Origin of the sequence: Enterococcus sp. DIV1375a (assembly GCF_051712205.1) — a bacterium.
Classification (GTDB): Bacteria; Bacillota; Bacilli; order Lactobacillales; family Enterococcaceae; genus Enterococcus; species Enterococcus faecalis.
Genome location: NZ_JBIOOM010000001.1, coordinates 2,362,672 through 2,593,357, shown reverse-complemented (window position 1 = coordinate 2,593,357; position 230,686 = coordinate 2,362,672). Strand labels below are relative to the sequence as shown.

The window sequence follows — 230,686 nt, the reverse complement described above, 5'->3', positions numbered from 1 at the left end:
TAACGCTCTTGAAACTGTTTAAACAGTTTCAAGTCAAAATAAACACGTTAATCGTTGGCTAGTTTGTTGTTGAAAAATAGCTAAGCAAAACTGTGAAAATTAATCAAAATAACCCCCGTTTTTATCGAGAAGTGTTACAATAATATTCATGAATATTTATACATTAAGGAGAGTTACGAATGACTGATGCTCTTGTGATACAAGATTTACGCAAAGTGTACGCTTCAGGTGTTGAAGCGTTGCGGGGGATTGATTTAACAGTCGAAGAAGGCGATTTTTATGCTCTTTTGGGACCAAATGGTGCAGGGAAATCAACGACGATTGGGATTGTGACCTCGTTAGTTAATAAGACTTCGGGGAAAGTCAAAATTTTTGGGTATGATTTAGATACGGAGATGGTGCGGGCGAAGCAACAGATTGGGTTAGTGCCGCAGGAGTTTAACTTCAATCCGTTTGAAACGGTCCAGCAGATTGTGGTCAATCAAGCGGGCTATTATGGGGTGTCTCGTAAAGAAGCCATGAAACGGAGTGAAAAGTATTTAAAACAATCCAATTTATGGGAAAAACGGAACGAACGGGCTCGAATGCTTTCTGGCGGAATGAAACGTCGCTTGATGATTGCTCGCGCGCTGATGCATGAGCCGAAGTTATTGATTTTAGATGAACCAACTGCAGGTGTCGATATTGAATTGCGCCGTGAAATGTGGGCCTTTTTACAAGAGTTAAATGCGCAGGGAACCACGGTTATTTTGACGACCCATTACTTAGAAGAAGCTGAGATGTTGTGTCGTAACATTGGGATTATTCAGTCTGGTGAATTGATTGAAAACACCAGCATGAAGCACTTGTTAGCAAAATTACAATTTGAAACGTTTATTTTTGATTTAGCACCTTATACGCAGGCGCCAGTTATTGAAGGCTATCAAAGTGTGTTTGAGGACGAGTTAACGTTAGCGGTGGAAGTGGAACGAAACCAAGGAGTCAATCACTTGTTTGAACAGCTAAGTCAACAAGGAATCAAAGTATTGTCAATGCGGAATAAGTCCAACCGTTTGGAAGAGCTCTTCTTGAAGATTACCGAGGATACGTACCAAAGGGAGGATCAACATGTTTAGTCTGTATTTTACTGCTTTAAAAAGTTTAGCTGTGAAGGAAACCAACCGTTATTTACGGATTTGGGTCCAAACACTGGTACCGCCAGTGATTACGACGTCCTTATATTTTGTGATTTTTGGGAAAATGATTGGCGGGCGAATTGGCGACATGGGCGGTTTTTCTTATATGGAATTTATCGTGCCAGGTTTAATTATGATGTCAGCCATTACAAGCTCGTACGCCAATGTTTCATCTTCCTTTTTCTCACAAAAATTCCAGAAAAATATCGAAGAAATTCTCGTGGCGCCAGTTCCAACTCATGTGATTATTTGGGGATTTGTGATTGGTGGCGTTGGTCGTAGTATTTTGGTCGGTGCGTTAGTCACCATCATTTCTCTATTTTTTGTGCCATTGCACGTTGTTTCTTGGCTGATGGTCATCATGACTTTGTTGATGACAGCGATTCTCTTTTCTTTAGCTGGTTTGTTAAATGGTATTTTTGCGCAATCCTATGATGATGTATCGATTGTGCCGACCTTTGTGTTACAGCCTTTAACCTATTTGGGTGGGGTTTTCTATGCCATTTCCATGTTGCCGCCATTTTGGCAAGCTGTCTCAAAAGTTAATCCGATTGTTTACATGATTTCTGGGTTCCGCTACGGTTTCCTAGGGGTTCAAGATGTGCCAATTGGTATTTCTATGACCATTTTAATCTTATTTATTGTCGTTTTATATGGCATTTGTTGGTACCTTGTAGAAACAGGGCGTGGCTTACGTAGTTAAGCCGTAAAAAGATTAAACTGTCTGAATCACTCATTCTAGCGAGCAGATTCAGACAGTTTTCTTGTTTCTAAGTATGCCTTTTTTGATTCTTCGTGCATTTCCCTGTATAATAGCAATGTTTCGCACCAGAACATGTCGACAAGTTGTCGTTGAAAATAAAGAAAAAATCAGAAACGGAGTATATGAAGATGAGCAAGAATTTTTGGGCAACATTGCCAAAGCCCTTTTTTGTTTTAGCACCGATGGAAGACGTCACTGATGTGGTCTTTCGTCATGTCGTGAAAGAAGCTGGGGCGCCAGATGTGTTTTTTACAGAGTTTACTAATTCAGATAGTTATTGTCATCCTGAAGGAAAAGACAGTGTGCGCGGGCGCCTCGTTTTTACAGAAGATGAACAGCCGATGGTGGCACATATTTGGGGGGATAAACCGGAATTTTTCCGTGAAATGAGTATCGGCGTAGCGGAGATGGGCTTTCAAGGATTAGATATAAATATGGGCTGTCCTGTGCCCAACGTGGCTGAGCGCGGAAAAGGCAGCGGGTTAATTTTGCGCCCAGAAGTCGCGGCTGAATTGATTGACGCCGCCAAAGCAGGTGGCTTACCTGTTAGTGTCAAAACACGCATTGGATTTACTGAAATGGCGGAAATGGAGGCGTGGATCACGCATTTATTAGAGCAAGACATTGCGAATCTATCCATTCATTTGCGAACAAGAAAAGAGATGAGTAAAGTGGATGCCCATTGGGAGGTCATTCCGCAAATTATGGCTATTCGGGACCGTGTCGCACCGCAAACGACAATTACGATTAATGGGGATATTCCCGATCGTCAAAAGGGCCTAGAATTAGCAGAACAATATGGTGTAGATGGCATCATGATTGGTCGGGGGATTTTTAAAAATCCTTATGCCTTTGAAAAAGAACCCAAAACACATACGCCACAAGAATTGCTGGGCTTGCTACATTTACAATTGGATTTGCAAGACAAATATGCAGAATTGGTGCCTCGCTCCATCGTTGGGCTGCATCGCTTCTTTAAAATTTATGTCAAAGGCTTTCCAGGTGCCAGTGATTTAAGAGCACAATTAATGAATACAAAATCAACGGATGAAGTGCGCCAGTTGTTAGCGACGTTTGAAGCAGAACATGGCGTGCTTGACTAAATAAAAAAAGAGAGGAGATAGCATTTTAGCTAATGCTATCTCCTCTCTTTTGAATGCTTAATGCGCAATCATTTCTTGGGCAATTTCTTGTTTGCTTAAGTCGTTTGGATAATACGTTGGCCAGTTGTCCATTTCATTGAACAGACTTTCTTGGCTATCGCCGCCGAAGAAGATGTGGAAATGAGCGGCTTTCGTTGGTGCGATGTTGTGGTCACTAAATTGGACGTATTTAAACCGCCCAGCATTAGCATCGTCTGTTTCAAAAAGGAAACGGACGCCACGGTTGCCTTTTGCATAGTTTAAAATTTTATAACCGGCTGCTTTATAGGTGAATTTTTGTGGTTTGCCATCGACCAGAAACTCGATGGTGGAATCAGTGATGTTGATGTGGTCGACATCGGTTTGATAGCCGGCATCATAGTAGGTTTTGTATTCGGCTGGTGTTTTATCTTTTTTCAGCTTCGCTTTGTAATCGAAGACTTGGTCTAATGTGCCATCTTTTAATAAAGGATAGACGGATTGCCAATTTCCAGCGTAATCTGTCAGTGTTCTCTCAGCCACCTCACTGTCTTTGAAATAGCCGTTAGCCACGGTTTTTTCTGTTTTTTCAGAGGTTTCTGGCTGAACCTCTTTCCCAGCTGTATCTGTTGTTTTTTTCAAAGCAGTTAAGTTTTCTTTCATTACAGAAAGATAATCTTCGCCATTGTCCATTTGTTTTTGTGTCAAACTTTCTAGCGGGTTTAGGACTTCCAATTGAACATTTGCTTCGTCAGCTAACGTTTTAGCAATTTTATCGTTGGCATTTTTTTCAAAATAAATATAGCGAATTTGATTGTCTGTGACATATTTTTTCAACTCTGCCAAACGCCCTGCAGTTGGCTCTTGTTCAGGTGTTAAACCAGCTATTGGCACTTGTTTTAAGCCGTAATCTAAGGCAAGATAACCAAATGCAGCATGTTGGGTAACAAAACTTTTTTGCTTAGCGTCTTTCAAAGCTGTTTGGAACTCTTTGTCTAATGCTGTTAATTTTGTTAAGTATTTTTCTGCGTTTGTTTCAAATGTTTTGGCTTTTTTAGGGTAAAGTTTGACTAATTGTTCTTTGATGTTTGTAACTTCTTGGATGGCACGATGGGGTGAAACCCAAGTATGCGGGTCTAATTCATGGTGGTGGCCTTCTTCGCCATGTTCGTGGTCATGGTCGTGTCCGTCTTCGTCACTACCAGGAAGTAAGACCATGTTTTCGGTACCTTTAATGACGTTCGGGGCTCCTTTTTTCCAGCCTTTAGCAGCTTTTGGTACCCAAGATTCCATATTTTCATTGTGATAAACGAAAACATCCGCATCATGGATGGTAGCCATATCTTTGGCGGATGGTTCATAATCGTGGGGTTCAGAACCAGCAGGGATTAACAATTTGACGTCTCCTTCATCGCCTACAATATTTTTAGTGAAATCGTACATAGGATAAAAAGTCGTGACAATGGATAGTTTTTCTTTGCCGTCAGCGGTTTTATCAGAGGTGTTTGTTTTGCCGCAAGCGCCGAAAAGGATTAGCGATAAGGCGGCTAACAGGGGAAGAGTAAATTTTTTCATAGGTGTGCTCCTTTAGTGAATTACGCAATTTTCTTTTGTTTATTGCGCTTATGTTCTTTAATGATTTTAAGTGCGCGTTTTCGTGTTTTGATGTTGGGACTTTTCAGTCGACGATAAGCGCTAGATAAGTCAGTTTTTTCCATTATATAGGACCTCTATTTCGTAAAAAATAATTTACGGAGTAGCTATTTTGTTGAGGGTTTGAAAGGTTTCTTGAATTTTTTTTGTCTCTAATTCTTTGCCAATCAGAACAATTGTCGTTTCTTGAGGGGGTTGATTCGTCATTTGAAAGGCCACTTGCTGGTTGACGCCTTGCATGGCAATGGCCAAGTCATGCTCCTGTAAGGCGAGAATCCCTTTGAAACGGTATAACTTTTCCTGATGTGTATACATTAACCAATCAAGCCAACGAGTGAAAAGAGGTTCGTTGAGGGCTGAGGACGCCGTTAACGTTAGGGAGTGAAAGGTATGGTGATGATGCTCGTGGGCGTGCTCATGCGGGGAATGAGTCATTTCGTGTTCTGTAAGTGTTGCCGTAAACTTATTTAATTGAAAAAAGTCACTAGCCAAAAGAGGCTCGTTGGCTTGAAAGGATAAAATATCAGCAAAAGGATTAATGGTACGAAGGGTTTCTTGGAACGTTGGTAGCTGAGTGCTGTCTGCTGGTTCCTTGACAGAAAAAAAGAGGCGATCTGCTAAGGCCAGTTGTTTGATGGCTTCGGCTTCTTGAAGCTGCTGTTGCCAATGATGCCCATCAACGACCGTTAAGAGACTGTCTATATAGAAATGATTTTTGATGTGCGGGGTCGTTAAAATTGTTTGAATGATTGGTTGCGGATCAGCAATGCCCGTTGTTTCTAAAATGACTTGGGCAATGGGTTGTTGTTCTTCTTGATACACTTCTAAGATTGCTGATAAAGAGGCAAGAAGATCTCCTCGTAAGCTGCAACACATGCAACCGTTATTTAATTGAATAATTCGTTCCGTGGTTTGTAAAAGTAATGCGTGGTCAACGCCTGTTTGACCAAATTCATTTTCAATAATAATAATTTCTTCTTTAGGAAACGGTGACTGCGCAAGCGCATGGTTAATTAAGGTTGTTTTTCCTGCGCCTAAAAAGCCAGAAACAATGGTGATTGGAATGCCCATCAAGTTTTCCTCCTGTTATTTGACTTCAGTGAAAAGTGCGCGGCGCCGTAGTTTGGGTGAATATTTTTTCAGCTGTAATTTTTCTGGTGTATTTCGTTTGTTTTTACTTGTTAAGTAAAGGCGCTCGCCAGTTTCAGCGCAAGCTAACGTAATGGATTGGCGCATAGTACCGTCCTCCAATTTGATTTTTTTAATTGCGTATAAAAGATAAAGGGGGCTGCGAGGTCAGCCCAAAGGCGACTGTCCTCGCTAGTTGTCTTTATCGAAATAATGAGTTACCAGCTTGCTTTTTTGACGCCAGGAATCAAGCCTTGGTTAGCCAATTCACGGAAACGAATCCGAGACATGCCAAATTTACGCATGTAGCCACGTGGGCGCCCATCTGTTTGATCGCGGAGTTTTAAGCGACTTGGATGAGCATCTTTTGGCAATTTGCTAAGACCTTCATAATCGCCAGCTTCTTTTAAGGCTTGGCGAATAGGCGCATATTTTGCAATCATTGCTTGTTGTTTTTTTGCTTTAGCAATTTTTGATTTTTTAGCCATAAGGCACTTCCTTTCTTTTTGGATTTATAAAATCTAAATCGTAATGGTTACGATTTGAACGGAAGTATATTATCAGGTGTTGCGTTGTTTGTCAAGTGAGAATTTTGTTTTTTTTAGGACTTGCTAAGTTGAGAAGTTAGAAATGTTTGTTTTAGCGCTGTTTTGTAGTATCTTTTAAGAAAGAGTAAAAAGGAGTGAAGATGGCAATGGTAGAACGTTTGACGATTATTCGTGGTGTGGAAAAATTTGAATTACAAACGAAAACAGCGCACTGGGTGTTAGCAAAAGAAGAGGGATATTCGCCAGTTCAAATGCTCGTTTCGGCAATTGGCGCTTGTGGGGGATACGTGTATCAATCCGTTTTGGAAAATTCGCACATTCCCTTTGAGTTTGAAAAAATAGAAGTCACGTATTCAAGAGAAGTAGAGAGACGCGCACAACCATTAAAACAGGTGACGATTCTCTTTTATGTGTCTGTTCCAGAAGACTTTCAAGCACGGGCGACACGGTGTTTGAAGCTTGTCTCCCCAAACTGTCCAGTGATTCAATCATTGGCTGAAAGAATTACTGTCGAAGAAACAGTTGTATTTAAAAAGTAAACTATTAGAGACATTATCGTTACGAGCGCTTTTCCTTTTTTGGATGCCTCGTTTCTGAGAATGTCTTTTTTTAGAGGAGCGTGGGGAAATAGCTGTAGAAACAGGAAATTTTTAATTCATTTGTACAAAATAATACAGACAAAAAACAGATAGTGTTTTTTTCACAAATAAAAAGGTTGCTTTTTTTTCTGTTTTAGTAGATGATGTAAGTAGTTACATCTCTGATATAACGCTGTTTTTCGAAACGTGTGTTATTTTTTAATTCGTAATAGTTTTTTTAAATCGTTTCACAGAATTACTTTAATTGTTATACAGTTTTTTTAGTTGTTATAGTTTGTTTGTCGGCCTTTAGGAGGTAATCATGATTGAGTTAGTGAATGTGTCGAAAGTCTATCAAGAGACACACGCGTTAAAAAATATTCACTTTTCTGTCCAACCAGGAGAAATCGTTGGGATTGTTGGGAAAAGTGGCTCTGGCAAGTCCACGTTGTTACGTTTGTTGAATTTAATGGAACAACCGAGTGAAGGGGAGATTCGCATTGATGGCAGAAATGTTCAAACCTTCTCTAAAAAAGAAGTTCGCCAGCAGCAACAACAAATGGGGATGGTGTTTCAGCATTACAATTTGTTAGAAAATTTGAAAATTTATGATAATGTTGCGTTGCCTTTGAAACTTTTAAAAGAGAAACAGCCTGAAAAAATTGAGCGTTTATTAACGTTTGTTGATATGGCCCATAAGGCAGAAGCGTATCCTGCTCAGCTTTCTGGTGGGGAAAAACAGCGTGTCTCTATTGCTCGAGCGTTGAGCCGTAATCCAAAATGGTTATTATGTGACGAGGCAACGAGTTCATTAGATGAAGAAAATACAGAAAGTGTCGTTCGACTATTACATAAGACGCATCAGGAATTCCGACCGACTATTTTCTTTGTCAGTCACGAATTAGAAACCGTGAAGCGCTTATGTAATCGTATCTTAGTGATGGAAAAAGGTCAGTTAATTGGCGAATTTCTGAATAATCCTCAGCAATATGAGGAAGAACCGCTTTCCTATTTAGAAAAAGTGGAAAGGAGTTTGCGCCTATGACTTTTTCAGAAACCTTTGCCGAATATTGGCCATCTATGCTGATTGGTTTAAAAGAAACAGGGATTATGATGTCGATTTCGATGGCTATCTGTTTGCTTGTTGGCTTGCCTTTAGGCTTAGGACTATTTTTGGCTAATCCGAAAGTCAAAGGGCATCAACCTTGGCTGTACTGGGTTTTAAATTTCATTGTAACTGTTATTCGCTCGTTTCCTTATTTATTATTTGTGATTGCGTTGATTCCAGTTACTCGTTCTGTTTTAGGAAAGGCGTTTGGCCCAATTCCTTCATCTGTGCCATTGAGTATTGTTGCGATCGCGATTTTTGCTCGCTTGGTTGAACAAGTGCTGTTGGATGTTCCAGAAGAAATTTATTTTTTAGCTAATTCGTTAGGTACCTCGAAAGTCCAATACATTTGGCACTTTTTATTGGTGGAAGCACGTAGCGGATTAGTCCTTGCTTACACAACCACGACAGTGAGTATGGTTTCATATTCCACGGTGATGGGTGTTGTTGGTGGCGGCGGGATTGGCGATTTTGCAGTTCGTGTCGGGTATCAACGGTATGAATACGGTATTATGTATGTTGCCATTGTGATTATGATTGCACTGGTCTTCATTTTACAAATGCTTGGGAACTTCATTGCCCAAAAACTAGACAAAAGAAAGTAGGAGGACAAAAGAATGAAGAAGTTTTATTTAGCAACATTCGCTGTTATTGCAACAGTTATTTTAGCTGCCTGTGGGGGAAATAAACAAGCAGACCAGAAAGAAGACAAGGAGATTACCGTTGCCGTGCAATTGGAATCTTCAAAAGATATCTTGGAGATTGCCAAGAAAGAAGCTGAGAAAAAAGGGTACAAAATTAACATTATGGAAGTGAGCGACAATGTTGCCTACAACGATGCCGTGCAACATGACGAAGCGGATGCTAATTTTGCGCAACATCAACCTTTCATGGAAATGTTTAACAAAGAGAAAAAAGCTGATTTAGTGGCTGTTCAACCGATTTATTATTTTGCTGGTGGTTTCTATTCAAAAGAATACCAAGATGCGAAAGATTTACCTGAAAATGCCAAAGTGGGGATTCCTAGCGATCCAACCAATGAAGGTCGTGCTTTAGCAATTTTAAATGCAAACGGCGTGATTAAATTAAAAGAAGGTGTCGGCTTTAACGGTACGGTGGCAGATGTCGTGGAAAATCCTAAAAACATCACTTTTGAAAGCATTGATTTACTGAATTTAGCTAAAGCCTACGATGAAAAAGACATCGCTATGGTGTTCTGCTACCCAGCCTACTTAGAACCTGCTGGTTTAACAACGAAAGATGCGATCTTGTTAGAAGATGAAGAAGCAAGTAAACATTACGCATTACAAGTTGTGACACGTAAAGGCGAAAAAGATATCGAAAAGATCAAGGTTTTAAAAGAAGCGATGACAACAAAAGAAGTTGCTGAATACATCAAGAAAAATTCTAAAGGCGCCAATATTCCTGCGTTTTAATGAAAAGAAAAAATGAAGCCTCTTTTTGAGAAGCTTCATTTTTTTCTTTTCTTTGATTTATAGTATAGTTAATAGGAAGGAGGTGCCGGTGTGGTCGAATTATTTATTTTAATGATGGAACGGGTGGGCTTAATTATTTTACTGGCCTTTCTTTTAGTGAATGTGCCTTATTTTAAGCGTGTTTTATTAAGTCGTGAAAAAATGTCTTCAAAAGTTCAGTTGATTTTGATTTTTGGTTTATTTGCTATTATTTCTAATTTTACAGGTATCGAAATCGCTAAGAATCAGATTGTTCCCAATAATTTACTAACCTATTTAAGCAGCAATGCTTCCATTGCGAATACGCGTACGTTAGTAATTGGCGTTTCTGGATTAGTGGGTGGTCCGATTGTCGGCAGTACGGTTGGTTTAATTGCTGGCTTTCATCGGGTTATTCAAGGCGGGGGGCATAGCTTCTTTTATGTGCCTGCTTCTTTAATTGTTGGCTTAATTGCCGGTTTTTTAGGGAGCCGCATGGCAAAGCAAACCGTTTTTCCGTCTGCCGGCTTTTCTGCCATTGTCGGAGCGTGCATGGAAATGATTCAGATGATTTTTATTTTCTTTTTCAGCGGTGATCTAGCGGATGGGGCCACGTTGGTTCGTTTTATTGCGCTGCCGATGATTTTGTTAAATAGCGTAGGAACGTTCATTTTTATGTCGATTCTAACGACGACATTGAAACAAGAAGAGCAGGCCAAAGCGGTTCAGACGCACGATGTTTTGGAATTAGCAGCGGAAACACTGCCATATTTTCGAGAAGGACTCAATAAAAATTCCAGCAAAAAAGTTGCGGAGATTATTAAGCATTATACAAAAGTCAGTGCGATTAGCATGACAAACAGTCATCAAATTTTAGCTCATGTTGGCGCAGGAAGCGACCATCATATTCCAGAGCTAGAAGTCATCACGGAGCTTTCTCGGGAAGTGTTACGGACGGGCCAAATGACCATCGCGCATGCCAAAGAAGAAGTTGGTTGTTCGGACCCTAATTGTCCGTTGCAAGCGGCGATTGTGATTCCATTATTTTCCCATCAGCAAATTGTTGGCACCTTAAAAATGTACTTTACGGATCCAGCGCAGTTAACGCATGTCGAGGAACAGTTAGCAGAAGGTCTTGGGACAATTTTTTCTTCACAAATTGAATTAGGGGAAGCGGAAGTACAATCAAAATTACTTAAAGAAGCTGAAATTAAATCCTTGCAAGCGCAAGTGAACCCGCATTTCTTCTTTAATGCCATCAATACTATTTCCGCATTAATGCGGAAAGACAGTGAAAAAGCGCGGAAACTATTGCTCCAATTAAGCAAATACTTTCGAGGCAACTTGCAGGGAGCCGTGCAAACTACGATCCCAGTTTCACAAGAACTAGAACAAGTAAAAGCCTATTTGTCATTAGAACAAGCACGGTTTCCGAATCGTTATCAAGTAACATTTGACGTGGAAGAAGCGGTTGCTTCAGAAAAAGTACCGCCGTATGCGATTCAGGTGTTAGTGGAAAATACCATCAAGCATGCATTTGGCAGCCGGAAGGAGAACAATCAAGTTCGGGTAGTGGTCAAAGCAAAACAACACAAATTACATGTGGATGTGTATGACAATGGGCAAGGGATTCCTGAAGAACGCCGCTTGCTATTAGGAAAGACGACAGTGACTTCGGAAAAAGGCACTGGCACGGCACTGGAAAACTTGTCCCGCAGAATGGCGAACCTTTATGGATCAGAAGGTTGTTTTTTAATTGAAAATTTAGAAACAGGCGGGAGCCATGTTCATTTAGAAATCCCGATGGAACAGGAGGAATTAGATGCACGTATTAATCGTTGATGATGAGCCCTTAGCACGAGAAGAATTGAGCTATCTTGTTTCCCAACATCCGCAAGTGACGAGCGTTGCAGAAGCGGATTCTGTGGCGGAGGCAATGGAAGAGATGATGGATCAAAAGCCAGATTTGTTATTTTTAGATATTCATTTGACCGATGAAAGCGGGTTTGATTTAGCGGAAAAATTAACCCATCTTAAAAAAGCGCCCTACTTGGTCTTTGCAACCGCCTATGATCAATATGCGTTAAAGGCCTTTCAAGTGAATGCAAAAGATTATATTTTGAAACCTTTTGAAGAAGAAAAAATAACACAAGTCATTGAAAAAGCATCGAAAGAAATGGCTCAAGCTGTCCCAGAAAACACTGCCGAAAAAGGACCAAAATCTGAAGCAATACCTATTCAAGGGGAAGACCGCATTTATCTTGTGGCGCCAGAAGATATTTACCTCGTTTCTGTCGAAGAACGGCAACTGAGCATTTTTGTGGATCAACAGGTCTACAAGATGACAGGGACCCTCAACAGTATCGAACAAAAATTACCTGCCACGCTCTTTATTAAAACGCATCGAAGTTTCATCTTGAATCGAACAAAAATTCAAGAAATCCAGCCGTGGTTTAATAACACGTTGCAAGTAATTTTAACCAATGGCTCAAAAGTACCTGTTAGCCGTTCATACGTCAAAGAATTTAAAGAAAAACTTGGCTTAAGTTAAAAAATCACCACTTGAAATGTCGAATGCATTTCAAGTGGTGATTTTTGCATTTGGTGAAGAAATTCTGGCATTTCATGAAAAAAAGCCCTTAAAAAAACGTTTTCTTTATATACTTAACCCATAGAAAACAGACAAAAGGGAGCGAAGAAGAATGGAAAAGAAAGTATATTCATTTTTACAACAAGCAGCAGTTTTTGCCATTATTATGTTAATCGCCAACGGCTTGGCGTTCATTTCCCCAATACCAATGCCTGCTTCAGTAATTGGCATGGTGTTATTGTTCATTGGTTTATGTACAAAAGTTGTTAAATTGGAGCAAGTGGAAGGGCTAGGTAACAGCTTATCAACGGTTATTACATTTTTATTTGTTCCTTCAGGGATTTCCTTAGTTAATTCTTTAGGGATTATGCAACAATTTGGCGTTCAAATTGTTTTTGTTATTTTAGTAGCAACATTAGCGTTACTAGCAACAACTGGTTGGACGGGCGCCTTTTTATTGCATATGAAAGATGCTCGAAAAGAAAAAGAACCCGCAGCAACGAAGAAAGCGAAAGGAGAGGTTCGCGCATGAATCCGTATGTTGGCATTATTATTTCATTAGCTGTATTTGGCATAGGTACTTGGTTGTTTAAAAAAAGTAAAGGTTTCTTCTTATTTACGCCATTATTCGTTGCGATGATTTTAGGCGTTGTCGTTTTAAAAGTAACAGGAATTAGTTACGAGCAATACAATGAAGGTGGCAAATATATCAGCTTCTTTCTAGAGCCTGCGACAGTAGCGTTTGCGATTCCTTTATATAAAAAGAGAGACGTGTTGAAAAAATATTGGTTAGAAATTTTAACGGCGTTAACAATTGGTTCTTTTGGTTCGCTAGTGGCTGTTTATTTTGCAGGAAAAGTGATTGGCATGGATAATCATTTACGGCGTTTACCGTAATCTTCAATGGTGTACTAACCTATGCCTTGGGTCGAATTGCATTGAAATGGTTTAAGATTAACAATCCAATCGCCAAAGGTTTAGCTTTAGGTGCGGCCGGACATGCCCTAGGTGTGGCAGTTGGCATGGAAATGGGCGAAACAGAGGCTGCTATGGCTAGTATTTCTGTCGTAGTGGTTGGCGTAGTTACTGTTTTAGTAGTTCCTTTCTTTGCAACGGTCATTGGTCTATAAAAAAGTGGGCTTCCCCACTCTTTTATGAGTAGCTAATTTCTATCAGCTAGCAGTCTCTGCTTATTCTGTGAATGCTAGTTATCACTAATCCGCAGGCTCGGAGTTAAAATGAGCATAAAAAAGAGCGTGGGACAGAAGTGTTAACTTTCATAAGGACAAATAATAATACTAAATGAGATGGACTCGCCCATATAAATAGACCTTCGTAAAAGAAGGTCTATTTATTTCTATTAGCTCATTCAGTGAAATAGTATTCGAAGATACAACATTTTACCAAGATGAAATCAAAAAATACTAATTGCTATAGAGAATCTACTTCCTTGTATAATTCATTAACTTCCTTCTTTAGCACATCTCTTTTAGAAATAAAATCCTCTAAATTATTTAATATATTTTCATATACAATTTTATCAGCTGGATTTTGGATCGTTTCTATATCAGTATTACAAAAATCAGAAATATCTGTTAGTTCGCTTTCATATATTACTTTCATTAGATTGAGTATTGCATTTTTATTAACTTTATTGATATTTTCATATTTTATCCCATCGATAGAAAATGTGGGATTTCCTTCTTCAATTTTCAAGATTATCATATATTCTTCTCCTATTCTTAAATGCTTTTTCTCCTGCTTCCATAGTTGAAATCAATGCAACAAAGTTCTTCATAGTTTTTCCGCACTGAGATTTAAGTTCCTTTGATGAAAATGCTCCTGTGTAAACCTTATAGCATTCTTCCTTTTCTACTCCATTTCCAAACCCATCTTCGTCAAAATCAGTATAAATTATATAATTTGGGTTCATCAGTGTACCCATAGTGCTATTGTGAGTTACAACAAATACTATTGAATTCTCTGCTATTTCATTTATTTTAGGGATTATACTTTCGTTTATAAAAACATTGTCAAATGATGCTTCGGGTTCATCTAAGAGTAGAACATCATAATTCCTAGCATCATCAATACTATCCAACAAATTGAATTCTGCTCTTTCTCCTCCAGAAATAGGAGAACCGTTTTTATTTACAACGCTATATTGGATTTTGAAAAGGGCTTTATATAAATCACTTTCAGGAATACCTTTATCTTTTAAGGACAAAATAAAATGAAAAGGCTGTTCATATAAACTCTTAAATTCAGTTGCAATTCCAGTACCTGTTTTTAAAGCCGCTTTTACCTCTGATGTATTTTCGAATGGTTGTTTTTTTACTATAGACTTAAATCTATTTAACTTTGTTTCCTTAATAACACTTTCTTTTTTTAAAGCATTAATAGTTCGGTTAAATCTGCGAACGATTTCATCTTGCTTGTACGCTTTATAGAAATCTACTTCATCAATAAGATTTCTTGATGATTTATTCCTTAATGCCTTTTTAACCTCTGAACTAATTAAATCTACCTCCATTTTTAACTTGTATTCCAAATACAAATACTTATATTTAATAATTGCTTTATCTAAAAGCTGCTTCAAACTACTTTCATCAATATATTCTGAAATCATTTCTTTATAGGTTTTTGTAGTATATAAGTTAATTAATGAATCAATCACTTTCTTGAGTTCAGAAGGCTTTAGGGGGTTAAATTTAACTTCGGTATACAATCTTTGTTTAGAATACTCATCATTTAAATACTCTTGTTCTGCAAAATCTATTAATGATGATAGGTATTTTTCTAGTTCATCGGAGTAATTGTGACTAATCTCCATCATCTCTGTGATGAGATTTTTGACTGGAGACAAGTAGTTTTCCACAATATTCTCTTGCTTGGACTTAATAACCTTTTCAAATTTTTTATCAGTACTTTCATTCGTAATCTGGAACTGTTTTATATACTTCACGTTTTCAGATGAGAAAGACTCAATAATTTGATCTAACGTATATGTTTTACCAGAAGAACGTTTTCCTACAATTAAATTCAATTTTGTAGATGCTACAGTTCCGTCAGATAAAATTTGAAATAAATCATCATTTTTACTGCTAGACAAAAATACATTTCTTCTATCTCCAAGAATTAGTTTTAAGCTTCCAACATTAATGTCTTCAATTTCTAAATAAGTTAGTCTGATTGGAAATTTTTTATTTCTCTCATTATTTTGATACTCATTTAAATTATCTTTTGATATTCTTAAATCACTGAATAAAACTGGCACTAGGTCATTAGGGTTATTCTTTACAACTTGAAATTTTTTTGGACTATTTACTTCTCCAGCAAAAATGTTGTTACCAAATTTTTTAAGCGTGGTCTGATTTATTTTTGGTTTCTTCTTGTAGTGAGGAATCAAAAGATATTCTTCATAATTAGAAAAAATTTCCTCGAACTCTTCAAAATCAATCCACTTTTTATTATCATTAATGGACTCATTCAGTTTTAAACATTGTTCATTAAACACATCTACCTTATTTTCTGGACATAAAACTAATAAATGGGCGTTATCAATATCTACTTCGACGCCTGGAAGAACAATACAAGGAAGTTTACTTTTTATGTCTTCGTATTGTTTGATGTCAAATAGATTATGATTAGTGATAGCGATTGCATCTAGCCTCATATCGTTGACGTAAGACTCTAAAAACTCAAATGAAAATTCAAAATTTACATCGCTAAACTTGTTAGGTAATGTGTGAATATGAAAATCCACCTTTTTCATTTCCTGTTTCACTCCTTATCTTCTAAATTAATGAATATTTTCAATTTGTATTTATTATATCATGTTAGCAAATATTAACTATAGCAATTATCTATTAAATAATATTTTGAAAATAAACATTAAAGAGCAAATCATACATTATTGTCGCAAAGCCTCACAACTCCAACCATTATAAGCTTTTTTCTTGTCCAATTTATTAGTCATCCCAATTAGTAAGCCTTACTATATAGATGTAACAATAAATATATACTTAGGAGGTTTTCAATATGCGGAGACTAAAGACACAACAATCCAATAATTTGGATAAACTTGACAAGATAAAATCGGATATGCACGAGTTAGTAGCATAGACGACAGACAAAAGTTAGGCTTTGAAGTTTAGAAAGAAGCGTTAAAGAGTTGTAACATTATTTTCAGTGAGAAACAATCGAGAGACAACGGCAACCGCCCAGAACTAGCTAATCCAATAGAACTAGCAAAACAGTTATCTCTGTCTGGCAAATCGGTTACTTTACAAATTTACAAGCTAGACCGCTTAACTCGTAAAACGCCGAATATTCTCTAGTTCACCAATAATTAGTCCTGCAGAAAGTTCCCCAATTCCAGGGATACTTTGATAGAAATCAAATTCTATTGTTCGTTTTGCAGTTTCAACTAGCTGTTTGGTGAGTTGATCTTTCGTCATCAGTAATTGTTTCAATTGTCGGGCATAATACACGACTTTTTGAACAGAAATGCTTTGAATAGGTTCTGCTGGATAAGAATTTTGTGCTTTAGCCAAGGCTTTTTGATTGGAAATTTTTTTATCCGTATTTTCTTTAACACATTTTTCAGCTTGTTTTGACTTAAGTGTGCCAAGTAATCGGGATGAGGGAAAAGTTCGACAAGATTTAAGGCGAGTTTTGATAACCTGTTCGAATTCTGGAAATGGTAGTTGTAAAGCGGTATGAAGGTTCATTCTCATGTGTTTAATGTCACTTTCAATTTGTTGATAAAAGCGTGCTAAATCACGTGTTTGTTCATAGATTTCTGATTGTGATTGTTTTTGTTTCCGCAGAAATTGACCGTGCGTTTGTGCGAGACGATGGGCATCTCGTTTATCCGTTTTTACTGAACGTAAGTCACTATTCAGTTGCCTTTTTGCTTCTAAAGGGTTGAATAAACAATAAGTGAAATGATTCTTTTGACAAAACGTTTCAATGGCTATTGAATAAACCCCGGTTGCTTCAAAAACAATCTGTGGTCGTTCTGGAAGAGCATAGATTTCTTGAAGAAGTGCATTGAAATGTGTTTTATCGTGAAGAATTTCTTGTTCAAAAAGACAAGTAGTTTCATGATAAATAACGGCGTAACTTTTTCCCATTGAGACATCTAAAGCAAGTACATACATGATTTTCATCTCCTGAAAAGTGTTGAAAGGTTCTTCACTGATTCATCTCGTTCCTAATTTCCTTCACACGGGCTCGAAGCCCAAGAGGCCATGTTCGGTCATCCTTTCACTTACAACTATACGCTTAAAAGAGCAGTAGAGGGGAAATTCATCCGTCGATGAATTTCCCCTCTACTCTTAGTATGTTTGTGTTGTTCACAGGATTTTTTGAATATAGATAGGTCGGATTGACCAGTCTTTTTATAGAATGGTTGCTCCTAAAGTTTGTTTAAAGTGGCGTAATGCCCATTCGTGTCCTTGTTCATCAAAACTAGCAACGGCGCGTTCAGGAATCATTAATTGATAGCCTAAATTATAGGCATCAACAGCCGTATGCAACACGCAAATATCTGTACAAACACCAGTTAAACAAAGCTCTGTAATTCCTCGTTCTCGTAACCGAATGTCCAAATCCGTGCCACTAAAAGCAGAATAGTGCCGTTTGTCCATCCAATAAACGGTTGCCTCATTTTTGTGAGCTTGATAAAAATCAGCTAGCGAGCCAAACAGATTACGCCCGTCAGTTCCTAAGACATTGTGGGGCGGGAAAAGTTTATTTTCAGGATGATAGTGATCTAGGGGGTCATGCCCATCAATGGCAAAAACCACAAAATCGCCATTGTCAAAATAGTGCTTTGTTTGTTGAACAAGGGCCGTTTCAATGGCTTGTCCAGCGGCACCAGTGGTTAGTTTTCCGTCTGTGGCGACAAAATCATTCGTATAATCAATGGAAATCAGAGCTTTCATTTGGCAACCTCCTAAAGGTTAAAGTCATTTTGTTCATTTTACAGCTTTTAAGAGGGCATTTCAAATAATAAAAGTACATCAAATTCTAAAAAAGCTGTTTCAAAATAAACGCTTTGGCTAAAAAACATGCTATAATTTTGCTACAAATTAAAGCAGGTGAATAGAGTGAAAAGAAAAATCGTACGTTTTATCCTTTGGTTGTTAGGAATCATTGTGGTTATTTGCTTAGGTGTGTTTCTCGCCTTTCAATTATCTCCTAAGCCAGGCGCTTGGGTCATCAACCAGTTATTCGCAGGCGAAGTTGAAATAAAAGATTCAGCTTCCTATGATAAAGCATTGCCCAATGTTCAATTGCAAGAAAATCAAACATACCCTTCTTCAAGAAAAAAGAATACCTTTGATTTGTATTATCCCCAAACGTCAAAACAAGCGGTACCAGTCGTTTTATGGGTCCATGGTGGTGGCTATGTGGGAGGAGATAAGTCTGGGATGAAAGAGTTTGCGACACGTTTAGTGGCTGATTCCTCAGTTGCCTTTATTTCAATGAATTATGAATTAGCACCAGATGCACCTTATCCAAGCCAGCTCCAGCAGGTCAATGAACTTGTTCAATTTTTGTTAGAAAAGAAACAAGCGTATCCCATGTTAGATTTATCTAAGCTTTTTATTGGCGGGGACAGTGCGGGTGCACAGATTGCTCTACAATATGCAACAGTTCAAACCAATGCCAACTATGCCAAAGAACTAGGGATGACTGCAGCGTTGCCGGCTAGCCATTTAAAAGGCACACTCTCGTATTGTGGTCCAGTGGATTTGAAACAAATGGCCAACCAACAAAGTGATAATCGTTTTATGAAATTTTTCGTTAAAACAGTGGCTTGGTCCTTGCTCGGCACTAAAGACTGGCAGACGAGTGCAGAACTGCAAGAAGTGAGTTTAGTGGATAAAGTCACCAAAGAATTTCCCCCGACGTATCTAACAGATGGCAATAGTTTTTCATTCCAAGATCAAGGACTAGCCTTGGTTCAGCGGTTAAAAACTTTAAATGTTCCAGTTTCAACTCTCTTTTTCAAAGATAAGAAAGCAACGATCACCCATGAATATCAATTCGACTATCAAACAAAAGAAGCTAAACAATGTTACCAAGAAACAGTCCAGTTTGTGAATACGTATAAATAAACAGAGGCCTTAGAAATATTTCTAAGGCCTCTGTTTATTTATTTTTGTCATTTTTTTAGCTGGGAAATATGTATAAATTAAACAAAAATGTTTATTTAATGATGTTTACATGAGAAAAAATCCGTGCTATACTACGAACTCGTTTGTTAATTTTAATGTTAAAAACAACGTTTTTGTTATTTTTGTGAACAAATTAACATTTTTATCTTACAAAAACAGCAAAAAATTCGTTTAGTTAACAAAAAGAAAATTAAAAAATAAATTTTTTTTTTGAAATTAAGAAAATATCTTTAAAAAAATCAGAAGAAAACTTCGTATACTTGAGCCATAGGTTGGTTGTGGAAAGTTTACTTCGAGGGAGGAGTGATGAAGTTAATGAAAAAGAAAATCGCTGTTTTATTGGCAACTTGTTTACTTGTACAACCATTTTTATCTGTTTCAGCGTGGGCGATTGAAGGGGAGCAACAAACAGAACGTACGCAGACACAGCCAAAAACAGCAGAAACCAGTACAAGTGAAGCAACAAAAGAAAGCAGCGCACATTCTATAGAACAGTCATCAATGACGGAATCTAGTGCTATCACAGAAAAAGTAACCACCTCTTCCACAGAAACAAAACCAAGCGAAGAGCAGAAGCAAATCACGTTGACCTTTGAAACAACGGATCAAGCTTTGTTTCTAAATGATGCCAAAAGTTATCAAGTGGTAAAAGAAAAAAATCAGCTACTTCGGACAGAAGAATTACCAAAATGGGCGAATAGTGAGGAAAATGCGACTTTCGTTGGCTGGTCTTACCAAGGAAAAACATATACAAATGAAGAACTTCTTCAATTAGAGTTTTCAGAAGATACACAACTTACGGCTGTCTTTAAACAGAAACGGACACGCATGGCCAGAGCTGTTTCAGTTGATCAGTCCATTGCGGACACAATTGCCCCTGCGGATAAAACAAAAGTGATTGTTGTGCCAAGTCCTGCAGGAGATGGAGCAGCGTACAAAGAATATGCATCGACAGAGGCTGGCTTGAAAGAAGCCTTGTTTGATTTGTATCAACAGGGGAACAATGGCGATTTCACTCTTTATATAGGAAACAATATTACGACGAGTGCGGCGACCACCGCTAAAGTGATTCCTGACACCGTTACGGCAAGTAATATGACTTTTTACGCCTTGCAAGGCAAGGTCAATCATTTAGTGATTACTGGAAACAGTGCGGATCCGATTAGTATGGATCAAACGGCGCCAACGGGTTCTAAGACGTTAGGATTTAATCAAAATATCTATTTTGGCTCAAACATCACTTTGAGAAATCTAAACTATATAGGTACGAATATGTATTTAAATGGTTACAGTTTGAACTTGAATGGCGGTTCTAGTGGAAACGGTCTGACCGTATACGGTGGAACGGATACAGGAGATGTTTCAGGAAACCCAACTTTAACAGTAAATAGTACAGGTACAGGGACATGGAATTTCTATGGCGGAAACCAAAATGGTGGTAATTTAGCTGGAAATCCTACAATTGTTATTAACAATACACGGAGCGGACTAAATACATTAAGTGGGGGCGCCAATATTGGGACAGTGACTGGGAATACTTCATTGATTGTCAATGATTCTGGTGGCAGAATTGCTTCAATTTATGGGGGCGGTTATGGGACCAACGCAACCAACACAGCGAATGTTACTGGTAACGTCTCAACAAAGGTTGCGATTACGAATGCTGCTACAGGTTTCCAATTAAGTACGTATTATGGCGGTGTTCAATACGGAAATATTGGTGGAAAAGTAACAAACGATATTTCTGGATATGGCCGTTGGTATACAGCGGGTCAACGTTTTATTGGGGGCTCTTCCCGTGGCGATATAGGAACGAATCGTACGACTGATGGAATTACTACAAATTTAAATACACAGTTGTATAGTGCGGGTCGTGCAGATTTTGAAGGAGGCAACCAATATTCTGGAACGATCATCGGAGATATTACGAATGTGGTTACAGCAGGAACGAATTCCGCTGGTGGTATTAATGATTTTAACGGCGGTGCTGGTAACAATGTTTCGAAATTTAACAAGAGTCAAATTGGGGCCTCAAATGAAGCAACGTATGATGCTTATACACCACAACAAAGAGCAGAATTAGCCAAATCAGCAGCAGCTTTTAAAGTTTTTGGAAATATTTCTTCTAAATTAGTCAGCGGTTCGTTTAATAATGGTGCAATTTACTCAACTGCAGCTGGCCGCGGCGGTTATATCGAAGGAAATACAACAATTGAAGTGGGAACAGCGAATGGTGATGGGTCTTTAGGTGGCGATGGTATGGCTTATTCAGGCGCAAAACCGACGAGTTTAGATTATTCAACGACCAATAAAAGTCGTGGTAATAATTCAGGTTGGGATATTGTTGGTGGCGGCGGCTATCCTGCTAGTAATGATACTTGGGATATCTATATAAAAGGAGATACTAAGACTGTTTTAAATAATACCATTGCTCGCTGGACATATGGTGGCTCTTTTTCAGGTGTCGTTGAAGGCAATACTTCTAACACATTGAATGGCGGGATTGCTGACACATTAGAAGGAACAGGCTATCAAGCAGCTCGAGTTTATGGAAACGGTCAAACAATCGTTAATAATGGTCAAGTCGATTGGTTTCTTTCAGGCGGTGGCTGGAATGATGCCAAAAATGTTGGGAATGTCGGCGTAACGGTTTATGAAGGAGTAATTAATGCTTCGATGGGCGCTTCTTATGGAGCAAGCGGTGGCCATACAATTACTGGTAATTCAGACAATCGCATCTACGGAGGAAATTTCTCAGGAACTCCTCGGACAGGCGCGAACGGTTTTTCAGGTGGGATTACCAATGCGGGCTCACTTCTTGGAAATGCCAAACTCTTAATTGATTTAAGAAACTACAACGGAGAGTTTAAGTTGCCTGGTAATACCTACATTACTGGTGGTCGGCCCTATGGTCAAAATACGACACTAGGAACGGATGAATCAAACACAATTACTTTAAATATTTTCACTAAAACAGGTGTGGAATCTTTAAATGGGGAGCATTTACGGTGATGGTGGAACCAATGCTGCGTATACTAAGAACGGCAAGATTACAATGAATATTCAAGCAGCGGGTTCTAGTATTGGAAATTTATATGCGACACAGTATTCCAATATCAGTGGCGGAAAAATCTTACGTGATGTTACCGCAAATGTTCAAGGTGCAGTTAGTATTAACGGTTTATCCGGTGGTTCATCAACAGATAATTTCACTAATGCAATTGTGAATGCTAGTTCAAATAAAGTGGCCTTTAACTTTGGGACTAACGTTGACGGCACCAATAACTATCAAACAGAACCACTAAATGCGACAGGCTTAGGCGTTGTCAACTTTACGGAATTAAATGTCACCAATGGCATTAAATTAATGGCTAATGGTGGGAACATCAAAAATGGCGTTTCTGCTACTGCCGCGAATCATAGTACGACTTACAATGAATTCGGATCAATTCATCTATCTAAAAATGCAGGAATTGGGATTACCAACACGGCCAATTTAATTTCAGCTAGCAAACTAACGGTTCAGGATCATGCAACATTAGAAACAATTCCTGGTACAGGTAAGGTAAACATTGCGGATTTTGAAGCTGTCGATCCAACAAAAGATGAACTTTTATGGATTAAACCAACGACAGATACAACTGCTTTGGTGGATAGCACAGGGACTTGGTTTGGAAATGTCAAAGCCTATCAGGTCTTGACGATTAATCCAACGGTCAATAATGCTACAAAACTTATGCCAACAACGTTTCATGGGATTGAAAAAGCGACTGGAAAAACATTTATTGGCGATAACGATGTGACCAAGGGCGCCAATGGCTATGGAATAGCAATTCCTGGCTCTATCATCGATTACGAAGTGGAAACGCCTGGAATTGTGGCAGGTGCAGGTACTATTTCTCATGATGTAAAAGAGGTCAAAGCCGGCAATGCGCCATTAACCTTACAAGCGTGGGGCACCGAAGTAGCTGGACAAAAAGTTCAAAAAGGACGTTTGATGATTCCGACCTCAAGTGCTTTAACACCAACCCTAAGCTTCCTTCCTGACGAAGTAACAGGTTCTTGGTTGCACCAAGGAACGGTTAAATCTAGTGAAGTTGGGAGCGCGATAGAGCAAATTCCAGAGCAGAAAGATACCACCCCGCTTTCATGGAAAGCGACGAATATGAACTACAGTTATCAGGTGAAAGTTCAATTTTCAAATAAAGTGGAACTTTCGGGGCAATCGGTGATTGTCACAGAAGATGAGGCAGCGCAACTAACGACTGTCGATAAAGTAATAGAAATGCTTGGCGCAAAAGGTCGGCCGTTTTTCAAGACCTCATTAAAAGAGACGGATTTACCACAAATTCAAGCGCCGTTAGCAGAAAAAACTGTATCGCGGACACATGATATTCAATTAGAAGCAGGGACGTCAGGAGATAATTTGCAAAACAAAACGGTTCATTTAGTTGTTGTGAAAAATGAAAGTGTCCTTGCCAAAGATCGTTCGTTTGCCTTGTATGCGACAAGTGCGCATTTGAAATTAAAAGAAGCAAATGGCTTAACGAATTCAGACGAGTTGGCAAAATGGACACAAGCAACGGTGATTTTCGCAGATGGTCGGGCCAATCAAACACCAAGTCTTGATGCCGCAACCTTCCAAGCCATTCAGCAAGCGAAACCAGAAGAATTAGCCAAAACGGTGCCAGCCAATTATCAATTTACAGAAGCTGGTGAAACGTTAAATAAAAAAGTCAATGTGTCTATTTCAGGTGAATTAACGTTAGAAAAAGTACCTAAAACAATTGATTTTGGCAAACAAAAAATTTCTGCCAAGCCAGAAGTTTACTGGCCAACTCTTTCAGATGATTTAGTCGTTCAAGACACACGCGGGACAGAAAGTACGCCTTGGAAACTGAATGTTCAGGTAACGAATCCCTTAACGAACGGCACAGATCAATTGGAAGATTTGTCATTGGTTACAGACAAAGGAGAATTTTTACTCAATAAGGGAGATACGGTTGTTACAGAAAATGAAGGCTCCGGTTCAGGTAGTTATACAATTAACCAAGGTTGGGGTGCGGCAAACCAACGGGGACTTAAACTATCTGTGCCAGTCGAGAAACAAAAAGTTGGCGAATTCAAAGGGACATTGTCATGGTCATTAGTCATGGCACCATAACAAGGAGGAGAGAAGTGAGATGAAAAAATACCTTTTGCTTAGTTGTTTTTTAGGTCTTTTCAGCTTCTGTCATTCAGACACTGCGTTTGGGGAAGCAGCTTATGAAAATAGTGGTGTTGTCTCCTTTTATGGAACGTATGAATATCCCACAGAAGAGTCGACAACAGCGACTAGTAATTCTTCCACAACGACCGAACCCACCAAGCCAGCTGACGGAGGCGCTTCATCCGTCCTTTCTTCTGGCGTATATGGGTCGCGACAAGGAAGATTACCAGCGACAGGTACCACCAATCAAGCACCATTTATTTATTTGGGAATCAGCCTTATCACTATAGGCATATTATTTATTAAAAGGAGAAGAGAAGATGAAAAAAACAGTATTAGCAGTAGTAGGGATTGTAGGATTTAGCGGTGTCCTAGCGACACAACAAGCATTTGCGGAAGACATTAACGTGAACTATACAAGTAATGGCGCCATTACATTTGAACCAGATACAGATCCAACGAAGCCAGTTAACCCAACCAATCCAGATGAAAAAGTTGAACCAGAAGATCCAACTGACCCAACTGGACCAAAACCAGGGACTGCAGGCCCCTTATCAATTGACTATGCTTCAAGCTTTCAATTTGGCGCCCAAAAAATCACTTCCGATACGAAAGATTATTACGCACAAATTCAAACATTTAAAGATGGGACAACAGGTCCCAACTATGTTCAGGTAACGGATAAACGTGGGACACAAGAAGGCTGGACGTTAAGCGCTGTACAAAATGGGCAATTCAAAACAGCCCAAAATGAAGAATTAGTTGGGGCCGCTTTATCGATTGCCAATGCAGGTGTGACATCGATTGTTGATGCTGCATACGCGCCAACACCAACAGCAGCACATACCTTTGTTCCTGGAACAGAAGTAGAATTAGTCAAAGCAGAAGATGGCAAAGGAATGGGGACTTGGGTCTATCGTTTTGGGAAAGATGCGACAGAAGGTGCTACTGCCGTGAAATTAAATGTCCCAGGTAAAGCGATTAAATTAGCAAAAGAATATCGTACGACCTTAACATGGACATTGAAATCTGTACCAACGAATGTTGGAGGCTAAGTAAATGAAAAAAACAGTCGTCTACTCCTTGTTATTCGGAACAATGTTGCTTGGCGCCACTGTTCCTGCTGAAGCGGCGACGGTCGTTTTTGATAGCGAACAGTCGATTGTTTTTACCCCAAGCACAGATGGGACGGATCCAGTGAATCCAGAAAATCCCGATCCAGAAAAACCAGTTCGACCAGTCGATCCAACGAATCCTGATGGACCTAATCCAGGCACACCTGGGCCACTTTCCATCGATTATGCCTCAAGTTTGGATTTTGGGAGTAATGAGATATCGAATAAGGATCAAACGTATTTTGCCAGAGCGCAAACCTATAAAAACCCAGATGGTTCAGCAAGTGAATTGGCAACTGCTAATTATGTACAAGTAAGTGATTTACGGGGAACCAATGCTGGCTGGGTTTTAAAAGTGAAACAAAATGGTCAATTTCGTAATGCAGAAACATTACACAAAGAATTAACAGGCGCCACCGTCGCCTTTACTGAGCCCAGTGTGCGCTCAAATGCGACGGACGTATTGCCGCCAACTGCTACCGCAAACATTCAATTAGATGCTGCGGGCGCAGAAACTGTTGTCATGCAAGCCCCAGAAAAGACCGGCGCCGGAACGTGGATCACGCTGTGGGGGCAAGCAGAAAAAGTGACCGAAAAAAATCAACAAGGACAGCAAGTAAATGCCACAATCACACGGGCAATCTCACTAACTGTTCCCGGGAAAACCCCTAAGGATGCAGTACAATATAAAACAACATTGACTTGGCTACTTTCAGATGTACCAGTAAATAATGGAGGGAAATAAATGAAAAAGACAAAAGTAATGACATTGATGGCAACCACAACTTTAGGCGCATTGGCACTTGTACCAATGAGTGCATTAGCAGTCGACGGTGGTGAATACCAAACAAACGGAGCGATTCAATTTGCACCAAATACGAACCCAACGAATCCAGTTGATCCGACGAATCCAGACCCGGATAAACCAATTACGCCAGTTGATCCAACTGATCCGACAGGGCCTAAGCCAGGGACAGCAGGTCCGTTATCCATTGACTATGCATCTAGCTTATCTTTTGGGGAACAAACGATTACCTCAAAAAATATGACCTACTATGCAGAAACACAAAAATACAAAGATAACGCTGGTGCCGATCAAGAAGGCCCGAACTTTGTTCAAGTCTCAGATAATCGTGGGACTGAAACAGGTTGGACGTTAAAAGTAAAACAAAATGGTCAATTCAAAACTGAAGCCAACCAAGAACTAACAGCGGCCAAAGTAACTTTAAGCAACGGACGCGTGGTTTCAGCTTCACAATCTGCAAAACCAACGACAGCGCCAGCTACGATTGAATTAAACCCAACTGGGGCTGAATCAGTGGTCATGGCTGCTGGCGATAAAGAAGGTGCGGGTACGTACTTAATGAGCTGGGGCGATAGTGTAGATGCCGCTAAAACAAGTATTTCATTAGAAGTACCTGGTTCAACCACAAAATATGCGAAAAAATACACGACAACTTTTACTTGGACTTTGACAGATACACCTGCTAACACAGGAAACTAAGAACGACAGCATACACGCAAGATCGGGATATAAGTCAAAAATTTTTGGCTTATCTTTCGGTCTTTTGGTGCTTATAATACAACAAAGAATGAAAGACATAGGAGAATGAATATGAACAGATGGAAAGTATATGCAACGGTAATCGCTTGTATGTTATTTGGCTGGATTGGCGTGGAGGCGCACGCTTTTGAATTTAATTTTGCGGTCACACCAACAATTCCCGAAAATCAAGTGGATAAATCAAAAACCTACTTTGACTTAAAAATGGCGCCTGGTGCCAAACAAACCGTAGAAATTCAGTTACGCAATGATACAGATGAAGACATTACCATTGAAAATACGGTGAACTCAGCGACAACAAATTTAAATGGCGTAGTAGAATATGGCCAAAACGGAATCAAACCTGACAAAACTTTACGCTTTAACTTAAAAGATTATGTGGAAGCACCGAAAGAAATCATCTTGCCGAAGCATTCCCAAAAGACATTACCTTTAACCATCACGATGCCTAAAGATTCTTTTGATGGCGTGATGGCTGGCGGTATAACACTCAAAGAGAAAAAGAAAGAAACAACGACTTCTGCGGATCAATCAAAAGGGTTAGCTATTAATAATGAATACTCCTATGTTGTGGCTATTATTCTTCAGCAAAATGAGACAAAGGTTCAACCAGATTTAAAATTACTAGGGGTTAAACCAGGCCAAGTCAACGCGCGAAACGTCATCAATGTTTCTTTACAAAACCCACAAGCGGCCTACTTAAACCAATTACATTTAATCAACACTGTTTCAAAAGGAGGCGAAACGCTTTACCAATCCGATACTGAGGATATGCAAGTGGCGCCAAACTCTAACTTTAGTTACCCAATTTCTTTAAAAGGGGAACGATTAACGCCAGGAAAATATGTCTTGAAATCAACGGCCTATGGTGTAAAAGATGAAAAGGGTACCTATCAAGTCAAAGGTGCCAATGGTGAAGAACGGTACCTGTACAAATGGGAATTTACAAAAGAATTTACTATTTCTGGGGACGTCGCTAAAGAATTAAATGAAAAAGACGTAACCATTAAAGGAACCAATTGGTGGTTGTATCTACTGATTGCATTAATCATTCTAGCGCTGCTCTTATTGATTTTCTTCTTGTATCGTAAAAAGAAAAAAGAGGAAGAACAACAATCTGAGCAATAAAAAGGGCTATCTATTGACAAAAAGGGTTTTCCTTGTAAAAGTAAAGGTACTTTTACAAGGAATTGCTTCCCATAAAGTAGAGGTAGAGAGAGTGAGAAGCCATGAGAAAAAAGTATCTTTTTTTATTTAGTTCTTTGCTAATTTTTACGGCTGTCGAAATAGAACCAATTCAAACATTGGCGACACCTATTTATAATCCCTTAGAACCAACGGAAGAAATTCAACCAAAACCAGAATCAATCACCCCTCAGGAAAAGTCAGAACCGGAACAACCTGCGCCAACCCCTCCGGAAGATCAAAAAACTACGGTTCCTTCTGAAGAAAAAAAGCCTTCACCCAAGAAAAAAGACAAACCTGTGGAGAAACCGGCAATGTCAAAAGAAAAAAAGAAACAAACAAAAGAAACAACGGCTCATTCCTTACAAGTGAATAAAGATTTTGTCTTTCCTAACGGACTTGGTGCAGGCGGCGATGAAGAATCTGAAAGCTATTTAGCAGCGGTTGGGTACTTTCTTTCAGGAAATGGATTGTATGGGAAAAAAATGGATGTGAGAGAAGTCTATGATATTGATGATGTTTTTAAATAAAGTGGATAAAAGAAAAATCGCCTTATTTCAGTTACTGGAAAATGCACCGATGTTAACAGAGTCAAAAGAAACCGTAATGCAGGAGTTAGAATTATCTGAATTTATCGTGAACAAAACGGTCGCTGAATTAAATGCTGATTTTATTGAATTTGGTTTATCAGAGGATTTTCAAATTGTGAGCGATGGTATTTTCTTAACGCTTAATGAATCAGGAACGGAAACTTCCGCTACTTTGATTGATTGCTATATTAAAGAGTCGTTACGTTTTGCTATGTTTCAAGATTTCTTTTTTCAGCGTTTTGATTCTGTGAATGAGTTTGCTTTAGAACACTTTGTTAGTCACACATTGGCTTATAAGGAGTTCAAGGAATTAAAGAAAATGCTGGAAAATTACCAAATTACAATTAATAAAGAATTTCACTTGGTGGGAAATGAAACCAATTTACGCGAAGTAACAACACTGGTTTTTTTACAATTATACCAACGTGATTTTTCATTGTACGGTAAAAAAGTTTTAGAGCAGATTCGGAACTTTGAGCTATTTTTTTCTGAGAAGGTTCATCTTAATCAGCGTGCGGGCTATGCACAAGCTAAATGTTTTCATTTTTTGGCGGTTTCTTTAGTACGAACGCAGCAACAGTTTTATGTAGAGAAAAAAGTAGATTCGCAAGTGTTAAAACAATTAGCCGGTGACAATCAGCAGAATGTTTTCAATTGGTTAGAGAGTCTTCAAATCCCAGAACCACAACGAACAAACGAAGGCAATTATTTACTCTTATTTTTAATTGCTGAAGAGTGGCTTCAAGTAGCTTCAGCAGCACTTTGCCAAAGATTTGCAGAAATTCAACAATTGAATCGTGACTTGTTAAGCTATTTAAAAATACAATTTCAGCTTTCCGAGGAAGTCCTGCAAGGTTTTGAACAAAAAGTAACAATCGTTCATTTTAAATTGTTCCATTTTCCAATAGAAGCAAACTATAGTTATCGCAAAATGGATATAACCTACTTTGCAGAAACGTATACAGAGTATTTTTCTGCTAGTCGACAATTTATTCAAGAACAAAAAACGAATCCCGCTGTTTGGGATGCCAGACAGTTTTTATTTTATCGGTATCTGTTGTTAATGGTGGATGCGTTACCATTGAAAAAAGTTTTGGCTCCGATTACATTGTGTGTCGACTTTTCCTTTGGTGAAGCCTATAATCGTATGATACAAAAAAATATTGAAAAAATTACGGAATGGAATATCATTTTCAAAGCACATGTAGATGAAAGTGTACAATTAATTTTATCGGATATTCATTTTGTCGATTGGCCTGAGATTACTCAAATTATTTGGCTAGCGCCACCACGTCCTGTTGATTGGTCGCATTTTATTAAAACGCTGAGTGCACTAAGACCGCACTCGGGAGAAGAAAACAAGGTCGGGACAGCACCGCTTAGCTCCGAGAAATAAGAAGAAATTTCCGGAAATTGTTCTTTAATTTTTGGATAATTTCGGCTTATTTCCGAAGGAGCTGGTTCTGTTCCCGCCATTTATCAGATTTTGAGCGTGAAGCAAAAATCCAAAGTGATTTTTGTACCACGCTTTTTCTTTTAGAATATAAAAATTAAAAATAATAAAAAAGTTGAAACTTTTTATGCTTGTGATTCGTCTATATAAGTGTACAGGAAAGGAGGTTCCAGAAATCGATGGTTTTCGATGGTTGGAAAAGAAAAAAACAAATTCGCGCGTTAGAAACGCTTGTGGATACCAAATATGAAAAAATGTATCGCATTGCCTTTAACTATACACATTCGAAAGAAGATGCCTTGGATGTGATTCAAGAAAGCTTTGAAAAGGCACTGAAGGCCATCCAAAAAGGACCAGATATTAAGGATTTTGAAGCGTGGTTCTTTCGAATTCTGCTTTCTGTAGCGACAGATTATTGGCGTAAAAAGAAACGAGAAGCTGTTCATATTGAAAAAGATGAACATGTGTTAGACCTTTTAAATAATCCCCAACGCAGTTTTTTAGAAATTGAAGAAATTATTAATCAATTAGATAGTCCCAATCGTGAAATTATTCTATTAAAATTTTTTGAAGGATTTACGCTAAAAGAAATCGCCTTGATCCTGGATATTAACGAAAACACGATTAAAACGAAGATGTACCGCAGTTTGAATGAACTCCGAAGTCTATTGAATTAGTAAAAGAAAGGAAGCGAAAAAATAATGGAAGATTTTGTAAAAAGTGTTGTTAAAAACTTTTCAAAAGAATACCGCCAACAACCGTTGCCAACGGATCTACAAGCGGAAGTCAAAGCGCGTTTTCATAAAGAGAAAAAGCGGTACACCTGGCTTCGTTTTAGAAACCGCTCACTGCAAAGTAGTCTAGTAGTGGCTTGTGGCTTTGTCTTATCAGTCAATTTGTTTCCAGGTTTTAGTGAAGCAGCCCGCAACATTCCTGTGTTAGATAAAATTGTTCAATTAGTCACCATCAAAACGTTGACAGCGAAAAAACAGGAAAGTGAAGTAAACATCGATGTCCCTAAAATCCAAACATCCCAAGAATCTTCAGTAGCCGACACGCTCAACAAAAAATACTTGAAAGAAGCCCAAACAGAATTTCAACAAGTCAAAGGGCAATTGTTTGATGGTTCTCGTGTTTCAGTCACTGGAGATTATGAAAAAGTCGTGGACGACCGTCGCTTCCTAGTGGTCAAACGAACCTTCACAGAAATTAAAGGCAGTTCTGCGACGACAACGAAATATGACACCATCGACAAACGAGCCAATGTTGTCGTTTCACTCCCCTTAATTTTTAAAAATGATTTTTACATTGATGTCATTAGTAGTGAAATTAAACAACAAATAGCAGACCAAATGAAGAACGATAGCAATAAAATATACTGGTCCGAAAAAGAGGATGCCCCCAGTGATGTTCAACCCTTCAAAAAAATTAAAAAGGACCAACCTTTCTATATCAATGAAAAACACCAATTAGTGATTGTGTTTCCCCAAGGAGAGATTGCGCCTTACTATATGGGCACTCCTGAATTTGTGATTCCTGATCAAGTCATTGAAAATGAATTGGCAGCGCCTAATTATTTAAAATAAACTCAGTAAAAAACACGCGACATTTCTTAAAACTGTCGCGTGTTTTTTGCTGACCTAACCAAGTCAGTTGCGGTTTTACTGAGAGAAGCGTACACTAGAATTAAGCATAACAAGAAAGGGCGAATGGCAATGGAAAAATCAGAAAAAATTAGTATTTTACAAGATGTGGTTAAAATTAAATCTGTAAATGGAAACGAAGAAGAAGTGGCAATCTATTTACAAAATCTTTTGAAAAAATATGAGATCCCTTCTGAACTTGTTTCTTATGCACCAAATCGTAGTAGTTTGGTTGCTTATTTAGGTGAAAACCGAGAAAAAGTCTTAGGGTTTAGTGGCCACATGGACGTGGTTTCTGAAGGGGACGAAAGTCAATGGACTTTCCCGCCATTTGCGGCCCATATTGAAGGAAATAAATTGTATGGCCGTGGCGCAACGGACATGAAAAGCGGCTTAGTCGCAATGGTTTTAGCAATGATTGAATTAAAAGAAAAGGAAGTTCCATTAAATGGAGCGGTTAAATTTTTAGGTACAGTTGGTGAAGAAGTCGGTGAGCTAGGTGCTGGCCAATTAACTGAAAAAGGCTATGCGGATGATTTAAGTGCCTTAGTCATTGGAGAACCAACCAATTATAACTTGATGTATGCGCACATGGGTTCAATTAACTATTCTGTTGTGTCACACGGAAAAGAAGCCCACAGTTCGATGCCAGAAGAAGGCATTAACGCGATTAATAATTTGAACGAATTTATTACAGAAGCAAACCAACAAATGGCGGAAGTCACAGCAAACTATGAAAATCCTGAATTAGGCCGAACGATTCACAATGTAACCGTCATTAAAGGTGGCACACAAGTGAACAGTATTCCAGGTCAAGCAGCCTTGCAAGGGAATATCCGTTCAATTCCAGAATTCAGCAACGACCAAGTCATTGCATTATTACAAAAAATTGTCGATGAATTGAACAAAAAAGAAAAACATCAGTTAGAATTAACGATTGATTACAATAAAATTCCTGTAAAAGCTGAGAAAGATTCTGCGTTAATTCAAGCCATTCAAGCCCAATTTGATCAACCATTACCATTAGTGACAAGCGCTGGGACCACAGACTTAGCTGAATTTACTAAATCAGACAATACATTTGATTGCGTTGTCTTTGGACCAGGTGTGACCACTACTGCACACCAAGTCGACGAATATGTCGAAATTGATAATTATTTAGATATGATTGATAAGTATCAAGCGATAGCAAAAAGTTATTTAAATTAAAAAAATGTCGCGCCTGAATCATAAAAATCAGGTGCGACATTTTTTATAAGGTTTATTCCACCACAGTCCATTCATTTAAGGTTTTGCCGTTCTCATCAACTAGCTCTAACCAGCTGTTTGTTCCAGCAAAATAGAGAAACAAGCCGACTTCATTAACGCTTTTTAAGACGATATCTTCCGTTGTGACAAAGTCTTTAAATTGGCTCTTGCGTTCATCACGAAGTTTTTCACCAAATCTAGCGGAGAAACCGACAGACCCGTCTTTATTTAAAGGGGCTTCGGGCATCATTGTCGCGCCAGCTTTAATAAGCATTTCATTGCGCTTTTGCCAAAAAACAGTTGCTTTGCTTTGTCGAGTATCAATATAAAAAGGAATTTGGCTGACTTCTTTTGTCCATTTGTGGCGTGCTTTGGCTGGTCTGGCTTTCTTCGGCGCCGGTTTTTTAAACAGAGAGTAGCCAAAACGTTCCAAGATAAAGGTGACTGTTTCTTTATAGTTAGTCACTGTCGCTACCGCACTTTTCGGAATTTTGACTGTCGTTGGGGTTGCTTCCAATGTTAAACCACTTTCTTTCGCATCATCTAGGAAAGCTTGCGCTAAATAGGCAAGTTCTGTGTCCCAAGTCGGTTTCAACAAAATCGAGTGATCAAAAGAAACTTCTTTATATGTAGCTTTTTCTTCAGCAAGTCCTAAAGCAACTAGTTGGTTATCTCTTAGCAAGAAAAGAATCGCTGCCTCTTTTTTCGGTAATTTAGTTGTTTGTTCAATGATTAAGTGGGCCTGATCGGCTAAATCAATGAGTGTCTTTGTTTTTTTAGATCAACGGTTAAATGTAAGTCCATGAAGTCTGCTCCTTTATCGTTAGTTTCTTCATTGTATCATGAAACAGCGTCTTCGTCTTTTAACGAGTCAGCAACCTTACAATATTGTTTGAAACAAAAAGAAGCTTTCGTGGTATACTTACTCACATACATAATTTTTAATGAGGAAAGTAGAGGAACAAGAATGAAAACACTTGGCAATATTTTATGGTTCATCTTTGGCGGCTTTTTTGGTGGCTTATCTTGGCTATTCGCAGGCGTGATTTGGTGTATTACAATTATCGGTATTCCGATTGGTTTACAATGTTTTAAATTAGCGGGGTTGAGCTTTTGGCCGTTTAAAAAGCGAGTCGTGTATAGTGATAGCGGCGTATCTTTGGTGGTAAACATTATTTGGCTGATTATCAGTGGACTACCATTAGCAATTGGGCATTGTATTAGTGGCTTGTTGCTTTGTCTGACAATCATCGGTATTCCGTTTGGGCAACAATCCTTTAAATTGGCGAAATTAGCGTTAATGCCGTTTGGGGCCCGTGTTGTTTCAACAACTGATTTTTATTTTGAATAGTCAGAGGTTTCTCATTGACAAATAAAACGAAACAGCGTATTCTGTAAATGTAACAAATAACGTTACATTTAGTTTGGAGTGATTAGACATGGCCATGTCAACGAAATTAAGTGTTGCGATTCATATTTTAAGTTTGATTGAAACAGGTCCTCAAGAACAAGTGACTTCTGAATACATTGCTTCGAGCGTGAATACGAATCCAGTCGTTGTTCGACGACTAATGAGCCAGTTAAAAAAAGCCGGCTTGATTCATTCCATGCGTGGAGCCAATAAAAATACCTTATTAAAGAAACCAGAAGAGATCTCACTGTATGAAATTTACACAGCGGTTGAATTGGAACGAGAGATTTTCAATATTCATCAAAATCCTAATCCAAACTGTTCCGTTGGGGCAAATATCCAATCGGTACTAGAAACTGAATTTACTAAAGTGCAACAAAAAATGGAAGAAGAATTGAAAAGCATCACCTTAGCAGATGTGATTCATGAAATAGAAGTTAAGAGGGATAAGTAATCTCTCTACTTTTAAAGTATTAAATGTAACTATTTTAGTTCTATTTAAAAATGAAAGGATGATTTACATGAAAGTAGCAGTATTAGGAGCAACAGGAAAAGAAGGACAATTACTTTTAGCAGAAGCTAAACGTCGCGGGATGGACGTGACAGCCATCGTTCGTAATGCTTCAAAAATAACAGATGGCACACCGACCATTGAAAAAGATGTTTATCAATTAACAACAGAAGATATTCAAGCGTTTGATGTATTAATTAGTGCCTTAGGATTCCCTGATGTGCAAGATTTCCCCAAATCTACCAAACATTTGATTGAGATTTTAACCAATCAAAAAACGCGCTTGTTTGTCGTTGGGGGCGCTGGAACCTTGTATGTGGACCCAGAACACACAACTCAATTAAAAGATACACCATCATTCCCAGCAGAAATTCAGCCATTAGCTTCGGCGATGGGCGAAGCTTTAAACTTATTGAAAGAAGCTCAAAACATCCACTGGACCTATATTAGTCCTGCAGCCATGTTTGATGCTGAAGGTCCTGCGACAGGCCATTATGAAGTCGCTGGCGAAGAATTAACAACCAATAGTCAAGGTGACAGCTACATTAGTTACGCAGACTACGCCGTTGCCATGTTAGATGAAGTGGAAAGTAATGTACACCCAAATCAACGAATCAGTGTGTATCAATAAAAGAAAAAATTATTAATAAAGAAAGAAGTGAGGAATAAAATATTTTATCTCTCACTTCTTTCTTTATTTTACCCAAAAATTAATAACATTTAGAACAAGGAGTTAAGTTATTTGCTAGAGCTGCTTCTAAAGTAGTTTCTGTATAGGTTCCATTTCCACATTTGCGTGCATGGTATTTACTGCCAGTTGGTGTCACAAGAACAGTTGTGCTTGTTTCTGGACCAGCATTTGCAGCAGCCGTCTCGACTTCCGCCGGTGCCTGTGCGGCTTGTTGCGCCTCTGCTTCAGCTTGCGCTTTTGCTGCCGCTTCGGCTTGTTCTTTTTGCGCTTTTTCAGCGGCTAGTTTTTGAGCTTCTGCTTCTTTTCGTTGTTTTTCTTTGTGGGCATCTAATTGAGTTTTAACAACGGCTACCCGTTTTGTTAAAGCTTGATTTGGGGAGTTTAAAGCGTCAATTTGTTTGACCGCTTCATTATAGTAAGCTTCATTGGTTGGTTCTTGTTCAGCTTTTTCAACAGCGGCAGTTGCACTGGCGACTAATTGTTCATTTTTTTCTTTTTCAGCGATAGCGGTTTGAACAGTCGTTAATCGTTGTTGAAATCCTTCTTTGCCAACTGGGGCAGCAGCTACTAATTTTTCAGCTGCTTGATAATCGCTTTTACTTTTAGATTTTTCAGCAGTTGTAACTGCTTCATCAACAGGTACTGCTTCTTTGATTTTTTCAAGGCGATCATTGTATTCCTCGTATTCTTGACTTAATGAAGATACTAAGGTTGCGGCTTCATCATAGTTTTTCTGAGAAGGTTGTTTTTCAGCGTAAGCTAAGGCTTTTTCTGTTTTGGCCAATTCTTGTTCAGAATCTGTGATGCTTGCAATAAATTCTTTTGATGGTGTGACTTCGACTGATTTTTCAACTTTGGTATCTTTCTTCTCAGCAACAAAGGTGATTTTTTGCGTTTTTTCATCGGACAGTTTTACTTTGTAAGCAAACGTTTTGTCTTTTGTTTTTACTTCCTTGCCATTGGCCGTTAGTTTGCTGTTGCCGTCATATTCGCCTTTGATGGTGGCTGAGCCATTGGCATCGGTTTCAACACTCTCTGCATCAAGTGAAAGTGTCGGGGAAGAATCTGTCGTGGCAACCCCACCAATAAATAGAGCGGCACTTGCTAACGCGGCATAGCCATATTGTTTTTTCGGTTGTTTCTTAATTAATGCTTTGATAGTCAGTCCCCCGCTGACAAGTAACCCTAATAGACCCAAAAGTACTAATACTACACTCATTCATTTCTCTCCTTTCGATATAACGTTATTATACAATGTATTGTGAGAAAATGAACATTTTTTTCGTAATAATTAATAAATTTCCTGATAAAAAAATTATTTCCTGAAGCTCAAATTCTTTTGTAAAAATTTTGTTGTGCTAAAATGGAAAGTGAGTTTAACTACGTATGTTATTAGAGAAGGGGAAATCAATGAAAGCAGAAATCATTGCAGTCGGAACAGAGTTATTACTGGGACAAGTAGTGAATACCAACGCCACCTTTTTATCAGAAGAGTTAGCTGCGCTAGGCATCGATGTTTACTATCAGACCGTTGTTGGTGATAACGGCGGCCGCTTAGAAACGCTACTAACAGAAGCAGAACAAAGAAGTGATTTAATTGTCCTTTGTGGAGGGCTAGGACCTACAGAAGACGATTTAACCAAGCAAGTTGTCGCACAACATCTCCATAAATCATTAGTAGAAGATCAAGAAGGATTGAACCGCTTGCACCAGTTTTTCCAACAGTCTAAGCGGCCAATGACGGAAAATAATCTACGACAAGTGTTAGCCATTGAAGGTGGACAAGTTCTTCAAAACCCGACAGGATTAGCGGTTGGTTCTTTTGTAACAGAAGGCACAACAAGCTATTTGCTCTTACCAGGGCCACCCAATGAATTAATTCCGATGTTCCAACAAGCGGCACGACCTTTATTGATTGATGCGTTTCCACAAGAAGAACAATTGATTTCAAGAGTCTTGCGTTTTTATGGCATTGGTGAATCACAGCTGGTGACCGAGATTCAATCGTTGATTGCGCACCAAACGAATCCAACCATTGCGCCTTATGCTAAGCCTAATGAAGTGACACTTCGTTTAACAGTTAAAACAAAAGACTTAGTAGCTGGCGAAGAATTATTAACAGCGACGGAAGAAAAGGTTTTAGCTAAAGTGGGAGACTATTTTTATGGGTATGGGGATGACAATAGTTTAGCCAAGGTAACAGTGGACTTGTTATTACAAAACGGACAAACCGTCACGGCTGCTGAGAGCCTCACCGCTGGCCTCTTCCAAAGTACACTGGGGGAAATTGCGGGCGCTTCGAAGATTTTTAAGGGAGGCTTCGTGACGTATTCGCAAGAAACAAAAGAGAACTTTTTAGGAATTTCTCATGAACTTTTAGAAGAACATGGCACGGTAAGTGAAGCGTGTGCCAAAGAAATGGCAGAGAAAGCGCGTCAGTTAGCTAAATCTAACTATGGTTTATCATTTACTGGGGTCGCTGGTGACCCAATCGAAGGTCAACCGACAGGCACTGTTTGGATTGGGCTGGCGGAAGAAGGCCAACCAACCGTTGCAGAATGTTTCCATTTTAACCGTGACCGAAATTATATTAGACAGAGTGCGGTTATGCGAGGGTTAGATCTTTTACGGCGCCGAATCATTAATAAAAAATAAATATGCGAATGTTTGTTCGGTTTTTTCTTGCTTTTTTGGTACAAAAGAGATATGATAGACCTACTAACAGGAAATGAAAAATAAGTTTATATAAATTAAAGGAGGATTATCCATTGGCAGATGATCGTAAAGTGGCTTTAGATGCCGCACTGAAAAAAATTGAAAAGAACTTTGGGAAAGGCTCTATTATGAAATTAGGCGAAAAAGCTGATCAAAAAATTTCAACTATCCCTAGTGGTTCTTTAGCGTTAGATGTTGCATTGGGCGTAGGTGGGTATCCACGTGGCCGAATTATTGAAGTATATGGTCCTGAGAGTTCAGGTAAAACAACTGTTTCTTTACACGCAATTGCAGAAGTGCAACGAAATGGTGGAACAGCCGCTTTTATCGATGCTGAGCATGCATTGGATCCTCAATATGCGGAGAAACTAGGCGTTAACATTGATGAATTACTTTTATCTCAACCAGATACGGGTGAGCAAGGCTTAGAGATTGCCGATGCCTTAGTTTCAAGTGGTGCGATTGACATCGTTGTCATCGACTCGGTTGCTGCGTTAGTTCCTCGTGCAGAGATTGATGGTGAGATGGGAGCGAGCCATGTCGGCTTACAAGCTCGACTAATGTCTCAAGCACTACGTAAATTATCAGGCTCAATTAATAAGACAAAAACAATTGCTATTTTCATTAACCAAATTCGTGAAAAAGTTGGCGTGATGTTCGGAAATCCTGAAACAACTCCTGGTGGACGTGCATTGAAATTCTACGCAACGGTTCGTCTAGAAGTCCGTCGTGCAGAACAGTTAAAACAAGGAACAGACATCGTCGGTAACCGCACAAAAATTAAAGTCGTTAAAAACAAAGTGGCGCCACCATTTAAAGTGGCAGAAGTTGATATCATGTATGGCCAAGGTATTTCCCAAGAAGGCGAATTACTAGATATGGCTGTGGAAAAAGACCTTATCAGTAAAAGTGGTGCTTGGTATGGCTATAAAGAAGAACGAATTGGCCAAGGCCGTGAAAATGCCAAACAATACATGGCGGATCATCCTGAAATGATGGCAGAAGTGTCTAAATTGGTCCGTGATGCATACGGCATCGGTGACGGTTCAACCATTACAGAAGAAGCAGAAGGTCAAGAAGAATTACCCTTAGATGAATAGATAACGAGTGAATACGACTCGTTAAGAAGAAGGACAACACTTACTGAACAGGACAGGTGTTGTCTTTCTTTGTTTAGAACTAAATTGTTAAATAGACTGTTGTCCATGTCCGAACCCATCCACATCAAGCAGCTTAGTCAAACAGCAGACTATGCGGCGTTTGTTCTAAAATTTAAACAATTCGTGACGGCGGAAACCTAAAAATGTGACGTTGTCTAATATTTGCTGCCCTTTCCAAAAGAAAGGGCTTTTTTAAGTTGACACCTTTCGCGACAAACATTAGAATAAAATTGTGTGTATGCACAAATATGCAAGTAGGCATATTGATAATTGATTTTAGTTTATCAAAAAACTACAAGATATGAATTAACAAAAAGATAGTATGGAGGTGGAAATATGGTTTTAAATATTCTCCTCGCTATCGTCGGTTTGATTGTCGGTCTTGGTTTAGGATTTGTTATTGCAAAGTCACGTCATGATAAAGCAATAAATGGTGCAAAAATTTCAGCGTCGAGTATTCTCGAGAACGCTCGGAAAGAATCAGAAACACTGAAAAAAGAAGCATTGCTAGAAGCTAAGGAAGAGAACCAGAAGTATCGTTCAGAAATTGAAAGTGAGTTGAAAGAAAGCAGATTAGAACTTAAATCTCAAGAAAATCGTTTAATTCAACGGGAACAAACGTTGGATCGTAAAGATGACTCTCTTGAAAAACGTGAAGGCTCACTGGAAGAAAAAGAAGAGAAACTTGGTGCTAGACAGCAATTAATTGATGAGCGAGAAAAAGAAGTAGAAAACTTAATTAATCAGCAACATCAAGAATTAGAACGAATTGCTTCCCTTTCAAAAGAAGAAGCAAAATCGATTATTATGAAGTCAACAGAAGAAGAGTTGAATCATGAACTAACCTTGATGGTCAAGGAGTCAGAACAACGTGCCAAAGAAGAATCTGATCGCAAAGCGAAGAACTTGCTTTCCCTAGCAATTCAACGTTGCGCCGCCGATTCTGTTTCTGAAACAACTGTTTCCGTGGTCACTTTACCAAATGATGAGATGAAAGGTCGCATTATTGGTCGTGAAGGACGTAATATTCGTACATTGGAAACATTAACAGGGATTGACTTAATCATTGATGATACGCCAGAAGCGGTTGTGTTATCCGGATTTGATCCAATCAGACGAGAAATCGCTCGAATGACCTTGGAAAAATTAATCCAAGATGGTCGGATTCATCCCGCTCGCATCGAAGAAATGGTAGAAAAATCACGTAAAGAAATGGATGAACGGATTCGTGAATACGGAGAACAAGCAGCCTTTGAAGTAGGTGCTCATACGTTACATCCTGATTTAATTAAAATTTTAGGCCGTTTACGTTTCAGAACAAGTTATGGTCAAAATGTCTTGAACCATTCAATCGAAGTAGCAAAACTGGCTGGCGTTTTAGCCGCCGAATTAGGCGAAGATGTTCAATTAGCCAAACGTGCAGGTTTACTACATGATATTGGGAAAGCATTGGATCATGAAATTGAAGGTTCTCACGTTGAGATTGGCGCAGAATTAGCTGCGAAATATAAAGAAAATTCAGTAGTTATTAATGCCATTGCCTCGCATCATGGTGATGTGGAAGCAACCTCAGTTATTTCTGTTTTAGTGGCAGCCGCAGATGCGTTATCTGCAGCGCGTCCAGGTGCACGTAGTGAATCGTTAGAAAACTACATTCGCCGCTTAGAAAACTTAGAAAATATTTCTAATAGTTTTGAAGGCGTTGATTCAAGTTTTGCTGTTCAAGCAGGACGTGAAGTTCGTGTCATGGTGAAACCAGAAGAAATTTCTGATTTAGAATCTGTTCGTTTAGTTCGAGACATTCGGAAGAAAATTGAAGATGACTTGGATTATCCAGGACATATCAAAGTAACGGTTATCCGTGAAACACGTGCCGTTGACTATGCGAAATAAAATGAAAAGCGAATAAGTATCGCGTGTAGTGTCTCAACGAACAATTGCAAGGATTGTTCGTTGAGACACTTTTTTTAATCTTTTAAAACCAAAACTTTCTTTTCAAAGCGAAAACAACTATAATAAACAAGAGATGTTAAAAAGAGAAGAGGAACCTTTTTGCGTATATTATTTATAGGAGATGTTGTCGGTTCTTTAGGAAGAGAAGCCCTAGCAACGTATGTCCCTAAATTAAAGAAGAAATATCGTCCACAAGTGACCATTGCCAATGGTGAAAATGCGGCATCTGGTCGGGGAATTACTGGCAAGATTTATAAGAAATTTTTGCAAGATGGTGTCGATGTTGTTACGATGGGTAACCATACGTGGGACAACAAGGATATCTTTGAATTCATTGATGATGCGAAGAAAATGGTTCGTCCAGCGAACTTTCCAGAAGATGTGCCTGGTCAAGGAATGGTTTTTGTGAAAGTCAATCAATTGGAACTAGCGGTGATTAATTTACAGGCCCGCACATTTATGGTGCCATTGGAAGATCCTTTCAAGAAAGCCGCCGAGCTAGTGGCTATCGCTCGCAAACGGACACCGCTCATTTTTGTGGATTTTCATGGCGAAACGACAAGCGAAAAACAAGCCATGAGCTGGTTTTTAGATGGCCAAGTTTCAGCCGTTGTTGGAACACATACGCATGTTCAAACAAATGACGCTCGGATTTTACCGAAAGGGACAGCCTTCTTAAGTGATGTCGGTATGACCGGACCTTATGATGGGATTCTAGGAATGAAGCGTGAACCGATTATTGAGAAGTTTATGACAGCATTGCCGAAGCGCTTTGAGGTAGTCGAAACAGGGCGGACAATTTTATCTGCCTGTATTTTAGAGATTGATGACCAAACGGGCCAAGCGAAGATGATTGAGCCGATTCAGATTAGCGAAGATCGCCCGTTTCAAGAATAATAGAAGAAAAGTTAATCTCGGATCATTAAGAGGTTAACTTTTTCTGCTCTTATAGAAAAAGTGCCGGTGAAAGATGAAGGTGAAAAAAATGGAGCCGTTGAATTTAGATGCACAAAGTAATAAAGAATTAGAAAAATTGTTACATTTAATTGGACAAGATGAAGTCATTCAGCGCTACCAAGCGATTGAAGAAAAGGTAAAGAAAAACAAAAAGCTGACAGAATTAGTGGAAGAAATTAAAGCTGCGCAAAAAGATGCGGTTCAATTTGCTCACTATGGCAAACCAACTGCTGAAAAAGAAGCCATTCAACGAGCTGATGCGAAAACAAAAGAATTTGATGAGCACCCACTCGTTGTAGCCTACCGCGAACAACTGATCGAAGCCAATGACTTAGTCCAACATGTCACGGCGCTCATTCAATACCGCGTGAACGAAGAGCTAGAGAAGGAAGGGAATTAAATGCCACAAAAGACAAAAAATACACCCATGATGGAACAATATTTATCCATTAAGGCCCAATACAAGGATGCGTTTTTATTTTATCGCTTAGGTGATTTTTATGAATTATTTTATGAAGATGCTATCAATGCAGCGCAAATCTTAGAATTGACGTTAACCAGTCGTAACCGCAATGCGGATGATCCGATTCCTATGTGTGGCGTTCCTTATCATGCCGCGCAAGGCTATATTGATACGTTGATTGAGCAAGGCTATAAAGTAGCGATTTGTGAGCAAGTGGAAGATCCAAAGACTACCAAGGGCATGGTCAAACGAGAAGTGGTCCAGTTGGTAACGCCAGGAACGGTGATGAATAGTAAAGGCTTGGAAGCCAAAGACAATAATTACTTAACCGCTGTGCTAACAGATGGTAATCAGTTCGGTTTTGCCTATGTAGATTTGAGTACAGGCGAATTAAAAACAGCAGTCTTGGCTGATGAAGAGGGCGTTTTAAACGAAGCTTCTGCGTTGCAAACAAAAGAAATGGTCCTAGGTTCAGGGATTCCTGAATCGTTAAAAGAGAACTTAAGTTTACGTTTAAATATCATCTTTTCGACACAAGAAACGGTGGAAGAAAATGCCGAGTTTAGTTTTTTAACCAATGAACTGATTAATCCATTAGAAATTGAAATTACAGGCAAATTATTATCTTATTTATCCGTTACCCAAAAGCGGAGCTTGTCCCATATTCAGAAAGCTGTGGAATATCAGCCAGATCATTTCTTGAAAATGGATCATTATTCTAAATTCAATTTAGAATTGAGTCAGTCGATTCGAACAGGACAGAAAAAAGGGACTCTATTGTGGCTATTAGATGAAACGAAAACAGCTATGGGCGGCCGTTTGTTGAAACAATGGTTGGATCGTCCGCTGATTCAGGAACGTCAAATTAAGGCGCGTCAAGAAATGGTGCAATCCTTATTAAATGCCTATTTTGAACGCTTAGATTTGCAAGCAGCATTGACGAACGTTTATGATTTAGAGCGGTTAGCAGGACGCGTGGCATTCGGCAGTGTGAATGGGCGTGATTTAATTCAATTACGGACCTCTTTAGAACAAGTACCAACGATTCGACAGTTAATTGTCGGGATCAATCAAGGGGAATGGGATGATTTGTTAGTCGACTTAAACCCCGTTGAAGATTTAGTGGCATTGATTGCGACGGCGATTAATGAAGAAGCCCCTTTACAAATTACTGAAGGAAACGTTATTAAGGACGGCTATAACGACCAATTAGATGAATACCGTGATGCCATGCGCAATGGTAAGCAATGGTTAGCGGAGTTAGAAGCGAAAGAACGCCAAGAAACAGGGATTAAAAACTTGAAGATTGGCTACAATCGGGTCTTTGGTTATTTCATTGAAATCACTAAGTCAAATTTAGCGAATTTAGAAGAAGGAAAATACGAGCGTAAGCAAACATTAGCTAATGCGGAGCGCTTTATTACGCCCGAACTAAAAGAACTAGAACGTTTAATCTTAGAAGCTGAAGAAAAATCAGTTGAACTAGAATATCAATTGTTCTTGGCCGTGAGAGAACAAGTGAAAACGAACATTGATCGGTTGCAAACACTGGCTAAAACCATTAGTGCGGTTGATGTTTTACAATCTTTTGCAACAATTAGTGAACGGTATCAATACGTTCGACCAACGTTAAGAAGTAACACGAAAAATTTGGCGATTGTCGAAGGACGACACCCAGTCGTGGAAAAAGTTTTAGGGCATCAAGAATACATTCCAAACAGTATCCGCATGAACCCAGAAACAGATATTCTCTTGATTACTGGACCAAACATGTCAGGGAAAAGTACCTACATGCGTCAATTGGCTTTGACGGTGGTCATGGCGCAAATTGGCTGTTTTGTACCAGCGGAAAGTGCTGAAATGCCAATTTTCGATCAAATTTTTACACGGATTGGGGCCTCTGATGATCTAATTGCAGGGCAAAGTACCTTTATGGTAGAAATGATGGAAGCCAACCAAGCACTGCGGCACGCCACGCCTAACAGCCTAATTTTATTTGATGAATTAGGACGCGGCACGGCAACCTATGATGGAATGGCGCTAGCGCAAGCCATCATTGAATATATCCATCGTGAAGTACAAGCCAAAACGCTATTCTCTACACATTATCATGAACTAACTGTTCTAGATGAGACCTTAACAGGCTTGAAGAATATTCACGTGGGCGCTGTCGAAAAAGATGGCGAAGTGGTCTTTCTTCATAAAATGATGGAAGGACCTGCTGATAAGAGCTATGGGATACATGTTGCTAAAATCGCTGGTTTACCAAGCCCGCTTTTAGAACGAGCAGCCACCATTTTATCCGCTTTAGAAGCGGAAGAAACAACGATTCCAAGTTCAGTTCATCATGAAGAAGTTTCAGAAGTCCATGAAGAAACCGAGCAACTTTCATTATTTAAAGAAGTTTCAACAGAAGAATTAAGTGTCATTGACACATTGAAGAAAATGAATCTATTAGAAATGACACCACTAGATGCGTTAAACATGCTTCATCAATTGCAAAAACGTATCTAATTAGGAACCGAACCGGTTAGGAGGTCGTGAAATGGGGAAAATTCAAGAACTATCCGAACAACTAGCCAACCAGATTGCTGCTGGTGAAGTTGTTGAACGTCCCGCTTCTGTCGTCAAAGAATTGGTGGAAAATGCACTGGATGCAGGAAGCACCCAAATTGATATTTTTATTGAAGAAGCTGGCTTGAAAACCATTCAAATTATTGATAATGGTGAAGGAATTGCCAAAGAAGATGTACTGAATGCCTTCAAACGCCATGCCACAAGCAAAATTCATACAAGAGATGATTTGTTCCGAATTCGCAGCTTGGGGTTCCGAGGCGAAGCCTTACCAAGTATTGCCTCAGTTTCTGAAATGATTGTCGAAACTGCCACAGCTGAGGAAGAAGAAGGCAGCTATGTGATTCTAAAAGGGGGCAAGGTCGAAGAAAACCGACCAGCAGCCCTCCGTAAAGGCACAAAAATGACCGTTTCTAATTTATTTTATAATACGCCCGCTCGTTTGAAATACGTCAAAACGATCCAAACGGAATTGGCCAATATCGGTGACATTGTCAATCGTCTGGCGTTAAGCCACCCTAAAGTCGCTTTTCGCTTGGTTCATGACGGCCACAAAATGATGAGTACAACAGGCAATGGTGATTTAAAACAAACGATTGCCGGGATTTATGGCATTAGTACCGCAAAGAAAATGTTGAAAATTGAAGGAAAAGACCTTGATTTTACTTTGACAGGGTATGTTTCATTACCAGAAGTCACACGGGCCAGCCGTAACTATTTATCAACGATTATCAATGGTCGTTATATTAAAAATTTTGCGTTAAATAAAGCAATTGTAGCCGGCTATGGTTCGAAACTAATGGTGGGGCGTTTTCCAATTGCTGTGTTAGAAATTGAAATGGATCCGCTGTTAGTCGATGTCAATGTCCATCCTACTAAGCAAGAAGTTCGTTTAAGTAAAGAAAAAGATTTAATGGCATTAATTGAACAGGCGATTCAAGAAGTGTTGAGCCAAGAACAGTTGATTCCCAATGCGGCAGACAATTTGCGTTTTAAAAAGAAACTACCGCCAGAACCTAAAGCCGAACAAATGGAAATTCCTTTATCGACTGAACAACCTGCGGTAAAACAACGACCGGGCAGCTTAAGCTATAATCCCGCAACGGGTCGCTTCTATGCGGAACATGCGACAGACGAAACACCAGTCTCAAGCGCCCCTGAAGCTGTCAACCAGACAGAAAGAGCAGTGGACCCAATGGACGACCCATTTGCGCCGCCAGTGCCAGAATCAACGAGTGTAGCGGAAGAAACGTCAGCTTACGAAACCTCTTCGGCATCTGCTGATTCCGCAAATCATTGGGAAACAGCTAGTAATGAGCAACAGGTAATAGCCGAAGAAACGAAAATAACTGAAGTGCCTGATTCAGAACCTTCTCTGCCTTCATCAGAGGCTGCTGACGAGGTTTTCCAAGAAGAAATGAAACTTCACCCAGAATTCGATGCCAATAGCGCTGCGAGTCAAAGAGAACTGAAACAAGCCCTGAACAAGTTGGAAGAAGAACGACCAACAGAACGTTTTCCTGAGCTAGAGTACTTCGGTCAAATGCACGGAACTTATTTATTCGCACAAAGCAAAGATGGCCTGTTTATTATCGACCAACACGCTGCCCAAGAACGAATTAAATACGAGTACTTCCGTGAAAAAATTGGCGAAGTCAGTGATGATTTACAAGAACTATTGGTACCAATCGTTATTGATTATCCAAATAGCGATGCCTTGAAAATTAAAGAGCAGAAAGAAACCCTTGCGGAAGTTGGCATCCATTTGGAAGACTTTGGACAAAATAGTTTCATTGTGCGGGCGCACCCAACTTGGTATCCTGCAGGCGAAGAGGAAAGCATTGTTCGCGAGATGATTGACATGTTGCTAACAACTGGCTCGGTCAGCGTGAAAAAATTCCGTGAAGCAACTGCCATTATGATGAGCTGTAAGCGATCCATCAAAGCCAATCATTACCTCAATGAGCAACAAGCACGCGTGCTATTAAAAGATTTAGCCTTGTGCGAAAATCCGTTTAATTGTCCGCATGGACGTCCGGTGCTGATTCATTTTACGAATTCAGATATGGAACGAATGTTTAAACGCATTCAAGACCCCCATTAAAAAGAAACGAGGCGTCATCATTTTATGCAAATTATTTTAGCATCCCAATCTCCTCGCCGTCAGGAGTTATTAAAGCGTGTGGTCCCAACTTTTACGATTGCACCAGCCGATATCGATGAAACTGTTGGTAAAGACGGCTTACCAGCAGAATATGTGGCGCAAATGGCTGCCCAAAAAGCAGCGGCTATAGCAGAGCAATCCCCCGAAGCACTAGTCATTGGCTGCGATACAATTGTGGCATTGGCGGGAGAAATCCTCGGCAAACCCACTTCTCGGGAAGACGGTTATCGCATGTTGCGCCTCTTAAGTGGCAAAACACATGACGTGTATACAAGTGTGACGTTGAAACAAGGGGAAAAAGAGCGCTCCGCGACAGTTCATTCAACCGTGACGTTTTATCCACTGACAGACACGGAAATCCATGCTTACTTAGATACCGCAGAATATGCCGACAAAGCAGGCGCTTATGGTATCCAAGGACAAGGAGCATTATTAATTGAAGCAATCGCTGGCGATTATTACGCCATTATGGGCTTACCAATTGCCAAAGTAGCCCGACTACTAAAAGAATTCAACTAATAAAAGACAGTCCTTTTCATTCGTCAAAAAGAGAAAGGACTGTCTTTTACTATGCAAACTATTAGGTGCCTGTTTGACAAACGTGGTATCATTGAACCCAATAAATTGAACAGAAGAAAAGGAGTGGACAGAATGACAAAACCAACAGAAGAAGAATTAAAACAAACCTTGACGGATCTTCAATATGCCGTCACACAAGAAAACGCAACAGAACGCCCTTTTTCAGGAGAATATGATGACTTTTACCAAGACGGAATCTATGTAGACATTGTTAGTGGCGAACCGTTGTTTAGCTCCCTGGACAAATACGATGCTGGTTGCGGCTGGCCATCCTTTACCAAACCAATTGAAAAACGTGGCGTCAAAGAAAAAGCTGATTTTAGTCACGGCATGCACCGAGTAGAAGTTCGCAGTCAAGAAGCGGATTCACATTTAGGGCATGTTTTCACTGATGGCCCACTCCAAGAAGGCGGCTTACGTTATTGCATTAATGCGGCAGCTTTGAGATTTGTGCCAGTGGCAGATTTAGAAAAAGAAGGCTATGGCGAGTACCTTTCTTTATTCAAATAATCCTCATTTTTTAGACAAATACGATAAAATAGTTAGAAGAAAGCGACTTTTGATGAATATCTTGTATGAAATACAGAAAATCTCTTGATTTATTTGGCTAGGACTACTATTATTTTAGAAGGAAAGTATTGTTCAGTTTTAACGAATTGGCTGAAATAGAAAGTGGAGGTTCTAATGTCGAAACATTATTTTGATCCAAGATTGAAAATCTTTTCTTTGAACTCTAATCGTCCCTTAGCAGAAAAAATTGCGGATGCTGTGGGTGTGGAGCTAGGAAAGTGCTCTGTAACACAATTTAGTGATGGCGAAATTCAAGTGAATATTGAAGAAAGTATTCGTGGTGCACATGTTTACGTCATTCAATCAACAAGTAGCCCTGTTAACGATAACTTAATGGAACTATTAATCATGATTGATGCGTTAAAACGTGCGAGTGCTAAAACAATTAACGTGGTTATGCCTTATTATGGGTATGCACGTCAAGACCGTAAAGCACGTGCCCGGGAACCAATCACTGCTAAACTTGTTGCAAACATGATTGAAAAAGCTGGTGCAACAAGAATGTTGACATTGGACTTACATGCGGTCCAAATTCAAGGATTCTTTGATATTCCAGTGGATCATTTGATGGGTGCACCATTAATTGCCGATTACTTCATCGAACACGGCATTCAAGGCGATGACGTCGTTGTCGTTTCCCCTGACCATGGTGGTGTAACGCGTGCGCGTAAATTGGCAGAATTCTTAAAAGCACCAATTGCGATCATTGACAAACGTCGTCCAAAAGCGAACGTAGCAGAAGTAATGAATATCATTGGTCATGTGGAAGGCAAAACATGTGTCTTAATTGATGACATGATTGACACAGCGGGGACAATTTCTCTTGCTGCAAACGCATTGAAAGAAGCCGGAGCAAAAGACGTTTACGCTTCTTGTACACATCCCGTTTTATCAGGACCAGCCTTACAACGTATTGAAGATTCAGCAATTGAACGCTTAGTTGTAACAGACTCTATTTACCTATCTGATGATCGTAAAATTGCAAAAATTGACGAAGTCAGCGTTGGTGAATTAATCGGAGATGCGATTAAACGTATCCACGAAAACAAACCAGTTAGTCCGTTATTTGAAACAAAAAATAAATAATTATAAAAACCGCCCACATCATTTTTCTGATGTGGGCGGTTTTTTCTCTAAATCATTTTATCTAAAAAAATATTGCAACCTGAATATTTATTAGGTATTCATGATATACGATAAATGTAGAGAAGTTAAGGCGGAGGCAAGCGCAAAGGAACATGCGCTTTGCGACGAGCATCGCAACAAAGTGAGAAGCGTAGGAGCAGAGACTTTCCCCTTTCGGTGAGGTGGTGCGTATGAGCGTACTTCCAAAATTTACAGAAAGGAGAGGCCTTTTGTCAGCATATGAAACAATTCAGACGATCCTAGGGTTTGGTATGTTTACCATTGCTTTGATTGCACTGATTGTGAAATTGCTTAAAAATGACAATAAAAAATAACCGTCAACTTTGATCGAGTACGGTTATTTTTTGTAACTAAATCGGTCACCGTCTTAAACGGCTCTACATCAGAGAGGTATGTTGACGCATATCTCTCTTTTCGTTTTCATTATAGCACATTTACCTAAAAAAATATATTTAAAACTAATTATTTTTTAGTTTTGCATGGTATAATCTAAGAGTAGAGAAGTTAACACGGTGGCTATCTAATCTGAAAGTGAGGTGGTGCGTATGAGCGTACTTCCAAAATTTACAGAAAGGAGAGGCCTGTTGTCAGCATATGAGACAATTCAGACGATCCTAGGGTTTGGTATGTTTACCATCGCTTTGATTGCGCTGATTGTGAAATTGCTTAAAAATGACAATAAAAAATAACCGTCTACTTTGACCAGTACGGTTATTTTTAAATAATAAAATTGGTCACCGTCTTAAACGGCTCTACATCAGAGAGGTATGTTGACGCATATCTCTCTTTTCGTTTTCATTATAGCACATTTTCCCGAATAGTACGAATAAATTTAGCGTTAATCCGTGAAATCCTAAAAGCTGTTAAAAATGACAATAAAAAATCGGTCACCGTCTTAAACGGCGCTACACTAGAGAGGTATGTTAGCGTATCCCTCTTTTCATCTACATTCTAGCATAGATACAATGTAGATGAAAAGAGGTGCCTGCTGCTAAAGGTTCTTGTCATTCTTTAGCGATTGAGCAGTGCATCAACGCTTAGTTCAGTCATTTCAGAAACTTGCATGTCGGCTCCGATTAAGGGTTGGCTGGCCGACAAGCCGACGGCATAGATGCCCGCGGCTTTCAAGCCGTCAATGCCTGATTGTGCATCTTCAAAGCCAATGGCGTTTTGCGGTAGCACGCCAATACTGTCAGCGGCGGCTAAAAAGATTTCAGGATCAGGTTTGCCTTTACTTAACGAGTCGGGATCGACAATTGTGGCGAAGTACGCGCGCACGCCTAATTTTTCCAAAATCAGGGGCGCGTTTTTTGAAGCCGAAGCCACGGCACAGGGAATGTGACGTGCTTGGGCTTGCTGTAGCAATGGCACGACACCAGGTAAAACATCTTCTGTTGTTAAATGTTCTAATAATTGAACGTAGTGATCATTTTTTTGCTGAGCTAAGGCTTCTTTTTCTGCTGGAGTAAACGCATTTTCACGGTGGCCATGGGCTAAAATGCGGTCCAAGGAATCCATCCGACTAATGCCTTTTAATGTTTCGTTGAAGGTTTCGTCAATGGAAATGCCTAGCGAATCGGCCAACGCTTTCCAAGCTTGATAATGAAATTTGGCGGTGTCAGTAATGACACCATCCAAATCAAAAATAAATCCAATCGTCATTGTGGTTCGCTCCTTTATTGATAATGTACTTCTTTTGGTCGTTCGGCGGTTAACGGAATCAACGCGCCCTGAACCAATAATTGTGTGTCTTTATCTGCTGTAATCGTGACACTGGTTTGTGTTAATGAAAATTGATACGTCATGCCTTGATGAATAAACTGGAAGGCCAGCGCTTGCCAATGTTCAGGTAAGTTTGGACAAATTGATAACTCGTTCTGGCGCGTGTCAACGCCTGCATACGTCGCTAAAGTAACGTGGATCGTCGCAGCCATGACCCCTGTATGAATCCCTTCAGCGGTCGTGCCACCTTGAATGTCACGATAATCGGAATACAACGCTTCTTGATAAAGTTGCCAAGATAGCTCATGGAATTGCGCCATTTCTGCCAATTGGGCATGAACAATTCGTGACAAAGTCGAACCATGAGACGTCCGTTTTAGATAATACAAAAGATTTTTTTCCAAATAATCCGCAGGCAATTGATACCCTAAATCTTCTAAAATTTGATCCACCCGAGTTTTGTCTAAGTTGTAGAACAACATTAACGTGTCGGCTTGTTTCGCCACTTTGTAATCATCGGGAGATTCCCCTTCGGCTTTTAAAATTCGATCCATGCGGTAAATATTGCCGTATTTCTCTTTCATCGCTGTCCAGTCAATCTCTTTTAAGCCGAAATACCCTTCATATTGCGCAATAATACCGTCAGAATTAACTTCAATTTCCAGTGAATTTTGAATTTGCTGCATGCGGGCTAAATCAGCCGAAGTAGTCTGAGTTTTGGCAAAAAGTTGTGCCTGTTCTTCCTCAGAGAAAAGTGCCAAAATGTTGGTTAATTCTTCGAATAGCCAAACCACCATCAAATTCGTATAGGCGTTGTTTTTCAAGCCGCTTTCCGCTTGGTCTGGATAGCCCTCGTGAAACTCATCAGGTCCCATCACTTTATCAATAAAGAACCGTCCTGTTGCGTCATCTAACGTCGCAGCGCTGTTCCAAAATTGAGCGATTTCTAACAACATTTCGCCGCCATATTGTTTCATAAATTCATGATCCTGTGTACTATGCCAATACAACCAAGCATTGTAAGCAATCGCTAAGGACACATGCCGTTGCAAAATACTATGATCCTCGCCCCAATGTCCATTCAACGGATTTAAGTGAAGTTTTTGCGTGGTTTCACGCCCATCACGCCCTGATTGCCACGGATACATTGCGCCACGATACTGGCTGGCCGCCGCATTCTCCTTCGCTTTCTCTAATCGGTGGTAACGATACAGCAACAATTGTTTCGCTGTGTCAGGATAATGTTGAATATAAAAAGGTAAAATAAAAATTTCATCCCAGAAAATATGTCCACGATACGCTTCACCATGCAAGCCTCGGGCGGTAATCGAGACGTCCAATGCTTGCGCTTGGTTACTAAAAGGCGAAGCCGAAGCCAGCAAGTGATAACTGTGAATCCGTAAAAGTTTTTGAGACATCAAATCGCCTGTCACAGTAATGTTGGCTTGTTGCCAAAGAGTTTGCCAAGCGCGGGCGCTTTCCTGAGCGGCGGCCGCAAAAGAGTCCTTCGGCGTAAACGGTACCTGCCAACTTTGTTCAGCGTGGCTGGCTTGCACAAAGACTTGTTTTTCTAGCGTATAGCGCGTTCCTTGGTGCGCCATCACGGTCACCACTTGGGCGATTTTTTCCGCTTCTTCTTGAATCATAATGGCTTCTTTTTCAAAAAAATCACCAGTTATCAAGGCCGTTTCTCGGACGCTCAAGTTGGATTGATTGGTACAAACCTCAATCACGGTTTTGTTTTCCTGCGCGCTTAATGCTGTCACCTGAAAATGTTTCGCTGTTAAGTTGCGATACCGCGCCACGTTATAGTTGTAGACACTGCCATCCGTGACGGTTTTCAAAGTAATCGGGGCTGAAAAGTTTAACGGCTCAAACGTATATTGCAGATGATAGTCATTCGGCTGCGCCATATTGGCGATTTTTTTCGTCGTTAATTTAATTTGCTGATTGTGGGCATCTTTCAAAATCATTTCTGCGACAAACAACCCCGTTTTCAAGTTCAATTGACGGTGTAATTGTTGTAGCGTGTCTGGAGAAATCGTTAACCAGTCGGTGGCATCGCCAATTTTTAAAGCGATGTGTTGGTTGTCAGGAGCATTGACGAAATCTTCATTTTCCACTACTTGACCCGCAACTTCCGAAGCCGCTGTATTATAAAGCCCCGCAATGTAGGTCGCTGGATAATGATCATCAGAAATCGTCATCTCAGGTGTCGTGCCGCGCAAGCCTAAAAAGCCATTGCCGACAGTTAACAGGGACTCCACCGCATATTCATTTTTCCCAGGCACGTAGCCATAATAGTCCAAATGCCAAGCCAGATACTGCCGTTTTTCTTCAAATGCTGCCAGCAGATTCGGTGCCGCCGCTTGTTCGGCTGCCGTTAAAAGTGGCGTGTTCAACTGTTCCGCGAACGCTTGAATCACCGCTTGCGGAACCAGCGCCAACGTTTCCTCTGGCGAAAAGAAGTCCGCTGGGAAATCAGCCACAATCCCTCCCAGAATCGGCGCAGCCTCTGCCACAATCAATTGGCACAGTTCAGGAACCGTTTCTTCGATAGTCAAGGCTTCAAAAGGGAACGTTTTTTGGTGAAGCGGTTCCAATTTATGGTTAAAAAAAGTCGTCGTTAGTTGGTTCGTTGCGAATGTTAATTCTAAAATGGTCATGTTTGGCGCCTCCTTGTAAACTTGTATAGACATGTTGTGTTTGACTACAGTATAGTATGAACGAATCAGAATTACAAGGATTTTCCCCAGATTCTTGGGAAAACTTTTCCAGAAGGGGGCAGCAACAGACTGCGCTGGGTCCGAAAAAAAGGCGGTCAAGCAGTGGTTTGGCTGGGGGAGTTTGTGGCGTAAGCAAGGCAGAAAGTGCGGGGGATTTTTCTGACCAGCTCTAGGTTTTTCGGAGGGAATATGCTATGCTTTTAGAAAAGAAATTGTTGGTAGAGGAGGATCGGCATGAACAAGTTTCATGACATATTTTTAGAATTAGAACAACAAATTGTCCAAGGCGACTATCAGCCAGGCGATTTATTACCTAGTGAAAATCAATTAGTGGAAACTTACAATGTTTCCCGTGAAACAATTCGGAAAGCCTTGAATTTACTGATTAACGCTGGCTACATTCAGAAAAAACAAGGCAAAGGCTCGATTGTCTTAAACTTTAAAAAATTTAATTTTCCTATTTCAGGGGTGACCAGTTACAAGGAGTTACAACAAACGCAACATATTGAAAGTCATACCCATGTGGTTTCCTTAGAAGAAATTCCTGTGGAGCGCAACTTGGCTCAGTTGACTGGTTGGACGGAAGGGGCCCCTGTGTGGCGCTTAGTTCGGCAACGGGAGATTGAAGGGGAAGTCGATATTTTAGATATTGATTACTTGATTAAAGAGATTGTCCCAGAACTGCCGAAGCACCGTGCCGAAGATTCGATTTTCGATTATCTGGAAAACGACCTTGGCTTGGCGATTAGTTACGCCCAGAAAGAGATTACCGTGGAACCGCTCACAGAGATGGACAAGCAGCTGATTGGTGAAGTGGAAGGCAATCATGTCGTCGTGGTCCGTAGTATCATGAACTTGGAAGATACCCGCTGTTTTGGCTATACGGAATCTCGTCACCGCTTAAACAAATTTAAGTTTGTGGAATTCGCCCGTCGCCGTAAATTGTAAGTCTTCGTGACGAACAAATACAAAAACGGCTGTCATTAAATGAAAATTGACGGTTTTTTCGCAAGAACCGCCGGTAAATGTATAAGATTTTAGGAGAAAACGTCAAAAAGTAGAGGTCCAACTCTTACTTTTTGACGTTTTCTCCTTGTTTTTTAAACGAATTTGACGAAAAAATCATTAAATAACATTTATAAATATCAAAAAGTGCTGAAATTAAAGCTTGAAATCAAGAGAAACGCTTGGTTTTAAAGGAATCATCAGTTTTTACGAATGGCTGTTAAATATTTAAAATTACGAAGAGGGCAGATTCTTGTATAATAAGGCTATAGCTTCGGAAGCGCAGAAAAAAAGAACCGCGCGCTCTGGAAATTCAGAACAGTTAAAGGAGACGTACATATTATGATGAAAAAGAAAATGATGGCAAGTTTATTAGTTGGTAGCGCAGTAGTTGGCGCAAGTTTAGCACCCCTTTCGGCACAGGCTGTAACGACAGGGAATACGCCAGTGCAGGTGGAGTTTGGTGGAGGGGTGTTGCCAGATGGTAATGGCGGAGCGAATACAGTAAGACCTAACCCAGATGCTACAAATAGTGATTTTGATTTACTATTTATTCCGAAAGGTTATATTTTCGGGAAATTATCTATTTCTGATGACCTAACGAAACCGATTCCTTTACGGAGCCCTGGATATTTTGACAGTGTTGGTGTGGGTGATGTACGAGGGACAAAAGAAGGCTGGCATTTAACAGCCCAATCAAGCGATATGACATCAGGAACTGAAAGTCTACAGGGAAATATATATTTTAAAGCTATTAGTGCCTATGGATTGACTTATATTGAAACAACTAATATTTATAACATGGTCACACCAACAGATACTGATCCAGAAACATTGCCTGATCTCCCAGTTCCAAAGGATTGGTCAGCTTCTTTTGGAGGAGATGCACAAATTATCGCAAATGCTCCTGTAGGTAAAGGACAGGGAATGTGGGGATTTATGTTGAAGGACGTAGCTCTAAACATCACAACCCCAGCCAATGAAATCAAAGCAGGTGCCTACACAGGCAACATCACATGGAACCTCGTCGCAGGACCATCTATCTAAGCACAAGCAACAAAAAAACAGAGGACGGACCATCAGTTGGTAACTGCTGCTGGTCTGCCCTCTAATAATCATTCAATCGTAAAGGAGAAGAACACAAATGAAAAAGAAAATGATGGCAAGTTTATTAGTTGGTAGCGCAGTGGTGGGCGCAAGTTTAGCACCACTTTCAGCACAGGCGGTGACCACTGGGAATACGCCAGTCACAGCAACATTTGAAGGCGGCACGTTGCCAGATGGCAACGGCGATGCCAATACCGTTGATCCAGACCCGAATGGCTCAAACAGTAACTTTGATTTACTGTTTATTCCTCGCGAATTTAATTTTGGGAAATTATCAATTTCTGATGATTTAACGAAACCAATTCTTAACCAAAGAGACCCAGAGGCCATCAACGGCCATACAGAAATGATTGGTGTTGGTGACGTACGTGGGAGCAAAGAAGGCTGGCATTTAACGGCCCAATCTAATGGTCTAAAATTAGGCACTGAAAGCTTACAAGGCAACATTAAAGTGGCGCTGATTACTCAACTTGATTTGGAATACGAGGCAACAAACAATAGCTATGTAGCTCTGACGACAGCCGTCTCTGCGCCAGAAGTCAGACCACAACTGGCTGCTCCGCAAAATTGGACCCTTGATTTAGGCGGGGAAGCCCAATTAATGGCTAACGCAGCAGCTGGTCAAGGCCAAGGATTATGGCAATTTTCACTGTTTAATACGTCTTTAAACATCACAACACCAGCCAACAATATCAAAGCAGGGGCCTACACAGGCAGTATCACGTGGAACCTCGTCGCAGGACCATCTGTGTAAGTCCAAACAAAAAAGTCATCCTAAAGGGATGACTTTTTGCTTATTTCTCTGTGAAAGTGCTATCTGTTTTGACAGTTTCAGCAGGCGGTGTTTGCGCCGCTAATAAGTCGCGAATTTCTTTTAAGTAATCTTCGCTCGTTGGTACCACTTCTTCTTCTGCCGCTTCTTCTTTTTTGCCGCGGTTTTTCATTTTGTTGGCCGCTTTGACAATCAAGAAGAGGACGAAGGCCGTAATTAAAAATGTAATAAGTGCACTAATCACGCTACCAATATTGAATTCAACGCCTTCGACTTTATAAACAAGGGCACCCAATGCATCGTCGGCGCTCTTTTTCCCAGTCGTCAAGACAAAAATCAGACTAATTAACGGGGTAATCAAGCCTTCCACCACTTGTGTCACAATCGCTGTAAACGCACTACCAATGACAACACCAACGGCTAGGTCTAAGACACTCCCGCGCATGATAAACTCTTTAAATTCTTTAATCATTCTTTTTTCCCTCCTCACTTTAAAAACAGTATACCGAATCTTCTTGAAAATTTGAACTGAAAAACTCTTATCATTCAGAAAGCACCTGAAGCTGTGTTATAATGGAGCTATTGGAAAAAACATTAAAAAATGCTTTAGAATTTACGCGATACATATATTTCACAGCATTCTTTAGGTAAGATGAAGCAAATGAAGGAGCGATGCGGCAATGTCTGTTCAATTAGTTAAAGGCGTGAATTTACACGTCATTCCTACAGAAAAATATAAAACGGTGCGTCTTTTAGTCCGCTTTAATACACGATTAAATCATGAAACCATTACAAAAAGAACGCTGTTGTCCAGTTTGATGGAAACCAACAGCTTGAATTACCCGAATCAAGTCAAGTTAAGTGAGCGTTTGGCGGAGCTTTACGGCGCCAGCTTTGGGATTGGCGTTTCCAAAAAAGGCAATCAACATTGGTTTAATGTTTCTATGAACATTGTCAATGATCATTATTTACAGGATAGTCAGGTTCTCGCCGAAGCGGTGGACTTTTTGAAGGAAATTATTTTTGCCCCCAATATTCAAGCGGGCCAATTTGAGGCGGAAACCTTCCAACGGGAGAAAGAGAACTTGAAAGCGTACTTGGAAAGTATTGTGGAGGACAAGCAAACCTATGCTTCTTTGGCGCTTCAAAGTGTCTATTTTAATCAATCGGAGGATCAAAAAATCCCTAGTTTCGGGACCGTTGCGGCGTTAGCTGAGGAAACAGCGGCGTCATTAGCAGCATATTATCAAAAAATGCTGGCGGAAGATCAAGTGGATATTTTTGTTTTAGGCGATGTCAATGAGGCGGAGTTAGTACCATTATTCAAGCAATTACCGTTTACACCTCGTGAAGAAGGCAAAGCCGCGATTTTCTACAATCAACCAATTCGCAACGTGATTGAAGAGCGGACTGAGCGTGAGGTGTTAGCCCAATCGAAATTAAACTTGGCTTACAATACGGATATTTATTATGGCGATAGCTATTATTTTGCGTTGCAAGTGTTTAATGGGATTTTTGGCGGTTTCCCGCATTCTAAATTATTTATGAATGTCCGTGAAAAAGAGCATTTAGCGTATTATGCTTCTAGTAGTATCGACACTTTCCGTGGCTTCATGACGGTTCAAACAGGGATCGATGGCAAAAATCGGAATCAGGTCTTACGTTTGATTTCGACAGAATTGGAAAATATTCGCTTAGGTAAGATTAGCGAATTAGAAATTGAACAAACGAAAGCAATGTTAAAAAATCAGTATATCTTAGCGTTAGATAATGCAGGCGCGTGGCTGGAAAAAGAATACTTGAACGAATTAATGCCGCAGACGATGCTGACGGCGGAGGAATGGATTGCGCGGATCAATGCCGTGACTATTCCAGAAATCCAAGAAGTGGCCAAACGCTTGGAACTTCAAGCGATCTTCTTTTTGGAAGGAGAAACGGAAAATGATTAAAAAAGACTATGCACAAATTAAAGAAACATTGTATACAGAAACACTGGCGAATGGGTTAAAGGTTTACCTATTACCGAAAAATGATTTCCAAAAAACGTATGGCTTGTTTACGACCGATTATGGTTCCATTGACAACACGTTCGTGCCAATTGGTCAAGAGGAAATGATTGAAGTACCTGACGGAATTGCCCACTTTTTAGAACATAAAATGTTTGAAAAAGAAGATGGCGATGTTTTCCAAAAATTTGGGCAACAAGGGGCTTCAGCGAATGCCTTTACCAGTTTTACGAAAACGAGTTATTTGTTTTCAACGACGGATCAAGTGACACAAAATCTAGAAACGTTGCTTGATTTTGTGCAATCGCCGTATTTCACGAAGGAAACGGTCGAAAAAGAAAAAGGCATCATCGGACAAGAAATTCAAATGTATTTAGATGATCCTAACTGGCGCTTGTTCTTTGGGATTTTAGGCAACCTTTATCCGAAACATCCATTGCACATTGATATTGCCGGTACAGTGGCAAGTATTGCGGAGATTACCGCAGAAGATTTGTATACATGCTACAATACGTTTTATCATCCAAGTAATATGACCTTATTCGTGGTAGGGAAAATGGACCCTGAAGCGTTAATGGCGTTCATTCGTGAAAACCAAGCGGCGAAAGAGTTTCCTGCCGCCCAACCTATTCGTCGGCATTTTCCTGAAGAAACAGCTGCTGACATTGTCAAAGAGAGCGCCATTGAAATGGCAGTCACACGGGCAAAAGTGCTTGTTGGCTTGAAAGGCTTAGATGAAGTGCCAACAACGGGTCGTGACTTAATGAAATATCAAGTCACCGTGAACTTGTTGTTACAATTATTGTTTGGTAATACCTCTCAAAACTATTTGGCTCTTTATGATGAAGGCTTGTTAGATGATAGTTTTAGTTATGACTTTAATTTAGATCGCAGTTTCCATTTTGCGGATATTGGCGGCGATAGTGAGCAACCAGAAGTCTTAGCAGAACGAATTGAAGCTATTTTATTATCTGCCACAACAAGTCCAGAATTAACGGAAGAAAATTTGTCCTTATTGAAGAAAAAAATGATTGGTAAATATTTCCAATCCTTAAACTCTTTAGAGTATATCGCCAACCAATTTTCACAATCATTGTTTGGGGAAACCACGCTGTTTGATAAGATTGAAGTCATTGAAAGTATTCAATTAGCCGACGTCCGCCAAGTAGCAGAGACCTTTATTCGTGAAGAAGGATTGAGCCGTTTCTACATGTATCCTAAAGGAGAAACCGAGCAATAAACCAACTGTTTAAGAAAAAGAAAAATCTTTGAAATCTTTCAATTTTGTTATCCTCAGTTGGCTTCTTTTGTGGTATTCTTAAAGGACGGGAATGTTTTCCTTGGCAATTGAAAAAGACTGATGAGACAATCGATAAATTAACAAAATAGACTGGAGAAGATGGACGAGTGGCCAGCGTAAATATTGGAGAAACACTAAAAGAAGCAAGATTGCAGAAGAACATCTCAATTGATGAACTGCAACAAATGACAAAAATTCAAAAAAGATATTTAGAAATTATTGAACAAAACGATTTTGAGTCCTTACCAGGCACCTTTTATGTGCGGGCGTTTATCCGCCAATATGCAAGTGCGGTCGGCTTAGATGGCAATCAATTGGTAGATATCTATGATGGCAAAGAACCAGCAATTGTCGAAGAACCCAAGCCAGTGTATGAAGAGCTTGAAGGATCACGTAAGCAATTGCATGACGAAGAAAAGCAATCCAGTTGGTTACTGCGGAACTTACCAGCCATTGCCTTTTCGTTAATTGGTTTAGCCATTGCGGTCGTGGTGCTGTACATTATGTGGCAAGATCAAAAAGCCGAACCGATTATTCAAACACCGGCAACTAGTGCCAGTGTGGAAAAACCCAAAGAATCAAGTCAAGCCCCAGAAAGTAGCACACAAAGTAGTACACCGCCGTCTTCTTCAAGCGAACCAGAGAAGAAAACAGCTGTGGCTGTGGTGAGTGATGCCAACAATCAAGTGACTGCAACGGTTAAAGATGCGAATAGTCCAATCAACATTACCTTTAAAGGGACTGAAGGCTCTTGCTGGATTGGCGTGATGGTCGATGGCAACTATACGTACCAACACACCCTGCAAGCAGGAGAGACCCAAACAACAGCTTTACCTGCGAATGCCGCCAATGCAACACTGATTCTAGGCGCCTCAAATAACGTCGCCATTCAAGTCGATGGCGCCGATTTAACACTGGAAAAAACGCCAGTTTTAATTCGTAAGGATGTTACATTAGGGATTACGTATCGTTAGAAATGGTGTAAGAAGAATCTGGATAAACTGTCAAACGGCAATTATTCCAGATTCTTTTCTTTTTTTCGTGACACTGCCAGCAAGATAACGTAAAATAGAACAGGAGAAGGAAGGGGCAATTGAAGTGAATTTACCAAATAAATTAACAGTTTTAAGAATATTTATGATTCCGATTTTTATTATTATTGTGTCGGTGCCGATGGACTGGGGAACGATTAGTTTTGGCGACACAACGTTAGCCGTTACCCAATTAGTGGGCGCGATTATTTTTGCAGTTGCTAGTTTTACAGACTGGTTGGATGGCAAAATTGCCCGTGCACAAGGCTTGGTGACGAACTTCGGAAAATTTGCGGACCCATTAGCGGACAAAATGCTAGTGATGACCGCTTTTATCGTCTTAGTTGGTCAAGGCAAAGTACCTGCTTGGATTGTAGCAATTATTGTTTGTCGTGAATTGGCAGTAACTGGTTTACGGTTGTTATTAGTCGAACATGGCGAAGTAATGGCAGCAGCTTGGCCAGGAAAAGTAAAAACAGCTACCCAAATGGTTGCAATTATTTTACTGTTCATTAACAACATTCCATTTTCAGCACTTCATCTACCACTAGATCAAATCATGCTATATGCCTGCTTGATTTTCACCATTTACTCTGGTGTTGATTATTTTGCTAAGAATAAAGATGTTTTTAAAGGTTCGATGTAACCATATAAAAAAATTGCTTGATAAAAGCATAAATGAAAAAAGGTTCAAAGGTAAAATTGGTGAATCTTTTTTCTGTTCAGTGGGAATAGATATCTTGTTTGAATTTAGAGAACAATTGTTTGCTTTTATTTGACAAGAGGCTATGATTTAGCTATAATGTGGATGAAAGAAGTCAGAAATTCTTATGGCTCATATAGAATTTCTGGAGGTAAAACTCACCTGAAAGGGTACCAGATTATCTGGAGTGATGATAGAGCCAATCATCGAAAACTTACTTTCAGTGTCACGGTGCATGACACTCCAATGATACTTCTCAATTCATAGCTGACTGTTTCAAGTCGTTATGAACAAAGGATCTAGAGGCTGATACATTTAGTAGCCAGAGGGTTGATAAACTATCAGCATATTTATTTAAAGTACGAAGGCTTAGAAGGAGCCTAGGCGAAAGCTGAAAATAATGCACCCTCTTATGAGATATTTCAACAAACGTGCTTTTTGCACGTTTGTTTTTTTTTATCAAAATGAAAACGTAGAGGAGGGATGGAATGGGTGAAGCTAAAGTAACTAAAACTTTCCGATTAACAGAATTAGTGGCAAGTGATTTAAGTTGTAAAGATTTATTTGATGAACTTATTGCCGTTTTAGAAATTTTAGATGTAGAAGTTGTTAATAAAAAAATAGTTTATTTCTATAAAAGAAACGTGAAAAGTAAACAAGAAAAATTAGAAGTTTGTTTTACTAGAGAGAGTATTCTGCACTTAATTGGGATAAGTTATTATGATATTAATGAAAGAGAAACCTCTAAGTCAAGAATGAAAAGTAAGTATGCTATTGAATTTTATAGAGACTTTAAAAGAAATAAATTGAACTTTTCAAAATGTTGGGTAGAAAGTACAAGAAAAGTAAAAGATAAGCTTCAGGTATTGAAATACATTAAAAGCATAAAGACAGATGTGGTCAGAATAGGCGCTGACGGACAATTAAGAACAATTCCTATGACGAACACAATCAGTACGCCTAAGATTGGTTTAGGGATTGGCTTATATCATGATCATCCAGAATTCTCAATTCCTCGTTCTTGTTTAAATCTTGCTCAGGATAAAGAAGCGAAACAACATACCTCGTTTCGTAACGCCTGTCGGTGTACAAAAATTTGGATATATGAAAGAACAGAACAGGGTACTTGGAAATTAGAAGATAGGCAAGAATTTTTTAAAAAAATACAGGCAGAAAAAAGTAAGAAAAAAAGAAGAAAAAAGTAAGATTACGTCATTAACTTAGTTTGTAATTTGCTATATATCGTCAGCTAATGATGTCGTAGAATGAAAAAAGGGGTTCTCTTATACTAATTTTTGTAAAGAATTAAATTTATTTTCTATTACAAGTCCAGTATAGAACTTATTACTTACATAACAGTACTTTTAGAAAAAATCAGAAACAAAATTAAAGAGAGTAGCCCCTTTGAATTTAAAATTTAATAACGATACGTTAAGAAGTACTATCACTTTTTAATTGGACGAACATCACAATCTGAAATGATAAGAGTTGCGAAATTTGGGGGATTTCGTTTTAATGATTTGCATAAGAAGCATTAAAACATAAGCTTGGTTTCATTTCTAAAAAGCATACAAAAATTTGGAAAGTAACAATTTTTCTATAAATAAACTGCCAAGTAAATGTTTAGACAGGATATGTTGCTCAACTTTTACGTTTTAAAACACCAAACAACGTTCTGTTTCTTTGAACGATCATGTGAGAAAATGGGAAACGTGATTTACCTAAACCTTGAATAGTTAAGCAAGTTGAGTGGAGATGAAACGAAAGAAATTATGAATTATGAACATTTTTTTACTTATAAAGATATCATTATTAGTTTACTAATTTTCTTTGGCTTGTTGTATGTAATAAGGCTGGAAAGCGTGACTAAATATTTTTCGTTAGTAATAGTCGCCATTGTTTGGTTTAATCCAATACTAGTTCAGCTATTTGACAAGCACACGATTACTGTATCGATAGTTGTTACTCAAATGGTTATGCACTTCCTCTTTATTCCTTTATTTTTATTAACGCTATTAATTATTTCAATAACGGAAAAAGAAGATAGGTTATTTTGCCTACCCATTATATTTTCAGTCTTTCTTGTCTGTTCGCAAGCAACTTGGCTGTACGAGTATAATCTACTTTTTAGAGTAGTCGATATCTGGATGATTCTAATGATACTGTTCGTAAGGATAAAAAATATAAATCCTGAGTAGTTGCACTGAGAAAGCCAAGGATTAAAACTTCAAAGGAAAAGCCTGGGACATCAATCATTTTGGATTTTTGTTCCAGGCTTAAAAATGATAAAGGGTGGGAGCAGAAGCAACTACTAACAAATAAGACTTTTCTTTACGACAAATAATGCGGATCGGTCTTAGTCGTGCTAATGTTGTCGCGGATTTTTTTCAAGGAATCGGCATTTTGATCAAAATTGTGATACATCGTATTTGTATATAAAATATCCATTACCGTTAAGTAACTGATCCGTGAAGCCAAGGATTCCGCACGAAACAAGCCTTCTTCGGTGACGACAATAATTGCTTCGTCGGACAAGCCTGCCAACTCTGAACCGCTGTTACCAGTTAACGTAATCATTTTTGCGTTGGTTTTTTTAACTTGTCGTGCTAGGTTGATTGATTCTTTGGTTTTGCCTGAATGGGAAAAAATAAACACGCAATCTTCACTGGTTAATTTTGTGACAAAACTTAACTGCATGTGGTAATCAAAAATGTAGTTGCACCGATAGTTAGTCCGAATGAATTTATGGAAACTATCAAAAGCCACAATCGAGGACCCGCCTTGCCCAAAAAAATGAAGCGTTTTGGCAGAGTACATCAAAGCCAACACGTTATCTAACAGCTCCTTTGTTAAGAACTGTGTGGCGTTACTGAGGGAATAAATATTGGCTTGTAAGACTTTTTTAGCAATGGTAATACTATCATCATCTGGTGAAATATCATCGGCGCCATTCACGCTATTGACGTTTTGAAAAGTCGGCTGATAATTAGAATTTCTGGCAATATCAATTTTAAATTCTTGGAACCCAGAATAGCCAATCTTTTTTACAAATTGATACACGGAAGATTGGGAGACGCCAATTTCGTTGGCAAGACTTTCTAACGTCATTTGTGTCAATAATGATTCAGAATGAACAAAGTAATCGGAAATTTTCTTTTCTGTGAGGCTCAAATTCGGTTTTTTGATCCGAATCCGTTGATCCAAATAGTGGTTTTTCATTAACACGTTCCTCCAATCTTATTTTTTAAAAATAAAATGAATGCCTTTTCATTGTTGGTATAGACTGATTATAGTGGAAAAAGAGGACAAATACAATTTCTCTTTTTCTCCACAAAAAAGAAATTCTTTAAAAAAGCCAAAAAAAAAATAAATAATCTTTTTTCTGAAAAATGAAGGGGTCTTGAAAAGACTTCTCTCAACTAAAGAAAGTAGCCAGTAAAAAGAACGTGATACCAAGAGATTTACTTGTGTTTTTTGTATGAAAGCTCCTTAAAAATAAAAACGTTTTACCTTTTGAGTAGGCAAGATTTTTGCTAAAAAATAAAAAATATTTTTTAATTAGTGTAATCGTTTACATTATTTTTTTTATCCTTTATGATTGAAGTATCAAAAGAGGCAGGTGAAAGAAAAATGGATATTGGCTTTATTGGACTTGGGAAAATGGGTTTAAACATGGCGTTAAATGTTCACGAACAAGACTGGCCCATTATTGGCTTTGATGTAACAAAGGAAGCAAGAGCGACTGCTAGAGAGCAGGGGCTTTCCGTTGTAGATTCGTTGCCGGAATTATTGAAAGCGCTTAATAAAAGGAAGGTGATTTTTTTAAGTACCCCCGCTGGTCAGATTACCAATCAATTAGTGGCAGAATTGGTAGAGCAATTAGCACCAGAGGATATCATTGTGGATAGTGGCAATTCAAATTTTCATGATAGTGTTGCGAATGCTCAATTTGCTAAGGAAAAAGGAATTTATTTTATTGATTGTGGTACTTCTGGTGGCATCAAAGGAGCGCGGGAAGGAGCGTGTTTAATGGTTGGCGGTGCGCCTGAAGCTGTCAAGGTGTTAACCCCATTTTTTGAAGATTTAGCTTGTGAACAAGGGTATCTTTATGCTGGGAAATCAGGAGCTGGTCACTATTTGAAAATGGTGCATAACGGGATTGAGTACGTCATGATGCAAGCCATGGGCGAAGGATTCAATTTATTAGAAGCTGCCGAATATGATTTTGCGTTGGAGAAAGTAGCCGATGTGTGGAATCACGGCTCGATTATTGAAGCTCGCTTGATGGGCTTAGCGAAAGAGGTTTTTGCGGAAAATCCTACGTTAGCCAATCTAGAAGGGAAAGTTGCAGCAAATGGCGAAGCCAAATGGATGATTGAAGAAGCATTGCGTTTGGAGATGCCCGTCCCAACGACAGCGTTGTCCTTATTTACTCGAAATGAAAGTATGCTAGCAAATCATTTTTCAAACAAAGTGGTCGCTTCTTTGCGACAAGGATTTGGCGGGCATGAAGTCGTAAAAAGTCAGTAAAGGAGTTTAGTCATGTTAAAAAAACAAAAAATTGCCATAGTGAATTCCAGTAGTTTTGGTCAAATTTTTCCTGAACACTTGACGCGCTTAGAAAAAATAGGCACCGTGAAGCATTTTACAGTCGACAGTGAAATTGGTGGCAAAGAGTTAGCGGAACGTTTACAAGGATATACGATTATTATTGCTAGCGTGACGCCATTTTTCACGAAAGAATTTTTTGAACATAAAGATGAATTGTTGCTAATTTCTCGCCATGGTATTGGGTATAACAACATCGATTTAGACGCTGCAAAACAGCACGACACAATTGTTTCCATCATCCCAGCTTTAGTAGAACGAGATGCCGTGGCGGAAAACAATGTCACAAATTTGCTAGCTGTTTTACGACAAACCGTGGCTGCAGATGCCAGCGTTAAAGCGGATCAATGGGAAAAACGAGCGAATTTTGTCGGTCGGACGTTATTTAACAAAACTGTGGGTGTCATTGGTGTTGGGAACACAGGAAGTTGTGTCGTGGAGACGTTACGAAACGGATTTCGCTGTGACGTGTTAGCGTATGATCCCTATAAATCCGCCACTTATCTGCAAAGTTATGGAGCCAAAAAAGTAGACTTAGATACGTTGCTAGCTTCAGCAGACATCATTTGTTTATGTGCCAATTTAACTGAAGAAAGTTATCACATGATTGGCTCGGCGGAAATTGCCAAGATGAAAGACGGCGTCTATCTTTCCAATAGCGCACGAGGCGCCTTGATTGATGAAGAAGCCATGATCGCCGGTTTACAATCGGGCAAAATTGCTGGGCTTGGGACAGATGTTTTAGAAGAGGAACCAGGTCGGAAAAATCATCCTTATCTTGCGTTTGAAAATGTAGTAATGACGCCGCACACCTCCGCTTATACCATGGAATGCCTGCAAGCGATGGGAGAAAAATGCGTGCAAGATGTGGAAGACGTGGTGCAAGGTATTTTACCTCAACGGGCAGTGCAAGAAGTCAGTCGTTACGTTAGTTAAGAAGGAGGAGGAGCATGTTAACTGATTTAAAAGTGAAAGTTGGACCGCAATTTTATCGTTACCACGAAGGCGCCTTAGCTTCGGTGCCGTCACTTTTCAAGGAATATCACGCCCAACGAATTTTGGTGGTGCATGGCACCGTATCCTTTGAAAAAGCTCAGCCATTTTTACCATTCTTGGCAGATTCAGAGTATCAATTCTTCTATCACACTTACACAGGAGAATGTAGTTATTTTGGCGCCGAACAAATTTCACAGCAAATAAAGGAACACCAGATTGACTTTCTTCTGGGAGTCGGCGGCGGTAAGTTAGCCGATTTAGTGGGCTACAGCGCCCATTTAAACAATCTGAATTTTGGCTTGGTCCCCACTTTGGCTAGTAACTGTGCGCCGTGGACACCGTTAGCTGTGATGTATCAAGAAAATGGCGCGGCCGAAGGCAAAACGGAACATTTCTTTCGCCAAGCTGCGTTTTTAATCACCGATCCTAAGTTGCTTCTGGATGCGCCCCGTGATTATTTTGTCGCTGGTTTAGCTGATACGTTAGCGAAATGGTATGAATCAGAGACCATTTTACGCCAAGCCCATTTGCAAGGGGAACCCTTTTTACAATTAGCGGGAGCGACCGCCAAGCTTTCGCAAGAAGCGATTATGCGGGACTCAAAAGCAGCCTTAGCAGCGATGGATGAGGGCAAACTCACGCCTGAATTTGTCCATCTTTCAGAAATTGTTTTCGCTGTTTCTGGATTAGTCGGCGGCTTCGGCGACAAATACGCCCGCAATGCAGCAGCACACGCCATGCATGATGCTATGAGTAAATTTTTACCCAAAAGTCATGACTATTTACACGGCGAAAAAGTAGCTTACGGCATCTTCTATCAATTAGCATTGGAAAAAAGGTGGGCCATCATAGACGCATTAATCCCTTTTTATCAAGAGCTAAACTTGCCCATGTCGTTACGACAAATGGGCCTTTACCCAAAAGAAGAAGCAGTACTCGATGCAATGGTTCAATTTATTGATTCAAAAGAAAAGGTTCATTTAATTCCTATTGAGATTTCGGAAGAACGTTTACGTCAAGGGATTAAAGAGCTAGAAAAGTATATCCAAAACCAAGGATAAGAAGGAGGAACTATGGAAACGTTAAGTGTTTTACAAAGTTTGATAATGGCGCTTTGGGTGGCAGCAATTATGTCCAGATGGCTTGGAGGAGGAGCAACGTTAACGTTGCGTTTCTCGCCCTTAATGACAGGGTTAGTAGCAGGTTTAGTGATGGGCGATGTCCCGAAAGCGATGATTGTCACCGCAGCATTACAAATGATTTACATGGGTGTTTTTTCACCAGGTGGCTCTATGCCAGCAGAACCATCAATTGCGGCAGCGATTGCTGTGCCAGTTGCGTTGCTAGGGAATTTGAAGCCGGAAGCGGCTATTGCCGTAGCGGTTCCTGTCGGTCTTTTAGGAAGTTATTTATATCAATTCCGTTTCTTTATTAACACGTTTTTAGGGAAGTATACCGATCGTGCGGTGGCTGAACTAAATTCTAAAAAAATTGCCCGCTCAATTATCTGGTATCCAACGATTGCCTCATTTATTTTATTCGTTCCATTAGTCTTTTTTGCTCTTTATTTAGGGGCACCAGTCATTGCCGATATTATTAAAGCATTAGAAGGAACCGTTGTGATTCACGTGTTAGAAGTAGTCGGTGGTGGTTTAGCCGCAATTGGGATTGCGACAACGGTCTATGTCATTGGTCGAAAAGATTTCTTGGTTTTCTTTTTCCTTGCATACTTCATGAGTATCGTCTTTAAGTCATTGGAAATTACCATGGTAACGTATGCCATCTTTGGCGTAATTATTGCGTTAATTTTTGTGCAAGTCCAAAAAGGCAAACCTGTAGCAGAAAGTGCTGGTTCCGCCAGTGCCACCACTGATTTTGATGATGATGACGATTACGATGACGGGTTTTAAAAGAAAAAGGAGGAACTGAAATGACGGAAACAACAGAAAAAGTCGTGCCGAAAACAACGAATTTAGCACCAGAAGAAATTACCAATAAAGATGTTACAAAAGCCTATCTCCGTTGGCATTTTGCCAATGAAATTCCCCATTCCTTTGAACGTTACTTGGCGCCTTCGTTATTGTACGCAATGATGCCACTTTTAAAGAAATTATATAAAGACGATGAACAATTAAAAGCCGCTTATATGCGTCAACTGCTGTTTTTCAATACGCAATTAAGTTGGGGCGGCGGGGTCATTACTGGGCTGATGGCTTCCATGGAACAAGAGCGGGCCAAAGAAGAACATGAAGGCCGCGAAATCATGATGCAAGATGATTTAATGTATAACACCAAAGCTGGCTTGATGGGCGCGTTAGCGGGGATTGGTGATGCGATTGACTCAGGTACGGTTCAATATATTTTTATTGCGATTGCGGTGCCGTGGGCGCAACAAGGTAGCGCATTAGGTGCGATTTTCCCATTTGTGGCGTTTGCCCTTTATCAAGTACTGTTAGGTGTGTTCTTTGCGAGACAATCCTTTAAAATGGGGCGGAATGCCACAGGCTTAATGCAAAGTGCTGGGATTCAAAAAGCTATTGAAATGTTATCTGTTTTAGGGTTGTTCATGATGGGAATTTTAGCTGGTAATTATGTCAAAGTTTCTTCAACTCTTCAATTTAAACTTTCTGGCCGTGAGTTTGTGGTTCAAGATATCCTTGATCAGATTGTCCCAGGACTCTTACCGCTAGCTGTTGTAATGGGCGTGTATTGGTTCTATACGAAAAAAGGTTTGAAAGTTACGCAAGCATTATTGTGGTTAACAGGTATTTTAATTGTCTTAGCAACAGTCGGTATTTTATAAAAAGAAAAGGACGTGAATCAGATGGGCGTAGTAAATTTAGCAAGAGTAGATGAACGATTAATTCATGGACAAGTGATGGTGACCTTGTCCCAAAAAAGTGGCGTTAATTCCATTTTCGTTGTCGATGAAGTGGTGGCAAAGGATAAATTTATGCGTGATTTATACAAAAGTGCAGGCAGTCGGACAGGACAAAAAACCATTGTCATTACGCCGGAAAAAGCCAAATTTTATTGGGATGAATACCAATTCAAAGAGTACAACTGTATTTTAATCGCTAAAACCGTCTCTGTAATTTATGACTTAGTAAAACACGGAGTCCCTATGAAGGAGTTAAACATCGGCGGTATTGCACAGAAAAATCCAGAAAAAGATTTATTAGTAACCAAATCTGTTTATTTAAACAAAGAAGATGCCGAAAAATTAAAAGAGCTACATGAGGTGTATGGCGTAGAAGATATTTATTTCCAAGCAACGCCTTCTGCACCAAAAACTAGTTTAAAAGAGGTTTTAGGCAAATTTAATTTATAAAAAAGGCCAGTCGCTTGAGTCATTGCATGACTGTTTGAAGTAATGACTCAAGCCACTGAATTGAAGGAGGAACTTTTATGTTAGGGATTGTGATTGCTACACACGGTGCACTAAGTGACGGTGCGAAAGACGCAGCTACCGTGATTATGGGCGCAACCGAAAATATCGAAACCGTTAATCTAAATAGTGGCGACGATGTCCAAGCACTAGGCGGACAAATTAAAACAGCGATTGAGAACGTTCAACAAGGGGATGGCGTGTTGGTCATGGTTGACTTATTAAGTGCAAGTCCTTACAATCAGGCAGTTTTGGTGATTAACGAACTCGAACCAGCACTACAAAAGAAAATCTTTGTGGTGAGTGGTACCAACCTACCAATGGTCTTAGAAGCGATAAACCATCAATTATTGGGCACACCGATTGCTGAAGCGGCGCAAGCGATTGTTGCGCAAGGTAAAGAAAGTGTGCAAGCATGGGATATTTCTATGACTTCCTTTGAGGATGAAGAGGATGAGGACGATGATTTTTAAGAATGTAGTAAAGGGTGAAAGCAATGAAATGGGGATTTAGATGGTACGGAGCGGCAGGCGATGCCATTCCATTAAAACACATTCGACAGATTCCAGGAATTACTGGCGTTGTCGGTACCTTGTTAAATAAACTACCAGGCGATGTTTGGACTGTAGCCGAAATTCAGGCACTTAAACAATCGGTAGAACAAGAAGGATTGGCACTTTTAGGAATTGAAAGTGTCGCTATTCATGATGCCATTAAAGCGGGAGCGGATCAACGAGACCACTATATTGATAATTATCGCCAAACGTTACGTAACTTGGGGAAATGCGGAATTTCCTTAGTGTGCTACAGTTTCAAACCTATTTTTGGTTGGGCTAAAACGGACTTGGCGTATGAGAATGAAGATGGCAGCTTATCGTTGTTATTTGATCAAGCTGTGGTAGAGAACATGCAGCCAGAAGACATGTATCAATTAATTCACAGTCAGTCAAAAGGATTCCGGTTACCAGGTTGGGAAGAGGAGCGTTTGCAACAATTTCAAGAATTGAAAGCCATGTATGCCGGCGTAACAGAAGAAGATTTGGTCGAAAATTTGCGCTACTTTTTAGAACGTGTGATTCCTGTCTGTGAAGAAGAAAATATCAAAATGGGGATTCACCCCGATGATCCACCTTGGGAAATTTTTGGTTTGCCAAGAATCACTAAAAATTTAGCGGATTTAAAACGGATCCTTTCCTTGGTGGACTCACCAGCAAATGGGATTACATTTTGTACAGGTTCCCTCGGTGCGGACCCGACGAATGATTTGCCTACTATGATTCGTGAAATAGGTCACAGAATTAATTTTGTTCATTTCCGCAATGTGAAGTATTTAGGTGAGCATCGTTTTGAAGAAACGGCGCATCCGAGTGTCGCTGGTTCGTTAGATATGGCGGAATTAATGCAAGCACTGGTAGACGTAGGGTATGAAGGCGTTATTCGCCCTGACCATGGGCGGGCAATTTGGGATGAAAAAGCGATGCCTGGTTATGGTTTATATGATCGAGCAATGGGGTTGACCTATATTCAAGGACTGTACGAAGCAACCAAAGCCAAACAAAATAGGAAGTGACAGAATGGAAACAAAAGTTGAAAAAAATCAACTGTATCAACAATTAGCGACATGTAAACTTTTACCACTATACACTGCAACAGATTTACGCTATTTGCCACAAGTAGAATCAGTCTTAGTAGAAAACGAATTACCGTTTATTGAAGTCACTTTTCGGAGTCAGCTGGCCTTGCCTGCCATCAAACAACTTGCTGCTTCAGGGAATTTAATAGTAGGCGCAGGAACTGTTAGAACCTTGAAAGAAGCCCAAGAGGCAGTAGCGAACGGTGCACAGTTCATTGTTTCCCCAGCGATTGTTCCAGAAGTCATTGATTTTTGTCTGGCAAATGAGGTGCCTATTTTTCCAGGAACAGCTACGCCTGGGGAGATTCAGCGAGCGCTGGCGTATGGCTTACGAGTGGTTAAATTTTTCCCAGCCGATATTTACGGCGGGTTAAAAGCCATCAAAAGTTTAAGTGGCCCGTTTTATGATGTTCAATTTTTACCAACTGGTGGGATTGATGAAACAAACTTTATAGAGTATGTGGAAGCAGAAGAAGTATTAGCAGTGGGCGGCTCCTTTATTTTATCGGAAAAGATGCTTCAAGAAGATGAAGCTTCGGCACGCCAGCATGTTCAATCTTTACTTACGAAAATCAAAGAACGACAAGCAAAATAAAAAGATGGGCTAAGTTTTGTTACTTAGTCCTCTTTTTTCTGTCCAAATGTTACTGACATTATTTTAGTTTTCATTTTGTAAAAATAGTATAGGAGAAAAGCAATCAGTTATGTATAATTAGTGAAAGAAGGTTGCGTGAAGTAAAAATAAAAAGGAGAGCAAAGGATGTTAAAAAATGTAGAAGTGTTCTGGCAAAACTTTTTAGATAAACATGAATTAGATATGTTGATGCCCGATGTGTGGATGTTTGGTGATGGCTCTTCTGAGATGGGTAATCGTTTGGGTCAATTGGTTGTTTCTGGACGTAAGACAGCGACATGTTCTTCTTTAGATATTTATAAGATGGAAGAAGAACAACTCCCTAAAGCTGGTCAATACGACATAATTTTAGATGGTCAGTCTCAACCGCTGGCTATTATTCGAACAACCAAAGTTGAAATTATGCCCATGAACAAGGTCTCAGAATCTTTTGCACAAGCGGAAGGTGAAGGAGATTTGACGCTGGATTATTGGTATGAAGAGCATGCGCGGTTCTTTAAAGAAGAACTGGTCCCCTATCAGCTACAATTTTATCCCGACATGCTGTTAGTTTGCCAAAGTTTTGAAGTGGTGGATCTTTATACAGAAAAAGAATAGACAGAGAAGCGGTGACTGACACGATTGAAACGAGCAGTCGCCGCTTTTTTTACTGATTTTTTGAAAAAGTTGCGTATGTTTATATAGACAGGGTGATAGAAAAGAGATGTGTATTTTAAGTGTCGAGGAAAAGATGGTACAATAACCTAAGGAATACTAACAAGGAGTGAATGTTATGAAAGAAGAATTTTCATATGAAATTTTAGAAGAAGTCGCTGTGTTATCTGAGAATGCTCGTGGCTGGCGTAAAGAATTGAATTTAATTAGTTGGAATGGTCGTCCACCAAAATTTGATTTGCGTGAGTGGGCCCCTGATCACGAAAAAATGGGTAAAGGCATCACCTTAACTAACGAAGAATTTGCTGAATTAAGCAAAACAATTAAATCCATGTAAAAGGAGCACCCTGTCAATGAAAAGTATGACTGGATTTGGAAAAAAGACCATTCAAAATGAAAATTATCAATTGGATGTTGAAGTCAAAAGTGTCAACCAGCGGTTTTTAGATATTCTATTGCGTATGCCAAAGGAACTGAATGCCTATGAACTGGTGATTCGGCAAGTAATCAAACGCACGTTAAAACGTGGACGTGTGGAAGTCTATGTAAATCTCCAAAAAATCGGCAACAATCAAAAAGAAGTACGCGTGCAGTGGGACTTAATTGATCAATTATTAACTTCGGTAGATCAACATTTAAAGGAAAACTATCCGGAAGCAACGTTTGATGCAGGGGACACGGTCAACCATTTATTAAAGCAAAATGATTTTGTCGAAATAGTGGAAGCAGAAATCGTTGATCAGACATTTGAACCATTTCTTGTTCAAGCATTTGAAGCAGCCATCGCTAGTCTTGACCAAAGCCGTGTGCAAGAAGGAACGCAAATTAAACAAGTCCTGCTTGACTATGTAGCAGTGTTGACCCAATCAATTCAAGAACTGCAAGCGTTTGTGGGCGTTTTTGAACAAGAATACCGTCAACGTTTTGAAGCGAAATTAAACGAATGGTTAGGTAGCCAAGTGGATGAAACACGCTTATTAACAGAAATGGCCATTTTATTGGAAAAAGGCGATATTCATGAAGAATTAGATCGTTTGGATATCCATATTGATAAGTTGCATCAGTTGCTTGACGAAACAGAACCAGTGGGCCGAGAACTAGATTTCTTAATTCAAGAAATGAACCGTGAAGTCAATACGATTGGTTCGAAATCAAGTCCAATTGAAATAAAAAATAGTGTCGTTCAAATGAAAACAACCTTAGAAAAGATTCGTGAACAAATTCAAAATGTCGAATAGAGAAAATGGTTTCGTGTTTTTCCAGAAAACGCTATAATATAGAAGTAACGAATAAATGACAGAGGTGAAAGCAATGACTAAATTTTATGATGTAACCTTTCAAGAATTAAGTGGTCGTTCTGTGGTAAAAACAGAAGTCGCTTCAGACAGAGAACCATTTGACGTCTGGCAAGATGCTTGTGCAAGCTATTCTGAAACAGAATTAAATATCCAAATTAACGAAGACACGTTTGTTACTTTGAATCGTCATTTTGTTGTTCGCATTGACGTGAAAGAAGTTGACGGCCCTGTCGACAAACAAGTTCGTCGTCGCGATGAATTGATGAACGTGGTCAATACGCTTTCTAATATGGGCTTATAAAAAATGCCACCAAGCATTTCACGCTTGGTGGTATTTTTTTTAATTAGAATAAAAGAAACAAGCCAACGGCGCATAGGAAAGAAAGAACTGCGGCACTTAAAAAGATTGTCCGCATGGATGCAGTTTTACTGCTTTCTTTGCCGTGTTTTTTCTGACGTTCTAAACGTTTTTGAAGCTGACGGGTAATTACTGAGAAAATCAGCCCGAAAAGGACTAAAACACTTGTGGCAATCGATTTGGGAATAAAATGATTCGGTTCTGCAACGGTGGTGTCCCCAGAATGTTCGTTTGATTCTTCCGCAGCTTCCGCTGTTGTTTGTTTTGGCTTAACTTCTTGGTAAGCCACTTTTGGCGCTTGAACCGTACTATTTAATAATGTCAAGGGCGTGTCGACTTGCACCTGCCCTGCTACTAATTTAAAAGTAGGCTGACTGCCTTTGGGAACGACACCGTATAAATCGTTAGCCAAAGTGACTTTTTTGTGATCAATGGTTTGTGGTCCTTTGTCTAAAAGTTTTTTGCGTTCGTATGTCGTATAGGCATAGTCCAGCAAAGCATTCCCAGCCACATGCCGTTCGTATTCACCATCTTGGTTTTGCCAATTACCAACGCCTAAAATGACTTCAATTAAACGGAAATCTCCTTGTTTGACAGTCGCAATATAGTTAAAGCCGCCTGTTGGACTAGAGCCTGTTTTTAAACCATCCACGCCTTGATAACCATACTTAGCGCCTGGTAAAGAATAATTGTATGCTTCAAACGTTTCCTCGTAAGGCGTGCCGACCATTGTTTTCACCACTGGTTTATTGGTGATTTCTAAAATTTCTGGATAATTTTTCAGAAAATGATAGGTTAGTGAAGCTAAATCTCTAGCTGTAGAGACGTTATCGCCATTTGGGTCAATTCCTTGCATTTGATACAGGCCGTTAAAGGCACTTGCTTGCGCCCCACTGCAGTTGTAATAGGTAGTATTTGTCATCCCTAATTCAGCCGCTTTTTGATTCATTAAATGAACAAAGTCAGTAGGCTGGTCCCCTGAAATTAAATTTGCCAACATGAGAGTCGCCACATTAGAAGAGGGGACAGCAATCATTTTTAATAGTTCACGGACTGGATAAGCAACACCTAACGTAATTTTGTTATTACTAATGGCATATATTTTAGAAATATCGACATCTTTTTGCGTAGCAGTCACAGTGGTATCCATTGTAAATTTTCCTTGCTCCATTGCTTCAAAGGCCAAGTACATGGTCATCACTTTGGCAATACTGGCAGGATTCCACGCTAAATCTGGTTGCTGCGACCAGAGAATTTCTCCAGAATCAGCATCAACAACGATGGCTGCTTTGGGAATGCCATCCTCTTTCAGGGTCGTCCCCATTTTTTTAGCAATCGCGGTAATATCTTCTTCTGCGTGAGTCACAGTAGGTTGGGCAAAAAAGGCCCCACAACTGACGACTAAGCCTAGCAGAAACAATGTAAATGGTTTAATTCGTGCGATGTTTCTCAGTCCTTTCTTATTCACGTTTTTTCATCCTAAAGGAGTCATCACTTCATTTTACTTAAAAAATGGCTGCCTGTATAGGAATTCTAGGTAATTTGTTTAAAAAAAGAACAAGTTATGAAAGCTAAATTAAAGAAGAAATGTTATTTTTTCAGTGAATCTCCAAGAAAGTCTTGAAAATTGCAGAAAAAAAGTGCAAAATAGAACTAATACTGTGAAATTATGTTTTGAAAGGAAGTCGTTATGTCAGAGCGCGGGTTATTAATCGTATTGTCAGGTCCTTCAGGAGTGGGGAAAGGGACTGTAAGAAAGGCTATTTTCGACAGTGAAGAAAATGATTTTCAATATTCAATCTCAATGACCACTCGGAAACAGCGAGAAGGCGAAGTGGATGGAGTAGATTACTATTTCCGTTCAAGAGAAGAATTTGAAGCGATGATTGAAGCTGGAGAAATGTTGGAATATGCGGAATATGTTGGTAACTATTATGGGACACCATTAACGTATGTTAACCAGACGCTAGATGAAGGCAAAGACGTCTTTTTAGAAATCGAAGTCCAAGGGGCTAAACAAGTCAAAGACAAAGTGCCTGATGGCGTATTTATCTTTTTGACACCCCCCGATTTAGCGGAATTAAAATCAAGAATTATTGGCCGCGGAACAGACGAAATGTCTGTGATTGAAGAACGAATGGCTGTGGCCAGAGAAGAAATCGAAATGATGGCGCTGTATGATTATGCGGTAGTGAATGATGAAGTTCCTTTAGCCGTGCAACGAATTAAAGACATTATCGCGAGTGAGCACTTCCGTGTTGACCGTGTAATTGGAAAATATATTAAAATGTTAGAGGAGATGTAGCCTTATGATGTTAAAACCGTCAATTGACTCATTGTTAAAAGAAGTCCCTTCAAAATATTCTTTGGTTATTTTAGCAAGCAAACGTGCGCATGAATTAGATGAAGGCGTTCAACCAACCGTTGAATCCTTTGATTCTGTAAAAAGTGTAGGTCGTGCGTTAGAAGAAATTGAAGCAGGAACAGTGATCAGTGATCCAAACCCTGAAGAAAAACGTGAACGTCTACGCATTGAACGTGAAGAACGCAAACGCCAACGTGAACAAGAGCAAAAAGAATTAGAAAACCGTTTACGTGACGAAAAAAATTAATTGAATGATTGTCAACGAATGGAGAAAGCCGTCTGTCTATTTCAGAGGCTTTCTCTTCGTTTATTCTGAAAGGTGCCAACGAGACACACAAGACAAATCAGTCAATCTTTAGTACAATAGGCAAAGAGAATTTACATAAAAAGGAGGATGCACCATGCAAAAAGTAGCCAAAGTTATTGTGGATGTACCAACGATGCAAACCGATCAACCATTCACTTATTTAGTTCCTGAAAATTTAAATGAGCAATTGGCTGTCGGCATGCGTGTAGAAGTGCCTTTTGGTAACGGTAATCGGCATGTTCAAGGGTTTGTTCTAGCCATTGAACCAATGGCTGCAATGGTTCTTGACGAAACCAATGTTCAGTTGAAAGAACTAGTGGCGGTGTTGGATTTAAAACCTGTCTTAAATACAGAAATGTTGGCTTTAGCTGATTATATGAAGGAAAAAACGTTTGCTTTTAAAATCACTTGTTTGCAAACCATGTTGCCTAGCGTAATGCGTGCCGATTACCAAAAATATATTTATTTAACGGATGAGCTTTCTGAAGAATTACAAGATCAGTTATTTTATGGTTTAGAGGAAATTTCGTGGGACCAAGCGCAAGAACGTGGGCTTTTGCCTCAACTAATGGCGTTGCGTAAACAGCAAAAAGTCGATATTCGCTACGAAGTTACGACGAGAAATAAAGTCAAAATGGTCCGCTTCATTCAAGCCGCTAAGGAATTTGAACAACTAGAGGAAATTCGTTTGGGGTTACGCAAGGGAGCTAAGAAGAAAGAGCAACTTCTTTACTATTTACAACGCTTGGGCACTGAAAAAGTCACCGCTGTGAAGGAAATGAAAGAATTAGGTTTCAGTACCGCGCTTTTAAATGAAGCCGCCAAAAATGGCTGGTTAACGTTCATTGAAAAAGAAGCGTATCGTGATCCGTTTGCTAATCAGACGTTTGAAAAAACGACTGCGTTATCTTTGAATGCAGAACAACAGGTGGCTGTGGAAACAATCTTACAATCGGTCCAAGAACAGCAAAGCCAAACCTACTTATTGGAAGGTATTACAGGAAGTGGGAAAACAGAAGTTTATCTACAGGTCATTGCAGAAGTTCTTAACCAAGGCAAAACAGCCATTATGCTTGTCCCTGAAATTTCTTTAACTCCGCAAATGGTGCAACGCTTTAAAAGTCGCTTTGGCGAACATGTTGCTGTAATGCACAGTGGCTTATCGCAAGGTGAAAAATACGATGAGTGGCGGAAGATTGAACGAGGAGAAGCGGAAGTGGTGGTTGGCGCGCGTTCAGCCATTTTTGCGCCAATCGAAAACATCGGCGTGATCATTGTTGATGAAGAACACGAGGCAAGTTATAAACAAGAAGAAACCCCGCGCTACCACGCGAGAGATTTAGCGATTTGGCGTTCGGAGTACCATCATTGCCCTGTTGTTTTAGGCAGTGCCACGCCGTCCTTGGAATCACGCGCTCGCGCACAAAAAAATGTTTATCAGCGGTTACGATTAACACAGCGTGCCAATCAAGCGGCAACCTTGCCTACGATTGATGTAGTGGATATGCGGCAAGAAGTAGAAAATGGCAATGTCTCTTCTTTTTCCATGTCGTTGCAAGAAAAACTCCAAGAACGCTTAGAGAAAAACGAACAAAGTGTTCTCCTACTTAATCGCCGTGGCTATTCGTCATTTGTGATGTGTCGCGATTGTGGCTATGTGTTGCCGTGTCCGAATTGTGATATTTCCTTAACTTTGCATATGGATAGCAAAACAATGAAATGTCATTATTGTGGGCATGAAGAGCGAATTCCTTATCGCTGTCCTAACTGTGGCCAAGATAAAATTCGCTACTACGGAACAGGCACACAAAAAGTAGAAGAAGAATTACAAACGTTGTTACCAGACAGTCGTATTCTCCGAATGGATGTTGATACGACCCGACGCAAAGGTGCGCATGAAAAGATTTTGCGAACATTTGGTGAAGGACAAGCGGATATCTTATTAGGCACACAAATGATTGCCAAAGGACTGGACTTTCCAAATGTGACGTTAGTCGGTGTCTTAAATGCTGATACCGCCTTGAATTTACCCGATTTTCGTTCCAGTGAACGGACCTTCCAGTTATTGACACAGGTCAGTGGCCGAGCTGGTCGTGCTGAAAAACCGGGAGAAGTCATCATTCAATCTTTTAACCCCGAGCATTATGCGATACAATTGGCAAAAGCCCAAGATTATGAAGATTTTTATACAAAAGAAATGTATATTCGTCATCGTGGGGATTATCCGCCGTACTATTTTACGGTCCAAATTACGGCTAGCCATCCTGAAGAAAATGAAGCAGCGAAACAAATGTTTCAAATTGCGACGAAATTAAAACAAGGCTTATCGCCGCAAGCTATTTTGTTGGGACCAACGCCTAACGCAATTATGCGTGTCAATAATCGATACTTTTATCAAGTGATTATCAAGTATAAACAAGAACCAATGCTTCAACCATTATTGAAAGAAATTTTAACCGATACACAACGAGCAACGGCTCGTGGTTTAAAGCTTTCCATTGATGCAGAACCCATGAATTTTATTTAAAAAATACAGCTTTGAAAGGAGCACTTATGCGCTATCCAGTTGTGATTCACCCGAACGAACACTTAAAAATGAAGGCTCAACCTGTGACGATTATTACCGATGAAATTGTGCAGTTACTAGAGGATATGTATGAAACAATGCTGGCCCATGATGGGATTGGCTTAGCAGCCCCGCAAATTGGTAAAAATTTGCAAATGGCAGTGATTGAAATCGATGAAGAATCTGGTCGTTTTGAACTAATTAATCCAGTGATTATTGAAAAAAAGGGAACCAGTATTGATGTGGAAGGCTGTTTAAGTATTCCAGAAACATATGGAACCGTTGAACGAGCAGATGAAGTGACTGTCCGTTATTTTGACCGTGAAGGTGAAGAAATGGAAGTTACGGCTTACGGCTATTTAGCTCGAGCTTTTCAACACGAAATTGATCATTTGAACGGCGAGTTATTTATCGATAAAATGATTGAGAAAATTGCACCAGAAGATTTAGAAGCGTATATGGAGGAACATTTTGATGACTAAAATTGTATTTATGGGCACACCAGCCTTTTCTGTTCCGATTTTAGAAAGTTTAATCGAGGCAGGCTATGACGTTCAAGCGGTTGTCACGCAACCAGATCGACCAGTTGGCCGAAAAAAAGTGATTACCCCAACGCCTGTCAAAGAAGCAGCTTTAAAACATAACTTATTAGTCTTACAACCAGAGAAAATTTCAGGTTCTCCTGAAATGGAAAAAGTGATTGACTTAGCACCAGATTTAATTGTGACAGCAGCCTTTGGACAATTTTTACCAGAGAAAATTTTAAAAGCGCCCAAACTAGGTGCGATTAATGTCCATGCCTCACTTTTACCAAAATATCGTGGCGGCGCACCTGTACATTACTCGATTATTGAAGGAGAAAAAGAAACAGGCGTCACGATTATGGAAATGGTGAAAAAAATGGATGCTGGCGCGATTTTAGCGCAACGTGCAATTCCGATTACGAAACAAGACGATGTAGGCACCATGTTTGAAAAATTAAGCATTCTAGGAAAAGAACTTTTATTAGAAACGTTACCCAAGCTAATTGCTGGCGAAATCACGCCTGTTCCACAAGTGGAAGAAGAGGCTACTTTTTCACCAAATATTACCCGGGAACAAGAACGAATTGACTGGCAAAAAACTGCTGAGGCAATTGATAACCAAGTGCGTGGTATGCGTCCTTGGCCAACAGCGTTCACAACCTATCAAGGGACCAACTGGAAAATTTGGGCAGTGACACCACTGACTGAAACAACAACTAGCGCCCCAGGAACGATTATCCAGCGTAGTAAAAAAGCGCTATGGATTGCTTGTGGTGAAGGGACAGTCCTTCAAATTGATCGCCTGCAACCAGCAGGTAAAGGTCAATTAACGATTCAAGAATTTTTAAATGGCGTTGGTCAAAATGTCGCAGAAAAAGATAAGGTGGACTAACAAAAATGGCTGAAAAAATCCCCAAGAAATTAAAACGTTCTGTTCGATACGTTGCTTTAGAAACCATCGAACGTGTGGATAAAGGTGGGGCGTACTCCAATCTTTTACTTAATGAAATGATGACAAAATCAGAACTAAGCGAGAAAGATGGCCGCTTGTTTACAGAACTTGTCTACGGCACAATTAGTCGCAAATTATTGTTGGAATACTACTTAACACCATTTGTTAAGAAACCGCAAAAAGTCGATAATTGGGTGAAAAATTTATTGATTTTATCGTTATATCAATTACTTTATTTAGATAAAGTGCCCGATCATGCAGTCATTAATGAAGCGGTTGAAATTGGCAAACGTCGTGGCAATCCTGGGATTGGTAAATTCGTGAATGGCGTGCTGCGAGCGTTCCAACGAAATGGAGCACCTAGTTTGGCCGCAATTAGCGATCCAGTTGATCGTTTAGCAACGGAAATTAGCATGCCACGTTGGTTAACAGAAAAATTACTTGCCCAATTAGGCGAAGAAGAAACACGGCAGTTGGGTTTGTCATTATTTGAAAAAAGCCATGCGAGTGGCCGAGTAAACACACGGTTTATTTCACGAGAAGAAGCGCTGGAAGAATTACAAGAAACAGGGATTGCCGCGAAGGAAAGTCAACTTTCCCCTTATGGTGTTGTCGCTGAAAAAGGCTACTTAGCTGGTAGTGAACTGTTTATTAACGGTTGTTTAACCATTCAAGATGAAAGCTCTATGCTCGTGGCTCCAGCGATGCAAATTGAACCGCATCATCGTGTCTTGGATGCTTGTGCGGCTCCTGGTGGCAAAACGACTCATATCGCAACTTTTTTAGAGGCTGAAGCAGGTGGTCGTGTGACTTCTTTAGATATTCATGCGCACAAAATTAAGCTAATTAATGAAAATGCGCAACGCCTCCATGTGGCGGATGTCGTCCAAGCAGAAAAGCTTGATGCGCGACAAGTGGCAGAAGAATTTCCCGCAGAAACCTTTGATCGGATTTTAGTTGATGCACCATGTTCAGGCTTAGGGCTAATGCGCCGTAAACCAGACATTAAATACCATAAAACGGCCAATGATTTTCAAAATTTACCTAAAATTCAGTTAGAAATCTTAGAAAGTGTTGCCCCAACACTAAAACAATGGGGTATAATGGTCTATAGCACTTGTACTATTACGCCAGAAGAAAATCAGGAAGTGGTGGCAGCCTTTTTAGCCAAACACCCTGAATTTGAAAAAATTGAAATTGTTGCAAATGAAAATGTCCAAGCAGTAGTAAAAGAGCAAGAACTGGTTCTGTATCCCCATCAATACATGACAGATGGCTTCTTTATTTGCTGTATGCGGAAAGTTAGTTCAAATGAGGTGAAATAATTTGGAAATCAACGTTCAATCAGATGTCGGTCGCAAAAGAAATACGAACCAAGATTATGCCAACGTTTTTGAGAACCAACAACACATAACCTTTGCTGTTTTAGCAGATGGCATGGGTGGTCACCAAGCAGGTGATGTCGCTAGCCAAATGGCAGTCAATAATTTAGGTGAGAGTTGGTCCAATGCGTCTGTCGACTCAGCTGAAAAATCTGCACAGTGGTTAATTCAAGCAATTCAAAAGGAAAATGAAAAAATTTATGAACGCGGACAATCGAAACCAGAGTATTTAGGAATGGGGACAACCGTGGTTGGTGCCATTCTTTTACCGGATTCATTTGTCTTAGCAAATGTGGGGGACAGTCGTGCTTATTTAGTTCGTGACCAACACATGTTACAATTAACAGAAGATCATTCTTTAGTGAATGAACTAGTAAAATCAGGGGAGATTACTCGTGAGATGGCTGCAAATCATCCACGAAAAAATGTCCTAACACGTTCTTTGGGAATGCCTGGTACTGTCGAAGTCGATGTAACCAATCATGAATGGCTGCCTAATGACTATTTACTGTTATGTTCGGACGGCTTAACCAATATGGTTCCTGAGACAAAAATTTTAGAAATTTTAGAGACGTCAGATCCTTTAGAATCCAAATTAAGCCAACTCGTTGCCCAAGCAAATGAAGCAGGTGGTTTAGATAACATTACCGTGTTAGTGATACACTTTGACGAACAGAAGGAGGAAAACCAATGATAGAAATCGGCAAGAAGCTGAATGGTCGATATCACATTATTGGCAGCATCGGAAGCGGCGGCATGGCCAACGTCTATTTAGCACACGATTTAATTTTAGACCGAGACGTTGCAGTAAAAGTCTTGCGCTTTGACTTCCAAAACGATCAAGCCGCCATCCGACGTTTTCAGCGTGAAGCACTAGCCGCAACTGAGCTGGTTCACCCGAATATCGTCAGTGTGTACGATGTAGGCGAAGAAGATGGACTACAATATTTAGTCATGGAATATGTGAAAGGAATGGACTTAAAACGTTACATCCAAACGCATTTCCCAATTCCTTATTCCACAGTTGTGGATATTACGCAACAAATTTTATCTGCTGTCGCAATGGCACATGAACATAGAATTATTCACCGGGATTTAAAACCGCAAAACATTCTGATTGACGAACACGGTACAGTCAAAATTACTGACTTTGGGATTGCGATTGCCTTGTCAGAAACGTCAATTACGCAAACGAACACAATGTTAGGTTCGGTGCATTACTTATCGCCAGAACAAGCGCGCGGAAGCATGGCGACCAACCAATCAGATATTTACGCTGTGGGAATTATTCTCTATGAAATGTTAACGGGGAATGTACCGTTTGATGGTGAATCAGCCGTAACGATTGCCTTAAAACATTTCCAAGAAGAAATTCCTTCTGTCAAAATGTTTGATCCAGGAATTCCTCAATCATTGGAAAATGTGGTTCGTCACGCAACCGCAAAAGACCCAAGCGATCGCTACAAAACAGCGAATGAGATGGCAGAAGACTTATACACGTCCTTGTCAGCCAGTCGTTTAAACGAACCTGCGTGGGAACCAACGGCTTTATTAGGAGAAACGAAAGTATTAACTCCGATTCCCGAAGACATCGCTGAACCGGAAGAGACAACGCCTGTCGAAGTCCCAGAAGATATCGCAGATGACATTTTAGCTGAACAACCACCGAAGAAAAACCGCAAAAAATTGTGGATTGGCTTAGCAATTGCGGCATTAATTGCTTTAGCAATAGGTGGCTTAGCCTTTGCAATGTCGGGTGGTAAAGACGTTGAAGTTCCTGATGTTACAAATGAAACGAAAGCGGACGCTTCACAAGCGCTACAAAGTGCCGGGCTGAAAGTCGATAGTGAAACCAAAAAAATTCCCGACGATAAGATTGAAGAAGGCAAGGTGGTCAAAACAGACCCCGAAGCAAAATCATCTGTGAAAAAAGGCCGATCTGTTACTTTGTACATCAGCTCTGGAACAGAAAAAATTGAGATGGCCGATTATACAAACGAATCGTATGAATCTGCTGTCGAAGCCTTGAAAAAACTAGGGTTTTCAGAAGACCAAATTACAACGAAAAAAGAATACAGTGATTCTGTGTCTACAGATAACATTATTAAACAAAAACCAGCTGCAGGTAAAAAAGTTGATCCGAAAAAAGACAAAGTCACTTTAACGGTCAGTGAAGGACCAGAAGCGGTTACTTTGCCTAGTTACGCCGGTTATTCTTACACAAATGCAGTAAATGCACTGGCACAGTTAGGCATTTCTGAATCTCAAATTACGCGTGTCGACCAAGCAAGCGATACGGTAGAACCAGGTTTAGTCATTACGCAAGACCCCGCACCAGGTGGCACCGTGACACCTAAAAATGGCCAAGTGACGTTATATGTAAGTAAAGGTAGCGACAAAGTGACACTTTCTGATTATAGCGGAATTTCTTACGATAATGCGGTAAGTCGCTTAATTGCTTTAGGTATCCCAGAATCTCAAATTAAACGAGTGGACGAAGAAAGCGACAAAGTTGAAAAAGATACCGTGATTAGTCAAGAACCAGCTTCTGGTACCGCTGTTGATCCGAAAAATGACACGATTACTTTACATGTCAGCAAAGGCAGTGACTCAGTAACTGTTCCTGATATTTCAGGTTATTCGCCAAAAGCTGCAGAAGACAGCATCAATAACGCTGGCCTTAAAATCAATGAACAAGGATTATCTGGCTCTGGCGATGGCCAAGTCGTTGAACGAACTAGCCCATCCGCTGGCAGCAAAGTCAAAAAAGGCGACTCTGTTACAGTTTATTATTCAAAAGCAAATGATTCAAAAAGCACCACTAGTGAAAGTAGTACGAGTAATTAAGACAAGAGGTTGGGACAGGAGGGTTTAGCTTCAAGAACCAAGTAGGTACTGTTTAACATCTATTTGCTTTTCAAATAGTGTTTCTCAGCAATAAGAAGAAGCTGCTCCTGTCTCGCCATTTATCTTAAGATTTAAGTCTAGGAAGGTAAGTCATTTCGACTTATGTCCTAGGCTCTTTTTAATTAATAGAATCGAGAGGCTCCCTTGATTTCTCTGCCACTATCCTGTATATTCGAAAGTAGTTAGGAGTGGTTTATCTGAAAGGTCAAATCAGAAAAGCGTTAAGCGGTTTTTATTATGTATACGCAGATGGAGAAACATATCAAACAAGAGCGCGAGGGAATTTTCGTAATCGAAAAATTACGCCACTCGTGGGAGATGAAGTACTTTTTGAAAGCGATAATTTAACAGATGGTTATGTGTTGGAAATTTTACCAAGACGAAATGAATTAGTGCGCCCGCCTGTTGCAAATGTGGATCTAGGTGTGGTTGTCATGAGTATGGTTTCGCCAAATTTTTCGTTTAATTTGTTGGATCGTTTCTTAGTCAGCTTAGAGTATAAGGATATAGAACCAGTTATTTATTTAACGAAAGTTGATCTATTAGATGAGCCGCAACGTCAAGAAGTCACTGAAATTAAACAGATTTATGAAGCGTTAGGTTATGCGGTAATCGCTTCGGAAGACGTAGAAGCCACCAAAGAATTAGAACGCTTTTTCCCAGAACGGTTGACTGTTTTTATGGGACAATCAGGCGCTGGAAAATCAACATTGTTGAATCAAATTTCACCAGAATTACAACTAGCAACTGCGGAAATTTCCCAATCTTTAGGACGGGGCAAACATACGACCCGTCACGTGGAATTGATTCCGTTATACGACGGTTTGGTTGCTGATACACCAGGATTTAGTGCCATCGATTTCTTGGAGATGGAAGCAGTGGAATTACCAAAGCAATTTCCTGAATTTGTTGCCGCGGCCTCTCACTGTAAGTTTCGTGAATGTATGCACCACAAAGAACCTGGTTGTGAAGTGAAACGTCAAGTGGAAGCGGGATCCATTGCGACGAGTCGTTACGAAAATTATTTACAGTTTTTAATGGAAATCGAGAATCGACGACCTGTTTATAAGAAAAAATCATAGCAAATATAAAGGGAGCGAGCCAAATGAAACTAGCACCATCCATTTTAAGTGCCGATTTTGCCAATTTAGAAAGAGATATCCGTTTAGTAGAAGAATTAGGAGCAGATTATATTCATGTTGATGTTATGGACGGTCAATTTGTGCCCAACATTACCTTAGGACCGAATATCGTTTCAGCGATTCGTCCAGTGACAAAACTACCATTGGATGTTCATTTGATGATTGTACAACCTGAAAACTATATCAATGCCTTTGCGGAAGCCGGTGCGGATATTATTACCGTCCATCAAGAAGCAACACCCCATATTCATCGTGCCTTACAAATGATTAAAAATGCGGGTGTGAAAGCTGGCGTAACCATCAATCCTGGGACACCACTTTCGATGATTGAAAATGTATTAGACTTAGCAGACCAAGTCTTGGTAATGACTGTCAATCCAGGTTTTGGCGGACAATCATTTATTGAAAACTCACTAGAAAAAATTGCTCAATTAAAAGAATGGAAAGAAACAAAAGGATACACCTATGAAATTGAAGTCGATGGCGGGATTGTTCCTGAAACTGCCGCACGTTGTAAAGAAGCCGGTGCGGAAGTGTTTGTTGCAGGCTCCTACATTTATAATGCTGAAAATCCTCAAGAACGAATCGATGCACTGAGAGCAGTGCTAGACAAATGAGTCGTGTCTTACTGGTAGCTGGCGGTAATCCAAGTGATTGGCCAACCTTTGAACCAGCTACGTATGATTATTTCGTAGGTATTGATCGCGGCTGTCTCCATTTATTAGAGGCCGATTTACCGTTACAATTAGCGGTAGGCGATTTTGATTCATTATCACGAGAAGAATACCATTTTGTCCAAGAAACTGCCGAAACACTCATTCAAGCACCTGCTGAAAAAGATGATACAGATACACAATTAGCGCTTCAAGAAGCTTTACAACGATTTCCACAAGCAGAGATGACGATTATCGGTGCGACAGGGGGCAGAATTGACCACCTGTTAGCCAATCTTTGGTTACCCTTTGAACCACGATTTCAAGGCGTACTTCGTCAAATCCGTCTATGCGATCGTCAAAATAGCATCCAGTATTACGCCCCTGGTTCGTATATCGTACCAAAAGAGCCAGATAAAGAATATCTGGCCTACTGCTGTTTGACGCCTGTAGAAAACTTGACGCTACGACGCAGTAAATATTTATTAACCAATCAAGATGTTCCTTACCCAACATCGTATGCAAGTAATGAATTTATCGAAGAAGCCGCTGCTTTTTCCTTCGATGCAGGGATGATTGCGGTTATTCAAAGTAAAGACAAGTAAAAAGAGGTTGGACCTTCATCAATGCGATGAAGGTCCAACCTCTTTTTTTATGCAATAAAAAAAGCCGAACAACGAACGTCCAGCTTTGCTTATTTAAGTTTATTAAACACGTTCGATTTTACCAGATTTCAAAGCACGAGTTGACACCCAAACTTTTTTAGGTTTACCATCGATTAATACGCGAACTTTTTGTAAGTTAGGTTTCACAGTGCGTTTTGTTGAGTTCATCGCATGTGAACGGTTATTACCACTTGAAGTCTTACGACCAGTGAAGTAACATACTTTTGCCATTTTAAGTTTCCTCCTTTGCCTTGATCTTGGAGCGATAATATTCAGCTCATACTAACTTAATTTATCATATTAGGCACTGATTTGCAAGAAGATTTTTTTCTATGATTTGACTTTAGCAATCAAAAAGAGTAAATTAAAATCTTGCTAGAATGTTCACTTAGAAGTGGAAGAATGAAAATATCTGACGAACTTCCTTTTAATTAAAGGCTGGATATGATAAAATGTTATGGAAGAAAATAGGGCGAATGTGCTCTTATAAGGAGGCTTTCATCAATGGCTGTAAAAATTCAAACACCCGCAGGTACCATTGAGATTACCAATGATGTGATCGCTACAGTAGTTGGCGGAGCTGCGACAGATATTTACGGAATTGTCGGAATGGCAAGCAAAAATCAAATTAAAGATAACTTAAACGATATTTTACGTCGTGAGAATTACTCACGTGGTGTCGTTGTTCGTCAAGAAGACAACGGAATCGCAGTGGATGTCTACACGATTGTTAGTTATGGTACAAAAATTTCTGAAGTTTCTCGTAACGTCCAAGAAAAAGTAAAATATAATCTTGAAACATTATTAGGTGTCACTGCGAATTCAGTTAACGTTTTTGTTCAAGGAGTTCGTGTATTACCGGATTAGAGGTAGTGTACTGTCAACGATGCAATTGCACAAGGAAGTCGTGTGTTGCCGTTAGCGGTAAATCTGAAGGAGGATTTTTTAGGTGAATGTAACAGAAATCAGCGCAGGTCAGTTCCAGGAAATGGTCCAGGCAGGTGCGACTCGTCTGCACACAAATGCAGAATATGTCAACTCATTAAACGTTTTCCCTGTACCCGATGGTGATACAGGAACAAATATGAACTTATCAATGACCAGTGGTGCAAAGGCTGTGGCCGATTCTCGCTCTGAAAAAGTAGGAGAATTAGCAGGTGCGTTATCCAAAGGGTTATTAATGGGTGCTCGTGGAAACTCTGGGGTTATTTTATCTCAATTATTCCGTGGCTTCTCAAAACAAATTCCTGAGGTTACAACATTAAATGCCAAAGACTTGGCCGCTGCCTTTACACATGGTGTAGAAACAGCGTATAAAGCAGTGATGAAACCCGTTGAAGGAACAATCTTAACTGTTTCTCGTGAAGCGGCGCGTTCTGGTGAACGTAAAGCGAAAGAAACAGATGACTGTATCGAAGTTATGACAGCTGTTGTAGCAGGTGCTAAACGTGCTTTAGCGAAAACACCTGATTTATTACCTGTCCTAAAAGAAGTCGGCGTTGTAGATAGTGGGGGTCAAGGACTACTATTTATCTATGAAGGATTTTTAGAAGCGCTTAGTGGTGAATTTTTACCAACTGAAACGTATGAACCAAGTCCTGCCGAAATGGACGAAATGGTTAATGCTGAACATCACCGTGGTGTTAGTGGTCACGTTGCGACAGAAGACATTAAATTTGGCTATTGTACAGAAATTATGGTTCGTATCGGCGAAGGCCCAACCGTGGACAGCGCTTTTGATTATGAAACATTCAGAAACTACTTAAATGAACTAGGCGATTCTCTATTAGTCGTTAACGATGACGAAATTATCAAAGTTCACGTACACACTGAGCATCCAGGTGAAGTGATGAACTACGGCCAAAAATTTGGTTCGTTAGTAAAAATAAAAGTAGACAATATGCGTTTACAACATGAAACGTTAGTTGAACGCGATGCTCAGCAAGAAGCGTTGACTGAAAAAGTTCGCGTACCGTTTGCTGTGATTGCTATTGCAGCCGGTGAAGGCGTTCAAGAATTATTCCGAAGTTTAGGTGCAAGCTACATTATTAGTGGTGGCCAAACAATGAACCCAAGTACGGAAGATATTTTAAAAGCAGTCAAAGAAGTGAATGCAGAGCAAGTCGTTATCTTACCAAATAACAAAAACATCTTTATGGCGGCTGATCAAGCAGCAGAAGTTGCCGATGTACCAGTAGCGGTTGTTCCATCTAAAACCATTTCTCAAGGAATGACAGCAATGTTAGCTTTCAATGATCAACAATCATTAGAAGAAAACAAAGCAAGTATGACGGAAATGTTAGACAGCGTTGTGAGTGGTCAAGTAACCACAGCTGTTCGTGACACAACCATTGATGACGTTGAAATTAAAAAAGATGACTTCTTAGGAATGATTGATGGTAAAATCGTCGTTTCTGAAGCAGATCGTTTTAATGCATCATTAGACACGTTGAACCGCATGATCGATGAAGACACTGAAATCGTGACAATTATTGTCGGCGAAGATGGTTCGGTTGAAGAAGCTGAAAAGCTAATCGCTATTTTAGTTTCTGAAAACGATGAACTAGAAACAGAACTTCATGAAGGTGGACAACCTGTGTATCCATACTTATTCTCAGCAGAATAGGTTTTCGTGATGAAAAAATAAAAACGAATAGGCTGGTTCATTAGTTAGGGCTAATGAACCAGCCTATTTAATGAATGATCCATTTTTTTGCGTATATTAATGAGGAGGGGATTTTATGGACATCACAGATTTAGTCAGCGTATTGCCCGGTGTTGGCCCAAAACGTGCTGAAAATTTACAAGAACTGGGGATTGCTACAATTGAAGACTTATTGACGTATTATCCCTTCCGCTACGATGATATCCAAGAAAAGGATTTAAGTGAGATTCAGGATCAGGAAAAAGTTACGCTAAAAGGGCTAGTGGTTTCGGAAGCAGTCGTTAGTCGGTACGGTTATAAGAAGAGCCGGTTAACGTTTCGAATGATGCAGGAACATGCGGTCATTAATGTTTCCTTCTTCAATCAACCTTTTTTAAAAGACAAAGTAGTTCTTTCCGAAGAAATTGCTGTTTATGGCAAATGGGATGCCAAGAGAAAATCATTAAATGGCATGAAAATCTTAGCTTCTAAAGGAGACAATGAAGATTTCGCCCCCATTTATCATGTGAATAAAAAAGTCCGCCAAAGCACGTTGGTTCAGTTAATCCGCACTGCTTTTGAAGAGTATGGTTCACTGGTTGAAGAGATTTTACCGAATGATTTATTAGAAAAGTACCGCTTGATGCCTAGAAAAGAAGCAATGTGGGCGATGCATTTTCCCAGTAATCCAGAAGAAAGCCATCAAGCTAAACGGCGAGTAGTCTTTGAAGAGTTTTTCCTTTTCCAACTTAAAATGCAAGGACTGAAGAAACAAGAAAAAGCGGAAAAAAATGGTTTAGCTATTCAATATGACGTGGATCGCTTAAAAACGTTCACCCAAGGACTGCCTTTTGAATTGACAGGCGCCCAAAAAAAAGTGACCAATGAAATTTGTCGAGACTTGCGAAGTCCGAAGCATATGCAACGATTGCTTCAAGGTGACGTGGGGAGTGGGAAAACGGTAGTGGCTGCGATTGCGCTATACGCCACCATGACCGCTGGCTTTCAAGGAGCGTTGATGGTTCCGACTGAAATTTTAGCGCAACAGCACATGGAAAGCTTACAGCAGTTGTTTGATCCATTAGAAGTTCGGACGGCCTTATTAACAGGTTCCACCAAAACGAAAGAACGTCGTCTAATTCTCGAAGAACTGGCCAATGGCGAGATTGACATTGTGGTAGGGACCCATGCTTTGATACAACAAGATGTCAGTTTCCATCAATTAGGTTTGGTAATCACCGATGAGCAACATCGTTTTGGTGTGAATCAGAGAAAAATATTAAGAGAAAAAGGCTTAAAACCAGATGTTTTATTCATGACGGCCACTCCGATTCCTCGAACGCTGGCCATTACAGCCTATGGCGAAATGGATGTATCAATCATCGATGAAATGCCAGCTGGACGGATTCCAATCGAAACACGTTGGATTCGGCCGCCGCAGTTAGATACTGTTTTAGAATGGATGGAAAAAGAGCTAGCTCGAGGACATCAGGCCTATATTATTTGTCCCTTGATTGAAGAATCAGAAGCCTTAGATGTGAAAAACGCAACAGAAATTTTTGAACATATGCAAAGCTTTTATTCCCCAAGATATCAAGTGGGATTGCTACACGGTAAAATGAAAAACCAAGAAAAAGATGACATTATGCAGGAGTTCAAAGACAATCAGCTACAATTATTGGTTTCTACCACAGTTATTGAAGTTGGCGTGAATGTACCAAATGCCACGGTGATGTTAATTATGGATGCGGACCGGTTTGGGTTAGCACAGTTACATCAGTTACGGGGCCGTGTGGGGCGTGGCTCCAGTGCTTCTTATTGTATTTTAGTAGCCAATCCGAAAAATGAAATGGGCGTTGAGCGTATGAAAATCATGACAGAAACCACCAATGGTTTTGTCTTGAGTGAGCGTGATTTGGAACTTCGCGGACCTGGGGAAGTGTTCGGTGCACGGCAATCAGGGGTGCCTCAATTTGCGGTAGGAGATATCGTGACGGACTTTAACATTTTAGAAGTTGCGCGCCAAGAAGCAAGTGCCCTATGGAAAGTGAAAGAGTGGTGGCAATATCCTGCTTATCAAGGCTTAGCCAATCGAGTGAAACCCCAAGATGAGGCGGTCCAATTTTTCGATTAGAAGAGGTAATTTTTGAAGCCAGAAAGTAAAAGCCAATGCGTATTTCTTTGAAAAAAATATGTTATACTTGTTAGGAAACAAAAAAGTAGGAGGGAATCACTCATGAAAATTGCTGTAGATGCAATGGGTGGAGATAACGCCCCACAAGCAATTGTTGAAGGGGTTATGCTAGCCAAACAAGACTTCCCAGACATTGAATTTCAATTATATGGAAAAGAAGCCGAAATAAAAAAATACATCACCGATGAAAAAAACATTACGATTATTCATACCGATGAAAAAATTGCTAGTGACGATGAGCCAGTTAAAGCAATCCGTCGTAAGAAAACTGCTTCCATGGTTTTAGCAGCGCAAGCAGTTAAAAATGGGGAAGCCGATGCGATTTTTTCTGCAGGCAACACCGGAGCGCTATTAGCAGCGGGTCTGTTCATTGTCGGCCGCATCAAAAATGTGGAACGTCCCGGTTTGATGTCAACTTTACCTGTCATGGGAGAACCAGACAAAGGGTTTGACATGTTAGATTTAGGAGCCAATGCAGACAATAAACCAGAACATTTGGTTCAGTATGCCGTTTTAGGTTCATTCTATGCTGAAAAAGTTCGGAACGTTCAGAATCCTCGTGTCGGTCTATTAAATAACGGAACTGAGGAAACAAAGGGCAGTGAATTAACGAAAAAAGCCTTCGAATTGTTAGCAGCAGATGAAACGATTAATTTTGTCGGAAACGTTGAAGCACGAGAATTATTAAATGGCGTAGCTGACGTGGTGGTGACAGATGGCTTCACAGGAAACGCCGTTTTAAAATCCATCGAAGGCACAGCTATGAACATGATGAGCTTGCTGAAAACAGCGATTCTTTCTGAAGGTGTCAAAGGAAAAATGGGCGCCTTATTATTAAAGAATGCGTTGCGTGGCATGAAAGACGAAATGGACTACTCAAAACATGGGGGAGCGGTTTTATTTGGCTTAAAAGCGCCAGTCATTAAAACGCATGGGGCCACGGGTCCTGATGCCGTCCGCTACACCATTCGTCAAATTCATACAATGTTAGAAACCCAAGTTGTCCCACAATTAGTGGAATATTATGAAGGCAAAGCAGAGTAATTTGCAATTGTCTTGACATCAGTTTGTTACTCAAATGAAAAAAAGATGGACAAATACCCAAATTGTGAGTACAATGTATCTTAGCGTTTTAGTAAAAGAAAGAACCTTTTTTCAAAAGCAGTGGAGGTGAATACAGTTGACTCGTGAAGAAGTACTTCAAAAAGTAGCGAAGATTATCTCAAACCACTTTGATATTGAAGCGGATCAAGTAACAGATCAATTAAACATTAAAGATGATTTGAACGCTGACTCAATTAGCGTAATGGAGTTTGTTTTAGAACTTGAAGATGAATTTGGAACAGAGATTTCAGATGAAGATGCAGAAAAAATTGAAACAGTTGGTGCTGCTGTAGATTATATTGTGAGTAATTCATAAAAAATAATAAGACAAAGTCGATTAACATTCCTGTTAATCGACTTTTTTTGCGTACATAATGGTTATTTTATTAAGCAATAAGGCTATTTTTACACATATTTTTGTAAAAAAAATCATACATGTAAAAAAATAACTGCGAAAAAAGTTATTTTATCTTGCTTTTTATGGAATAATTCTATAAAATTATGAAAAAACAATGAGCTGTAAATTAACATTGATAAAAATTAGAAAGTGCTATCATTAAATATTAGTTAATTTATATAATGTTTTTGAAAGGACGTAAGGGGTGCGTATGGATGCAAGGAAATGAACAATTACTAGAGGTTTCAGGATTAGAAACAGCATTTAGAATCAAAGATGATTATTATAATGCCGTCGATGATGTTTCATTTGAATTGAAGAAAAATGAGATTCTGGCAATCGTCGGAGAATCTGGTTGTGGAAAAAGTACCTTAGCAACAACGATTATGGGCTTACATGATCCCAATCATACCAAAATTACTGGGGAAATTTTATACAACAATTTAAACTTAACTACGTTTAATGAAACATTGTACAACAAAGTCAGAGGAAACGATATTGGGATGATTTTCCAAGATCCGTTGTCTGCACTGAATCCGCTCATGCGAATTGAAGACCAAATTAAAGAAAGTCTCACGTATCATACCAAAATGACCGCACAACAAAAACAAGCACGGGCCATTGAACTGTTAGATCAAGTGGGGATTCCCAACCCAGAGCGTGTCGGGAAACAGTATCCTCATGAATTGTCTGGCGGCATGCGCCAACGGGTGATTATTGCCATTGCAATCGCGTGTAAACCACCGATTTTAATTGCAGATGAACCCACAACGGCCTTAGACGTTACCATTCAGGCACAAATTCTCGATTTGTTAAAAGATTTGCAAGAAGAAACAGGGAGCGGCATTATTTTAATTACCCATGACTTAGGTGTAGTTGCGGAAATGGCTGATCGTGTAGCGGTTATGTATGCGGGTCAGTTTGTAGAAGTAGCCACTGCTGAAGAATTGTTTAGTCATCCGAAACATCCATATACACGTTCCTTACTTCAGTCCATTCCCCAAGAGAATTCAGATGAAGAAGAACTTCATGTGATTGAAGGGATTGTTCCTTCGTTAACCAAATTACCTAGAAAAGGTTGTCGGTTTGCCCCACGAATTCCTTGGATTGATGCATCGGAACATGAAGAAAATCCAACATTACATGAAGTTGCACCGAATCATTTTGTTCGTTGTACATGTTATAAACATTTTCATTTTAGAGACGGGGAAGGGGAAGCGTAATGACAGAAATTATTCAAATTAAAGATTTAAAAGTTCATTATCCAATTCGCAGCGGCTTCTTCAATCGAATCACTGATCATGTTTTGGCGGTTGATGGTGTGGATTTCATGATTGAACAAGGTAAAACATATGGGTTAGTTGGTGAATCGGGTTCTGGAAAATCAACGACAGGAAAAGCAATTATTGGTTTAGAAAAAATTACAAATGGTGAAATTATTTATCAAGGACAAGATGTAACCAAGCCGCGAAGTCGAAAAGCGATCGGATACAACAAAGATGTCCAAATGATTTTCCAAGATTCGATGTCAAGTTTAAACCCTAAAAAACGAGTACTAGATATTATCGCCGAACCAATTCGAAATTTTGAACGGTTAAGTGACCAAGAAGAAAAGAAAAAAGTCAAAAGTTTGTTGGATATTGTGGGGATGCCAGAAGATGCGTTGTACAAATATCCTCATGAATTTTCTGGTGGGCAACGCCAACGTTTAGGCGTCGCCCGAGCGGTGGCTACCAGCCCCAAATTAATTATTGCAGATGAACCTGTTTCAGCACTGGATTTATCTGTGCAAGCACAGGTATTGAATTTTATGAAAAACATTCAACAGGAATATGGGTTAAGTTACTTATTTATTTCCCATGATTTGGGCGTAGTTAAACATATGTGTGACAACATTGCCATTATGTACAAAGGCCGTTTTGTAGAAATCGGTACACGCCAAGATATTTACACTAATCCACAACACATTTATACCAAACGCTTACTTTCAGCAATTCCTAAAATTGACGTAGCGAACCGAGAAGCTCACAAAGAAGAACGAAGAAGAGTTGAGCAAGAGTATCGGGAAAATCATAAAGACTATTATGATGAAAATGGGCGGGTTTATAACTTACATGCGATTAGTCCAACCCACCAAGTAGCGTTAAAAAATGGAGGTGCTGAATAATGTGGAAAACAATTTTACGCCGTTTGTTATTGATGATTCCGCAAGTGATTATTTTAAGTGTCTTGATTTTCCTGTTGGCTAAAATGATGCCAGGTGATCCGTTTACAGGATTGATTAATCCGAACCAAGACCCGAAAGTGATTGAAGCCATGCGCGAAGCTGCCGGGTTAAATGATCCTTGGTACGAACAATATTTCCGTTGGATTGGCAATGCCTTACATGGAGATTTTGGTCATAGTTTTATCTTTAAGTTACCTGTGTCCACGCTCATTGCTGGTCGGGTGGGGAATACGATTGCATTGGCCGCTGTGTCAGTTATAATCACGTATTTAATCGCCATTCCTTTCGGTTTAATTGCTGGCCGTTACCAAAATTCATGGTTTGACAAAATGGTGGTTATCTACAACTTCTTCAGTTTTGCCGTGCCATTATTCATCTTTGCCTTGATTATGCTCTTTATTTTTGGGTATCGCTTAGACTGGTTCCCAACGAGTGGAACCGTGACTGTTGGTTTGGCTGAGGGAACGTGGCCGTATTATTTAGATAAACTGAAGCATTTAATTTTACCAGGGGTCACTCAAGCGTTGCTAGGGACAGCGGTCACTATTCAATATTTGCGCAGTGAAGTGATTGATGTTAAAAACATGGACTTTGTTCGTACTGCTCGTTCAAAAGGAGTGCCAACGAATAAAATTTTTAATCGACACATTTTTAGAAATGCAGCATTACCAATTGCCTCTCAATTAGGTTATGAAATTACTGCTTTGATTGCCGGATCAGTCGTTATTGAAAAGATTTTTGCTTTCCCAGGAATTGGAAAATTATTTATTGATAGTATCATTCAACGTGACTATTCCGTTATTACCGCTCTCGTGTTGATTTTGGGATTGGCAACCCTTATCGGAACCTTAATTTCTGATATTGTAATGAGTATTGTTGATCCAAGAATTCGAATTCAGTAGAAAAAACACGAAGAAAGGGTGATAAAAATGGAATTGACAGAAGAAAAAAGAGAAGAAGTCTTACAAGAAAGTATTCCACCAATGGGCTTTCGGATGATTGCGCGAGAATTCGTCAAAGAAAAAATGGCGATGTTTTCTTTAATCCTTTTGGTCATTATCTTATTAGCCGTTTTTATCGGTTCGTTAGTGTTAGACCAAAGTGCCGTTATGCATGTAAGTATTTTAGATAAATATGCGGAACCAGGTACCGTTACAATGAATGGCACCAAGTTCATTTTAGGTGCCGATGAAGGGGGTCGTGATGTTTTAGGACAATTGATTATCGGGGCTAGGAACTCGATTTTAATCGGTTTTGCCATTACGATTATTACGTCTATTATCGGGGTCGGTTTAGGGATTATTTCCGGTTATTATGGAGGTATGATTGATAATATTTTGATGCGTATCGTGGATTTTATTATGATTTTGCCAATTATGTTAATTATTATTGTGTTCGTTTCCGTGATTCCTAAATATAGTATCTGGTCCTTTATTTGGATTATGTGTGCGTTTTATTGGGTTGGAAAAGCGCGGTTGTTCCGCAGTAAAACGTTATCTGAAGGGCGCCGAGATTACGTTAGTGCCTCTAAGACAATGGGAACAAGCGATTTTAAAATTATGTTTCGAGAAATTATGCCGAATTTAAGTTCATTAATTATTACGAACTTAACGATTAATTTCGCGGCCAATATCGGGATCGAAACAACGTTAACTTTCTTAGGCTTCGGGTTACCACAAAGTGTCCCAAGTTTAGGAACCTTAATTGGCTACGCCAGCAGTGGGGATGTATTAGTCAATAAACAATGGGTTTGGTTACCTGCATCAATTCTAATTTTAGTCTTGATGTTAAGTATAAACTATGTTGGACAAGCATTTAAGCGCTCAGCAGATGCACGACAACGATTAGGCTAATTAGCCAAAAAATGAGGGAGGAAAAGAGATGAACAAGAAACGGATTTTAGGTGCAATCACGTTAGCTTCTGTGTTAGTATTCGGGTTAGCTGCATGTGGTGGCGGCAATAAAGGCGGGGGCAATAAAGCAACGGAAACAGAAGACATTTCAAAAATGCCAATCGCTGTTAAAAATGATAAAAAAGCAATTGATGGCGGGACATTAGATGTCGCTGTAGTTATGGATACACAATTCCAAGGACTTTTCCAGCAAGAATTTTATCAAGACAACTATGATGCACAATACATGCTTCCAACGGTACAGCCATTATTTAACAATGATGCAGACTTTAAGATTGTCGATGGGGGTCCTGCGGATCTGAAATTAGATGAAGATGCCAATACAGCAACCATTAAATTACGTGACAATTTGAAATGGTCTGACGGTAAAGATGTGACGGCAGATGACGTGATTTTCTCTTATGAAGTCATTGGTCATAAAGACTATACAGGGATTCGTTATGATGATAACTTTACGAATATTGTTGGTATGGAAGACTACCATGCTGGTAAATCGCCAACCATTTCTGGCATAGAAAAAGTCAATGATAAAGAAGTTAAAATCACTTATAAAGAAGTTCACCCAGGAATGCAACAATTAGGTGGCGGTGTTTGGGGTTCAGTTTTACCAAAACATGCCTTTGAAGGAATTGCTGTCAAAGACATGGAGTCAAGCGATGCAGTTCGTAAAAACCCTGTGACTATTGGACCATACTACATGAGTAATATTGTGACAGGTGAATCTGTTGAATACCTACCAAATGAGTATTACTACGGTGGCAAACCTAAATTAGATAAATTAGTGTTCAAATCTGTTCCTTCTGCGAGCATTGTAGAAGCGATGAAAGCGAAACAATACGATATTGCATTATCAATGCCAACAGATACGTATCCAACATACAAAGATACTGAAGGGTATCAAATCTTAGGACGTCCCGAACAAGCCTACACGTATATTGGCTTTAAAATGGGTACGTTTGACAAAGAAACCAATACAGTGAAATACAATCCAAAAGCTAAAATGGCAGATAAAAGCTTACGTCAAGCCATGGGCTATGCAATTGACAATGATGCAGTCGGCCAAAAATTCTACAACGGCTTACGAACAGGGGCAACAACGTTAATTCCACCAGTCTTCAAGAGCTTGCATGATAGCGAAGCGAAAGGCTATACGCTTGATTTAGACAAAGCGAAAAAATTATTAGACGATGCTGGTTATAAAGACGTAGACGGCGATGGCATTCGCGAAGACAAAGAAGGCAAAACACTAGAAATCAAGTTTGCTTCAATGTCAGGCGGCGAAACTGCACAACCACTTGCTGATTACTATGTCCAACAATGGAAAGAAATTGGCTTAAACGTAACGTATACAACAGGACGCTTAATTGATTTCCAAGCATTCTATGATAAATTGAAAAATGATGACCCAGAAGTAGATATCTATCAAGGCGCGTGGGGCACAGGTTCAGATCCTTCACCAACCGGCTTATATGGTCCAAACTCAGCCTTTAACTATACACGTTTTGAGTCAGAAGAAAATACTAAATTACTTGATGCGATTGATTCAAAAGCATCATTTGATGAAGAAAAACGTAAAAAAGCCTTCTACGATTGGCAAGAGTATGCCATTGATGAAGCGTTTGTAATCCCAACGCTTTACAGAAATGAAGTCTTGCCTGTCAACGACCGTGTAGTTGACTTTACTTGGGCAGTTGATACGAAAGATAATCCATGGGCAACGGTGGGTGTCACTGCGGAAAAACGTTAAACAACGTTCCGCTGATTTAATAGAGATAGAACGAGGTCGGGACAGAAGTGTTTAACTCCGAGAAATAAGGAGGAGTTGCTTCTGTTCCCGACGTTTATCAGTTTTTGAGCGTGGCGCAAAAATCCAAAGTGATTTTTGTCCCACGCTCTTTCTATCTCTTACGTAAACAAACGCTTTTGTCTCAGTCGTAGCTCTATTTATTTATTTTTTTCTAAAAAATAATGAGAACACAGTGAATAACAGGCTTTTTCTGAATAGAACCATTTAAAAAAAGTGAAAAAAAAAGTATAATGAAACAAGGTGTAAATAAATGTAAAGGAATGTGGAGAATGGACAATCAGTTAACAACAGAGTTAAAAGAACGTTACGGCATTGTTTTCCATGATGTCAATCTATTAGAGCAAGCTTTTACTCATTCATCCTATGTGAATGAGCATCGCTATTTAAAATTATCCGATAATGAACGTCTTGAATTTTTAGGAGATGCAGTTTTAGAATTAATTGTTTCACAATATTTGTATTTAAAATTCCCAGAACTTCCAGAAGGAAAATTAACGAAGATGCGCGCAGCCATCGTTCGGGAAGATAGTTTAGCCAAATTTGCGAAAGAATGTCACTTCGACAACTACATTTTATTAGGTAAAGGAGAAGAAGCATCGGGCGGACGAACACGTGCATCATTATTATGTGACTTATTTGAAGCCTTTTTAGGTGCCCTCTACTTAGACCAAAAAGTTGGCGCAGCCAAGAAATTTATTGAAGACGTTATTTTTCCGAAAATTGATGCCGGTGCTTTTTCACATGAGATGGATCACAAAACACAATTACAAGAAGTTTTACAACGCAAAGGCGATGTTTCAATTGAATATCGCTTAATTAAAGAAGAAGGCCCTGCTCATGACCGCACCTTTTTCACTGAAGTTTACATGAATGGTGAACTCATTGGGTTAGGCCAAGGAAAATCGAAGAAGTTAGCTGAACAGGATGCCGCTGAGCGGGCACTGAAAAGTATTCCTCAGTAAGGCTGGAAGGAGCAATATTCGTGTATTTAAAACGAATTGAAATTACAGGATTTAAATCATTTGCAGATAAAACCATTATTGAATTTGAAGATGATGTGACAGCAGTGGTTGGTCCGAATGGAAGTGGGAAAAGTAATATCACGGAAGCCGTTCGCTGGGTATTAGGTGAACAATCTGCGAAAAACCTTCGCGGTGGCAAAATGAACGACATTATCTTTGCCGGTTCGGAAGGTCGTAAGCCGCTAAATATTGCGGAAGTTACCGTGACGTTAGACAACAGCGACCATTATTTAGCATTGGATTATAGTGAGATTAGTGTCACCCGTCGTTTAAAACGAACGGGCGAAAGTGACTTTTTTATTAATAAACAAGCGTGCCGTTTAAAAGATATTCAAGATTTATTTATGGATTCAGGGTTAGGCAAAGAATCTTTTTCAATTATTTCGCAAGGGAAAGTTGAAGCGATTTTTAATAGTAAACCTGAAGACCGTCGTGGGATCTTTGAAGAAGCAGCGGGCGTTTTAAAATACAAACAACGGAAGAAAAAGGCTGAACAAAAGCTTTTCGAAACTGAGGACAACTTAAGCCGTGTCCAAGATATCATTTACGAGTTGGAAGACCAATTAGTTCCTCTAGCCGCCCAAGCAGATGCGGCTAAAAAGTATTTAGCTTTGAAAGAAGAACTTACCGAAATTGATGTCAATTTAACTGTGACCGAAATTCAAGAAGCAAAAGCTATTTGGGAAACGAAAACGCAAGAATTAACAGCCATTGAAGAAAAGTTAGCCGGCGCAAGTAAGCAAGTCCATGACTTAGAAGGCAAATTGGTACGTTTACGCAGCAAGCGCAATCGTTTAGATGAACAAATTGAAACGGAACAACAACAATTATTACAAGTGACAGAAGCGTTGAAACAAGCAGAAGGACAAAAAAATGTTTTAATTGAACGTTCCAAACACACCTCCCAAACGGCAAGCGAATACGAAGAGACATTGGCAGAAACGGCCGAAAAAATTGTTCGTTATCGAGAAGAATTGCAGACGCTGGAAACAGCAATCGCAGAAAAAACGGCACAACGTCAGACGTTAAAAGAAGCATTGGCTTTGGCAACGAAAGATGTGGAAAAATATAGTAAGTCTTCTAAAGAATTAATGGAAGAATTGCGCAGTCAGTATGTGGAAGTCATGCAAGAACAAGCCAATACAGCCAATGACTTAAAATATTTAGAACGACAATATCAACAAGAAACAGCTAAAAATCAACAATCGTTAGCAAAACACGAAGCGCTAGAAGAACAGATGGTTGAAGCTCTCGCAATGAAAGAGACGCTAGAAAAAGAGCAAAAAGTTGCAAAACAAGGCTTACAAGAACAGTTGGAAGAATACACTGCGTTGAAAGCAACGCTTGAAGCTAAGCGTGAACGATTAGCACAGCGTCAAAACGATATGTACCAAGCGATGAATCAAGTGCAACAAGCGAAGGCACGCCAAAAAAGTTTGCAAGAAATTCAAGAAAATTACGCTGGCTTCTATCAAGGCGTGAAAGCTGTATTGCGTCACAAAAACCAATTAACTGGGATTGTTGGCGCAGTGGCTGAGTTAATTGAAGTGCCTAAAGAATATACGTTGGCGATTGAAACGGCCCTAGGTGGTGCGGCGCAACATATTGTTGTGGAAAATGAGAAAGATGGTCGAGCAGGCATCACCTTCTTAAAACAACAACACAGTGGCCGAGCAACCTTTTTACCATTGACTACCATTAAGCCACGCTCTGTATCGGCGATGGTTCAGAATCGTTTGGCTGGTGCACCGGGCTTCGTGGGGATTGCCAGTGAATTAGTTCGTTATCCAGAACAAGTACAAACCGTTATTCAAAATCTCTTAGGCGTCACGATTTTAGCGGCAGATTTAACGAGTGCCAACCAGTTAGCAAAATTAGTCAATTACCAATATCGCGTTGTCTCATTGGAAGGCGATGTGATGAATCCTGGCGGTTCGATGACTGGGGGAGCCAATAAACGTGGCAACCAAGGAAGCCTATTTTCACAAGCGCAAGAACTTCAAACAATTACTGAACAAATGACTCAATTAGAAACACAACTGAGAAGTGTAGAACAAGAAGTCCAAGCGCTCTCGCAAGAAGTGAAAACAGCCACGGAACGTGCAGAAATGTTGCGCTCTGCTGGTGAACAAAATCGCTTAAAACAACAAGAAATTGACAATAAATTAGCCAATCAAACAGAAACGATTACTCGTTTAACAAAAGAAAAACGCTTGTTTGAATATGAATCACGGGAATTGCATCAATTCTTAACCGAATATCAAACGAAAAAAGCCACATTGACAGAGCAACAAGCAAACTTAACGGCAACGAAAGAACGTTTAGATGTTGAAATGAAACAAGTGGAACAAGAAGCTAGCCAAATGGAAACCTTTAAAGCCCAAGCGCAAGAACGCTTGACGACAGTTCAAGCAGAACAAGCAGTAGCGGCGGAACAATGTGCCCATTTTGCTCGTCAAAAGCAAGACAAACAAGAACAATTGGACGAATTGTTGATTCGAGAAACGGCCATCCGTCAACAGCTACAACAATTAAGTAGCCATTCTAGCGATCACCAGTTAACCGAAGAAGGCTTAGCGGCACAAGTCGCGCAATTAGCGGAGAAACAAACAGCGTTGCAAACGTCTTTACAAACGGCACGTAGTCAACGACAAGCGTTGCAAGAAGAAGTAGACGAGTTAGATACAAAATTAGCGGAAGAAAACAAACGCCAACAACAGTATTTAGCAGATAAAACACAAATCGAAGTCCTAAAAAATCGTGCAGAAATGCAATTAGATAGCTCATTAAGTTACTTACAGGAAGAATACAGCTTAACCTTTGAAGCTGCCTATGAAGCGTATTTCCCAATCGATGATTTGGCGCAAGCGCAGCAAACAGTGAAACGCCTAAAACAAGAAATTGAGCGGTTAGGACCTGTTAACTTAAGTGCCATCGAGCAATTTGAACAAGTCGATGAGCGCCATCAATTTTTAGTCAGTCAACGAGATGATTTATTAAATGCGAAAGAACAATTATTTGAAACCATGGATGAAATGGACCAAGAAGTGAAAGAACGGTTTAAAGAAGTCTTTGAAGCAATTCGTGGCCAGTTCAAAGTGGTATTTCCTAATATGTTTGGTGGCGGACGGGCAGAACTGGTGCTAACCAATCCAGAGGATCTCTTGAATACAGGGATTGAGATTGAGGCGCAACCACCAGGGAAAAAATTACAACATTTAAGCTTGTTGTCTGGAGGCGAACGGGCATTAACGGCGATTGCGTTACTCTTTTCAATTATTCGTGTTCGACCAGTTCCGTTCTGTATTTTAGATGAAGTAGAAGCAGCTTTAGATGAAGCCAACGTTGCTCGTTTTGGCCATTATTTAAGCGAATTTGAAGATGGCACACAGTTTATTGTGGTGACGCATCGTAAAGGGACAATGGAAGCCGCAGATGTTTTATATGGCGTGACTATGCAAGAATCTGGGGTTTCAAAAATCGTTTCAGTTCGCTTGGAAGAGGTCAAAGAAGGTGGCGCAATTGAAAAAAGCAATTAGCCAGAAGCAAGGAGGAGCGAACGTTTGATAAAATTAGTTGCTATTGATTTAGATGGAACATTATTAAATAGCCAAAAAGAGATTTCTTTACGGAACAAACAAGCACTGATGGCTGCGAAACAAGCAGGCGTGAAAGTTGTTATCTGCACAGGTCGACCTTTGGCAGCTATTGGTCCTTACTTAGAAGAATTAGGTTTACAAGATGAAGGCGATTATAGCATTACTTTTAACGGCGGGTTGGTTCAAAAAAATGATACAGGAGCCATTATTGAGAAAACATTGATGCCCTTGGAAGCGATTCATGAGCTGTACCAATTAGCAACCACACTCAACATGCCGTTTGATGTCTTATCCGATGAGGTCGTGATGCAACTGCCTTCTGCCCCAAATTATCCTTCAATTTATAGTTCTCTAAACAAATTATTAACCTTTGAGTCCTACAAATTAGAAGAGTTAACCCCGAATCGAATTTATAATAAAGTTGTTGTTGCGATTGATGAAGCGTATTTAAATGAACGCATCAAGGAAATTCCGGCCTCTTTTTATGAGCGCTTTGAAATTATTAAAACGCGAAATAACTTATTAGAATTTATGCCAAAAGGGATTACGAAAGCATATGGTATTTCCTTGTTAGCCAAAGATTTAGGAATCCGTGCAGAAGAAATCATGACCCTAGGGGACGAAGAAAATGATTTACCGATGATCGAATACGCTGGCTTAGGTGTCGCCATGGCAAATGCGATTCCATTAGTTAAAGAAGCCGCAGATGTCGTCACAGACACGAATGACCAAGATGGCGTTGCCAAAGCGGTCGAAAAATATATTTTAACGCCGTTGGAAGGAGGCCAATAAGAATGGGATTTTTTGATAAAATTAAAAAAGCTTTTTCCGCTGAAAAAAAGGAAGAAGAAAAACAAGAGATAATTGAAGAAACAGTAGACGAAACACCTAGTGATGAATCAGCGCCTGCTGAATCAAAAGAAACCGCAGTAGAAAAGGCGCAAACAACGCCAGAAACGACAGCGAAAGAAGTCACAGAAACAGCCGATTTAACAGATAACGCTGAAATGGAAAAATTAGCTGGCGTAGAAGAAGCGTTAGAAGAAGAGCCAGAAGAAATCTTGGCAGAGGAAACACAAGAAGTTGTTGTGGAAGCGCCTGAGGAAGAAAGTAGCGTCGTGACTCCGTTGGTAGAACCAACAGACACGCAGGTTTCAGAAGAAATTGAAGAGTCGAAAGAAGAGCAGGTCCAAGAAAAATATGAAAAAGGCTTGGAAAAAACGCGTAAAACATTTGGTCAACGGTTGAACGAATTGTTTGCTAATTTCCGAAGCGTCGATGAAGATTTCTTTGAAGAATTAGAAGAAACGTTAATTGGTGCAGACGTAGGCTTTGATACATCCTTAAAAATTACAGAAGCCTTGCGACAAGAAGTGAAACTGCGAAACGTGAAAAAACCAGCTCAAGTTCAAAATACCATCATTGAAAAAATGGTTGATTTGTATGAAGAAGCAGGAATTAATGAAAATAATGCGATTAACTTACAGCCAAATGGCTTAACCGTGATTTTATTTGTTGGTGTTAATGGAGTTGGTAAAACAACCAGCATTGGTAAATTAGCCCATCAATACAAGTTGGAAGGAAAGAAAGTTTTAATGGCCGCTGCCGATACGTTCCGAGCGGGCGCCATCGATCAATTAGTTGTTTGGGGTGAACGGGCTGGCGTTGAAGTTGTGCGTGGGAATGCTGGCGGCGACCCAGCAGCGGTCGTTTTCGATGCAGTGGAACGTGCCAAGGCAGAACAGGCCGATGTTTTGCTAGTGGATACAGCAGGTCGTTTACAAAACAAAGTCAACTTAATGAAGGAATTAGAAAAAATCAAACGAGTCATCCAACGAGAAATTCCAGATGCGCCTCACGAAGTTCTCTTAGTCGTGGACGCAACTACTGGGCAAAATGCGATGACACAAGCCAAACAGTTCAAAGAAACAACCGATGTCACTGGTTTAGTTTTAACCAAACTAGACGGAACAGCCAAAGGTGGTATTGTCATTGCTATTCGGAATGAATTACACTTGCCAGTGAAATTAGTTGGTCTAGGTGAAGGTATTAACGATTTAGAACCATTTAATGCCAACGATTTCGCAATGGGCTTATTTAAAGGCTTATTAAAAGATGTTTAGTTGTAGAAAATAACAGGTTTGGGAAGAACGTGGGACAGGAGTATTTAGCTTCAAGAATGAAGAAGCTACTCCTGTCCCGCCGTTTATTTTAGGATTAGGACGGATGTTCTAAGTTCTTCCTAAATCGTTTCTGAAAAAAATGAAGGAGTGAGGGAGAAGATGACAGAACAAATGTGGATTGAGAAGTTAGGATTAGAAGCGCATCCTGAGGGCGGTTATTTTAAACAAACCAATAAAAGTGAACAATTGATTCCGACCAAACGAGGCGAACGGGCGTTGCATACAGCGATTTTGTTTCTATTAAATACAGAAAGTCCGTCACATTTTCATCGTTTAAAAGCGGATGAATTATGGTTTTTTCACGATGGTCAGCCGTTAACCGTTCACTGTATTTTTCCTGATGGAACGTATCAAGCTGTTCAGTTAGGGAAAGACTTAGTTCAAGGACAACAGCTTTCGTTCTCAGTTCCTGCCGGCACAATCTTTGGCTCTACAGTAGCGACAGGATTTGCGTTAGTCAGTTGTGTGGTTACACCAGGCTTTGAGTTTGAAGATTTCGAGTTATTTACTCAAGCGGAATTGTTAAACGATTATCCACAACATAGTGAAATCATTCAGCACTTGGCTTATCGAGAATTACCTTAAGAAAACGTTTTAGTAACATTTCTTTTATGAATATGCTAGTATAAATCAAACAAGCTTGTTGATTTTGTCGCAACGCACAGTTAGCTGTCGTAGATGATTAAAAGAAAGGGATGAATCACATGGGCACAATGGTTTTTGTTAACTTCCCAGTAGCGGATGTCCAACGTTCTACAGCATTTTATGAAAAACTTGGATTCAAAAAGAACGAGGAATTTTCAACAGAGGAAGCTAGTTCGATGATGTGGGATGATCAATTTTGGATTATGTTGTTGAACCATGACTTTTATGGAAAATTTATCCAAGAAAAGCAAATTATTGATGCGCAAACAACCAGTGGGGCATTAATTTCCTTTAGTTTAGAGAGTGCCGAAGCCGTAAAACAGTTTGGCGAAACCGCCAAAGCTAACGGAGGCAACTGTTACCGAGTTGATATGGGAATACCAGAAGAGCAAATGTATGGCTTAGAAGTGCAAGATTTGGATGGCAATAGCTTAGAACCTGTCTGGATGAAGATGTAAAAAGAGCCGCAAAATCTCTACAGATTTTGCGGCTCTTTTCCTACAAAAAACTATTGTAAATTATTGGCATTAGTAGCTTCAACGCCATAAGAATCAGCTACTTTTTTCAAGCTAAATCCTTTTCCGTAGACTTCACTCGCACTCATTGAAATCAAAAAAGCTTCTTCATCAATATCAAGAATGGCTTCTTTTAAGCGGGGAAAATCTTTTTCACGAATGACAGTCATTAAGAGCATGCCTTTCGCGCTTCGATAACCGCCTTCGATTGGCACCAAGGTCACACCTTTATCTAGTTCACGTAATAAGCGTTCTTGAATAGCGACATATTTTGGTGAAATAATCATCACATTCTTCGAGCGAACCAGACCAACTTGAATCATGTCAACGACACGACCAATTGTAAATAAACAAATTAAAGAGAATAACACAATATCTGCATTAAAAGCATACATTGCTGATAAAATGACTAAACCATCGACGAATAAAATAGCAATACCTAAGGAAACTTTGAAGTATTTATTGACAATTTGTGAAATGATTGCTGTACCACCAGTTGAGGCATTGCCACGGAAAACCAAGCCTAGGCCAGCACCTGTAATAATACCGCCAAATAATGCTGCTAGAAAAATATTATGTGTTAAAACAGGCATCCCCGAAGTAATTCCTACAAAAAATGGATAAATAAGACTGCCATAAATGGTTTTGACACCGACCTCTTTCCCAAGAAGTAAGAAACAAAGCACTAAAAGAGGAATATTGATGGCGTAAAGAACAATGGCGGGACTAATCCCGAAAACATAATTAATAACAATACTAATGCCATTGGCTCCGCCTGCGACAAGTTTATTTGGCAATAAGACCGCATTGATTGAAATGGCCAAAATGAATGCACCGACTGTTACATAGGCGGTGTCTTTTAAACGTTGGGCTGTAAAAAATTTGTTCATAAAATACCTCCAATTATTTATTAGTTTAGTGAATGATGACATAAAAAAAGACAGAACATGAGAGACAAGCCTAATCGACTTATGTCCCACACTCTAAATCTTCAACTAATCAACTGAACACTTTTTCCTTATACTAACATGAAATACGACAAGAAAACATAGTGAACAAACAATTTTTTGGAAAAGCCCTCAATTTATTGAAGGCAAAAAAGTCAAAAAGCGGCCAGCCCAAATAGCTTCATGATGTTGGATAATTTGTGCCGCGGTTAAATGCCCATTATCCAAGGTGGAAGTGGTTTTCGGTGTCATCAAACACGTATAGCCTAAACCATGAGCCATCCGAATTGTAGTGTCCACACAAAACTCGGTTTGGACACCAGCAATTTCTAACGTTTGAATGGCTTGTTCCGTCAATAAATCATTTAAATTTGTTTGGTAAAAGGCATTCGCATGTGTTTTGCGGATGAAAAAATCTGTAGGTTGTGCATCCAGTTTTTCAAAAAGTTGCCAAGAGTCTGAGCCAAAAGGTAATTCGGTTTCTTCATGTTGAACAAAAATAATGGGCGCATGGTGTTGGCGGTAGACAGCAATACGCTGATTGACTTTATCCAACACTGCTGGTAGACGGTACAATTGCTGCGTCGGACTTTCGATGCCTTTTTGAAAGTCAATTAAAAGTAATGCACGATTTTTCATGAGCAATCCCCACTTTCTATAAACTAGTTGTTTTCAGTATAACGGAAAAAGGCGCTCTCTAAAAGTGTCTCGAAAATTCCCAAGCGAACGTTCAAAAAAACAGCATATTTACTCGTTTTCCTATATAATAGTAAGAGAAACAGATAGTTTGTAGAAAGAAAGGCGACAAGATGAATTATAGAGAATTAATGCAAAAGAAAAATGTTCGTCCTTACGTATTGATGGCTCGTTTTGGTTTAGAAAAAGAAAACCAACGTAGTACACGAGAAGGGCTTTTAGCGACAACTGATCATCCCACGGTTTTTGGTAACCGTTCTTATCATCCATATATTCAAACAGATTTTAGTGAAACACAATTAGAACTAATCACGCCTGTAGCAAATAGCGGCACAGAAATGCTTCGTTTTTTAGATGCCATTCACGATGTGGCTCGTCGTTCGATTCCAGAAGATGAAATGCTGTGGCCATTAAGTATGCCGCCACAATTACCAACAAAAGATGAAGAGATTAAAATTGCTAAATTAGATCAATATGATGCGGTGTTATATCGTCGTTATTTGGCAAAAGAGTATGGCAAACGAAAACAAATGGTCAGCGGAATTCATTTTAATTTTGAATATGACCAAGCCCTGATTCAGCAATTATATGATGAACAATCCGAAGTGACAGATTGCAAACAATTTAAAACGAAAGTGTACATGAAAGTTGCCCGTAACTTTTTACGTTATCGTTGGTTAATTACGTATCTTTTTGGGGCTTCGCCAGTTAGTGAAGACGGCTACTTTAGGGTCTACGACGACCAACCGCAAGAACCTATTCGCAGTATTCGGAATAGTACGTATGGCTACAGAAATCATGACAATGTGAAAGTATCGTATGCCTCATTGGAACGCTATTTAGAAGATATTCATCGCATGGTGGAAAATGGTTTACTTTCTGAAGAAAAAGAATTTTATGCGCCTGTGCGCTTACGTGGCGGGAAACAAATGTCTGATCTGCCTAAAACAGGTATTCGCTATATCGAGTTGCGTAATTTAGACTTAAATCCTTTTTCACGTTTAGGCATTGTGGAAGATACCGTGGATTTCTTACATTATTTCATGTTGTATTTATTGTGGACAGATGAAAAAGAAGAAGCGGATGAATGGGTGAAAACTGGGGATATTTTTAATGAACAAGTGGCTCTTGGTCATCCTCATGAAACGATTAAGTTAATTGCAGAAGGCGATCGGATTTTTTCAGAAATGATTGATATGTTAGATGCTCTAGGCATTCGCAAAGGCAAAGAAGTTGTCGGTAAGTATTATCAACAACTGCGGAATCCACAAGACACCGTTTCTGGCAAAATGTGGACGATTATTCAAGAAAACTCCAACAGTGAATTGGGTAATATTTTTGGAAACCAATATCAAAGTATGGCCTTTGAACGCCCTTATCAATTAGCTGGTTTCCGTGAGATGGAATTATCCACACAAATTTTCTTATTTGATGCGATTCAAAAAGGTCTGGAAATCGAAATTTTAGATGAACAAGAGCAATTTTTGAAACTGCAACATGGCGAGCACATTGAATACGTCAAAAATGCCAACATGACTAGCAAAGATAACTACGTGGTACCATTGATTATGGAAAACAAAACCGTGACAAAGAAAATTTTGTCTGCAGCAGGTTTCCATGTGCCTGGCGGTGAAGAATTTTCATCTTTTATTGAGGCACAAGAAGCACATTTGCGCTATGCCAATAAAGCGTTTGTCGTGAAACCAAAATCAACGAATTACGGTTTAGGAATTACCATTTTTAAAGAAGGCGCTTCGTTGGAAGACTTTACGGAAGCGTTACGGATTGCTTTTAAAGAGGACACAGCGGTTTTAATTGAAGAATTTTTACCTGGAACAGAATATCGGTTCTTTGTGTTAGATAATGATGTAAAAGCCATCATGTTGCGCGTGCCAGCCAATGTTACCGGAGATGGCAAACATACTGTAGAAGAATTGGTGGCCGCTAAAAATAGTGATCCATTGCGGGGAACCAATCACCGTGCACCACTAGAATTAATCCAGTTAAATGATTTAGAAAAACTAATGTTGAAAGAACAAGGTTTAACTATCTATTCTGTGCCAGAAAAAGAGCAAATCGTGTACTTGCGAGAAAATTCTAATGTTAGCACGGGCGGGGATTCGATTGATATGACCGATGTCATTGATGATAGTTATAAACAAATCGCCATTGAGGCCGTAGCTGCTTTAGGAGCCAAAATTTGTGGCATTGATTTAATCATTCCTGACAAAGACGTAAAAGGCACACGTGATAGCTTAACGTACGGGATTATCGAAGCAAACTTTAATCCAGCCATGCACATGCATGTGTATCCTTACGCTGGAAAAGGACGCCGTTTAACAATGGACGTTTTAAAACTTTTATACCCAGAAGTGGTTCAATAAAAAAGAATACCGCCAAAAAATTCATAATAGATTTTTTGGCGGTATTCTTTATAAAAACGTTTTCTTGGTGAACCCAATAGGTTATACTAAAACTATTACCAATGAAAGTTGTATGACGGTGGCTCTGAGTTAGAGAGGCAGGTGATGCCTATGTGTATCCGATGCACTTTAACGAAAGGAGCATTTTTTGTCAATCGAAGCGACATTGGAATTGATGATTAGTTTTGCAGCGTTTGTTGCACTACTGATTTTCGGTATCCTTGAAGCAACGAAAAACAATAAAAAATAACCGTTCACAAGCTTCGTAGGCCGAACGGTTAAGATTCAAAACTTAACTCAGTAAGCCACCAGTTCTTATAACTGGTGTTGGTATAAAAGGAGAGGTATGTACCCGCATACCTCTCTTTTTCATCTTTATAATAGCATAATTCTATTATAAATGGAAGCGCTCATAACTTTCCTTGAGCTTTTTATGAGTGAAATAGTTTTTGCCAAAAGCCTTTTTTAGCTGTTGGCTCTTCTTTTGGCGTTTCAGTTGCTTGAGGATATTTTTCTGTAACGTCAATCACAGGTTCATCGACTGCATGTTTTTCAGCTAACAGTAAGCCGAGAGAGTCAGGGTTGTTCTCCACAAAATTGTTAACAATCTTAAAGTTTGCGCCATGCTGATTTAATAATTTAATATAGGTACTTTGCAGGTCAGAAGAGATTTCGCCATTTAAAAGTACTGTAACTTCAGGATGCTTCGCTAATTCTTCTAATAAATGTTTTTGGTTCTGTGCATCTTTCATTTCAGCGACGGTCATGGAGAGACGGCAGCGTTCACGAAATGTGCCCATGTATTTGTGTTGTTCTTCAGGATTAACGAGGGGCGTACCGTACATTCCTTTATCCAGACGTTGTTGTAAGTCATCATTCGCCATTCAGTAACACTCCTTTCCTAACGTTTCCCTCCATTATAGCATATCTTAGATAAGTCGTTGGTCAGTCGGCTTGAGAAGAAGTTTTTAATAAAGGAAAAAAGTGGTTGCATTTGTGATGGTTTTCTCATACACTGTAATTAAGAATGAGAATCATTCTCAATTAAATAAAAATGGAGTTTTCTCATGAAAAAGATTGGTTTGTTTGTTCTACTATTACTTTTCAGCTTATTGTCATTAGTGATAGGGGTGAAGGACATTGCACTTTCTCAGTTGTTTCAATTAGATGCGCAGCAACAATTTGTTTTATTTACCACCCGTGTTCCCCGCACGTTGAGTTTAATCATTGCTGGTAGTACGATGAGTATTTCTGGCTTGATTATGCAGCAACTCACACAAAATAAATTTGTCGCTCCTAGTGTCGCTGGAACAACCGATAGTGCAAGGTTGGGTATTTTAGTTGCAATGTTATTTTTCCCAACAGCTCCGTTTCTCTATCGAACGGCAATTGCTTTTATTTTTGCGCTAAGCGGGACCTTATTATTCTTAGCGCTCATTCGATTATTACCAAGTAAGAATCAAGTGATGGTCCCTTTGGTGGGCGTGATGTTTGGTAACATTCTAGGCTCAATTGCCACATTTTTTGCCTATCAATACCAATTGGTTCAAAATATGTCTGCTTGGTTACAAGGAAATTTTTCCACAGTTATGAAAGGGAATTATGAATGGTTATTCTTAATGATTCCTTTGTGGTTTGTTATTTATTTATTTGCTTATCATTTCACTGTCGTTGGTATGGGTGAAGCATTTGCAAATAGTCTTGGCGTCCATTACCAGCGAATTCAGTTTTTAGGTTTGACGCTGGTTGCTTTAGCAAGTGCCATCGTTTTATTGATGGTGGGGAATATTCCGTTTTTAGGGGTTGTGATTCCTAATCTCGTGTCTTTACGTTATGGCGATCATATGAAAAATACCTTGTGGTTAACTGGGATTTGTGGAAGTTTATTCTTGTTAATCTGTGATATTTTAGCACGAGTATTGATTTCCCCCTATGAAATTCCTGTCAGCGTGGTTGTCGGAACATTAGGGAGCATTTTGTTCATTTTATTATTACTAAGGGGGCGCAAACAATGAAACGGCCTTTAAAAAAATGGCTTTCATTACTTTTGCTTTTAGCTGCCGTAGTAATTGTGAGCCTTTGTTATTTAACTTATAACACGTATGGCAATTGGTCCTTTGCTTTGGCGTTACGAGGCAAAAAGTTATTGGCTTTTATTTTTGTCGGAATCGCTGCGGCTTTTTCAACCATTAGTTTTCAAACGGTCACGCAAAATCATTTCCTAACGCCAAACATTTTAGGGATGGATTCCTTGTACGTCTTTGTGCAGACGGTGTTATTTTTTCTTTTAGGAGGCGCACAAGCGTTAGGTCAAGTAAGTCTTGGCTCGTTTTTGATGAACGTCTTTTTAATGGTGTTTTTAAGTACTAGTTTATCGTATTTTCTATTACGCAAAAATCAATCCGATTTATTTTTATTATTGATGATTGGCATGATCTTAGGTACTTTTTTCAGTAGTATTAGTACGTTTTTACAAGTGATTATGGATCCTAACGAATACGACTTACTCCAAGGAAAGTTGTTTGCCAGTTTTGGTAACGTCAATAGTCAGTATCTCGTTTTCGTTGGTGTGGCGGTACTCATGATTTGTGGGATACTTTGGCGGGAAAGTTACCGTTTAGACGTTTTACATTTAGGGAACCATCAAGCCCAGAATTTGGGGATTGCTGTGAATCAGTTTCAATTAGTGTTGTTGTGTTTGATCAGTAGTCTGGTCGGCTTATCAACAGCATTAGTGGGACCGATTACATTTTTAGGTTTTATCGTGGCCAATATGAGTTATCAATTCATGAAAACCTATCGCCACCGAGAACTGTTTGTGGCAGGGAGTTTAATAGCAGTCTTTTTACTGGTGTTTGGTCAATTGATGGTTGAACAGGTCTTCCATTTGAATACCCCGCTAAGTGTGGTGATTCAATTTGTTGGGGGCGTTTATTTTATATGGAAAATTATTGCAGAAAGGAAGCAACGCACATGATCCAGATGAGTGATGTATCAAAAAAATATGGCGATAAATTTGTCGTTTCAGACATTGATTTACCTATTTCTGAAGGCAAATTAACGGCCTTTATTGGGCCAAATGGCGCTGGGAAAAGTACGCTGCTAGCCATGATGAGTCGCTTAATTCCCAAAGATACCGGGGAAATTTATCTGGACAAGCAAGAAGTAAAAACCTGGAAGCAATCAGCTTTTTCACAAAAAATTGCCCTTTTAAAACAAGCCAACGGTGTACAACTTAAATTAACTGTGCGAGAACTGGTCAATTTTGGTCGTTTTCCTTATTCCAAAGGTCGCTTAAAAAGCGCTGACCACGAAAAAGTAACAGAAGCACTGGAACAATTGGGCTTAACTGAAATGGCGGAAGAATACATTGATACCCTTTCTGGGGGCCAATTACAAAGGGCGTATATTGCCATGATTTTAGCCCAAGATACCGATTATATTTTATTAGATGAGCCCTTAAATAACCTCGACATGAATTATGCGGTTCAAATGATGCAGATTCTTAAACGCTTAGTGGATGAACTAGGAAAAACGATTCTGATTGTTCTACATGATATTAATTTTGCCGCAAGCTATGCAGATGAAATTGTCGCCATGAAAGGCGGAAAGCTTTATGCGCATGGCGCAACAGAAGAAGTTATTCAAACAAGTATTTTAAATGATCTTTATGAAATGAATATCCGGATTTGTGAAATTGAAGGAAAACGCTTTTGTCTTTATCACTAAATCGGGCAATTTAAAAATAACGTTTTTGGAGGAAAAGAATGAAAAAGAAATTTTTAGCAATGATGGCAGTTTCAATGATGGGACTGTTAATGTTAAGTGCTTGTCAAACAAATAAAAAAACAGCAGATTCTGCAACAACAGAAACAACAGCTAAAACGGAAGTCACAGTCAAAGACACCAATGGTCAATTAACCGTTCCCAAAAATCCTAAGAAAGTCGTTGTTTTTGATAATGGTTCCTTGGATACAATGGATGCACTAGGTGTCGGTGACCGCGTGGTAGGCGCGCCAACTAAAAATATCCCTGCGTATTTGGAAAAATACCAAAAAGTTGAATCAGCAGGCGGCATTAAAGAACCAGATTTAGAAAAAATCAATCAACTAAAACCAGACTTAATTATTATTTCTGGTCGTCAACAAGATTATCAAGAACAATTAAAAGCCATTGCGCCAACCATTTACTTAGCTGTAGATGCCAAAAATCCTTGGGCATCAACGAAACAAAATATCGAAACGTTAGGCACTATTTTTGATAAAGAAGAGGTAGCTAAAGAAAAAATAACTGGCTTAGAAAAAGAAATTGCTGACGTGAAAAAACAAGCAGAAGCTAGCGCGAATAATGCGCTTGTTGTGTTAGTTAACGAAGGACAACTTTCCGCTTACGGAAAAGGCTCTCGTTTCGGTTTAATTCATGATACATTTGGCTTCAAAGCAGCAGACGATAAGATTGAAGCTTCCACTCATGGGCAAAGTGTTTCTTACGAATATGTTTTAGAAAAAAATCCTGGGATTCTCTTTGTGGTAGATCGCACCAAAGCAATTGGTGGCGACGATTCAAAAGATAACGTCGCTGCAAACGAATTGATTCAAAAAACCGATGCTGGTAAAAATGATAAAGTCATTATGCTTCAACCAGATGTTTGGTATCTAAGCGGTGGTGGATTAGAATCAATGCATTTGATGATAGAAGATGTTAAAAAAGGATTAGAGTAAAAAAAAGCCTAGGACAAAAATCACTTTGGATTTTTGTCCTAGGCTTAAAAGCTGATAAACGGCGGGAACAAAAGCAACTCCTTCGGAAATAAGCTGAAATTCTCCAAAAATTAAAGAACAATTTTCGGAAATTTTTTCTTATTTCTCGGAGCTAAACACTTCTGTCCCGACCTTCTTGATGAAAAACAAAAAAGTTTTAAATTAAAAATGTGGTTGACGCCCTCGAAAATGTTTGCTAAACTATCCGTAAATCAGTATGATTGATGAAACAAATAAAAGAACAAAATGTGATGAGAAGGAAAGTACTTTTTAAAATAGCTTGCAGAGAGCCTCGTTTGGTGAGAAGAGGTAGTGACGTTAAAGGGGAAAATGGCCTTTGAACAGGTTGGTTGAAGCCGTTCGCTTAAACCAATTCAGGTGCGCCTGTTATAGCGCTACAGTATGATTGTACTGGAAACGAGCGGATCTTTTTTAGCGAAGAGATCAACAAAGGTGGTACCGCGATTGCATAAGCATTCGTCCTTTTTAGGACGAATGCTTTTTTTATTTGTTTAAAAAATATGAGGGGGCAACAACATGAAATTGGGGAAAAAAGTAGTAGGTTTGATTGCAACAGGGTTTCTTTTAGCCGCATGTGGCGGAACCAAAGAAGCGGCAGAGAAAGTAGATTCGGGAAATTTAGCAGCTGAACAAAAAATCAGTATTAGTTCACCTGCACCAATCTCAACATTGGATACAACACAAACAACAGATAAAAATACCTTTACAATGGCGCAACATTTATTTGAAGGCCTTTATCGGTTTGATGATGATAGTGCCACGGTGCCAGCTCTAGCTAAAGATGTCAAGATTAGTGACGATGGGCGCAAGTACCACTTTACCTTGCGGGAGGGGATTAAGTGGAGCAACGGCGAGCCAATTACGGCCCAAGATTTTGTTTATTCTTGGAAAAAACTGGTGACACCAGCGACGATTGGACCGAATGCCTATTTACTAGACAGCGTTAAAAATAGTTTTGAAATACGCAACGGTGAAAAGTCAGTCGATGAATTAGGGATTTCAGCCCCTAATGACAAAGAATTCATTGTTGAATTAAAACAGGCCCAACCTTCCTTCTTAGCAGTCGTTTCGATTGCTTGGTTAGCGCCACAAAATCAAAAATTTGTCGAAGCGCAAGGTAAAGATTACGCCTTGGATAGTGAACATTTACTTTATAGCGGGCCATTTACGCTAGCCAATTGGGATGCGACTTCAGATACTTGGACATTGAAAAAAAATCCAGAATACTATGATGCGGATCAAGTGAAACTGGAAGAAGTTGCGGTTAGTACAATCAAAGAAGATAATACTGGGATTAACTTATATCAAGCGAATGAACTAGACTTAGTTCGCATTAACGGACAATATGTTCAACAATATCAAGATGATCCAGGCTATGTCAGTCATCCAGATGTGGCCAACTACTTCTTAGATTTCAACAAAAAAGAAGGAACGCCATTAGCGAATGTTCATTTACGAAAAGCGATTGGCCAAGCAATTGATAAAGAAGCCTTAACACAAAGTGTCTTAAACGATGGGTCAAAACCCCTCAACGGATTGATTCCAAGTAAACTTTATGCGAATCCAGAAACAGATGAAGATTTCCGAGCATACAGTGGCGAATATTTGAAAAATGACGTCAAAAAAGCCCAAGCTGAATGGACGAAAGCCCAAGCGGATGTCGGTAAAAAAGTGAAACTTTCATTGCTGGCGGCAGACACAGATCAAGGAAAACGAATTGCTGAATATGTTCAAAGTCAGTTGCAAGAAAATCTGCCAGGTTTAGAAATTACCATTTCATCGCAACCAAGTAATAATGTGAACCAATCGCGACGTGAAAAAAATTATGAGTTGTCTCTTTCAGGTTGGATTGCCGGCAGTAGTGAATTAGACTCTTACTTTAACTTATATGCAGGAGAATCAAGTTACAATTATGGCAATTATCATAATGCCAAATACGACCAACTGGTAGAAGATGCGCGAACAATTAATGCCAATAATCCAGAGAAACAGTTTGCAGAATACAAAGAAGCGGAAGACATCTTGTTGAACCAAGATGCTGCCCAAGTACCGCTGTATCAAAGTGCCTCAAATTATCTAATCAATCCTAAATTGAAAGGCATTAGTTATCACTTGTATGGGGATTATTTCCACTTGCGCAATGCTTATTTAACAGAATGATTCAGGAAGAAGGAGTAAAAAATGGAAAAATTAGTCGAACGATTTTTAACTTACGTGAAAGTTAACACCCGTTCAGATGCCAACAGTCAAACCACACCGACGACGGTCGGTCAAGTGGTTTTAGCTAAAATGATTGAAACAGAACTTCATGAATTAGGCTTGGCCGATGTGCATTATAACGAACAAAACGGCTTTTTAACGGCACGGTTGCCTGGTAACCAACCTGCAGCGAAGAGTATTGGGTTAATTGCACATCTGGATACGGCGGATTTTTCAGCAGAAAATATCCGTCCCCAAGTCATCACTAATTATGATGGTCAAGATGTCCTCTTGAATCAAGAACAAGGCATCGTTTTATCAGTTGCTGAATTTCCCAATTTAAAAGAGTATCAAGGGGAAACGTTGATTACTACAGACGGAACCACACTTTTAGGAGCAGATGACAAAGCGGGAATTGTCGAGATTTTAGCTGCTGTTGAGTATTTTTTGGCACATCCAGAAGTAGCGCGGGGGGATGTTTGGCTCGCCTTCGGTCCAGATGAAGAGATTGGACGCGGCGCCGATCAATTTGATGCGCCGAATTTCCCAGTCGCTTTTGCGTATACAATCGACAGTGGCCGCGTGGGGCATTTCGAGTATGAAACGTTTAACGCTGCTCAAGCTGTGATAACAATTGAGGGAACCAGTGTCCATCCGGGAACGGCCTATGGTTCGTTAGTAAATGCCATTAAATTAGGCGAACAACTTGATCAATCACTGCCGCAAAAGGAAGTACCAGAACAAACACGTGGAAATGAAGGATTTTATTTACTCAATAAATTTACAGGAAGTATTGAAAAAGCAGAACTTGTCTATATCATTCGGGATCATGATCAAGAAAACTTTCAAGCGAGAAAGCAATTTTTGGAAAAACACGTCCAACGTTTAAATGCACTGGCGGATAAACCCAGACTAACAATTACCTTCCAAGACCAATACTATAATATGAAGGAAATCATCGAAAAAGATTGGACGCCTGTAGAATTGGCCGTCCAAGCAATGGAAAGTTGTGACATTGAACCAATCATCACACCATTTCGTGGCGGGACAGATGGTTCTAAGATTTCTTTCATGGGCATTCCCACGCCTAATCTATTTACAGGAGGCGAAAATTTTCACGGGCAATATGAATTTATTACCGTTGAATCAATGGCCAAAGCTGTTCAAACGATCATTGCCATCATTCGCTTAAACGCCAATTAAAGAAACACGCGAGGGAATTGCCGATTTTCCTTGCGTGTTTCGCTGTTTTTCGGTAAAGTATGTAGAAAAGTAGGGAGTTTTGCTCATGAATTATCCATTGATTTTTGCAGAAAACCAACGAATCAAAACCGAACGCTTGATTTTAAGACCTGTCACATTAGCCGATGCAGAAGATATGTACGAATATGCTTCAGATGAGGAAACGGTCCGCTATGTGTTTTTGAAAAACCAAACAATCGCTGAAACACGACAAAACATTGCTAAATATTTTATGGGGGAACCTTTAGGGAAATATGGGATTGAAGTGAAAGAAACAGGTAAAATGATTGGCACGATTGATTTGCGGGTCAATGAAACCAATAATATTGGAGAATTAGGCTATGTCTTGAACCGTGCCTTTTGGGGCAAAGGCTACATGCCTGAAGCCGCGACGGCGTTAGTTGAACTGGGTTTTGCAAAAATGAAACTCATGAGAATCTTTGCTTTACATGATCAAGACAATCCAGCTTCTGGTCGTGTCATGGAGAAAATTGGTTTTACCTACGAAGGAACACTGCCCAATGCCCGAATTAGTAAAGGGAAAATTGTCACAGATGTTTATCGTGGGATGACACTGGAAACATGGCAAAATCGACAAAAATAGAAGCGGAAGACAAGTTGAGAGAGGAATTAGAGAAATGTTGATGTTTACAGAAAAAGAATTCGCAGCCTTTGAAGTTGCTGGATTAGATGAACGAATGGCGGTTATCCGTGCGCAAATTCAACCGATTTTTCAAGAATTAGACACGTATTTTGCCGAACAACTAGCGCTTGAACTAGGAACGGAGTTGTTTGTCCATATTGCGCAACATCGCCGTCGCACCGTGTATCCACCAGAAAATACTTGGTCCGCACTCAGTCCGAATAAGCGCGGCTATAAAATGCAGCCGCATTTTCAATTAGGCATTTGGGGCGACTATGTGTTTATGTGGTTGTCATTTATTGATAATCCTAAAAATGAAAAGCAGATTGCGCAAGCCTTTTTAGAGAATCAGCAATTATTCCAAGCATTACCAGAAGATACGTATGTTTCCTTGGATCACACGGTTCCTCAAATTACTCCGCTGCCAGAAACGGATTTAGAAAAAGCCTTAACTCGTTTTAGAGATGTAAAAAAAGGTGAGTTTGAAATTGGGCGCATCATTCCCAAAGATAGTGCTTTGTGGCAAAACCCTGAAAAAGCACGCGCTTATATGTTGGCAACCTATCAACAACTCCTGCCATTGTATCAATTAGCTGTTGCCCAATAAGAGAAACAGACAGCATTTTGTGTTTTAGTGTTATTTTATCGAATTATCTAATCTTCAAAAATGAGAAAAGCTCACAATGTTAGTTTTAATTACTAACATTGTGAGCTTTTCTTTAGTTTAGGTGATGGAAATTTAAGAAATTAAAGATGATTTTTTTGAAAAAGGGGATAGTCTTTACTGTTTTCCCTTGTTTCCTTTAAATAACGTAGCTTAAAAGACACGATATGTAAGGAACTTGTTGAAATAAGGGTTATCAACTGGAAAAAACTGTTGTTTTGAAGAGTCTTTTTTTTGCTATTATAGAGCTATGAAAATAGGTTGTGAGAGATATTTAAATGCAAAAGGAGGTTTTTAAATGAAAAAAAAGCGTTATTTAATGATTGCGTGTCTACTATTTTCCCCTAGTTTTTTTATAAATGTTGAAGCGTCTGATGGTGGTTCTAGTTCGGTGGGGATTGAATTTTACCAAAATCCGAGAACACCCGCTCCTAAAGATCCCCCACCGAAAACAGATGCGCCAGCTGCCGATCCCAAGGAACCAGCTGGTCCTCCGCAAGGAGATCAACGAAGTGGTGGTTCGACACAGACCACCACAACTGGCTCGCAGCTCCCTCGTACAGGGAGCAAGAGTCAGGCAAATTTGAACATTCTCGGCTTCGCCTTAATCGGTTTGGCGGGAATCGTACATAGAAAGAGGGGACGACATGAAGCGAAATAAATGGCAACGTCTTGCAGCTATTGGCTTATGTAGTTCTTTGCTAGTGAATGCCTTTTCGGGCGTGACGGCAGTTGCGGAAACTGTGACGATTGAAAGTAGTCCGACCGCCGAAAGTAGTACCAAGGAAGAGACGCCAGCCAGTAGCGTGAAAGAAGAAACAACGAAAGCCAGTACGGAAAATAGCCAAGTAACGACTGACACAAGTCAGGAAGAAGTAGAGCAGACAGAAAAAACAGAAATCATTCAAGAAGAAAATATACTTGAACCATCCAGTGTTCAAGCGAAAATTATGCCTAGGGCATTTGTCTGGGCAGCTACAGGGACAACGAATAAAACTACGGTTCGTCTTAATGATGTAGTTGATTATCGGTTGAAATTTGAAAATATTACAACAGATGACACAAATTCAGATATTGTTGGTCCGATTCGAATTGAATCAAAATTGGCAGCAGGAATGACTAGACCCACTTCAGTTATTATTAAAGTTGGCCCCGAGGAACAAAATGTAGTTCTAGGGGAAGGCTCTCATAATGCCAATAGTGGTGGCGAATATTTTGTTTGGACAGAGTCCACTAGGACGGTCACTGCATTTATTAATCGTCTACACGGGAGAACTTCTGGAAATACTGGGTATATCAAAACGTTGTATTTTCAGACAAGAATTACTTCTGGTATACACAATGAAAAAAAATATATCGATTCCACGATTCGATTTAATGGTTTTGGTGCAGTCAATAGACGAAATGAAATGACATATGTGGATAAATTTGCTGGTAACTTAGGTTTAAAAGGGAGTTTAAAATTTTACGATGAGGATGGACAGTCTAGTAAGGAACAAATGAGCCTTTCCATGAATCCAGTACTATTTAAATCAACCAACTCTAAAGTTGAAGGAACACTGTTAAGATATCCTTTAACTATGACAAACGCTGGCAATGGACTTTATAGTTTTAATACAGGACTAAAAACTGTAGGCACTAGTAATGGGGGTTCGTGGCTTTTCTTTAGTAACGACATTGCGATTAATTTTGCTACAGCTACCACCAATAGAATTGATAAAATTGTGTTAACGCCGCCTAAAACAACATTTCCAGATAGCCGAACAGGTGTGATGACTTCCAGAGCATATACATCAACAACTTATACGAGAAGCAACTATGATATTTCAGCATATAACTTTACTAAAGCGACTGGTAAGACGTGGCGCATAACTAATCTTAATCCTCATAGCGGAGTAAGTACTAATATTATGTTTAGTGACAATCTTGTGGGAACAACAGGACAATTTAATGCAGGAAATAATAGTGCAACGATTACCTACTATATTTATTACAAAAAACTTTATGAGAATTTTGTTAATAGTAGTGGACAAAAAATCGCACCACCCCCGGGATTCACTCAGGGTAAGAAAACAGTTATAAATAGTGAAGCGTACACTTTCAAACAAGCAGGCACCTTACCAGACACCTACACAACAGGTGGTAAAACCTACAAGTTCAAAGGTTGGTACAAAGGTAAAACAAAGCCAAGTACCTTGACAACTACCAAAGCACCAAGCTATGCGGTGACGTATGATGGGAATGATGACTTGAATGTGGTGTATGAGGAAGTAGTCACCAAAACCTATACATTACCTAGCAAAGAAATTACTTTTGGCTATGTAGACGAAAAAGGTAATTTAATCAATCCTGCTAATTTCACATTGAAAGCAACGATGTCTGAAACAACGAAAAGTGGTACAACAACACCTTTTTCAACGATTACAGGAACCAATGTAACGACAACGAATCTTAAAAAATTAACGATTCCACAAAAAGTCTATACCTTACCAGAGTCTGTGGAAGGTACCACATATGGTACACGAAGTGTTACACATGAAATTCCGAAATACTATCGCACCATTTCAATCTCACCAACGGCAACTTATACAGGGGATAAAACGAAATATCCACTTGCGAATGAGGTCAGAAAAGATATTGTAAATCCAAGTACGGTTGTTAGTTCAAGTCCTGGTACAAATGCATATGAATTAGGTAAAACCAGTAATACATCATATAACACCAAACAATATTATTGGAACTGGGATACGACTGAGACACTTTATGCAATGGGTGTTTACTCTGGTAACGTAGGAGCGACTTACAATTTAGCAACCCCAGATAAAACTGTTTATTATTATTTAGAAAACCGCCGTGTTACCGAAAACTTCGTAGCCACAAGCGGTGCCAAAATCACACCGCCCACAGGTTTCACCCAAGGAAAACAAACGGTGATCACAAGTGATGATTATACGTTCAAACAAGCTGGCACCTTACCTGACACCTACAAAGTCGGCACAAAAACTTACAAGTTCAAAGGCTGGTACAAAGGCAAAACCAAACCAAGTGCCTTGACAACTACGAAAGCGCCAAGCTATGCAGTAACGTATGATGATAATGATGACTTGAATGTGGTGTATGAGGAACTAATTCCCAAAGATACGTGGGTTTACCCAGGTTTCCATGCAGAATTTGTCGATGAAAAAGGACAAGCTTTCAATGAACCGTTAACGTTTTCTGGAAACTACACACAGACACTAAGAAAAGCGGTAGACCAGACATATGTGACAACGGGCGCCATGAATCCACTGGTAAGTATTAAAAATACGAATGAAGCCAATGTCTATACTATTACGACCCAATCAAGAGTTAATATTCCAGCAAACTTTGATGAAGTTCCTAGCGATATTTATGATATTCGTAGTTATGCAATCAACGACTGGAATATTACAACGGAACTAAAATATGTGGACAAAATTGAAACAATGAATACCACATTACCTGTTTCTGTGTATCCAGTGGGCTTTGTCGGGACTGACCCAGTGTTTAACAATAGTGCTCCTAGTCAATTAAATGAGTTAGATAAATCCTTTAAAAAAGGAGTAGATAATAAATTTTCAATAAAATCAACATTTGGTGTTGGTAGCTCAATAAACACTATTCCAAGATTATTATTTATAGCTCGTGCGACAGGAAATCCAGAGAATAAGATCGTTTTGGCTGGTTTTGATGGGACACAAGACTTCAAACAAACCATGAATTACAAAGTCACACGGAAACAAGTCACCGAAAACTTCGTAGATGTCAACGGTGCCAAAATTACCGCACCAACAGGCTTCACCCAAGGTAACCAAGTACCAATGAACAGTAACACCTTCAAGTACACAGCGGCACAAGCTTTACCAGCGACGTATACTGCAGGTGGCAAGACTTATACGTTCCAAGGGTGGTATAAAGGGAAAACCAAGCCAAGTACGTTGAACAAAACCACAACACCAACGTTCAATGCGACTTTTGATGGCAATGATGATATGACCGCCATGTATAAGGAAGAAATACCGATGGCTAGTGTCACATTAACTCGACCAAAAGAAGTGATCGATACAAATACCAATGTAATTTGGACAACAACGATCACGAATACTAGCAAAGCACCCTTGCAAAATCTCACCTTGAAAAAAGGGCCCAATTGGTCAGCTGGTCTGACGATCCCAACCTTCATGGAAGTGACACCAGAAGGAGAAACGACAAAATCAATCCCAGTAAATAGTACACTTTGGACAGATGGGGTTTCTTTACCAAATGCCGTTCCTATCGGCAAAAAAGTTTCAGTTGCTTTCACAACTCGCGCAACAGGGAAACCAAACACTGTTTTGAAAGCAGAAGTTGTAGTATTTGGTGGTATTAAAGATAGTGCAGTGGATAACTTCGTGAGAATTCGTCCAAATGATCAAGAAGTAGTTACACCAACGACCGAAGGCTTCATCAGTGTGCCAACCTTCGACTTCGGCCAAGTGGGCGTTGCAGGAAGTAAGCAACAACACAACTTGAAACAAGCCGCGGATTACTACGGTAACGGCACACGGAATCCGTATGTCCGAATTAAGAAAACTCAACCAAATTGGAGCTTAACAGCGCAACTGTCACAACCAAAATCAGCGACAGACAGCTTGCCTACAGCGACCCGCTTATTATTAGGGGCGGCACCTGTCTCTAGCTTCACCAATTACAATCAACCAACCGAGTTGAAAAATGCGGTCGGTACCACGAGTGCCATTAGCTTAACAGCCAACAACACGGCAATGAGTATTATTGCCAACAAGCAATTCACAGGTAGTAATGTTTACCAGTTGGACTTCACCTTCAATAATGTCAAACTTGAAGTGCCAGCCAATCAAGGTATTAAAGGGCAACAATACAAGGCCGCGGTTACGTGGAATCTTGTGACTGGACCTTAACAAGAATACGTGAATAAAAGCTAAACCGCCCTCAAAAAGTCTAACTTTTTGAGGGCGGTTTATTATTTTTATGGAAAGCCAATTTTATCTAATGGATAATAACGAAAAGTCAAAACACCTTCCACACTCTCTTGTTTAACAAAGCCAAAGTAACGACTGTCATCTGAGCGCGGGCGATTATCCCCCAAGACAAAATACATGCCTTCTGGAACGGTCAGGGATTGGGTGGCTTCTAAGGTCTCTAGCGTAAAATCTTGGGTATAATTTTCATTTTTAGAGACATTTCGTTTAGCACTTGCTAAGTAATCTTCACTGAGTGATACACCATTAATATAAAGGGTATCATCGCGATACTCGACTGTTTCGCCAGGTAAACTAATTAAACGTTTGGCTACTCGTTGGCCGTTGCGAGGACTAGGAAAAGCGATAATATCAAAGCGTTGTGGCTTTTTAATCGAGGTCACCCATAAACGGTCGTTGTTATGAAGTGTTGGTTCCATTGAAGAGCCGTTCACCGCAGCAGGGGAGAACACATAGTGTCGAATCAGCAAGACAGCGCCGACTAACAAAACCAACTGAACCAATCGTTTTAATAATGAGGACATGGACTTCACTCCTTTGTCCTTTTAGTGTACTACAGACAAGGAAAAGAAAAAAGTTTTCCCCTTAAGAAAGGTGTGCTAAAAAACGTTTCATAAAGCGTTGGCGAATTAAAATACCAACATAAGCAGCTGCGACAGCCTTGATGATACCAGGAATAATAAACGGAGCAAACCCGCCAGCGAAAGCGTTTGGCCACGGCAGATTTGCGGAATATTTCAACCAAATCATACCGAAAACTAAGGTAACTAAGGCGCCGGCAATATTTGCGATAATGGCCCAAGTATAGTTAAAGGTTGTTTTTTCTAAAATATAACCAGTTAATAAGCCGTTGAAGATAAACCCGATTAAATAGCCGCCAGTTGGTCCAAAGAGTACACCGAACCCGCTAGACATCCCAGCGTAAACGGGTAAACCAATTAATCCTAATAAGAAGTAAATTAAAATAGCGTAGGTCCCCGTTCGCTTGCCCAAAACGGTAGCGGTTAAGCCGATGGCAAATGTTTGTCCGGTTAGTGGGACAATCCCCAATGGAATTGTAAATTGTGAAAGTACAGCAATAATCACAGCGAATTCTGCTGCTAAAATTAAAGAGCGTAACGATGCTTTATTCATAAGAAGCCTCACTTTCTATTGTTAACCAATTATTTTTATTTGGTTAACAATAGTTTAGCGGAAGTAAACAATTTTGTAAAGAGGGCAAAGAAAAAAACCTTGCCAAGAAAGGCAAGGTTTTGAAAGAAGGTAAGAACCGTAGTTCGACCTTTTGAAATCTTAAAGTTTTTGGTTGTAGTATTCAACGACAAGTGCTTCGTCGATTTCTGGGTAAAGTTCATCACGTTCTGGTAAACGAGTGAAGCTACCTTCTAATTTTTCAGTGTCAAAGCTTACGAATGCTGGACGTCCAACAGTTGCTTCAACCGCTTCTTTAATTGTTGAGATGTTTTGAGATTTTTCACGAACACCGATCACTTGACCAACTTCAACGTGGTATGATGGAATATCAACACGTTTGCCGTCTACAGTGATGTGGCCATGGTTAACTAATTGACGTGCTTGACGACGAGTAGTTGCAAGACCTAAACGGTAAACAACGTTATCTAAGCGTTGTTCTAGTAAAACCATGAAGTTAACACCGTGTTTACCTTCTTTGATTTTGCTTGCTTTAATGAACAACGTACGGAATTGACGTTCGTTCATGCCATACATATGACGTAATTTTTGTTTTTCAGTTAATTGCATTCCGTATTCAGAAACTTTACCACGGCTGTTAGGTCCGTGTTGTCCTGGTTTGTAAGGGCGACGAGCTAGTTCTTTACCAGTACCTGATAAAGAGATACCTAGACGACGAGATACTTTCCATGATGGTCCAGTATAACGAGACATTAAAAATTCCTCCAATAAATAAAAGTTTTTTTGGAGTAAAATAATTAGATGAAAAATTCATATTCGTTCAGTTCATTCTTCAACCTTCGCCTTTGCAGCCGCGGTTACGCAGTTGAACCAAGTTTGGCAATGAACTGTTGACGAGTTATTATTCTTCTGCTGCAATTATTTTACACAAAATCTAGTATACTTAATAGGATAGGAAACGTCAAGGTTTTAAAGTGAAATATGAAAAAAAGGTAGACAAAAACACTTTTCCTCATTAGAATAAGGGGAGATGTTTTGAAAATATAAGTTGAAAACGGAATGAAAGGGAGTTTACAATGAAGTCTGGTTCACCATTGTTTGAACAAATTGATAAATCCATCGACAAGAAAGTGAATTTATTCTCAAACAGCTTTTCCCGCTACGCTGTTCGTGCAATGCTTGCTTGTCTATTTTTAACGTTGGGAACAGCCGTTGCTTTTGCAATCGCAATTAAAGGAGAAGGAATTTCTCATGGTTTAGGGAAAATGCTTTACGCCTTCATGTTCAGTTGGTCACTTGTGATGATTTTATATATGAATGCCGAACTTGGTACCTCGAATATGTTGTACATGACTGTTGGGGTCTATCGTAAAAAAGTCAACTTTTCCTTAGCTGCAAAAATTTTATTTACCTGTATCTTATTCAATTTAATTGGTGGCGTCTTGTTTGGTTTCTTGGTATCACTTACGGTGCCGTTCCAAGATTTGCCAAAAGATAGTTTCTTCTTTACATCGATTGCTGGAAAATTAGAAAAAACCACCCTGCAAATTTTAGTTGAAGCTATGTTCGCCAATATTGTAGTTAATACAGCCGTATTAGTGAGTATGCGAATGAAAGATGATGCCGGCAAAGTCGCGGCCATTATTTTCATTATCTTTATCTTTGCGTTCCTTGGTTTTGAACACGTGATTGCCAACTTCCCAGCCTTCAGTTTAGCTTACTTTGCTTCGAACGGCGCAATTGAAGCTTTCACAGCTGGTAATGTTATTCATAATCTTTTCTGGGCCTTTATCGGTAACTTTATCGGTGGTGGCTTAATTATGGGTCTCGGCTATGCCTGGTTAGATAAAGACAACAAAAACTTAACGTATTTTGATTAATTGACCAACCAACTATACTAAAACATGGTACACTGTTTTAGTATAGTTTTTTTTATTATAAGGAGCGAAGGAATGGACACACTTCAATTTCAGAAGAACCCAGAAACAGCAGCAAAAATGTCTGCTTATATGAAACACCAATTTGTTTTTGCAGGCATCCCCGCCCCAGAACGTCAAGCGTTAAGTAAACAACTTTTAAAAGAAAGTCATACGTGGCCAAAGGAAAAATTATGCCAAGAGATTGAGGCTTATTATCAAAAAACAGAACGAGAATATCAGTATGTCGCTATTGATTTAGCCCTTCAAAATGTTCGGAGATTTTCATTAGAAGAGGTGGTAGCGTTTAAAGCCTATGTTCCACAAAAAGCGTGGTGGGATAGTGTGGATGCTTGGCGAAAATTTTTTGGGTCGTGGGTGGCGTTGCATCTGACTGAATTGCCAACGATTTTTGCCCTTTTTTATGGCGCTGAAAATTTCTGGAATCGGCGTGTTGCGCTGAATTTACAGTTGATGTTGAAAGAAAAGACCAATCAGGACCTGTTGAAAAAGGCGATTATTTATGATAGAACTACAGAGGAGTTCTTCATTCAAAAAGCGATTGGCTGGTCATTACGCCAATATAGTAAAACGAATCCGCAATGGGTCGAGGAATTGATGAAAGAATTAGTGTTGAGTCCTTTAGCACAACGAGAAGGCAGTAAATATTTAGCGAAAGCGAGCGAATAAGGAGAAATGATGGAAAGAAAACTTTTTGCATTTGATATTGATGGGACGTTGTTAAATTCGGAGAAGAAAGCATTGGATAGCACGAGAGAAGCGCTAGCAAAATTGCGGGAGCAAGGACACTTAGTTACGCTGGCAACTGGCAGAAGTCGTTATATGGCGCAAGAGGTGATTTGGGATTTAGATTTTACCAATTACGTATTATGTAATGGCGCCGCGGCTTTTGTGGATCATGAGCAATATTATCAAAATTTATTGCACGCTGAAGCGTTGGAACGTTTGGCACAAGACAGTGATCAACGCGGCTTAGGATTTGCTTGTGTGGGCTTAGATGATATTAAGAAGAGCAACCAGCACCGTGCTGAAAAAATGGAAATTGCGATGAACTCTTTTCATTTTCATTCACCTGCTTATGATGAACACTTTTATCGTCAAAATGATATTTACCAAGCGCTGGCTTTTTATGACGCAGAAGATCAGTGTACGTTTGAAGAAGAATACCCAGAATTTCGCTTTATTCGCTGGCATCAACATAGCGTAGATGTTGTGCCTAAAGATGGCTCAAAATCAGCTACGTTAACGTATTTAGCCAAACGTGTGGGCATTGATGCAAAAAATATCATTGCCTTTGGGGATGGCGAAAATGACCGAGAAATGTTAAGTCATGCAGGAATTGGCGTTGCAATGGGCAATGCGAGTCCTTCCATTCAAAAAGTGGCTACGATGGTCACAGATACAAATGATAATGATGGGATTTGGAAAGCCTTAAAAGAAATGAAGGCCATTTAAAAAAAACTGCGCCGTTTGTCTGAAAACAAACGGCGCAGTTTTTTTCTTTATTCGATGACTAAAACGCCCTCTTTTAAAGCAAATGGATTTTCTTTGTTAATATGATCGTAGAACATGATGCCATTAATATGATCAATTTCATGTTGAACCACAATCGCTTCGTAGTTTTTTAAACGAACTTTGTGTTTTTCGCCAGCCATGTCAAAATAACTGACGGTAATTTTGTTATGGCGAACGACATACCCAGGTACATCCCGATCGACAGATAAACAGCCTTCCCCTTCACCTAAACAGACATCTTGCACAGAATGGCTCAAAATTTTAGGGTTGTACATCACCGTACTTAATGAAGGCGTTTCGTTTTCTGGGTCGTTACTAGGAACATGGACAGCAATAATTCGTTTAGAAATATCTAATTGTGGTGCAGCTAAACCAACGCCACCACGTAATTGTAATTCTTCGGCTTTGACTGGATCTTGACTATTTTTTAAGAAAGTCAACATGTCCTCACCTAATTGTCGGTCTTCCTCAGTGATAGGGACAGGCACTTCTTCTGCCACAGCACGAAGTGTGGGATTCCCTTCACGAATAATATCTTTCATTGTAATCATTCAATGGTTCCTCCTTTGAAACATAAAAAAATTCTTCTTTTATTTATTCATGCGCTGAAATAATCAGTTGTTTACCACCATTTAGTGTATCACAAAATCACCAAAAAAGGGGCTAGATTGTTTAAAAAAACTATCGAATAATAGAGATTAAGCTTGCATTTTAGCGGTGTTTCCTGTAAAGTAAGCTTGTGTGGAAACACACCATCTATCACTTGGTTTAGCGAGTCACCAACGCTTCACTCAGTGACCAGACGAATAATAGAGAAAGAGGTGGAACAAATGGCAATTTCACAAGAAAGAAAAAACGAAATCATTAAAGAATACGCACGTCATGAAGGAGATACTGGTTCTCCAGAAGTACAAATTGCTGTCTTAACTGAAGACATTAACCAATTGAACGAACATGCGCGTACACACAAAAAAGATCACCATTCTTACCGTGGTTTAATGAAAAAAATCGGTCACCGTCGTAACTTGTTAGCTTACTTACGTAAAACTGACATCCAACGTTACCGCGAATTGATCCAACGTTTAGGATTACGTCGTTAATCATTACGTATAAAGCGAGGTTCAATCAGAATCTCGCTTTTTATCTTATTGTCACTATTGAAGGTCCTCTTTGGAAAGTTTTTAGGAACTACTAACCAAATGAAAGAGCAGCAACGACTTGTTACTTTTTCATTTGTTTAGTAGCCGTCTGACTTTTCCAAAGAGCAAGAGTAAAGGAGAAGAATTATGACAGAAAAACAAGTCTTTAAAACAACTTGGGGCGGCCGCCCACTAGAAGTAGAAATCGGCCAATTAGCCAAACAAGCCAATGGAGCTGTCTTAGTACGTTACGGCGATACGGTCGTTTTAAGTGCTGCTGTTGCCTCTAAAGAAGCAAAAGATGTAGACTTTTTCCCATTAACTGTAAACTATGAAGAAAAAATGTATGCGGTAGGAAAAATTCCTGGCGGCTTCATTAAACGTGAAGGTCGTCCAAGTGAACGTGCGACATTAACCGCTCGTTTAATCGATCGTCCCATTCGTCCAATGTTCTCAGAAGGCTTCCGTAACGAAGTCCAAATCACAAACATCGTTATGAGTGTGGATCAAGATTGTACACCAGAAATGGCTGCAATGTTTGGGTCTTCCTTAGCGTTAGCAATTTCAGATATTCCGTTTGATGGACCAATTGCTGGTGTTGACGTTGGTCGTATTGATGGCGAATATGTCTTAAACCCAACGGTAGAACAAGCAGAACAAACAGATATTGAATTAACTGTTGCTGGAACAAAAGAAGCCATCAACATGGTTGAAAGTGGTGCCAAAGAAGTATCAGAAGAAGATATGTTAGGTGCCTTACTTTTCGGTTTTGATGCCATTAAAGAACTAGTGGCGTTCCAAGAAGAAATCGTTGCCGCTGTAGGTAAACCAAAAATGGACGTGGACTTATTACAAGTGGACGCTGATCTTAAAAAAGAAATTTTTGATGCATACTACAATACAATGAAAACAGCCGTAATGACGGAAGAAAAATTAGCACGTGAAGTTGAAATTGACAAAGTAAAAGATACAGTCAAAGAAGTTTACGCTGAAAAATTTGCGGAACACGAAGAAGAAGCACAATTACTAAAAGAAGTGAAACAAATTGCGGAAGATCTTGAAAAAGATGTCGTACGTGAGTTAATCACGATCGATAAGATTCGCCCGGATGGCCGTAAATTAGACGAAATTCGTCATTTATCATCAGAAGTAAGTATTTTACCACGTGTGCATGGTTCTGGCTTATTTACTCGGGGTCAAACACAAGCTTTATCCGTTTGTACATTAGCGCCTTTAGGGGAACATCAAATTATCGATGGGTTGGGTGTCCAAGATAGCAAACGTTTCATCCATCATTATAACTTCCCACAATTCTCTGTTGGTTCAACAGGACGCGCGGGCTCACCAGGTCGTCGTGAAATCGGTCACGGTGCATTAGGTGAACGTGCCTTAGCACAAATTATTCCATCAGAAGAAGACTTCCCTTACACAATCCGCTTAGTAGCAGAAGTGTTAGAATCAAATGGTTCTTCTTCACAAGCAAGTATTTGCGCGGGAACATTAGCATTAATGGATGCGGGTGTGCCAATTAAAGCACCAGTTGCAGGTATTGCAATGGGTCTTGTTAGTGATGGTGAAAACTATACAATCTTAACAGATATTCAAGGTTTAGAAGACCACCTTGGCGATATGGACTTTAAAGTAGCGGGAACGAAAGACGGAATCACTGCTTTACAAATGGACATCAAAATCCAAGGAATTACAGAACAAATTTTAACGGAAGCATTAGACCAAGCGAAGAAAGCACGGATGGAAATTCTAGAAGAATTAACAACAACGATTGCTGCTCCTCGTGAAGAATTAAGTCAATATGCACCGAAAATTGAAATGATTCAAATTAAACCAGCGAAAATTAAAGATGTCATTGGTAAAGGTGGCGAAACAATCAACAGCATTATTGATGAAACTGGCGTTAAGATTGATATCGATCAAGACGGTAACGTAAGTATTGCTTCATCAGATGCTGAAATGATTAAAAAAGCCATCAAGATTATTGAAGAATTAACCAAAGAAGTCGAAGTCGGTCAAGTTTACTTAGCAAAAGTTGTCCGCATTGAAAAATTTGGTGCGTTTGTTAACCTAATTAAAGGCAAAGATGGCTTGATCCATATTTCTCAATTAGCAAACGAACGTGTGAACAACGTTGAAGATGTCGTGAAATTAGGCGACGAAGTCCTTGTCAAAGTAACTGAAATTGACAAACAAGGCCGTGTCAACGTGTCAAGAAAAGCATTATTAAACGAAGAAAACAAAGAAAAATAATTTCTTTTTAAACCAACGAAAACCAAGGAAGCTTCCTTTCTTTTCGTTGGTTTTTTCGTTGAAAACAAGCCCTAAAAAAGAAATGATAAAAAAAGCTAAAGACGATCGCCAACTCTTTTGTTTATAGTCAATTAGTGGTAAAATTAATACTATCAGTCTGAAGAATATCTGGGGTGTCTTTGTGAAAAAATTTAATCCAAATAAAAATATAATCATTACCTTAATTTTAGTCATTATTTTAGTAACCATTATTAGTTTAACTGCTGCGCAACGTTCTGAAAAAGGCAAAACCAATGTCGTTCAAGGTGGCGTCAATAATAGCGTTAGTATGGTGGATCGTGTAATTTCTTTTCCAGCTCGTGTGGTGGAAAACGGCTTGTCTTCAATGGGCAATTTAATTAACACGTTTAAAGAAAACGAACGTCTAAAAGAAAAAATTGATAGCTATAATGAATTAGCTGTCCAAAACAATAACTATAAACGTGAAATTGATAGTTTAAAACAAGAATTGAATCTGAACGAAACGTTGGCCAACTATGAAAAAGTAACTGCGAATGTCATTACGCGTTCGCCTGATACTTGGCAAGACTTATTAATTATCGATAAAGGAACCAATGACGGCATTGAAGCGGGCATGGCGGTCATGGCGCAAAAAGGGTTAGTGGGGCGTGTTATTGAAGTCAATGCAACGACTGCAAAAGTGGAACTACTAACGTCTAAAAATGTTAACTCGAACCATTTCCCTGTGCGAGTAACTTCCGCAAATGGCGAATCGTTTGGTTTACTTAAAAATTACGACAATAAGACGAATGCATTAATTGTGTCACAATTAACTGGCGATGCTACTCTGAAAGAAGGCGATGTCGTTCAGACTTCTGGCTTAGGTGGTAATTCACCAGCCGATTTAGCGGTAGGAACAGTTATTAAAGTGAAACCAGATAGTTTTGGTTTAGATCGTGAAGTCTATGTGAAACCTTATGCGGATGTCTATGGTATCTCCGTTGTGACGGTCGTGAAAAGATCGGCAGGGGAAAGCGAATGATTCGGAAAGAGTATTTAAAATACGTCACACCTATTCTCTTGTTTTTCTTAATGTTAATTGATGCTCATTTAACAAAGTCTTTTGAAACGTGGACAAGTAATGTTTACTTCGCCAGTTCTCATCTGCTATTACTTGCGTTTATGTTTGCCGTTCCTAATTTTTCTAAACGTTATTTATTAATTACTTCGTTAATTTTAGGCTTTATTTGCGATAGCTACTACATTGGCATTATCGGGATTTATACAGTTGCACTGACGATTTCGGTTATGTTGATGTATACATTTAAAGAAGTAATTCAAACAAATTTACTAACTGGTTTTTTTGGGATCGTTATTTTTACCACGTTGTATGAACTGATTGCGGTACTGATTCAAGTGGCCTTTCATTTAGCGGATGTCAGCCCAATTTTATTTATTACACGTGTGTTGGGCCCTACACTGCTATTAAACATGGTGTGGTATGTTATTTTATCTTATCCGCTGAAAAAACTGTTTTCCGTAAAATAAAAATTGAAAATTTTGTTCGTTTGCGAAAAATGCTCATTTGTTAGCATTTTTCGCTTTTTTTATTCTCTTTAAATAACAAAACAATGAGAAGCTTACCCTAGAGCCATGAAGAAAGTTGTGAAAAAAGTGAAGCTTTTTTTTGTCATTTACAAGAAGAAAATTGAAATATTACTGTAACATCCATATTATCTCAGTGACATACAGCTATGCTACAATTGCTCTATCGTTGAAAAAGAGAAATTTATTCAAATTTTAATAAATAATAAAAAAGCTTAACAAAAAAGGATTTTCGGAGGACAACAGATTGAAGAAAAGTGTATTATCGGCTCTAATGGTATGTTCCATTACCTTAACAAGCGTAGCGTTGCCATCCGCAGCATTTGCAGATGAATACGATACAAAGATTCAACAACAAGATCAAAAAATTAATGCGTTAACTAGCCAAATGTCAGATGCAGAAGCAAAAGTTGTCGCGATTGAAAATGATATGGTTGAAACGGCCAAACAAATCGATACATTAACAGCTAAAAAGAACAAGCTATCATCAGAAGTATCTAAATTATATAGTGAAATTTCTGATTTGAATGTCCGTATTCAAAAACGTGAAGTACAAATGACAAAACAAGCACGCGATGTCCAAGTGAATGGTCAAAGTGATTCAATTATTGATGCTGTCTTAGATGCAGATTCAGTAGCAGATGCAATTGGTCGCGTTCAAGCGGTCTCAACAATGATGAGCGCCAATAATGAATTACTAGAACAACAAAAAGAAGACAAAGCGACTGTTGAAAAGAAAACAAAGAATGTTGAAAAACAAATTGCTGAATTAGAAGCAGCAACAAAAGAATTAAATGATAAAACAGAATCATTAAAAACATTGAAGATTCAACAAGAAGTGGCTAAAAATGATTTAGAAGCACAACGTTCTGAAGAACAAGGGAAAAAAGACGGCTTCATTAAACAGAAAAAAGAAGCGGAAAAACGTTTAGCAGAAGAACAAGCACGCCAACGTGCAGCTGCTAAAAAAGCAGAAGAACAAGCGGCAGCGCAAGCACAAGCCGCAGCACAAAAAGCGGCAGCAGAGCAAGCGAAAGCAACAAAAGCAGCCAATGAGGCAGCAGCATCAGCCGCTGAAGAAAAAGCCGCAACACCAGCAGTAGAATCATCAACAACTACTGAAAGTACCACAACGCAAGAAACAACAACTTCAAGTACTGAAACAGAAAGTGTTGTAACAACACCTGCAGCAGCACCTGAAAAAGAAAAAGAAGTTCCTGTAACTAACCCAACGACTCCTGAAAAAAGTAATGAAGCAAAACCAGGGAATGGTGGCGTGACTTCAGGAAAACAAGCCGCAATTAATGCAGCTTTAGCAGATGTTGGTAATTCTTATGCAACAGGTTGGAATCAACCAGGCGAATGTTTAGTATCTGTTCGTCGCTGGCTAGCGGCAGGCGGTATTAACTTCGGTTATGGTGGTCCAAACAGTGGCTATGTTGCTTCTGGCGCAACACAAGTTAGCTGGAGTAACGTGCAACCAGGCGATGTTGTTCAATATGAAAGTGCCTATAGTCCAGATAGCTGGATTGGTGGCGTGCATACTGTCTTAGTTACAGGTGTAAGTGGTGGAAGTGTCCAAATCGTTGAAGCGAACAACCCAGGAGGTTCTGGTTATGTTTCTTCTAACTCTAACTGGTCACCAGCACCACCAGCAGGATTCCGCGCTGTTGTATGGCGTTTTCCAGGCTAAATAGTCATCTATTAATAATTGATAACAAGGAGTGGTAACTAACAAAAATCGTTAGTTGCCGCTTTTTTTATTCATTTAATTTTAAATATATGCATAAAATGTATCTGAAAATATTGTAATCTGGCCATTTTTTTGCAATTATAGAGGTATATACATATTAGGAGCGGAGGAATCAGCATGAGCGGAACGCACGATACAAAACAAGCAATCGCTTCAGCTTTAATAGAATTATGTGAACAAAAGGATTTTCGTAAAATAAGTGTCCAAGATATTACCAAAAAAGTGGGCTTGAATCGCCAAACATTTTATTATCACTTTACAGATAAATATGATTTATTACGTTGGATTTATCGTCACGATGCATTGATTTACTTGGAAACAGATATTTGTTTGGAAAACTGGGAGGAACAAGCCCTGAAGTTATTAAAAGCGATTAAAGAGAAGAGTCATTTTTACTATACAACGGTGACCTCAGATTCAGAAGTTCTTCTTAATGTTTTTTCCGCTTCGACCAATCGCTTATTTATTTCATTATTTGAACAAGTCGATGTTGAGAACCATTTAACAGATAAAGACAAACAATTCTATGCGAATTTCTTTTCCTATGGATGTAGCGGCGTCTTAACGAAATGGATTCTTGAGGAATATCCTCAGACTCCTTTGGAAATGGCGACGCAATTATTCCGTTTAGCAAAAGATACAGAATTTATGGCTTATCATTTGTATGAACAAGAAGCCAATGAGTAATGTGTGAAGGATAAAAAGTTTTATGAAGGAGTGAAACGTTGTGGTAACTGTGTTATTTGTTTGTTTAGGCAATATTTGTCGCTCGCCAATGGCAGAAGCGATTTTTCGTCAGAAAGTCCAACAAGCTGGTTTAGAATCGGCTATTCAAGTGTTTTCAGCAGCTACTAGCCACTGGGAAGTTGGCAGTCAGCCACATAAGGGAACCAGAAAAATTTTGGAGCAACAAGGAATTTCCTATCAAGGAATGCAGGCAACACAAATCCAGCCAAGTGATTTTAAAAAATATGACTATATCATTGGGATGGATGCGAATAATGTGGCAGATTTAAAAGCATTAGCTCCTCAAGAAGAGCAACGGCGGATTCATTTATTTATGGAAGTTGTGGCTGGTAAAGAAACCATGGACGTACCTGATCCTTATTATACTGGAGATTTTGAGGAAACTTACCGCTTAGTGGAAGCAGGTACCTCAGAATGGTTGAAAAAAATAAAAGCACAGCTGAAAGATTAGGACTATAGTCCGATAGTACTTTCTGTTTCCCCTTGGTACAATAGTGTTAACAAATTGTTCAGGGAAAAAGAGACAGGAGGGAAGTAAGATGAACAGTAGTTATTTATCCTATGTTTTTGAATTAAGTTTGTATTATTTATTGTTGATAATGAGTCTGCCGCTAGTGTATGCTGTCACGTATCATTTATCTTTTAGTAGTATGTATACAAGTGAATGGTTAATGATCTCTGTTTTCTTATCTCCGTTAGTTTTATTATTTGCAGGTATTCGTTATGGTTTTGCTCGTTTGAAACAGCAAGAACGTCAAGCGATGAAATAAAGCAAAAAATCCTTGAAAAGTGTCAAAACTTTTCAAGGATTTTTTTTATTAAGCCACCCAATCGGCTAAAGTTTTTTGCTCCAATTGGAAAGCCTTCAACATATCGTCGTTGGCGTCTTTAATAGGCGTCGTTGCTGCCAATGTTCCTTGAACAGCAATTCGCGTCGTTGCTTGTAAATCGCCACAGGTAATTAAGGTAATCATATTTTGACCAGGAACGTCATCAATTAACTCAACACGGGTTGGTTCGATTTTTTCTACAGAAGTTATTTTGTATGTATAAACAGTAGATAAATCAGTGATATAAATGAGTTCGTCTTTTTTGGTTCTTTCTAAAGGTGAAAATAAGGAAACGCCATCTTCCGTTCGATGACTAGCCAAGGCATAATTGTTTTTCCCCATGACTTGATCTTCTTTCATGGTCCCGGCACCAGTTAATAAAGCGACATTTGACAATCCTTTAAAAATAGGCAAATTAATTTCGACACTTGGTATCGCAATGGCACCAATCACAGGTAAGTTTTTGTTTTCAAATTGGGCTTTCATCACCGCTTCTGTGCTCAAGGACTCAACTGAATCAAAGTCAAACGTTGTTTCACGAGCCATATTTTTCTTCACATCAGCTGGTTTCAACTTGCTAACGGCGTACGAGCGGCTATTTTGTTGAACCACCCAACTGCGTATCTGATTGTTAAAAATTAAGGCCAAGCCAATGATAAATAGTAAAACTAATAAACTGTTGATTAACCAATTTTTTCCTCTTTTTTTCTCTTTTGGGCGCATATTCTCCCTCCTTTTAATGTATCAAGTTTACCACAATTTATTTGAAAAACCTATTTATTTTCTTTGGGGAATAGGTAAGCTGGCCGGACCTTAATTTAATAAAAAACAACTGAATCGATTGATTTTTCAAAAAAATCCTCATTTTGTAATGGAATTTTAAAGTAAAAGAAACAAGCTTTTCTTTTGAAAATATTGTAAAATGGTAAGGAGGCTAGTAGAGGGGAGATGGGAATTTGCTTGATTTAATTTATGTACATATAGATGTAACCAGCAACGCGGTTTTATCTAAAGGAATTACCCATTCCGATTTTGTTCGTTCAATTGTGCATCATCCACAGAACTTACTATTATTAGATCCTTCTGCCGAAGCTGGCGAATACGATATGCATTCAGGCTTGAAAATTATTCGTGGAGAAGAAAGCGTCAATCGCTATTTTCAATCGCTACAACGTCGTTGGATGACTGAAGAAATTAAATGGATTGACTTTTCCGATGTGACGATGCTAAAAGAGCTAACGCCATTAGAAATTTCGGAACTTCTTTATTTTGGACACATGAAGAATAGTTTGCATTCGCCTTTCTTTTATAAGCTACAAAATGATTTTGTCTTTTTTGAATTTGCAGATCAGATGACGCGTGTCTATTATCGTTATATTGATGAATTTTATCGAATCTTTGCTGATAAAATTACACGTGTTGTTTTAGAGAAAGTCAACCAGAAAAAGGCCTTCTTTAAACGAAATACGCCTGTCGAAAAATTAAGTCCTGAATTACTTAAAAATATGAAAGGTATCTTGCAAGAAGGTGTTATTTTTTGCTTCCAACAAACGGAAGTGGATAAAGAAGAATATCGGATTCCTATTTACTTGGTGGAAGATTCACTTAGCAAGATGAAAAATACCTCTTACCAAAAAGAAGAAATTTTGGCAACGCTTGTCTATAATAGTGAAAAACGCATTTGGCACATTGAACAAGAGAATGATTTCGGTGAAATTTTTATGTTGGCCCATGAAGGCTGAGAGAGCTCTAACTTTATCAACTAAAGTAGGGCTTTTTTTTTGGAGCTATGATTTGGATGAGAAATCAAGTATAATAAAATGATAAAAAGGAAAGAAGGTTGTTTAATGAAAAAAATACTCTATGGCTCTATGACTGGCTTGGCACTCTTTTTGGTAGCTGGCTGTACATCCAAAACACCCACAGCTGTTTCATCAACAAATGAACAAAAAGAAACAGTAATATCAACTACTGAAACAAGTTCATCCGTACAACAAGAAGCAACGACGACATCAGAGAAGACAAGTGCGGTAGCTGTCTCTTTAGAAAAAGTAACGACAGCATTTGAGAAAAAATATCCAGAAGCTAAAATAACAAGTCTGCAGTTAGATACAGATTTTGGCCGTTATTTTTATGAAATAGAAGGCGTGGATCAGCAAAAAGAATATCAAGTTGAAGTGAACGCAGAAACAGGCGAATTCACAAAAGAAAAAGTCGAAACCTTGGATGCCGATGAACAAAATGGCGTTAAAATGCAAGAAGAGGCACTTGATTTAACAAATATCATTTCCAGAGAACAAGCCACAACCTTGGCTGAAAAAGAAGCGAAAGTCGGCCAGGCAACAGATTGGAAGTTAGAGAAAGAATTAGGAATCACCTATTGGGAAGTGAAAGTGAAAGAGGGCCAACAAAAAATAGAGGTAAAAATCGATGCTCATTCTGGTAAAATTTTGACAACTGAGCGGGACGATTAATGGATAAAAAGTAGCTGGCATGCGTTTGAGTAGGAGTTGATTCCCTTAAATGCTGATCAGCTATTTTTTTGCTTGTTCGACAAACGTGTTTTTCTAAAGACCCTATGGTAAAATAACGATGTATTAGTGGTTGAGAGCGTCAGAACATAGGAGGAAATTTGTTTGGCTAGAAAAATGGATTTACGTATTTGGGTAGAAGGAACAGTCGTCGCAGCAATGGCAATGGCCCTCTCTTTTTTACCGATTGAATTTGCCAATAGTGGCTTGGACCTATCGTTGGGAATGGTCCCATTAGTTCTTTATTCGTTTCGTCGTGGGTTGCTTCCTGGAGTTGCAGCAGGCTTTGTTTGGGGCATGTTAAATATTATTCTCGGTACAGCCATGAAAAATTTCTTGTCCGTTCCACAGATTATTTTTGAATATCCCTTTGCTTTTGCGTTTGGAGGAATGGGTGGCGTATTCGCTAGAAAAATTCAACTGTATTTTCAAGCGAATCGTTTAAAATCAGCCATTCGTACGATTATTTTAGGAAGTGTTGTCGCAGTCTTCGCCCGTTGGTTTTGGCATTTTTGGGCGGGTGTATTGGTTTGGGGCATGTATGCACCAGAAGGAATGAGCCCATATCTCTATTCCTTTGTTCTAAACGGTACAAGTACCGTCGTCAATTGTTTGTATGTAAGTCTAGTTCTAGGCTTATTGGCAAAAGTAGCACCGCAATTATTTGTTCCTAAGAAATAAGTTGAGTCCTAAGTCAGAAGTTTCATGGGATTTTGACTAAAGTCATAAATAAAAGAAACCACCAACCTGCAATCGCCAGGGTTGGTGGTTTCCATTTATTTTTTATAAAGACTTCAATATTCTAGTGAATTTGACGTTGGTGACGATTAGCTAACGTGCTGACTTTCATGACAGAAGCAACAGGAATCATGCGCAACTGTTGTTCATCCGTTTGTAAACGAACGACGATATTGTCCGAAATATTTTTTGAGACAATCCAGCCGATCACCGTTTCGAATTTATGCGCTGTAGGGACTTCTTTCAATTGTAAGACCACTAAGGATTTTTGGGCGGCAGCGACTTGGAGCTCTTGTAAAAGCGCACTGCGTTCCTTTTCTTTATTCTTTTGATCTTGAGAATCTTCTAAAAATGCCGAAAAGAAATGTTGGGAAGAGAGCGTAATCAGTTTAGAAATGCTCTTGATGGTAGCTTTATGTTGATCCATTCTTCTGCCTCCTTTACGAATAAAATAGAATAAAACTCAAATGACTAATTACCTGTATTTTACCTAATTTTGTGATAAAATTCAAGAAAATATGTTCGCCTTCAATAATTATGAGAATTTACCAACGTTTCTGTTTTTCGAAAAAGAAAGTAGTATAATGTGTGAGCATATAAGAAATACATAAGATTATCGGATGTAGTCAATAGATAGAAAAGGATGAATAGTATGTCAAAAAAAACATCAGGTTACCAAAAAAAAGTTCTCACGGTGTTGTTGGTATCGTTTGGCTTTGGCGGGTTGTTAGCGCAGTTTTCGCCGATGAAATCAGGTGGGTTTTCAAGTTGGTTTGATGATTCATATGTCAAAGCTAGTGCTGAATCAAGTAAAACAAAAGAACCAGCACCAGTTAAAATTGAGAAAAAAGTCAAACCTTTAAGCTATGGACAACAGGTCAATCAAGAAATTGAAAAGAAGCAATATAATGGACATCTGGATTTGCCGTTAGAATTGCAGACAGATGCTAAATGGAAAGACACCGCATACGGATTTGGCAATGTGGATAAGCCGAATACAATCGAAATTAATGGCTGTGCGATTGTGTCGCTTGCAATGGTTGGTTCATACATGGATCACCAAGAAGTTACCCCGCTAGATGTATTAGCTTGGGCAAAAAATGACTTCTTTATGGAAGGACAAGGGACGGCGTGGTCTATTTTTAGTGCATATGCTGAAATGAAAGGCTATAACTGTCAAGAAATTGGGGATATTGAAACAGTGGCAGCTTTCTTGAAGGAGGGTCATCCAGTCATTATTTCTGTAAAACCGGGCTATTTCACTACAACTGGTCACATTATGGTGATGAGTGGTGTGGATGAAAAAGGCGATTTCTGGATTAATGATCCAAACGATTCAGAAGAAAAGGGCCATTCAAAACGGACATTTACAGCCGAAGAAGTGATGAATGAAGCGTTAAACTTCTGGGCATTTTATTAGGAATAAGAAAAGGTGTGGAACAACAGGCAGTACCCTTTGTTCGCATCTTTTTTAGCAAATAAAAGGAGGCAGGACAATGGAGCGATGTACTTGGGCAACGAATACAACTGAAGAGATGCAAGCCTATCATGATGATGAATGGGGACGTCCAGTTCATGAAGAGCAACAGTTATTTGAGTTATTGACCTTGGAAAGTATGCAAGCAGGCTTAAGCTGGGCGATTATTTTGAATAAACGAGAAACGCTTAGAGCAGCTTATGATGCGTTTGATTATCGGAAAATTGCGCGATATGATGAGGAAAAAATTTTAGCTTTACTAGCAAATCCTGGTGTGATTCGTCATCGTTTAAAAATTCAAGCGACCATTACGAATGCGCAAGTTTTTCAAGAAATTCAGGCAGAATTTGGCTCCTTTGATCGCTACCTCTGGAACTTTATCGATCAGCAACCAATCGTTAATCACTGGCAGCACCCAGAAGAGGTTCCAGCCTCCACGGAATTATCGCAACAGATTAGTCGAGCGTTAAAAAAACGAGGATTTAAATTTTTAGGTGCCACGACAGTCTATTCCTTTTTACAGGCGGCGGGATTGGTGAATGATCATTTAGAAACGTGTCAGTATAAATAAGTATAGAAGAATTAAAAAGGAAGGAACTAGCAAAACGAATGGCTAGTTCCTTCCTTTTTTTGCAGTGATTATGGACACTCATTTAACATCGTTGAAACAGTTTTCGCCAACTTTTCTATTAAGAATAGTGCAGGTAGTTGGGACGTCACGTCTGCAATGGAACTTTTCTCGGTTGTTATATAGTAGGGGATTGTGACTGTTGAAAGTTGAGCAATCGTGCTTTTTTCACTATTTGTAATGGCAATTACATCAATCCCCATTTCGATAAAATAATCAATATTTTGCCGAACTTTTTGTGTTTCACCCGAAACTGATAAGGCGATAACGCCCACTTTTTTAGCCGTTTCTTCGGATAATTTGCTAACGGGATGGGAAAAAAGGTGGGATACAGAAGCAGATAAATTATAGATACTGGAAAAATAAATTTCACCAAATTCAGCTAGGACTTTGGACGTTCCTTCGCCAATAAAAAGAACAAATTCTTTTTTTGCCAGCAATTCCGCAGCTTGAACAATCCGTCCTTCTAATAATTCTTCTGATGAGCGTTGTAAAAAATGAATCAGCATTGTTTCATCTAAAGATTTTGGTTGGGCTGTTTTTTTTCGTTCGCTTAGATAATTCTTCAATTTAAATTTAAAATCTGTATAGCCTTCACACTCGAATTTTTGACAAAAACGCCAGATTGCCGTTTTACTGAAATGAATTTCATCTGCTAATTCTCGAATTGTCATATAAGGAACTTTTTCAATATTGTGGCTAATATACTTGTAAATCTCTAATTCTGTTGGATTTAATTGTGGATCGTAGGTTAAAAACAGCATGCTGATCCCTCCTGTCGTTTGTGAACGTAATGTCCTTTTTTAGGGACATGGTCTTATTTGTAGATTATAGCACTCAATCAGAAAACTAGCTATAAAAAAAGGCGCCACTTAGCTACAATCAATTAGAGAAACAACTAAAAATTCATGAAACAGAAGAGAGAGTGGGGAAAAATGAGCAATAAAAAATTAATTATCAACGCTGATGATTTTGGTTACACGCCAGCGGTAACGCAAGGAATCATTGAAGCACACAAACGTGGCGTGGTTACTTCAACAACTGCATTACCAACTTCTCCTTATTTTTTAGAGGCCATGGAGAGTGCTCGAATCAGTGCACCGACTTTAGCTATTGGTGTCCATTTAACATTGACATTGAACCAAGCAAAACCTATTTTACCTCGAGAAATGGTTCCTTCCTTAGTAGATGAAGCTGGTTATTTTTGGCATCAATCGATTTTTGAAGAAAAAGTCAATTTAGAAGAGGTTTATAACGAATGGGATGCTCAAATTATTTCATTTATGAAAAGTGGTAGACGCCCTGATCATATTGATTCTCATCATAACGTTCATGGAAAAAATGAAAAGTTATTGGGCGTAGCTTTGGCACTTGCTCGCAAATATCAATTACCTTTACGTAACGCCTCGAGAAGTATTGAAACAAAAGACTATTTAGAGTTATATCAGGATGTTCGCACGCCAGATGAAATGTTGTACCAATTTTATGACAAGGCGATTTCAACTGAAACCATCTTGCAATTGCTTGATATGGTTGTTTGTAATGAAGGAGAGGTCTTTGAAATCAATTGTCATCCTGCGTTTATCGATACTATTTTACAAAATCAATCAGGGTATTGTATGCCTCGAATTCGTGAAGTGGAAATATTAACGTCTCAAGAAGTCAAAGAAGCGATTGAAGAACGCGGCATCTTGTTAGCCAATTATGAATCGCTAGCAATGTAAATCAAAGAAGCGTGAATAGCGTGTGAGTAAGTTCTTAATCCGAGCGCTTACTTACACGCTAAATTATTGAAAGAAAGAGGACGTACATGAGTAAAGAACAACCAATAAATCTGAATATCAGCGATTTTTTAAAAGTTTTCGCTGTAGCATCAGTTATTTTACAAACGGTTTTATCATATGTGTTGACACATTCTCCGCAAACGGAAGCAATGAATTCAATCGGTAGTTTTTACCGAATGTCTAAATATTCGGCACCCATGTTTATTTTTGCAATTATTTACAACACGGTGTTAAAGAGTCAAGCTGAATCGTATCTTGAATTTTTAAAGGAAAAATTTTATGAATTGGTGCTTCCTTATGTGGTCTGGTCCAGTCTCTATCTATACGCTTTTCCTAGTTTACAACAACGAATGCCCTATGAAACGCCCCTAGGATTTCTAGGAAAAATTCTCAGTGGTGATGGCGCGGCACATCTATGGTATGCCGTAATGATGTTGCAATTCCAATTATTTATGCCGTATTTTATTTGGTTGGCAACAAGAATTACAAAAAACAAAAAAGTGATTTTACCAATTGTTTTTTTTACAATCGGTGCGCATATCCTTTGGTGCTTCTGGTACCAGAAAATGATTTTTCCATATGCAGAAACTTCTCTTTGGTACTTAATAGATCGTTCAGGGCTTAGTTATCTCATTTATGGTATTTTCGGGGTCATCGCAGCGAAGTATCAGGGGGAAATTTTTACTTTCTTGAAAAAGACGAGAGTGGTGCTATTTCTGTTGTTTCTTTTTATTTTTTGGCAGGCAGCCCAAGGGAATTTATTTGATGGGACACAGATGACACCGAACGATCTACCTTATTTGGATCCTCTTCAAAGTGCCTATAGTTTACTGATTATCGGATTGGTTTTTTATTTGGGAACGCAAGGAATAGCCAAAAAGATTCGTCTTTTACCAATGGTTAAATGGATAGCCACTTATGCGTATCGCAGTTATTTAGCGAATGTTTTTATTTTTCAATTGGTCTTGAAACTGGTCCATCCGTTTTTAACCAATCAACCAGTCAGCTTGGTTATTCTTGTGTTGTATATGGGTACATTTGTTGGCTCATTTGGGTTAACGGTTGTAATCGAGCATTTTTTCAAAAGCATCTTTAAGTTGGGACGCCTTGTATCTGTATAGGGACATGTTCTTAAATAGAAATCATCGTCCAAAATCATGGGAAAGCATACTCAATTATCACAAGAATTGTTACACTCTTTGAGGAATAAGTTCTGCTTATCCAATTAAATAGTAAGCTCAGTAAATAGTTAGGGGAGAAAGAATAAATGATAGGTCTTATTTTAACGGGGCATGGGGAATTTTCAACTGGAATGCATCAATCAGTTAGTATGATTGCAGGAGAGCAAGCAAACGTTCAGGCAGTCCCTTTTTTCAACGAAACAGGGCTTGATGAACTAGAGTCAAACATTCGTAAAGCCGTTGACTCTATGCTGGAGACGTGTCCAGCAGTGGTCATTTTAACTGACCTTTTAGGTGGCACACCGTTTAGAATTTCAATGACTGTCGCAAGTAATTATCCAAATGTTGAAGTGTTAGCAGGAACAAATTTACCAATGGTTCTTGAAGGGCTTGCATTACGCACAATCAGCACGAACGTAGAAGATTTTGTTTCAATGGTTACAGATTCAGCCAGAGACGGGATTGTTCATAAAAAACTAGAACAACCACAAGCAACTACTCAAGAAGAAGCAGACGGAATCTAACCAATTAGAAAAGAGGAGGAAGCACTATGCCGAATATTTTATTAACAAGAATTGATAATCGCTTGATTCATGGTCAAGTCGCAACACAATGGAACGGTTCTTTAGGCGCCAACTTAATTTTAGTCGCAAATGATGCAATTTCTGAGGATACGATGCGCCAACAATTGTTAAACATGGCAGCCCCTGCAGAAGTACAAACCCGTTTTTTCTCCATTAAGAAAACGATTGAGGTCATTCATAAAGCCTCAGAAAGACAAAAGATTTTTCTGTTAGTTGATAATCCTGTTGATGCATTGCGCTTGGTAGAAGGTGGTGTGCCAATCGGAAAATTAAACATTGGTAATATGCATATGGAAGAAGGCAAAAAACAAGTAGCTACCGCTGTTGCGGTTAATAAAACAGATGTAGACGCCTTTAAAAAGCTACAAGAATTAGGTGTTAAACTTTCGATTCAACGTGTACCGTCAACGCCAGAAGAAAGTTTAGATGCATTATTTTCATAAAAAAGTAATGTTGGACAATAATTTTGAAGAGAAGAAGTGGGAAGAATGATTATTCAAAGTAAAAACGTATGGATTAACGAACAATTTCAACCAGCTCAAGTTGAAGTGTCAGAACAACGAATTGTTGCAATTCTACCGTACAATGAAAAAGCTGTCGATAAAGAATACGGAGCAAATCGCATTCTTCCAGGATTTATTGATATTCATGATCATGGTTGGCATGGTGGGGATGCCAATCATGCCAATCATGAATTTATCAAAGAGTGGCAAGCTTACCTTCCAGAAGAAGGGATTACAGCTTTTTTACCAACAACGTCAACAACATTTCCAAAAGACTTGGAACATTCATTTGAAGTGATTGGTTCATTTATTGAGGAAGACCAAGGAACCAACGGAGCACAAATCTTAGGGATTCATGCGGAAGGACCAATGATTTCTGAAGAATTTCGTGGCTCTCATAATCCAGAGTTATTAGTAAAACCATCCGTTGAGACATTTGAAAAATGGCAAGAGTTAGCAAAAGGGCACATAAAATTAATGACGTTGGCACCAGAAAATGATGTAGAGAATGCCTTGACTACATATTGTCATGAACATGATGTAGTAATTTCAATTGGCCATACGGCTGCAACCTATGAACAAGCAATGGCAGCTGTCGAAGCAGGTGCAAAAAGTTTTACCCATACGTTTAATGGAATGGAAGATATCAGTCACCGGAAACCAACCGCAGTAGTTGCTGCTTTGGATAGTGAAGAAACGTTTGCTGAAATTATTGCTGATGGGGTACATGTTGATTATTCATTAGTACGTGTGTTAGCCAAACTAAAAGGCAAGGACTATTTAATTGCTGTGACAGATTCTATCTGGGCCAAAGGGTGTCAACCAGGCGTTTATCCAAAACCAGAAAAAGGGATCGAAATGGTTATTGATGAACAAAATGTGGTCCGTTTAGCCAATGGCAAGTTAGCTGGAAGTACGAACCATTTAAATAATATGGTTCGCAACCTTGTTGAAAAAGCATTACTTCCAGAAGTGATTGCTATTAATTCAGTCACGAAAAATCCAGCTCGTTTGTTGAATGTGAACGAATCTATGGGAGAAATCAAACTAGGGCTTTTAGGTAATTTTACAATTATTGATGAGAAATACGAAGTGCTAGAAACCTTAGTAAATGGTGAAACAGTTTATAAAAAGTAGACGAAGTCTAATAGGAGGAAAAAAATGTTAGTACAGGCAATTTTGGTAGGAATTTGGGCTGGGATAGCAGGGGTTGATAAGCTTGTCTTACAGACACATATTCATCGTCCGATTGTTACAGGGCTGATTGTTGGTTTAATATTGGGAGATGTCAACACAGGGTTAATCACTGGAGCAACGCTAGAGTTAGTTTGGATTGGTGCAGTAGCAATCGGCGGTGCGCAACCACCCAACGTAGTAATTGGGGGAGTTATTGGAACAGCGTTAGCAATTATCACAAAATCTGACCCACAAGTGACCGTAGGTTTGGCTGTTCCTTTCGCAGTTGCAGCGCAAGCGTTAATTACCTTGTTATATACAGCGATGTCACCAATTATGCATAAATTTGATGCTTATGCAAAAAAAGCAGATACAAGAGGGATCGAAAGATTGTCTAGTTTTGTCCCAATCGTTTTATTCATTTGTTATTTTTTTGTAGTGTTTTTATGTATTTTCTTTGGTGCTGATAAAGCATCTAGTTTCATTTCTATTCTACCCGAATGGAGTATTCATGGCTTGAGCGTTGCAGGTGGTATGATGCCAGCAGTAGGTTTCGCCATGTTATTAAAAACGATGTGGGAAACATCCTACGTGCCGTTCTTTATTTTTGGGTTTGTTATGGCTGCCTATTTAGGATTAGATACATTAGCGGTTGCAGGTTTAGCTGTCGCAATTGCTTTATATGAATTTTACGCACAAAGAAATAATACAGTCACTGCATCAAATAATAATGGAGGGTTTGAAGAAGATGGCATCTGAAGAAACATATAATGATACGATATCCGAAAAAGTAATAACAAAAAAAGAGTTAAAAAAATAATGTTCCGTTCGTATCTGCTACAATCTTCATTTAATTATGAAAGAATGCAAGCAGGCGGCTGGACCTACTCATTAATTCCAGGATTGAAAAAGATTCATCGTGATAAAGAAGACTTAGCTCTTTCTTTGGAAAATCATTTACAATTTATGAACACGAATCCACAATTAGTGACGTTCATGCATGGTGTGATTATTGCAATGGAAGAGTCAAAAGAATCACCAAAATCCATTCAAGCGATTAAAACAGCGTTGATGGGCCCGTTAGGCGGAATTGGGGATGCGCTATTTTATTTAACCGTTTTACCGATTGCAGCAGCGATTGGTTCACAATTATCATTAGAAGGCAATATCTTAGGACCAATTGTTTTCTTGTTGTTATTTAATATTCCGTATATGGCTGCCAAAATTGGGTTAATTAATCTAGGTTATAAAATGGGCGTCAAAGCAATTTCAGTTTTAAGCGAAAGTACTAAAAAATTATCTCGTTCAGCAACAATTGTAGGAATTTCCGTGGTGGGCGCGTTGATTCCGAAGAGTGTACAATTAACGACAACTTTTGTTTTTCGCTTGAAAGATACTAAGTTAGACCTTCAAACACAATTGTTTGATACAATCATGCCCAATTTATTACCGTTAGTGTTTACGCTGTTTTGTTTTATTATGTTGAAAAAAGGACGCACGCCGATTGCTTTAATTATTTTTACTGTGATTTTTGGGTTGTTAGGTTCTTTAATCGGGATTATATAAAAAAGATTTGGAACAATAGCCAAAATCGCTATTGTTCCAAATCTTTTTCTAAATTTAATCGAGTGATTATTCTTTATACGCCCACTTGAAGTCGTATTTAGCACCTGTTGGATGATAAATAATTTCTTTCACGTTTGGTGCACGTAAGTGTGATTCTGCTTTTTGGTAAATTGGCACAACACCCATATCAGCAATTACTGTTTTTTCAGCGTTGATTAAATCTTCCCAGCGTTTTTCAGGATCGTTAACATCTGTAGTTTTGGACGCAGCAATGAATTTATCGTATTCAGGATTGCTGTAACGTCCACGGTTATTAGAAGTTGAGCTTTCTAATAAATCTAAGAAGTTAATTGGGTCTGAATAGTCGGCACTCCAACCACGAACAGCGATTTGGAAATCCCCTTTTAAGGTACGATCTAAGCGAACAGCCATAGGGACAGGCGTCACAGTTACTTTTAAGCCTTCCAAAGTATCAGATAGTGATCCTTGAAGATATTCGCCCATTTTTTTAGCGCCTTCAGAGTCGTCTACCATTAAATCAACCGTTAAGTTGGAAACACCAAGTTCTTGTTTCGCTTTGTTCCAGTATTCCACAGCTTTTTTCTTGTCGTATTTGACTAATTTGTCGCTACCAGCTTCTTTAACAAAGTCTTCACCCGTTTTTGGTGATTTCGCGACATCCACAGGGACGAAGCCTTGTGAAGGAAGAGAGCCATTGGCTAAAATGTTTTTAGCTAATGAATCGCGATCGATGGCATAAGACATAGCACGACGTAAATTTGCGTTGGTCAATGGTGATTTTTCATCTGCTTGATTCATTTCTAAATAGAAAGAAGAAGCGGCTTTCAATTGGACCAAGTCAGGCGAGTTTTGCATTTGTTGGGCCAGTTCGCCAGATAAATACGTATCATCCACTTCACCAGTTTCATAAAGATTTAAGGCAGTTGGGGCTTCTTTCACCACGTTGATAGCGACTTTATCTAACTTGACAGTCTCTTTGTCCCAATATTCTTCATTTTTAGTTAGAGACCATTTAGTATCTGTTCCGGGACCATCAAACTCAGTTAGCGTAAACGGACCATTGTAGACTGCTTTATCGCTACTCTTTGTATAATCTTTACCAAAACGTTCAACGATATCTTGACGTTGCGGCAAGAAAGAAGGGAAAGCCAATAAATCGTCAAAATATGGTGTTGCTGTTTCTAAAGTGATTTCCAATTCATGATCATTGATTGCTTTAATGCCCAATTCTTCTTTAGGTAGTTCCCCTTTAGAAATTTTTTCAGCATTTTTTACTGGTTCAAACATGTAGGCATATTCTGAAGCAGTGGCAGGATCCACTGTTCGTTGCCAACCGTAAACGTAATCTGCAGCAGTAACTGGTTTGCCATCAGACCATTTTGATTCTTCACGTAATTTAACTTTGTAAACTAAACCGTCTTCTGAAACAGTCGCTTTTTCGGCTGCACCAGCAGGCGCGGGTTTGTTGTCTTTATCTAAACGATAGATTCCTTCGTAGACATTATTTAAAGTGGTAAAACTCACTTCATCTGTCGCAAGGGACGGATCGGCACTAGGCATTTCTTGGGATTCAACCATTGTGTATACTTGGTTGTCGCTGCCGCCGTTGCTTGCTCCTTTATCGTCACTGCCACCGCCGCAGGCCGCTAAAGCTAAGCTTGATAATACAAGTAATGAAGTAAATAAAACAGATTTCTTCATTTGACACGCTCCTTTTCATTTTTAGCAATACTCTCAGTATAATGTAAAAATGAAAAGGAGAAATTAAAAAATCGTTAGAAATGATTATTCTTTTATCAATTTTTAAAAAATGTCTAATCTTTTTTATGAAAAAAGTGGACAAACGTTGATAAGTAAAGATTTAAGCTGATTTCCATGCAGAAAGCATTCGATTTTTGAGTATTTATTCATCATTGATTTGATTTTTTTGACATAAAATAAACATCCTTTTACAAAAAACAAATGAGAAGAAAAAAAGATTGTTACAAAAGCAAATAAGTGCTTTTGTAACAATCTTTTTAATCTTTTAATCGTTGGATGTCAATGACAGTTCCTGTGTAGGCATCTGCAGTGAATTCGTATTGAACAATGCCGTCGTCTTCAATGCGGCAAATTCCTCCAGTATACGTTTTGGAGTGGATGGCGAATTTCCGCAAGGGCTTTTTCTCAAACTCAATCCACGAACCTTCAATCGGTCCTTCTTTTAAAAAAGCAGCTTTTACATTTTCTAAGACGAGATCAGCGGAGATTGTTTTTTTCTTATGGTAGAACAAGGTTGAGGCAATGCCGCCTACTAAACCAAGACCAACGCCTAGCGCTAAGCCGCCTTTAAAGTATGTCAACTCATTTTCTTCGTTCATTTGTATGACCTCCCTTGGTCGGTTTCTGCTTACTATTACTTTTGTCAGTATCACTCTTATTTTACCATAGAGAAGGGGCCGCTGAGAAATAAAAAAAGTTTTTCAATCATTCTTTTAGGGCATTCTCATTGTCACGTTTAAAAAGAGAAAGCGATGTGCATTTTCTAGTATTTGCGTTATAATAAGAGTGAAATCATATGAAAGGAGTACCTATTTTTATCGACAGGATAAAGTGACTTTTTAGAGAAAAAGTGACGCTTGGTTGGCGTAATTTCCAACAAATCAAAAGCAATAGGACATACATCTATGGAAGAAAAAACATTTCAACGAATCAAGGAATTAACTGAATTACAAGGAACCAGCGGATTTGAAGACGACATTCGCGCGTACATGAAAGAACATATCACCCCGTTAGTGGACGATGTTCAATATGATGGTTTAGGCGGTATTTTTGGGATTAAACGTTCAAAAGTGGAAGCAGCGCCACGCGTAATGGTAGCAGCTCACATGGACGAAGTTGGCTTCATGTTAACTCAAATTAACGATAATGGTTTATTCCAAGTGGTTCCTTTAGGTGGCTGGAATCCCTATGTTGTTTCAGCACAACGTTTTACGTTAAAAACAAGTAAAGGGAACTATCCATGTATTTCTTCATCTATTCCGCCACACTTGTTGCGTGGTACGAGTGGTCAAAAACAATTAGAAGTCTCTGATGTGTTATTTGATGCAGGATTCTCTTCAAAAGAAGAAGCTGAAAGCTTTGGCGTTCGTCCAGGGGATTCCATTGTTCCACAAACAGAAACGATTAAAACAGCCAATGGCAAAAATATTATCAGTAAATCATGGGATAACCGCTATGGTTGTACGTTGGTATTAGATGCATTGGAAACATTACAAAATGAAGAATTAGGCCACACATTAATTGCTGGAGCAAACGTACAAGAAGAAGTTGGTTTACGTGGTTCTAAACCATCTGTTCATAAATTTAATCCAGATATCTTCTTTGCGGTGGATTGTTCAGCGGCAGATGATATTCACACGAAAAAAGGAACGTATGGTCATTTAGGTGAAGGGACGTTATTACGGATTTTCGACCCAGGTTTAATCACATTGCCTCGCTTACGTGAATATTTATTGGATACAGCAGCGACACACAATATTCCGTATCAATATTTTGTTTCTAAAGGCGGAACGGATGCTGGGGCAGCGCACACAACTAATAACGGTGTACCAAGTACAGTCATCGGCGTTTGTGGTCGTTACATCCATACGCATCAAACAATGTTTAGTATTGCGGATTATGAAGCAGCGCGGGAAATGTTGTTACAAGCATTACGTGGCTTGGATAAATCAACAGTTAATACAATTGTTTACGGAAAGTAGAGGATGTTTAAATGATTTATCCCAATTCATTAGAAGAACTAGCAACTTATGTTGAAAAAGGTAAAAATGTTTTCTTCTTTACTGCTGATTGGTGCGGAGACTGTCGTTTCATTAAACCAGTCATGCCTGAAATTGAAGAAGCATTTCCAGCTTTTCAATTTATCGAAGTCGACCGCGATCAGTTTATTGACGTGGCTGCCGAGTGGAATATTTTTGGTATTCCGAGTTTTGTCGTAATTGAAAACGGTCAAGAGTTAGGACGCTTAGTAAACAAAGACCGAAAAACAAAAGAAGAAATCAGTGCATTTTTAACTAGCTTAGGCTAATTTTCATGAACCAGAGGAACCATTAAATTAAGAGAGAATCAGCTGGACAAAAGGGCGTTCTGCGCAAGGGTCCTAAATTCATTTTTGACTCTAGTTTCTTAGTCAAAGAAGCCTTTTAGATCAGCCTCCATCGGGAAGGTGACGAAAATGGAAGAACAAATGTATAAAAATATTCTTGTCGGCGTAGACGGTAGTGATCAAGCCAATTTAGCTTATGAACGTGCAATTGAGGTTGCTCGTCGAAACGGAAGCCGAGTCATTGTTGCAAATATTTTAGAAAATCAAGTGTATACAATGATGGGGTATTCGACGTTAAATGATCAATTAATTGATCAAGAAACAGCCGCTGCGGAAGAATTAATGGCCGATTGTAAAAAGTATGCTGAAAGCGTTGATTTTCATAATGTTGAAACAGTTACCATGTTTGGTTCACCCAAAGAAGTCATGAGTCATGAATTACCTGAAAAATACAATGTTGATTTAATTATGGTGGGACAATCAGGATTAAACGCAGTCGAACGTGTGGTCATGGGAAGCGTCAGTAGCTACATTATTCGTCAAGCCCCTTGCGATGTCTTAATTGTTCACTCTGAAGAAAAATAAGCAAAAAGAGTTATTGATTGAATAGAGAGTTGACCTAACGTTTCTTTTGTTTTTTCAAAGGATCAGCGGCTTGTCACTCAAAATTGAGGACTTGGAGAATAAGTCGTAGTGACATATTTTCCAAGTCTTTTAGTTTTTCGACAAAAAAGTATGCACAATGGGTTAATTTTTGATAAGATAAGACAGGAAAACGACAGAGGAGGAACAGAAATGATTTTTGCATATAATAAAGAACACGTTGGCGATGTCTTACTTGTCATCGTTGCGGACGATCAAGGTGCGGAAAACCAAGTAAAACGTGTCGGCGATGTGGCACGTGTAAGTTTAGTTGAGGCGCCAGAAACAGTGGTAGCTTGGAATATTTTCAATGCTTCAGCGCTTCTAGGTGACATTAATGGCACCGGCCAAGTGACTTTAACAGACGAACAAATCGAAAAAGTCAATACAGCGATTAAAGATGCGGGATTTTCAGAAACCCTTGAAAAAGACGACACCCCTAAAATTGTGGTTGGCTTTGTCAAATCATGTAAAAAACACCCAGATTCAGATCATTTATCTATCACACAAACAGAAGTAGACAACGGCGAAATCTTACAAATTGTTTGTGGCGCACCGAACATCAAAGCAGGACAAAAAGTAGTTGTGGCCAAACCAGGCGCAATGATGCCTGATGGTTTAATGATTTGGCCAGGGGTTTTACGTGGTGAAGAAAGTTTTGGAATGATTTGTTCAGCAAAAGAATTACGTTTACCAAATGCACCTGCTAAAAAAGGAATCTTAGAATTGCCTTTTGATGCAGAAGTTGGTTCTGCATTTGCGGTAGGAGAATAAAAGAAAAAAACGACCTGTTGTTCAGACAACAGGTCGTTTCTTTCTTTTATTGATTGCTGCGATTATTTTGTTGTGTTAAAGCTGATTTATCAATGGTTAAATCGATGGTTGCTTTCATTTCTTTAGAACCACGATAATAAGTCACTTCCATTTTGTCGCCAACTTTTTTCTTGTAAAGCGCGCTTTGTAAATCTGTAGTAGAGCTTACGTCTTGGCCGTCAACTTTCGTGATAACATCGTATTTTTCCAATCCAGCCTTTTCAGCAGGGGTCGCTGCTTCAACACCACGAACCACTACGCCAGTTTTTACAGAAGCTGGAATTTTTAAAATTTGTTCTTGTTGTTGTGAAGAGATACCTGTTAAATCAGACATCGTAATCCCTAGAGCTGGCCGCGTCACTTTACCATCTTTTTCTAATTGGTTGATAATGTTGACTACGTCATTACTTGGAATGGCAAAGCCCATCCCTTCAACGCTCACTTGACTAGTTGATTGCACAATTTTTACTGAGTTAATGCCAATGACTTGTCCTTCAATATTGATTAGTGGACCACCGGAGTTTCCTGGATTGATGGCAGCATCGGTTTGAATGGCATTAATATTGATAGTTTCACCGGATTCATTTTTATTGGTAATATTTCTATTCACAGAAGAGATGATTCCTTGTGTGACAGAGTTAGCATAATCAGAACCTAGCGGGGAACCAATTGCAATAGCAGGCTCACCGACTGTGATTTTACTAGAATTCCCAAACTCAGCGACTTGATCAACTTTGTCGGAAGAAATTTTAATCACGGCTAAATCCGTGTAAGCATCGGTTCCGACTAATTCGCCTTTCACTTTGGTACCATCAGATAAAACAACTTCCAATCCTTGCGCTTTATCTACGACGTGGTTATTTGTCACGACATAAGCCGTTTTACCATCTTTCTTATAAATAACCCCACTACCTTCACTGGCTGCTTCTAAATCGTTACCATTGTTGCCGGAAGAGTCTTGAGTACCTTCATTCCCACCGAACAATCCCCCAAAAGGATCATCTGCCGAAGAATTGTTGCTAGCACTTTGCATATTAATGACAGAAACCACAGAATTTTGAACTTTTTTCACGGCTTTTGTGACATCGCTAGACACATTGTAACTCACATTGCTGACTTTTGTGTCGCCGTGATTAGTGGATGTCGTCGTCGCTGCATTATTTCCGCCGTTGGGTGTGGGAATAATCCCAGAATAAGCGCCTCCTAGAATAAGGGCGCCACCAAGTAAGCCGCCAGCTAAACCAATCCCAAATTTTTGCAATAAACTTTTTTTATCTGAATTAGGTGTAACATCTTTTCGTTGCATAAAATAACCTCCCAATAAGTGCATCTGAATTTTCTATATTAAGTATATCTGTTTCCTACTCCTTTAGTCTATCGAATAGCTTTGAATTTTTTATGAACAACTTAGGGAAAAATTACAGAAAAAATACGAATGAAAAAGTTATACACAGAAAAATGTGAACAAATCGGGAATAACTCTGTGTACAGTTTTCAGAAAAGTTATCCACAGAATGTGGATAATGTGGACAAATCAGTAGCGAATATGTGTTTGTATTGAAAAAGCTGTTAAATAAAGTAATTTTTTAGTTTGTTCTGTGGATAACTCTGTGTATATGTGTATAAGTATGTGGAAACGTTGTGGAAAGTAGCCAAACTTCGTGCTAAAATAAGAAAGAAGAGAAAACGAGAAAGTAGTGGAATAGGTGAAAATTAAACTAGTAACAGTCGGAAAACTGAAAGAAAAATACCTGATTCAAGGCATTAATGAATATCTGAAACGTTTAAATAGCTATGCCAAGATGGAAATCATTGAAGTACCAGATGAAAAAGCCCCAGAAAAACTCAGTGACGCTGAAATGCTTCAGGTCAAAGAAAAAGAAGGCCAACGTATTTTGGGGAAAATTAATGACAACGAATACGTCTTTGTTTTAGCCATTAATGGCAAACAATTATCTAGTGAAGAATTTTCAAAAGAAATTGAACAATTAGGGATTAGTGGTAAAAGTAATCTAACCTTTGTCATTGGTGGCTCCTTAGGTCTCAGTGATTCAGTCCTTCAGCGAAGTAACCAACAAATTTCTTTTGGCCGCTTAACTTATCCACATCAGTTAATGCGTTTGGTATTAGTGGAACAAATTTATCGCGGTTTTCGGATTATGAAAGGGGAACCGTATCATAAGTAGGGGGATGTTTATTTGTAAAGTTCAATTTTAGATGTTGAAAAAATAAAAATCAAAAAATTATGGAGGATTCATATGCCAAATTACAATTTTGAAGATATTTACGTTTTGCAAAATATTCTTAATAAACCTGTACTAAAAGCGAATTCGAAAAAGCTAGTTACTGGAGGGGCTTTTTGTCTTTATCTAAGAAATAAGGAAATTAATATTGCTAAAAGCATTTCGAAGCTTTTAGATGCTGAATTTATACGGGAAAGTACACCAAAAGAATTTTTAAAGTATTTCACTGTCTCAGAATTAAATCAACTTTTAAATAAAAAACCTGGACTAACAAAGAGTTTACTGATATCAGAAGCAAAAGCAATACTTACTGATGAAGAAATCAAGAAACATAATAAATATATGACTTTTTATATAGTAAGTGATTTAGGAAATGATATTCTAACAAAGTACAAGAATCTAATTTTATTTTTTGAAAAAAGTAACGACATTTTTCTTTATGGAGAAAGTAATGGAAGATTTGATGCTTCCTTTTTTTCAAAAATTATACGCTTAATCCTTTAGATGAAATATTTAATTATTATAAGGATAAAAGACCTGATATAGCAGGACGTATATGTTATATCAAAGAGGATTATAATATAGGCATTTTATATGCTGTACAGTCAATATCTAAAATAGTGGCAACTGGAATAGATGATATGAGAGAGCGTTCGTACTTTTTTGATAGTTTCAACTTGAGAAGAAGATTTGTTGATGAGTGGATACTCGAAACATATTCTCGAGTAGATTTGAGTGAAGATAATATAATAGATTTAATTAAGCATGAATACAATCAACAGTTTCAATATGGTAATTTAATTAGCTATAACCTTTTTGAGGAATTACAATTCGCTACTATGATGAATGAATCTGAGAAACTAGAAAAAATATCATAAGAAATTAGTGAGTTAGTTTCTAATGAATACTTCAGGAAATCTACAGAGTCAGAATTAATGGAAAATGATAGAGATAGTTCTAGCATAATTGAAGAATACTATAAAAAAACTGCAAAAGATCTTGCCTTACTAGATATATTAATTGGTCACCTCGATTTAGAACTTCTATATGGTCTGAGAAATCGAGTGGACATAATGATTAACGAAAAAGAAGAAATAGAAAATTAATTTATACCCTTATTTTTATAAAGAAACAGAGCGGAATTTCCGCTCTGTTTAATATGATTTTGAGTCCTATCCATACAAGAAGTCTGCTTTTTCATTAATTACTCCGCTTCCGCATTTTGCAAGTCAGCGACATCAGTCAGATAAGTGGCTTCATCCAACAAATCTTCCGAATGTGCGACATAAATCGCAGTGGCGCTATCACCAACCACGTTTAGGCTAGTAACGAGCATTTCGATTGGACGATTAATGGCTAAAATCAATGAATACGTCGCAATCGCAATCTCATTGTTATAGTTTAAACCAGTTAAAATAGTGAAAAGGATAATTCCGCCAGCGCCAGGTGCCGCCGGTGTACCAATAGATGACATTAAAGCTAAAATGGCAATCAAGGCAATATTAGCTGGTGTCACTTCATAACCAGCTACGCCCGCCACAAAAATAGCCGCAATTACTTGCATAATCGCTGTGCCGTTCATATTAATAGTCATTCCTAACGGCAAGACAAAGGCGGCAACATCGCTGTCGACACCTAACTCTTCAACCGTTGTTTTTGTATTTAACGGTAAAGTGGCTGCCGAAGAAGAAGTAGAAAATCCAAAGACCACAACTTTCATAATCTTTTTAATAAAAGGAATAGGATTTAATTTTGTCGCAAATAAGATAAATAATGGGTAACCGATCATCAAAAAGGCTAAGAGCGTCGCTGTCGTTGTTACGACGTAGACTAACGCTGGTTTTAAATAATCAATCCCGTAAGAAGCAAACGTCCGAACTAACAACATAAAGACGGCGATAGGAGCAAATTTAGTAATTACAAAGGTTAAAAATAACGTGACCATCGCATTGACTTCTTCAATTAATTTTTTGAAAACACGAATTTTATCCCCTAATGCATTAATACATAAACCAGTAATCACTGCCAACACAACAACAGCTAAAATCGCACCATTGTCGCTAAATGCAGAACCGATATTTTTCGTGACAGCATTGACTATCACCATTAATGGGTTGCCGCTCGTACTTACTTCGACAGGAGCTAGCGTTTCAGATAACGACACATTAAAAGCACCAGTTAAATATACGCTATAGCCCACAATTCCAGCCGTTAATAGAGCAATCAGTGACATCGATAAAAAGCCAAAAATTGTTTTATAAGAAATTCGTCCTAATTTTTGCGTATCGGTAATATGACAAATGGCTAAAGTAATTGAAGTAAAGACCATCGGCACAATCACTAATTGTAGGCCGTTGATAAATAGTTGACCAATAATATAGAAAAGCCCAATCGCAGATTGTCCTTTTTCAGGATCTGAAATATCTTGGAAAAGAATCTGATTGATTGTCTGCCACACAGCGCCTTGATTGCTGCGAATAAGGTGCTCTCTTAAAAATAAAAAGCCGAGCCCAACGATTAACCCTCCCACCAATGAAATCACCATTTTTTTGGTAAATGAGATACCTTTCACTTCACGTTTTTTCTTTTCCACTTTGTTGCCTCCCAAATAAATTGATTAAGCACCGCGCAAAAAAAGCCTTGCACACAAAAAAAGGGCAAGACATCTCGTATCATTCACTATACAAAAATACAGAATTTTACAGAACTTTGCCTTGTTAGCCTCTCGGACTATCTTAAAGGTACTTTTCCACATAATAAGGGAAAGTAGAAATAATGTCAATTGTTAATGTTAGTCATTGTGAAAAACTCATAAAAATAAGTGTTTAAAGGTTTGGAGGGTAAGTTTTAAGTATGATAAAATTAAATAGTGTGAAGGAGTGAATAGGGTGAAAAGTAATAAATATAGTGATAAGAAAATAAAAGCTGAATTAGTTAATGAGGTTGAGAAATGTTACTATTTAATAATTGATAAGCTAAATAAAGAAGAAATTCTATTTGAAGATCATGTTTTAATGAATTTAACAAAAAATTATATAGAAAAAATACAAACAATAATTGACCTTTCTTATTTAGGAAGAGGAGAATCCATATCTATTTTAACAAGAGCATCTATTGAGACTTACGTAAGCATTATTCATATACTGAATGGAGATACAGAAAAATTAGCGACATCATACTACTTAAATCAAAAAATTCAAGTAATTAGAACTATCATTAGATCATCGGACAGTGAAATTATATTAAAACCAGAAGAATTGAATCAACTTCAAAAAATATCTTCATCTATAAATTCATATAAAGATTATTTAAAATATTATGAAGATAAATGGTTTTCACTTTTTGAAGCTAATCCTAATAAAATCGCGGAATATAAAAGAAAATGGTATTCATTAGATTGGAAAATTAAATCTTTTACACAATTGATGCAGCATATAGGAATAAAAAAAAATATAGTAAATTTTTATTATGGTTTAACATCTATAGATGTACATGGCATGAGTGGTATTGGAATAATTGAGGAAAATATCATGACGTGGAAAGTCATACCAAAATACATGTGTTATATATTTATAGAACAAAACATAAGTAATTTAGTATATAGTTTGCTTGAAAGATATGACTTAATGGAAGATAAAGAAATATCGGATATTTGTACAAAAATAGTTAATTCAATGACATTCATTAATGATTAAAAGCATAAATCGCAATAAATAATCTACAAAGGAGGTATTTTTATGAAAGTCACTCAACTTTCTAGTGAAACCCTTGACCGAGCGCATGAACGTTTTGAAGAAACACTTGCGCAAATGACCGTTGCCGAAGCAAACACGATGCCCGCACCATTAATCAAGTCTGTTACTTGGCTGATGTGGCACACAGCCAGAGAATTAGACCTACAAATTTCCGCACTTAATCATAGTGAACCGTTATGGCTTAGCCAACACTGGACAGAAAAATTTGCCTTGGATTTGCCAGATGAAACAGAAGACTGGCATCACACACCAGAAGAAGCGGCGAAAGTCGTGGTGGCAGAAAAGCAATTGCTTAGTGACTATTTGGCTGCCAGTGTGGCACTTACCAAAAGCTATTTAGACCAAATCAAAGAAGAACAATTGTCAGACGTGATTGATAAAAATTGGACCCCGCCGGTGACTAGACAAGTGCGTTTAGTTTCAGCGATTGATGATGCAGTGATGCATTCTGGGCAAGCCGTTTATACACGAAGATTAGTCATTGGAAAATGATAAATAAGCAAAAACAAAAATGCTTCTGCTTAAGCAGGAGCATTTTTTATTGAGAGAAAAATACATAAAAATAATGAACGAAGAACTGTCCACTTTTTCCCTAGTTGAAACGTTGTATAAGTGAAAGGAGAAATCAGATGAAAAAGGAGGCAAATTTTGACGAAGTACTATTTTCTTTGGGGCAAGAAGTCATCCAAGTCTTGATTCGCCGAGGAGTGAGTCTTGAAGATGCACAAGATGCAGTGTCGCAAACGTATACAACGATTTTTTCAATATTACCTGAAATTACATCAGAAAATCTACGCCCGTGGTTTTTCCGAGTAACATTTAATTACTACATTACGATGTATCGAAAAAAGAAACGAGAGCGCACTTTTGTGGCAAACAGTCATCCTGTGCAATCAATAGAAAAAATGGAAGGGCAAGAGTTATTATTATTGATCGATTCCTTAAAAGATGAGGAACAAGAACTAGTGCTTTTGAAATATTATTATCAATTATCGTATGCCGAGATTGCGTTGATTTTAGAATTATCTGTTGAAAATGTTCGCAAAAAATTGTATCGCACACGTCAAAAATTAAAAAAAGAACTGGAGGAATAGAAGTGGATTTAAAAAAAAGTATTCGTAAAGCGAAAAGAAAACAATTTATCGTGATTGGTGTAATAACCGTTGTTAGTTTTGCCGTATTGTTTGTCGGTTTTTTTGTGGGAATGGATAAACTTTCGACGAAAAACTATCATACCCTACTAGAAGTAATTAATGATCAAGAAATGATTGCTTCACCAAACACTCAATTAGATTCCCAAGTAATTGCTAATAGTTCGCCTTTTGGGGGCGAAGTTGTGACCAATCGTTCAAAAAATATTGATGGTTACACGGTGGAGTGGAGTAATTTACGTAGCAGATATAGCTTTTTCAGAAATTCGATTGACTGGAATGAAGTCTATCCTGGTAGCTATTATTCTTCTAAGAATTTTTATGAATACAACCGACAAACCAAGCAGAAAGTAGCATCTTTTTATAACCCAGCGATTACCAATTACTATGGTGGTATCAAAAACGAATTAAGTGAATTAGATAAAATGGAAAACCAAGTAGCGGAAGTGGCGATTTCTTTTGATAAACCTTATCCATATGAAGAAGTCCGCAAAATGTTACCGAGCAATGTCAACTTAGTTTGGCTCTATGTTTACTCCGAAACGGTTAATGAAAAAGAGGGTCCTTCTGGTACGCTGCCTTATGGTTTTCAATTAAGCATGGACGATCAAAATGAAATATTTGATCCTGAAAACGACAAGCAACACTTTTTTGAAACCTTAGAAAAATCCCCCATGTTTGCTGACAACCAAGAAGGCCAAAAATTTATCCAACAAAATAAAAATAAAAAAGTCGAAAAATTACCTATTTGGGGAGTCATGCTCACCGGACAAACTAAAAATTTCAAAGCCTTACAAAATGAACCTTTTGTTCGTGGGGCTTCAATTGGCGTGACCGCACCTATCGTTCCTTATATTCAGCCAGAGAAATAAACGTTTTTCAGAACTCTAAGCCTTCCGACTGATTTTGCTTCAACGATATTGTCAGTAAAAATAGAAAACGTTATAATAGAATGGATCACAGGAAGTGCTTCTACAATGCGTGGGAGCACTTTTTTTACTTATCTATGAGGAGGGCAAGTGAATGTTTTTTAATTTTATTGGGTTAACGTTATTTTTTGGTATCGGGATCTTAGTTGCGAATGGCGCCAAAATTGTAGCGAATAAAGGGAAAAAGAGTAAGGGGACTATTCTATTAATGGCGATTGAATTGCTCTTGTTAGGTATCTTTTTATTTGTGACTTTGCCAAGTAAAAATCTTTCAACCGTGTTATGGATTAATCTGATTGGCGCAGTGATTGCTAGTGGGGTGTTATTAAGTACACACTTGGCTAGTAAAGTCGAAGTTCCTGGTATCCAAAAGGGCCGCAAAGAAGTAGGGAAGAATACCAACAAAACGGCTAACAAAGACTGGTCTGGCAAAATTTTGGGTGTTGCCGTTTTGGCAATGATTTTGTTGACTATTGTTAGTAGTATTACCAGAATCTCTTCTATTGATGAAATTTATCAAACGATTCCTTTAAAAACGGAAGAAAAAGCTGAAGTTTTAACTTCGGCGAAAGAAACACCCATTGCGATTGCACCACAAACGGCGAAACGAAAAATGTTACAGAAATTTTCTGTCATTCCCAATTCCAATATGTTTACTTTGGATGGTATAACGGCACAAGTTGTCAATGGCGAGTATGTTTATGTAGCAACAGTCGAATTTAATGGCTTCTTTAAATGGCTAAAACTGGGGGAAGTACCTGGCTATTTCATCATTAGTGCGACAGATATCAACGCGCAGCCAGAATTTGTAGAAAAACCAATTGTTTATACTCCTTCAGCTTACTTTGGCAAAGATGCCGCACGAAAAATTTACTCCGCTTATCCAGGTTATGCAGCAACTGGCACAATCAATTTAGAGCTGGACGACCAAGGGAATCCTTACTATATTCAAACGCTTTACAAAGAGTATGGGGTTTCTGGTCGCATGCACTATAATGAATTTAAAACGGCAGTATTAAATGCTACAACAGGAGAAGTTAACGTTTATGACAGTCAAAACGCCCCAAGTTTCGTTGATGCGCCGATTACTAGCTCAGCGGCGAATAGCTTAAATGAATTCTTTGGTCGTTACAGTCAAGGCTGGTGGAACCAGACAATGTTTGGTGCCAAAAAAGATGTTAAAATTCCAACTGAAAATGGTATTTATGCATCAGGACAAATTACGCCGATGATGAACAAGGAAGGGAACCAGTTGCTTTATTTTACGGACTTTACAAGTAGTGAAAAAGACCAAGATTCCGCTTTAGGTTACTCCTTAATCAATGCCCGAACAGGTCAAGTTACGTATTATCGTGATACTAAAGTCGGCATTATGGATAGTGATGGCGCCATTTCTATCGCTTCAAAAATTTATCCAGAAAAGAAATGGAAAGCTAGTATGCCAGTCCTTTATAATATTGATGGCGTGCCAACGTGGATTGTTTCGTTAATGGACAGTAAAGGGATTTTCAAAAAATATGTCTATATAAATGCTGTAGATAATGATATTGTGATTGATGCAGACACGGCTCAAGGCGCATTAGACGCTTATCGAATTGAATTAGTAACCAAAGGAAGCAACAATGAAAATACAGACAAAGCCAACTTGAAAACGATGCAAGGTAAAGTAGCTCGTGTCTCAGTAGTAGCTGGGGAAGCGCAAACGGTAGTTTCATTTTTACTAGAAGATGAAAAAACCATTTTTAGCGTAACGACTAATAACAGTCCGCTGGCGCTATTCTTAAAAGAGGGCGACCAAGTGACATTTAAAGCCGTAGTGACTGAAAATGCTAAAGCAGCGAATGTTGAAGAATTGAAAATTGCAGGATTAAACTAAGAGGTCGGGACAGAAGTGTTTAACTCCGAGAAATAAGAAGGAATTTCCGAAAATTGTTCTTTAATTTTTGGAGACCAAGTAGGTATTGTTCATCATCGAATCACTACGTTCTTCGTGATTCTCAACAATTTCGGCTTATTTCCGAAGGACCTTCACCAAGTAGGTACGATGATTTCATCTGTTCATGCTTCACAGTGAAACATCGCAACTCTTAGAGCTGTAGCTCTTTTGAAGGCTGTACTGTGACGAGACGCATGTCGAGAAAACACCTTAGAAGTTGTTGAGATCGGAGCAACGCGTAGTGTTGCTTCTGTCCCCGCCGTTTATCAATTTTTAAGCCTGGAACAAAAATCCAAAGTGATTTTTGTCCCAGGCTCTCTTGGAAAAGAAGAAAAATCCACTTATTTCTGCTATGATAAGAGAGAAAAAGAATACGAAGGAGCTTCGCCCATGCGCAACATAAAATTAACCATTGAATATGATGGTAAAAGATACTCAGGTTGGCAACGACTAGGCAATTCAGAGAAAACGATTCAAGGGAAAATTGAAAGTATTTTAAAACAAATGACGGGTGAACCGATTGAAATTATTGGCTCAGGCAGAACGGATGCCGGCACACATGCACGTGGTCAAGTAGCGAATTTTAAAACGACTAGTTCACTAACAACAACCGAAATGTTATCCTTTTTAAATCGATATTTACCTGGCGATATTGTTGTTAAAGAAGTTACAGAAATGCCTGAACGTTTTCATGCACGGTATAACGCCACAGGCAAACAATACAGCTACTATGTTTGGAATAGCCCAATTCCTAATGCCTTTGAACGGTATCATAGTTTTCACTTTCCCAAAGCGTTGGATCAAGAAAAAATGGAACAAGCTTGCCAAAAATTAATAGGGACCCATGATTTTATTGGCTTTTCAGCATTGAAAAAAACCAAAAAATCGACTACTCGAACGATTGAAAAGATTACGATTGAAAGAAACGGCGAAATGTTACAGTTCACTTTTGTGGGCAATGGTTTCTTGCATAAAATGGTCCGCATCCTCGTTGGGACACTTTTAGAAATTGGTGCAGGCACCAAAGAATTAGCGATAATTGATGAATTGTTCGCAACAAAAGTCCGAGAAGGCGCAGGTGAAACGGCTCCTGCACAAGGGTTGTTTTTAGATGAAGTGTATTATAAATAACAAAAAAATAAATTTTCTTTAACCACACCAATTAAAAAGTTGAACTTTATCTAAAAAGTGCTAACGTTAAGAAGAGATTAACAATAGAAAGAGGTCATTTTTTTGCTATCTTTACTTATTTCTGTCAAAAAATTATTTTCATCTTTTTTAGGTATCTTAAAAAAAGAAGACACTCGTGCCTTGTTCTTTTTACTGGCAACCACGTTGTTGAGTGGGACTATTTTTTATTCAACAGTGGAAAAATTGTCGCCATTAGATTCGTTATATTTAAGTTTCATGACGTTAACCACGATTGGTTATGGAGATGTGCATCCAGTTACTGACTTGGGAAAAATTTTCACCATGGTTTATGCTACAGTAGGCTTGGGGATTATGGCTATGTTTATTTCGGTCGTAGCAAAATCCTACTTGTATTCTAAACAAAGTCATCACCACCATCACCATAAAAACAAAGAACATTCAGCGGAAAAGTCTTCAGAAAAATAGACGAAATTGATGAGTTGACCAAGTGTTTCTCGAAAAATGAAAGTTTTTTGAGAAACACTCTTTTTTTATCTTAATAATTATGGTAGTATGTCCCAAACTGTATTTTATTTTAAAGGAGCGTGAAGTGAATGGTCAAAGCGATTCGGAAATTATCGTTAATTCAAAAAATCATGATAGGGATTGTGATTGGAACCACCTTGGGTTTCTTGGTGCCAGAATGGACCTTCATCAGCGTTCTTGGTGAATTGTTTGTGGGCGCCTTAAAAGCAATTGCGCCGATTTAGTTTTTGTCTTAATTATTGCGTCGCTAGCCCAACAAAAGGCTGGGGCGAAAACATATGTTGGATCAATTTTAGTTGTGTATCTGTTAGCGACATTTTTGGCAGCTGTTGTTGCCGTGACGGCAAGCTATCTGTTTCCCGTTAAGATTGTCTTGGAGGCGGCGCAGGAAGCGCAAGCAGCCCCAACGCAACTTAGTGATGTTTTAAGCAATGTGTTAACAAGCGTTGTCCAAAATCCGATTCAAGCGATGATTGAAGGCAATTATTTATCTGTTTTATTTTGGTCCTCATTAATCGGTATTGGGTTACGTCAAAGTTCGGTCGCTACCAAGGATGTGATTGCCAATCTTTCGACAGGGATTACCACGGTCGTTCAAATGATTATCGGCATTGCGCCAATTGGGATTCTGGGATTGGTGTTTCATTCGGTGGCAACCACAGGCATTGCAGGGTTAGCTAAGTATGGCCAGTTATTATTATTGTTAATTGGTACGATGGCCGTGGTTGCTTTAGTCGTTTATCCAGCGATTGTTTTTTGGAATATTCGGCAAAATCCGTATCCGTTAGTCTTTTTTGTATTAAAGGAAAGTGCGATTCCCGCATTCTTTACACGCAGTTCTGCGGCCAATATTCCCATTAATATGGAATTGGCGAAAGCAATGGATTTAAATGAAGAATCTTATGCGGTCTCTATTCCGCTGGGCGCAACGATTAATATGGGCGGCGCAGCCATTACGATTACCATTATGACATTGGCGGCAGTCCACACATTAGGCATGTCCGTGCCAATCTATTTAGCATTATTGTTGAGTATCATCGCCGCTGTTTCTGCTTGTGGGGCTTCAGGAATTGCTGGTGGTTCCTTGTTGTTAATTCCGCTTGCATGTAGTTTGTTTGGCATTTCCAATGATATTGCCATGCAAGTCGTCGGCGTTGGCTTTATCGTCGGCGTAGTCCAAGATTCCATTGAAACAGCGTTGAACTCTTCTAGTGACTTGTTGTTTACCACCTCAGTTGAGTTAGCAGACCGACGTAAAAATGGTGAAATCATTGATGTTAAAGCGTTAATTGGCAAAAGTCAATTGGTGGTCGAACAAGAAAATATTTAAAAGAAAGGAACAACCCGCTAAAATGTGGGTTGTTCTTTTCTTTAATAATCTCGGCCCCATTTTTTTCAGGGGCCACTGAAATTATCGACCATTTTGTGAAGAAAATCCTCTCTATAATAAAGGTATCAAGTAAATAGGAGGTACACGAAATGAAATGGTATCAACTTTCCTCAACAAAAGTAATCGAGCAGACTAAGACGAAGCAAACGGGTCTTTCTAGCGAAGAACGTCAGCAACGTTTACAAACGAATGGTCCAAATAAAATTGAAGAAAAACAACAACTGAAAACGTGGCAAAAGCTAGCCAAACATTTTACAGATTTACTAATGGTGGTCTTACTCGCTGCCGCAATTCTAAAATTTGCCACAGGCGAAGTGGTCGAAGGAAGTATCATTTTTCTAGTGGTACTTGTCAATGGCTTTGTCGGTTATTGGCAAGAGCGTAAAGCAGAAGAATCATTAGACGGCCTGAAACAGATGATGGGCCAAGAGGCAGTCGTTCTAATTGATGGACAAAAAACAACCGTTTCTTCTGAAACATTGGTTCTGGGAGATGTAGTCACGTTACAAGCTGGCGATGTAGTCCCAGCAGATTTGCGCTTATTTGATGTTCATAATCTGATGATTGAAGAATCAATTTTGACAGGCGAATCAGAAGCCGTGGAGAAAATTACCGGTTCCTTGAATGAAGAATTGCCAACAGGCGATCAAAAGAATTTGGCTTTTTCAGGAACTCTTGTCCAAGCGGGCTCAGCCTTAGGCGTTGTAGTAGAAACAGGAGATTCCACTGAAGTTGGAAAAATTAATCACGCGTTGCAGTCAGTAGATCAAAAAACAACGCCGCTCGTACGGAAAATGCACCAATTAAACAAGCAAATTTTCCAAGGGATTATGGTCTTGATCTTGTTCCTGATTTTCTTTACCACTTTTCGTCATGGCATGGAATGGAGCCTCTTATTTTCTGCGATGATTGCATTAATTGTAGCAATGATTCCAGAAGGCTTACCTGCTGTGTTAACGATGATTTTATCGATGGGTGTTCATGAGATGGCTAGAGAAAATGCGATTATTAAAGGCATGCCTTCCGTTGAAACATTAGGCTCAATGACAGTTATCTGTTCAGACAAAACAGGAACGCTAACTAAAAATGAAATGACGGTAATGGATGTAGTGACTGAAGAAATGACCATTGTCAAAGAGATTATGGCCAACTGTCAAGAATTGAAATTACAAGACCAACAAAAAATCGCCGACTTGCAGGGGAATCCTACCGAGTTAGCTTTACTACAATATGTCGATCAGGATCAACTGTCTTTACGCCCTGTAGAAAAGAAAATTCCGTTTAGTTCAAGTTATAAATACATGGCCACTCGCCATCCGCAAGCAGAAGGTTCAATTATTTATGTCAAAGGTGCGCCAGAAGTATTGTTACAACTTTCTACGTTATCTGATAATCAAAAAGGTGCTTGGCAAGCACAAGCTGCGCAATTAGCGCAAAAAGGACAACGGGTATTAGGTTTCGCTTATAAGACAGTTACGTCACAACAGGAACTGACACATGAAACATTGTCAGGATTGACGTTTGCTGGACTGGCAGGCATCATCGATCCGCCAAAAGAAAGTGCCATTCAAGCCGTCAAAGAATCTCAAGAAGCAGGTATTTCCGTCAAAATGATTACCGGAGACCATAAAGATACAGCGCAAGCCATTGGCGAGCAAGTTGGTTTAAAGCATACGAAAAAAGTCCTTGAAGGATTAGAAATTGATGCTATGTCAGATGAAGAATTAGCTCAGCACGTTCAAAAAGTCGATGTATTTGCACGAACGACGCCAGAACATAAATTACGAATTGTCACGGCTTTACAAAACAATGGTGAAATTGTCGGGATGACCGGCGATGGCGTGAACGATGCGCCAGCACTAAAGAAAGCCGATGTCGGAATTGCCATGGGAATTAAAGGAAGTGAAGTAACCAAACAAGCCGCAGATATGGTTTTGGCAGATGATAATTTCCATACGATTGCTAAAGCCGTGAAAGAAGGACGCCGCATTTTTGATAACTTGAAAAAGACGATTACCTTCTTCTTGCCAACCTCTTTAGCACAAGGTTTAATTGTTGTCTGGGCGCTTTTAATGAATCATCCTCTACCGTTGACACCTGTCCAGATATTATGGGTAAACATGGTAACTACGATTACTTTGTCTTATGCATTAGGTTTTGAAAAAGCGAGTGCTGATACCATGAAACGACCACCAAGAGATGTCAACGAAGGCATTTTAACAAAGTACAGTATTTTTAGAATCGTCTATGTGTCGGTACTCATTATGGTACCAGGTTACCTTATGGCATTACAATTTGAGGGCCAAGCCTTACAGCAAACGTTCCTCTTACAAAGTATCGTCTTAGCGCAAGCAGCGTATATGATCAACTGTCGTAAGTTGGTTGATCCGTCGTTAAGCACAGGATTTTTCCAAAATAAAGTGTTGTTTGCTTCATTAGGAATCCTCTTTTTACTACAAGCGCTAGTAGTTTACTGGCCAGTAGCGCAGCAATTAATTGGCACAACTTCTTTAAATGGCCTTCAATTAGCAATGATTTTCGTCCATGTTGTGAGTCTGTTTTTCCTTGTTGAAGGGGAAAAATATATAACCAAACGATTCATGACGAAAGAAAGCCAAAAAACTAGCGAATGTCCTCGCTAGTTCCTTTAAAAATAAGAATGAAGAGTGAGCTCTGCTAGTCGGCGGAGTTCATTTTTTGTTGGAATTAAAGAGAGATAAAAGACAGGAAGATCAAGATGATCCAAGGGAAAATTGGAAATAATTATGTCGACTTCATTTAACGTCAACTGGCTTAGTTCCACATATTCAATGGCTTGTAATTTCACACGAGTACCTAAATAAGCAGCTAATTCTTGTTGTAAAAAAGCTTTCCAAGCAGGTTCCCCTTGAAAGAGGAAATAGGCAGTCATCGTTTGCGCCTGAATAGAATAACTGGCTTGTTTTTCTAACAAAGAAGCCAAACTAAGAAAATAAGTTGGTTCTTCAATCGTGGTGTAGCGAGATAAAATCTCCAAAAGTTCTTGGTTGCTCTTTGATAACGCAAGGTCCTCCGCGGCTTGTTCAGTCATTAATTCTTGATATTCCAATTGAAATTGCTCAGAAAGTGTTGGGGACTCGGTATATTTAATGAATAACAATAACAGATTATCCAATAAATTTGTTTGGATTAAATCAGGCCGGGCTTCTTCAGTGGACAAATTAGTGACAAACTGTTGTAACGACTTTCGCAGCTGACTGTAATGAGTGTGGAGCGCAGAAGCCAACGTTTCGCCATAGACATTATCGTAATTCCAACTTTCTAAGAAACAAAAGAAGGCGAAAAAACTTTCTTCTCCTTGCAAATAGATGCCTTCAGAAGCATAAAGTTTTGCCAAGGACGGTTGATAAAGTTGAAACAAGACATCTTTTGAGTCAAAAGAAAATTGACTCACTCGGCAATTGGCTTTGTTGCGAATCGTGTTAATAAAAAACCAACAAGCGCCAAAAATTTCTTCCGTTTCCACCGTCAACTCACTATTGTAAACTTGTTTCAAAAATTGAAAATAATGCTCCTCATGAATAGAATAATCGTCAAAAAAATAATTATTATGAGTAAAAGGCACCAACAAACGGTGATAAAAAATCCGAATATTGCTTTCTGCCCCGATTAGCTGAATGGTCGTCGTGGTTAGCTGAATCGTTAAATGAAAATCACGTAAGGCCAGATTCATTTTTTTGATATGTCGCTTCAAAGTTTCATAAGAAACACCACTAGTGCTCAAAAAAGAAGTTGTCACTAACTCTTTCGTAAATAGTAGCTCTTTTAATAGCTGAATACTAATGGATTGAGGTAAAAATAATGACCAAAGCTCATTGGTTTGCGCATTCCCCTGATTACGTAACCGAATACCACTGCTATCGGTTTCAATGGACCAGTCGGCGGGTAATTGACTGCGAATATACTGTAAATCCGAAAAAACGGTTCGCTCTGTCGTTTGGATTTGCGTGGCTAAACGCTTGGCTGTCAGCTGGGGAACATTTAACAACTGTTCCAACAAACGAATTTGCCGAAGCAAATCTTTTTCCGTTATCACACGTTTTAACATGGAGTACATGGCAAAACCTCCTTTTGCTTAAGAATACGGATAAAAAGGGGATTGGTCAATTAAAAAAAGAAGCGAATCGTCATTCGCTTCTTTTTATCCACTATACAAAAATATCAAATGTATGCAAAACGGCTGACAATAAAATGGTTACAACAGCCATTCCTGATACAAAGCCGACAGCACCAGGAACAAACGGAGGTAATCGTTTAGCAATATAGCTACCGACAGGGGCCGCACTAATTCCTGCTAAAACGGCGATGGTCAGGGAAAGCCAAAAGCCACCACCCATCATTAAAATCACACCAGGAACAATGCTGACCAGTGGCATAAACGTTGGATACCAACCTTCTTCAGCGAAATGTTTTCGATAAAGAAAAACACCAACAGCCGAAGCAATCATTTGTCCCATTAAAATGTCAGGAACCAAGCCAGAACCATTTGTAATATGATTAATATTGACAAACCAATCTGTTAAAACGCCTAGAATTACCAAACCTCCAACTAACTCATTTCCATAAAACCAAGCTTCGGAGAAGTCAGCAAAAGTGCGTCGTATTGACCATTGAAAGGTTTGCGTATTTTCAATTTTAGGTTGTTTTTGCCGCTTCTGAGCGATTGGTGCAACAGAAGGAACCATCCAAGGAAGTTGATGACAGATGGCTGAAACAATCCAGCCAACAAAAGCCATTGTGGTAACGTTGGAAACTGTCCCAGGTACATTTAAAAGGGGCATCAATTGCGCATTCAGCCAATTGGCAAACGGAAAGGTGAAAAGCGCACTCAACAGAGAAATCGTTCCTAATTTTTTCCAGCCAGGACCATAAACGAGCGTTAAAGCTGGCGGCGTGCCGACAACCACAATAAACGTTGGTAACCACAACACTTCTTTTGTAAAAAAGCGTGTAAAATCAAAAACATAAATAGTTAAAAAGAGGGAAAGTAGCTGAGAAGCAAGTACCCAAGGCCAAGCACCAGAACCACCAGCAATTGCAAATCCCTGCCATTTTGAATTTTTCCGATAAAGTTGCCAAGCAATCAGACCGCCGATTAGTAAGAAAAGCGTTGTAAAAAGTCCACCGTAAAATTCCCCTTCCGTGAAGTTCATAACAAAATAGATAAATTTGTAAAATCCCTGCTGATTCACTTTGGTAACTACGTCATTGTAAGGAAAAAAGTTAGACACATGTCGAAAGCCATTCATGATCCAATACAGGAACATTCCCAAAAAAATTTTTACAACAAGAGCTAAAACGGCTTCGTAATTGATCGATTTATTTTTCATATGATCGCTCCAAAAAAATGACATTTTACTAAGTTTTTGAAATTAGTTTATTTTAGCTACTAAAGCTTTTAGTGCCTCGTTAAAGACGTTTGCTGGCGGATTAGTCAATCCAGCGCCAATCATACCAATCCCCGGTTCTTTATGAGCAATAGCAGTATTAATGACAGGCAGCATCCCTGTTTCTAAGACTTTTAAGACGTCGATGCCTGAAGGAATCCCCATAAAATCTAAAACAGGAATCGTGACATTGGGATTTTCTTTCGTAGTAATTTCCAGCATTTCTTTTGAATAATTCAATGCTTCTGCCACTGTTCCGCCAACTAATGGGACAATTGCTGGTGCAGCTGCCATGGCAAATCCGCCAACACCATACGTTTCTGTAATAGCACTATCGCCCATATCCAAACCAGCATCTTCTTGTGTGTAACCAGCAAACATCGGACCAATCACCCGTTGGGCAGGCCCCGTAAACCAGTGATTTCCACCAATCCCACTGACACGAATTCCAAATTCGACCCCATTGCGACACATGGTGGTGACAATTGTACTATTCTCCACATTATGACCAGCATCTAACGCACATTTAGCGGCACCCATCCAAGTCGGACCAGAAAAATAGTCAGAACTGCCAAGAAATTCAAATACTTCTTTTAATTGTTCACGAGAAAAATCAGTTTGAACCATGTAAGGTGTTAATGCTTGGACTAACAACGTACTTCCGGCTACATTGCGATTATGGCACTCATCGCCCATATGCAAGGCTTGCGAAAGCATTAAGCGTAAATCAATGCCTTCTGGACAAAAAGTCATGGCATCATGAAGTAATGGACCTAAAACATCGCGCATCCAAATCAGGCGATCCACGACGGATTGATCATTTGCACCAAATCGTAAAACTTTCGCCAATTGTTCACTTAAATTAGTAAAAGCCGTGTTGCCGTACGTTTCATTTTTGATAATATGAACGTACATATTCGGAGAAGTCACGCCAGCCATGGAACCAACGGCATCATGTTCATGACAAGGAGAAAACGTAATCGCGCCAGAACGAGCAACCCGATCGGCATCAGCTAGATCTTTTGCTAATCCTTCAAAAACAAGCGCTCCTTGAACGGCACCTTTCATCGGTCCGCACATATTTTCATAAGTAATGGGTGGCCCAGCATGTAAAATGGTCGTTTCAGTCATATCGGGCATGACATTAATTGCTTTATCAAATCCTACTAAAATAGGTTTTGATTGAATAATGCGGGTAACCGCTTCTTCGTTGGCTTGTTGGATTTTTTCATAAAGTGTTGGATTTTTTAATTGATCCAATAATTTTAATAGCTCTGGGTCACCATTGGCTGGCGGTGCCCAATTTACTTGATGTGAAGGAATCCCTTGTTTTTTCATATCTTCATGAATAAAGTCAATGCCTACATTGATCGTATCTAAAGGCTGTTTAAAAAGATCATTTCTGCTCATGTTCGTTCGCTCCTTTTACAAAAGTTTTGGTGGCTTCGCAAAGTTGATGACTGCTGTCGACAACGAGAACCTCTAAATCTTCTAAAATTTTCCGCTGTTCATGAATATCTTGTGGATCTTCTTCGGTCCCTAAAACATAGCCAATAATGGCTAACTCACGACCATCTGCTTTCGCTATTGCTTTGGCTTCCTTTAACGCCTCCGCTAACACGCCAACGGGATTTTCGTGAGAACCATAACCTAATTCAAAATCTAACGCTAAAACTGCCACTTCAGGATCTTTGGCTTCTTGAAGAATGCGAGTAATCCGAGAAGTCGGATCGATCATTGGATGTGGGCGGCCTTCTGTGAAACGATCATCACCGAAATCAATCAATGTATGTGCTTGGCTGTGGTCAGGATTTGCTAATTGTCGTTCAGGAATTTTATGAATATTACTATAAACATCATCAGAGACTTCTGTTAAAGCATATAAAAGTTCATCACAAAGAGTGCCACCACAGAACAACCCACGAACAAATTTTTGAGAAGGGGCTTGTTGCTGTTGGATGGCTGTTAACGTTGCGCCTGTCGGATTTTGATAGAGGCTGGTTTCCGCTTCCTGTGTTTGACTAAATTGAATCACTTTTTGAACTGCATCCAGAGAAGAAGTAGCAAAAGTGACGTTGTCTATTTTTCGTTCCGTTTGTTCACTGCCGATAAAATAAATAACAACTGGTTTAGTTGAAACAGCTAATTTTTTTAAAATTTTCTCTGTTACTTCTGGAGCAGGCGGTTTAGAAATAAGCAAAATTGCCTTAGTTTGTTCGTCAGCCATTAAAGCATCCAGCCCGTCAAGCATCATCAGCCCACCAATTTCAGCAGACAAATCACGGCCGCCAGTACCAATTAATTGTGAAATCCCATAACCATATTTATGGATTTGGACACTAACTTCTTGGCTACCTGTACCAGAAGCGCCGACAATTCCAATATCTCCTGAACGTACCTCGTTAGCAAAACATAACCCGACGCCATTAATAATCGCTGTTCCACAATCAGGGCCCATCACAAACAGTTCTTTTTCGTGTGCTTTTTGTTTTAACGCTAATTCCTCGTCAACCGTCACGTTATCACTAAAGAGCATGACGTGTTTTTGCTGATCTAAAGCTTTATGCGCTTCTCGTGCAGCAAATTTTCCATTGACAGAAATTACAACTAAGTTGGCATCAGGCTCTTCATAAAGGGCTGAATCTAACGTCTTATAGGTTACTTCAGAAGAAGCGGTTTTCTTTTTCTTTGTAAATAACTCGTCGACTTGCTGTAAAATTTCTTCTGAGTTCGCTTGGTCATCAAGATCTAAAACAATTAATAAATCACCCGTTGTAACATGATCCAAGGCGGGTGTATATAAACCAACATTCCGAATCACTTCAAGATTCATGTCGGTTCCCATCCCAATCATTGCAGTTTTAACTCCAGCCAGTTCATTGGCTCGTGTTGAAATGGTCATTAAAGTAACTGAATCAAAATAGGCGTTCTCTTTAATTACTGTTTGAATTGTCATGATTATTCTCCTCACAAAATAGTTTTAAACCAAAAATAATGCCGCAAAGTATGTCGCTTCCTGAAGTTGAGCCCACCTCCTCTAAAGCTGAAACCGCTTGAGCCATTTCGTTTGTATTTCCACTTTCAATTGATAAAAAAACACGCTGAACTAGTTGAGAAAACCGTTCGTTCACTGCTTCATGGATTTCCGCATAACTGACCGCATTCGTTCGTTCCTTGGCTAGCACAGCCAGCTGTTGGAAATTCGAGGGAAGTTGCTGTAATGCAGAAAAACTAGCAAGTAATCCTGTGATAAAATCATCGCCAGTGGGAGTTAAACCAATCCCCAATCCCAAAATCTTCGTTAAACAATCAAGAGCTATTTTAAAAGATTTTTGCTCCCAAGCCTGTTGAAAATGAATCATTTCTTTTTGAATCTGGGTCCGACTATAAGAATCAAAAAGAAAGGTTGACGACGAAGCAGGAAAAAGCGCTTGCCAAGGATTGAAACGAGTTTGCTGAATATACGTTAAAAAAATAGCTATTTTTGTTTTACTGGGTGTTAAATAAAGTGGCGTTGGTTGCCAAATTTGGGCATCGGCTAGGGTTAATTGTCGTCGGCCTAACCGGATAAACAGGGGCTCAATTTGGACAGGTAAATCAGCGAAATGGCTAAGTTTTTTTTCATCGAGTATAATCGTGTTAGGTGCTATATGTTCGGGATGCGTTGAAATGGTCAAGAGAATTTCTTGGGTGTCTACATGACCATAATTAATAGCGTGCGTAAAACATTGCAAACTAGTCAATGTTTGATGAGGGAGTTTCGATAAAATCGTTTGGTCATAAGCTAAAATTTTTGTCATTCCAACGACCTCCTTTTTAATAGCGCTTTCACGACTTCATAATAAAAGAATCCAGCACGCTAAACAATTGCTAAAAATGACATTGATTTACAAGTTTGAATGGACAATTTGTACATTGGGAGGATAAATGATGTTAAAAGTGAGTGATTTATTAACGTTAGAAGAATTACCTGGCATTACCTTAGTGGCAGGACATAAAAATCAGGACCAACCGATTTTAAAAGTCAATATTTTAGAAAATCCTGATATTTTAGATTGGCTAACAGCAGGTGAGCTGCTGTTAACGACAGGGTACATATTTAAAGATGATCGGAAATTACAGAAAAATTTTTTGAAAGAACTAGCCAAACACCATTGTGCTGCCTTGGGATTTAAAACCCAACGTTATTTTGAAGAAGTTCCGCCAGACCTAATCAAATTAGCAGATGAAATGAACGTTCCTATTTTAGCAATTCCTTACAATTATACCTTTTCGCAAATTGCTGACGTGTTGAAAAGTCGTGTCACGTTAGAACAATTTGACATGAATGCGCAAGAAACCGCATTGCATAATAAAATTTATCAAATCTTAGAAACGGGAAGTAGCAGTTTTCATTTGCTGCAGGATCTAGCAGAAACCATTCAAAATCCTGTCTTGTTATTGAATGACCACTTTGAAGGAGTTAATTTTTTTGACTTGCCTAAAAATCCAATTCGTATTTCTAGCATTTTAGAAGATAGACAAGAAACCTCAGAGTTCCAAAAACAATTACTTGAACAAAGTCATCCATTATTACGCTTTTATCAAGAACCGATTCATTTACAGTTGAAACTCCAGAACCAAGTGGTGCCAATTGAAATTTATCCAATTAAAAAGAAAAATGTTATTTTATATTATTTACTCGTCTGGAACACCTTGGCCCCATTACGACCAGTCGACGTGGCTCATTTTAAAATCACAGCTCATTACTTACTTTTACAATTGCAATTGGAATACTCACGGAAATTTGAAGAATACCAACAACGAAACGAATTATTTTTTAAGCTGATTGCGCATGAAAAGAGGGACCAAGCTGTTTTCCAACAATTTCAACAATATTATCGCTTGGCAATAGATAAGCCCTATGCGATTTTGCTAATTTCATTAACCTTAAATGAACGCCAAAGGCAAGAAAGAATGTCTATTTTAGGTAACCAGCTAAACCAAGTTATCTTAGGGGACAAACAAAAAATTGTTTGTATTGAAATTGACAGTTCCTTTGTCTTATTAGTTGAAGATCCACCTGAAAAAGAAGGCGATTATCTGAAAATGATGCAACGCCTAGCACAAAGTAGTATAAATCAGTTAATGAAAGTACAAGAAGATGTGGAACTTTTCCTAACAATAGGACCTAAGATTCAAGGTCTGACCCAGATTCATGAATCTTATCAACAAGCGATTGACGTTTTATCCTTTCAACGTCAATTCATTGCAGAAAAACCTGAAATGAGGATTGCTTCCTACGCGAATTTTCATTTTAGACAGACACTACAACGTTATTTTTTAGCAGAAGGACAAGCAACCCTCAGAAAAAAATATCTTCAACCATTGCAGAAAAGTGATCAACAGCAACATACCGACTTTGTCCATACACTGAATGTCTATTTTCAATCAAAACGAAACTTGTCTCAAACAGCCAAAAAACTCTTTATTCATCGTAATACTTTATTACAGCGATTGGAGAAAATTGAACAGCTAGTGCTGTTGGACTTTGATAAGGAAGTGGACTTGTTGGCGCTGGAAGTGGCGTTGTTTGTGGGAACTTAAGAAGCAATATAAGTGGCGGTTTTTAATTTAATGGAATATATATAGCTAAAAGAAACGATTATACAAGAAGGATAATTTAATCAATAAAAAATGGAATCTTTTCATAACCTCAATTTTTTCAAAAAAATAAATCCTTCCCAAAATCTTCAAACACAAACCACTAACTATCTGCTACTATAAAAGAAACAACTATCATTTGGAGGAAGTATGCGTAACAGAAAAATGTGGACAATTATCGTCAGTGGGTTATTTTTAAGTAGTATCATCGCGGGAATTTCAGGAGCATTTTTAATCATTGAAGGAGAGCTAACGACTCTGCTCTGGGAGGTGTTGCCAGCGCAAATGAAATGGCCAATTCTCTATTATTTTGTCTTGTGTGTGCTAGGAGCGTTGGTATTGAGTTATCTGAATAAAAGCAAAGCATACTGGTAAGCTTTGGTGCAGCTTGTATTTTTCTCTTTGTTATTTTAATGCCAAGATTACTATTTTCAGGACAATCTTTTATGCATTTAGTTCCTAGTTTTGGTAGTCAACAAGCCTGGTACATCTTGGTAATTGCTGCGATAATGAAATTAGTATTTTTACAAGTTTGTTTACACACAGGTTGGATAGGTGGCGATATTTTTCCCGTCGTTTTTTCAGCTATTTTAATCGGGTTTGCGGTCGCACAATTTTTCCCAACAATTGACTCGCTTTTTGTTGTCGCAATTTTTGCTACGAGTTTAACAACCCAGATTTTAGGGACGATTCTTGTACCAGGCATTTTTGTGGGGCTCTTTTTCCCAATCACGCTTTGGCCAATTGTAGTCCTTGTGTTATTTTTACAATGGCTATTGAAAAATAAGATTATTAAGAGTAACTAGAAGATACTAAAAAGAGGGAATAAAATGAACCTAACCCATCAAGACTTCAATCTATTCAACCGAGAAATCTTCACATTTAAACAACTCAAAGAGCAACAAACATCAGCAGAAATCGATGCCTTAAAGCAAACCTACAAGCAACATTGGGAAAAGTGGAAAGCCTTAAACCTCGCAATCGCCCAAGGTTTACCAGCTGAACTCGGCATCACTAAGCCGAAAATCGAAAGCTGGACCAACGGCTGGAATTTACGCAGTCATTTCTGGGCTGCATATCGCAGTGAGCAACGCCAAGCGGAAAATGCTTGTCTGGCGTTGTTATTAAATAAAAAGCAATTTCAAGTATATTTGATGTTTCAACATTACAAAAGTGAGGAGCGGGCAGGCTCGGTCGTCGCTTACAATCAATTGCTTAATCGTTTAGAAGCTTGGAGTCAAACCATCGACTGCGAAGGCTATTATATTTGGCCGCAGGAGGAGCATGAACTAGTGGACCATTTGCCTTTAAAAGATTATTTAGCAGATGAAAAACAACGGAAAATTCTAGAAGAGCGGATAGGCAATCGCTCATTTCAGATCGGTAAGTTGTGGTTTGCGACGGAAAAGCTTGAAACGATTGAAGAAAAAAGTTGTCAGGCGCTTCAAGAATTAGCGCCGTTGTATAACGCATTATCTGAAAAATGAACGAAACAACGTCTTTGACCAAGTACCTGGTCAGAGACGTTGTTTGTGTTTTTATTGATTTAAATCTGTTAGTAGTAGCTCGTTAGAAACAGCAAAAGTAGTAACTTCTGTTAAAGCTGGATCCAAAGTGTATTTTGTAAATGAGGTAGTACTTTCTGGTTGGACATACATGGTTAGATTAGTCACATCATATCCTGACCAATAATGTGTGAAATCAGACAGAGAATTACTTTGACCTAAATGGCCAATCCCCCGAGGAATCATCACTGTTTGGAAGGCGCGATAGAGTTGCATAATCCCTTCAGAGCTATCAAATTCTTGGAGATTGTCAGAATAGTATAACGCACGAATGAAGCGTGACGGCGAAGTGAAGTCTCCTGGGATTCCTAGTAGTCCGTAAGAAGTCCCGCCTTCAATTGGGTCAAGTGTTGCGCCTGATTTTAAAGTGTAAGGTTCTTTAATAGCGTAGTTGCGCATTCCGATATAGTTTCGTGCATTGGTTAAATGATAATTGTATTCTGGGCTGTTTGTGACTACGCCAATCGAATCATAAATGACGAACGCTCCGTTATCTGTTGGTTGCAAAACGATACTATTATTATTTTTATCATTAATGGTCCAGTGTAAGGTGAAATGAACTTCCCCCAATGAATCAAGTTGGAATTTTTGATCTAACAGGCCAATTTTTTCAAAAGCTACTTTTACTTCGTCAACGCTTTCAAAATTACTCAAAATATAAGCGAGAACTTCTTCTGCAATATGAGGTGTTAAACCACGATCTGCTAAACTTTCAGCAGGTGCTGTTGAAGATTCCATTAAATATTGAATATCACCAGATAAGCCGGCTTCGTTGATACCATCTGTGATAGCAAGGCTGACGGTTTTACCATCGTTCGCTGGTTGATCTGTGCCTGACATTGCTAGTCCCATAAAGGCATATTTTGCTGTCCAAGGATTTAGTTGGCTATTTAGAACTGTACCTTTTGGAAATTGAGCAATTAGAGTAGGGATTTTTGGTGCAATTGGATCTTCGTTGCCAAAAAAGTCAAACGTAAAATCCATCGTACGTCCATAAAAAATATCATTTGTTTTGGAAATAATCTTGATGCCTGTACACATAATAGTTTCCCCCAATTAATGTAAGTTTGTGAAGCCTGTTTACTAGTTAAGCATATCATACTCTAGGAAACAGCGGTGGCTAAATTCCTAAAATATTAGACAATTTTGTCTAAATGAGGTGAAAAAAATTTTTTAGCGATTTCCTTCACAAAACACCTTATTATCTTTCCGAAAATATGATATCTTTAGAATGGAAATTTCATGAAAAGAGGATGCGAATGTTTAAAAAGTACACACAAATGATAAGGGATGAATTTAAAGGGTATAATCAAAAAAAATTGAAAAAAGATTTCTTGGCAGGTTTGACTGTCGCAGCCGTCGCGTTGCCGTTAGCGTTAGCGTTTGGGGTCTCTAGCGGCGCCACTGCAGCAGCTGGCATGATCACGGCGATTATCGCTGGAATTGTGATTGGGAGCCTTTCAGGTGGGTTTTATCAAATTTCAGGACCAACAGGTGCGATGGCAGCTATTTTAATGTCAATTGCGGCAGTGCATGGCATGCAAGGGATTTTGTTGGCCACCTTTTTGGCGGGAATTTTCTTGCTTTTGGCAGGGATTTTGCGCTTAGGGAGCTTGACTTCTTTTATTCCGTCACCGGTCATTACCGGGTTTACTTCAGGAATTGCTATTATTATTGCGTTGGGGCAGCTTGATAATTTCTTTGGGGTTCGTTCAGAAGGACACAATTTAATTGAGAAAATCAGCAGTTATCGTTCATTGGGCTTTGATTTAAGTATACCAACGACGGTTATGTCGATTTTAGTGGTGCTTGGATTAGTGTTCTTTCCGAAAAAGTGGAATGCGATGATACCAGCTTCATTGGTGATGATTATTTTAGCTACTTTAGCAACAGTGGTTTTTCAACTGCCAGTGGCCACTGTAGGGAAAATTCCGACAAGTATTTTTAGTGATACACGTTTGGAACTTGGTTCGCTTCAATTAAGTGCGTTTCAGGATATTTTGGTGCCTTCGATTAGCATTGCTATGTTAGGTATGATTGAAAGTTTGCTTTGTGGCGCTTCGGCTGGTCGCATGACAGGGAAACCATTAGACAGTAATCAGGAACTAGTGGCACAAGGAATTGGCAACTTAATTTTGCCATTTTTCGGTGGCGTTCCTGCGACAGCAGCGATTGCCCGCACGAGCGTAGTGATTAAATCTGGTGCGCAAACACGTTTAGCGGGTATTTTTCATGCAGTCTTTTTATTGTTATCGATGTTGCTTTTATCGCCAGTCATGTCTAAAATTCCCATGCCTGCGTTAGCTGGTGTTTTAGTGGTGACAGCGTGGCGAATGAATGAATGGTCGGTGATTAAAGAATTCTTCCAGAAACGTTTCCACACAGCCTTATGTTTATTCTTCTTAACGATGGTAGCGACCGTTATTTTTGACTTGAGTTTAGCGATTGTTTTAGGGGTCTTAGCGGGTTGCCTGTTTTTCATTGCGAAAAGTGCCGTGATTACGATTAATGTCGAGGAAGTTGATTGGTCAAGAATGGGGCTAGTACCGACCGATTGTACGGAAAATTGGGTGGTGGTTTATTTGAGTGGCCCGTTATTTTTCATGTCTTCTGAACGATTGAAACAAACGTTACTGCAATTGGAAACAAAAAGTGGTGTAGTATTTTCAATGCGAGGAGTTCCTAGCATTGATAGTACGGCGTTAGATATTTTAGAAGAATTTTGTCTCGCAGCAGAAGGTCGTGGACAACAAGTTCAATTTGCCGCTCTGCAACCAGAAGTTGAAAAAATGATTCGAACCATTCAAGGAAATCAAGAGAAAGAATACCATTTCTCAGTCGCAGAATTTTTACAAACGGTGCATGTTGCAGAACAATAATTCATTTTTAAATGAAATGTTCTATTTTCTATCGCGGGCTTAATGGGTGAAGAAATAAGAAAAATAAGTGGGGACTAAAACGAGTTTCTAGAGGAGTTCCTAAAAAATAATGAAGAGAAAACTTCTAAGTATGAAGTTTTCTCTTTATTATTTTTTTGGTTATTTATTGAATTACTTCTAACATAACGTCTTTTTGATCATCCGTAACATTGCCTGCGTAGTTAGGAGTGATTAAAGATATCGAACCATTTTTATTGTTGAATAAGTATAAAGTGTCCGGTCTATTTTGTTCATCGTTTGAAGAAATATTAGTTCCTAAAATTAACTCTGTATTTACTTTAACGGTGCGAATACTGTTATCGGCCGCTGAAAATATTCTAATCTCTTTTGTAGGAATTGTATTTATAGCTAGCTCATATTTATTAATGGCTTCTTTCACTTGACCATTTTCAGCCCCAAACAATTTAGTTCGGAAGGTAGCAGTTGGTGTTGAATTTAAGTTTTCTAACGTAATTGAAGTTGGCACATTCATTCCTTTAAAATTAAATACGAGTGGGTTGTTTAAACTACTAAGATCGACAGCATAAGGTGTTGCTTCTAAAGAATTTGCTTCTTCGACATTTGTGGATACTTCATTTTTAGACTTTGCCGAAGCCTGAGTGGTACTGGCACTTTCTGAAGTTTCTTTTAGTTTATTATTAGAGCTTGTTTCTGTGCTAGAACTGTAATGATTAGTACTGCTTTTTATTGATGTTGTATGATTGGTAGAATTTTCTTGTTTTTTAGGTTCATTCGCTTTTTGAGAACTACAACCTGTTAAAAAAATAACTAAAATAACACAAAATAATTTTTTCATACTATTCCTCCTATAGACGCTATAATTAATTTTATCTTACTTGTTAATATAACAAAAGAAATAATTATTTTATTTTTATGAATGCTTAAATTGTTTAAATCTGTAGTTTTTATACTTATTTTTGTTGCATTTACAACAAAAATAAGTTAAAGTAATGACAATCATAAAATATTAGCGAAAGGAAGTGTCCTAGTGACAGATATTTTAAGAGAAATTGGCATGATTGCGCGGGCCTTAGATTCAATCAGTAATATCGAATTTAAGGAATTATCTTTAACACGAGGACAATATCTTTATTTGGTCAGGGTCTGTGAAAATCCTGGAATTATCCAAGAAAAGATCGCCGAACTGATTAAAGTTGATCGAACCACAGCGGCGCGGGCGATTAAGCGTTTGGAAGAACAAGGCTTTATTTATCGTCAAGAAGATGCAAGCAACAAAAAAATTAAGCGGATTTATGCCACAGAAAAAGGGAAAAACGTTTATCCAATCATTGTGCGCGAAAATCAACACTCGAATCAAGTTGCTTTGCAAGGCTTGTCAGAAGTGGAAATTTCACAATTGGCAGATTACTTAGTCCGGATGCGTAAAAATGTCAGCGAAGATTGGGAATTTGTCAAAAAAGGGAACACTCGAAATTATTAAGGAAAGGACGACTGATTGATGGGAGAAATAAAAAAATTAACAATAGAAGATGCACCAGCGTTACAAGAAATCAGCATTGAAACTTATACAGATACTTTCGGACCATATAATACCCCAGAAAATATGCAAGCTTATTTAGTAGAAGCCTACAATTTAGAAAAATTACAAAAGGAATTGGCTAATCCCCACTCTGACTTTTATTTTATCTTTGTCGATAATCAATTAGCTGGCTACATGAAATTAAATCGTGAGACGGCACAAACGGAACCGATGGGGCCAGAAAAGCTCGAGGTTGAGCGATTGTATATTTTGCCTGCGTTTAAAGGAAAGAAGCTGGGGACACAATTGTTAGAACTGGCGGAAGAGAAAGCTCGTGAATTTGGTAAAAAAGCACTGTGGCTAGGTGTCTGGGAACACAATGATGCGGCGCGGGCATTTTATAAAACGATTGGCTACCGTTATTATAGTCAACATTCGTTTTTTATGGGAGACGATGAACAGACGGATTTTATTTTGTTAAAGGAATTGTAGCAAGAAAATTTAGAAACAAAGATTTCTGATTTTATCAGAAATCTTTGTTTATTTTTTTGACTAAAATTAAGCATTTTTTTATTTTCAAAATGTTATTTTTAAAAACGTAAAAATTGAAAAAGAAGATTTTGAATCTGTGAAAAGTTGTCGATCTTGTGAGAAAACTCTTTTGTCAGTGTCTTTTTTCAGGATGGGTCTCTTCCTGAAAATCCACTTCAGTTTATCTGTTTCGTGTGTGTTTGATTAAAAAATGTTGTGTTGGATTTCATTTAACTGTATAATTTATTTATGTCATTTTTAATAATAAGCGTATTTTAGCATTGAAAAAGAGAAGTTGTACATAATATGTGAATAAAAAGATTTGTTTCTTACTTTCTAGAGTGAGAGGACGATATAAAAAAGGTTGCTATTTTTTCGTTCAAAGTGAACAAAGAATCGTTTGTTATTTAGTTGGGGTAACTAATGATTGTTGTTATAAAAAGCGCTTACAATTTGTGTGATGAGAGTAGTACGCATGTTTGTGCAAAAGTGACAAAAAAGAGAAGGCAGGGTGTTTTAATAGAAAAAAATTTTTAATAAAAAGGAGAGTTTGTCGTGGAGAAAAATGTGTCTCAAATAACAGCTCAAGAAGAAACAGCGATGAAAGCACGTGGCTACAATGAGGATTTGTTGCCAAGTAGCCCGAAACAACGGACAATGGGCGCGCGCAATTTTTTTACATTATGGATGGGTTCGATTCATAATATCCCGAATTATGCAGCAGTGGGCGGCTTTATTTTCTTAGGTTTATCGCCGCTGCAAGTTATGCTGGCAGTTGTGTTAAGCTCATTCATTGTAGCAACTTTCATGAATTTGAATGGCGTGGCTGGCTCTAAATATGGGATTCCTTTTGCGATGCACTTACAGTCTACTTACGGCAGTCTCGGAGCAAAACTGCCAGGGTTCTTAAGAGGTTGTGTGGCCGCGATTGCTTGGTTTGGTCTGCAAACATTTACAGGATCGCTGGCTTTATTAATTATTCTCGGGAAATTTTGGCCGAACTTTTTACAAATTGGTGGATCATTCCAGTTTTTTGGTCTTAGGCTACCTGAATTAATGGCGTTTACTCTTTTTTGGCTCTTAAATGTGGCAATAGGTTTCGGTGGTAGCAAAATTTTGAACCGTTTTACCGCCATTTTAAGTCCGTTGATTTATGTCGTTATTATTGGATTAACGATTTGGGCCATTCGAGCTGGGGGCGGTTTAACACCAATTTTGTCCTATCAAGTTTCTGGTGCGATTCGTTCAGTCAATCCACTGGTGGCGTATCTGATTATTTTTAACTCGGTTGTGGCCGTTTGGTCAGCGCCTGGTGCGAGTGTGGCGGATTTTACTAAGAATGCGCGCTCGACACGTGCTCAGGTTGTGGGGCAAACAGCAGGTTTAGTTGTTGGTTATGGGATTTTCGCTTTTTCCAGTGTGGTTATTCTGTTAGGTGGTTCGCTGTATTTTGGGATTCAAGAATGGAATATTTTAAACATTATTGATCGTTTAGATAATGTGGCAGTGGTGGTCTTAGCCATGTCGGTTTTCTTATTAACGACTATTTCAACGAATGCAACGGGGAACATCATTCCGGCAGGTTATCAATTGGCGGCGCTATTTCCTAAAAAAATGACATATAAAAAAGGCGTCATGATTGCCAGTGTTATTAGCTTTCTTATTATGCCTTGGAAACTGATGGAAAACGCCGATAGTATTTTTATTTTTCTGAACGCAATTGGGGCTGTTTTAGGACCAGTCGCTGGTGTGATGATTGCGAATTATTATTTTGTTCAAAAGCAACAAATTGATTTAAATGCTTTATACGTAGATAAACACAAAAAAGAGGAAGCCAATCCTTTTTACGGATTAAACAAGCCGGCGTATGTCGCTACTATTCTGGCGTTGGTTCTTTCCTTAAGTGGTCAATTTATTCCACAGGTTAAAATCATTGCTGATATTTCGTGGTTTGTGGGCTTTGCCACAGGTTTTGTGCTGTACTTAGTGTTAAAAAAATGGACTTGGGATTCAAAAAAAGTGAAAGAAACAGCTTATCAGGAGGGAAAATAAATGCAAGCAGAGTTAGTGATTAAAAACGGGTTAGTTATTTTAGAAACTGGAGAAGTCATTACGGATGTCGCCGTTCAAGGAGGAAAAATCGTAGCGATTGGGCAAGACTTGTCAGGAGAACGTGTGATTGATGCGACGGGTTTAGTCGTTAGTCCTGGGATGGTGGATGCTCATGTTCATATTACCGATCCTGGTGGTGGTTACCGCGATGAATGGGAAGGGTATGTCACAGGAACGGCCGCTTGTGCCAAAGGGGGCGTGACGACTTTTATGGAAATGCCTTTAAATCAGATTCCAGCAACTGTGGATAAGACCTCTCTTGAGATCAAATACAAGGCAGGAGAAAATAAACTAAAAGTAGATGTAGGGTCATTTGGCGGCGTGGTCCCGACCAACTTGGCTGGCGGGATTCAGGAACTTGATGAAGGAGGCGTTTCCGGCTATAAATGCTTTTTAGGAACGTGCGGCGATCGTTCAATTGAAGGAGATTTTCAAAATGTCGACGATTATTCATTATATGAAGGAATGAAACAAGTCGCCAAAACTGGCAAAGTGCTAGCAATCCATGCAGAAAATGCGCCAATTACGGATAAATTAGGCGCGGTAGCTTATCAAAATGGCGAAACGACTTTAGCGGCATATGTAGCTACACGTCCTGTGTTTACCGAAGTTGAAGCGATTCAAAAAGCCATTTTATTTGCCAAAGAAACAGGTTGTCGGATTCATATTTGCCATGTGGCTTGTCAAGAAGGCGTGGAAGAAGTTTTGAAAGCCCAAGCAGAAGGGGTAGATGTGACTTGTGAAACATGTACGCATTATTTATATTTTACCACGGATGAACTTGATGCCATTGGTCCAGTTGTCAAATGTTCACCGCCGATTCGTGACGCGGACCAACAAGCCGCCTTATGGAACCACGTGCAAACAGGCGGCATCGCGTTTGTAACCTCTGACCATTCTCCTTGTACGCCAGACTTAAAAGATACAACCAATGCTTTTGAAGCTTGGGGCGGCATTTCTGGTGTTCAAAATAACGTCGATGTGTTATTCGATGAAGCCGTCCAAAAACGTGGTTTATCCTTGAAACAATTCGCGGATATGATTGCAGCAAACCCAGCTGACCGTTATCACTTAGCACAAAAGGGCCGCATCAGCATTGGTAAGGATGCCGATTTTGTACTAATTAAACCTAATGCGCCGTATATCTTAAAAGCAGAAGATTTAGAATACCGAAATAAAATTAGTCCTTACATTGGTCGTGAAATTGGGGCCCAAGTGATTCAAACAATTTTAAGAGGCGAAACAATTTACGCACAAGAAACTGGGGTAACCGAGGCGTTTAACGGCGTATTTATCAAAAATTAAACACCTATTTTAGAAATGAAAAAGGACAGAAGCGTGATTGAATTAGCGCCTCTGTCCACGAGTTAGAGGATGTTCGTTGGTTGTTTTGCACAAAAAAAGGCTTAATTTTGTTTGATAAGTACAATGAAGATGGCTGGGGAAACGTTTACAATCAGAGTGTAATCAGTCAGGAGGTTTTGTGATGGACTTGGAAAAAGTTTTAAAACAAAGAATCGAAGAGTTGTCAGCAATTGGGAGTGATCCTGCAGGAGGGATGACACGCTTACTTTATACAGATTCGTGGTTGGCAGCACAAAAGTATGTGCAAAGCCAAACTGAGGCGTTTGGACTGGAAACGCAATTTGACGAAGTCGGGAATCTGTTTTGTCGAGTGGCAGGAACGGAATTTCCTCAGGAAACGATTTTAACTGGGTCACATATCGACACAGTAGTTAATGGTGGGACCTTAGATGGTCAATATGGTGTCATTGCTTCCATGACAGCTGTTCAATATTTATTAGACAAATATGGGAAACCACGGCGTTCTTTAGAAGTGCTTTCCATGGCTGAAGAAGAAGGGAGTCGTTTTCCAACGGTTTTCTGGGGAAGCAAAAATGTCGTTGGTGAAGCCAAACGTGAAGAAGTAGTCGATATCTCTGACAACGAAGGTAAAAAGTTTGTTGATGAGATGCATCGCCAAGGCTTTGATTTTCGGCAAGAGCAAACTAGACGTGAGGACATTGAAGCATTTGTCGAAATTCATATTGAACAAGGCAATATTTTAGAGAACGAAAAGCTCCAAGTCGGTGTTGTTCATAGTATTGTAGGGCAACGTCGCTACACGGTTAACTTAAAAGGGCAAGCCAATCATGCAGGTACTACGCCAATGAGTTACCGTCATGATGCGGTGTACGGCTTTGCTAAAATTTGTGCAGAAGCCATTGATCGTGCGAACGAAATTGGGGATCCGTTAGTTTTAACATTCGGCAAAGTCATTCCGAAACCCAATACAGTCAACGTGGTGCCTGGAGAAGTGGAATTTACAATTGACTGCCGTCATACCGACGCTGCTTTTTTACGACATTTTACAGGTGAATTAGAAGAACGGATGAAGACAATTGCTCAAGAATTAGGCTTGACGATTGCGATTGATCGCTGGATGGATGAAGCCCCTGTACCGATGAATCAAGCAATTGTAGAAGTTATTGAACAAAAAGCCAAAGAAGGCAAGTATCAGTATCGTATGATGCATAGTGGTGCTGGGCATGATTCGCAAATTATTGCGCCTCATTACCCGACAGCGATGATATTTGTGCCAAGTATTGGTGGGATTAGTCATAATCCTGCAGAAGCAACGGCATTTCCAGATTTGGTTGAAGGTGTCAAGCTTTTAGCAGATACCTTATATGAATTAGCGTATAAATAAGATAGAAAAGGAAGAATTGTGATGGGTTATAAAAATAATCGAGTTGGTTACCAAAAAGAATTGTTAACATCAAGAGCTGTGATAAAAAAAGACAATTACGCCATTATTCCCCATGATGGTTTGGTGCAAAATGCAGTACCTGGTTTTGAAAATGTCGATATTTCCATTTTGGGATCACCTAAATTAGGTGCGACATTTGTGGATTACATTGCTACGTTTCATAAAAATGGTCAACAAACAACTGGTTTTGGTGGCGACGGGATCCAAACGTTGGTTTATGTCATTGACGGTCGTTTGCGCGTTTCAGATGGTCAAGAAACTCATGAACTTGAAGCCGGGGGCTACGCCTACTTTACGCCTGAAATGAAAATGTATTTAGCGAACGCACAGGAAGCGGACACAGAAGTTTTCTTATATAAAAAACGCTATCAGCCGTTGGCAGGCCATCAACCTTATAAAGTGGTTGGGTCAATTCATGACCAACAACCCGAAGAATATGAAGGAATGACAGACGTTTTACTTTGGAGTTTATTGCCGAAAGAGTTTGACTTTGATATGAATATGCATATCTTATCTTTTGAACCAGGTGCTAGTCATGCCTACATTGAAACGCATGTCCAAGAGCATGGCGCGTATTTAATTAGTGGCCAAGGGATGTACAATTTGGACAACGAATGGTATCCAGTGGAAAAAGGGGACTATATTTTCATGAGTGCCTATGTGCCACAAGCAGCCTATGCGGTTGGTCGTGAAGAACCGCTAATGTACGTTTATTCCAAAGATGCCAATCGTGAACCAGAATTATAAAGAAAAGCCGAATGTAAAGTAATGACCTCGGAACAATAGGATTTGAACACGCAGTGGTGAACGGTAGAGTCCTTCTTCTTGGTAGACGTTACTTTTATTCGGCTATTTTCCTGTTAATTATTTTTCTGAAAGTTCCAACGCTACCCGTAAGAGTAAACTCGTCTCAGGCTCTTGGATAGAGGTGCCTAATAATTTTTCACATTGATTCATGCGATATTTAATGGTGTTTCTGTGAAGGTAAAGAGCGTTGGCCGTTTTAGTAATTTCGCAATTGAAATCTAAAAAAACTTTCAAGGTTTTTCGTAATTCTTGTAACGTCGGTTCCGTCGGATAGGCCAACTCTTTCAATTGTTGCTGGCAAAAGTATTCAACATCTTCAGTGCCAATCTTTTCAAAAAGTCCAGCTAGGCCTTTGGGATGGAACAATTGCACAGTCGCTGGTTTTTGAGCGTGTAAAGAAGCCTCTAATGTCGAGGAAGCTTCAATATAAGAATTAGGCAAATCTTCTAGGTTTTCATAAGCATTGCCTAAAGCAAAGCGAATGGTAATAGGCAAAGCCTGTTGCAAACGTTCAGCGAGGTTTTGCAAAATCATCAAATGGTCATTTTTTTTAGATTGAAAAATCAAGATACTTTTATTTTGATTTTTTAATTTAAACAAGGCGACATCTGGCAGGATTTCCGGCAATTGTTCTTTGAGCCATTGGAAAATTAGTTGCCCTTCCGCTTGCTGATAACGAATATGGGTTTCATTTTCTGGTTTAGTCACGCCGTAGACAATCGCTAATTGATAATAATCACTGTTGATTAAACGATAATTTTTCCAAAGTTCCAACCAATTTTGATGTTTACTCAGCGCTTCTTGATGTGTATCAAGCAAGCGGTCCAAAAAGTCTGTTTTGAGATGCTCAAAAGATTCAGCAATTTTCTGGTTTTTAAATAACATAAAAGTCAAAACTAAAATGGTCTGATCAATGGCAAATTCAGAAATAGGGTAAGGAATCTGTTCAGGAGATAAGACCAATAGATAATAGGGAAAATAATCGTTCACACGAATTGGAAAGCCAGCTACTTGAATGTTTTCTTGTCGCTCATCCTGTAAACGAAAGATTTTCTTTTCTTGTGCCAATTGTTGAAAGTGGTCTTTTGATAATTGTTCGATGAAAAACTCCGCCGATTTTTGATTGCCATAAAAATAATTCGAGTGGGCAATCACCTGTTGCCAAGGACTTAATAAAATAATTGGCGCATTTAAAATTTTCGCAAATTCAGCGATGAAGCGCGTAGCATCAACATCTTGCATTAATAATGTTGAAAAACGCTTTTGTATGTCAAATGCTACAGACATCTGTTCGGTTTTGCTATCACGAAGATAGCCTACAATTTCATGCAACAACCCGCCTAGTGGCTGTGTGCTAGGAATTTTAATCAGGGGCAAATCAACGGCACTGGCATAGGCAACAATTTCTGGTGAAATTTCGTCAAGGAACCGCCCAACTTTGATTCCTAAAGCCGTACACTCTGCTTGTTTTAGCGAGTCAATAAAAGGTTTCAATTTTTCTTGATCATCTTTATAAATCATTGCCGTTGTTAAAATCATGACATTTTTAGGGATAAAATCAGCCACATCAGGTGTTTCCGTGATTTCTACACTTTCCAAGGGCTGTGTTAAGTTTGAGTGAGACGATAATAATTGTAAGTCAGAAAATCTTGGTAAAGCCAAGACCTCAGCTAATATTTTCATCACAACAACCTCCTTTTTTTATAGTATAGCGAAGAATAAAAAGGAGTACAAAAGATAGTTATTGAATATGTCTAAAAAACAAAGTCAAAATAGTGCAAATTGAACAATGAATTTCTGGGTTTTTCCAAAGATAATAAAAGAGAAGAATTAAAAATGAAGTGAGGGATTACTATGTATCAACAACCAAATTTTGTACGGCGAACAATCATGACGCCGGGACCAGTCGAAGCCCATCCATCGGTACTTCGTCAAATGGGTCAACCAATTTTAGGGCAATTTGATCCAGAATTTCTACAGATTATGGACGAAGTTCGGGAAATGATTAAAGTACCTTTTGCCACAAAGAATCAACAAGCCTTTGCCATTGATGGCACGTCACGTTCAGGCTTGGAAGCGGGGTTATTTGCGTTGATTGAGCCAGGCGACAAAGTGCTTGTGCCTACGTATGGCCGGTTTGCTTATTTATTAGGTGAAATTTGCGAACGCGCCCGGGCCGAAGTCATTTATTTAGAAAAGGACTGGCTCGCACCGTTTGAACAAACAACGGTGATTGAAGCGATTAAAGAACATCAACCAAAAATTGTTGCGATGGTCCATGGCGAAACGGCGAATGCACAAATGCAACCACTGGATCAAATTGGCGCCTTTTGTCGGGAAAATGAAATTTTCTTTGTAGTAGATATGGTGGCGACTTACGGCGGTGTTGAAACAAAGGTCGATGATTGGAAGATTGATATTGCGGTAGCAGGCACTCAAAAATGTGTCAGCGTACCTTCAGGCCTTTCTTTAATTACCTACAACCAACGTGTAGCCGATTATCTGGCGGGCCGTTACCAAAAAGAGTTAGGGCTTGGCGCGGATGCGCGGAATGAACGGTTCATTCAAAGTAACTACTTGGATTTATCGCAATTAGAAAAATATTGGGGACCAGAGCGCTTAAATCACCATACAGAAGCGACTACAATGATTTATGGGCTACATGAAGGGCTGCGCTTGTTACTTCAAGAAGGCATGGAAAATGTCTACGCACGCCATCGGAAAAACGATCGTATTTTAGTTGAAAGTCTGCAAAAAATGGGCTTAGAAATTTTCGGGAAGTTAGACACAAAAACACCAACAGTCATTCCTGTGGTCATTCCAGAAGGAATTGATGGTGAAAAAGTGCGGAGCTTATTACTGGATCATTTTAAAGTTGAAATTGCCTCTTCCTTCGGTGATTTAAAAGGAAAAATTTGGCGGGTCGGTAATATGGGTTACAGCAGTCGCGAAGACAATGTGTTGCATTTCTTAAGTGCCTTTGAGACTGTATTGAAACACCAAGGTTATCAATTTGAAGGCGGTAGCGGTAGTACTCATGCATTGGCTGAGTATTTAAACTAAAAAAGAAGGTAGGACAAAGGTCACTACGTAAAAAAGCGTAGTGCTTTTGTTCCTTGTGAAACGTTAACCAAAAAAATGATTGGTGGAGGAAAAGAAAATGACAGACAAGACAAAAAGTTCGTTGGCTTATTGGAAAAAAATCGTTATTTTACTATGTATGGGCTGGGTAACAATCTGGATTTATCGTTCCGCGCTTTCTCCTGTTTATCCACAAATTCGCGCGTCTCTAAATGGTAACGCTTCCGATACGGCCCTAGGGTCCATTTCTAGCTTTTATTTTCTCGGTTACGTAGTCATGCAGATTCCTGCAGGCTTCTTGGTAGACAAAATTGGGAAAAAACGTGTATTAATTCCAGGCTTTATCTTGTTTGCGCTGGCAGCATTACTGATTGCCCAAGCCCAAACGATTGGAACAATTTACTTAGGTAGCTTATTGGCAGGCTTAGGATGTGGTTCTTTCTATGGCTCGGCTTACTCGTTGACGTCGCAAAACATTCCTCAAGCCAAAAAAAGTTTTGCAACAGCTATTGTCAACAGTGGTTCAGCAGTTGGTTCAGGTTTAGGGATGATTTTATCTAGTTATTTAGTTGCCCAAAAAGGATTGCCTTGGCAAGTGATGATGTACATTTCTGCCTTTATGATTATTTGTATGTTAGTGGCTTTTCAAGTGATTATTCGCAATCATAAAGAAGACATGGCCTTGATTCAGCCAACCGTTGTTGATGAAAAAGATAACGGAGCGGTAAAAGAAAAAGTGCCCTTTAAAAAACTGTTTGCGCCACATATGCTATTTGCGTATATTTTATATTTTGGCACTTGTTATGCATATTATATGATTGTGACTTGGTTACCTAATTTTTTAAGTACCGAACGTGGTTTCCAAGGAGCAGCAATTGGATTGTCCTCTTCGCTGGTCGCATTTGCCTCTATTCCAGGAGCGTTATTTTTTAGTCGGTTGGCGGATAAGTACATGCATAAAAAAGTTCAATTCATCGTTGTTTTAGAATTTTTAGCAACAGCCATGCTCTTGTTAACTGTACAAGTAAGTAATGCGACGTTGTTATTAATTGCTTTAATTATGTATGGGTTCTTAGGAAAATTAGCTGTAGAACCGATTATTATTTCTTGGCTAGGTGAAAATGCACCAAAAATTGGAATTGGCACTACTTTGGGCGTGTTTAACTTTTTCGGCATGATGTCATCTGTGATCGCCCCAGCTTTGACTGGGAAAATTTCTGACACAACGGGTTCGAAAGTCATGGGCTTTTATATCGCCGTCGTGATTTTACTAATTGGCACGATTCTTTTTATGCTTGTCAATTTAAAAAAACGCGGGGCAGATTCGTCTAATAAATAAAAAAACAACGCAAACTTATCTTTCGCTGAATAAGTTTGCGTTGTTTTACTTTTTAACAATCATATTAATCGCTTGTGCTAATCGCTCTTCTTGTTCTTTAGGATCTTTTTCAGGATTTTCAAAGCAATGCTTTAAATTTTCCGCAACAATCATCCCCATTACGCGATCAATACTAGAACGGACCGCACTCAACTGAGTGATAACATCGATACACTCTTTTTCTTCATCAATCATTTTTTGAATTCCGCGAATTTGACCTTCTGTGCGGCGTAAACGATTCAGCACTTTCTTTTTTTCTTCAGTCATTTTGCCCCTCCTTAAGAGTAGTGATTGGTTTAAAATATACCTACACGAGGTATTTTTGTCAACTATCTTTTCTTTGAATCTAAAAATGGCAGAAATCTCTTCAGTTGACAAGTCTAACTTTTTCATGTTAAATATACCCCATAAGGTATATAAGAGAAGGAGAAAAAGATGTTATTTCAATTGTTTAAAAAAACGCCAAGTATTTCAACAAAGGAATTGCAGTCACGTTTATCTAAAGAGATAACGTTATTAGATGTCCGGACACCTAGCGAATACCGCGCAGGGCATATTCCACAAGCGATTAATGTCCCACTTAACAAAATTCCCGCCTACAACAAATCCGCTAACGAAGTCTATGTGATTTGCCAGTCCGGCATGCGCAGCAAAAATGCGGCCAAAATTTTAGCGAGAAAAAACTATCACGTGATTAACGTTCGTGGCGGGATGTCCCAATGGTCTGGTCAAATTAAAGGAGGAAAATAAATGAAAATTGTAATTATCGGAGGCGTGGCTGGTGGTATGTCAGCAGCGACACGCTTACGTCGTTTAATGGAAGATGCTGAAATTGTTGTCATGGAAAAAGGCCCTTTTGTTTCATTTGCAAACTGTGGTTTGCCTTACTACGTTTCTGGCGAAATCGCAGAAAGAGAGCAACTGCTTGTTCAAACACCCGAAGCGTTAAAGGCACGGTTTAATTTAGATGTTCGTCCTCACCATGAAGTCGTGGCTATTGATCCAATAGAAAAAGTGATCACAGTGAAACATGAAACAGAAATTTTAACAGAACACTATGACAAATTAATTTTATCACCAGGGGCGAAACCTTTTGTGCCACCAATTACAGGATTGGCAGAAGCCAAAAATGTTTTTTCATTAAGAAATGTTCCTGATTTAGATCAAATTATGACAGCCTTGACACCAGAAACAAAACGATCCGTCGTAATTGGCGCAGGCTTCATTGGCTTGGAAATGGCAGAAAACTTGCAAAAACGCGGATTAGAAGTCACTCTCGTGGAAAAAGCGCCTCATGTTTTACCGCCATTAGACGAAGAAATGGCCGCTTTTGTCAAAGCTGAATTAAGCAAAAACAATGTTCAAGTAATTACGGGACAATCTGCGGTTGCTTTTGAAGAAGAAGGGCAAGTGATTCGCTTAGAAGACGGTCAAACATTAGCTTCTGATTTAACCATTTTGTCGGTGGGGGTCCAACCAGAAAATACCTTAGCAGTTGAAGCAGGTGTAGCAACTGGTTTACGTGGCGGTATTGTTGTTGATGAACACTATCAAACGAATCAACCCGATATTTATGCGGTTGGGGATGCTATTGTAGTGAAACAACAAATCACTCAAGAAGATGCGCTGATTTCTTTAGCTTCTCCCGCCAATCGCCAAGGACGTCAAGTAGCGGATGTGATTGCTGGGTTAGATAGAAAAAATCAAGGAAGCATTGGGACCGCCATTGTGCGAGTCTTTGATTTAACCGCTGCTTCAACTGGTTTAAGCGAACGGGCTGCTAAAGCTGCTGGACTAACAACAGCTGTTGTGCATATCAGTGGAAAAGACCATGCGGGGTATTATCCTGGCGCAACAGATCTTCAGTTAAAATTAGTTTTCCATCCTACGACAGGGGAAATTTATGGCGCACAAGGAATTGGGGCAAAGGGCGTAGATAAGCGAATTGATATTCTTGCGACCGCTATTAAAGGACAGTTAACTATTTTTGATTTGCCTGAATTAGAGTTTACCTATGCGCCGCCGTTTGGTTCAGCGAAAGATCCTGTGAACATGTTAGGCTATGCAGCGATGAACCTTGTAGAAGGATTGAGTGAAAACGTTCAATGGTATGAGTTATCCAACGAATTAGCTAATGGAGCTGTTTTATTAGATGTCCGTAATCCCGCCGAACGAGCCAATGGTCAATTTAAAAATGCTGTGTCTATTCCTTTAAATGAGTTAAGAGAACGTTTGGAGGAATTAGACAAGTCAACGAAGTACATTGTTAGTTGTCACAGCGGTTTGCGTAGTTATATTGCAGAAAGGATGCTAAAACAAGCAGGCATCTCAGCCAAAAATTTAGATGGTGCTTTTGCGCTATATCGAATGGTAAAACCGGAGGAACTAGAAAATGTATAACACGATTGGCATGCCTGAATTTTATCAGGAAGCAAAACGAAAAAAATTATCGATTATTGATGTACGAGAAGAAATGGAATACCAACTGGGGCATGTCCCCCAGGCCATCAACTTACCTTTAAGTACTTTAACCGAAAATTATCAGCAATTAGATAAAAAACAACCCTATTACCTGATTTGTCAAATGGGGTCGCGCTCCGCACAAGCATGTGCGTTTCTCAGTCAACAAGGGTATCAAGTAACCAATGTTCTAGGCGGTACATCTGGCTGGTTGGGTCAATTAGAACAATAAAATAACAAAAAACGTTTATCCTTTTACACAGGATAAACGTTTTTTTGTTAGATAAAGATGTGTCAAAACTGTAAGAGGAATGATAGGAAGATGAAGGGACCAGTTTTTTTATTCATTATATACTAAATAAAATGACAAACTCGTCAACAGAAATCAAGGAGGAACAAATAAATGAAAAAGTCAGGCCAGAAGAAGCGAAATAAAAAAGTGTGGTTCGGTATTGGTGCCGCAGTGGTCGTCGTCGGATTTATCGGAGCAAAAACAGTTTTTTCTTCAAAAGAAGTTGAACCTGAATACACAACGTATACCATTACAGAAATGGCCTCATTAAAATTAGATGGTCAAGTGAGTTTTCTAGATACTCGGGATATTTTCTTTGATCCTTCTTTAGGAAAAATTGCCGAAATAAATGTTGAAAATGGTAAAGAAGTCAAGAAAGATAGTCCATTGTTAACGTACAATAACTCAGACATCCAAGCCACAGAAACAGAACAAGCGAATGCCGTTAATCGGAACAATCTTCAAGTCCAACAAGCACAAGAGAACGTTAACTTAGCCACTCAAAAATACAATGAAGCCTTAAACAAAGTTGCTGCAGCCAAGCAAAAATTAAACACCGCAAAAGAGGCTGAAGAGAAAGAAACACTAAATGCGGAAATTCAGCAATTGAATGAAGCTGTTAGTGCTGCGAATAGTGAAGTCGCCCAAGCTAACCAAGCCCTTCAATTAGCCAACAGTGATGCCGTCGGAGCAGCAAACACGCTTGAACAAACACGTGGCAAAGTCAACACAGTCGTTACAGCACCAATTGATGGCCAAGTCACTGTCGATGCTAGTGCCATAAGTAGTACCGACAAACCAGTCATTAAAATTGCAACACAAAAGAAAAATATTCAAGGAAAAGTAACCGAATATGATTACGATAAATTACAGACAGGGGAAGAAGTAACAGTGACGACCGTTGGTTCAGGTAAATCAGCGCCAGGCAAAATTGTTTCCATTGCGCAAACCCCAATAGCTAAAAATGAAGGCAATCCAGTAGTGAGTTATCAATTTACAGTAGAAGGTGATTTTCCTTGGGCAGAAGGCTTGTCTACTAGCATCGCTGTGCCACAAAAGCAAATGATTATACCGACAGCAGCAATCCAAAAAGAAGGCGAAAAAGAATTTGTCTATGTTTACAAAGCGGGCAAAGCGAAAAAAACACCGATTGAAACAGAAACAAATTTAGGTCGTAAAGTTGTCAAAAGTGGCTTGAACTGGAAAGACCAAGTGATTGCCAATCCCAATAAAGAATTAAAAGATAATCAAGATGTTCAGGTAGCTGCCAATGATTAAGCTAGCCCATATTCATAAATATTATTATTCCGAAGAAGAAACACTGCATGTGTTAGATGATATTAACCTCCAAGTAGACGCTGGAGAATTTTTAGCGATTATGGGTCCTTCTGGTTCTGGGAAATCGACTTTGATTAATTTGCTAGGTTTTATTGATAAAAAGTTTGAAGGAACGTATTTATTTGAAGACCGTGAAATTGGCGACTTTTCTGATAAGGAATTATCCCGAATTAGAAATGAAGCAGTCGGCTTTGTCTTTCAGAATTTTAGTTTAATTGAAACACTAACAGTTGAAGAAAACATTGAATTACCTCTTTTATATAGTGGGTTAACCCCAAAAGAAGCCAAAGATCGTGTCCACGAAGTTCTGACAAAAGTCGGCTTGCCAGATAAAGGCAAGAAGCATCCAAAACAACTTTCGGGCGGACAACAACAACGTGTGGCCATTGCGCGTGCGATTGTCAATCGGCCAAGTTTTATTATTGCAGATGAACCAACTGGGGCTTTAGATAGTAAAACATCGGAAGAAATTTTAACGCTCTTTCAGCAATTAAACAATGAAGGTGTCACCATTATTTTAGTGACACATGATGAAGAAACAATTGAATACTGCAATCGTTTGATTAAAGTTCGTGATGGAAAGATTTTAGAGGAGGTGCTGACATGAAACGTTCAATTATTTGGAAAACCGCCTTCCGTTCCATTTTGAAAAATAAGCGACGCAGCTTGTTAACGATGCTAGGGATTGTCATCGGGATCGCTTCGGTGATTACCATCGTGGCTATCGGTAACGGCTTTAAAGAAGACATGGTCGATAAATTATCCGCTGAAAAACAAAAAGAAAATGTGAAAAAGATTTCTTTTTCGGCCTACAACACTTCGGATATGTTTAGTGACCAAGCGATGTTTACCGACAATGATTTAGGGGGCGTGCGCATGGTTCCTGGCGTAGAAAAAATTGATTTTGATCAAAGAGAAGTTGATGGCGCCCAAAAAGGTACACTGAATTTTCAAGCAGGACCGAAAAATCTTTCCATAACCTATGAACTTGCCAACAAAACCACCAAAGAATTGTTGGCGGGACGCCAACTGAATGATGGAGACAATGCAAAACTGGATAAAACAGTGGTGGTGGATGAACTGGTTGCCAAAGAACTCTACCAAGACCCAACTGCAGCAGTTAATCGAACTTTTCCATATAAAGAGCAACTTTTTACCATTGTTGGCGTGACAACCAATACCAGCGGTGCCATTGGTCCAGGTAATGATGACTCATTACTTTATTTTCCCAAAAAGACCTATGAACATTATTTCGGCAAGCTAAAAGATACATCTACGTTGAAGCTAACAGTGGCACCTGGCTACCAACCAGATCAAGTATTGAAAGAAACAATAAAAACTCTCTCTCAACAAGGAACCATGAAAAACAGCGGGACATATCAAGAATATAATGTTAAAGATACCATCAAAGAAATGGGCTCTTTATTAAATAATTTAACCTTGTTTATTTCCGCAATTGCGGCCATTTCACTGGTAATTGCTGGGGTCGGCGTTATGAATATGATGTACATTTCGGTTTCAGAACGGATTAAGGAAATTGGTATCCGACGTGCATTGGGCGGGACAGCCAGTGATATTAAAAAGCAATTCTTAACAGAAGGAATTGCCTTGACCTTAATCGGCGGAATTACTGGTTATCTTTTAGGAATGATTATTGCCTACTTAGCATCAATGGCATTACCGTTTTCTGTTCGTCCAGATTTAATGACCGTTTCATTAGCCATCGGGATTTCTGTCTTTATCGGGATTGTATTTAGCTATTTCCCTGCCTCGGCAGCTTCAAAAAAAGACTTAATCGATATTATGAAATAAATATAAATAGCAAAGAAACAGCCATTTTTGGCTGTTTTTTTTTAGTGAAAGTAGAAAAAAATCCAAAGATTTCAAGAGAAAATAGCTAACAAACGTCAAAAGGTTGATATTATCTACCAACCTTTTGACGTTTGTTAGCTAAATAAAAAAGAAAAAAATTAAAAAAATAGCATGTTGAGGATTAAATAACAAATATTTTTTAAATAAGACTATTAGAAAGCCTTTATAAATCAGGGATTATAGGAATGACTGTTAATGACTGATTTGCTTGTAAATTTCTAAATTTTAATTCGAAAAATTTCCAGTATACTAAATATATCAAATCGAAACACGAAAATTGAGAAAATTTTGAACTAAAAAGGAATTAAGGAGGAATCAAGAATGAAAATAATGGTCATCACAAAAAATATTTTATCAGAAACTGCTTTTCAAAACCGCTTACAGCATTTAGATCACCAAGTTTTTTGTACGACGTGTCTGATTGGTGAAATTAAGGAAAGTCATTTGTTTTATCGAAAATTTGATGCCATCATTCTCAGCGAAACGATTCCTCGCAAAGAACAATATTTATATCTAAAGGAATTAGCCAGAGTTAAAACGCCGTTGTTTCTTCGCTCGGAAGACATTCCTACCTCGGAAGAATTGAGCATCAGCTATCAATATGGCATTCTCAATTGGCTACGATTGGATGCGACTTTGGATACATTAAGAGAAAATCTCCTCTTGGCAGAATTAAATAAACCCATCCAACGAGAAGATGAAAAGTTAAACGTAGAAGGGATAAAGCTAACCGCTACAGAACGGGCACTACTGGCTGTCTTGTACAGTACGCCAAAAGAACACTTACCAATGGAGCGCCTGTGTAAATTAATTTATGACACAGAAGAAACAGCCAACAATCGAAAAAAAATGACCAAACAGCTGACAAAATTAAATAAAAAAATTCAAGTAGGGGGCTTTAAAAAACAAGGTATCCAAAATACACGGTATAAAGGCTACAAACTGCATCCGCAGTTGCTTCCTTACATTGGCGAATTATTTACTTAAAATAGAGAAGCACTTGACGAATGAAAATCACCATCACAGGATGACCTCTAAAAACCATGCTATACTAATACGGAATAGTATAGGAGGTGAGTCTGTATGAAAGACGGACTATATTGGGTACAACAATTAAAAGAACAGAAAGTAAGTCGCACAGAACTCTTAAAGGATATTGAGAAAAAAGTCCAAAAGTTAAATCCAAAGATCAATGGCTTTGTAACCTTTGATAGCCAAGAAGCAGAAGCAACTTATCAAAAAAATAAACAGCAGGATACACTATTTGCTGGTTTGCCATTTCCATTGAAAATGTTAGGCCAAGAAAAAGCGGGGTGGTCAGCAACGGCCGGCTCGCAACTTTTTAAAAATAGTACTGCAACAACGACCTCTAACTTTGTCAAACAAGCAGAAACGATTGGTTTGATGCCCTTAGGACAAACCAACGCCCCAGAGTTTGGCTTTAAAAATATTACGGATCCTGCGCTTTACGGGCCAGCCCGCAATCCTTGGAACCTGGAACATTCGCCAGGCGGTTCCAGTGGCGGCGCTGCCGCAGTTGTCGCTAGCGGGATTGTTCCTATCGCCGGCGCTAGTGATGGCGGTGGCTCCATCCGAATTCCCGCCTCTTTTAGTGGCTTAATTGGCTTAAAACCTAGCCGTGGCTCCATGCCTGTCGGCCCAGAAGGCTGGCGAGGCTGGCAAGGTGCCTCGATTGACTTTGCGTTGACTATTTCTATGAGAGACACCAAAGCATTATTTTATGGCCTACGTGGTAGCCACAGTGGCGCCCCCTACCAAGCGCCCTTGGCAGAATGGCAAACACACCCTAAAAAACAACGGCTAAAAATTGCTCTGTGTATCGCTTCGCCTATCGGCTCACTGATTTCGCCAGAAGCAACACAAGCGGCGAAACAAGCGGCTGATTTTCTGGCAGCCGCTGGCCATGAAATCATTGAGATTCCTTATCCAGTCGATGGTGCAGCGCTGATTCGCTCCTATTATCAAATGAACGGCGCAGAAACTACAGCGATGATGAATAGCATTCAACAGGGGCTCGGGCGCCCAATTCGTAAAGAAGAAATCGAACCTTTTTCATGGACCATGCATCAATTTGGCCAAAAGATTCCAGCAGCCACCTATGTTCATTCATTACAGTTGTGGGATCAAGCAGCAGTAACGATGGAAGAACTTTTCCAAAAATTTGATCTGTTTTTATCACCAACAACGGCTTTTTCAGCACCAAAAATTAACGAAGATTTGCAAAGTGAGCACATTCGTCAACGAATGGCGCAAGCAGCAGAATTAACAGAAGCAGAGCTAGCTGAATTAATCTATGATTATTTTGATAAAAGTTTACAGCTAACACCGTATACTCAACTAGCGAACTTGACAGGACAACCAGCCATCAGCTTGCCCACACATGTGATGGCAACGGGGTTACCCTTAGGCATTCAATTGATGGCTGCTCGTGGACGTGAAGATCTCTTATTCCAAGTAGGCGAACAGTTTGAGCAAGAAGGCAAATTTAAATTACCAGAAAGTTACCGCTAAATAGGGTGTTATTGTGACCAAATTTCAGATAAAATAGACACAAGACAAAAAACTGAGGTGGAAAAATGCTGTACGTAGTGAGACATGGTGAAACAGATTATAATGTGGCCCGTAGAATTTGTGGTCATGCGGAAGCGCAATTGACCGAAAAAGGCTATCAACAAGCGGAATTGGTAGCTGAGAAAATTGCCAAACAAGGAATTCAAATCGACCGTTTACTGGCGTCGCCTTTAAAACGGGCGCAAGAAACAGCACGTAAAATTGCGGAACGAAATCAATTGACGATTGAAACAGAACCTCGTTTAATTGAGATGAATTTTGGTATTTATGATGGTGAACCGATTGAAACAACGGCTTTCCAAGAAAATCGTTCTGAGATTTCCTTGCCATTTCCAGAAGGGGAATCGGTCCTAGATGTTGCGGGTCGAATTTATCCTTTGATTGAGGAAGCCTTAGCTTCAGAGGAAACTTACCTATTTGTTTGCCACAATGCGGTTATGCGAGTCATTGATAACTACTTCAATGGTAAAAAAATCCAAGATTTCTTGGACTTTCATTGTGAAAATACACAACTTGTACAATACGGAGAATAAAAATCAAGTCTTTAATCTTTTGGTTAAAGACTTGATTTTTTTTTATGGTAGATAAGAAACCGCTTCCGTTTTAATGTATAATAAATTAACTTTTGGATAAAAAAAGAAATGGGGAAAAGACTATGAGAATTGATAATATTCATCAAGCGCTAAAACAGTTTCACGTACAAAATCCAAGTAGCAAAGCAACCTTGTTGCCCGCAACGGCTTCGCAATTAAGTCAGGCCTCTGGCTATACCCGAACCGCTGTTAGTGAAGAGCTTTCAGAATTAGTGAGAAAAGACCAAGTCGTTAAAGTTAAATCAAGACCGGTGTTATTTTTTGATAAAGACTACTTAGAGGAACAGTTTCCTTTTTTTAAAAGTAGCATGTGCTACGATTCCCTCGCTTCGCTGCAAGAGGACATTTATCAACAGACAGAACAGATACATAAGAAAAAGCAGTTACTGAAAATGAATCCATTTGCGAACGTAATTGGTTTTGATGGGAGCTTAGCAGACGCCATCAAGAAGTTGAAAGCCGCTATTTTATATCCGCCTAACGGCTTGAATATTTTACTTACTGGAGAATCTGGGGTGGGGAAAACCTTAATTGCAGAACAATTACACCAATTTTATCAAGTTAAAATGAACCAGGAAGTCCCGTTTATTTATTTTAATTGTGCAGAATATTTCAACAATCCAGAATTATTAACTTCGCATCTGTTTGGCTATAAAAAAGGCAGTTTTACTGGTGCCGTCAATGACCAAAAAGGCTTAGTGGAGTTGGCAGATGGTGGTTTTTTATTTTTAGATGAAGTCCATCGATTAACGAGCGAAGGTCAAGAAAAATTGTTTACAGTTTTGGATAAAGGGTATTTTACACGGATGGGTGAAGCCGAAAAACAAAGAAATGTATCGATAAAATTTATTTTTGCAACAACCGAAGCAGTCAATCAACATTTTTTGAAAACGTTTTTAAGAAGGATCCCTGTGACATTAGCTATTCCAGCTTTAGCCGAGCGCTCTATGAAAGAAAAAATTCAATTGATTTTGTCCTTTTTCTTAGAAGAAAGTCAACGGATTCAAAAGAATATCCATATTCGTTATGAGGCGTTGAAACAATTAACGTTTACTCATTTTGAAGCCAACGTTGGCGAATTGAAAGCGGCGATTCAATTTATGAGCGCACAAGCCTATTTAGAGGTGTTCGATCAATTAACGGAAACTATTTGCATTGAAGCAAACGAGGGGACAGTCAAAGAGCAACCTGATGTAGAAAGTCTGCTGGCTTTTAATGAGTGGATACCTAACGATGGCCTCACGATTCAATACAACCATTTTTATTTAAGCAGTCAAGAGTTACTCAAATCAGAAAGTCTGAAAAATGATCGTTTTTATAATTTTCTATTGAAAGAATATGCAGATTTGAAAAAATTAACTCTTTCGACAGAGGATGCGCTAGCAATCATGCAAAACAAAGTCGAGCAACTTTATGATATGGACATTTTTGCTCAAGAACCGCTAGCCTTAGAGGCCATTGACGAAACATTGCAGCCAAAAATTCAAGAAGCCATTGTCTTTTTTGAACAATTAATCCAAGAAAAATTGACAGAGGATTTCCAGAATATTTTAATTGTCCACCTTTATTCTGCTGTTTTTTATTCTGCACAAATGAATGAAACATTTTATTCAGATACCAAAAATATCTATTCTGGCAAAGTAACCCAGTATCAAGCTGCTAAGACCATGGTGGACTTTCTACAAACATTGTTTGGGATTTCTTTTGCTGATACGGAAATCCTCTTTTTTGATCTATTTATTCGTAAAGTCACAGCTAAAAAAAGAGCGCACTCAGTTGAAGAAAACTGTGGCGTTATCGTCGTTGCTCATGGTACCGCGACGGCCAGCAGTATGGTTGAGTACACCAACCTTCTGTTTTCAACAACGGTCATGCGTGCAGTTGATATGCCGATTAATCAATCCGTGGAAGAAACATTAGAAAAAGTCCGTTCAATTGTAAAGCAAAATCAGTATAAAAAAATTATTTTAATGGTGGACATCGGTTCCCTGGTTTACTTTGGTAATGCTATCAGTCAAACGTTTCAAATGGAAGTGCTGCTAATTAGCAATATCAATCTCTTAACATTGCTAGAAGTGGCCCGAGAAGTCATTTATGAATCGACGGCGTTTGAGTATCTATTACCAGTCTTAAAAGAAAAAAATCATCGCGCCTTGATTTGCAGTAAAGGTCGCTTCAACGAGGCAAAAGTTCTCATTATTTCCTGTCTAACTGGCATGGGGACTGCTATTAAAATTGAACAGTTGTTACTAAAAACTTTTCCTAATGAATTACTAACGAATGTACGCATCATTACTTTAGAGAAAAGAGAAGTGGAAGACATTGATCGTTTGCATTCTTTTGTTCGAAAAGAAGAGAAAATCGTTGGCATCATTGGCACCGTAAAGACAGAAGTGCCAGATATTCCGTTTATTTCTTTACAAGATTTACTATCGAAGCGGGGCATTCAGCTAGTTTTCGAATTATTAGGCCATCATTTAGAAGAAAAACAAAACCAAGAGTTACTAAAAAAAGTTTCAGCTAAATATATTCAAGGATTATCAATCGAAGCTATTACAGACTTACTAACGGTTTTGAATCCTACAACCATTTCGATCGAATTAGCTAAGATTTATTCAGATATTTGCTTACAAACTAAAATAAAAAGTGACGAAAAGATTTTACTTCGTTTTATCATTCATTGTGCTTGTATGTTAGAACGGCAATTGCTAAATCCAGAATATGACCCGACAGCTTATGAAGTGTCATACCGAGAGTTGCCAGAAGCAGTATCTGTCATAAAAATGGCGTTTCGACCGCTTGAAGTGTCCTATAATCTGTTGATTCCACCTTTGGAAGTGCGCTATATTTATGAATTGCTCTTTGAAAAGGCTTAATTCAAACGGAAATGAAAGTTGGCACACTTATTGCTTTTAATAAAATGATTAATTAGCAAAGGAGTTTGTTTATGGAAAATGAACCAATTTTACTTTTAACACACAATGGTTGGGGCTTGGAATTAGTCAAAAGCGTCCAGATGATTGTAGGAGAAGTCACAAATGTACATGAAGTAGCATTACAAGCAGAGGATTCACTGGGGGATTATTTAGAACGAGTCACAGAAAAAATTGACCAGTTAACGTGGCACAACCAGTTGCTAATTTTAACAGATGTTAAAGGTGGCACACCTAGTAATGTTGCATTGCGTTTATCAAAAGATTATGACCTCCTGATTGTGTCAGGATTATGCACATCGTTATTATTAGAATCCGTCATGAAACAAAGTGGTCCTGGATTTCGTTTACAAGATGCAGAGATGATTCAACAAGCAGCAGTAGACAGTTGTCAAATTTTAGAAATTCCAAAATAAGAAAGTACAGGTGAACAGAATGTCAAAAATCGTATTAACAAGAGTCGATAGCCGTTTAATCCATGGACAAGTAGTGACTAAATGGTTACAACAATCAGGTGCAAATGAAATTTTGGTAGTGAGTGATGAACTAGAGCAAGATGAATTTTTACAAAGTATTTATTTAATGGCGGCGCCTCCAGGGGTTTCTGTAGTAATTAAAGGGATTGAAAGTGCCAAAGAATATTGGGAATCGCAAGAAAAGGAAGAGAAAAAGGTGTTATTTTTAGTGCCAGATTTAACGACCTTAAAAGCGATGGTGGACCAAGAAATTATTAAAGAGGAGATTCAAGTTGGTGGCTTAGGTGGCGGACCAAATCGGAAAAATGTTTTAAAAAATATCAATTTATCTGAAGAAGATGTTGCAATTTTGACTGAACTTTTAACGAAGGGCATCCATGTTTTCTTCCAAGCGATTCCCGAAGAAAATCCCCTACCAATTCAAAAATTAATTGAAAAATATCAATCACTATAATCAGAGAAAAAGGAGAGAATCATATGGGCGTTTTAGGTGTTTCAATTATTATGGGACTTTATTATTGGTTTGCACGTTTGCGTTTTGGGTACACATTTTCAGGCATGCTGTCTCAGCCATTAGGCGCAGCGTTGGTGGCTGGTTTAGCAACAGGAAAACTTAGTGAAGCAATGGTTGTGGGGGCGGGGATTCAACTTGTTTATCTAGGAGTCACCTCCACACCGGGCGGCAATGTGCCTAGTGATCCGGCTTTAGCTTCAGCAATCGCGATTCCGATTGCTTTAGGTGTGGGAATGAATGCCGAGGCGGCTGTTGCACTAGCTGTTCCTTTTGGTGTGTTAGGCGTCTTTATGGATCAATTACGGCGGACCATCAATGCGACTTGGGTGCATATGGCTGATAAATATGCAGAAGAGTTAAATTATGGGGGGATTTACCGAGCTGCGTTTGTTTATCCAGCTTTAGCGGGATTTTTAATTCGCTTTCCGTTGGTTTTTGCGGCGAACTTTTTTGGTCAATCTGTGGTGAATAAAGTCTTAGAAGTTATCCCAGCATGGTTGATGCACGGCTTTGAAGTAATGGGTGGTATTTTACCAGCGTTAGGATTCGCCTTAACAATTATGGTAATTGGCAAGAAAAATTTGATTCCTTATTTTTTAATTGGTTTTGTTGCAGTAGTATATTTTGGCGCAGAAGTTATGGCCGTCGCTATTTTAGGAATCTGTATTGCCTTTTTAGTTAGAAATAAGGCATTGAGTGAGGAGGCAGCATAATGGAACAAATGACACAAGCAAATGAACAACAATTGGAACAGAAAAAAATTACTAAAAAAGAATTATCCAAAGCCTTTTGGATTTATCAACTAGGCTGTGAATTATCAAATTCTTATGAACGTCTCCAAAGTTTAGTTTTTTGTGCATCGATGATTCCTGCAATTAAAAAACTTTACGCAGACGATGAAGAACAACAAAGAGAAGCTCTGAAACGTCATTTGAATTTTTTTAATACTGAAGGAACAGTAGGGGCTTCAATTCAAGGGATTGCAATTGCTATGGAGGAAGAAAAATCCAATGGTGCAGCGATCTCTGATACGGCGATCACATCGATTAAAACTGGGCTGATGGGTCCACTGGCTGGGATTGGCGATTCAATTATTTGGGCAGCATTAATGCCGTTAATCATTTCCATTTTTATTCCAATGGCTAAAGGAGGTAACGTGATTGGAAGTATCGGTCCGTTGGTTCTGTACACAGCCATTACATTATACATCAGTTGGACGTTAGTGAATAAGTCCTATACATTAGGGCGTAATTCAATCTTAAGTTTGTTAAAAGACGGCAAAATTAAGCAAGTCATTTATTCAGCGAATGTTTTAGGAATGATGATGATGGGCGCTTTAAGTGCGAGTTATGTTAAAATTGCTAGCCCGATGACGTTTAAAGTTACTGGCGGTGCCACGATTGTTTTACAAGATATTCTAGATCAAATTATGAAAGGGTTACTTCCTTTAGCAGCAGTCATGGCTATTTATTTCTTCATGGTAAAAAAAGGCCCACGTTACGGTATCATTATCGGCACGATTGTCTTAGTTAGTTTGGTCACTTCATTCTTTGGTTTGTTATAAAGGAGAAAATAATGAATAGTTACGAAAAATTTCACTTAAAAGAAGTCATCAATGCTTCTGGCAAAATGACCATTCTAGGTGTCTCCAAAGTTTCGGAGGCAGTCCTAGCGGCTCAACGATTCGGCGGCGAACATTTCTTTGAAATGAGTGAACTTAGTGTGCAAACAGGGGCCTTTTTAGCCAACTTGTTGAAGGCAGAAGATGCCCAAATCGTTTCCTCGGCTTCGGCGGGGATTGCCCAATCGGTGGCTGCCTTGATTGGAAAAGGCAGCTTGTACCACGCGTATCATCCTTATACAGAAAAAATTGAACAGCGAGAGATTGTTTTACCTAAAGGGCACAACGTGGACTACGGCACGCCTGTAGAAGTTATGGTAGCGCAAGGCGGCGGCCAAGTGGTGGAAGCTGGCTACGCCAACATGTGCAGTCCAGAACACGTGGAAATGATGATTTCTGAAAAAACAGCGGCCATTCTATACATCAAAAGCCATCATACCGTGCAAAAAAGTATGCTGACGGTGGCCGAAGCGGCCAAAGTGGCGCAACGCCACAAGGTGCCGCTAATTGTTGACGCGGCAGCAGAAGAAGATCTTTTCAAATACACTGAAGCAGGTGCTGATTTGGTGATTTACAGCGGCGCCAAAGCCATTGAAGGGCCAAGTGCTGGTTTAGTGGTCGGGAAAAAAGAATACATTGACTGGGTGCGCCTGCAAGGCAAAGGCATTGGTCGAGCAATGAAAATTGGCAAAGACAATATCCTAGGCTTTACGCAAGCAGTGGAAGAATACTTGGCACATGGCAGTGAATCAGGGGCTTCGATGCAAGAGCGCTTAAAACCGTTTGTTGAAGCCATCAACAACCTGTCAGATTTAACCGCTAAAATCGTCCAGGATGGCGCCGGACGAGACATTTATCGCGCCAGTGTCAAAGTGGACGGCAGAAAAACCGCTAAGGAAGTCATCCAAGCGTTAAAAGCAGAAAGTCCAGCCATTTATACGCGAGAATATCAAGCCAACAATGGCATCATTGAATTTGACATTCGTTCTGTCAATCAAGAAGAAATGAACAAAATCGTGCAACGATTACAAGAAATTATGGACACAAAGGAGAAATAAGTCATGTCATTAAAACCTAATTATTTAGAAGAACGCATTTGTTTAAACGTCTTAGCCAATTCATTAGAAAATGCCCAAGCCTGTTATGAAGCAGCAGAAGGGCATGTTGTGTTAGGCGTCCTTTCAAAAAACTATGAAACCGATGAAGCAGCCATTGACGATATGAAAAAATACCAAGCAGCAACCAACAACGCTTTATCTGTCGGCTTAGGAGCTGGTGATCCAAATCAAAGTCAAATGGTGGCTCGCTTATCAGAAGTTCTACAACCGCAACACGTGAACCAAGTTTTCACAGGTGTCGGCGCTTCGCGGGCCTTACTTCGTCAAGACGAAACAGTGATTAATGGCTTGGTTTCACCCACAGGCAAAGTTGGCTATGTTAACATTGCGACAGGTCCGTTAAGCTCGGGTGCGCCAGCGGCGGAAGTACCTATCGAAACTGCCATCAAATTGTTGAAAGACATGGGGGGCAGTTCCATTAAATATTTCCCGATGAAAGGCTTGGCTCACAAAGAAGAATACCAAGCAGTAGCAGCAGCTTGTGCCAAGTATGACTTTTATTTAGAACCAACAGGGGGCATTGATTTAGAAAACTTTGAAGAAATTGTTCAAATTGCGGTGGATGCCGGCGTTAAAAAAATCATTCCTCATGTCTACAGCTCAATTATCGATCAAGAAACAGGGGACACTAGAACAGAAGACGTGAAAACGTTACTAACCATGATGAAAAAGACATTGAATAAGTAAAGGGCCAATCTTTATTTGACTTTCTTCGCTAGATTTGCTACTCTCAAGTGGAGAATAAATAAAAACCAACAAATGAATGTGGGGTATTTTGGTGAGTGTCGTAGGTATCTAATTGATAAGTTGAATAACCAGTGAACCAAGCAAGGTTTATTTGGTGTGCTTAGAAAGTGATACCTGTCAGTCATCTCATTTACTAAATACCTCCTTTAAAAGAGGTTTCTTTAGTAACCTTTATCCAATGATAAAGAGGACAGCGGTAGAACGCTGTCCTCTTTTTTCTATAGAAACTGGTTTTTATTTAAAGGCGCCAGGTATTCTTTTCGTGATAGAAAGGAAGAAAAAACAAATGAATCATGAAACCATTCAAAAATTACAATTTACAACAATTCTTAAAGAAGTTCAAACACGTGCGATTGGCGAGTATAGTAAAGAACGGTTGGCGAAAATGGTCCCTGCAACACGTTTAGAAACAGTGCAGTCCCGCTTAACGGAAACAACCGAGGCCCGCTTAATTATTGATAGCGGACAACACGTCCCTTTCATGGGCTTGAGCCAAATTACCCGCTTGCTTCAACAAGTGAAAAAAGGCTTAATCCTTACACCAAACGAATTGATTGAGGTCGCTGACTTTTTAAGAAGTAGTCAGCGAATCCAGAAGTTTTTTGAAAAAAATCAATACCAAACACCACGCCTATTTAGTTACAGTCAGCACTTAGCTGATTTCAGAGCAATTGAAGAACAAATTTATACGAAAATCCATAATCAAAAAGTTGCCACCGATGCTTCTCGACAACTTCGGAAAATCCGGCGTCAAATCAATGAATGCCAACAAGAAATTGAAACAAAAGTCACCAAATTTTTACGCAATAAAAATAATCAACTGTATATTCAAGAAAATATGATGGTGAAAAAAGGGGAACATTACACGGTACCAATCAAAGCTAGCTATAAAAATAAGGTTTTAGGCACAATCATTGAGCAATCCAATAAAGGACAAACGGTCTTTATTGAACCTGTAGCAATTAGTAAATTAAATGAACAATTGACACTCTTAAAAGCGGAAGAAACAGCGGAAGAATATCAAATTTTGGCAGAACTAACTGGGTTAATTAATGAGCAAGAACGACTTGTCGATCAAGCCGTCGATACAATGACCACCTTAGATATTATTTTTGCACGAGGAAAGTATAGTCGCGAAATCGGTGGGATTACGCCAAAAGTAAACAAAGAAGAACGCTTGCGCATTGTTCAAGGAAAACACCCTCTTTTATTAGAACACGCAGTACCATTGACGTTTTCTTTAGGAGCAGAGTATCGAGGACTTGTCATTACAGGTGCCAATGCTGGTGGTAAAACGGTTGTCTTGAAAACAGTTGGCTTATTGACTGTCATGACACAATTTGGGTTGCAAATTCCAGCACAAGCGGGCACAGAGATTCCAGTATTAGATGAAATTTTTGTCGATATTGGTGATCAGCAAAATCTGGAAAATGCGTTAAGCACTTTTTCTGGACACATGAAAAATATTGCGGAAATGTTGCGTAATGTTAAGCGACACACGCTTGTTTTATTAGATGAAATTGGTAGTGGCACCGAGCCGAACGAAGGAGCTGGCTTAGCGATTGCTATTATGGAAACGATGTATCAAAAGGGAGCCTTGGTAGTTGCAACGACCCATTATGGTGAAATTAAACGTTTTGCCCAAGAGCATGACGATTTTGTGCCCGCCGCAATGGCCTTCGATCGTGAAACATTAACGCCCAAATATCAATTGAAAATTGGTGAAGTTGGCGATAGTCAGGCGCTTTGGATTGCACGTAAAATGAAGATGGAGCCACAGCTCATTGAAAAGGCGGCTCATTATATTCAGCGGAAAGAATACCCTACTAATCGAAGTCTATTTAAACCCCTGAAAGCAAAAGAAACGACCTTTGCCACGTTTGTAGAAGAAACAGACCGTTATCAAAAAGGTGATCGTGTCCTATTGACAGAAACACAACAAATTGGGTTGGTTTTTACAGATGAGGGTGAACAAGAAATCCAAGTATTTGTGAATGATAAAATTGAAAATGTACCACGAAGACGGTTGAAATTACAAGCGAAAGCACAAGATCTATATCCGCAAGACTATGATTTAGAAAGTTTATTTACAGATTTCCATGAACGAAAGAAACTCAAAGATATTGAACGCGGCTCAAAAAAAGCGCAGAAACAATTACGCAAAGAGTCCGAAAAAAGAGCAGCAAGACGCGACAAATAAGGAACTTAACAGAAGCAATACAACAACTTAACACTTTCTTTACTTGTTATTTATCAGAAATCAACTAAGACTTGTTATAGTCAATGTATGGGTAGATATGAAGGAGGAAACAAGGAAATGAAGAAAAGAGCTTTGCTAGGGGTTACCTTATTAACATTCACAACATTAGCGGGTTGTACAAATTTATCTGAACAAAAAAGCGGCGAAAAACAAACAGAGGTTGCTGAAGCGAAGGCAACTGAATCCGAAAAAGCACCAGTAAAAAATGTTATTTTTATGATTGGAGATGGCATGGGGAATCCGTATACAACGGGCTATCGCTATTTCAAAGCCAATCACTCAGACAAGCGTGTTCCCCAAACAGCTTTTGATACCTATTTAGTTGGGCAACAAGCCACTTATCCAGAAGATGAAGAAGAGAATGTCACCGATTCAGCTTCCGCAGCGACAGCGATGGCTGCCGGAGTGAAAACCTATAATAATGCTATAGCACTTGATAATGACAAGTCCAAAACAGAAACAGTGCTGGAACGTGCGAAAAAAGTGGGGAAATCAACGGGGCTTGTAGCAACATCTGAAATAACACATGCAACCCCTGCTGCATATGGCGCACATAATGTTTCACGCAAAAACATGGCAGAAATCGCCGATGACTATTTTGATGATCAAATCGACGGACAACACAAAGTCGATGTGTTACTTGGCGGCGGCTCCGAATTATTTGCCCGGAAAGATCGTGATTTAGTCAAAGAATTTTCCCAAGCGGGTTATGGTCATGTCACAGACAAAAAGTCGTTAAATGAGAACCAAGACGACAAAATTTTAGGCTTGTTTGCACCAGGCGGGCTACCTAAAATGATTGACCGAACGGAAGAAGTTCCTTCATTAGCTGATATGACAGAAGCGGCTCTTCAACGGTTAGATAAAAATGAAAAAGGTTTCTTTTTAATGGTTGAAGGTAGTCAAATTGATTGGGCCGGGCATAGCAATGATATTGTTGGCGCGATGAGCGAAATGCAAGACTTCGAAGCGGCGTTTGAAAAGGCCATCGATTTTGCCAAAAAAGATGGTGAAACATTGGTGGTTACAACTGCAGATCATTCAACAGGTGGCTTGTCTTTAGGCAAAGGAGATCAATACAACTGGTTGACGGAGCCTTTACATGCGGCAAAACGCACGCCTGATTTCATGGCAGAAGAAATTATTAAAAATGGTAATGTGGAAAAAACAGTGACTGAGTATATTGATTTTCAATTAAGTGAGGCTGAATTGAAAGCAGTGAAAACAGCGGCGGAGTCAAAAGATGTTGAAAAAATCGCTCAGGCATTAAGAAAGATTTTTGATGAACGTTCGAATACTGGTTGGACTACTGGCGGACACACAGGAGAAGATGTAAATGTCTATGCTTATGGCCCACAAGCAGAAGCTTTTTCAGGACAAATTGATAATACAGACCAAGCGAAGATTATTTTTGGCTTAGTAGATGGCACCGGGCAAAAAGCTGAGATTAAAGATAAAGGTATTGGTAAATAACAAAATGAAGAAAAAGCAGAACGTATAGAAGTTCTGCTTTTTCTTCATTGAAGGCATAAAAATTTTATCTCTGTTATAATGAAGGTAACCAGATAAAAGTGAGGTCAAATAATGAAAAAAATGCATGTTGAAAGTGAATTTGCACCGTTGCGTTCAGTTGTTTTAGCACAATTGCAATTTTGTTTACCAGATAAATTTGATGAAGCGGATACGACTTTTTTAACAGAGGAAAATGCCCGTTTAACACAGAATAATGAAGGGCGTGATTTAGCAGACTTTGCACCAGAACAACAAGTGCGTTGGGAAAAAGAAAAAGAAGTCATGCAAGGAGTATTAGAATCTTATGGCGTAGAAGTATTTCGTCCACGTTTATTGACAACCTATGAAAAAGAACATGGCAAGGAATTGGGCGTAGGATATAGTAACTTCTTTTCACGAGACCCTTTTTTTACAATTGGCAATCTCTTAATAGAAGGAAACTTAAGATTTCAACACCGTCGACAAGAAATTTTACCAATTCGTCCGATTATTCAGCAGTGGACACAAGAAGCAGAAGGCTATTATTTTGCTGCGCCACAACCTGACATTTCTGAAGGGGCTTTAAGTGAAGCAGGTCCCTTTATTGAAGGCGGCGATGTTTTAGTTCTAGGAAAAACAATTTTTGTGGGCTACTCTGGCTTGGCAAGTAACCTAGCAGGAATTCAGTGGTTAGCCAATATGATTGGTCATTTTGGTTATGAAGTGGTGCCGGTTCGGTTACATCCGCATATTCTCCACTTAGATTGTGCGTTAAGCTTGTTGAGAGAAGGCTTGATGATTGTTTGTGAAGAGGCCTTTTTGGATGGACTTCCTGCGCAATTAGCCAACTGGGAAAAAATTCACGTTACTTTGCAAGAAGCAGCGTATTTAGTGACAAATGGTCTACCGCTTAACGAAGAAACGTATATAACGGACCAATCGTTTACAACCTTAATTCCTCAAATAGAAGCAAAAGGTATCAAAGTTGAGGCAATTGATTACCATGTTTCTAGAATGTTAGGTGGTTCTTTCCGTTGTACAACGCAAGCTTTGATTAGAGAATAGTCAGCGAGTGATTATCAATTTTCGTAAGAAAAAATGTACGTTTTGTCTATGAAAACGATATAATTTTAGTTTTCACTATTTTTTTTTAAAATATTGAGGAAATTTTGATTTAATAAATGCGAGAAAACGTCAAAATGTTAGTGTTTGTTACTAATATTTTGACGTTTTCTCGCTGTTTTTTTATAAAATTACCACTTTATATATGAAAAAAAACAATATATTTTTTGAAAATTACGTTTTCAAAGACACAAAAAGTCGTTGGAACCTTGCTGTTATAGTAAATTCATTTTTTTTGCATGAGGTGTTTAAAATTTGAAATCACAAGCAGTCTTTTTTTCGCTATACTTAGTTTACGTTCTACTGAGATAGAAAAGTTTTTCACTTTTTTATTCATTAATTAACCAAGATATAAAGGAGAGAGTAAAATGAAGAAAAAAACATTGGTAACTTTATTTGCAGGAACGGCAATTTTAGGGGTAAGCATCGCTCCTGCAGCAGCACATGCAACAACGACTGGTACAACACCAGCAAACGTAGAGATGACAAGTGGTTCATTACCAGGCGGTACGGGTGATGGAGATGACGGAAGCACACAAGAACCAGAACCAGGCTCGAATACAAATTTTGATTTGTTATATGTTCCAACAGAATTCAAATTTGCTTCGACAGAAGTTAGTTCTGATTTATCAGCGATTTCGTTAGATGCGACAGGTACCCAAACAAAACGTTATGCCGTTGGGGATGTTCGTGGAACACAAGCGGGTTGGTCAGTTACTGCCGGCGTTGCTGAAATGAAAAATGGCACTGCTACTTTAGAAGGCTCAATTACCTTTGCACAAACAGGAGCAGTAGCGAAATACGATGAAACAGCAAAAACATACTCACGTGATGTAGCTGCCTTTGCAGCAGATCCAGGAAGTCCTGAATTTGCTGGAACAACTATTCCAGTAGGTGGAGCAGCTGTATCAATTGCTACAGCAGCAGTTGGTAAAGGTCAAGGTACATGGGATTCTGAATTATCAAATGTAAAATTAAACATTACAACACCTAGTTCACAAATTACAAATGGTGCGTATACAGGTAACGTAACTTGGACATTAGTGGCTGCGCCATAAACAGTTACTAACGAGAATACTGCATTACTAGAAAAGGAGCTGCGCAGTGGTGCACGGCTCCTTTTCGATACATAGGAGGAACAAATAATGAAGACAATGCGCTGGCTAATCGTCACAGTTTTTATTTGTGTGATGGCATTAAGCATCCCTTCTGCTGTACAAGCAGAAGAAGCGGATGACAACATGAATACAAAATTTACAGTTAAACCCAATATTCCTGAGAATCAAGCGAAAAATACGCAATCCTACTACGATCTCATTGTAAAACCAGGACAGAAACAAGAAGTCGAATTATCATTAATTAATAAAACAGATGAAGAATTGACGATTGATTTAAATTTGGCGAATGCTGTGACGAATGACAATGGTTTAATTGTGTACAATGATTTCGAGAAAAAACCAGATTCAAGTTTAAAAGTACCCTTGACAACATTAATTAAATTACCTGAGGAACATGTAAAAGTTCCCGCTAAGAAAACCGTAACAGCCAAAATGACTGTCGAAATTCCAGCGAATGGTTTCCAAGGATTAGTTTTGGGTGGTGTTTATGCTTCGCTTGCAGAAGATGAAAAGGAAGAAAAAGGAAAATCAACGGGTTTAACCAGTCGATATGGATTTAATGTAGCAATTGCTTTACGAATGTCAGAAGATACACCGATGTATCTAGCAGAGACTCTTCAATTAGTTAAATTAGTTCCGACCATTGCTTTAGGAAATAAATCGGTCCAAGCGGTTATTCAGAATCCGACATCCGCTATTTTTCCTGAAGTACGTTTAGAAGGAAAAGTAACGAAAAAAGGCGAAACGAAAGAATATGCCAAACGGATTTTACCAAGTGTTCGTTTTGCGCCAAATTCGACGATGAACTTCCATTTAGATTTCGGGAAAGAAGATGTTCGTCCAGGAACCTATATTTTTGAAGGAAAAGCGGTCTTGAAAGAAGATGAACAACAAGTGTGGCCGTTTAAGCAAGAATTTACCATCAGTAGTCAAGAAGCCAAAAAATTAAATAAAGAAGCAGTAGTGAAATTGGTCCTACCGACTTGGTGGAATCAAGCTTTTTATGGCTTGTTAGTTGCAACAATTGTGAGTCTAATTCTAGCTATTTGGCGTTTTACGCAACAGAAAGCAACACTGAAACAACAAGCCTATTTACAACAAGAAAAACAGGCAGCCTTGAAAAATAGACAAGGAGCACGCGATGATGACAATGAAAAGTAAAGGGTCACTTCTGGTGACGTTGGGAATACTTTTAACCGTTGGCATTGCGAGTCTAATTATTTCTTCTGAGAGTTTTGCAGAAGAAGTAGGGCAAACGAATATCGGTGTAACGTTCTATGGAGGGAAAGAGCCACTAAAAACGGAAGGTGTCATTAAGCCAATAGAGCAACCAGTCACTGATAAAGATAAAAAAACGTCACAACAACAAGACAAAGTGAGCAGAAAAACCACTGCTAAAACGAATCCGACTAATGCACAGACGTCATTACCAAGGACAGGTGAACGAAATAGCACGTGGCTTTACAGCCTTGGTATTGCATGTTTACTCGTAGTACTAACAAGTTTCTATTATTTGAATAAAAAAAGGAAAAAGGAAAAATAATGTGCTGTTTTTATAAATAGAGTTAATGTAGAAGGAGGAATATAGATGGAGATTACGATGTGGATTTGGATTTGTGCTGGCTTGGCCGTCCTTTGTTTTGCTTTATTTTTACTGTTCTTAGTAAATAGCATGAATTTTGTACATCTGGCAAAGCCTAAGCAGTCTTTAGTAAAACAATCGATGTTTAGTTGGCTGCTTCTGGTGATGTGTGGCGGCTGGGTAGCGGTGGCTATTTTGCTGAATATCGCATTACAAACACAATTAACATAAAGAAAACCCGTTGTAAGTTTTTAAGAAACTTGCAACGGGTTTTTGTTAACTTTAAAATAAAGAACGGTACAATTTATCAAAAAAGTACAGTAGACATTTGTACCCAACTTAGATAGAAAATAAAGCGCTATCATTATATGATGATTACAGGAGGAGGACACAGCTGTGAATTATAAAATAAGTTATCTCCTTGACGAGTATGCAGGGCAAAAAATTGCGCTCTCTTTGGCTCAACAAATAACCGATCTTTCGCAACGAGAATTAGTGACACAACTTTCGACAATAGGCGGAGAAGTTCAACAGAATACCGTCAGCATTCCAAACCTTTCCGCAAATGAATGGGGAAAACAACTTTTTCAACAACGTCAAGTGATCTATAGCGAAACAGAAAGACAAGCACTTATTTTTTTGCTCACTTATTCAGAAATCGAAGAACTATCGGTGTATCATTACCAAAATTTTTTAGACGTTTCGAAAGGCACTATTTTAGCGGACATCAAAAAAGTACGACACCAACTAGCAACTGAAAACATTGCTTTATCCTACGAACGAAAACGAGGGTTTTACCTAGAAGGAGATGAATTTCGGATTCGTCGTTTCGGGAAAAATTAGCTTGCCCGCCTCTTACAACAAAAGTCGGGCACCTTCGCTTTATTTTGCTGGCTCAGTCAGCATCAAATGAGCCAATACGCAAAAATACGTGACGGCATTCAATTAGCCGTCCAGGAAGCACAGCTTCAACTGGTACCCAGCAGATTGGATGAAATTAGTTACTTTCTTGCTTTTTCTCAAAAAAGATTAGGCAAATATGGAACAGTCGTCTGGCCTGAGAACCAGTTAATTCAGTCCTTACGCGCTTATCCCGTCAGTCATCGTATTTTAAGTGATTTAGTTGGGCCAGTGGCGAATGTAGAAACTGAGAGTCTTTTTTTCACGATTTGTTTAATGACAGCCTTGCAAGGAGAATTGCGAGATACGAAGTTAGAGTTTTTATTAGATATTTCTGGTGAAATTATTCGGAAAATGGAATTGTTGGCCGTTGTTCAATTTGAACAGCCTCGTGAATTGCTCATGAATGTGTATTATCATCTGGTTCCTGCCTATTTTCGGATTAGCTATGGCTTTTACTTGCCGAATGTTTTAATCAAGGATATTCGACAATCGTATCGGTCGCTTTATCATCTTTGTGAACAAGCGTTAGCTCCTTTAGAAAAATTAACGAAACGGTCAATCCCGTCAGAGGAAATCGGTTTTTTTACCATATTATTTGGTGGAGAAATTTTCGGGCAAAAAAATGAACAGCGGCAAGAAAAGCTAAAAGCGCTAATTGTTTGTCCCAGTGGTATCAGTTCTTCGTTGATTTTGCAATCGGAATTGCGTCGGCTATTTCCAATGATTGAATTTAAAGAAACGAATGCGGTGAGGGAAATAGAGAATGTATCTGAAAAAAGCTATGACATCATTTTCTCAACGGTCCCTATTGAAACAGCCAAAAAGGTTTATCTTACCAAGCCCATTATGAGCTCTTTGGAGAAAAATCAATTGATGCACCAAGTTCAATCAGATTGGCTATTGCCAGGTATTTCCATGCCAGATGTTAAAGATATTTTAGATGCGTTAAAACCTTATATTTCCTTAAAAAAAGGAGTCACAGAAGCGCAGTTATATCGTGTCTTGCATCGTAAAATGAACAAAATTTTAGAAAAAGAGGAGGATCTGCGTCCAATGTTATCGGAATTATTAACAACAGAAACAGTCCAAGTCCTGCCTGAAGTTGCAGACTGGCGAGCGGGAATTACAGAAGCTGCCAAGCCGTTATTAAAAAATGGCAGTATTACGGAAAAGTACATTGATGCAATGATTCAAAAAGTCGAATCGTTTGGGCCATTTATCCATATCTGTCCAGACGTAGCATTGCCTCATGCGCGACCAGAAGATGGCGTTAATCAGTTAGGCATGTCATTACTAAAAATCCAAAAAAGTGTCGATTTATTAGAAGATCCTAAGCATGAAATTCACCTTTTTATTTGTTTAGCTGCTTCAGATAACGAAACACATTTACGGGCCTTATCTAGTCTGACAAAAATTCTATCAAAAAAAGAATCATTACATCGCTTAGTGGCGGCTGAAACCGTTCCAGAAATACTATCAATTATCCAAGAAGGAGAGAAATAAGATGAAGATTTTTACAGTTTGTCAAAGTGGTTTAGGAACAAGTTTTATGGTGCAAATGAATATCCAACAAATTTTAGAGGAAGTCGGTGTTGATACAGATAATTTTCAAATTGATCACACAGATGTCGGGAGTGCCAGTGGTGATATGGCTGATTACTTCTTTGTCGAAAAAACATTGCAAGATGCTTTAGGGTCAATTCCTGATGAAAAAATCATTCCTTTAAATGCGATTATTGATTACGATGAAACGAAGGAGAAAGTCTTGAAAGTTTTAGATGACAATGGCATTGCACATCAATAAGAAGGAGGAAAAACATGGAAACTTTATTGAATTTATTTGTTTCAATTGTTAGCCAGCCAGCGATTCTGGTTTCATTAATTGCTTTGTTGGGATTAGTTTTACAGAAAAAGAAATTTTCTGATGTTGTTCAAGGAACGTTGAAAACATTCGTCGGCTTCTTAGTTTTAATTGGTGGCGCAGGGCTATTGGCGAACTCATTAACGCCCTTTGCGGAGATGTTCCAAACCGCATTAAATACACAAGGCGTGGTACCTAGTAATGAAGCGGTTGTAGCGATTGCCTTGCAACAATATGGGACACCAACTGCTCTGATTATGTTGGTGGGCATGGTTGTTAATATTCTGTTGGCGCGTTTTACACGTTTTAAATATATCTTTTTGACAGGTCAAGCGATGATGTACGTTTCGTGTTTGACAGCCGTTATTTTAGTGGGGGCCGGTTTTAGCGTTAGTTTGCCAATGATTCTTTTAGGTGGTTTATTTGAAGGAACTTTATTAACAGTGACACCTGCTCTTTGTCAGCCCTTTATGAAACAAATTACTGGAAATGATAAAGTAGCAATGGGGCATACAGGGAATATTGGTTATGCGGCAAGTGGCTTTATTGGAAAAGTCTTTGGGAATAAAGAAAAGTCAACGGAAGATATTAAAATTCCTAAAAGTTTTGGTTTTTTAAGAGACTCAACCATCTCAATTATGATTTTGATGTCGATTGTCTATGTGATTTTGGCTTTGCTGGCTGGGACAGGCTATGTCGAGCATGAGTTAAGCAATGGCGAAAATGCGATTATCTTTTCATTAATTCAAGCAGGAACCTTTACGGCTGGTTTCGTAGTGGTTTTACAGGGTGTGCGGATGGTTTTAGGAGAAATTGTGCCAGCTTTCCAAGGAATTGCTAAAAAATTAGTGCCTAATTCTAAACCAGCACTTGATGTTCCCATTATCTTTCCTTATGCGCCAAATGCTGTCTTGATTGGGTTCTTTGTGAGCTTTATTGTGGGAACTATTTCAATGTTAGCGATGGTTGGTCTGAATACCACTGTGATTATACCAGGCGTTGTTGGGCACTTTTTCTGTGGTGCCGCGGCAGGCGTTTTTGGAAATTCCACAGGGGGACGTCGAGGAGCGATTTTAGGGGCTGCGTTTAATGGCTTATTAATTAGTTGGTTACCGTTATTTATTTTACCAGTCTTGGGTGATCTACAGTTAGCATCCTCAACGTTTGCGGATACAGATTATTTAATCCCAGGCCTATTTTTAGGCAAATTAGGTGAGGCAGGTCCGAGTCTTTTAGTAGGAGGAATCATTGTTTTTGTAGTGGTTGTTCTTTTGGCTAGCGCTGTTTTAACTATGCGGGAGAAAAAAGTCGCCGAAGAAAACTAAGTGCTTTGTTCTAAAAAGGCAAATGGGACAGAAGTCAAAACGACTTCTGTCCCATTTGCCTTTTACCATTGTTCTTGGATAAACTGTGCAATTTGTTTCCGCGCTTGTCGTCCTTCTGGCAAGTATTGTTTCATTGCGAAAACGTGTTGCATTCCAGGCACCAATCGGCAAGTATCTTGTGGTCGTGACCCTAATTGTTTTAAAAATTGGTGATAGGAAGGGCAAAAAACTTCATGTGTGCCGCCCACGAAAAAAAGTGGCGGAAATTTTTGATAATCAAAGGACAAGCAATTTAAAGAAAGCGTGGCGTGATTAGCCGTGTCATCAATCTCTTGGGCAATTAATTGTAAATAGTTCATGCCAATCATTTTGTCCTTTTTTTGATAACTTTTGGCAATAGGAATGTCTAAATGTCCATCTAACCAAGGAGAAATTAAAACAGCAGCTTTTGGTAAGCGTTCAGGGAAATCGATGGCTAAATTCTGCAATACGTTTAAAACCAATGTGCCACCAGCAGAATCACCTAATAAAATAACATCTTCGGGATCATAATGCTGTGAAATTTCTTGATAAGCAGCATAGCAATGATTATAAATATCAGCAAAAGACTTATTTGGTGCTAATGGATATACAGGGATAAAATAGTCTGTTGCAAAAGGGAGATCTTCAATTAGTTTATAACTAAAGTCTAATTGGCTATAGGCAAGATTCAATGTAAAGCCCCCACCATGCAGGTACAGTACAGCTTTCTTGGTAGGCGCAATAACGGAGTTTGACATGCGATACATCGTAGGAAATTGAGTCATTTCTTGAAGAGGAAAAAGATGACGTAAATGTTTTGGCAAAGTTACTTGTTCATTTAATGATCGTTGCCAATGATAAAAAGCCTTGGTGACTTTCGGATTTCGTTCAAGGCGAGCAATTTGGGAAAGACGTAAAGAATCTTCAAAAAGACAGGCTTTTAAGGATTTTTGACGAGAACGTGTGTGGAACAAATATGCGCTAGCTAACAACAAACCAATCGATTTCTTTTTCAATTAAGGCCCTCCATTCAGCAAAAAGTAAATCATTTTTTCTACAGTATAACATTTTAAAAGTAGAACAACGAAATTTGTTGAAGGGATGAAAGGACGGTTTAAACGAATGTACGTATTTATTTGTGGTTGCGTAAAGTAAATGATTGTAGTAAATTAAATGAGATTAAGAGGTCCGGTGAATGGCGCGTTCACGGCAAGGAGAGAAGTAGGATGACAAATAAAAAGGTTACAATTAAAGATGTTGCCAATGATTCAGGGGTCTCCATTACTACCGTTTCACAAATTTTAAACGGGAATGGGGCACGGTTTAGTGGGAAAACGGTCGAAAAAGTATTGGCTGCAAAAGAGCGATTAAACTATCAGCCCGACTATTTTGCGCAACGTATGGTGATGAAAAAAAGTAAGACGATTGGCGTAATCGTACCTGATATTACCAATCCATTTTTCGCGCAATTGATTCGAGGAATTGAAAGTGTTTTATACAAAGAAAATTTTATACTGATGTTATGCAATGCGGACCAAGATGTTACAAGAGAACATGAATATTTAACAGAGTTGATTCGTCGTAGTGTCGATGGCTTTGTGATTGCAAGTTCTGAAATTTCCAATCAAACGATTAATGAAACGCTACGTGCGAAAAAGATTCCATTTATTGTACTTGACCAAAAAAAAGCAGAAGGCTTTAGCGACGCTGTTTTGACAGACGATTATAGAGGTGGGCAACTAGCAGCAAAGCATTTACAAGAGCAACGACATGAACAGGTCGTCGTGGTAATGCCACCACATGCGCCAGTCAATATTCAGCAACGGTTAAAAGGTTTTTGTTCTGTTTATACGGAAAAGATCCAGTTGATCGAAACAGAATTATCAAAAACCGGCGGCTACCAAGCTGTCCCCGAAATTTTAAAAACAGAGAGCACCGGAATTTTTGCTATCAATGATGAAATTGCTTTTGGTTTATATCGAGGATTAGCAGAAGCGGGCAAAAAAATTCCTGAGGATTATAGTATTATTGGTTATGACAATGTTGATATGTGCGAATATGTTTCGCCGCCGCTAACAACAATTGCTCAACCTGTTTTTCAATTGGGGCAAACTACGGCGACTTTATTATTGGAAAGAATCCATCAGCCTGCAAAAGATTGGGAGGAGCAAACCTTGCCTGTCCAACTGATTGAACGATTTTCGACAGCACCCTTGAAATAGCTTTCAAGGTGTGCTATATTTTTGTTGTGGAATTAAAACGTTTTACTAAAACGTTTTAATTAAAATGAAAAAATAAATTTTATTGAGGTGGATGAAAATGAACGCGGTTACAATTATCGGAAGTATCAATTTAGACACAACATTAAGAGTCAAAGAAATGCCAAAACCAGGCGAAACAATTCACGCCATTGAACATTTTACAGCGGGTGGTGGTAAAGGAGCAAACCAAGCAGTCGCAGCGAAACGTTCAGGCGCAGAAACATAT

210 protein-coding genes, 8 pseudogenes and 1 other annotated feature (1 of these 219 cut by a window edge) are annotated in these 230,686 nt (G+C 39.1%); of the genes and pseudogenes, 177 read left to right on the top strand and 41 right to left on the bottom strand.

Annotated elements, in window-relative coordinates; all coding sequences use genetic code 11:
- The first annotated feature begins 179 nt into the window (after positions 1-179).
- The 3 genes from IGJ63_RS12610 (at position 180) to IGJ63_RS12600 (ending at position 3,041) form a co-directional block, all read left to right on the top strand.
- Complete coding sequence (locus IGJ63_RS12610) at positions 180-1,115, top strand: ABC transporter ATP-binding protein (RefSeq protein WP_438746578.1); 936 nt, start codon at positions 180-182, stop codon at positions 1,113-1,115.
- The gene (locus tag IGJ63_RS12605) at positions 1,108-1,878 is read left to right on the top strand and encodes an ABC transporter permease (RefSeq protein WP_002354811.1); all 771 of its coding nucleotides are present in this window, start codon (positions 1,108-1,110) and stop codon (positions 1,876-1,878) included. Before IGJ63_RS12610 ends, IGJ63_RS12605 begins: the two co-directional genes overlap by 8 nt.
- Before the next feature lie 188 nt (positions 1,879-2,066).
- A complete protein-coding gene (locus IGJ63_RS12600; RefSeq protein WP_141426238.1) occupies positions 2,067-3,041 on the top strand; it encodes a tRNA dihydrouridine synthase in 975 nt (324 codons plus the stop codon).
- 57 nt (positions 3,042-3,098) lie between these two features.
- Here IGJ63_RS12600 and IGJ63_RS12595 read toward each other — a convergent pair whose 3' ends face one another.
- The 5 genes from IGJ63_RS12595 to rpsN form a co-directional block, all read right to left on the bottom strand.
- A complete protein-coding gene (locus IGJ63_RS12595) occupies positions 3,099-4,634 on the bottom strand; it encodes a zinc ABC transporter substrate-binding protein AdcA (protein WP_002401146.1) in 1,536 nt (511 codons plus the stop codon).
- A 20-nt stretch (positions 4,635-4,654) separates the two neighbouring features.
- Positions 4,655-4,777 carry a putative metal homeostasis protein gene (locus IGJ63_RS12590; protein WP_002383181.1) on the bottom strand — a complete coding sequence of 41 codons (123 nt, stop codon included), beginning with the start codon at positions 4,775-4,777 and terminating at the stop codon, positions 4,655-4,657.
- Between the two features lie 31 nt (positions 4,778-4,808).
- A complete protein-coding gene (locus IGJ63_RS12585) occupies positions 4,809-5,783 on the bottom strand; it encodes a CobW family GTP-binding protein (protein ID WP_002367488.1) in 975 nt (324 codons plus the stop codon).
- 15 nt (positions 5,784-5,798) lie between these two features.
- Positions 5,799-5,948 (bottom strand): 50S ribosomal protein L33, encoded by a 150-nt coding sequence (gene rpmG / locus IGJ63_RS12580; RefSeq protein ID WP_438746575.1) that lies wholly within the window; start codon positions 5,946-5,948, stop codon positions 5,799-5,801.
- A gap of 110 nt (positions 5,949-6,058) precedes the next feature.
- Positions 6,059-6,328, bottom strand: a complete 270-nt coding sequence (rpsN, locus tag IGJ63_RS12575) for a 30S ribosomal protein S14 (RefSeq protein ID WP_438746573.1) — start codon at positions 6,326-6,328, stop codon at positions 6,059-6,061.
- Positions 6,329-6,528: 200 nt separating this feature from the next.
- On the opposite strand from rpsN, the gene IGJ63_RS12570 reads away from it, so the two are divergent.
- From IGJ63_RS12570 to IGJ63_RS12535, 8 genes and pseudogenes are all read left to right on the top strand, one after another.
- Positions 6,529-6,927: an OsmC family protein gene (locus IGJ63_RS12570; RefSeq protein ID WP_002401676.1), complete on the top strand. Its 399-nt coding sequence runs from the start codon at positions 6,529-6,531 to the stop codon at positions 6,925-6,927.
- Positions 6,928-7,288: 361 nt separating this feature from the next.
- Positions 7,289-8,011, top strand: a complete 723-nt coding sequence (locus IGJ63_RS12565) for a methionine ABC transporter ATP-binding protein (protein ID WP_438746571.1) — start codon at positions 7,289-7,291, stop codon at positions 8,009-8,011.
- A complete protein-coding gene (locus IGJ63_RS12560) occupies positions 8,008-8,679 on the top strand; it encodes a methionine ABC transporter permease (RefSeq protein ID WP_002354825.1) in 672 nt (223 codons plus the stop codon). The genes IGJ63_RS12565 and IGJ63_RS12560 overlap by 4 nt, the downstream gene beginning before the upstream one ends.
- A 12-nt stretch (positions 8,680-8,691) precedes the next feature.
- Complete coding sequence (locus IGJ63_RS12555) at positions 8,692-9,510, top strand: MetQ/NlpA family ABC transporter substrate-binding protein (protein ID WP_438746569.1); 819 nt, start codon at positions 8,692-8,694, stop codon at positions 9,508-9,510.
- A 90-nt stretch (positions 9,511-9,600) separates the two neighbouring features.
- Positions 9,601-11,370, top strand: a complete 1,770-nt coding sequence (locus IGJ63_RS12550; RefSeq protein WP_002367484.1) for a sensor histidine kinase — start codon at positions 9,601-9,603, stop codon at positions 11,368-11,370.
- Positions 11,351-12,079, top strand: a complete 729-nt coding sequence (locus tag IGJ63_RS12545; protein ID WP_002354828.1) for a LytR/AlgR family response regulator transcription factor — start codon at positions 11,351-11,353, stop codon at positions 12,077-12,079. Before IGJ63_RS12550 ends, IGJ63_RS12545 begins: the two co-directional genes overlap by 20 nt.
- Positions 12,080-12,230: 151 nt before the next feature.
- Positions 12,231-12,650 carry an antiholin-like murein hydrolase modulator LrgA gene (lrgA, locus tag IGJ63_RS12540; RefSeq protein WP_002354829.1) on the top strand — a complete coding sequence of 140 codons (420 nt, stop codon included), beginning with the start codon at positions 12,231-12,233 and terminating at the stop codon, positions 12,648-12,650.
- Positions 12,647-13,248 (top strand): annotated as a pseudogene (locus tag IGJ63_RS12535) (LrgB family protein). Before lrgA ends, IGJ63_RS12535 begins: the two are co-directional and overlap by 4 nt.
- A gap of 301 nt (positions 13,249-13,549) precedes the next feature.
- Here IGJ63_RS12535 and IGJ63_RS12530 read toward each other — a convergent pair.
- From IGJ63_RS12530 to IGJ63_RS12515, 4 genes and pseudogenes are all read right to left on the bottom strand, one after another.
- Positions 13,550-13,843 (bottom strand): hypothetical protein, encoded by a 294-nt coding sequence (locus IGJ63_RS12530; RefSeq protein WP_023895429.1) that lies wholly within the window; start codon positions 13,841-13,843, stop codon positions 13,550-13,552.
- A complete protein-coding gene (locus IGJ63_RS12525; protein ID WP_438746567.1) occupies positions 13,824-15,893 on the bottom strand; it encodes a hypothetical protein in 2,070 nt (689 codons plus the stop codon). Before IGJ63_RS12525 ends, IGJ63_RS12530 begins: the two co-directional genes overlap by 20 nt.
- Positions 15,894-16,431: 538 nt before the next feature.
- Positions 16,432-17,292, bottom strand: a pseudogene (locus tag IGJ63_RS12520) (IS110 family transposase); the annotation flags it as partial.
- Between the two features lie 231 nt (positions 17,293-17,523).
- Positions 17,524-18,069, bottom strand: coding sequence for a cysteine hydrolase family protein (locus tag IGJ63_RS12515; RefSeq protein WP_002383189.1), 546 nt, complete (start codon positions 18,067-18,069; stop codon positions 17,524-17,526).
- Positions 18,070-18,234: 165 nt separating this feature from the next.
- Between IGJ63_RS12515 and IGJ63_RS12510 the strand changes: the two genes are divergently transcribed.
- The 12 genes and pseudogenes from IGJ63_RS12510 to IGJ63_RS12455 all read left to right on the top strand — a co-directional run bounded on the left by IGJ63_RS12510 (position 18,235) and on the right by IGJ63_RS12455 (position 33,276).
- Positions 18,235-19,248 carry an alpha/beta hydrolase gene (locus tag IGJ63_RS12510; RefSeq protein WP_010776194.1) on the top strand — a complete coding sequence of 338 codons (1,014 nt, stop codon included), beginning with the start codon at positions 18,235-18,237 and terminating at the stop codon, positions 19,246-19,248.
- A gap of 366 nt (positions 19,249-19,614) precedes the next feature.
- A pseudogene (locus IGJ63_RS12505) lies at positions 19,615-24,472 on the top strand (hypothetical protein).
- A gap of 19 nt (positions 24,473-24,491) precedes the next feature.
- Entirely contained in the window at positions 24,492-24,881 is a 390-nt protein-coding gene (locus IGJ63_RS12500; protein WP_002354835.1) for an LPXTG cell wall anchor domain-containing protein, read from the top strand.
- Complete coding sequence (locus tag IGJ63_RS12495) at positions 24,838-25,572, top strand: WxL domain-containing protein (protein ID WP_002365407.1); 735 nt, start codon at positions 24,838-24,840, stop codon at positions 25,570-25,572. The genes IGJ63_RS12500 and IGJ63_RS12495 overlap by 44 nt, the downstream gene beginning before the upstream one ends.
- 4 nt (positions 25,573-25,576) lie before the next feature.
- The gene (locus IGJ63_RS12490) at positions 25,577-26,377 is read left to right on the top strand and encodes a WxL domain-containing protein (RefSeq protein ID WP_002385162.1); all 801 of its coding nucleotides are present in this window, start codon (positions 25,577-25,579) and stop codon (positions 26,375-26,377) included.
- Positions 26,378-27,136, top strand: coding sequence for a WxL domain-containing protein (locus tag IGJ63_RS12485; protein ID WP_002383195.1), 759 nt, complete (start codon positions 26,378-26,380; stop codon positions 27,134-27,136).
- A gap of 105 nt (positions 27,137-27,241) precedes the next feature.
- Entirely contained in the window at positions 27,242-28,324 is a 1,083-nt protein-coding gene (locus IGJ63_RS12480) for a DUF916 and DUF3324 domain-containing protein (RefSeq protein ID WP_438746565.1), read from the top strand.
- A gap of 101 nt (positions 28,325-28,425) precedes the next feature.
- Positions 28,426-28,911: a hypothetical protein gene (locus IGJ63_RS12475; protein ID WP_033594251.1), complete on the top strand. Its 486-nt coding sequence runs from the start codon at positions 28,426-28,428 to the stop codon at positions 28,909-28,911.
- A complete protein-coding gene (locus IGJ63_RS12470) occupies positions 28,886-30,367 on the top strand; it encodes a helix-turn-helix domain-containing protein (protein WP_002378832.1) in 1,482 nt (493 codons plus the stop codon). The genes IGJ63_RS12475 and IGJ63_RS12470 overlap by 26 nt, the downstream gene beginning before the upstream one ends.
- 236 nt (positions 30,368-30,603) lie before the next feature.
- Positions 30,604-31,101, top strand: coding sequence for an RNA polymerase sigma factor (locus tag IGJ63_RS12465; protein WP_033594252.1), 498 nt, complete (start codon positions 30,604-30,606; stop codon positions 31,099-31,101).
- A gap of 24 nt (positions 31,102-31,125) precedes the next feature.
- Positions 31,126-32,010 carry an RsiV family protein gene (locus tag IGJ63_RS12460; protein WP_002387401.1) on the top strand — a complete coding sequence of 295 codons (885 nt, stop codon included), beginning with the start codon at positions 31,126-31,128 and terminating at the stop codon, positions 32,008-32,010.
- Positions 32,011-32,139: 129 nt separating this feature from the next.
- Complete coding sequence (locus tag IGJ63_RS12455) at positions 32,140-33,276, top strand: ArgE/DapE family deacylase (RefSeq protein ID WP_002367472.1); 1,137 nt, start codon at positions 32,140-32,142, stop codon at positions 33,274-33,276.
- A gap of 52 nt (positions 33,277-33,328) precedes the next feature.
- On the opposite strand, the pseudogene IGJ63_RS12450 reads toward IGJ63_RS12455, so the two are convergent.
- Positions 33,329-34,119 (bottom strand): annotated as a pseudogene (locus tag IGJ63_RS12450) (hypothetical protein).
- Between the two features lie 163 nt (positions 34,120-34,282).
- On the opposite strand from IGJ63_RS12450, the gene IGJ63_RS12445 reads away from it, so the two are divergent.
- From IGJ63_RS12445 to IGJ63_RS12435, 3 genes are all read left to right on the top strand, one after another.
- Positions 34,283-34,666, top strand: a complete 384-nt coding sequence (locus IGJ63_RS12445) for a YccF domain-containing protein (RefSeq protein ID WP_002354850.1) — start codon at positions 34,283-34,285, stop codon at positions 34,664-34,666.
- A gap of 88 nt (positions 34,667-34,754) precedes the next feature.
- Positions 34,755-35,180: an Rrf2 family transcriptional regulator gene (locus IGJ63_RS12440; protein ID WP_002383201.1), complete on the top strand. Its 426-nt coding sequence runs from the start codon at positions 34,755-34,757 to the stop codon at positions 35,178-35,180.
- Between the two features lie 58 nt (positions 35,181-35,238).
- Entirely contained in the window at positions 35,239-35,868 is a 630-nt protein-coding gene (locus IGJ63_RS12435) for an NAD(P)-dependent oxidoreductase (protein ID WP_161634294.1), read from the top strand.
- Between the two features lie 79 nt (positions 35,869-35,947).
- Here the strand turns inward: IGJ63_RS12435 and IGJ63_RS12430 are convergent, their stop codons facing one another.
- Entirely contained in the window at positions 35,948-37,147 is a 1,200-nt protein-coding gene (locus tag IGJ63_RS12430; protein WP_033594256.1) for a hypothetical protein, read from the bottom strand.
- Between the two features lie 191 nt (positions 37,148-37,338).
- Here IGJ63_RS12430 and IGJ63_RS12425 point away from each other — a divergent pair, with 191 nt between their 5' ends.
- The 12 genes from IGJ63_RS12425 to pepG1 (IGJ63_RS12370) all read left to right on the top strand — a co-directional run bounded on the left by IGJ63_RS12425 (position 37,339) and on the right by pepG1 (IGJ63_RS12370) (position 50,898).
- Positions 37,339-38,583 carry a competence/damage-inducible protein A gene (locus tag IGJ63_RS12425; protein WP_010710870.1) on the top strand — a complete coding sequence of 415 codons (1,245 nt, stop codon included), beginning with the start codon at positions 37,339-37,341 and terminating at the stop codon, positions 38,581-38,583.
- Between the two features lie 113 nt (positions 38,584-38,696).
- Complete coding sequence (gene recA / locus IGJ63_RS12420; protein ID WP_002354860.1) at positions 38,697-39,743, top strand: recombinase RecA; 1,047 nt, start codon at positions 38,697-38,699, stop codon at positions 39,741-39,743.
- A 396-nt stretch (positions 39,744-40,139) separates the two neighbouring features.
- On the top strand, positions 40,140-41,696 hold the full coding sequence (gene rny, locus IGJ63_RS12415) for a ribonuclease Y (protein ID WP_002354863.1): 1,557 nt from the start codon (positions 40,140-40,142) through the stop codon (positions 41,694-41,696).
- A 159-nt stretch (positions 41,697-41,855) separates the two neighbouring features.
- Entirely contained in the window at positions 41,856-42,653 is a 798-nt protein-coding gene (locus IGJ63_RS12410) for a TIGR00282 family metallophosphoesterase (RefSeq protein WP_002354864.1), read from the top strand.
- 73 nt (positions 42,654-42,726) lie between these two features.
- Positions 42,727-43,113, top strand: coding sequence for a RicAFT regulatory complex protein RicA family protein (locus IGJ63_RS12405; RefSeq protein ID WP_002359008.1), 387 nt, complete (start codon positions 42,727-42,729; stop codon positions 43,111-43,113).
- On the top strand, positions 43,114-45,690 hold the full coding sequence (gene mutS / locus IGJ63_RS12400; protein WP_131639181.1) for a DNA mismatch repair protein MutS: 2,577 nt from the start codon (positions 43,114-43,116) through the stop codon (positions 45,688-45,690). It begins immediately after the preceding gene.
- Positions 45,691-45,721: 31 nt separating this feature from the next.
- The gene (gene mutL, locus IGJ63_RS12395) at positions 45,722-47,854 is read left to right on the top strand and encodes a DNA mismatch repair endonuclease MutL (protein WP_438746561.1); all 2,133 of its coding nucleotides are present in this window, start codon (positions 45,722-45,724) and stop codon (positions 47,852-47,854) included.
- Between the two features lie 24 nt (positions 47,855-47,878).
- Positions 47,879-48,433 (top strand): Maf family protein, encoded by a 555-nt coding sequence (locus IGJ63_RS12390; protein ID WP_002354869.1) that lies wholly within the window; start codon positions 47,879-47,881, stop codon positions 48,431-48,433.
- Between the two features lie 132 nt (positions 48,434-48,565).
- Positions 48,566-49,003 (top strand): peptide-methionine (R)-S-oxide reductase MsrB, encoded by a 438-nt coding sequence (msrB, locus tag IGJ63_RS12385; RefSeq protein ID WP_002354871.1) that lies wholly within the window; start codon positions 48,566-48,568, stop codon positions 49,001-49,003.
- Between the two features lie 174 nt (positions 49,004-49,177).
- On the top strand, positions 49,178-50,149 hold the full coding sequence (locus IGJ63_RS12380) for a ribose-phosphate diphosphokinase (protein ID WP_002381060.1): 972 nt from the start codon (positions 49,178-49,180) through the stop codon (positions 50,147-50,149).
- Positions 50,150-50,379: 230 nt separating this feature from the next.
- Complete coding sequence (gene pepG1 / locus IGJ63_RS12375; protein WP_002392696.1) at positions 50,380-50,523, top strand: type I toxin-antitoxin system toxin PepG1; 144 nt, start codon at positions 50,380-50,382, stop codon at positions 50,521-50,523.
- A 231-nt stretch (positions 50,524-50,754) separates the two neighbouring features.
- Positions 50,755-50,898, top strand: a complete 144-nt coding sequence (gene pepG1, locus IGJ63_RS12370; RefSeq protein WP_002392696.1) for a type I toxin-antitoxin system toxin PepG1 — start codon at positions 50,755-50,757, stop codon at positions 50,896-50,898.
- Between the two features lie 322 nt (positions 50,899-51,220).
- On the opposite strand, the gene pgmB is transcribed toward pepG1 (IGJ63_RS12370), so the two are convergent.
- Positions 51,221-51,871 (bottom strand): beta-phosphoglucomutase, encoded by a 651-nt coding sequence (gene pgmB, locus IGJ63_RS12365; protein WP_002354875.1) that lies wholly within the window; start codon positions 51,869-51,871, stop codon positions 51,221-51,223.
- A 14-nt stretch (positions 51,872-51,885) separates the two neighbouring features.
- A complete protein-coding gene (locus IGJ63_RS12360; protein ID WP_438746559.1) occupies positions 51,886-54,630 on the bottom strand; it encodes a glycoside hydrolase family 65 protein in 2,745 nt (914 codons plus the stop codon).
- 261 nt (positions 54,631-54,891) lie between these two features.
- Here IGJ63_RS12360 and treR point away from each other — a divergent pair, with 261 nt between their 5' ends.
- The 3 genes from treR to IGJ63_RS12345 all read left to right on the top strand — a co-directional run bounded on the left by treR (position 54,892) and on the right by IGJ63_RS12345 (position 57,523).
- A complete protein-coding gene (treR, locus tag IGJ63_RS12355) occupies positions 54,892-55,605 on the top strand; it encodes a trehalose operon repressor (RefSeq protein WP_002354877.1) in 714 nt (237 codons plus the stop codon).
- A gap of 402 nt (positions 55,606-56,007) precedes the next feature.
- The gene (locus tag IGJ63_RS12350) at positions 56,008-56,709 is read left to right on the top strand and encodes a WxL domain-containing protein (RefSeq protein ID WP_438746646.1); all 702 of its coding nucleotides are present in this window, start codon (positions 56,008-56,010) and stop codon (positions 56,707-56,709) included.
- A 97-nt stretch (positions 56,710-56,806) separates the two neighbouring features.
- Complete coding sequence (locus IGJ63_RS12345) at positions 56,807-57,523, top strand: WxL domain-containing protein (RefSeq protein ID WP_438746557.1); 717 nt, start codon at positions 56,807-56,809, stop codon at positions 57,521-57,523.
- A 40-nt stretch (positions 57,524-57,563) separates the two neighbouring features.
- On the opposite strand, the gene mscL is transcribed toward IGJ63_RS12345, so the two are convergent.
- Entirely contained in the window at positions 57,564-58,013 is a 450-nt protein-coding gene (gene mscL / locus IGJ63_RS12340; RefSeq protein ID WP_002354883.1) for a large conductance mechanosensitive channel protein MscL, read from the bottom strand.
- Between the two features lie 208 nt (positions 58,014-58,221).
- Between mscL and yfmF the strand changes: the two genes are divergently transcribed.
- From yfmF to IGJ63_RS12315, 5 genes are all read left to right on the top strand, one after another.
- Positions 58,222-59,490, top strand: coding sequence for an EF-P 5-aminopentanol modification-associated protein YfmF (gene yfmF, locus IGJ63_RS12335; RefSeq protein WP_010820324.1), 1,269 nt, complete (start codon positions 58,222-58,224; stop codon positions 59,488-59,490).
- On the top strand, positions 59,483-60,787 hold the full coding sequence (yfmH, locus tag IGJ63_RS12330; protein ID WP_002380969.1) for an EF-P 5-aminopentanol modification-associated protein YfmH: 1,305 nt from the start codon (positions 59,483-59,485) through the stop codon (positions 60,785-60,787). The genes yfmF and yfmH overlap by 8 nt, the downstream gene beginning before the upstream one ends.
- A gap of 167 nt (positions 60,788-60,954) precedes the next feature.
- Positions 60,955-61,821, top strand: a complete 867-nt coding sequence (locus IGJ63_RS12325; RefSeq protein WP_002359020.1) for a RodZ domain-containing protein — start codon at positions 60,955-60,957, stop codon at positions 61,819-61,821.
- 124 nt (positions 61,822-61,945) lie between these two features.
- Entirely contained in the window at positions 61,946-62,524 is a 579-nt protein-coding gene (pgsA, locus tag IGJ63_RS12320) for a CDP-diacylglycerol--glycerol-3-phosphate 3-phosphatidyltransferase (protein WP_002365382.1), read from the top strand.
- A gap of 545 nt (positions 62,525-63,069) precedes the next feature.
- On the top strand, positions 63,070-63,786 hold the full coding sequence (locus IGJ63_RS12315) for a PBECR4 domain-containing protein (protein WP_002378980.1): 717 nt from the start codon (positions 63,070-63,072) through the stop codon (positions 63,784-63,786).
- 1,126 nt (positions 63,787-64,912) lie between these two features.
- On the opposite strand, the gene IGJ63_RS12310 is transcribed toward IGJ63_RS12315, so the two are convergent.
- Positions 64,913-65,800, bottom strand: a complete 888-nt coding sequence (locus IGJ63_RS12310) for a MurR/RpiR family transcriptional regulator (protein WP_002383224.1) — start codon at positions 65,798-65,800, stop codon at positions 64,913-64,915.
- 375 nt (positions 65,801-66,175) lie between these two features.
- On the opposite strand from IGJ63_RS12310, the gene gnd reads away from it, so the two are divergent.
- The 13 genes from gnd to IGJ63_RS12245 all read left to right on the top strand — a co-directional run bounded on the left by gnd (position 66,176) and on the right by IGJ63_RS12245 (position 76,093).
- On the top strand, positions 66,176-67,111 hold the full coding sequence (gene gnd / locus IGJ63_RS12305; RefSeq protein WP_438746554.1) for a phosphogluconate dehydrogenase (NAD(+)-dependent, decarboxylating): 936 nt from the start codon (positions 66,176-66,178) through the stop codon (positions 67,109-67,111).
- A gap of 12 nt (positions 67,112-67,123) precedes the next feature.
- On the top strand, positions 67,124-68,125 hold the full coding sequence (locus tag IGJ63_RS12300; RefSeq protein WP_002375530.1) for a D-isomer specific 2-hydroxyacid dehydrogenase family protein: 1,002 nt from the start codon (positions 67,124-67,126) through the stop codon (positions 68,123-68,125).
- A 14-nt stretch (positions 68,126-68,139) separates the two neighbouring features.
- The gene (locus IGJ63_RS12295; RefSeq protein ID WP_002387385.1) at positions 68,140-69,246 is read left to right on the top strand and encodes an iron-containing alcohol dehydrogenase family protein; all 1,107 of its coding nucleotides are present in this window, start codon (positions 68,140-68,142) and stop codon (positions 69,244-69,246) included.
- 12 nt (positions 69,247-69,258) lie between these two features.
- Positions 69,259-70,095 (top strand): PTS mannose/fructose/sorbose/N-acetylgalactosamine transporter subunit IIC, encoded by an 837-nt coding sequence (locus tag IGJ63_RS12290; protein WP_002354902.1) that lies wholly within the window; start codon positions 69,259-69,261, stop codon positions 70,093-70,095.
- Positions 70,096-70,115: 20 nt separating this feature from the next.
- The gene (locus tag IGJ63_RS12285; protein ID WP_002354903.1) at positions 70,116-70,988 is read left to right on the top strand and encodes a PTS system mannose/fructose/sorbose family transporter subunit IID; all 873 of its coding nucleotides are present in this window, start codon (positions 70,116-70,118) and stop codon (positions 70,986-70,988) included.
- Positions 70,989-71,009: 21 nt separating this feature from the next.
- Positions 71,010-71,516 (top strand): PTS system mannose/fructose/N-acetylgalactosamine-transporter subunit IIB, encoded by a 507-nt coding sequence (locus tag IGJ63_RS12280; RefSeq protein ID WP_002354904.1) that lies wholly within the window; start codon positions 71,010-71,012, stop codon positions 71,514-71,516.
- A 77-nt stretch (positions 71,517-71,593) separates the two neighbouring features.
- Positions 71,594-72,046: a PTS sugar transporter subunit IIA gene (locus IGJ63_RS12275; RefSeq protein WP_002354905.1), complete on the top strand. Its 453-nt coding sequence runs from the start codon at positions 71,594-71,596 to the stop codon at positions 72,044-72,046.
- A gap of 23 nt (positions 72,047-72,069) precedes the next feature.
- Positions 72,070-73,143 carry a mannonate dehydratase gene (gene uxuA / locus IGJ63_RS12270; RefSeq protein ID WP_002398911.1) on the top strand — a complete coding sequence of 358 codons (1,074 nt, stop codon included), beginning with the start codon at positions 72,070-72,072 and terminating at the stop codon, positions 73,141-73,143.
- A 4-nt stretch (positions 73,144-73,147) separates the two neighbouring features.
- On the top strand, positions 73,148-73,801 hold the full coding sequence (locus IGJ63_RS12265; RefSeq protein WP_002359031.1) for a bifunctional 4-hydroxy-2-oxoglutarate aldolase/2-dehydro-3-deoxy-phosphogluconate aldolase: 654 nt from the start codon (positions 73,148-73,150) through the stop codon (positions 73,799-73,801).
- Between the two features lie 165 nt (positions 73,802-73,966).
- On the top strand, positions 73,967-74,437 hold the full coding sequence (locus IGJ63_RS12260) for an ASCH domain-containing protein (RefSeq protein ID WP_002398170.1): 471 nt from the start codon (positions 73,967-73,969) through the stop codon (positions 74,435-74,437).
- A 175-nt stretch (positions 74,438-74,612) separates the two neighbouring features.
- A complete protein-coding gene (locus tag IGJ63_RS12255) occupies positions 74,613-74,831 on the top strand; it encodes a YdbC family protein (RefSeq protein WP_002381076.1) in 219 nt (72 codons plus the stop codon).
- A 16-nt stretch (positions 74,832-74,847) separates the two neighbouring features.
- A complete protein-coding gene (locus IGJ63_RS12250) occupies positions 74,848-75,732 on the top strand; it encodes a YicC/YloC family endoribonuclease (RefSeq protein ID WP_002398169.1) in 885 nt (294 codons plus the stop codon).
- A 55-nt stretch (positions 75,733-75,787) separates the two neighbouring features.
- Entirely contained in the window at positions 75,788-76,093 is a 306-nt protein-coding gene (locus tag IGJ63_RS12245) for a hypothetical protein (protein ID WP_002383233.1), read from the top strand.
- Positions 76,094-76,136: 43 nt separating this feature from the next.
- Here IGJ63_RS12245 and IGJ63_RS12240 read toward each other — a convergent pair whose 3' ends face one another.
- On the bottom strand, positions 76,137-77,618 hold the full coding sequence (locus IGJ63_RS12240) for a DUF1958 domain-containing protein (RefSeq protein ID WP_002398168.1): 1,482 nt from the start codon (positions 77,616-77,618) through the stop codon (positions 76,137-76,139).
- Between the two features lie 222 nt (positions 77,619-77,840).
- Between IGJ63_RS12240 and gmk the strand changes: the two genes are divergently transcribed.
- The 11 genes from gmk (at position 77,841) to IGJ63_RS12185 (ending at position 89,553) form a co-directional block, all read left to right on the top strand.
- Complete coding sequence (gmk, locus tag IGJ63_RS12235; RefSeq protein ID WP_002354915.1) at positions 77,841-78,455, top strand: guanylate kinase; 615 nt, start codon at positions 77,841-77,843, stop codon at positions 78,453-78,455.
- Positions 78,456-78,459: 4 nt separating this feature from the next.
- Positions 78,460-78,762 carry a DNA-directed RNA polymerase subunit omega gene (gene rpoZ / locus IGJ63_RS12230; RefSeq protein ID WP_002354916.1) on the top strand — a complete coding sequence of 101 codons (303 nt, stop codon included), beginning with the start codon at positions 78,460-78,462 and terminating at the stop codon, positions 78,760-78,762.
- Between the two features lie 154 nt (positions 78,763-78,916).
- The gene (gene priA, locus IGJ63_RS12225) at positions 78,917-81,349 is read left to right on the top strand and encodes a primosomal protein N' (RefSeq protein ID WP_438746551.1); all 2,433 of its coding nucleotides are present in this window, start codon (positions 78,917-78,919) and stop codon (positions 81,347-81,349) included.
- Positions 81,350-81,375: 26 nt separating this feature from the next.
- A complete protein-coding gene (gene def / locus IGJ63_RS12220) occupies positions 81,376-81,870 on the top strand; it encodes a peptide deformylase (RefSeq protein ID WP_002371656.1) in 495 nt (164 codons plus the stop codon).
- The gene (gene fmt / locus IGJ63_RS12215; protein ID WP_438746549.1) at positions 81,863-82,804 is read left to right on the top strand and encodes a methionyl-tRNA formyltransferase; all 942 of its coding nucleotides are present in this window, start codon (positions 81,863-81,865) and stop codon (positions 82,802-82,804) included. Before def (IGJ63_RS12220) ends, fmt begins: the two co-directional genes overlap by 8 nt.
- Positions 82,805-82,809: 5 nt before the next feature.
- Positions 82,810-84,189 (top strand): 16S rRNA (cytosine(967)-C(5))-methyltransferase RsmB, encoded by a 1,380-nt coding sequence (gene rsmB / locus IGJ63_RS12210; RefSeq protein WP_002354921.1) that lies wholly within the window; start codon positions 82,810-82,812, stop codon positions 84,187-84,189.
- Position 84,190: 1 nt separating this feature from the next.
- The gene (locus IGJ63_RS12205) at positions 84,191-84,940 is read left to right on the top strand and encodes a Stp1/IreP family PP2C-type Ser/Thr phosphatase (RefSeq protein ID WP_002354922.1); all 750 of its coding nucleotides are present in this window, start codon (positions 84,191-84,193) and stop codon (positions 84,938-84,940) included.
- Positions 84,937-87,093 carry a serine/threonine protein kinase IreK gene (gene ireK / locus IGJ63_RS12200; RefSeq protein WP_002365367.1) on the top strand — a complete coding sequence of 719 codons (2,157 nt, stop codon included), beginning with the start codon at positions 84,937-84,939 and terminating at the stop codon, positions 87,091-87,093. The genes IGJ63_RS12205 and ireK overlap by 4 nt, the downstream gene beginning before the upstream one ends.
- Positions 87,094-87,341: 248 nt before the next feature.
- Positions 87,342-88,235, top strand: a complete 894-nt coding sequence (gene rsgA / locus IGJ63_RS12195; protein ID WP_438746547.1) for a ribosome small subunit-dependent GTPase A — start codon at positions 87,342-87,344, stop codon at positions 88,233-88,235.
- A 23-nt stretch (positions 88,236-88,258) separates the two neighbouring features.
- Positions 88,259-88,912: a ribulose-phosphate 3-epimerase gene (gene rpe / locus IGJ63_RS12190; RefSeq protein ID WP_002354925.1), complete on the top strand. Its 654-nt coding sequence runs from the start codon at positions 88,259-88,261 to the stop codon at positions 88,910-88,912.
- Complete coding sequence (locus tag IGJ63_RS12185; RefSeq protein WP_002354926.1) at positions 88,909-89,553, top strand: thiamine diphosphokinase; 645 nt, start codon at positions 88,909-88,911, stop codon at positions 89,551-89,553. Before rpe ends, IGJ63_RS12185 begins: the two co-directional genes overlap by 4 nt.
- A gap of 102 nt (positions 89,554-89,655) precedes the next feature.
- Here the strand turns inward: IGJ63_RS12185 and rpmB are convergent, their stop codons facing one another.
- Positions 89,656-89,844, bottom strand: coding sequence for a 50S ribosomal protein L28 (rpmB, locus tag IGJ63_RS12180; RefSeq protein ID WP_002354928.1), 189 nt, complete (start codon positions 89,842-89,844; stop codon positions 89,656-89,658).
- Between the two features lie 273 nt (positions 89,845-90,117).
- On the opposite strand from rpmB, the gene IGJ63_RS12175 reads away from it, so the two are divergent.
- From IGJ63_RS12175 to IGJ63_RS12100, 16 genes are all read left to right on the top strand, one after another.
- Entirely contained in the window at positions 90,118-90,480 is a 363-nt protein-coding gene (locus tag IGJ63_RS12175) for an Asp23/Gls24 family envelope stress response protein (RefSeq protein WP_002354933.1), read from the top strand.
- A gap of 82 nt (positions 90,481-90,562) precedes the next feature.
- Entirely contained in the window at positions 90,563-92,239 is a 1,677-nt protein-coding gene (locus IGJ63_RS12170; RefSeq protein WP_173950948.1) for a DAK2 domain-containing protein, read from the top strand.
- Positions 92,240-92,354: 115 nt separating this feature from the next.
- Complete coding sequence (recG, locus tag IGJ63_RS12165) at positions 92,355-94,391, top strand: ATP-dependent DNA helicase RecG (RefSeq protein WP_129194921.1); 2,037 nt, start codon at positions 92,355-92,357, stop codon at positions 94,389-94,391.
- A gap of 102 nt (positions 94,392-94,493) precedes the next feature.
- Positions 94,494-95,495 (top strand): phosphate acyltransferase PlsX, encoded by a 1,002-nt coding sequence (gene plsX / locus IGJ63_RS12160; protein ID WP_002354938.1) that lies wholly within the window; start codon positions 94,494-94,496, stop codon positions 95,493-95,495.
- 136 nt (positions 95,496-95,631) lie between these two features.
- Positions 95,632-95,871, top strand: a complete 240-nt coding sequence (gene acpP / locus IGJ63_RS12155; protein WP_002354939.1) for an acyl carrier protein — start codon at positions 95,632-95,634, stop codon at positions 95,869-95,871.
- A 263-nt stretch (positions 95,872-96,134) separates the two neighbouring features.
- Complete coding sequence (gene opp2D / locus IGJ63_RS12150) at positions 96,135-97,175, top strand: oligopeptide ABC transporter ATP-binding protein Opp2D (protein WP_002365359.1); 1,041 nt, start codon at positions 96,135-96,137, stop codon at positions 97,173-97,175.
- Positions 97,175-98,119 (top strand): oligopeptide ABC transporter ATP-binding protein Opp2F, encoded by a 945-nt coding sequence (gene opp2F / locus IGJ63_RS12145; RefSeq protein WP_002354942.1) that lies wholly within the window; start codon positions 97,175-97,177, stop codon positions 98,117-98,119. Before opp2D ends, opp2F begins: the two co-directional genes overlap by 1 nt.
- Positions 98,119-99,081, top strand: coding sequence for an oligopeptide ABC transporter permease Opp2B (opp2B, locus tag IGJ63_RS12140; RefSeq protein ID WP_002354943.1), 963 nt, complete (start codon positions 98,119-98,121; stop codon positions 99,079-99,081). Before opp2F ends, opp2B begins: the two co-directional genes overlap by 1 nt.
- Before the next feature lie 27 nt (positions 99,082-99,108).
- Positions 99,109-100,032, top strand: a complete 924-nt coding sequence (gene opp2C, locus IGJ63_RS12135) for an oligopeptide ABC transporter permease Opp2C (RefSeq protein WP_002365358.1) — start codon at positions 99,109-99,111, stop codon at positions 100,030-100,032.
- A gap of 28 nt (positions 100,033-100,060) precedes the next feature.
- Entirely contained in the window at positions 100,061-101,839 is a 1,779-nt protein-coding gene (opp2A, locus tag IGJ63_RS12130) for an oligopeptide ABC transporter substrate-binding protein Opp2A (protein WP_438746544.1), read from the top strand.
- A 329-nt stretch (positions 101,840-102,168) separates the two neighbouring features.
- A complete protein-coding gene (gene rnc, locus IGJ63_RS12125; protein ID WP_002354946.1) occupies positions 102,169-102,861 on the top strand; it encodes a ribonuclease III in 693 nt (230 codons plus the stop codon).
- Between the two features lie 20 nt (positions 102,862-102,881).
- Entirely contained in the window at positions 102,882-106,460 is a 3,579-nt protein-coding gene (smc, locus tag IGJ63_RS12120; protein ID WP_438746542.1) for a chromosome segregation protein SMC, read from the top strand.
- Positions 106,461-106,484: 24 nt separating this feature from the next.
- Positions 106,485-107,312, top strand: a complete 828-nt coding sequence (locus IGJ63_RS12115) for a Cof-type HAD-IIB family hydrolase (protein WP_002359053.1) — start codon at positions 106,485-106,487, stop codon at positions 107,310-107,312.
- 2 nt (positions 107,313-107,314) lie between these two features.
- The gene (gene ftsY / locus IGJ63_RS12110; RefSeq protein ID WP_438746540.1) at positions 107,315-108,643 is read left to right on the top strand and encodes a signal recognition particle-docking protein FtsY; all 1,329 of its coding nucleotides are present in this window, start codon (positions 107,315-107,317) and stop codon (positions 108,641-108,643) included.
- Between the two features lie 159 nt (positions 108,644-108,802).
- On the top strand, positions 108,803-109,288 hold the full coding sequence (locus IGJ63_RS12105) for a cupin domain-containing protein (RefSeq protein ID WP_002381091.1): 486 nt from the start codon (positions 108,803-108,805) through the stop codon (positions 109,286-109,288).
- Between the two features lie 119 nt (positions 109,289-109,407).
- Positions 109,408-109,806, top strand: coding sequence for a VOC family protein (locus IGJ63_RS12100; RefSeq protein ID WP_002354951.1), 399 nt, complete (start codon positions 109,408-109,410; stop codon positions 109,804-109,806).
- Between the two features lie 50 nt (positions 109,807-109,856).
- On the opposite strand, the gene IGJ63_RS12095 is transcribed toward IGJ63_RS12100, so the two are convergent.
- Positions 109,857-110,753, bottom strand: coding sequence for a YitT family protein (locus IGJ63_RS12095; RefSeq protein ID WP_002368434.1), 897 nt, complete (start codon positions 110,751-110,753; stop codon positions 109,857-109,859).
- Positions 110,754-110,942: 189 nt separating this feature from the next.
- Positions 110,943-111,449, bottom strand: coding sequence for a cysteine hydrolase family protein (locus tag IGJ63_RS12090; RefSeq protein ID WP_033601324.1), 507 nt, complete (start codon positions 111,447-111,449; stop codon positions 110,943-110,945).
- A 170-nt stretch (positions 111,450-111,619) separates the two neighbouring features.
- Here IGJ63_RS12090 and gshAB point away from each other — a divergent pair, with 170 nt between their 5' ends.
- Both gshAB and IGJ63_RS12080 read left to right on the top strand, forming a co-directional pair.
- A complete protein-coding gene (gene gshAB, locus IGJ63_RS12085; protein WP_002368430.1) occupies positions 111,620-113,890 on the top strand; it encodes a bifunctional glutamate--cysteine ligase/glutathione synthetase in 2,271 nt (756 codons plus the stop codon).
- Positions 113,891-114,077: 187 nt separating this feature from the next.
- On the top strand, positions 114,078-114,179 hold the full coding sequence (locus IGJ63_RS12080) for a putative holin-like toxin (RefSeq protein ID WP_228088368.1): 102 nt from the start codon (positions 114,078-114,080) through the stop codon (positions 114,177-114,179).
- A gap of 181 nt (positions 114,180-114,360) precedes the next feature.
- Here the strand turns inward: IGJ63_RS12080 and IGJ63_RS12075 are convergent, their stop codons facing one another.
- Positions 114,361-114,813, bottom strand: a complete 453-nt coding sequence (locus IGJ63_RS12075) for a YueI family protein (protein WP_002354958.1) — start codon at positions 114,811-114,813, stop codon at positions 114,361-114,363.
- 183 nt (positions 114,814-114,996) lie between these two features.
- Between IGJ63_RS12075 and IGJ63_RS12070 the strand changes: the two genes are divergently transcribed.
- The 10 genes from IGJ63_RS12070 to IGJ63_RS12025 all read left to right on the top strand — a co-directional run bounded on the left by IGJ63_RS12070 (position 114,997) and on the right by IGJ63_RS12025 (position 128,395).
- Positions 114,997-115,944, top strand: a complete 948-nt coding sequence (locus tag IGJ63_RS12070; protein WP_142963899.1) for an ABC transporter permease — start codon at positions 114,997-114,999, stop codon at positions 115,942-115,944.
- On the top strand, positions 115,941-116,906 hold the full coding sequence (locus tag IGJ63_RS12065) for an iron chelate uptake ABC transporter family permease subunit (RefSeq protein WP_002371665.1): 966 nt from the start codon (positions 115,941-115,943) through the stop codon (positions 116,904-116,906). Before IGJ63_RS12070 ends, IGJ63_RS12065 begins: the two co-directional genes overlap by 4 nt.
- Positions 116,903-117,658: an iron ABC transporter ATP-binding protein gene (locus tag IGJ63_RS12060; RefSeq protein WP_002354962.1), complete on the top strand. Its 756-nt coding sequence runs from the start codon at positions 116,903-116,905 to the stop codon at positions 117,656-117,658. The genes IGJ63_RS12065 and IGJ63_RS12060 overlap by 4 nt, the downstream gene beginning before the upstream one ends.
- A 38-nt stretch (positions 117,659-117,696) precedes the next feature.
- Complete coding sequence (locus tag IGJ63_RS12055) at positions 117,697-118,650, top strand: siderophore ABC transporter substrate-binding protein (protein WP_002375576.1); 954 nt, start codon at positions 117,697-117,699, stop codon at positions 118,648-118,650.
- A 281-nt stretch (positions 118,651-118,931) separates the two neighbouring features.
- Positions 118,932-119,177, top strand: a binding site (T-box leader).
- 49 nt (positions 119,178-119,226) lie between these two features.
- Entirely contained in the window at positions 119,227-120,870 is a 1,644-nt protein-coding gene (locus IGJ63_RS12050) for a peptide ABC transporter substrate-binding protein (protein WP_002359061.1), read from the top strand.
- Positions 120,871-120,891: 21 nt separating this feature from the next.
- On the top strand, positions 120,892-122,112 hold the full coding sequence (gene pepT, locus IGJ63_RS12045; RefSeq protein WP_086318151.1) for a peptidase T: 1,221 nt from the start codon (positions 120,892-120,894) through the stop codon (positions 122,110-122,112).
- Positions 122,113-122,197: 85 nt separating this feature from the next.
- A complete protein-coding gene (locus IGJ63_RS12040; RefSeq protein WP_086318152.1) occupies positions 122,198-122,755 on the top strand; it encodes a GNAT family N-acetyltransferase in 558 nt (185 codons plus the stop codon).
- 34 nt (positions 122,756-122,789) lie between these two features.
- Positions 122,790-123,401 carry a YktB family protein gene (locus IGJ63_RS12035; RefSeq protein WP_086318153.1) on the top strand — a complete coding sequence of 204 codons (612 nt, stop codon included), beginning with the start codon at positions 122,790-122,792 and terminating at the stop codon, positions 123,399-123,401.
- A 355-nt stretch (positions 123,402-123,756) separates the two neighbouring features.
- Positions 123,757-124,119 carry an LPXTG cell wall anchor domain-containing protein gene (locus IGJ63_RS12030; RefSeq protein WP_002378953.1) on the top strand — a complete coding sequence of 121 codons (363 nt, stop codon included), beginning with the start codon at positions 123,757-123,759 and terminating at the stop codon, positions 124,117-124,119.
- A complete protein-coding gene (locus IGJ63_RS12025) occupies positions 124,106-128,395 on the top strand; it encodes a WxL domain-containing protein (RefSeq protein WP_174115856.1) in 4,290 nt (1,429 codons plus the stop codon). Before IGJ63_RS12030 ends, IGJ63_RS12025 begins: the two co-directional genes overlap by 14 nt.
- Before the next feature lie 68 nt (positions 128,396-128,463).
- On the opposite strand, the gene lepB is transcribed toward IGJ63_RS12025, so the two are convergent.
- The 3 genes from lepB to rpsD form a co-directional block, all read right to left on the bottom strand.
- A complete protein-coding gene (gene lepB / locus IGJ63_RS12020) occupies positions 128,464-129,000 on the bottom strand; it encodes a signal peptidase I (RefSeq protein ID WP_438746534.1) in 537 nt (178 codons plus the stop codon).
- 61 nt (positions 129,001-129,061) lie between these two features.
- A complete protein-coding gene (locus IGJ63_RS12015) occupies positions 129,062-129,610 on the bottom strand; it encodes a biotin transporter BioY (RefSeq protein ID WP_002354975.1) in 549 nt (182 codons plus the stop codon).
- A gap of 159 nt (positions 129,611-129,769) precedes the next feature.
- Positions 129,770-130,381: a 30S ribosomal protein S4 gene (rpsD, locus tag IGJ63_RS12010; RefSeq protein WP_002365342.1), complete on the bottom strand. Its 612-nt coding sequence runs from the start codon at positions 130,379-130,381 to the stop codon at positions 129,770-129,772.
- A gap of 323 nt (positions 130,382-130,704) precedes the next feature.
- On the opposite strand from rpsD, the gene IGJ63_RS12005 reads away from it, so the two are divergent.
- From IGJ63_RS12005 to IGJ63_RS11995, 3 genes are all read left to right on the top strand, one after another.
- Entirely contained in the window at positions 130,705-131,508 is an 804-nt protein-coding gene (locus tag IGJ63_RS12005) for a formate/nitrite transporter family protein (RefSeq protein ID WP_002375588.1), read from the top strand.
- 72 nt (positions 131,509-131,580) lie between these two features.
- Positions 131,581-132,234, top strand: coding sequence for a DNA alkylation repair protein (locus IGJ63_RS12000; protein WP_002354978.1), 654 nt, complete (start codon positions 131,581-131,583; stop codon positions 132,232-132,234).
- A 9-nt stretch (positions 132,235-132,243) separates the two neighbouring features.
- Positions 132,244-133,020, top strand: a complete 777-nt coding sequence (locus tag IGJ63_RS11995; RefSeq protein ID WP_002361040.1) for an HAD family hydrolase — start codon at positions 132,244-132,246, stop codon at positions 133,018-133,020.
- 47 nt (positions 133,021-133,067) lie between these two features.
- Here the strand turns inward: IGJ63_RS11995 and def (IGJ63_RS11990) are convergent, their stop codons facing one another.
- Positions 133,068-133,631 (bottom strand): peptide deformylase, encoded by a 564-nt coding sequence (gene def, locus IGJ63_RS11990; RefSeq protein ID WP_002354981.1) that lies wholly within the window; start codon positions 133,629-133,631, stop codon positions 133,068-133,070.
- A 279-nt stretch (positions 133,632-133,910) separates the two neighbouring features.
- Here def (IGJ63_RS11990) and rpsO point away from each other — a divergent pair, with 279 nt between their 5' ends.
- The 8 genes from rpsO (at position 133,911) to IGJ63_RS11950 (ending at position 141,356) form a co-directional block, all read left to right on the top strand.
- Positions 133,911-134,180: a 30S ribosomal protein S15 gene (gene rpsO, locus IGJ63_RS11985; protein ID WP_002354983.1), complete on the top strand. Its 270-nt coding sequence runs from the start codon at positions 133,911-133,913 to the stop codon at positions 134,178-134,180.
- 186 nt (positions 134,181-134,366) lie between these two features.
- Positions 134,367-136,481, top strand: a complete 2,115-nt coding sequence (pnp, locus tag IGJ63_RS11980; protein ID WP_002375600.1) for a polyribonucleotide nucleotidyltransferase — start codon at positions 134,367-134,369, stop codon at positions 136,479-136,481.
- A 181-nt stretch (positions 136,482-136,662) separates the two neighbouring features.
- Positions 136,663-137,523 carry a rod shape-determining protein MreC gene (gene mreC / locus IGJ63_RS11975; RefSeq protein WP_002383273.1) on the top strand — a complete coding sequence of 287 codons (861 nt, stop codon included), beginning with the start codon at positions 136,663-136,665 and terminating at the stop codon, positions 137,521-137,523.
- Positions 137,520-138,029 carry a rod shape-determining protein MreD gene (gene mreD / locus IGJ63_RS11970; RefSeq protein ID WP_002359075.1) on the top strand — a complete coding sequence of 170 codons (510 nt, stop codon included), beginning with the start codon at positions 137,520-137,522 and terminating at the stop codon, positions 138,027-138,029. Before mreC ends, mreD begins: the two co-directional genes overlap by 4 nt.
- 331 nt (positions 138,030-138,360) lie before the next feature.
- Complete coding sequence (locus tag IGJ63_RS11965) at positions 138,361-139,779, top strand: CHAP domain-containing protein (RefSeq protein ID WP_438746644.1); 1,419 nt, start codon at positions 138,361-138,363, stop codon at positions 139,777-139,779.
- Positions 139,780-139,956: 177 nt separating this feature from the next.
- Positions 139,957-140,526, top strand: a complete 570-nt coding sequence (locus tag IGJ63_RS11960; RefSeq protein WP_002354991.1) for a TetR/AcrR family transcriptional regulator — start codon at positions 139,957-139,959, stop codon at positions 140,524-140,526.
- Positions 140,527-140,566: 40 nt separating this feature from the next.
- Entirely contained in the window at positions 140,567-141,037 is a 471-nt protein-coding gene (locus tag IGJ63_RS11955) for a low molecular weight protein-tyrosine-phosphatase (protein WP_010715461.1), read from the top strand.
- A gap of 88 nt (positions 141,038-141,125) precedes the next feature.
- A complete protein-coding gene (locus tag IGJ63_RS11950) occupies positions 141,126-141,356 on the top strand; it encodes a hypothetical protein (RefSeq protein WP_002383277.1) in 231 nt (76 codons plus the stop codon).
- Between the two features lie 48 nt (positions 141,357-141,404).
- Here the strand turns inward: IGJ63_RS11950 and IGJ63_RS11945 are convergent, their stop codons facing one another.
- Complete coding sequence (locus IGJ63_RS11945) at positions 141,405-142,139, bottom strand: class A sortase (protein WP_002354994.1); 735 nt, start codon at positions 142,137-142,139, stop codon at positions 141,405-141,407.
- Positions 142,140-142,372: 233 nt separating this feature from the next.
- Between IGJ63_RS11945 and IGJ63_RS11940 the strand changes: the two genes are divergently transcribed.
- The 3 genes from IGJ63_RS11940 to thiT all read left to right on the top strand — a co-directional run bounded on the left by IGJ63_RS11940 (position 142,373) and on the right by thiT (position 144,628).
- Complete coding sequence (locus tag IGJ63_RS11940; RefSeq protein ID WP_002354996.1) at positions 142,373-143,158, top strand: hypothetical protein; 786 nt, start codon at positions 142,373-142,375, stop codon at positions 143,156-143,158.
- Positions 143,159-143,236: 78 nt separating this feature from the next.
- The gene (locus IGJ63_RS11935) at positions 143,237-143,890 is read left to right on the top strand and encodes a PepSY domain-containing protein (RefSeq protein ID WP_002385242.1); all 654 of its coding nucleotides are present in this window, start codon (positions 143,237-143,239) and stop codon (positions 143,888-143,890) included.
- Positions 143,891-144,052: 162 nt separating this feature from the next.
- Positions 144,053-144,628, top strand: a complete 576-nt coding sequence (gene thiT, locus IGJ63_RS11930; protein ID WP_002354998.1) for an energy-coupled thiamine transporter ThiT — start codon at positions 144,053-144,055, stop codon at positions 144,626-144,628.
- 121 nt (positions 144,629-144,749) lie between these two features.
- Here the strand turns inward: thiT and IGJ63_RS11925 are convergent, their stop codons facing one another.
- Entirely contained in the window at positions 144,750-145,112 is a 363-nt protein-coding gene (locus IGJ63_RS11925; RefSeq protein ID WP_002354999.1) for a hypothetical protein, read from the bottom strand.
- A gap of 216 nt (positions 145,113-145,328) precedes the next feature.
- On the opposite strand from IGJ63_RS11925, the gene IGJ63_RS11920 reads away from it, so the two are divergent.
- Both IGJ63_RS11920 and IGJ63_RS11915 read left to right on the top strand, forming a co-directional pair.
- The gene (locus IGJ63_RS11920; protein ID WP_438746531.1) at positions 145,329-146,105 is read left to right on the top strand and encodes a peptidase C39 family protein; all 777 of its coding nucleotides are present in this window, start codon (positions 145,329-145,331) and stop codon (positions 146,103-146,105) included.
- Positions 146,106-146,181: 76 nt separating this feature from the next.
- Entirely contained in the window at positions 146,182-146,733 is a 552-nt protein-coding gene (locus IGJ63_RS11915; protein WP_033786611.1) for a DNA-3-methyladenine glycosylase I, read from the top strand.
- Between the two features lie 68 nt (positions 146,734-146,801).
- On the opposite strand, the gene IGJ63_RS11910 is transcribed toward IGJ63_RS11915, so the two are convergent.
- Entirely contained in the window at positions 146,802-147,554 is a 753-nt protein-coding gene (locus IGJ63_RS11910) for a MurR/RpiR family transcriptional regulator (RefSeq protein WP_002365331.1), read from the bottom strand.
- Between the two features lie 144 nt (positions 147,555-147,698).
- On the opposite strand from IGJ63_RS11910, the gene IGJ63_RS11905 reads away from it, so the two are divergent.
- The 7 genes and pseudogenes from IGJ63_RS11905 (at position 147,699) to IGJ63_RS11875 (ending at position 153,584) form a co-directional block, all read left to right on the top strand.
- A complete protein-coding gene (locus IGJ63_RS11905; protein WP_016633397.1) occupies positions 147,699-148,514 on the top strand; it encodes a carbohydrate deacetylase in 816 nt (271 codons plus the stop codon).
- 86 nt (positions 148,515-148,600) lie between these two features.
- Entirely contained in the window at positions 148,601-149,695 is a 1,095-nt protein-coding gene (locus IGJ63_RS11900) for an acyltransferase family protein (RefSeq protein ID WP_438746529.1), read from the top strand.
- Positions 149,696-149,841: 146 nt separating this feature from the next.
- Positions 149,842-150,279, top strand: a complete 438-nt coding sequence (gene agaF, locus IGJ63_RS11895) for a PTS galactosamine/N-acetylgalactosamine transporter subunit IIA (protein ID WP_141426272.1) — start codon at positions 149,842-149,844, stop codon at positions 150,277-150,279.
- 26 nt (positions 150,280-150,305) lie between these two features.
- Positions 150,306-150,782: a PTS N-acetylgalactosamine transporter subunit IIB gene (gene agaV / locus IGJ63_RS11890; protein WP_002361049.1), complete on the top strand. Its 477-nt coding sequence runs from the start codon at positions 150,306-150,308 to the stop codon at positions 150,780-150,782.
- Positions 150,783-150,827: 45 nt separating this feature from the next.
- Positions 150,828-151,979 (top strand): N-acetylglucosamine-6-phosphate deacetylase, encoded by a 1,152-nt coding sequence (gene nagA / locus IGJ63_RS11885; RefSeq protein ID WP_438746527.1) that lies wholly within the window; start codon positions 150,828-150,830, stop codon positions 151,977-151,979.
- A 24-nt stretch (positions 151,980-152,003) separates the two neighbouring features.
- Positions 152,004-152,777 carry a PTS N-acetylgalactosamine transporter subunit IIC gene (gene agaW / locus IGJ63_RS11880; RefSeq protein ID WP_002355009.1) on the top strand — a complete coding sequence of 258 codons (774 nt, stop codon included), beginning with the start codon at positions 152,004-152,006 and terminating at the stop codon, positions 152,775-152,777.
- Positions 152,749-153,584: pseudogene (locus IGJ63_RS11875) on the top strand (PTS system mannose/fructose/sorbose family transporter subunit IID). Before agaW ends, IGJ63_RS11875 begins: the two are co-directional and overlap by 29 nt.
- 66 nt (positions 153,585-153,650) lie before the next feature.
- Here the strand turns inward: IGJ63_RS11875 and IGJ63_RS11870 are convergent.
- Positions 153,651-155,306 (bottom strand): peptide ABC transporter substrate-binding protein, encoded by a 1,656-nt coding sequence (locus IGJ63_RS11870; protein ID WP_002355011.1) that lies wholly within the window; start codon positions 155,304-155,306, stop codon positions 153,651-153,653.
- Between the two features lie 317 nt (positions 155,307-155,623).
- Complete coding sequence (locus tag IGJ63_RS11865) at positions 155,624-155,965, bottom strand: PepSY domain-containing protein (RefSeq protein ID WP_002355012.1); 342 nt, start codon at positions 155,963-155,965, stop codon at positions 155,624-155,626.
- A 306-nt stretch (positions 155,966-156,271) separates the two neighbouring features.
- Between IGJ63_RS11865 and pepA the strand changes: the two genes are divergently transcribed.
- The 4 genes from pepA (at position 156,272) to ytpR (ending at position 159,108) form a co-directional block, all read left to right on the top strand.
- Positions 156,272-157,348: a glutamyl aminopeptidase gene (gene pepA / locus IGJ63_RS11860; protein WP_002355013.1), complete on the top strand. Its 1,077-nt coding sequence runs from the start codon at positions 156,272-156,274 to the stop codon at positions 157,346-157,348.
- Positions 157,349-157,359: 11 nt separating this feature from the next.
- Positions 157,360-157,674: a thioredoxin family protein gene (locus IGJ63_RS11855; RefSeq protein ID WP_002355015.1), complete on the top strand. Its 315-nt coding sequence runs from the start codon at positions 157,360-157,362 to the stop codon at positions 157,672-157,674.
- Between the two features lie 147 nt (positions 157,675-157,821).
- A complete protein-coding gene (locus IGJ63_RS11850) occupies positions 157,822-158,277 on the top strand; it encodes a universal stress protein (RefSeq protein WP_002385249.1) in 456 nt (151 codons plus the stop codon).
- Positions 158,278-158,487: 210 nt separating this feature from the next.
- Positions 158,488-159,108, top strand: coding sequence for a YtpR family tRNA-binding protein (ytpR, locus tag IGJ63_RS11845; protein WP_002361057.1), 621 nt, complete (start codon positions 158,488-158,490; stop codon positions 159,106-159,108).
- Between the two features lie 46 nt (positions 159,109-159,154).
- On the opposite strand, the gene IGJ63_RS11840 is transcribed toward ytpR, so the two are convergent.
- The gene (locus tag IGJ63_RS11840) at positions 159,155-160,453 is read right to left on the bottom strand and encodes a S1C family serine protease (RefSeq protein ID WP_002368406.1); all 1,299 of its coding nucleotides are present in this window, start codon (positions 160,451-160,453) and stop codon (positions 159,155-159,157) included.
- A 400-nt stretch (positions 160,454-160,853) separates the two neighbouring features.
- Between IGJ63_RS11840 and rlmH the strand changes: the two genes are divergently transcribed.
- The 3 genes from rlmH (at position 160,854) to IGJ63_RS11825 (ending at position 162,496) form a co-directional block, all read left to right on the top strand.
- Entirely contained in the window at positions 160,854-161,333 is a 480-nt protein-coding gene (gene rlmH, locus IGJ63_RS11835) for a 23S rRNA (pseudouridine(1915)-N(3))-methyltransferase RlmH (RefSeq protein WP_002355021.1), read from the top strand.
- A gap of 72 nt (positions 161,334-161,405) precedes the next feature.
- Positions 161,406-161,894, top strand: coding sequence for a hypothetical protein (locus IGJ63_RS11830; protein ID WP_438746525.1), 489 nt, complete (start codon positions 161,406-161,408; stop codon positions 161,892-161,894).
- A 431-nt stretch (positions 161,895-162,325) separates the two neighbouring features.
- Positions 162,326-162,496, top strand: a complete 171-nt coding sequence (locus IGJ63_RS11825) for a hypothetical protein (protein WP_173975630.1) — start codon at positions 162,326-162,328, stop codon at positions 162,494-162,496.
- A 98-nt stretch (positions 162,497-162,594) separates the two neighbouring features.
- Here IGJ63_RS11825 and IGJ63_RS11820 read toward each other — a convergent pair whose 3' ends face one another.
- Positions 162,595-163,998 (bottom strand): dicarboxylate/amino acid:cation symporter, encoded by a 1,404-nt coding sequence (locus tag IGJ63_RS11820; protein ID WP_002394017.1) that lies wholly within the window; start codon positions 163,996-163,998, stop codon positions 162,595-162,597.
- Between the two features lie 280 nt (positions 163,999-164,278).
- Between IGJ63_RS11820 and IGJ63_RS11815 the strand changes: the two genes are divergently transcribed.
- The 9 genes and pseudogenes from IGJ63_RS11815 to IGJ63_RS11775 all read left to right on the top strand — a co-directional run bounded on the left by IGJ63_RS11815 (position 164,279) and on the right by IGJ63_RS11775 (position 174,870).
- On the top strand, positions 164,279-165,085 hold the full coding sequence (locus tag IGJ63_RS11815; RefSeq protein WP_010824230.1) for a DUF5677 domain-containing protein: 807 nt from the start codon (positions 164,279-164,281) through the stop codon (positions 165,083-165,085).
- 42 nt (positions 165,086-165,127) lie between these two features.
- Entirely contained in the window at positions 165,128-165,637 is a 510-nt protein-coding gene (gene gst / locus IGJ63_RS11810) for a DinB family glutathione transferase (protein WP_002361063.1), read from the top strand.
- 137 nt (positions 165,638-165,774) lie between these two features.
- Positions 165,775-166,239 carry an RNA polymerase sigma factor gene (locus IGJ63_RS11805; protein ID WP_284955207.1) on the top strand — a complete coding sequence of 155 codons (465 nt, stop codon included), beginning with the start codon at positions 165,775-165,777 and terminating at the stop codon, positions 166,237-166,239.
- A 2-nt stretch (positions 166,240-166,241) separates the two neighbouring features.
- Positions 166,242-167,168, top strand: a complete 927-nt coding sequence (locus tag IGJ63_RS11800) for an anti-sigma factor (protein ID WP_148406343.1) — start codon at positions 166,242-166,244, stop codon at positions 167,166-167,168.
- 151 nt (positions 167,169-167,319) lie between these two features.
- On the top strand, positions 167,320-169,101 hold the full coding sequence (locus IGJ63_RS11795; protein ID WP_284955205.1) for a DNA-binding protein: 1,782 nt from the start codon (positions 167,320-167,322) through the stop codon (positions 169,099-169,101).
- Positions 169,102-169,551: 450 nt separating this feature from the next.
- Entirely contained in the window at positions 169,552-170,292 is a 741-nt protein-coding gene (gene truA / locus IGJ63_RS11790; protein WP_002365313.1) for a tRNA pseudouridine(38-40) synthase TruA, read from the top strand.
- Between the two features lie 102 nt (positions 170,293-170,394).
- Complete coding sequence (locus tag IGJ63_RS11785; protein ID WP_002355036.1) at positions 170,395-170,778, top strand: potassium channel family protein; 384 nt, start codon at positions 170,395-170,397, stop codon at positions 170,776-170,778.
- Between the two features lie 128 nt (positions 170,779-170,906).
- A pseudogene (gene sstT / locus IGJ63_RS11780) lies at positions 170,907-172,168 on the top strand (serine/threonine transporter SstT).
- Between the two features lie 149 nt (positions 172,169-172,317).
- Entirely contained in the window at positions 172,318-174,870 is a 2,553-nt protein-coding gene (locus IGJ63_RS11775) for a cation-transporting P-type ATPase (protein ID WP_202576181.1), read from the top strand.
- A 5-nt stretch (positions 174,871-174,875) separates the two neighbouring features.
- Here the strand turns inward: IGJ63_RS11775 and IGJ63_RS11770 are convergent, their stop codons facing one another.
- The 5 genes from IGJ63_RS11770 to IGJ63_RS11750 form a co-directional block, all read right to left on the bottom strand.
- On the bottom strand, positions 174,876-176,315 hold the full coding sequence (locus IGJ63_RS11770) for a helix-turn-helix domain-containing protein (RefSeq protein WP_002393163.1): 1,440 nt from the start codon (positions 176,313-176,315) through the stop codon (positions 174,876-174,878).
- A gap of 100 nt (positions 176,316-176,415) precedes the next feature.
- A complete protein-coding gene (locus tag IGJ63_RS11765) occupies positions 176,416-177,597 on the bottom strand; it encodes a hypothetical protein (protein ID WP_002359110.1) in 1,182 nt (393 codons plus the stop codon).
- 42 nt (positions 177,598-177,639) lie between these two features.
- Positions 177,640-179,064: a DUF1116 domain-containing protein gene (locus tag IGJ63_RS11760; protein WP_002355045.1), complete on the bottom strand. Its 1,425-nt coding sequence runs from the start codon at positions 179,062-179,064 to the stop codon at positions 177,640-177,642.
- Positions 179,051-180,610, bottom strand: coding sequence for an acyl-CoA synthetase FdrA (fdrA, locus tag IGJ63_RS11755; protein ID WP_010821134.1), 1,560 nt, complete (start codon positions 180,608-180,610; stop codon positions 179,051-179,053). Before fdrA ends, IGJ63_RS11760 begins: the two co-directional genes overlap by 14 nt.
- On the bottom strand, positions 180,588-181,454 hold the full coding sequence (locus tag IGJ63_RS11750; RefSeq protein WP_002365307.1) for a DUF2877 domain-containing protein: 867 nt from the start codon (positions 181,452-181,454) through the stop codon (positions 180,588-180,590). The genes fdrA and IGJ63_RS11750 overlap by 23 nt, the downstream gene beginning before the upstream one ends.
- Positions 181,455-181,581: 127 nt before the next feature.
- Here IGJ63_RS11750 and IGJ63_RS11745 point away from each other — a divergent pair, with 127 nt between their 5' ends.
- The 3 genes and pseudogenes from IGJ63_RS11745 (at position 181,582) to IGJ63_RS11735 (ending at position 184,784) form a co-directional block, all read left to right on the top strand.
- Positions 181,582-183,240: a PucR family transcriptional regulator gene (locus IGJ63_RS11745; RefSeq protein ID WP_325820975.1), complete on the top strand. Its 1,659-nt coding sequence runs from the start codon at positions 181,582-181,584 to the stop codon at positions 183,238-183,240.
- A gap of 207 nt (positions 183,241-183,447) precedes the next feature.
- Positions 183,448-184,103: pseudogene (locus IGJ63_RS11740) on the top strand (hypothetical protein).
- A gap of 24 nt (positions 184,104-184,127) precedes the next feature.
- A complete protein-coding gene (locus IGJ63_RS11735) occupies positions 184,128-184,784 on the top strand; it encodes a glucose-6-phosphate 1-dehydrogenase family protein (protein ID WP_010707056.1) in 657 nt (218 codons plus the stop codon).
- Between the two features lie 51 nt (positions 184,785-184,835).
- On the opposite strand, the gene IGJ63_RS11730 is transcribed toward IGJ63_RS11735, so the two are convergent.
- A complete protein-coding gene (locus IGJ63_RS11730) occupies positions 184,836-185,903 on the bottom strand; it encodes a choloylglycine hydrolase family protein (protein WP_002367364.1) in 1,068 nt (355 codons plus the stop codon).
- Positions 185,904-186,079: 176 nt separating this feature from the next.
- Between IGJ63_RS11730 and IGJ63_RS11725 the strand changes: the two genes are divergently transcribed.
- Positions 186,080-187,741 carry a SulP family inorganic anion transporter gene (locus IGJ63_RS11725; RefSeq protein WP_002396652.1) on the top strand — a complete coding sequence of 554 codons (1,662 nt, stop codon included), beginning with the start codon at positions 186,080-186,082 and terminating at the stop codon, positions 187,739-187,741.
- 163 nt (positions 187,742-187,904) lie between these two features.
- On the opposite strand, the gene IGJ63_RS11720 is transcribed toward IGJ63_RS11725, so the two are convergent.
- Positions 187,905-188,597, bottom strand: a complete 693-nt coding sequence (locus tag IGJ63_RS11720) for a hypothetical protein (protein ID WP_284955356.1) — start codon at positions 188,595-188,597, stop codon at positions 187,905-187,907.
- Positions 188,598-188,789: 192 nt separating this feature from the next.
- On the opposite strand from IGJ63_RS11720, the gene sylA reads away from it, so the two are divergent.
- The 6 genes from sylA (at position 188,790) to allE (ending at position 195,441) form a co-directional block, all read left to right on the top strand.
- Complete coding sequence (gene sylA / locus IGJ63_RS11715) at positions 188,790-189,242, top strand: transcriptional regulator SylA (RefSeq protein ID WP_002359121.1); 453 nt, start codon at positions 188,790-188,792, stop codon at positions 189,240-189,242.
- An 18-nt stretch (positions 189,243-189,260) separates the two neighbouring features.
- The gene (locus IGJ63_RS11710) at positions 189,261-189,773 is read left to right on the top strand and encodes a GNAT family N-acetyltransferase (RefSeq protein ID WP_002395851.1); all 513 of its coding nucleotides are present in this window, start codon (positions 189,261-189,263) and stop codon (positions 189,771-189,773) included.
- A gap of 594 nt (positions 189,774-190,367) precedes the next feature.
- On the top strand, positions 190,368-191,864 hold the full coding sequence (allW, locus tag IGJ63_RS11705; RefSeq protein WP_284955355.1) for an allantoin permease: 1,497 nt from the start codon (positions 190,368-190,370) through the stop codon (positions 191,862-191,864).
- On the top strand, positions 191,865-193,229 hold the full coding sequence (gene allB, locus IGJ63_RS11700) for an allantoinase AllB (RefSeq protein WP_002384777.1): 1,365 nt from the start codon (positions 191,865-191,867) through the stop codon (positions 193,227-193,229).
- 181 nt (positions 193,230-193,410) lie between these two features.
- Positions 193,411-194,634, top strand: a complete 1,224-nt coding sequence (allC, locus tag IGJ63_RS11695; RefSeq protein ID WP_002383320.1) for an allantoate deiminase — start codon at positions 193,411-193,413, stop codon at positions 194,632-194,634.
- Between the two features lie 21 nt (positions 194,635-194,655).
- The gene (gene allE / locus IGJ63_RS11690) at positions 194,656-195,441 is read left to right on the top strand and encodes a (S)-ureidoglycine aminohydrolase (RefSeq protein ID WP_002384779.1); all 786 of its coding nucleotides are present in this window, start codon (positions 194,656-194,658) and stop codon (positions 195,439-195,441) included.
- A gap of 117 nt (positions 195,442-195,558) precedes the next feature.
- Here the strand turns inward: allE and IGJ63_RS11685 are convergent, their stop codons facing one another.
- Positions 195,559-197,184: a PucR family transcriptional regulator gene (locus tag IGJ63_RS11685; RefSeq protein WP_438746519.1), complete on the bottom strand. Its 1,626-nt coding sequence runs from the start codon at positions 197,182-197,184 to the stop codon at positions 195,559-195,561.
- Between the two features lie 171 nt (positions 197,185-197,355).
- On the opposite strand from IGJ63_RS11685, the gene IGJ63_RS11680 reads away from it, so the two are divergent.
- Positions 197,356-198,564, top strand: a complete 1,209-nt coding sequence (locus IGJ63_RS11680; RefSeq protein ID WP_002380908.1) for a pyridoxal-phosphate-dependent aminotransferase family protein — start codon at positions 197,356-197,358, stop codon at positions 198,562-198,564.
- A 97-nt stretch (positions 198,565-198,661) separates the two neighbouring features.
- On the top strand, positions 198,662-199,921 hold the full coding sequence (locus IGJ63_RS11675) for an MFS transporter (protein WP_002368361.1): 1,260 nt from the start codon (positions 198,662-198,664) through the stop codon (positions 199,919-199,921).
- A 45-nt stretch (positions 199,922-199,966) separates the two neighbouring features.
- Here IGJ63_RS11675 and IGJ63_RS11670 read toward each other — a convergent pair whose 3' ends face one another.
- Entirely contained in the window at positions 199,967-200,227 is a 261-nt protein-coding gene (locus IGJ63_RS11670; RefSeq protein WP_002355063.1) for a metal-sensitive transcriptional regulator, read from the bottom strand.
- Between the two features lie 168 nt (positions 200,228-200,395).
- Between IGJ63_RS11670 and IGJ63_RS11665 the strand changes: the two genes are divergently transcribed.
- From IGJ63_RS11665 to IGJ63_RS11540, 26 genes and pseudogenes are all read left to right on the top strand, one after another.
- On the top strand, positions 200,396-200,710 hold the full coding sequence (locus tag IGJ63_RS11665) for a rhodanese-like domain-containing protein (RefSeq protein ID WP_002365287.1): 315 nt from the start codon (positions 200,396-200,398) through the stop codon (positions 200,708-200,710).
- Positions 200,711-202,360: an FAD-dependent oxidoreductase gene (locus IGJ63_RS11660; RefSeq protein WP_192429066.1), complete on the top strand. Its 1,650-nt coding sequence runs from the start codon at positions 200,711-200,713 to the stop codon at positions 202,358-202,360.
- Complete coding sequence (locus tag IGJ63_RS11655) at positions 202,353-202,652, top strand: rhodanese-like domain-containing protein (RefSeq protein ID WP_002378915.1); 300 nt, start codon at positions 202,353-202,355, stop codon at positions 202,650-202,652. Before IGJ63_RS11660 ends, IGJ63_RS11655 begins: the two co-directional genes overlap by 8 nt.
- 171 nt (positions 202,653-202,823) lie before the next feature.
- The gene (locus IGJ63_RS11650; RefSeq protein WP_192429064.1) at positions 202,824-203,990 is read left to right on the top strand and encodes an efflux RND transporter periplasmic adaptor subunit; all 1,167 of its coding nucleotides are present in this window, start codon (positions 202,824-202,826) and stop codon (positions 203,988-203,990) included.
- Positions 203,983-204,657 (top strand): ABC transporter ATP-binding protein, encoded by a 675-nt coding sequence (locus IGJ63_RS11645; protein ID WP_002365285.1) that lies wholly within the window; start codon positions 203,983-203,985, stop codon positions 204,655-204,657. The genes IGJ63_RS11650 and IGJ63_RS11645 overlap by 8 nt, the downstream gene beginning before the upstream one ends.
- On the top strand, positions 204,654-205,862 hold the full coding sequence (locus IGJ63_RS11640; RefSeq protein WP_192429062.1) for an ABC transporter permease: 1,209 nt from the start codon (positions 204,654-204,656) through the stop codon (positions 205,860-205,862). The genes IGJ63_RS11645 and IGJ63_RS11640 overlap by 4 nt, the downstream gene beginning before the upstream one ends.
- Positions 205,863-206,243: 381 nt before the next feature.
- Complete coding sequence (locus IGJ63_RS11635) at positions 206,244-206,909, top strand: helix-turn-helix domain-containing protein (protein WP_002383329.1); 666 nt, start codon at positions 206,244-206,246, stop codon at positions 206,907-206,909.
- A 96-nt stretch (positions 206,910-207,005) separates the two neighbouring features.
- On the top strand, positions 207,006-208,454 hold the full coding sequence (locus tag IGJ63_RS11630) for an amidase (RefSeq protein WP_438746515.1): 1,449 nt from the start codon (positions 207,006-207,008) through the stop codon (positions 208,452-208,454).
- A 65-nt stretch (positions 208,455-208,519) separates the two neighbouring features.
- Entirely contained in the window at positions 208,520-209,047 is a 528-nt protein-coding gene (locus tag IGJ63_RS11625; protein WP_002359138.1) for a histidine phosphatase family protein, read from the top strand.
- Positions 209,048-209,169: 122 nt separating this feature from the next.
- A complete protein-coding gene (locus IGJ63_RS11620; RefSeq protein WP_438746513.1) occupies positions 209,170-211,983 on the top strand; it encodes a sigma 54-interacting transcriptional regulator in 2,814 nt (937 codons plus the stop codon).
- 71 nt (positions 211,984-212,054) lie between these two features.
- The gene (locus tag IGJ63_RS11615; protein ID WP_002365282.1) at positions 212,055-212,456 is read left to right on the top strand and encodes a PTS sugar transporter subunit IIA; all 402 of its coding nucleotides are present in this window, start codon (positions 212,055-212,057) and stop codon (positions 212,454-212,456) included.
- A gap of 19 nt (positions 212,457-212,475) precedes the next feature.
- Positions 212,476-212,970, top strand: a complete 495-nt coding sequence (locus IGJ63_RS11610; protein ID WP_002355078.1) for a PTS system mannose/fructose/N-acetylgalactosamine-transporter subunit IIB — start codon at positions 212,476-212,478, stop codon at positions 212,968-212,970.
- Between the two features lie 23 nt (positions 212,971-212,993).
- Positions 212,994-213,743 carry a PTS mannose/fructose/sorbose/N-acetylgalactosamine transporter subunit IIC gene (locus IGJ63_RS11605; protein ID WP_002355079.1) on the top strand — a complete coding sequence of 250 codons (750 nt, stop codon included), beginning with the start codon at positions 212,994-212,996 and terminating at the stop codon, positions 213,741-213,743.
- Complete coding sequence (locus IGJ63_RS11600) at positions 213,743-214,594, top strand: PTS system mannose/fructose/sorbose family transporter subunit IID (protein ID WP_002359140.1); 852 nt, start codon at positions 213,743-213,745, stop codon at positions 214,592-214,594. The genes IGJ63_RS11605 and IGJ63_RS11600 overlap by 1 nt, the downstream gene beginning before the upstream one ends.
- Before the next feature lie 11 nt (positions 214,595-214,605).
- A complete protein-coding gene (locus IGJ63_RS11595; RefSeq protein WP_002378755.1) occupies positions 214,606-215,709 on the top strand; it encodes a DgaE family pyridoxal phosphate-dependent ammonia lyase in 1,104 nt (367 codons plus the stop codon).
- A gap of 3 nt (positions 215,710-215,712) precedes the next feature.
- Positions 215,713-216,456, top strand: coding sequence for a 2-dehydro-3-deoxy-phosphogluconate aldolase (dagF, locus tag IGJ63_RS11590; RefSeq protein ID WP_438746511.1), 744 nt, complete (start codon positions 215,713-215,715; stop codon positions 216,454-216,456).
- Positions 216,457-216,802: 346 nt separating this feature from the next.
- A complete protein-coding gene (locus IGJ63_RS11585; RefSeq protein WP_438746508.1) occupies positions 216,803-218,716 on the top strand; it encodes an endonuclease MutS2 in 1,914 nt (637 codons plus the stop codon).
- Between the two features lie 87 nt (positions 218,717-218,803).
- The gene (locus tag IGJ63_RS11580) at positions 218,804-220,249 is read left to right on the top strand and encodes an alkaline phosphatase (RefSeq protein WP_002381148.1); all 1,446 of its coding nucleotides are present in this window, start codon (positions 218,804-218,806) and stop codon (positions 220,247-220,249) included.
- Between the two features lie 111 nt (positions 220,250-220,360).
- A complete protein-coding gene (locus IGJ63_RS11575) occupies positions 220,361-221,332 on the top strand; it encodes a dimethylarginine dimethylaminohydrolase family protein (protein WP_438746506.1) in 972 nt (323 codons plus the stop codon).
- A gap of 425 nt (positions 221,333-221,757) precedes the next feature.
- A complete protein-coding gene (locus IGJ63_RS11570; RefSeq protein ID WP_153854244.1) occupies positions 221,758-222,447 on the top strand; it encodes a WxL domain-containing protein in 690 nt (229 codons plus the stop codon).
- An 87-nt stretch (positions 222,448-222,534) separates the two neighbouring features.
- Positions 222,535-223,668: a DUF916 and DUF3324 domain-containing protein gene (locus tag IGJ63_RS11565; protein ID WP_002389357.1), complete on the top strand. Its 1,134-nt coding sequence runs from the start codon at positions 222,535-222,537 to the stop codon at positions 223,666-223,668.
- Positions 223,649-224,050, top strand: a complete 402-nt coding sequence (locus IGJ63_RS11560) for an LPXTG cell wall anchor domain-containing protein (RefSeq protein ID WP_153854243.1) — start codon at positions 223,649-223,651, stop codon at positions 224,048-224,050. The genes IGJ63_RS11565 and IGJ63_RS11560 overlap by 20 nt, the downstream gene beginning before the upstream one ends.
- A gap of 45 nt (positions 224,051-224,095) precedes the next feature.
- Entirely contained in the window at positions 224,096-224,320 is a 225-nt protein-coding gene (locus IGJ63_RS11555; protein WP_002355093.1) for a hypothetical protein, read from the top strand.
- 165 nt (positions 224,321-224,485) lie between these two features.
- A pseudogene (locus IGJ63_RS11550) lies at positions 224,486-226,495 on the top strand (BglG family transcription antiterminator).
- Position 226,496: 1 nt separating this feature from the next.
- Entirely contained in the window at positions 226,497-226,796 is a 300-nt protein-coding gene (locus IGJ63_RS11545) for a PTS sugar transporter subunit IIB (RefSeq protein ID WP_002355095.1), read from the top strand.
- Between the two features lie 14 nt (positions 226,797-226,810).
- On the top strand, positions 226,811-228,178 hold the full coding sequence (locus tag IGJ63_RS11540) for a PTS ascorbate transporter subunit IIC (RefSeq protein ID WP_010824201.1): 1,368 nt from the start codon (positions 226,811-226,813) through the stop codon (positions 228,176-228,178).
- A 62-nt stretch (positions 228,179-228,240) separates the two neighbouring features.
- On the opposite strand, the gene IGJ63_RS11535 is transcribed toward IGJ63_RS11540, so the two are convergent.
- Complete coding sequence (locus IGJ63_RS11535) at positions 228,241-229,215, bottom strand: alpha/beta hydrolase (protein WP_284955349.1); 975 nt, start codon at positions 229,213-229,215, stop codon at positions 228,241-228,243.
- Between the two features lie 210 nt (positions 229,216-229,425).
- Between IGJ63_RS11535 and rbsR the strand changes: the two genes are divergently transcribed.
- Together rbsR and rbsK are read left to right on the top strand one after the other, a co-directional pair.
- The gene (gene rbsR, locus IGJ63_RS11530) at positions 229,426-230,421 is read left to right on the top strand and encodes a ribose utilization transcriptional repressor RbsR (protein WP_085444077.1); all 996 of its coding nucleotides are present in this window, start codon (positions 229,426-229,428) and stop codon (positions 230,419-230,421) included.
- Between the two features lie 91 nt (positions 230,422-230,512).
- A protein-coding gene (gene rbsK, locus IGJ63_RS11525) for a ribokinase (protein ID WP_173962162.1) crosses the window boundary here: on the top strand, positions 230,513-230,686 show its beginning. Its footprint extends 744 nt past the window's final position; 174 of the gene's 918 nt are visible here — the first part of the coding sequence; the start codon lies at positions 230,513-230,515; its stop codon lies beyond the right edge, outside the window.

What these genes read in the sequence shown, in the direction of transcription:
- IGJ63_RS12610 (WP_438746578.1), top strand. Translation starts at nt 180, where the DNA reads ATGACTGATGCTCTTGTGATACAAGATTTACGCAAAGTGTACGCTTCA.
- IGJ63_RS12605 (WP_002354811.1), top strand. Translation starts at nt 1,108, where the DNA reads ATGTTTAGTCTGTATTTTACTGCTTTAAAAAGTTTAGCTGTGAAGGAA.
- IGJ63_RS12600 (WP_141426238.1), top strand. Translation starts at nt 2,067, where the DNA reads ATGAGCAAGAATTTTTGGGCAACATTGCCAAAGCCCTTTTTTGTTTTA.
- IGJ63_RS12595 (WP_002401146.1), bottom strand. Translation starts at nt 4,634, where the DNA reads ATGAAAAAATTTACTCTTCCCCTGTTAGCCGCCTTATCGCTAATCCTT.
- IGJ63_RS12590 (WP_002383181.1), bottom strand. Translation starts at nt 4,777, where the DNA reads ATGGAAAAAACTGACTTATCTAGCGCTTATCGTCGACTGAAAAGTCCC.
- IGJ63_RS12585 (WP_002367488.1), bottom strand. Translation starts at nt 5,783, where the DNA reads ATGGGCATTCCAATCACCATTGTTTCTGGCTTTTTAGGCGCAGGAAAA.
- rpmG (WP_438746575.1), bottom strand. Translation starts at nt 5,948, where the DNA reads ATGCGCCAATCCATTACGTTAGCTTGCGCTGAAACTGGCGAGCGCCTT.
- rpsN (WP_438746573.1), bottom strand. Translation starts at nt 6,328, where the DNA reads ATGGCTAAAAAATCAAAAATTGCTAAAGCAAAAAAACAACAAGCAATG.
- IGJ63_RS12570 (WP_002401676.1), top strand. Translation starts at nt 6,529, where the DNA reads ATGGCAATGGTAGAACGTTTGACGATTATTCGTGGTGTGGAAAAATTT.
- IGJ63_RS12565 (WP_438746571.1), top strand. Translation starts at nt 7,289, where the DNA reads ATGATTGAGTTAGTGAATGTGTCGAAAGTCTATCAAGAGACACACGCG.
- IGJ63_RS12560 (WP_002354825.1), top strand. Translation starts at nt 8,008, where the DNA reads ATGACTTTTTCAGAAACCTTTGCCGAATATTGGCCATCTATGCTGATT.
- IGJ63_RS12555 (WP_438746569.1), top strand. Translation starts at nt 8,692, where the DNA reads ATGAAGAAGTTTTATTTAGCAACATTCGCTGTTATTGCAACAGTTATT.
- IGJ63_RS12545 (WP_002354828.1), top strand. Translation starts at nt 11,351, where the DNA reads ATGCACGTATTAATCGTTGATGATGAGCCCTTAGCACGAGAAGAATTG.
- lrgA (WP_002354829.1), top strand. Translation starts at nt 12,231, where the DNA reads ATGGAAAAGAAAGTATATTCATTTTTACAACAAGCAGCAGTTTTTGCC.
- IGJ63_RS12530 (WP_023895429.1), bottom strand. Translation starts at nt 13,843, where the DNA reads ATGATAATCTTGAAAATTGAAGAAGGAAATCCCACATTTTCTATCGAT.
- IGJ63_RS12525 (WP_438746567.1), bottom strand. Translation starts at nt 15,893, where the DNA reads ATGAAAAAGGTGGATTTTCATATTCACACATTACCTAACAAGTTTAGC.
- IGJ63_RS12515 (WP_002383189.1), bottom strand. Translation starts at nt 18,069, where the DNA reads ATGAAAGCTCTGATTTCCATTGATTATACGAATGATTTTGTCGCCACA.
- IGJ63_RS12500 (WP_002354835.1), top strand. Translation starts at nt 24,492, where the DNA reads ATGAAAAAATACCTTTTGCTTAGTTGTTTTTTAGGTCTTTTCAGCTTC.
- IGJ63_RS12495 (WP_002365407.1), top strand. Translation starts at nt 24,838, where the DNA reads ATGAAAAAAACAGTATTAGCAGTAGTAGGGATTGTAGGATTTAGCGGT.
- IGJ63_RS12490 (WP_002385162.1), top strand. Translation starts at nt 25,577, where the DNA reads ATGAAAAAAACAGTCGTCTACTCCTTGTTATTCGGAACAATGTTGCTT.
- IGJ63_RS12485 (WP_002383195.1), top strand. Translation starts at nt 26,378, where the DNA reads ATGAAAAAGACAAAAGTAATGACATTGATGGCAACCACAACTTTAGGC.
- IGJ63_RS12480 (WP_438746565.1), top strand. Translation starts at nt 27,242, where the DNA reads ATGAATATGAACAGATGGAAAGTATATGCAACGGTAATCGCTTGTATG.
- IGJ63_RS12475 (WP_033594251.1), top strand. Translation starts at nt 28,426, where the DNA reads ATGAGAAAAAAGTATCTTTTTTTATTTAGTTCTTTGCTAATTTTTACG.
- IGJ63_RS12470 (WP_002378832.1), top strand. Translation starts at nt 28,886, where the DNA reads ATGATATTGATGATGTTTTTAAATAAAGTGGATAAAAGAAAAATCGCC.
- IGJ63_RS12465 (WP_033594252.1), top strand. Translation starts at nt 30,604, where the DNA reads ATGGTTTTCGATGGTTGGAAAAGAAAAAAACAAATTCGCGCGTTAGAA.
- IGJ63_RS12460 (WP_002387401.1), top strand. Translation starts at nt 31,126, where the DNA reads ATGGAAGATTTTGTAAAAAGTGTTGTTAAAAACTTTTCAAAAGAATAC.
- IGJ63_RS12455 (WP_002367472.1), top strand. Translation starts at nt 32,140, where the DNA reads ATGGAAAAATCAGAAAAAATTAGTATTTTACAAGATGTGGTTAAAATT.
- IGJ63_RS12445 (WP_002354850.1), top strand. Translation starts at nt 34,283, where the DNA reads ATGAAAACACTTGGCAATATTTTATGGTTCATCTTTGGCGGCTTTTTT.
- IGJ63_RS12440 (WP_002383201.1), top strand. Translation starts at nt 34,755, where the DNA reads ATGGCCATGTCAACGAAATTAAGTGTTGCGATTCATATTTTAAGTTTG.
- IGJ63_RS12435 (WP_161634294.1), top strand. Translation starts at nt 35,239, where the DNA reads ATGATTTACATGAAAGTAGCAGTATTAGGAGCAACAGGAAAAGAAGGA.
- IGJ63_RS12430 (WP_033594256.1), bottom strand. Translation starts at nt 37,147, where the DNA reads ATGAGTGTAGTATTAGTACTTTTGGGTCTATTAGGGTTACTTGTCAGC.
- IGJ63_RS12425 (WP_010710870.1), top strand. Translation starts at nt 37,339, where the DNA reads ATGAAAGCAGAAATCATTGCAGTCGGAACAGAGTTATTACTGGGACAA.
- rny (WP_002354863.1), top strand. Translation starts at nt 40,140, where the DNA reads ATGGTTTTAAATATTCTCCTCGCTATCGTCGGTTTGATTGTCGGTCTT.
- IGJ63_RS12405 (WP_002359008.1), top strand. Translation starts at nt 42,727, where the DNA reads ATGAAGGTGAAAAAAATGGAGCCGTTGAATTTAGATGCACAAAGTAAT.
- mutS (WP_131639181.1), top strand. Translation starts at nt 43,114, where the DNA reads ATGCCACAAAAGACAAAAAATACACCCATGATGGAACAATATTTATCC.
- mutL (WP_438746561.1), top strand. Translation starts at nt 45,722, where the DNA reads ATGGGGAAAATTCAAGAACTATCCGAACAACTAGCCAACCAGATTGCT.
- IGJ63_RS12390 (WP_002354869.1), top strand. Translation starts at nt 47,879, where the DNA reads ATGCAAATTATTTTAGCATCCCAATCTCCTCGCCGTCAGGAGTTATTA.
- msrB (WP_002354871.1), top strand. Translation starts at nt 48,566, where the DNA reads ATGACAAAACCAACAGAAGAAGAATTAAAACAAACCTTGACGGATCTT.
- IGJ63_RS12380 (WP_002381060.1), top strand. Translation starts at nt 49,178, where the DNA reads ATGTCGAAACATTATTTTGATCCAAGATTGAAAATCTTTTCTTTGAAC.
- pepG1 (WP_002392696.1), top strand. Translation starts at nt 50,380, where the DNA reads ATGAGCGTACTTCCAAAATTTACAGAAAGGAGAGGCCTTTTGTCAGCA.
- pepG1 (WP_002392696.1), top strand. Translation starts at nt 50,755, where the DNA reads ATGAGCGTACTTCCAAAATTTACAGAAAGGAGAGGCCTGTTGTCAGCA.
- pgmB (WP_002354875.1), bottom strand. Translation starts at nt 51,871, where the DNA reads ATGACGATTGGATTTATTTTTGATTTGGATGGTGTCATTACTGACACC.
- IGJ63_RS12360 (WP_438746559.1), bottom strand. Translation starts at nt 54,630, where the DNA reads ATGTCTATACAAGTTTACAAGGAGGCGCCAAACATGACCATTTTAGAA.
- treR (WP_002354877.1), top strand. Translation starts at nt 54,892, where the DNA reads ATGAACAAGTTTCATGACATATTTTTAGAATTAGAACAACAAATTGTC.
- IGJ63_RS12350 (WP_438746646.1), top strand. Translation starts at nt 56,008, where the DNA reads ATGAAAAAGAAAATGATGGCAAGTTTATTAGTTGGTAGCGCAGTAGTT.
- IGJ63_RS12345 (WP_438746557.1), top strand. Translation starts at nt 56,807, where the DNA reads ATGAAAAAGAAAATGATGGCAAGTTTATTAGTTGGTAGCGCAGTGGTG.
- mscL (WP_002354883.1), bottom strand. Translation starts at nt 58,013, where the DNA reads ATGATTAAAGAATTTAAAGAGTTTATCATGCGCGGGAGTGTCTTAGAC.
- yfmF (WP_010820324.1), top strand. Translation starts at nt 58,222, where the DNA reads ATGTCTGTTCAATTAGTTAAAGGCGTGAATTTACACGTCATTCCTACA.
- yfmH (WP_002380969.1), top strand. Translation starts at nt 59,483, where the DNA reads ATGATTAAAAAAGACTATGCACAAATTAAAGAAACATTGTATACAGAA.
- IGJ63_RS12315 (WP_002378980.1), top strand. Translation starts at nt 63,070, where the DNA reads ATGGGTGAAGCTAAAGTAACTAAAACTTTCCGATTAACAGAATTAGTG.
- IGJ63_RS12310 (WP_002383224.1), bottom strand. Translation starts at nt 65,800, where the DNA reads ATGAAAAACCACTATTTGGATCAACGGATTCGGATCAAAAAACCGAAT.
- gnd (WP_438746554.1), top strand. Translation starts at nt 66,176, where the DNA reads ATGATTGAAGTATCAAAAGAGGCAGGTGAAAGAAAAATGGATATTGGC.
- IGJ63_RS12300 (WP_002375530.1), top strand. Translation starts at nt 67,124, where the DNA reads ATGTTAAAAAAACAAAAAATTGCCATAGTGAATTCCAGTAGTTTTGGT.
- IGJ63_RS12295 (WP_002387385.1), top strand. Translation starts at nt 68,140, where the DNA reads ATGTTAACTGATTTAAAAGTGAAAGTTGGACCGCAATTTTATCGTTAC.
- IGJ63_RS12290 (WP_002354902.1), top strand. Translation starts at nt 69,259, where the DNA reads ATGGAAACGTTAAGTGTTTTACAAAGTTTGATAATGGCGCTTTGGGTG.
- IGJ63_RS12285 (WP_002354903.1), top strand. Translation starts at nt 70,116, where the DNA reads ATGACGGAAACAACAGAAAAAGTCGTGCCGAAAACAACGAATTTAGCA.
- IGJ63_RS12280 (WP_002354904.1), top strand. Translation starts at nt 71,010, where the DNA reads ATGGGCGTAGTAAATTTAGCAAGAGTAGATGAACGATTAATTCATGGA.
- IGJ63_RS12275 (WP_002354905.1), top strand. Translation starts at nt 71,594, where the DNA reads ATGTTAGGGATTGTGATTGCTACACACGGTGCACTAAGTGACGGTGCG.
- uxuA (WP_002398911.1), top strand. Translation starts at nt 72,070, where the DNA reads ATGAAATGGGGATTTAGATGGTACGGAGCGGCAGGCGATGCCATTCCA.
- IGJ63_RS12265 (WP_002359031.1), top strand. Translation starts at nt 73,148, where the DNA reads ATGGAAACAAAAGTTGAAAAAAATCAACTGTATCAACAATTAGCGACA.
- IGJ63_RS12260 (WP_002398170.1), top strand. Translation starts at nt 73,967, where the DNA reads ATGTTAAAAAATGTAGAAGTGTTCTGGCAAAACTTTTTAGATAAACAT.
- IGJ63_RS12255 (WP_002381076.1), top strand. Translation starts at nt 74,613, where the DNA reads ATGAAAGAAGAATTTTCATATGAAATTTTAGAAGAAGTCGCTGTGTTA.
- IGJ63_RS12250 (WP_002398169.1), top strand. Translation starts at nt 74,848, where the DNA reads ATGAAAAGTATGACTGGATTTGGAAAAAAGACCATTCAAAATGAAAAT.
- IGJ63_RS12245 (WP_002383233.1), top strand. Translation starts at nt 75,788, where the DNA reads ATGACAGAGGTGAAAGCAATGACTAAATTTTATGATGTAACCTTTCAA.
- gmk (WP_002354915.1), top strand. Translation starts at nt 77,841, where the DNA reads ATGTCAGAGCGCGGGTTATTAATCGTATTGTCAGGTCCTTCAGGAGTG.
- rpoZ (WP_002354916.1), top strand. Translation starts at nt 78,460, where the DNA reads ATGATGTTAAAACCGTCAATTGACTCATTGTTAAAAGAAGTCCCTTCA.
- priA (WP_438746551.1), top strand. Translation starts at nt 78,917, where the DNA reads ATGCAAAAAGTAGCCAAAGTTATTGTGGATGTACCAACGATGCAAACC.
- def (WP_002371656.1), top strand. Translation starts at nt 81,376, where the DNA reads ATGCGCTATCCAGTTGTGATTCACCCGAACGAACACTTAAAAATGAAG.
- fmt (WP_438746549.1), top strand. Translation starts at nt 81,863, where the DNA reads ATGACTAAAATTGTATTTATGGGCACACCAGCCTTTTCTGTTCCGATT.
- rsmB (WP_002354921.1), top strand. Translation starts at nt 82,810, where the DNA reads ATGGCTGAAAAAATCCCCAAGAAATTAAAACGTTCTGTTCGATACGTT.
- ireK (WP_002365367.1), top strand. Translation starts at nt 84,937, where the DNA reads ATGATAGAAATCGGCAAGAAGCTGAATGGTCGATATCACATTATTGGC.
- rpe (WP_002354925.1), top strand. Translation starts at nt 88,259, where the DNA reads ATGAAACTAGCACCATCCATTTTAAGTGCCGATTTTGCCAATTTAGAA.
- IGJ63_RS12185 (WP_002354926.1), top strand. Translation starts at nt 88,909, where the DNA reads ATGAGTCGTGTCTTACTGGTAGCTGGCGGTAATCCAAGTGATTGGCCA.
- rpmB (WP_002354928.1), bottom strand. Translation starts at nt 89,844, where the DNA reads ATGGCAAAAGTATGTTACTTCACTGGTCGTAAGACTTCAAGTGGTAAT.
- IGJ63_RS12175 (WP_002354933.1), top strand. Translation starts at nt 90,118, where the DNA reads ATGGCTGTAAAAATTCAAACACCCGCAGGTACCATTGAGATTACCAAT.
- recG (WP_129194921.1), top strand. Translation starts at nt 92,355, where the DNA reads ATGGACATCACAGATTTAGTCAGCGTATTGCCCGGTGTTGGCCCAAAA.
- plsX (WP_002354938.1), top strand. Translation starts at nt 94,494, where the DNA reads ATGAAAATTGCTGTAGATGCAATGGGTGGAGATAACGCCCCACAAGCA.
- opp2D (WP_002365359.1), top strand. Translation starts at nt 96,135, where the DNA reads ATGTTTTTGAAAGGACGTAAGGGGTGCGTATGGATGCAAGGAAATGAA.
- opp2F (WP_002354942.1), top strand. Translation starts at nt 97,175, where the DNA reads ATGACAGAAATTATTCAAATTAAAGATTTAAAAGTTCATTATCCAATT.
- opp2B (WP_002354943.1), top strand. Translation starts at nt 98,119, where the DNA reads ATGTGGAAAACAATTTTACGCCGTTTGTTATTGATGATTCCGCAAGTG.
- opp2C (WP_002365358.1), top strand. Translation starts at nt 99,109, where the DNA reads ATGGAATTGACAGAAGAAAAAAGAGAAGAAGTCTTACAAGAAAGTATT.
- opp2A (WP_438746544.1), top strand. Translation starts at nt 100,061, where the DNA reads ATGAACAAGAAACGGATTTTAGGTGCAATCACGTTAGCTTCTGTGTTA.
- rnc (WP_002354946.1), top strand. Translation starts at nt 102,169, where the DNA reads ATGGACAATCAGTTAACAACAGAGTTAAAAGAACGTTACGGCATTGTT.
- ftsY (WP_438746540.1), top strand. Translation starts at nt 107,315, where the DNA reads ATGGGATTTTTTGATAAAATTAAAAAAGCTTTTTCCGCTGAAAAAAAG.
- IGJ63_RS12105 (WP_002381091.1), top strand. Translation starts at nt 108,803, where the DNA reads ATGACAGAACAAATGTGGATTGAGAAGTTAGGATTAGAAGCGCATCCT.
- IGJ63_RS12100 (WP_002354951.1), top strand. Translation starts at nt 109,408, where the DNA reads ATGGGCACAATGGTTTTTGTTAACTTCCCAGTAGCGGATGTCCAACGT.
- IGJ63_RS12095 (WP_002368434.1), bottom strand. Translation starts at nt 110,753, where the DNA reads ATGAACAAATTTTTTACAGCCCAACGTTTAAAAGACACCGCCTATGTA.
- IGJ63_RS12090 (WP_033601324.1), bottom strand. Translation starts at nt 111,449, where the DNA reads ATGAAAAATCGTGCATTACTTTTAATTGACTTTCAAAAAGGCATCGAA.
- gshAB (WP_002368430.1), top strand. Translation starts at nt 111,620, where the DNA reads ATGAATTATAGAGAATTAATGCAAAAGAAAAATGTTCGTCCTTACGTA.
- IGJ63_RS12075 (WP_002354958.1), bottom strand. Translation starts at nt 114,813, where the DNA reads ATGGCGAATGATGACTTACAACAACGTCTGGATAAAGGAATGTACGGT.
- IGJ63_RS12070 (WP_142963899.1), top strand. Translation starts at nt 114,997, where the DNA reads ATGAAAAAGATTGGTTTGTTTGTTCTACTATTACTTTTCAGCTTATTG.
- IGJ63_RS12065 (WP_002371665.1), top strand. Translation starts at nt 115,941, where the DNA reads ATGAAACGGCCTTTAAAAAAATGGCTTTCATTACTTTTGCTTTTAGCT.
- IGJ63_RS12060 (WP_002354962.1), top strand. Translation starts at nt 116,903, where the DNA reads ATGATCCAGATGAGTGATGTATCAAAAAAATATGGCGATAAATTTGTC.
- IGJ63_RS12055 (WP_002375576.1), top strand. Translation starts at nt 117,697, where the DNA reads ATGAAAAAGAAATTTTTAGCAATGATGGCAGTTTCAATGATGGGACTG.
- IGJ63_RS12050 (WP_002359061.1), top strand. Translation starts at nt 119,227, where the DNA reads ATGAAATTGGGGAAAAAAGTAGTAGGTTTGATTGCAACAGGGTTTCTT.
- pepT (WP_086318151.1), top strand. Translation starts at nt 120,892, where the DNA reads ATGGAAAAATTAGTCGAACGATTTTTAACTTACGTGAAAGTTAACACC.
- IGJ63_RS12040 (WP_086318152.1), top strand. Translation starts at nt 122,198, where the DNA reads ATGAATTATCCATTGATTTTTGCAGAAAACCAACGAATCAAAACCGAA.
- IGJ63_RS12035 (WP_086318153.1), top strand. Translation starts at nt 122,790, where the DNA reads ATGTTGATGTTTACAGAAAAAGAATTCGCAGCCTTTGAAGTTGCTGGA.
- IGJ63_RS12030 (WP_002378953.1), top strand. Translation starts at nt 123,757, where the DNA reads ATGAAAAAAAAGCGTTATTTAATGATTGCGTGTCTACTATTTTCCCCT.
- IGJ63_RS12025 (WP_174115856.1), top strand. Translation starts at nt 124,106, where the DNA reads ATGAAGCGAAATAAATGGCAACGTCTTGCAGCTATTGGCTTATGTAGT.
- lepB (WP_438746534.1), bottom strand. Translation starts at nt 129,000, where the DNA reads ATGTCCTCATTATTAAAACGATTGGTTCAGTTGGTTTTGTTAGTCGGC.
- IGJ63_RS12015 (WP_002354975.1), bottom strand. Translation starts at nt 129,610, where the DNA reads ATGAATAAAGCATCGTTACGCTCTTTAATTTTAGCAGCAGAATTCGCT.
- rpsD (WP_002365342.1), bottom strand. Translation starts at nt 130,381, where the DNA reads ATGTCTCGTTATACTGGACCATCATGGAAAGTATCTCGTCGTCTAGGT.
- IGJ63_RS12005 (WP_002375588.1), top strand. Translation starts at nt 130,705, where the DNA reads ATGAAGTCTGGTTCACCATTGTTTGAACAAATTGATAAATCCATCGAC.
- IGJ63_RS12000 (WP_002354978.1), top strand. Translation starts at nt 131,581, where the DNA reads ATGGACACACTTCAATTTCAGAAGAACCCAGAAACAGCAGCAAAAATG.
- IGJ63_RS11995 (WP_002361040.1), top strand. Translation starts at nt 132,244, where the DNA reads ATGGAAAGAAAACTTTTTGCATTTGATATTGATGGGACGTTGTTAAAT.
- def (WP_002354981.1), bottom strand. Translation starts at nt 133,631, where the DNA reads ATGATTACAATGAAAGATATTATTCGTGAAGGGAATCCCACACTTCGT.
- rpsO (WP_002354983.1), top strand. Translation starts at nt 133,911, where the DNA reads ATGGCAATTTCACAAGAAAGAAAAAACGAAATCATTAAAGAATACGCA.
- pnp (WP_002375600.1), top strand. Translation starts at nt 134,367, where the DNA reads ATGACAGAAAAACAAGTCTTTAAAACAACTTGGGGCGGCCGCCCACTA.
- mreD (WP_002359075.1), top strand. Translation starts at nt 137,520, where the DNA reads ATGATTCGGAAAGAGTATTTAAAATACGTCACACCTATTCTCTTGTTT.
- IGJ63_RS11965 (WP_438746644.1), top strand. Translation starts at nt 138,361, where the DNA reads ATGGTATGTTCCATTACCTTAACAAGCGTAGCGTTGCCATCCGCAGCA.
- IGJ63_RS11960 (WP_002354991.1), top strand. Translation starts at nt 139,957, where the DNA reads ATGAGCGGAACGCACGATACAAAACAAGCAATCGCTTCAGCTTTAATA.
- IGJ63_RS11950 (WP_002383277.1), top strand. Translation starts at nt 141,126, where the DNA reads ATGAACAGTAGTTATTTATCCTATGTTTTTGAATTAAGTTTGTATTAT.
- IGJ63_RS11945 (WP_002354994.1), bottom strand. Translation starts at nt 142,139, where the DNA reads ATGCGCCCAAAAGAGAAAAAAAGAGGAAAAAATTGGTTAATCAACAGT.
- IGJ63_RS11935 (WP_002385242.1), top strand. Translation starts at nt 143,237, where the DNA reads ATGATAAAAAGGAAAGAAGGTTGTTTAATGAAAAAAATACTCTATGGC.
- IGJ63_RS11925 (WP_002354999.1), bottom strand. Translation starts at nt 145,112, where the DNA reads ATGGATCAACATAAAGCTACCATCAAGAGCATTTCTAAACTGATTACG.
- IGJ63_RS11920 (WP_438746531.1), top strand. Translation starts at nt 145,329, where the DNA reads ATGAATAGTATGTCAAAAAAAACATCAGGTTACCAAAAAAAAGTTCTC.
- IGJ63_RS11915 (WP_033786611.1), top strand. Translation starts at nt 146,182, where the DNA reads ATGGAGCGATGTACTTGGGCAACGAATACAACTGAAGAGATGCAAGCC.
- IGJ63_RS11910 (WP_002365331.1), bottom strand. Translation starts at nt 147,554, where the DNA reads ATGCTGTTTTTAACCTACGATCCACAATTAAATCCAACAGAATTAGAG.
- IGJ63_RS11905 (WP_016633397.1), top strand. Translation starts at nt 147,699, where the DNA reads ATGAAACAGAAGAGAGAGTGGGGAAAAATGAGCAATAAAAAATTAATT.
- IGJ63_RS11900 (WP_438746529.1), top strand. Translation starts at nt 148,601, where the DNA reads ATGAGTAAAGAACAACCAATAAATCTGAATATCAGCGATTTTTTAAAA.
- agaF (WP_141426272.1), top strand. Translation starts at nt 149,842, where the DNA reads ATGATAGGTCTTATTTTAACGGGGCATGGGGAATTTTCAACTGGAATG.
- agaV (WP_002361049.1), top strand. Translation starts at nt 150,306, where the DNA reads ATGCCGAATATTTTATTAACAAGAATTGATAATCGCTTGATTCATGGT.
- nagA (WP_438746527.1), top strand. Translation starts at nt 150,828, where the DNA reads ATGATTATTCAAAGTAAAAACGTATGGATTAACGAACAATTTCAACCA.
- agaW (WP_002355009.1), top strand. Translation starts at nt 152,004, where the DNA reads ATGTTAGTACAGGCAATTTTGGTAGGAATTTGGGCTGGGATAGCAGGG.
- IGJ63_RS11870 (WP_002355011.1), bottom strand. Translation starts at nt 155,306, where the DNA reads ATGAAGAAATCTGTTTTATTTACTTCATTACTTGTATTATCAAGCTTA.
- IGJ63_RS11865 (WP_002355012.1), bottom strand. Translation starts at nt 155,965, where the DNA reads ATGAACGAAGAAAATGAGTTGACATACTTTAAAGGCGGCTTAGCGCTA.
- pepA (WP_002355013.1), top strand. Translation starts at nt 156,272, where the DNA reads ATGGAAGAAAAAACATTTCAACGAATCAAGGAATTAACTGAATTACAA.
- IGJ63_RS11855 (WP_002355015.1), top strand. Translation starts at nt 157,360, where the DNA reads ATGATTTATCCCAATTCATTAGAAGAACTAGCAACTTATGTTGAAAAA.
- IGJ63_RS11850 (WP_002385249.1), top strand. Translation starts at nt 157,822, where the DNA reads ATGGAAGAACAAATGTATAAAAATATTCTTGTCGGCGTAGACGGTAGT.
- ytpR (WP_002361057.1), top strand. Translation starts at nt 158,488, where the DNA reads ATGATTTTTGCATATAATAAAGAACACGTTGGCGATGTCTTACTTGTC.
- IGJ63_RS11840 (WP_002368406.1), bottom strand. Translation starts at nt 160,453, where the DNA reads ATGCAACGAAAAGATGTTACACCTAATTCAGATAAAAAAAGTTTATTG.
- IGJ63_RS11830 (WP_438746525.1), top strand. Translation starts at nt 161,406, where the DNA reads ATGCCAAATTACAATTTTGAAGATATTTACGTTTTGCAAAATATTCTT.
- IGJ63_RS11825 (WP_173975630.1), top strand. Translation starts at nt 162,326, where the DNA reads ATGGAAAATGATAGAGATAGTTCTAGCATAATTGAAGAATACTATAAA.
- gst (WP_002361063.1), top strand. Translation starts at nt 165,128, where the DNA reads ATGAAAGTCACTCAACTTTCTAGTGAAACCCTTGACCGAGCGCATGAA.
- IGJ63_RS11805 (WP_284955207.1), top strand. Translation starts at nt 165,775, where the DNA reads ATGAAAAAGGAGGCAAATTTTGACGAAGTACTATTTTCTTTGGGGCAA.
- IGJ63_RS11795 (WP_284955205.1), top strand. Translation starts at nt 167,320, where the DNA reads ATGTTTTTTAATTTTATTGGGTTAACGTTATTTTTTGGTATCGGGATC.
- truA (WP_002365313.1), top strand. Translation starts at nt 169,552, where the DNA reads ATGCGCAACATAAAATTAACCATTGAATATGATGGTAAAAGATACTCA.
- IGJ63_RS11775 (WP_202576181.1), top strand. Translation starts at nt 172,318, where the DNA reads ATGAAATGGTATCAACTTTCCTCAACAAAAGTAATCGAGCAGACTAAG.
- IGJ63_RS11770 (WP_002393163.1), bottom strand. Translation starts at nt 176,315, where the DNA reads ATGTTAAAACGTGTGATAACGGAAAAAGATTTGCTTCGGCAAATTCGT.
- IGJ63_RS11765 (WP_002359110.1), bottom strand. Translation starts at nt 177,597, where the DNA reads ATGAAAAATAAATCGATCAATTACGAAGCCGTTTTAGCTCTTGTTGTA.
- IGJ63_RS11760 (WP_002355045.1), bottom strand. Translation starts at nt 179,064, where the DNA reads ATGAGCAGAAATGATCTTTTTAAACAGCCTTTAGATACGATCAATGTA.
- fdrA (WP_010821134.1), bottom strand. Translation starts at nt 180,610, where the DNA reads ATGACAATTCAAACAGTAATTAAAGAGAACGCCTATTTTGATTCAGTT.
- IGJ63_RS11750 (WP_002365307.1), bottom strand. Translation starts at nt 181,454, where the DNA reads ATGACAAAAATTTTAGCTTATGACCAAACGATTTTATCGAAACTCCCT.
- IGJ63_RS11745 (WP_325820975.1), top strand. Translation starts at nt 181,582, where the DNA reads ATGATGTTAAAAGTGAGTGATTTATTAACGTTAGAAGAATTACCTGGC.
- IGJ63_RS11735 (WP_010707056.1), top strand. Translation starts at nt 184,128, where the DNA reads ATGAACCTAACCCATCAAGACTTCAATCTATTCAACCGAGAAATCTTC.
- IGJ63_RS11730 (WP_002367364.1), bottom strand. Translation starts at nt 185,903, where the DNA reads ATGTGTACAGGCATCAAGATTATTTCCAAAACAAATGATATTTTTTAT.
- IGJ63_RS11725 (WP_002396652.1), top strand. Translation starts at nt 186,080, where the DNA reads ATGATATCTTTAGAATGGAAATTTCATGAAAAGAGGATGCGAATGTTT.
- IGJ63_RS11720 (WP_284955356.1), bottom strand. Translation starts at nt 188,597, where the DNA reads ATGAAAAAATTATTTTGTGTTATTTTAGTTATTTTTTTAACAGGTTGT.
- IGJ63_RS11710 (WP_002395851.1), top strand. Translation starts at nt 189,261, where the DNA reads ATGGGAGAAATAAAAAAATTAACAATAGAAGATGCACCAGCGTTACAA.
- allB (WP_002384777.1), top strand. Translation starts at nt 191,865, where the DNA reads ATGCAAGCAGAGTTAGTGATTAAAAACGGGTTAGTTATTTTAGAAACT.
- allC (WP_002383320.1), top strand. Translation starts at nt 193,411, where the DNA reads ATGGACTTGGAAAAAGTTTTAAAACAAAGAATCGAAGAGTTGTCAGCA.
- allE (WP_002384779.1), top strand. Translation starts at nt 194,656, where the DNA reads ATGGGTTATAAAAATAATCGAGTTGGTTACCAAAAAGAATTGTTAACA.
- IGJ63_RS11685 (WP_438746519.1), bottom strand. Translation starts at nt 197,184, where the DNA reads ATGAAAATATTAGCTGAGGTCTTGGCTTTACCAAGATTTTCTGACTTA.
- IGJ63_RS11680 (WP_002380908.1), top strand. Translation starts at nt 197,356, where the DNA reads ATGTATCAACAACCAAATTTTGTACGGCGAACAATCATGACGCCGGGA.
- IGJ63_RS11675 (WP_002368361.1), top strand. Translation starts at nt 198,662, where the DNA reads ATGACAGACAAGACAAAAAGTTCGTTGGCTTATTGGAAAAAAATCGTT.
- IGJ63_RS11670 (WP_002355063.1), bottom strand. Translation starts at nt 200,227, where the DNA reads ATGACTGAAGAAAAAAAGAAAGTGCTGAATCGTTTACGCCGCACAGAA.
- IGJ63_RS11665 (WP_002365287.1), top strand. Translation starts at nt 200,396, where the DNA reads ATGTTATTTCAATTGTTTAAAAAAACGCCAAGTATTTCAACAAAGGAA.
- IGJ63_RS11660 (WP_192429066.1), top strand. Translation starts at nt 200,711, where the DNA reads ATGAAAATTGTAATTATCGGAGGCGTGGCTGGTGGTATGTCAGCAGCG.
- IGJ63_RS11655 (WP_002378915.1), top strand. Translation starts at nt 202,353, where the DNA reads ATGTATAACACGATTGGCATGCCTGAATTTTATCAGGAAGCAAAACGA.
- IGJ63_RS11650 (WP_192429064.1), top strand. Translation starts at nt 202,824, where the DNA reads ATGAAAAAGTCAGGCCAGAAGAAGCGAAATAAAAAAGTGTGGTTCGGT.
- IGJ63_RS11645 (WP_002365285.1), top strand. Translation starts at nt 203,983, where the DNA reads ATGATTAAGCTAGCCCATATTCATAAATATTATTATTCCGAAGAAGAA.
- IGJ63_RS11640 (WP_192429062.1), top strand. Translation starts at nt 204,654, where the DNA reads ATGAAACGTTCAATTATTTGGAAAACCGCCTTCCGTTCCATTTTGAAA.
- IGJ63_RS11635 (WP_002383329.1), top strand. Translation starts at nt 206,244, where the DNA reads ATGAAAATAATGGTCATCACAAAAAATATTTTATCAGAAACTGCTTTT.
- IGJ63_RS11630 (WP_438746515.1), top strand. Translation starts at nt 207,006, where the DNA reads ATGAAAGACGGACTATATTGGGTACAACAATTAAAAGAACAGAAAGTA.
- IGJ63_RS11625 (WP_002359138.1), top strand. Translation starts at nt 208,520, where the DNA reads ATGCTGTACGTAGTGAGACATGGTGAAACAGATTATAATGTGGCCCGT.
- IGJ63_RS11620 (WP_438746513.1), top strand. Translation starts at nt 209,170, where the DNA reads ATGAGAATTGATAATATTCATCAAGCGCTAAAACAGTTTCACGTACAA.
- IGJ63_RS11615 (WP_002365282.1), top strand. Translation starts at nt 212,055, where the DNA reads ATGGAAAATGAACCAATTTTACTTTTAACACACAATGGTTGGGGCTTG.
- IGJ63_RS11610 (WP_002355078.1), top strand. Translation starts at nt 212,476, where the DNA reads ATGTCAAAAATCGTATTAACAAGAGTCGATAGCCGTTTAATCCATGGA.
- IGJ63_RS11605 (WP_002355079.1), top strand. Translation starts at nt 212,994, where the DNA reads ATGGGCGTTTTAGGTGTTTCAATTATTATGGGACTTTATTATTGGTTT.
- IGJ63_RS11600 (WP_002359140.1), top strand. Translation starts at nt 213,743, where the DNA reads ATGGAACAAATGACACAAGCAAATGAACAACAATTGGAACAGAAAAAA.
- IGJ63_RS11595 (WP_002378755.1), top strand. Translation starts at nt 214,606, where the DNA reads ATGAATAGTTACGAAAAATTTCACTTAAAAGAAGTCATCAATGCTTCT.
- dagF (WP_438746511.1), top strand. Translation starts at nt 215,713, where the DNA reads ATGTCATTAAAACCTAATTATTTAGAAGAACGCATTTGTTTAAACGTC.
- IGJ63_RS11585 (WP_438746508.1), top strand. Translation starts at nt 216,803, where the DNA reads ATGAATCATGAAACCATTCAAAAATTACAATTTACAACAATTCTTAAA.
- IGJ63_RS11580 (WP_002381148.1), top strand. Translation starts at nt 218,804, where the DNA reads ATGGGTAGATATGAAGGAGGAAACAAGGAAATGAAGAAAAGAGCTTTG.
- IGJ63_RS11575 (WP_438746506.1), top strand. Translation starts at nt 220,361, where the DNA reads ATGAAAAAAATGCATGTTGAAAGTGAATTTGCACCGTTGCGTTCAGTT.
- IGJ63_RS11570 (WP_153854244.1), top strand. Translation starts at nt 221,758, where the DNA reads ATGAAGAAAAAAACATTGGTAACTTTATTTGCAGGAACGGCAATTTTA.
- IGJ63_RS11565 (WP_002389357.1), top strand. Translation starts at nt 222,535, where the DNA reads ATGAAGACAATGCGCTGGCTAATCGTCACAGTTTTTATTTGTGTGATG.
- IGJ63_RS11560 (WP_153854243.1), top strand. Translation starts at nt 223,649, where the DNA reads ATGATGACAATGAAAAGTAAAGGGTCACTTCTGGTGACGTTGGGAATA.
- IGJ63_RS11555 (WP_002355093.1), top strand. Translation starts at nt 224,096, where the DNA reads ATGGAGATTACGATGTGGATTTGGATTTGTGCTGGCTTGGCCGTCCTT.
- IGJ63_RS11545 (WP_002355095.1), top strand. Translation starts at nt 226,497, where the DNA reads ATGAAGATTTTTACAGTTTGTCAAAGTGGTTTAGGAACAAGTTTTATG.
- IGJ63_RS11540 (WP_010824201.1), top strand. Translation starts at nt 226,811, where the DNA reads ATGGAAACTTTATTGAATTTATTTGTTTCAATTGTTAGCCAGCCAGCG.
- rbsR (WP_085444077.1), top strand. Translation starts at nt 229,426, where the DNA reads ATGACAAATAAAAAGGTTACAATTAAAGATGTTGCCAATGATTCAGGG.